The sequence below is a fragment of the Isoptericola sediminis genome (assembly GCF_013085345.1).
GTDB classification, from domain to species: Bacteria; Actinomycetota; Actinomycetes; order Actinomycetales; family Cellulomonadaceae; genus Isoptericola; species Isoptericola sediminis.
Genome location: NZ_JABFAJ010000003.1, coordinates 1 through 225524 on the forward strand (window position 1 = coordinate 1; position 225524 = coordinate 225524).

Here is a 225524-nt window from a genome sequence, read left to right on the forward strand (position 1 = left end):
CCTGACTCGCGGGTCAGCCGGCGGTGAGGGTGCCGTCGTCCTCCAGCGCCACCGTCACGCGCCGCTCCCAGGCGGGGTCGCGGTCGGGGAAGTCCGCGCGGAAGTGACCGCCCCGGCTCTCGGTCCGCACCGCGGCGGCCCGGACCAGGGCACGTGCCACCTGGTGAATGTTCGTCGTCTCCCACTCGGCCACCTGCGGAGCCGCCACCACCCCGACGTCCCCGTGGGCCGAGGTCGTCACCTCCGCCAGGGCGGTGTCCGCGCGCGCCAGGGACTCGGCCGTCCGGATCGGGCCGGCCCCCTCGGACGTCATACGCTGGATGCGGGACCGTGCGGCCGCGGCGACGAGCGCCGCCCCGCCGGGCCGTTCCACGGGTTCCGGGGCCGTGGCCAGCTCCCCGGTCTCGAACCGCGCCACCACGTCGGCCGCCGCCCGGTGGGCGAACACGAGCCCCTCGAGCAGCGAGTTCGACGCCAGTCGGTTGGCTCCGTGCACGCCGGTGCACGCGACCTCCCCCACCGCGTACAGCCCCGGGACGGACGACCTGCCGTGCAGATCGGTGACGACACCCCCGGAGTGGTAGTGCTGGGCCGGCGCCACCGGCACCGGCTCCTCCGTCCAGTCGATGCCGTGGTCGGCCAGCCGGGCGGTGATCCCCGGGAACCGGCGACGCAGGAAGTCGGCCCCCAGGGCGCGGGCGTCCAGCAGCACGTGGTCCGCGGAGGTCGCCGCCATCTGCCGCACGATGGCGTGCGCCACGACGTCCCGGGGCGCGAGCTCGGCCATCGGGTGCACGTCCGGCATGAACCGGTGCCCGTTCACGTCGAGCAGCAGCGCGCCCTCGCCGCGCACCGCCTCGCTGATCAGCGGGAGCTGGCCCCGGGCTCCGGCACCCAGCCACAGCACCGTGGGGTGGAACTGCACGAACTCCAGGTCGCCGAGCACGGCACCGGCACGCAACGCCGCCGCGATGCCGTCCGCGGTCGCCCCGGGCGGGTTGGTCGTGGAGCGGAACACCTGCCCCACGCCCCCGGTCGCCAGCACCACGACGGGGGCCAGCGCGGCCCCGACCCCGTCGCGCGACCCCTCGCCGCGCACGTGCAGCGTCACACCGGCCACCGGGCGCTCCCCCGCGGCGTCCGGCGCCCCGGTGAGCACGTCGAGGACCAGCGCGTTGGAGATCACCTCGATCCCCGGGTCGTGGCGCACGGCCTCGATCTGCGCCACCAGCGCGCGCGAGATCTCGGCCCCGGTGGCGTCACCGCCCGCATGCGCGATCCGGTCGGCCCGGTGGCCGCCCTCCCGGGTGAGCGCGATCCCGCCGTCGTCGGCACGGTCGAAGCTGGCCCCGCGAGCCACCAGCTCGTGCACCCGCTGCGGGCCCTCGGTGACCAGGACCTCGGCGGCCTCCGGGTCGCTCAGGCCACCGCCGGCCTCGAGCGTGTCGTGCAGGTGCGCCTCCGGGGTGTCGTCCGGGTGCAGGACGGCGGCGATCCCGCCCTGCGCCCACACGGTCGAGCCCGAGGACAGCGCACCCTTGGTGACCAGCAGGACGTGCGGCACCCGGGCGCGCAGCTCGAGCGCCGCCGTGAGTCCGGCGATCCCCGAGCCGACGACGACCGCGTCCGCGCGCGTCGTCCAGCCCGGGGCGGGCGCGACGAGGGAACGGGCGAGCCGGTCCGGGCTCACCGTGCGCCGAGGGGGATACCCGAGCTGACGAGCCCGTAGCCGTCCGGGACCTGCCCGGGGTCGTCGTCCACGTCCACGATCCGGTTCTCGCCGTCGACGAACACGACGTTCGGCAGGAACGAACGGGCGTCGGCGTCCGAGAGCATGCCGTAGGCGATGATGATGACCTTGTCGCCGGGGTGCACGAGGTGCGCCGCGGCGCCGTTGATGCTGATCTGGCCGGACCCCGGCTCACCGGGGATGACGTACGTCGTCAGGCGGGCGCCGTTGTCGACGTCCACGACGTCGACCTGCTGGCCGGGGATCAGGTCCGCGGCGTCCAGCAGGTCGGTGTCGACCGTGATGGATCCCACATAGTGCAGGTCGGCCTGGGTCACCGTCGCGCGGTGGATCTTGCCGATCATCATCGGGCGCTGCAGGGACGCCGGGCGGCGCGTACCGGTCCGGCGGTCCGCCGGGGTCGTGCCCACGGACGATGCAGTCTGGTCAGTCACGGGGTTGCCTCCTGGCCTGCGGTTTCGTCCTCCGCGGAGGACGCGACGACATCCACGGCCTGGTTGTCGATCAGTCGTGTGGTGCCCACGCGCGCGGCGACGAGCAGCAGGGCGGGGCCGGTGTGGTCACCGGCTACGTCCTCCACAGTATCCGGGTCGACGAGTGCCAGGTAGTCCACCACAACGTCGGGGACCGCGTTGAGGATTCCCGACGCCGTCGCGAGCACCGCCGCGGCGCCGTGCCCGGCCTCGGCCTCCACCGCACCGCCCCGCAGCGCGCGCGACAGCGCCAGGGCCGCGTCCCGCTCCCCCGCGGACAGGTACGTGTTGCGGGACGACAGCGCCAGGCCGTCCTCGTCACGCACCGTGGGCACGCCGACGATCTCGACCGGCAGGTCCAGGTCACGCACCATGCGGCGCACGGCGAGGAGCTGCTGGGCGTCCTTCTGGCCGAACAGCGCGACGTCCGGGCGGGTGAGCTGGATCAGCTTCAGCACCACGGTCAGCACGCCGTCGAGGTGCCCGGGGCGGAAGGCCCCCTCGAGCACCTCGCCGATCCGACCGGCGGACACCCGCACGATCGGGTCGCCGTCGGGGTAGACGACGTCCGGCGTCGGCGCGAAGACGACGTCCGCCCCCACCTCGGCGAGCCGTTCCAGGTCGCCGTCCAGGTCCCGGGGGTAGGCGTCCAGGTCCTCGCCCTCGCCGAACTGCAGCGGGTTGACGAAGATCGTCACCACCACCTGCCCGCCGGGGCCGACCTCGGCCCGGGCACGCCGGACCAGCTCCAGGTGCCCCGCGTGCAGCGCCCCCATCGTCATCACCACGGCGCGGCGGTCGGTCGGGTCGGCCCCGCCCAGCGTCCAGGCGGCGAGCGCGTCCCGCAGCTCGGTACGGGTCCGTGCGACGACCCCGTCGGTGTCGGCGGACGACGACGTCGCCCGGTCGGCAGGTGCGGTCATGAGTCCCCCTTGGGCGGTTCGCCGAGGACGTCCAGCAGCGCGCGTGCTGCCGCGTCGTCGATGCGGTGGCTCGCGAGCGCGCGCCGCGCGGCCCCGCGGGCGAGCTCCGTGTAGCTGTCGGGGACGTCCGTCGCCCCCGTGTCGGCCGCGAGGTCCTCGAGGACCTCCAGGTGGGTGGTCACCGTGCCGGCGTCCCCCCGGGCGACCGGGCCGGTCAGCGCCGCGATCGCCCCGGGACCCTCGCCGTCGCGCACGTCCGCCGCGCGGGTCGCCCCGTCGAGGGCGGCGCCCAGCAGCGGGGCCAGCACCCGGCCCGGGTGCTCGATCCCGGCGGCCTCCAGCGCCTGCGCCGCCTGGGCCACGAGGACCACCAGATGGTTCGCCCCGTGCGCCAGCGCGGCGTGGTAGAGCCCCCGGGACGCCTCGTCGACGACGACGGGCTCGCCCCCGATCTCGACCACGAGCGCCTGCCCGATGGGCAGCACCGCCCCGGGTCCGGTGACGGCGAAGGTGCAGCCCGACAGCCGGGCCAGGTCCAGCGAGGTCCCGGTGAACGTCATCGCGGGATGGATCGCCAGCGGGATCGCGCCCGCCTGCTGCGCGGGCCCCAGCACCCCCGTGCCGTAGCGGCCCGAGGTGTGCACGACGATCTGGCCCGGCTGCCAGGCGCCGACGTCGGCCAGACCGGACACGAGGCCGGCGAGCGCGTCGTCGGGCACCGCCAGCAGCACCAGCTCGGACCGCTCGACGATCTCCGGCACCTCCAGGTGCGGCACGCCGGGCAGCATCGTCTCGATCCGCTCGCGCGAGGCGTCCGAGACCCCGGAGGCGCCGACGACGGCGTGCCCGGCCGACCGCAGCGCGCTGCCCAGCACGGCCCCGACCCGGCCGGCGCCGACGACGCCGACCCCGAGCCGACCCGGGCGGGTCGTCTCCGGCGCCGTCACGGGGTCTCCTCCGCGTCGCCGTCGGTGGGCCGCGACCTCGCCAGGGGCGCCACCCGCTCCATCCACCGCTCCGGCACCTGGTGCGCCCGGGCCGTGCGTGCGCGGACCGCCTGCTCGCTCAGCAGGTGCACCGCGTCGGGGGCGTCGAGGTGGTGGGACCGGGTCGTCACCGGTCCCGGCGTGGAGTGCACCGCGAAGGTGGCCAGGCCACGGCCGCGCTGCCACGGCCCCTGCTCGAGCCCCAGGGACTGGGTCCGCTCGTGCGGCACCACGGAGAGGCGCCGCGTCAGGCGTCCGCCACGCAGCAGCAGCGCACGGTCGGCGACCGCGAACCCGTTGCGCCGCCAGCTGAGCGGGTCCAGCAACCGGGCCCTCCGCGGGCTCGTCGTGAAGAACCGGTCGGTACGGCTGTCGCCCGCCAGGCCCTCGTCCAGCAGCTCGGTCAGCTCGTCGGCCCCGAGGTCGGGCAGCACCAGCCACAGGGCCGCCAGCGCCTCGGAGCGAGGGCCCACCGGCAGCAGCACGTTCTGCGTACCGTTCTGGTCCTCGCTGCCGTAGCCGGCCACGTTGACCGTGATCCGCCACCAGTCCTTGCCCCGCCACCACAGCCCCTGGGTGAGCTCCAGCGCCTGGACCCGCCCGGGAGGGATCGTCTGCGCCCGCGTCTCCAGCAGCCCGTGCCGCAGCCTGATCCCGTCCGGGGAGATCGCCGCCCGGAACCCGAACTCGCCGGCGAAGCGGTTGAACAGGAACGTCCCGACGCCGAGGGCGACCGGCAGCATCGAGAACAGCACCCCGACGGCCTGCGTGGCGGCGACGAACACGACGAGGCCGACCAGCACGGCCAGCGCGATCCACACGGCGGGCAGGCGCAGCAGCGAGACGACCAGCCGGCCCGGGGGCACCTCGTAGACCAGGTTCTCGGGTGCCTCCTGCGCCGGTTCGGCGAGCTCGGCCGTCACCGGCGCCGCGTCGCCGTCCGCGGTGGCGTACGCCGCCGACGGTCCTGCGGTGCCGCCGTCGGCGACACCGACCGTCCGCCCGTCGGTGCGACGCGCCTTGACACCGGCCGCGCGCGCCAGCAGCTCGGCCCGCAGCTGCTTGGCGTCGTCGAGCCGCAGGAACCCGATCACCACCCCGGAGTCCGACCCCCCGGCGACCTCGAGGGTCAGCTCCGCCAGCCCGAACAGCCGCGCCAGCAGCGGCTGGCGGACGTCGACGGCCTGCAGGCGGTCGAGGCGCGCGTGGCGTTGCTGCCGGAAGAGGATGCCCCGCCGCAGGTGCGCGGCGTCGTCGTCCACCGCGTAGGAGGTCATGCGCCAGGCCAGCGCCGAGACACCGAAGATGACCGCCAGCAGGACCACGACGAGGACGACCACGATCCACCACACCTGGGCCACGCCGTCGACCACGGCGTCGGCGTACTCGACACCCTCGGCGAGCTGCTGCCCCACGACGAACAGGAGCACCGCGATGACGGCCCAGCCCCGCACGACCGGCGTGATGGGGTGCACCCGTCGCCACTCGCGCGCCGGTGCCGTCCGGGGGACGTCCGGCGTCGGTTCCGCAGCGCTCACAGGCCGGCCAGCCTCGCCTCGCCGCGCGCCGTCAGACGATCACGCAGACGTTCGGCCTCGTCCGGCGTCAGCCCCGGGATCTCGGCGTCCGTGCTGGCCGAGGCCGTGTGGAGCTGGACCTTGGCGATGTTCAGCCGACGGTCCAGGGGGCCGGCCGTGACGTCCACGAACTGCATCCGTCCGTAGGGCACCACGACCAGCTCGCGGAACAGGATCCCGCTGCGGATCAGCAGGTCGTCGTCACGCTCGGCGTACCCGATGGCACGGACCTGCCGGGGCACCAGCACGCCGACCCACGCGAGCAGCACGACGAGCGCGGCGGTCGCGATCCACAACCACGGGGTGACCAGCACGGCGAGGAGGACCGTGACGACGAGCGGCAGTCCGAGCCAGATGCCCACGACGACCAGACGCGCGGGGATCAGCCGGGGCGACACCCGGTCCCACGTCACGCCCGGCGGGTCGAACGGGTCGGCCGGACCCGGTGCGGGGTGTGTCATGTCCCCATCTTCGCAGAACAGCGGCACGGGACGGCCCGCGCCGTCTCAGGACGGGACCGCCTCGGTCCCGTCGTCCTCCTCGGGAGGCGGCGCCTCGCAGAACTTCTCGACGACGAGCCCCACGACCGCGAGCCCCACGGCGGCCAGCGCGGCCACCCCCGACGTGACGGCGACCTCCCGGCGCGGCTCGACGTCCAGCTGCGGCAGCACCAGCAGCACGGAGGCGACGTACCGACCGGCCAGCAGGGCCCCCGTGTACGCCGCGGCCTTGGCCATGGCGAACGTGCGCGCCGCGCGCAGCGGGTCGAGGTCGGGGCGGTCACCGCGCAGGTAGGACCGGACCGCCCAGCCGGCCCACAGCACGAGGCCGGCGAGCAGGACGAGAGCCGCCACCTCCACCCAGGCGGCGCCGGGGACGAAGATCCCCCGGGACTCGAGCAGTCTCAGCAGCAGCAGCCCGACGGCGGCGACCCCGACCGCGACGGCCGCGAGGGTCCGGACACGGGTACGCCGCACGTCAGGAGCGCTCCGGGTGCTCGGCGTCGGGGGCGGGCGGGATCGGGGCGTGGACCCCGGCGGCCGCCACGAAGCCGCGTGGCTCCTGGACCTGCGGCACCTGGCCGGAGGTCTCCATCCGCTGCGGGAGCTCGGTCGACGGCTCCCGCCGCGGCAGCTCGGCGGGGGTGTCCCGCTGCGGCAGCCGGGCCGACGGCTCCCGCCGGGGCAGCTCGCCCGACGGCTCGCGCCACGGTTCGGCGGAGGGGTCCGCGGACGGGGCCGGTGCCGGCGGCGCGGCCTGCGCCGGGAACGCGCTGGTGGTCGGGGCCGGGGGCGAGGACTGCTCCTCGGCCGGAGGCGGGTCCGCCTCCGGCCGGCGGCCCGCATCCGCCTCCGCCTCCGGCTCCGGCTCCGGCTCCGGCTGCGGCTGCGGCTGCGGCTGCGGCTGCGCGGGCACCGTCCCGGTCGCGGCCGGTCCGGTCAACCAGTCCAGCGCGAGCCACCGGATGCCCGCTCGGTCGGGGGCCGTCGCGGCCAGCTGGGCGACCGAACCACCGCCGAGCCCGCCCAGCACGGCCTGCGGGTCGACCTCCGCCCACGGCACCAGCACGAACGCCCGCTCGTGCGCGCGGGGGTGCGGCAGCTCCAGGTCCTCGGCGGTCGACGTCAGGTCGTCGTACTGGATGAGGTCGACGTCCAGGGTCCGCGGACCCCAGCGCTCCTCGCGGACCCGGCCGTGCAGCGTCTCGACGTCCTGGCAGACGCCCAGCAGGCCGCGGGCGGGCAGCGTGGTCCGCACCAGCAGCACGGCGTTGAGGTAGTCCGGCTGCTCGGGGCCGACAGCGACCGTGCGGGCGAGCGGCGAGACCTCCATCACCTGCACCCCCGAGACCCGGTCGATGTCGGTCACCGCCTCGCGCAGCGTGGCCTGGGCGTCACCCAGGTTCGCTCCGAGGGCGATCACCGCCTCGACGGGGGCCTCCGGCACCGCGTCCAGGGGGTCGACGGCCGGAGCGGGCACGTGCTCGGGTTCCACGATCGCGACCTCCGCCACGGGCGAGGACCCGGCGGCCGACGGCTCCGGCACGGCGGGCTCGGGGGCGCGCGGTGCGGGGACGGGTGCTTCCGCGACGGGACCCTCGGGCGCCGGTGGCACGGACACGGCGGGCGTCGGCACCGACGAGGCGGACGGCACCGAACCGGCGGACGGCGACGGGGCCGGGGCGGGCACGGCTGCCGACGGCACCGGCACCGGCGCGGACGCGGGTGTCCCCGCGACCGGCTGCGGCGGGACCGGAGGCGGTGGCACCGCGGGAGCCGCCGGCTCCGGGGCGGGGCCGGACGACGAGACCTGCACCGGCGACCCGGCAGGGAGCGCCGGCACCGACGGCCGGTGCTCCCGGTCGCGGCGCACCACGATCTCGACGTCGTCGAACGGGACGGCGATCGGCGCCTCCGGCTTGTGCACCCGCACGTCGACGGCCTGGACCGCCGGGTGCTCCAGCACGACGGCGGCGATCCGTTCGGCCAGCGTCTCGACGAGATCGACCGGCGGACCGCAGAGCACGTCGTGCACGTCCTCGGCGACCTCGGCGTAGCTGACCGTCGCCGCGAGGTCGTCGGCACCGGCAGCGGCCCGCACGTCCAGGTGCAGCACCACGTCGGCGCGGAACGTCTGCCCCTCGGCGCGTTCCTCCGGCAGCACGCCGTGGTGGCCGGTGGCGGTCACGCCCGTCAGTCTGATCTGGTCGAGGGGTCGGCCGTCCGACCCCGTCACGGCGTCGGCGAATGTCACGCGGTGCCCTCCATCGTCTCGGCCTGCCTCCAGGCGGCCGCCACTCGTACGGCGTCAACGCTCGCACGCGCGGCGTGGACGCGCACGCACCACGCCCCGGCGTGTGCAGCCAACGCCGAGATCGCGGCCGTGGCGTCGTCCCGGGCGCCGGGCGGTACCGGCTGGTCGTCCGCCGTGCCGTGCACACCCGCCAGCAGGTGCCCGAGGAACCGCTTGCGGGACGCACCCACGAGCAGCGGTCGCCCCAGCGACTCCAACGCGTCCAGGTGGGCGAGCAGCGGCCAGTTCAGCGCACCGGACTTGGCGAAACCCAGGCCCGGGTCGAGCACGACCTGCTCGGGGGCCACCCCGGCGTCGTGCAGCGCGGCGACGCGTGCGGCGAGCTCGTCACGGACGTCGGCCACGACGTCGTCGTAGTCCTGCAGCGAGTCCATGACGTCGCTGTGCCCCCGCCAGTGCATCGCCACGTACGGCACCCCGGTCTCGGCCACGACCGTGGCCATCTCCGGGTCGGCGAGGCCGCCGGAGACGTCGTTGACCAGGCGCGCGCCGGCGGCGACCGCACGCTCGGCGACGGCGGCCCGCGTCGTGTCCACCGACACCACGGCACCGGCGGCGGTGAGGCGCCCGATCACCGGGATGACGCGACGCAGCTCCTCCGCCTCGGTCACCCGGTCCGCCCCGGGACGGGTCGACTCCCCGCCGACGTCCAGGACGTCGGCGCCCTCGGCGAGCAGGTCGAGCCCGTGCTGCACGCCGGCCTCCGGCTCGAACCACTCCCCGCCGTCGGAGAAGGAGTCCGGCGTGATGTTGACCACACCCATCACCAGGCAGCGTCCCGTCCCTGACAGCTCCGGCAGCCCGGCGACGGCGACGTCGCGCGTCCTCATGCGTCAGCGCCCCAGGATCAGACTCATCGCCTCGGCACGCGTCGCGGTGGCCTGCAGCTGCCCCCGCACGGCGGACGTCACCGTCCGGGCGCCGGGCTTGCGGACGCCCCGCATCGACATGCACAGGTGCTCGCACTCGACGACGACGATGACGCCCCGCGGGTCGAGGATGCTCACCAGCGCGTCCGCGACCTGCGTGGTCAGGCGCTCCTGGACCTGGGGACGCTTGGCGTAGACGTCCACGAGCCGCGCCAGCTTCGACAACCCGGTGATCCGCCCGTCGGCGCTGGGGATGTAGCCGATGTGGGCGACGCCGTGGAACGGCACCAGGTGGTGCTCGCAGGTGGAGTACACCTCGATGTCCTTGACCAGCACCAGCTCCTCGTGACCGAGGTCGAAGGTGGTGGTCAGCACGTCCTCCGGCTCGCGGTGCAGCCCGGCGAAGATCTCCCGGTAGGAGCGCGCCACCCGTGCGGGCGTGTCGCGCAGACCCTCGCGGTCGGGGTCCTCCCCGACGGCGATCAGCAGCTCACGGATCGCCGCCTCCACCCGCTCGGGGTCGTAGGGCGGCACCTCCGACGCCGACCGCATCCCGAGGGAGACCGGCGACAGCGGGAGGTCCGGCTCGGCCACTCAGGCCTCCTCGCCGTCGGACCGCTCCGCGGTCGTGCCGTCGTCGCCCGAGGGCCGCGCGACACGCTCGTCGACGGTGCGCGACGCCGCGGCCTCGGCCTCGACGTTGCCGACGACGGCGGCCTCGTCCTGCGGCAGCCCGCCGGCGTGGCCGTTGGTGGCGTAGGCGGCCTTCTCGCCCTCGGTCATCACCGGACCGCGGGTGTGCACGGTGCGCTCGGTGCTGGACAGCCACACGTCGCGGGCCGGGCGCTTGCTCACCGGGGCGAAGACCTCGGCCAGCTCGGCCTGGTTCAGGGTCTCGCTCTCCAGCAGCTGCAGCACGAGGTCGTCCAGGACGTCGCGGTACTGGGTCAGCACCTCCCACGCCTCGTCGTGCGCCGCCTCGACCAGCTTGCGGACCTCGTGGTCCACGGTCCCCGCGACGGCCTCCGAGTAGTCGCGCTGGTGGCCCATGTCCTTGCCCAGGAAGGGCTCGGACGAGGCGGAGCCGAGCTTGAGCGCGCCGACCTTCTCGCTCATGCCGTACTCCATCACCATCTTGCGGGCGATGGCGGTGGCCTTCTCGATGTCGTTGCTCGCACCCGTGGTGGGGTCGTGGAACACGATCTCCTCGGCCACGCGCCCACCCATGGCGTAGGCGAGCTGGTCCAGGAGCTCGTTGCGGGTGGTCGAGTACTTGTCCTCGGTGGGCATGACCATCGTGTACCCGAGAGCACGTCCACGGGGCAGGATCGTCACCTTCGTCACCGGGTCGGTGTACCGCATCGCGGCCGCCACCAGGGCGTGGCCGCCCTCGTGGTACGCCGTGATCTTCTGCTCCTTGATCTTCATGACCCGGGTGCGCTTCTGGGGGCCGGCGAGCACACGGTCGATCGCCTCGTCGAGCGCCCGGTCGTCGATGAGCTGCGCCCCGGAGCGGGCGGTGAGCAGCGCGGCCTCGTTGAGCACGTTGGCCAGGTCGGCCCCGGTGAAGCCGGGCGTGCGGCGCGCCACGGCGGCCAGGTCGACGGACTCGACCATCGGCTTGCCCTTGGCGTGCACCTGCAGGATGTGCTCGCGCCCCTTGAGGTCCGGCGCCTCGACGGCGACCTGCCGGTCGAAGCGGCCCGGGCGCAGCAGCGCGGGGTCGAGGATGTCGGGACGGTTCGTCGCGGCGATGAGGATGACGTTCGTCTTGACGTCGAACCCGTCCATCTCGACGAGCATCTGGTTCAGCGTCTGCTCGCGCTCGTCGTGCCCGCCGCCCATGCCGGCGCCGCGGTGCCGGCCGACGGCGTCGATCTCGTCGACGAAGATGATCGCGGGCGAGTTGTTCTTCGCCTGCTCGAACAGGTCCCGCACGCGCGATGCGCCCACGCCGACGAACATCTCGACGAAGTCCGAGCCGGAGATCGAGTAGAACGGCACCCCGGCCTCTCCCGCGACGGCGCGGGCGATGAGCGTCTTGCCCGTGCCGGGCGGGCCGTACAGCAGCACACCCTTGGGGATCTTCGCCCCGACGGCCTGGAACTTCTCCGGCTCGGAGAGGAACTCCTTGATCTCGTGCAGCTCCTCGACGGCCTCGTCCACGCCCGCGACGTCGGCGAACGTCACCTGCGGGGTGTCCTTGGTGATCATCTTCGCCCGGGACTTGCCGAAGCCCATGACACCGTTGCGCCCGCCGCCCTGCATCCGCGACAGGACGAACCAGAAGACGACGAGGATGATGAGGAACGGCACGAGGAACGAGAGCATCGAGCCGAGGAACGACGGCTGCGGCACGTAGGTGTCGTAGCCCTCGGACAGGTCCGCGGACTCGACGGCGGAGACGACGTCCTCGCCCTGCGGCGCCACCCAGAAGAAGTCGACCTTCTCGCCCAGGTCCCGCTCGTCCTCGGTCCCCTCGTCGACGACGTAGGGCTCGCTGAGCTCGAGCTCGACGCGCTGGTCGCCGTCCACGATGAGCGCGTGGTCGACCGTGTCGCCGGACAGCAGCTCGAGGCCCTGCGACGTCTCGACACGCTCGATCCGCTCACCGGAGAAGGCCGAGAACGCGAGCGCGACCAGGATGAGGCCGAGCGCGATCCAGATGAGCGGTCCGCTGAAGATCTTCTTGAAGTTCATCCGTGACGGGGGCGTGCCCCGCTTCCCTTCGGTCGGGCGATGGTTCGACCTACGAAACTACACGGGACCGCGGAAAGTTCCCGCGCCTGTTCGCCCAGGGCGTCAGGCGTCACGAGTAGACGTGCGGAGCCAGGGTCCCGATGAACGGCAGGTTCCGGTACTTCTCGGCGTAGTCGAGGCCGTAGCCGACGACGAACTCGTTGGGGATGTCGAAGCCCACGTAGCGGACGTCGACGTCGACCTTGGCCGCGTCGGGCTTGCGCAGCAGCGTCGCGATCTCCACGGACGCCGGACCGCGGGACCGCAGGTTCTGCACGAGCCACGACAGGGTCAGACCGGAGTCGATGATGTCCTCGGCGATGAGGACGTCCCGGCCGGACAGGTCCGTGTCGAGGTCCTTGAGGATGCGGACCACGCCGGAGGACTTGGTGCCCGAGCCGTAGGACGACACCGCCATCCAGTCCATCTCCAGCGGGTGGTGGAGCCGACGGGACAGGTCGGCCATGACCATGACCGCGCCCTTGAGCACGCCGACGAGGAGCACGTCCTTGCCGGCGTAGTCGGCGTCGATCTGCGCCGCCATCTCGTCCAGGCGGGTGCCGATCTGCTCCTCGGTGATCAGGATGTCGGCGAGGTCGCCGGCGACGTCCGACTTGTCCACGGGGCTACTCCTCGGGGTGCGGGGCAGGGTGACGCGGTCCCGTCACCGACGGCCGCAGGAACAGCCTGCCACAGTCCCGCGTGGCCCGGACGTCCGCGGGCAGGTGCACCTCCCCCTGGCCGCGCCAGCGCACCACCAACGCGTCGAGCGCGTCCACGTGCCGTGCCGTCGTCGTCCCGGGCGGGCACCCGACCCGGAGCGCCGCCTCCCGCAGCGCCCGCCGCCGCAGGGCGGCCGGTGCGGCGGCCAGCGGTGCGACGTCGAGCACGAGGGCGGCCCCGTCACCGGCGGGCCCGTCCTCGGCCACGGTCGTGCCGGGGTCGGGCAGGGCACGGGTGAGGAGATCGGCGGCCTGGGCGTCGAGCACGGCCGCGTCGTCCCGGAGCTGGTCGGCGCTGCGGGCGAGCGCCTCCACCGCGCCGGGGCCGAGCACCTCGGTCAGGACCGGCAGCAGCCGTCCGCGCACCGCCGACCGCAGCGGCACGGGTCCGCCGTGGACGGCGTCCGGGTCGTTCGTCGGGTCGTGCCACGGCTCGAGACCGCTCGCGACGCACGCCGCGGCGGTCTGCGCGCGCCGCAGCCCGAGCAGCGGACGGCGGTACCGTCCCCGGCGCGCCGGCATGCCGCCGAGCGACCGGGCGCCGCTGCCGCGCGCGAGCCCGAGCAGGACCTGCTCCGCCTGGTCGTCGAGGGTGTGCCCGAGGAGCACCGTGGTCGCGCCCGTCTCCTGCGCGACGGCCTCCAGCGCGGCGTACCGCGCCGCGCGGGCCGCACCCTCGGCGCCGTCGCCCGTCCCGACGACGACGGCCTCCCGCACCACGACCGGGTCCAGCCCCAGGGCGCGGCACTGCTGCGCGGCGCGTTCGGCGACGGCGTCCGACCCGGGCTGCAGACCGTGGTCGACGACGACGGCGCCCGCTCGCACGGCGTACCCGCGCGAGCGCACCGACCGGCCCACGCGGCGCGCCTCGTGCGCGACGGCGGCGGCGAGCGCCAGGGAGTCGGGGCCGCCCGAGCAGGCGACGAGCACCAGGTCGTCCGGGCCCAGGTCGGCGAGGTCGGCGCGGACGGCGGTGCGGGCGGCGGCGAGCGCCGGGTCGATGCGGGCCACGGGACTCTCAGGAGTGGACGCGACGCACCCAGGCGCGGGGGTCGGAGATCTCGCGCGCGCTCGGGAGGTTCCCGGGCTCGGCCCAGACGGCGTTCAACCCGTCCCGGCCGACCTTCTCCTCGACGGCCCGCACGAACGCGGCCCCGTCGCGGTACTGGGCGATCTTGGCGTCCATGCCGAGCACCCGGCGCAGCACGACGTCGACCCGCGGCGCACCCTCGCCGTCACGACGCTTCTCGAACCGGGACCGGATGGTGCGCACGCTCGGCACCACACGCCGTCCGACGGCGTCCATCATGACGTCGGCGTGCCCCTCGAGCAGCGCCATGACGGCGGTGATCTCGGCGAGCTGCTCCTTCTGGTCCGGTCCCAGCACCTGGTCGACGGGCGTGGTGAGGTCGCCGCGGACCGCGTCGAGCAGCGTGCGCCCCACGAGGGCGACCTTGTCGCGCAGCGGCGCGTGGCTGAGCGCGACCGACGATGCGGTGACGTCCCGCAGCAGCGCACCCATGCGGTCGGCGAGGTGCCCGGCGAGCCAGGGCGCGGCGGCGAACTGCAGGGCGTGGGTCTGCTCGTGCAGGCAGACCCAGAGGCGGAAGTCCTGCGGGTCGAGCTGCATGGCCCGTTCGGCGGCCAGCACGTTGGGCGCCACGAGCAGCAGGGTCGGTCGCCCGGGACCGTACGGGTCGAACTGACCGAGCACCTTGGAGGACAGCAGGGCGAGCAGCCCGCCGACCTCGGCGGCGGCGGCCAGGCGGGCGTTGGAGGACTCGACGGGACGGGCGGCCGGGTCGAGCCCGGCGAGCACCGGGTCGGTGAGCGCGGCCATCGACGTCGTGTTCGCCCGGGCCCAGGTGGCGCGGTCGACGACGCGGACGTCACCGAGGTCGGCGTGCTCGACCCGGACGCGCCGGGTGAACCGCCCGGAGGAGTCCCGCTCGCGCTCCACGTCGGCGTCGGCGGGCCGCATGCGCGTCACCCGCAGCACGTGCGGCACGGCGTCCTGCGCGGCGGTGCGCAGTCCCTCGACGAGGTCGTCCAGCTCCGCGCGGGACGCCACGGGGCCGGGGCGCCCGACGCGCCGTGCGATCTGGGCCGCGGTCTGCCAGTCGACGAGGGTGCTGGTGGAGGTCACGGGACCACCGTAACGGCGGGTCGCCGGGCGTGCGCCGGACGTGGGCCCGTCAGCGCCCGGGTCGGCACCCGCAGGCGGCGAGCTCGCCGACGAAGCGGTCGATGATGAGGTTGGCGCCCCAGGACTGCCCGTCCGGGATCCGGTCGGCCATCACGGTGAACAGCAGCAGCCGGTCGTCGGAGGTGACCACGGTGCCGGACAGCGCCCGAGTGTCGGGCAGGCTGCCCGTCTTCGCCTGGGTGTACCCGCGCCCGGGGTTGCCCGTCCCGAACCGGTCCGCGAGCGTTCCCTGCATCCCCGCGATCGGCAGCCCGACGAGGGTCTCGCGCAGCGCGGGGTCCCGGGCCGCGAGGTCCAGGGTGTCGACGAGCTGGCGGGACGTCATCCGGGACCCGGTGCCGAGGCCGGACAGGTCCGCCAGCTCGGCACCCGACAGGTCGACCCCGAGACGCTCGACGACCGCCGTCACCTCGCTGACCGCGGCCGAGCCCGTGCCGGGCAGCCCGGCGTCGACGGCCACGATCCGGCCGACCACCTCGGTGAGGGTGTTGTCCGACTCGACGAGGAAGTAGTCGACGACCTCCCCCAGCGGCGCGGACTCGACCCGCCCGATCTCCCGGGCCGAGGAGGGCGCCTTCTGCCGGTCGACGCGGCCGTCCACCCTGAGTCCCCGCTCCGAGAGCGCGTCCGCGAACGTCTCGGCGGCGGCCATCGCCGGGTCGGACTGCCGCGGGGCGTACTTGTCGTCGTCCAGCCGTGCGACGTCGACGGCGAGCGCCGCGACGGGGGCCACGTACCCGGCGTCGGCGTCGCTCTCCCGGACCGAGGGGGCGACGGCCGGCCCGCGGAACAGCGTGTCGTCGACCGACACGGTGACGGTGTCCGGGCCGGTCAGCCCGAGCTCCGCCACGACCTGGTCGGCCAGGTCGCCGAGGCCCGCCCGCCCGTTGACGGCGTCGGGGTCCCCGGCGTCGGGGGCGAGCATCATGTCCCCGCCGCCGACGAGCACGACGTGGGAGGTCCCCTGCAGCACGGCGCGGGTAGGGAGGGTGACGTCACCGCTGGGCCCCTCGTAGGCGGCCACGGCGGTGAGGATCTTCTGCGTGGAGGCGGGCACCATGAAGCGGTCCGCCCGGTGGGCGCCGAGCGTCTCGCCGGAGTCGGCGTCGGTGACCAGCACGCCCACCCGTCTCCCGAGCCGCTCGTCGTCGGCGAGGTCGGTCACGAGCCGGCCGACCGCGTCGGCGTCCGGGACGGGCGCCTCGGACGACAGCGGCGGCACGGCGACCCGGGGGCTGGGTCCGGTGGAGGCACCCGGGGCGGAGGGGAACGGGGCGGGCGACTCGTGGGGCGGGTCGAACGTGACCATCCCGGGCACGACGTCGTAGGCGTCGGCCACGAGATACCCGCCGAACAGCGTGAGGACCGACGTCACGGCGGCACCGACCCTGAGGCGCCACCCCATGCGATCCTCCCCCGGTGTCGTGAACCTGGTCACACGCAGGCTCGGTCAGCCCGCATTGTCGCACGCCCGGGTCGCACCGCGAGCGCGCCGGGCCGCCGCTCACGCGCTCGTCGCGCGCCCCTGCATGGCACACTTGGGGAGGCGCACAGGCATTTCAGAGCGGAGGAACTGTGGAGTTCGACGTCACCATCGAGATCCCCAAGGGTCAGCGGAACAAGTACGAGGTGGATCACGAGACCGGTCGCATCCGTCTGGACCGCATGCTCTTCACCTCGACGCGATACCCGGACGACTACGGGTTCATCGAGGGCACCCTCGGCGAGGACGGTGACCCGCTGGACGCCATGGTCCTGCTCGAGGAGCCGACCTTCCCCGGCTGCCTCATCAAGTGCCGCGCGCTGGGGATGTTCCGCATGCGCGACGAGGCGGGCGGTGACGACAAGGTGCTGTGCGTCCCGACGGGCGACCAGCGCGCCGCCTGGCGCCAGGACATCGACGACGTCTCCGACTTCCACCGCCTGGAGATCCAGCACTTCTTCGAGGTCTACAAGGACCTCGAGCCGGGCAAGTCCGTCGAGGGCGCCCACTGGGTCGGCCGCGAGGACGCCGAGCACGAGATCAACCGCTCGATCCAGCGCGCGAAGGACTCCGGCTACCACCACTGACTCCGGCGTCCGCTGCCACGCGGCGCCCTGACGAAGGCCCCCACCCGCTGCGGCGGGTGGGGGCCTTCGTCGTCCCGGGCGGGTCGCGGCCCGGGTCAGAGGTGGTAGATCGTCACCCGCGGCGACCGGCGCTTCGCGACGTGCTCGCTGTCGGCGGGGATGTAGCGGATGCGGAGATAGACCCGCCCGGTCCGCCCGCCGACCTTGTCGAGGTAGCGCCCGGGGACCTTGATCCGCTGGACCCCGTCCTCGCTCCGGCTGAGCCACCACGACTTCCGTGAGCGCCAGCCGTCGTTCTTGGCGGCCGGATCACGGGTCTGCAGCACCAGCTTGCCCACCTCGGGCACCCCCGTCGTCCGGACGACGATCCGGCCCGGCTTGCCGCCCGTGAGGTCGGCGTACGCCAGGTAGGAGGTGCGCTTCATGCGCAGCCGCACGGTCGGCTGCGCCTTGCGGACCCGCTGCGTCCACGAGGTGCGCGACGCTGCATGGTCGGGCGTGGCCGGGACGAACTTCGCGACGATCGTGCGCCGGCCCGGCTCGACCTTCTTGCCGCGGACGGACACGGACGCGTGGCCCTGCACCAGGTCCGCCCCGGCGATCCTGGTCCCCGCCTGGTAGAGCACGACCCGCCCCTCGGGCGTCCCGGCCGGGGACGTGACGTCGACGGTGACGGTTCGACCCGTGCCGTACGTCCAGCGAGAGGCGGTGGAGACCACGGTGCGCGTCGCTGCGGGCAGGACGTCGACCGTGTACTGCTTCCGGGTGCTCTCGAACCCGTCTCCCGTCGCGACGCTCACCTCGATCTGCTGCTCCCCGCCCGGGAGGTCCGCGACGTCGACCGCGAGCTCCGCCCGCCCGTCGACGAGGCTCTCCCGCGTCAACGGGACTCCCGCGCCGTCGTCCATCAGGGTCACCGAGACGGCCCCGGTGGGCGTCCCGTGAGCGGACGTCACCTCGACCGGGATCCGCACGATCTCGCCCCGGCGCCAGGTCCCGGGGATCTCGGCCCCCACGGTGACCGGAGCCGGCAGGACGTCGACCGGCAGCCGCCAGCGCGTCTGGACCTCCCCGTGGGCCCGGCGCTGCACCAGCACGATCATCGAGCCGGTGGCCTCGTCGCCGGCGATCTCGAGATCGGCCACGCCGTCCACGAGCTGCGCCGCGACCGAGTCGTGCAGCTGCAGCTCGACGGACCCGAGGGTGGGCAGGTCCGTCCCCGTGACGTCGAACCGGAGCGTGGTCGGGGCGCCATGGATCCACGACGCGGGCGTGAGGAGCGGTGCCGACGGCTCGAGGATCTCCACCGACGTCGTCGCGGAGGAGGCGCAGCGGCACTCCGACGTCGCGTCCGGGTCGAGGTGCCGGACCTCGAGCTCGTGCACGCCGACGGTCTGGAGATCCGTGAACAGCGGCAGCGTGGCCCTGCCCCCGCTGAGCTCGATCAGCGGCACCTGGCGCGATCCGTCCACGAAGAGCTGGACGTGACCTTCCGCCGGCGCACCGCCCTCGGTCACGGTGACCGGCACGTCGGCGATCTGTCCGAACCACGCATGGTCGGCGTCCAGCTCGATCGTCGTCACGCCGTCCACCGCGACGGCTGCCGGGACCACGGCCGCGCCCGAGGTCAGCGCCAGGCCCATCGTCACCGCCCCCGCCGTCGCCACCCGCGCGATCCTGCCCCGCACACCCCGGTCGCCACGCCCCATCGCCGGCCACTCCCTCGGTTGTCGACCCACGTCCGACGAACCTAGCGAACCGCCAGAAGGCCGTAAAGCCCCCATCTCACCCAGGACGTCTCGCTGGGTGGACACCCCCTTCCGCTCAGCGAGACTCCCGGCCTACCGTCGGGTCATGACCACGCGTCGAATGTGCCGCTGACCCAGCGCACGTTCGCCTGCCCACGTCCGGCCGCCCGGCCCGGACCGTGTCGGCCCGGCCGTGGGAGCACGTGCGCGCCACCCGTCCTCCCGCCCGCCGGAACCCAGGAGCCACCCATGACCGACACGCCCCGCTGGTCGTTCGCGACCCGCCAGATCCACGCCGGCCAGACGCCCGACCCCGCCACGGGGGCACGCGCCCTGCCGATCTACCAGACCACGTCGTACGTCTTCGACGACGCCAAGACCGCCGCGAACCGCTTCGCGCTGGCCGAGCTCGGCCCGATCTACACGCGCATCACCAACCCGACCCAGGAGACGGTCGAGAACCGCATCGCCGACCTCGAGGGCGGCGTCGGCGCGCTGCTGCTCGCCTCCGGTCAGGCCGCCGAGACCTTCGCGATCCTCAACGTCGCCGAGGCCGGCGACCACGTCGTCGCCAGCGCCAGCCTGTACGGCGGCACCTACAACCTGCTGAAGCACACGCTGCCGCGGTTCGGCATCACCACGACGTTCGTCGAGGACGCCCACGACGCCGACGCCTGGCGCGCGGCGGTGCAGGACAACACGAAGGCGTTCTTCGCCGAGACCATCCCCAACCCCAAGAACGACGTCCTCGACATCGCCCTCGTCGCCGACGTCGCGCACGCGGCGCAGGTGCCGCTCATCGTCGACAACACCGTGGCGACGCCGTACCTGGTGCGCCCGATCGAGCACGGGGCCGACGTCGTCGTGCACTCGGCGACCAAGTACCTCGGCGGGCACGGCACGACGGTGGCCGGCGTCGTCGTGGACTCGGGGAACTTCGACTACGCCCGCCACCCCGAGCGGTTCCCCGGGTTCAACACGCCCGACCCCTCGTACAACGGGCTCGTCTACGCCCGCGACCTCGGCGTCGACGGGGCGCTGGGCGCCAACCTGGCCTACATCCTCAAGGCCCGGGTCCAGCTCCTGCGCGACCTCGGCGCGGCCGTCTCTCCCTTCAACGCCTTCCAGATCGCCCAGGGCGTCGAGACGCTGTCGCTGCGGATGGAGCGGCACGTGGACAACGCCCAGCGGGTGGCCGAGTGGCTCGAGGCCCGCGCCGACGTGCGGACGGTCCACTACGCCGGCCTCGAGTCCAGCCCGTGGCACGCCGTCCAGCAGCGCTACGCCCCGCGCGGGTCGGGCGCCGTGCTCGCCTTCGAGCTCGACGGCGGCGCGGACGCCGGGCAGGCGTTCGTCTCGGCCCTGCGCCTGCACTCGCACGTGGCCAACATCGGCGACGTGCGGTCGCTGGTGATCCACCCCGCCTCGACGACGCACAGCCAGCTCACCGAGGCCGAGCAGGCCCTGTCCGGCGTCACCCCCGGTCTGGTGCGCCTCGCGGTGGGCATCGAGGACGTCGAGGACATCCTCGCGGACCTCGAGCTCGGCTTCACGGCCGCCAAGGCGGCGCTCGCCGGCTGACCGACGGTGACCGGAGCCACCTCCGGCCGCGGCCGACGACGGCGGGTGCCACCGCCGTCGTCGGCCTACGGTGGGTCCATGCTCGCCACCATGATCCACGCCCCGCGCGACATCCGCGCCGAGAACCGCCCCGACCCCGTCCTGCACACCGACCACGACGCCGTGCTGCGCGTGGTGGCGGCGTGCGTGTGCGGTTCCGACCTGTGGCCCTACCGCGGCGTCACCCGGACCCGGGAGCCGCACCCCATCGGCCACGAGCTGGTCGGGGTCGTCGAGAAGGTGGGCGCCGCGGTGACGTCCGCGGCCCCCGGGGACTTCGTCATCGTGCCGTTCTCGCTGAGCTGCGGGGAGTGCCAGTCCTGCCGCGCCGGCTTCCCCTCCGCCTGCGACCACGTCACCGGCTTCGGGTCCACGGACCGCGACGGCCACCCGGTCGACGGCGCGCAGAGCGAGCGCGTGCGCATCCCGCTCGCGCAGCACTCCCTGTTCCCGGTCGGCCGCAGCGAGGAGGAGCTCGAGGCCGCCGGGCTCGTACCGGACCTGCTGGCGCTGGCCGACGTCATGTCGACGGGTCACCACGCCGCCGTCTCGGCGGGGGTCGGCCCCGGGGACACCGTGGCGGTCGTGGGCGACGGCGCCGTGGGACTGTGCGGCGTCATCGCGGCCAAGCGCCTCGGCGCCGCCCGCGTCGTGGCGTTCTCGCGCCACGAGGACCGGGCCGCGCTCGCGCGCGAGCTCGGTGCGGACGACGTCGTCGCCGAGCGGGGCGACGAGGGTGTCGCGGCGCTGCGTGACCTGCTGGGCGGCGAGCTCGCCGACGCGGCCCTGGAGTGCGTCGGCACCGAGCAGTCGATGGACCAGGCGCTCGGGTCGGTGCGCGGCGGCGGCCGGGTCGGGTTCGTCGGGGTGCCGCACGGCGGCTCCCAGGTGCCGATCGGGACCCTGTTCCGGCGCAACATCACCGTGGGCGGCGGCATGGCCCCGGCCCGCACGCACATGGCCGAGCTGCTCGACGACGTCCTGTCCGGGGCGATCCGACCCGGTCGGGTCTTCGACGCCGAGATGCCCCTGGCCGACGTCGCCGAGGCCTATGCCGCCATGGACGAGCGGCGGGCCACCAAGGTCCTGCTCCGGCCCTGACGACGGTCAGCGGGCCACCGCTTCCAGGGCCCGTGCGAGCGCCCCGGCGAAGGCGTCCACGTCACCCTGCAGGACCTCGAGGGCATCGGCGTCCAGCAGGGTGACGAGGTCGTCGTCCGGGGTGCGCCCGAGGACGACGGGACTGCCCGCGCGGGCGACGGACGACGCGACGTCGTCGGGCATCTCGTCGAGGTGCAGGAGCCGGACGGGCACGCCCAGGCCGGCGACGTACGCGTCCCAGGACCGCTTGCGCCGGAGGGCCCCGTGGGTGATGTCGCAGAGCGCGCAGTGCGCCGTGCCGCGCATCCTGCCCAGTGCGTACCGGACCTCGCCGAGCAGGCTGCCCTCGGCGTGGTAGATGCCGACGATCTCGACGACGCGACGGCGCGTCTCCCCCATCTGCCCAGCGTACGTCGCGTGAGGTGCGCCACGTCTCGCCACCCGTCCCCGACCGTCTCGACATGTGGTCCCGCATCGTGAGATCGGCTGGGCACGCGCAGATCCGTTGGTTACCGTCGACGGCATGACACGTCGAATGTGCCCGTAGACCCCGCGCACATTCGCCTGCCTGCGTCTCCACGCCGTGCAGCCCCACCCGCCGCGTGCGCTGCTCGTCCGCCCGCACCCCGCCGCCCGCACCGGCACCGCCGCCTGGAGAGACGATGACCCCCACGACCACCCACCTCACCGGTACCGAGACGGTCTGGAGGTCACCGCGCGGCGCCCGACGTGGACCCGCCGGTCCGGCCCCGGCGTCGGGTGCCTGGCGCGAGGGCCACCCGGCGGGTGACCGGCACTTCCGCGACGTCGGCACGTTCGACCTGGAGAGCGGGACCCGGCTCCCCGACGTCCGGGTCGCCTACGAGACCCACGGACGGCTCGCCCCCGACGGCGCCAACGCCGTCCTCGTGCTGCACGCCCTGACGGGGGACGCGCACGTGCGGGGCCCCGCGGGTCCGGGGCAGGCGACCGCCGGCTGGTGGGAGCCGATGATCGGGCCGGGGGCGCCGATCGACACCGACGAGTACTTCGTCGTGGTCCCGAACGTGCTCGGCGGCTGCCAGGGCACCACCGGGCCGGCCTCGCCCGCCCCGGACGGGCTCCCGTGGGGAGGCCGCTTCCCGCGCATCACGACCCGCGACCAGGTCGCCGTCGAGATCGAGCTCGCCCGGCTGCTCGGCATCCGGTCGTGGGCGACCGTCATCGGCGGATCGATGGGCGGGATGCGGGTGCTGGAGTGGGCTCTGCTCGGCCCCGAGGCGGGCATCGAGGTGCGCTCGATCGTCTCGATCGCCACCGGCGCCCAGTCGACCGGCGACCAGATCGCCTGGGCGCACCCGCAGCTGGGGGCCATCCGCTCCGACCCCCGGTGGAACGGCGGCGACTACTACGACGCCCCCGACGGCGAAGGTCCGCACGCCGGGCTCGGCATCGCGCGCCAGATCGCGCACACCACCTACCGCACCGCGCGGGAGCTCGACGAACGGTTCGGCCGCATCCCCCAGGGCGGGGAGGACCCCCAGACCGACGGCCGCTTCGCGGTGCAGTCCTACCTGGACCACCACGGCGACAAGCTCGCCCGTCGCTTCGACGCCAACTCCTACCTGCGCCTCACCGAGTCGATGATGACCCACGACGTCGGGCGGGACCGCGGCGGCGTCGACGCCGCGCTGGCCCAGGTCGAGGCCCGGGCGCTGGTCGTCGCGGTCGACTCCGACCGGTTGTTCCCGCCCGTGCTGTCCGACCGGATCGCCGCGGGGCTGCGGCACGCGACCGGCACCCACCTCATCAGGTCGGACTTCGGCCACGACGGCTTCCTGCTGGAGTTCGACCAGATGGGACCGCTGGTCCGCGGCTTCCTGGCCGACGTCGACCGGCACTCCCCCGCCTGACGCGGCTCCGCGAGTCAGGGCCGCACGCCGCGAGTCAGGGCCACCGACCGCGAGTCAGGACCACACCTCACGAGTCAGGGTGGGCCGAGCCCCGACCCCGGTAGGCCGCGCGAGCGCCCGGGCGCCGCCCTACCGTGGACCTGCCGCCGACGACGGCGGAGCACCCGACCGTGGAGGGCACGATGGCACGGCTCACCCCCTACCTCAGCTTTCGCACCGAGGCGCGCGACGCCCTGGAGTTCTACGGGGCGGTGCTCGGCGGCGAGGTCGAGATCAACACGTTCGACTCCATCCCCGGCATGATCGACGACCCGTCCGAGGGACACCTCGTCATGCACGGCTCGGTGACCACGCCCGGCGGGCTGGTGCTCATGGCGTCCGACACGCCCTCGTCGACCCCCTACGTCGCACCGAACCGCGGCATCACCGTCTCGCTGACCGGAGGCCCGGAGGACCTGGCGTACGTCCGGGGCGTCGTGTCGGGCCTCTCCGACGGCGCGACCGACGTCATGCCGTTCGAGATGGCGCCGTGGGGCGACTACTACGGTCAGCTCACGGACCGGTACGGCATCGCCTGGTTGTTCGACGTCGGTGCGGAGGAACCGCAGCCGGCCCCCTGACTCGTCGCGGCACGGCCTGACTCGCGAGGATCGGCCCTGACTCGCGGCGGACAGCCCTGACCCGCGAGGATCGGCCCTGACTCGCGGGGATCGGGCCCGACCCGGCCGCCGGCCGTGCCGGCGCTCCGCTGGACACCCGTGGGTAGGTTGGGGGGCATGCTTGCTGCCACCGTCGCCCGCTTCGCCCCGGACTCCCCGCTCGACGGTCTGGAGATCACCGACCGTCCGGACCCCGAACCCCGTGAGCACTGGACCACCGTCGAGGTACGCGCCGCGAGCCTGAACCACCACGACCTGTGGTCGCTGCGCGGGGTCGGGCTGCGCGAGGAGCAGCTGCCGATGATCCTCGGCACGGACGCGGCCGGTGTCGCACCCGACGGGACCGAGGTGGTCGTGCACGGGGTCGTCGGCGCCGACGGCCACGGGGTCGGGCCGCGGGAGCGGCGCACGCTGCTCAGCGAGAAGTACCCCGGGACCCTGGCCGAGAGGGTGTCCGTCCCCACGGCGAACCTCGTGCCGAAGCCGGCCGAGCTGTCCTTCGCCGAGGCGGCGTGCCTGCCGACCGCCTGGCTCACCGCCTACCGGATGCTGTTCCGCGCGGCGGACCTGCGTCCCGGCGACCGCGTGCTCGTCCAGGGGGTCGGCGGCGGGGTCGCCACCGCCGCCATCGTCCTCGGCGCCGCGGCCGGCCTCGAGGTCGTCGCCACCTCGCGGGACGCCGCGAAGCGCGACCGCGCCCTTGAGCTCGGGGCGACCGCCGCCCTCGAGCCGGGTGAGCGGCTGCCGGCCCGGGTCGACGCCGTCATGGAGTCGGTCGGCAAGGCCACCTGGGCGCACTCGGTGCGGTCCCTGCGCCCCGGCGGGACGATCGTCGTGTGCGGCGCGACCAGCGGGGACGCCCCGCCGGCCGAGCTGACCCGCGTCTTCTTCAACGAGCTCCGGGTGCAGGGCGTGACGATGGGTTCGCGCGAGGACCTCGCCGCGCTGCTGCGGTTCTGCGCACGGACCGGGGTGCGGCCGGTCGTCGACTCGGAGGTCGCCCTGTCCGACGTCGGGACCGGCCTGGCCCGGATGTCCGCCGGCGAGCAGACCGGCAAGATCGTCGTCCTGCCCTGACCCCCGTTGTTGTGGGTATGAGAATCGCGGTCGCGCAGCGCTGCGCGACCGCGATTTTCATACCCACAACGCTGGGCGGGGTCAGGCGAAGCGGCTCCGGTAGGCCTCGAGCAGGGTGACCCCGTCCGGCACGACGCGCCAGACGTTCCAGCCGTCGTCCGTCGGCGCCCCGCAGGCCGCCGACGCCGCGTGGTCCGGGTGCTGGTACCGCGACCCGTCGGGCAGCTCGATGACGCCGTCCGTGTGCAGCAACGCCTCGAAGTGCTGCTGGCGACGCGGCCGCGACCACTCGAGGTACGTGGGGCGCCCGAACATCTTCGCCAGCGCCACGAGGTCCTCGTCCACCTCGTCCTCGTCGGCGGCCGCCTCGTACATCCCCCGCTCGGGCGGCGGCGTGTACGACGGCGCCTCCAGCGGGGGGACCTGCAGACGCGGCAGGTCGTCCGAGGCGTCCGTCCAGCCACCCGGGGTGGACGGCTTCCAGTCCCGCTCGGACGTCTCCGACCACGGGGTCCACGAGTCGAGGGGGTCCGTGTCCCGGGAACCTGCGCCGGGGACGGGCAGGTCGAGCGCCGACGGCGTGTCCGGGCTCGCCGCGGACGTCGTGCGACGTGCCAGTCCGGCCAGGTCGAGGTCGTCGGCGGAGGCCGGGCGGCGGCGCGGTGCGGGGTCCGACGTGGTGCCACCCTCGCGGAAGCGGTCGCTGCGGGACCGGCGCCGCGGGACCTGCGGTCCGTCCCCGGACGGCGGGGGCGGGACCGGCGCGTGCCCGGTCGCGGGCGCGGGCGGGACCGGCGCGTGCCCCGTCGACGGCGGGGGCGGGACCGGCGCGTGCCCGGTCGCGGGCGCGGGCACCGGCGTCGGCGGCGACTGCTTCGACGTCGGCACCTTCGGCACCGACAGGCTGCTCGGGCCCGGGACACCGCCCGCGGCCTCGGCACGTCGCGCCGCACGGCTCCGGCGCAGGGGCGGCTGCTCGGCGGTGTCGCCGACGGCGTCATTTGGTGGCGGAGCGGGGACCGGCGCACCGGTCTCGCCGTCCCCACCGGCGGGGACGGCGACGGCGGGGCTCTTGCCCGTCAGGGCGAGGCCGACCTTGACCCCCTCGGCGAACGACTCCGGCTCCGCCTCGGTCCGGGACCCCGACGCAGCGGACGCCGCGTTCTCGCCACCCGGGCGGCCGGAACCCGACAGCTGGGGCGACGTCGAGTCGGACGCCGGGTGGATGACCAGCGGCGAGACGTCGACGAACCGGCGGCCGTCCTGCCCGTGCATGACGCCCATCTTGAGGACCTCGACGGGCATCGTGGGCTGCCGCAGGAAGTCGACGGCGTTGAGGATGTCCTCGCCGGCCTCCTGGCAGATGACGATGAGGCGCGCGCTGGAGCGGCCGGGCTGCGACCGGGTGATCGGGACCGAGTCGTAGAAGGTGGCGATGTCCCGCTGGAAGGCGCTGTGGCCGCCGTGGTAGCGCGAGGCCAGCTCGCCGCGGGTGAGCCGGCCCGCCCATCCCGCGTGGTCCAGCGCCCGCGTCAGGGCGGACTTGTCGAGGTTCGCGACGAGCTCGACGACGACCGGCGAGCCGGTGGCGTCCAGGGCCAGCAGGTGGGGCTCGTCCGGCCCGCTGCCCTGGGCCACGGGGAAGATCTGCTCACCCAGCAGCCCGTCGATATGGGAGTCCACGACCCGGTGGGCCGTCGTCCGGAGCCCGGGTTCGACCGACCCCGCGGTCTGCCCGGACTGGACGAGGAGCGGCCTGCTGGCGTCGACCTCGAACAGTGGCATCGCGCTGACTCCCCCGGCTCCGCACGCGGCCCGTGTGGCCGCGATCCGCCATAGCCTACGGCGGGCCCTCAGGGGTCGTACAACACCCCAGGTGAGTGACGACTCTCACCACACAGAACCGGCACATCCCCGGGATCCGGCACGGGGGACGCGCCGGACTTCTCGTGCCGTGTCAGGCGTGTCCGGTCGCGGACTCGTCCTCGGCGAGCGCCTCCTCGACGCGAGCCACCTTGCCCTCCAGCTGGCCGGTGCGGCCGGGGCGGATGTCGGCCTTGAGCACGAGGGACACGCGGTGGCCGCCGTTGCCGACGGCCTCGGTGGCGCGCTGGATGACCGGCATGACCTCGTCCCACTCCCCCTCGATCTCGGTGAACATCGAGGTGGTGCGGTTGGGCAGGCCGGACTCCCGCACGATGCGGACGGCCTCGGCGACGGAGTCGGTGACCGACTCGCCGGCACCGAGCGGGGCGACGGAGAACGCGAAGACAGCCATGGGGCCATCATGACGCCTTTAGGCTCGGGGCGTGAGTACTTCGGTGACCCTCCTGGCCGGCGGCGTCGGCGGCGCACGCCTCGCGCACGGTTTCGCCCGCGCCCTGCCCGACGGCGGAGCCCCCGGCGCGCACGGCGGTCTGACCTGCGTGGTCAACGTCGGCGACGACACGGAGCGGCACGGGCTGCACGTCTCGCCGGACCTCGACACGGTGATGTACACGCTGGCCGGGCTCAACGACGAGGAGCGCGGCTGGGGGCTGACGGACGAGTCCTACGCGGTGCTCGACCAGCTCGGCCGGCTCGGCGAGGACACCTGGTTCACGCTGGGCGACAAGGACCTCGCCACGCACGTGGTGCGCACCGCCCGGCTGCGCGCCGGGGAACCGCTCAGCGCGGTCACCGCGGCGCTCACGCGCTCGCTCGGCGTCGACGCCCGCCTGCTGCCCGTCACCGACGACGCCGTGCGCACGCGGATCACGACCCCGGACGGCGAGCTGGAGTTCCAGGAGTACTTCGTGCGGCGGCAGCACGCGGACGCCGTGCTCGACCTGGACTTCGCCGGGATCGACGCCGCCCGCCCGGGCCCCGGCGTCCTGGACGCGATCACCGGCGGCGACCTGCTCGTGGTGGCGCCGTCGAACCCGTTCCTGTCGGTGGAGCCGGTGCTGGGCGTGCCCGGGGTGCGCGAGGCGCTCCGGGCGGGCGGGCCGCGCCGGGTGGCCGTGAGCCCGATCGTCGGCGGCCGCGCGCTGAAGGGCCCCGCCGCCCAGGTGCTGGAGTCCCTCGGGCACGACGTCTCGGCGCTCGGCGTGGCCCGGCTCTACACGGGGCTGGTCGACGTCATGGCGATCGACGCCGCCGACGAGGCGCTGGCCGCCCCGATCGCCGACCTCGGGTTCGAGGTCCTGGTGACCGACACCGTCATGGGCGGTCCCGAGGGCCGCGAGCGCCTGGCCCGCGAGCTGCTGGAGCTCGCCGGCTCGTGATCGTGCCGGAGGCGACGGCACGGCCGCAGCCCACCGGGGTGACCGCCGTCGTGCCGCTGCGGGACGGGGTCAGCGGCAAGTCCCGGCTGTCCACGTCGCTGGACCCGGCGGCCCGGCGTCGGCTCGTCGTCGCGCTCGCACGGCACGTCCTGGGCGTGCTGGCGGCGAGAGACCACGTGGATCGGGTCGTGGTGGTCACCGCGGACGCCGGGTTCGCCCGCGAGGTCCTGTCCGGCGTCCCGGGGCCGGCAGTCGAGGTGCTCGCCGAGCCGGCCGGCCGGCCGGGGCTGAACGCCGCCCTGGAGCATGCGCGCGACGAGCTGTCCGCGACCGCGCCAGCGGGGCCGGACGCGGGCCGGATGCTGGTCGTCCACGCGGACCTTCCGCTGCTGGGCGACGCGGACGTCGACGCCGTCGTGTCGGCGCACGCCGACGTCGTCGTCGCGACCGACCGGCACGGCACCGGGACGAACCTGCTCGCCGTCCCGGTCGGTGCCGACCTCCGTTTCCGGTTCGGCGCCCGTTCGCGGGCCGCGCACGAGGCCGAGGCGACCCGTCACGGGCTGCACTGCGCCGTCGTGCTGCGCGCCGGGACCGCCGCGGACCTGGACACGATCGACGACGTCGTCGAGCTGCCGGCGCCGGTGCGCACCCGCCTCGGCGTCTGACGGGCGCTGCGGGCCGCCAGCAGGACCCCGCCGAGCACGAGCATCGTGCCGGCTGCCCGGCGCGGGCCGAAGGGCTCGTCGGCGAGCAGCGTCCCGAGCAGGACCCCGGTGACGGGGTTGAGCAGCCCGATGACGCCGACCGCACCGGCCGGCAGGTGCCGCAGACCGGTGAACCAGGCGACGAACGCCACGGCGGTGGCCACGAGGGAGACGTACGCGAACCCGGCGACGGCGCTCGCGTCCAGCACCGGCGGTGCCCCGTCCACGACGGCGGCGACGGGCAGGAGCAGCAGCCCGCCGGCCGTGAGCTGCCAGGCGGTGACGGCCGTCATCGGCTCGGCGGGCGCCCAGCGCTTGGTGAGCACGTACCCCGTCGAGGACATCAGCATCGCGGTCGCGGACGCGGCGAGGCCCCACGGGTCGACGGCGGCCCCGCCCTCCACGACCAGCACCACGACGCCGACGAGACCGGCGGACGCCCCGGCGAGGCCCCGCCAGGCCGGGCGTTCGCCGAGCAGCGGCCACGCGAGCAGCATGAGCGTGATCGCGGACGTCGCCATGACGGTGGAGGCCACGCTCGAGGGCAGCCGGGTCGAGGCGACGTAGACGAGGACGAAGAACGCGCCGACGTTGAGGACTCCCAGCACCGCCGAGCGCCACCACCACGCACCCCGCGGCAGCCGGCGCGCCAGGACGAGCAGCAGGAGACCCGCCGGCAGGGCCCGCAGCGCGGCGCCCCAGAGGGGGTCGTCGGCCGGCAGGAACTCGCGCGTCACGTAGTAGGTCGAGCCCCAGGCCACCGGCGCCACGGCCGTGAGGAGCATCCATCGCCAGGTAGTTTCCACGGAAGCAATAATGCCTTCCAGGGAAGATATTATTCCCGCATGGCTGTGACCCCGACCACGGACAGCACCTCCGGCACCCCCGACCGCGTCGCGCGGATCCAGGCCGAGTGGCGGCGCGAGCGGCCCGAACTCGACGTCTCGCCGCAGGGCGTCGTCGGGCGGCTGCACCGCCTGGCCGGCTACCTCACCGACGAGCTGCACACCGTCTACGCCCGGCACGGGCTCGGCGAGGGCGAGTTCGACGTGCTCGCCACCCTCCGCCGCGCCGGAGCCCCCTACGAACGCGCCCCGGGTGAGCTGGCGGAGCACACGATGGTCACCACCGGCGCGATGACCAAGCGGATCGACCGGCTGGTCGCCGCCGGCCTGGTGGAACGTCGTGCCGCGACGGGGGGCGACGGGCGCCGGCGCCTCGTCGCCCTGACCCCGGCGGGCGTCGAACGGATCGACGCGGCGTTCACCGACCACATGGCGAACGAGCGTCGCCTGGTCGACCAGCTCTCGGCGGAGGACCAGAGGGCGCTCGAAGGCGTCCTGACCCGGTGGCTCCGGGCGTACGAGACCTGAGCCGAGCGCTCACCACGCCCCGCGGTGCACCACCTCGTCCAGCGGCTTGCGCCGCCGCCGGGCCGGCGACCCCTTCGCACCCCCGGTCTCGGGGTGCCCGACGGCGACCACCCCGGTGGGCGCCCACTCCGCCGGGACGCCGAACGCCTCGCGGAACCGGTCGAGGCTCCCGGCGTCGATCCCGAAGAAGCAGGCGCCGAGCCCCTCGTCGACCGCGGTCTGCAGCATGAGCAGCGAGGCCATCCCGGCGTCCACGTGCCAGTACGGCACGGGCCAGCGCGCCTCGTCGCGGTCGGTCCAGCCCTTGTCCGGCTCGGCGTAGCGGCCCACGTAGGCGGCCTTCGAGGCCAGCGCCACGACCAGCACCGGGGCGGTGCGCATCCCGGCCAGCCATCTCGACATGTCCCGCGCCGAGTCCGCCGGGGTGGTGGCACGCCAGAACCGTTCGCGCTCGGCGTCGGTGGTCAGGACCAGGAACGACCAGCCCTGGGTGAACCCGGCGCTCGGGGCGCGCACGGCGTGGGCCAGCAGCCGGTCCACCACCGCCGGGTCCACCGGGTCCGGGCCGAACCGCCGGACCATGCGTCGCCGTCGGACCACGTCACGGAACTCCATGCGCCCAGCCTGCCAGGACGTGCCGGTCAGAGCACCAGCTCGGGCTGCAGCGCCGTCACCGTCCACACGCGTCGGCGCCGGGCCGCGAGCGCGGTGGCCCCGATCGCCCCGAGGAACACTCCCGCCAGGACGACGGCGCAGCGCCCGGCGGCGTCGAGGCTCCCCCCGTAGAGCAGCTGGCGCAGCCCCTCCACCGCGTAGGTCATGGGCATGAACCGGTGCAGGGACCGCAGCGGCTCGGGGATGGTCTGCCACGGGAACGTCCCGCCCGCCGTCACGAGCTGGACCAGCATGAGGACGAGGCCGAGGAACTGCCCCGCCGCGCCGAGCCAGGCGTTGAGGGCCTGCAGGATCGCGACGAACGTCCCGGAGACCAGCACCAGGAACAGCGCCGTCAGCAGCCCGTGGGCCGGGTCGATGTCGAGCGCGAACTTCGTGACGGTGAACATCAGCCCGACCTGCACGACGCCGATCGCCGCGGGGACGGCCCACCCGCCCAGCGCCGTGGCCAGGCCCGAGCGGCCGGCGACGAGGGCACGCGTCGACAGCGGACGCACCAGCAGGAACAGGACGTAGGCGCCGATCCAGGCGGCGAGCGACAGGAAGAACGGGGCGAGCCCGCCCCCGTAGGTCCCGGCCGAGGAGAGCGACTCGTCGCGCACCCGGACCGGGTTGCCGATCGTGTCGGCCGTGTCGGTCCGCGTCTCGTCGTCCAGGTCCGGGACCTGGCCCAGCCCCTGGGCGAGCCCGTCGCGGAGCTCGTCGGCACCGTCCGCGAGGTCGGCGGACCCGTCCGCGAGGCGGTCGGTGCCGTCGGCGAGGTCGGAGGCCCCCGAGGCGACCCGCGCGGTCCCGTCGGCCAGCCGCCCGACACCCTCGGCGAGCGCCGGGGTGGACGCGGCGAGCCGGGAGGTGCCGTCGGCGAGCCGGTCGGCGCCGTCCGCCGCCGAGGCGATGCCGTCGGCCAGGGCTGGTGTGGCGTCCGCCAGGGAGTCGGCGCCGTCGGCGACCTGCTGCGCGCCGTCGGCCAGGGTGTCGAGCTGCGCGGACGCGTCGTCCACCTGCGCGACGGAGTCGGTGACCTGGGCGCGCTGGGTGTCCAGGACCGGCGTGACCTGGTCCTGGACGTCCGCGGCGAGGGCGTCGGCCTGGGCCCGGGTGAGGGTGCCGTCGGCCACGAGACCGTCCAGGCGGTCGGCGAGGGCGGTGTCCACACCGTCCCGGACGGCGTCGAGGGCCGGCAGCACGTCGTGCGCGGCGGCCGAGGCCTGGCGCCCGTACCGCGCGACCTCGGCGTCGCCGTCGGCCACCTCCTGCGCGCCGTCCGCCAGCCGACGCGTGTCCGCGGGCAGCGACGCGGTGGCGTCGCGCAGGTCGTCGAGACCGCTCGACAGGTTCCCGGCACCGTCGTCGAGCCGGTCGACGGCGTCGACGAGCGGCCCGACCTTCTCGTCCAGGGTGGCGGCGCCCTCGGCCGTGCGGCGCGCCCCGGCGGCGAGGTCGTGCGCGCCGTCCGCCGCGTCGTCGGTCCCGTCGCGGAGCCGGCGCGACCCGTCGAGGAGCTGGCCGGCGCCGTCCACGGCGTCGGCGAGGTTGGTGTGGATGGAGGCGAACCCGCGCAGGAACTGGTCGGCGGCCTCGGTGCCGACCTGCTCGGCGATCGAGTCGCGCACCTGCCCGACGATCTGGTCGGCGATGGTGCCGGCGAGGTAGTTGTTGGCGTCGTTCGTCAGGAGCGTGAGGCTGGCCTGCTCGGGGTCGAACTCCCCGGCGGAGACGAGGTCCGCGGAGAAGGTCGGACCGATGATCAGCGCGGCGTCGAACCGACCGGACCGCACACCGACCTCGGCGTCCTGCTGGGTGGTCTCGACCCACCCGAACCCGCCGTCGTCCTCGAGCTCGTCGGCGACGTCCGCACCGAAGGTCCGCTCGGTCTCCTCCCCCGTGACGGAGTCCGTGGTGGTCGTCCCCTCGTCCTGGACGACGAGCGCGGCCGGTACCTCGTCGAGGTTCTCGTACGGGTCGTGGTTGGCGTAGAGGTACAGCCCCGCGTACAGCGTGGGGACCAGCGCCATCGCGAGGACGGCCAGCCGCGGCATGGTGCCGGTGGCCAGCCGACGCAGCTCGGACACGGCCAGGCGGACGGCGGTCATCGGGCGGCCTCCTCGGCCTCGGCGGGCTCGGTGTCCTGGCGGGTCCCGGGGTCACCCTCGGGCTCGACCTCGGGGTCCGGACCGGAGGGACGGAGCACCTCGCGCCGCACCACGCGCGGCGGGGCGTGGAGCGTGTCGCCCACGGCCGCCGGCAGGTCGACGCCGAGGTCGCGGGCGGACGAGCGAGTGCACTGCACGAGCACGCCCGTGCCGCCGACGGCCAGCGAGCGGGCCAGGTCCCACCAGTCGGCAGGATCGCCGCCGTGCCGGTCCGGCAGGGTGAGGACGACGAACCGCACCTCCGGGTCCGCCACGGCGAGGCCGGCGAGGACGGCGGTCCGCACCGCGCCCGGCAGCTGGTCCACGCGGCGCCCGCGGTCCGGCGTCAGCCCGTGGGCGTCGAGCCAGCGCGCGACGTCCCGGGGCCAGGACCGGCGACCGGCCAGGGCCAGGCCCTCGGCGACCACGTCGGCGAGCGTGAGGGCGTCGTCCGGGTCGTTGAGCCCCGGCACGTCGACGACGGCACTGATCCGGCGGAGCCTCGCCGACGTGGCCTCGGCGCCGTCGAGGCGCACCGTCCCGGCGGACGGCACGAACCGGCCGGTCGCGACCAGCGCCAGCGCCGTGTGGCCGTGACCGGGCTCGGCAGCGGCGAGCAGCGCCTCGCCGGTCGCCCACGAGAAGCCCACCGACGTCAGCATCGGCTCGCGCCGTCCGTCGGCACGCACGCCGTCCACGGTGATCCGCATCGCCGCCTCCTTGTTGACCATTGGTCAACAACGCTAGCGCCGCTGTTGACCAGCGGTCAACAAGACGGGTACAACAGTGCTATGACCTCCCGCACACGCCAGGATCCCGCCGACCGTCGGCGACAGCTCCTCGACGTCGCCTGCGAGACCGCCGAGGCCGGCGGGCTGGAGACCCTGACCCCGGCCGCCGTGGCCGCGCAGGCCGGGGCCTCGAAGGGCCTGGTGTTTCACTACTTCGGCACGACGGCACAGCTGCGGCGCGCCGTCGCCCTCGAGGCGATCGAGCGGCTCGCCGCCGACCTCGCGCCCGACGACGGGCCGCTGGTCGAGCGCCCGGCCCGGGCGCTGTCGGCGTTCCTGGGGTCCGTCACCGCCCGCCGCCGGGTGTGGGAGGACATCTGGCGCGGAGTGCTCGCCGGGGACCCGGTCACGGAGGACGCCCTGCGCGCCATCCGCGCCGACCTCGTGGGACGGCTGACGACGCTGGCGGACATCGGCGTCACCCCCGACGCGCGCCTCGACCTGCTCGCCCGGGGCTGGGTCGCGCTGGCGGAGACCATGACGGCGGCGTGGCTCGGCGAGGGGTCCACGAGCCGCGAGGACCTCAGCGACCTGCTGCTGTCCAGCCTGTCCGTGCTCGTCCCGGAGCTGCCGGAGCCGGCCCGCTCGGCCGTCGCCGAGGTCTCCGGCGCCCCGTAGCCCCGACCGCGGCGCTCAGAGGCGTGCGGCGAGCACCTCGACCAGCGCCTTGCCCTCGACGCCCTCGAGCTGGACGGCCTGGGTGCGGCAGGAGAACCCGTCGGCGATGAACTCCTCGCCCTCCCCCTGTGCCCGCAGGGCCGGCAGCAGGGCGTTCTCCGCCACGGCCACCGACACGTCGTAGTGGCCCTTCTGCATGCCGAAGTTGCCCGCCAGGCCGCAGCAGCCCGCCAGCTCGGTGACGGTGGCGCCGGCCTGCGCGAGCAGGGCGCGGTCGGCGGCGAACCCCATGACGGAGTGCTGGTGGCAGTGCGGCTGCACGACGGCGGTGACGTCGCTGAGGTCCGGCAGCTCCCACCCGGAGTCCTCGGCGGGGGCCGTGGCCGGGTCGGTGAGCAGCTCCGCCAGGGTCCGTGTCGCCCCCGCGACCGCGTGGGCCCGCGGGTCGTCGGGGAACAGGTCCAGCAGGTCCGAGCGCAGCACGGCCGTGCAGGACGGCTCGAGGCCGAGGATGGGGTAGCCGTTGACCGCGTACGGGCCGAGGGTCTTCAGCAGCCCGTCGAGCCGCCGTCGCGCACCGTCGAGCTGCCCGGTGGAGATCCAGGTCAACCCGCAGCACGCCGCCGAGGTCGGGACGACGACCTCGTACCCCGCGGCCTCCAGGACCCGCACGGCGGCCTGCGGCACCGACGGGGACATCGAGTCGCTGAACGAGTCCGTCCACAGCACGACCTTCGGGCGGTCGGACTCGACGGGCCTGCCGGGCTCCTGCCGGTGGGGCAGGCCGGGGACGCCCCGGGTCGCGTACCCGAGCCGCCACCAGCGGCGGAACGACATCTCGGCGAACTCGGGCACCTGACGCCGGGTGTCCATCCCACCGGCCCACAGGACCGGCCGGCGGATCCGGTCGACCGACAGCAACCGGTTGATCGTGCGCGGGGCGATGCCCGCCAGCCGCGCCCAGCGGGGCAGCCAGCCCAGCGCGTAGTGGTCCACGGGACGCGGCCGGCCCTTGTAGGTGCGGTGCAGCACCTCGGACTTGTACTGCGCCATGTCGACGCCGGCGGGGCAGTCGGAGGAGCAGGCCTTGCAGCTCAGGCACAGGTCGAGCGACTCGCGGACCTCCGGGGCGGTGAGCCCGCCCACCAGCGACCCGTTGACCGCCTCCTGGAGCACGCGGGCACGCCCCCGGGTGACGTCCTTCTCGTCCCGCGTCGCCTGGTAGCTGGGGCACATGAACCCGCCCGAGGCCTCGTTGTCCGCGCGGCACTTGCCCACCCCGACGCAGCGGTGCACCGCCGCGGTCAGGTCGTCGTGGTCGTGGGTGAAGCTGAAGCCGGCGTGGCCGGTCTTCCTCGAGATCCCGCGCAGCGTGCCCGAGCCGAGCAGCCCGTGCCGGCCGACCGGGCCCGTGGAGGGCACCGGCGACGCGGCCGGGCGACGCAGGTCGGCGTCCACGGCGGCGGGCCGGACCACCACGCCGGGGTTGAGCACGTCGCGCGGGTCGAACAACGCCTTGACCTGCTCCATCAGGGCGACGGCCTCGGGCGAGTAGATGAGGGGCAGGAGCTCGGACCGCGCCCGGCCGTCCCCGTGCTCGCCGGACAGCGACCCGCCGTACCGGGCGACGAGCTGCGCGGCCTCGGTCATGAACGTGCGCAGCACCGAGCCGGAGGCCTCCAGCGGGATGTCGATGCGCAGGTGCAGGCACCCGTCGCCGAAGTGGCCGTACGGCAGCCCGTCGACCCCGTAGCGCGCCATGAGCGCGTCGAGGTCGCGCAGGTAGGCGCCGAGGTTCTCCGGTGGCACGGCCGAGTCCTCCCAGCCGGGCCAGGCCTGTTCGCCGGCGGGCGTCCGCCCGGCCAGTCCCGCGCCGTCGGCCCGGATCTGCCACATGCGGGTCGCCTCGGGGCCGGCCGGGTAGACGGCCGCGCCGACGGCGGACGAGGCGCCCACGATCATCTCGGCGAGCTCGCGCACCTCGTTCTCGCTGCCCCCGCCGACCTCGATCATCAGCCAGCCCGCACCCTCGGGCAGCTCAGGCACCGCGCCGGCCCCCTTCGCGCGGCGCACGACGTCGACGAGCCGGGCGTCCAGCCCCTCGATCGCGAGCGGGTCGTGCTCGAGCAGCACGGGGACGTCGTCGGCCGCCGAGGGCATGTCGGGGTAGCCGAGCACCACCAGGGTCGGCGCGTTCGGCACGGGCACCAGGTCCAGGGTCGCGCCGAGGACCGTCACCAGCGTGCCCTCGGTCCCGACGAGGAACTTCGCCAGGTCCGAGCCGTTCTCGGGCAGCAGGTGCTCCAGGGAGTACCCCGAGACCTGCCGGCCGAACCGTCCGAACTCGGTACGGATCAGCGCCAGGTTCTCGCGGACGAGCTCGGCCAGCCCCGGCACGGCCGCGAAGCCGGCGTCGCCCCGGCCGGCGGTGAACCGGCGGCCGTGCCCGTCGACCACGTCGAGCGCGACGACGTTGTCGGCGGTGCGGCCGTAGGCCACGGCGTGCGGGCCGCACGCGTTGTTGCCGATCATGCCGCCGAGGGTGGCGCGGTTCTGCGTCGACGGGTCGGGACCGAACCGCAGCCCGTGCGGCCGCGCCGCGTGCTGCAGCGAGGACATGATGACGCCCGGTTCGACGTCGGCGGTCCGCGCCGTGGGGTCGACCGCGTGGATCGTGTCCAAGTGCTGGGACAGGTCGAGGACGACACCGGGCCCCACGGAGTTGCCGGCCACCGAGGTTCCGGCTCCCCGCGCCGTGACCGGCACCTCGAGCTCGCGCAGCACGTCCAGCGCCGCCACCACCTCGTCGGTGCTCCGGGGGAAGGCGACGAGATCGGGCACCACGCGGTAGTTGGAGGCGTCCGTGGAGTACTCGGCACGCCGACGGGTGGAGCTGTCCACCGTCCCGTCCATGACGGTGCGCAGGGCCGCGGCGACGGCCTCGCGGGCCTCGGCGGCGGCCGCCTGCGCCTCGCGTTCCGCCTCTCGCCGCGCCGCGCGGTCGGCCTCCCGTCGCGCCTCCGCCGCGGCGTCGCCGTGCGCGGCGGACCGCGCCGACGAGGTCGATCCGTGCGGGCCGGTCGCTGAGGTCGTCTGAGCGGACACGTGGCGATTGTGCCACCGCCGTCGGGCGTGATGGCGAATCGTCCACACCCGCGCGCGTTCCGGGGCCGTCCCCGCGCGCCCGGCCCCGCACGCGGATAGCGTCGGTGCATGCGCGTCGTCGTCATCGGAGCCAGCGGAAACGTCGGGACCGCGATCCTGCGGGCCCTCGTCGCCGAGCCGGTGGTGACCCAGATCGTCGGGGTCGCCCGCCGGATCCCCCGCACGGACGGGTCCAGCACCGTCGGTCCGCCGCACGACGCCGCGGAGTGGGTGAGCGTCGACCTGACCGACGACGCCACCGTCGCCGAACGGCTCGACGCGGCCGTCGTCGGGGCGGACGCGGTCGTCCACCTGGCCTGGGCGATCCAGCCGGCCCGCGAGCCGGACACCCTGCACCGCCTCAACGTCGACGGCACCCGTGCGGTCACCGCCGCGGTGGTCCGCAACCGGGTCCCGCACCTGCTGTTCATGTCGGCCTCCGGGGTCTACTCCCCCGGCCCGGCCGACGGGTCCGCGATCGACGAGGACTGGCCCCGCGACGGCGTGCCCGGGTCGTCCTACGCGCTGCAGAAGGCCGAGGTCGAGCACCACCTCGACGCCCTCGAGGAGTCCGAGCCGTGGCTGACCGTGACCCGGATGCGCGCGGCGATCATGCTGCAGCGGGAGGCCGGTGCCGAGATCGGGCGCTACTTCCTCGGGCCGCTCGGGCAGCTCGGCCTCAAGGTCGCGACCGGCCCGCTGGGCCAGGCGCTCGGCGGGGCGGTGCGGGGCTGGCAGGGTCTGCCCGAACCCGACGAGCCGCCGCTGCTGCCGCTCATGCCGTTCCCGGCGGGTCTGCGCCTGCAGGTGCTGCACCCGGACGACACGGCCGCCGCCGTGCGCGCCGCCGTCGTCGGCCGCCACGGCGGCGCCTTCAACCTGGCGCCCGACGGCGCGCTGACCGGTCAGGACATGGCCGACCTGCTGGCGGCGGGGCAGCTCGTCGAGCTGCCGGTCGGTCTGCTGCGCGGGGGCCTGGACCTCGCCTCCCGCGCCCGCCTCGTGCCGATCGACGCCGGATGGCTCGACATGGCGGCGGCGAACATCGTCATGGACGCCTCGCGCGCCCGCGAGGTGCTGCGCTGGCAGCCGGCCCGGCCGCAGGGCGAGGTGCTGCTGGAGGTCCTGCACGGGGTGCTGGACCGCGCGAGCGCCGACACCCCGCCCCTGCAGCGCTGAGCGCCCGCCCCGCGGCGGCGGGACGGGCGCTCAGGACGGGACGCGGGTCGGCTCAGTGCTCGTAGACGACCTCGAGCACGATCTCGTCGACGGTGCCCAGGGCCTTGGAGACCGGGCAACCGATCTTCGCGGCCTCGGCCGCCTGACGGAACGACGCCTCGTCGAGACCGGCGGCGAAACCCTTCACGGTCAGCACGCTGGAGGTGATCCGGTGGCCGCCGTTCGGGTCGTCGTCGAGGGTCACGTCCGCGGTGACCTCGACCTGGTCGGGCGTGCCGCCGAGCGCGGCGAGCTCGGCCGACAGGGCCATCGCGAAGCAGGACGAGTGGGCGGCGGCGATGAACTCCTCGGGGCTCGCCACGCCGTCGGCCGACTCCGCGGCACGCCGCGGGAACGAGACGTCGAAGGTCCCGGTACCGGAGCTGGCGAGCTCGACCTTGCCCGAGCCGTCGGTGAGGGTGCCGCTCCAGGCGGTGCGTGCGGTACGGGTGGGCATGGCGCCTCCTTCGCGCTGTACATCAGGACCCGACCGACAGTACCCCGGGAAGCGGCTCAGCGAGAGGTGGTGTCGAGCGCCTCCTCCGCGACGGCCACCACCGACCAGGTGCTGCCGTCGGCGTCGGTGAGCTCGTAGGCGGGCAGCAGCAGGACGCCCTGGTCGGCGGTGAACTCCTGGGCGAGCCCGAGCCGTGCCCCGGTGATCGTCACGTCGCGCACCGGCCAGGACAGGTCGCTGCCCGACGACGGCGGCGCCGGCGGGACGGTCGGTTCGCCCCCGTCGGGCTCCACCGCGTCGGGAGCGGGCAGCTGCCGGGTGCTCGGCTCCAGCCCGGAGACGGTGTCGTCGGCGTACGCGATCGGCCAGGTCTGCTGCCCGAACCGCGGGTCGCCGAGCCGCTCGACCGCCTCGGCCGGGCTGACGACGGGGTAGTCGCCCAGCGAGACCGTCTCGGCGAGGAACCCGTCGGCCCAGGCGACACCGTCCTCGGTGACCGTCACGCTCCACGTGGCACCCGTGCGCCGGTCCTCGACCACCTGGTACGCGACGGCACGACGACCCACGCCGGACGCCTCGGCCACCTCGACCTCGTACTCGGCCGGGTCGGCGCCGACCGCGGTCATCAGCTCCCGGAGCCCGTCGGCGGCGTCCTCGGCGGGGACCGTCTCCCCGTCGGGGACGGGGCACGGAGCCGGCTCGATCGCTCCCTGCGACTCCGTCGACTCCTCCGGCAGGATCTCGACCTCCTCGCACCGCCAGGGGTCAAGCGTGGGGTCGGTGTAGCTGAAGTAGGCGATGCCGTCCGCGGCGAGCCACAGGCTCGGACCGCTGCTGTCCCGGGGACCGACCGCCCAGGAGCCGAACTCCCACCGCGGCTCGCCGGTGACGTCGAGGGCCGCGGCCAGGTCGGCCGCACCGGACTCCGTCGCGACGTCGGAGGCGTCGTACGCGAGCGCCGCCGCCGTGCCCGGCTCCGTGGACAACCCCTCCTGGGAGAACGTGACGCGGCCGCCGAAGCCGGGCGCCGGCATCACGGACGTCCCGACCGCCGGGTCCGTCGCGGCCCGACCGCCGAGCGCGCGCTCCTCCGTCACCACGCCGCCCTCGCCGCCGCCCCCGCCGTCCAGGGAGATCGGGGGCAGCGCGCCGTCGGCGACGGTCGGGCCCGCTCCGCCGCCCTCGGCGACGCCGACGGCGTACCCGCCGCCGGTCAGTGCCACCGCACCCGCCACGCCGGCGGCGACGAGCCACCCGGACCGACGCCGGGCGCGTGCGACCGCGAGCTCGTCGGCGCTGCCGTGCGCCGGTGCGCCCTGCTCCTCGCGCAGCGCGTCCGTCTTGGCGCGCAGCACCCCGTGCCGCGTCTCGACCCCGGCGGCCGGGTCGGCCGCGGTGAGCCGGTCGAAGGCCTCGTCTCGCTGGTCCATCACGACCTCCTGACGCTTCGGTGACGGTGCCGGTGCGCGGTCCTGTCCGCACACCCGGTCTGTGTCGTCACGGTCGGTTCGCTTGCTCGACGTCGTCCGCGGACCCGGCCGAGCCCTCGGCCTCCAGCCAGGCCGCGCGCAGCCTGGACCGGGCGCGGGACAGCGCCGCGTCCGCCCCGCCGCGCGAGACGTCGAGCACCTCGGCGAGCTCGTCCCCGCTCAGCCCGTCCCAGGCCACCAGCAGCAGGATGCGCCGGTCGCGGGGGCTCAGCCGCCCGAGGACGTCGCGCACCGCGTCGTCGGTCACCGCGAGCGCCGCCGGGTCGACGTCGTCGGGCTGCTCAGGGACCGCCGCGACCGGCATCGCCCGGTGCTTGCGCCGATGGTTGGCCAGCACGTAGCCGGCCGTGCGGTAGAGCCACGGCAGCTCGGCGCCGCCGGGGACGTCCTCGCGACGTCGCCACGCGGTGGCGAGCACCTCCGCCGCGAGGTCCTCGGCCTCGTCGCGGCGGCCGTCGCCGGCGGGCAGACGCCGCACGAGGTAGCGGTGCACGGCACCCGCGTGCGCGGCGAAGAGCCTGTCGAACCATGCGGCGTCGTGCTCGGTCGCCTCGTCGGCGGTCACGGGGCCTCCTGCGGTCGTCGTCGGGTCCGCGCCGGCCGAGCGGGGTGCTCGGGCGCCGGTCTACCCGGTGTGTGTCCCGAGCAGGGCCAGCCTTGCACGACGGCGGCCCCCGACCTGGTCAGGTCGGGGGCCGCCGCGCTGCCGGAGGGCGGTCAGCAGGAGGCCGGGCCCTCCCACACCTGGGTCGCGCCGGGCTCCTCGCCGGTGGTCCACCACTTCGCGGTCCACTCCGCGCCGTCGTGGCTCACGACGTCACCCCCGACGTACACGGCGCCGGGCTCCCAGGCCGTGGCGGTGCAGTCCCCGGGGGCGGTCGTCGGTCCCGGCGACGGCTCCTCGCCGTCGCAGGTCCCGAGATCGGTCCAGACGTCGGCGGTGCCGGGCTCCTCGCCCTGCGTCCACCACTTCGCCTCCCACTCGCTGCCGTCGTGGGCGACGACGTCGCCGCCGGTGTACACGGCCGCGTCGTCCCAGGCCGTGGCCGCGCACTCCCCGGGCTCCGGCGTCGGGTCCGGGCTCGGCGAGGTGGTCGGGTCCGGCGTGGGTTCCTCGGTGGGCTCGGGGTCCGGCTGGTCGGGGACGTCGACCGGGCCGGCCGCCCCCGTGTACAGGCCCGCGGCCAGGGCGTCGACGAGCTCGCCCTCCTCGTCGCCGGACAGGTCCCACCACATGCCGCCGCCGAGACCCTGCTCGCGGACGTAGCCGACCTTCTGGGTCACGCTCTGCGGGGTGTCGAGGGACCACCACTGGTTCCCGTCGTACCGCCAGGCGGCGCCGATCTCGGCGTCGTAGTACTCCGTCCCGAGCGTCTTGAGGACGTCGTAGTCCTCGTTGCCGTCCTCCCAGGTGCCGGGGGCCGCGCCGGTGGCCGGGCCCCAGCCGTCCGCGGACGTGGCGCCCTGCCAGCCGCGTCCGTACATCGCCAGGCCGAGGCCGAGCTGGGCGGGGTCGATGCCGGCGCCGGTGTACTCCTGCACCGCCTGGTGCACGGAGAACTGCCGGCTCGGCTCGCGCGGGTCGGCGGGGTCGTCGTACAGGTTGCCCTGGTGGCCGGTCAGCGAGGCGTCCCAGGCGCCGTGCAGGTCGTAGCCCTGGACGTTGCCGTAGTCCAGGGAGTCGAAGATCCGCGGGTCGTTCCACCCGCCGGCGGCGATGTCGGCGGGGTTGGCGGGCAGGAAGGCCGACAGCAGGTAGTCCTCGCCGGTCTCGGCGCCGTAGGCGTCGAGCTGGGCGCGGAACTCGGCGAGCAGCAGCCGGAAGTTCTCGGCGTCGTTCTCGACGTCGACGTGGTTGCCCTCGAGACCGTTGGTGGAGCCGGGCCACTCCCAGTCGATGTCGATGCCGTCGAACACCCCGGCGGCGGCCCCCTGCCCGCCCCTGCCGTCGATGACGGGCAGGTCGCCCCGGATGTACAGGTCGAGGCAGGAGGACACGAAGTTCTGCCGGGACTCCGGTGTCGCGGCCGCCTTCGAAAAGTTCTTCGACCAGGTCCAGCCGCCCAGCGAGATCATCACCTTGAGCTGGGGGTGCTTCTCCTTGAGCTGCTTGAGCTGGTTGAACGACCCGGCCAGCGGCTGGTCCCAGGCGTCGGCCTCGCCGGAGACGCTCTCGGCCGCGGAGTAGCTCTTGCCGTAGTCGGCGTAGGCGTCCCCGGCGCCGTCGGAGCCGTTCGGACCGGTGCCCTGGGCCTTGTTCGCCTCGAAGCACTCGAGGGTCTCGTGGTGGATGTTGCCGAACGCGTAGTTGATGTGGGTGAGGTCGGCCGCGACGCCGGACGTGTCGAGGTCCTTGACGTGGAAGTCGCGTCCGTAGACGCCCCACTGCGTGAAGTACCCGACGTTGCGGTACCCGTTGATGGCGCTGTCGCCGGAGGAGGTCTCGGCGGCCGTCGCGCTCGTGGCGGCGACGGCGCCGACGGCTCCCGTCAGCGCGACGGCGAGGCCGGTCAGGGCGGCCGCGACGCGGCGCACCCCTGGTCGTGATCCGGTCATGGTGCTGTCCTTCCTGTGGGTGGTCGGTGCGTCGTGCACGGTCAGCAGGTGCCCTCGTCGGTCCAGGCGTCGGCGCTCGCCGTGGGTTCGGCCTGGGTCCACCACTTCGCGGTCCAGGCGTGGCCCGCGTGGGTGACGGCGTCCCCGCCGGTGTAGGTGCCGCCGGTCTGCCAGGCGGGGGCCTCGCAGGCGGTGCCGTCCGCCGCGCCGCCGCCCCCGGAGCCGCCCGAGCCGGCGGGCAGGTCGACGACGGTGACGCCCCGCGGCTGGTCGTAGGTGGTGGCGTAGTCGGTCCCGTCGACGGTCACGAGCACGTTGGAGAGCTGCGCGATCGGCAGCGTCCACGTCAGGTTGTTGGTGATCGACCCGCCCGCGGGGATGCCGCCGGCCGGCACCGTGAACTCCGCGTCGTGGAAGTCGCCGGTCAGCCCGCCGACGTTGTCGCCGGTGTGCCCCTGGCGCGTCGTGAAGTGCCCGGTGTACGGCAGCGCCGGGTCCATCTCCTGCCCGGGCCAGGTGGCGTCCGTGGCCGGGTTGCCCGGCACGTCCTCGTTGACCGACACCCTGTTGTCCGGGCCGACGTGGGCGAACGCGTAGTTGACGTGCGAGATCTTGTCCCAGGGGATGTCGCTCGCGAAGTAGCTGGGCTGGTCGCTCCCGCCGGTGCGCCAGCTCGTGAAGTAGCCGATGACGCGGCGGTCGAGCCCGTTGGGCAGGATCTCGCGGCCGTCGGTGTCGTAGACGTCGCAGTAGGGCGTGTCGACGCCCGCGGTGGGCTTCATGCCGTCGGGGCGGCAGACGTCGTCCGGGTTGGCCGAGATCGGCTCGCCCGGGTCCGTGGTCGGTTCCCCGGTCGGCTCGGGGCTCGGCTCCGCGGTCGGTGTCGGCTCCGGGGTCGGTGTCGGCTCCGGGGTCGGCTCGGGGCCGGGCCCGGTGGCGCCGCAGGCGCCGTCGCTCGTCCAGGGGCCCCACTCCGCGGACCCGGGCTCCTCGCCCTGGGTCCACCAGCCGGCCGTCCAGTTCTCCCCCGCGAACGAGGCGACGTCACCCGCGGTGTAGACGGACTCGGCCGTCCACGACGGCTCGCACGCGACGGCGGCGGTCGCCGCCCCGGTGCTCGTGGCCGCCGCGAGGGTCGTCGCCAGCAGGACGACGGCGGCACCGGCGGCGCCGAGCCGGCGCGGTGCCGGATGGGTTGCTCGCATGAGAGGTCTCCCTCGTGTCGTCGGGGACGCCACCGCCGGCACCGGCCGGAGGACCCGCCGGGCGGTTCGTCGATGAACGCGTTCCTAAAAAGTAAGGGAACCTACCTTTCGACGGATCAGGGATCCCCACAGACTTGCCCGCCGCCACCGCCGCCCGGGCTACGGGTGATCCCGTACGGGTCGTCAGGCGTCGGGGCGCAGCGCCCGGACCAACAGCTCGGACCGCGAGGAGACGTCGAGCTTGCGGAACACCCGTCCGAGGTGGACCTCGACCGTCCGCACCGAGACGGAGAGCTCGACGGCCACCTGCCGGTTGGTCAGGCCGCGCGCGACGGCCTCGACCACCTCGAGCTCCCGTGCGGTGAGCGTCGTCGACCACGCCGACGGAAGCCCGGTCCTCCGGGCTCCGTCCGGCGCCCCCGGGCCGGAGGCTCGTGCCGCGGCCGCCGCGAGCAGCGACCCCGACGGCGGCACGACGCCCGGCAGCAGCGCGGCGACCGTCCCCGCCGCCGCGGGCCGGACCGGTCCGATCCTGCGCCACACCTCGACGGGCGGCCCGGCACCCGGGACCCGCTCGCGGGCGAGACGACCGGCCAGCTCGGCGGCCAGCCCTCCCACCACGTGCGCGGACGGCAGACGAGCCGCGGCGTCCGCCAGCACGTCCGCGGCGGCGCGGTCGTCGCCGGTGCACACCAGCACGAGGGACTGGACGACGCGGAGGTGTGCCTCGACCCACGGCGTCAGCGCCCCGGAGGCCACGGGCCAGGGCCCCGGCCGCGGGACCGTCGGCACGGCTCCCACGACCGTCCGGGCGAGGGCGGCGTCGGCCCCGACCGGGTCGTCGTCCAGGAGCCGCAGGGCGTCGAGGACCGCGGCCATCGCCGTCCGGTCCGACGTCGTGGGCGCGAGGACGACGAGAGGGTCGACGAGCCGGGCCAGCGCGGCCGCGGGACGGTCGAGGCCGCCGTGGCGGGGCGCCGTCGGCCCGGCCCCCACCGGTGCACCCCGTCGCAGGGTCGCCACGGCGTGGACGAGCCGTACGGCCTGCCGGGCGACGCCGGCGGCCGGGCCCCCGGCCGCGTCGCGCAGCCACCGGTCGGCGTCGTCGAGGCACCCGCTCCACAGGGCGCACCGGCCGGACAGCAGGGCGGCGGCCGCCCGCCGGGGCCCCACGGCGTGCGAGACGGCCTCGCGGGCGACGCGGTGGGCGGCCGAGGCGTCGCCCCTCTGCAGCAGCAGGTCCGCCAGCTCCAGCAGTCCGTCGGCGAGCAGCTCGTCGCCCGACGGCGTGCTCACCGCGGTGTGCCACAGGGCGGCGGCCGTCTCACCGACCCGACGGGCGGCACCGGCGAGCGCGGCGTGCAGCGCGACCCGCTCGGACAGATCGGCGGCCGCGTGCAGCGCTGCGCGCACCCCGGGATCCACCAGGGCGGCCGACCCGTCGCGCACGGTCAGCCGGTCGGCGACCACCGGCCGGGCCAGCACGGCGGCGTCGGCACCGGCGGCGTCCAGCACGACCTCGGCGCGCCCGGACACCGCCAGGGCCGCGCAGAGCAGCACCCGGCGCTCCTCCGGGTCGAGCGCCGCCACCGGGACGCGGGCCCGTAGCGCGGGTACGACCGGCAGCGGGTCGGGAAGAGCCGATCCGCCGGCGAGCTGCGCCGGGCGCAGAGCGGCCACGAGCTGCTCGACGGCCTCAGGGTCACCAGCGGCCGCCCGCGCGAGCCACGCCCCCACCCAGGGCGCCACGACGACGGGCCCGGTGCCGGTGCGCCGGGCCGCCGGTGCTGCCGGGTCCAGGGACGTCATCGTCAACCTCCCGATGATCCGCACGATCCGTGCAGGTCACGAGTTTGTCAGGTTTCCGGATGATATCCCGGGTCACCGGTTGGCGCTGCGCTTGTCAAGTCTCCAGCAGCATCGTGACCGGCCCGTCGTTGACGAGGTCGACGGCCATGTCGGCACCGAACGCCCCGCTTGCGACCTCGAGACCGCGCCCGCGCAGGTCCGCCACGACGGCGTCGACGAGCGGCTCGGCGACGGGGCCGGGTGCCGCCGCCTGCCAGGTGGGCCGCCGTCCCTTGCGGGCGTCCCCGTAGAGCGTGAACTGGCTGACCACCAGCACCGGGGCACCCTCGTCCGCGGCGGAGCGCTCGCCCCGCAGGATCCGCAGGTCCGCGATCTTGCGGGCGATCGTCGCGACGTCGGCGGGCCCGTCGTCGTGGGTCACGCCCACGAGCGCCACCAGGCCCGGCCGGTCGATCGTGCCGACGACCTCGCCGTCCACGGTCACGCTGGCCCGGGTCACCCGCTGGACGACGGCCCTCACGAGGCCACCTCCGCCCGGACGGCCACGGTGGAGCGGACCTCGCCGACCGGTGCGCCGCCCCCGAGCACGGACGTGGCGCCGAGCGCGTCCAGCGCCGCCTCGTCGGCGCCGGGCACGTCGAGGGCCCCGGCGACGCGCAGGGCGGCCGCCAGCACCGCCGGCCGCGGCCGGGAGGCCCCGTCGAGCACCTTGAACGCCAGCGCCGCCCCACCCGGCAGAGCGGCGGCGTACACCCCGTCGGCACCGTCCTTGGCGAGGAGGCCGGGCACCGCACGCATCGCGCGCGTCGCGTCGCGACCGTCGCCGCCGACCAGCTCCGGGAAGGCGGTCATGGCCGCGACCACCCGCTGCGCGGGGCTCCCGGCCGGCGCCTGGACCAGGCGCGAGAAGGACCGCGCGAGACCGGCCAGCGTGGTGGAGAACAGGGGTGCCCCGCACCCGTCGACCGTGACGCGCCGGGCGGCGTCCGGGCCGGCGAGCTCGACGACCGCGGCCCGTACCGCCTGCTGGAGAGGGTGGTCCACGGCCAGGTACCCCTCGAGGGGCCACCCCGCGACCCGGCAGGTGGCCAGCATCGCGGCGTGCTTGCCGGAGCAGTTCTGCGTGAGGCGGTCGGGCCCGTGCCCGGCCCCCTGCCACGCCGCCGCGGCCTGCGGGTCGTACGGCAGGTCGGGGGTGTTCGCCAGCGACTCCTCGGCCAGCCCCGCCCCGGCCAGGATCTGCCGGGCCACCCCGACGTGCCGGGGGGTCCCGTCGTGGCTGGCGGCGGCGAGCGCGAGCTGGTCGGCCGGCAGCTCCAGCCCGGCGCGCAGCATGGCCACGGCCTGGACCGGCTTGAGGGAGGAGCGCGGCCAGATCTCGACGTCCGGGTCCCCGGCCGCGAGCACGACCGTGCCGTCCGGGTCCAGCACGACCAGGTGACCCAGGTGCACGGACTCCACCAGGCCGCCCCGGACGACCTCCGCCAGCGGGACGGCTCCCTGCGCGACGCTCACCATCCGCTCGACCCCTGCGACCGGCCCTTGCCCCGTCCGGTGCCGTACGGCTTGAGCCGCGGGCGGACGTCGACGAGGTAGATGATGGCGGCGACCACCGCGACGATGCTGAGGAACCCGAGGGAGCTGATCGCCCCGCCCGAGGTGGGCAGCGCGAGGAAGCCGAGCGCCGTGGCGACACCCAGGATGACCAGCCAGATCGGCTTGGACAGCTTGCCCTCGGCGGTGAACCCGTGGGCCGGACGTCGCACGGCGTCGACGAGGGCGAACACCTCGATGACGAAGATGACGATCGCCAGGATGACGAAGACGTAGAACTGCAGGCTCGCGATCACGGGCCCAGGCTACGGCAGCACCCGCAGTCCGTGGCTCCGCGCGGCGGTCGCCACCCGCTCGTCCCAGGCCGCGAGGATCCCGCCGTCGCGCATGACGGCGATCGCTCCGGCCACGTGCACCGCGTCGGCGCCCCGCAGCGGGTCCGTCCCCGCGGCCAGCGCGGCGGCCTGGTCGGCGAGCTCCGCGGTGACCTCCACCCGGTGCAGGGCCGGCCACAGCTCCTCCCACCGGGCGACGGCCCGGTCGTGCGCCGCGGCGTCCAGGACGCCGGCCCGCAGCCCCGCCGCCAGCGCCGCTCGCAGCTCGACGTCCGCGAGCCGCGAGGTCACCACGAGGTCGGCGCGGTTCCACAGCGCGCTGGCGAGCTCGGACCCCGGCTCCGGGACGCAGAGCTTCACCAGGGCGCTGGCGTCGAAGTAGACGAGAGCCATCGCTGTCCCGCCCCGGTCAACGCCGGATGCGGCGCACGAGACCGGACAGGGCGGAGCCGGACGTCGAGCGGTGCGCGCCGTGGCCGGGGCCGGTCGGCTCCGGGGCCGACGGCACCTCGTGCACGGGCCGCGACCCGTCCGCCGGGGAGACCAGGCCGTCGCGCACCAGCTGGGCGACGAGGTCGGCGCTCTGGACGCCGGTGAGGCGGGCGACGGGGACCCCGCGCTCGGTGATGACGACCTCCTCGCCCGCGCGGGCCCGCTCGATCCACGACTTGAGCTCGGCACGCAGCGTGCTCACCGGGACGTCCATGGTCGACGACGCTACCGCAGTCGGTCCGTCGCAGGTAGGCCCCGTGGCGGGTTCGCGGCCCGAGAGACCAGGTCAGAGCTCCGGCAGCGCCGCACGGGCGTCCCCGGCCCCCAGGCCGGCGGCCTCCAGGGTGTCCACCACGGGCGCGCGCAGCAGCACCACGAGCGAGGCGACGCCCAGGTCGTCACCCCCGACCTCGCGCGGGTCGGCCTCCGCGGCGACCTCGAGCAGCAGCGCCCGCGCCCCCTCGAGCGACGCGCCGTCCTCGAGCGCCGTCGACAGCAGCCGCACCCCGCCGGCGAAGCGGTCCACGAGGTCGGCGGCGGCGGCCACGTCCGGCCAGGTGCCGTCCGGGGCGACGACGGTGGGGGCGCGCCGGGCGAGCACCCGCACGCTGCGCATCGCGCGGTCCAGCAGCACCGCCTGCTCGGCCAGGCGGCTGAACTCCGCCCAGTGCCCCCGGTTGACGCTCACCTGCGCGATGTCGGCGGACTTGCGTGCCGCGTCGCGCCAGTCCGCGAGCACGGGTTCGCTGGCCCGGCCGCGCACCAGCGCGGCGGCCAGCTCGTCCGCGTCGTGGTTCCGCAGCCCCCGCGCGACCGACTCGAGGGTCTCGGCCAGCTCGGAGGTGCCTCCGGCCGCCTGGGCCCGCAGCCGGCGGCGCGGGTCCCCCGGGGTCAGCACGGTCACCACCAGCGCCACCAGACCGCCGATGGCGGCGTCGGTCCAGCGGCCGAACGCGCCGTCGACGACCATCGCGAAGGGCAGCCCGACGACCACGATGGCCTGCACACCCGCCTGCGTGACCAGCAGGGGGCCGCGGTCGAGGAACCGCGCCAGCAGCGCGGAGACCAGCAGCACGACCGTGAGCTGCCACCACCCGGAGCCGATGACCTCCACGACGAGCTCGCCCATGCCGACCCCGACGGCCACGCCGGCGGCGACCTCGGCCACCCGGCGCAGCTCCCGGTCGAAGGAGAACCCGAGGCACACCCAGGCGGCCACCGCCGCGAAGAAGGGCTGGGCGTGCCCCAGCAGGGTGTGCGCGATCCCGTAGGCGGCACCGGCGGCGAGGGAGGCCTGCACGATCGGCCAGAAGCTGCTGCGGACACGGGCCCAGCCCTGGCGCAGCCGGATCCGGCGGACCAGGGACCGCACGGCCGTGTTGGCGGCGTCACGCGCCCGGCGCGGGTCCGGCCCGGTCCTCACCGTTCGATCACAGCAGGCTCTGAGCCCCGTCGCCACCGCGTGAGGTCAGGCCCCGCATCGTCTCGCCGCGCGCGGCGGGCCGGTCGGCCGAGACGCCCTCGCCGGGCACGACGACCTCCTGCGAGGCCGCCACGGCGATCTGCTCGGCGTCGTCCCCGGCACCGACCGGGCCGACGACGGCGAGCTCGGCGTCGACGGGGACGTTCCGCTTCACCACGGCCAGGGCCACGGGGCCGAGCTCGTGGTGGCGGGCCACCGTCGTGACCCGTCCGACCACCTTGCCGTCCGGTCCGTCGCGACGGACCTCGGCGCCGGCCTCCGGCACGACGTGCTGGGAGCCGTCGAGGTGCAGCATGACCAGCCGCCGCGGCGGCCGGCCGAGGTTGTGCACGCGCGCGACCGTCTCCTGGCCGCGGTAGCAGCCCTTGTGCAGGTGGACGGCGGTGCGCAGCCAGTCGAGCTCGTGCGGGACGGTGCGGTCGTCGACCTCGCGGGCGAGCCGCGGCCGCCACGCCTCGACGCGCAGGGCCTCGGTGGCCCACGTCCCGGCGAGCCGCCACCCGGCCGCCTCCCGCGCGGCCACGGCGTCGACGAGGGTCTCCCGCGGGACGAGCACGAGACGCCAGTCGCGGTCGGCCCCGGGGTGCTCCGCGGCAGGCGGACCGTAGCGGGTGCCGCCGCCGACCACCTCGGGCCAGCTGTCGCGCCAGGTGACGGGTTCGTCCTCGGTGCCCTCGGCGTCGACGGCCTCACCGATCGCGGCGTAGGAGTCGGTCATGTCGTCGATCTCGACGCGCATCATGAACTTCATGCGCTCGAGCCACGCCACGAGCGGTGCGACGTGGTCGCGCTCGGTGACGAACCAGGTGGAGGTGCCGTCGTCGACGACCGCGAGCGCGTGCTCGGTCCGTCCTTGCGGGGAGAGCACGAACAGCTCGGTCGAGGTGCGCGGGGCGAGGTGCTCGACGTCCTGGGACGTGATCGAGTGCAACCAGCCCAGGCGGTCCGGGCCCGTCAGGCGCACCACGCCGAGGTGCGACTGGTCGACGACGGCCGCACCGCGCACGAGCGCGCGCTGCTCGGCCACCGGGTCGCCGTAGTGCCAGGCGACCCCGGCGTCCGGGCCGGTCGCCGCGACGGCGTCCGGGCGGTCCAGCAGGGGGCTGCGGTAGGTCATGAGTCGTCGGTGACCCGGTCGAGCTCTCCCGACGCGTACGTGCCCATCGGGTGGCCGAAGGCGGCGAGCTCCTCGACCCAGAGCAGCCGGCCGTCGACGTTGCCGTACAGCCGCTTGGCGGCCGTCACCTCGGCGGCGGTGGCGGTGCGGGCCACGAAGTCGGTGGCCAGGTCCACCCGGCCGTCGCCGACCACGCCCAGGAAGAGCGCGACCCGACCCGAGGCGTCCGTGAGCAGCACCTCGAGCGGGTGCTGGCTCTCGGAGAGGCCCTCCGGTCGCTCCGAGGCGACGCGCCAGTAGCCCGTCTCGGTGGACCAGACGGTGTCGAAGGCGGCGTCGTCGCCGACCTCACCGTCGGTGACCGCGCCGTCGGAGGCGCCGGACCGCACGGACAGTGTGGACTCGAACCGCAGGTAGGGGCCGCCGTCGTGGTCGAAGACGAGCTCCTGGCGGAACTCGGTCTCCTCGATGCCCTCGTACTTGATGACACCGCCCCCGGTCCACCGTCCGACCAGCCAGGCCAGCGGGTACACCTCGGGAGCGAGTCCCTCGGGGAAGGTGAACGGCATCAGCGCTGACCGTGGAAGAGCTTGTAGACGACGTAGGCGGCGAACCAGGTGATCACTCCCACGGTGACCACCAGGAGGCTGGTGAAGAAGATCTCGAGCGCGTGGATCGACATGCCTCGATGGTACCCATCGCCGTGGGGCTAGGGTCGACCTATGACCGAGACCACAGACCGGCGATCCCTCGTCGTCAAGACGACGTCGGGCACGGACCGTCCGGAGGCCGCGAACCAGGCGCTGACGGTGGCCGCGTCGGCGGTCGCCGCCGGGGTGGACGTCTCCCTCTGGCTGACCGGGGACGCGGCGTGGTTCGGGGTGCCCGGTCGGGCCGACGAGCTGGCGCTGGAGCACGCCGCGCCGGCCGCCGAGCTGCTCGAGGCGGTGCTGGCGGCCGGGACGGTCACGGTGTGCTCCCAGTGCGCGGCGCGCCGGGAGATCGGCCCCGAGGACGTGCTCGACGGGGTGCGGATCGCCGGCGCCCCGGTGTTCGTCGAGGAGTCGCTGCGCCCGGGGGCCCAGGCCCTGGTCTACTGACCGGCGCGCCCGCGCCCTACCGCGCGGACGGACGCAGCCGGCGTCCCAGCAGGTACAGCTCGCAGCCGAGGCACAGCCCCACGGTGGCGTTGAGCGCCGCCGCGACGAAGGCGAGCCCGGCGGCCCACGGCACGACCGCGAGCGCCCCGGCCCAGCCGGCGACGACGCCCGTACCGGTCACGACGAGCCCCACGGTCTGCGCGAAGCGCGGCGGACGCACGTCCTCCAGCTCCGGCGGCGGGGCGAGCCTCGGCCGGACCAGCGTGCGGAAGAGCCAGCCCTGCCAGGTGGCCTGCGGGCCGCGCACCGCACCCGGCACGAAGCTCAGCGCGACGACGGTGAGCAGCACCAGCGCGGGCGTGGTCGGCCCGATGAGGACGACGACGGCCAGCAGCAGGGCGGTGATGCCGGCCCCGACACGGGGGCCGCGGGGGTCGATGCGGGGCGGGTCGGTGGTCTCCACGGTCATGCGGTCCTCCCCGCCACGGGTGCCGACGGCACCGTCGCGAGCGCGTCCCGGGCGCGGGCCGGCGTCATCCCGCCGGACGCGCGCGCCACCTCGGTGCCGGCGGCGTCCAGCACCAGCACGGTGGGCGTGCGGTGCACCCGGGCGCGCTCCACGAGGTCGGGACGGTGGTCCACGTCGACCTCGACGTGCGTGACGCCGGGTTCCTCGGCGGCCAGCGCACCCAGGGTCCGGGCGGTGGACCGGCAGGCCGAGCAGACCTCCGCCGACAGCTGCAGGAACGTCGCGCGGGCGCCCGGGGTCATGCCCTGGGCGACGAGCTCGTCCGTCCAGCCGGTCGCGGCGGCGTCCACGGCGCCCGGTGCGGTCGTGCGCACCCGGCCCTGGGCCGAGCGCCACGTCAGCGCGAGCACCGCCGTCACCACGAGCAACGCGGCGAGCACGGTCCACTGTGCGGTCATGCGATGGCCTCCTTCAGATCACCACCCACCGGCAACAGATCGTTTCGCATGGATGTTCCCGGCCGTCGTCACCGGAGAGTACGCGCCCCGCCCGGTCCCCGCCGCACCGTCCACCTGCGGGTCCGACCCCCCGGGCTACAGGAGCATGCGGCCGACGACGAACACGAGCATCCCGGTGATCGTCACCGGGACGGCGGCCGCCGCCGCGGCGGCACGACGTCTCTCGAGGGCGGGCTGACGTTCGAAGAGCAGACGGAGCGCGGCCGAGACGAGACCGGCGACCAGCCCGACGACGAGGCCGTGCACGGGTTCGACCTCGGGCAGGGCCGACGCGGTGCCGGCACCCGCCGCTCCACCGAGCACGACGCCCAGCAGCGACCCGATCCACCCCCCGGCCACCGGGAGCGCCGCCACCGCCGACGCCACGGCCAGGCCGACGGCGCTGGTGACCACGAGCCCGGCACCGGCGTCCGTCGACGCGGTGGCCAGCCATCCGGCGGCGGAGACCGTGACCACGACGCCGGCCGTCATCCCGCTGACGGACTCGACCAGACGAGGGCGCCCGCCGCGGCGCAGCATCTGCGCCACGAAGGCCAGGACCAGCGACAGCGCGATGACGAGGGGCAGGTTGCGCAGGATCGGCTCGCCCTCGGTGAACCAGGTGACGGCGAGCCCGCCGGCACCCGCCAGCAGCACCACCACCGAGGTCGCCCCCTCGGCCGGCAGGCGGAGCAGCGGCGCCCAGCCGGCCGTCAGCAGCAGGATCAGGAGCCCGCACGCGCCGAGCGTCCACCAGGGCCCCAGGTAGGCGGCGGTCGCCACGAGCGTGGCGAGCACCGCCGTCGTCACGGCACGGGAGGTCACGGTCACGCGGACGAGTCTCCCATGCCAAGACGTTGTGACCTTCGGGGCGCGGCAGGGTACCTTGACGATCACCCGCAGCGGGAGGAGTGCACGTGGCGGAACTGTTGATCCTGACGCCCGCGACCGGCGGTTCGGTCGAGGTGCTGCCCGCGCTGGGACTGCTCTCGCACAAGGTGCGCGTGCTCCCCATGGAGCCCTCGGCGCTCGTGGACGCCCCCGACTCGGACGTCGTCCTGCTGGACGCCCGCCGGGACCTCGTCGCCGCCCGCACCACGTGCCGCCTGCTGCACGCCACCGGGCTCACGGTCCCCCTCGTGCTGATCCTCACCGAGGGCGGCCTGACCGTCGTCAACCACGAGTGGGGAGCGGACGACCTCCTGCTCGAGTCCGCCTCGCCCGCGGAGGTCGAGGCACGGCTGCGCCTCGTCGTCGAGCGGTCGGCGCACGGCACCCGCGAGGACTCGCCGCAGGAGATCTCCGCCGGCGAGCTCGCGATCGACGCGGGCGGGTACACCGCCCGCCTGCGCGGCCGCCCGATCGACCTCACCTACAAGGAGTTCGAGCTCCTCAAGTACCTGGTGCAGCACCCGGGCCGCGTCTTCACCCGCGCCCAGCTCCTGCAGGAGGTGTGGGGCTACGACTACTACGGCGGCACCCGCACCGTCGACGTGCACGTGCGCCGGCTGCGCGCCAAGCTCGGCCCGGAGCACGAGCAGCTCATCGGCACCGTGCGGAACGTCGGCTACCGGTTCGACCCGCCCAAGGAACCCCGCGACGACGTGACCGCCCCGGGGACGGGGTCGGGCCCCGACCGTGACGCCCCCGGCTCCGCCCACGTGTCCTCCGGCGGCTGACCGGGTAGGTTGCGGCCGTGACCGCCATGTCCGACGCCGCCGACTACTCCTGCGCACTGGTCGACGGACCGTGGCGGCACGAGTTCGTCGCCGCCAACGGTTCCCGCTTCCACGTCGCCGTCGCCGGCCCGCGCCCCACGAACGGCGACCGGGACCCGCTCGTGGTGCTGCTCCACGGCTTCCCGCAGTTCTGGTGGGCCTGGCGTCACCAGATCGCCGCCCTGGCGGACGCCGGGATGCAGGTCGCCGCGCTCGACGTCCGCGGGGTCGCCGCGTCCGACAAACCGCCGTCGGGCCGCGACGTGCCGACCCGCACCCGCGACGTGGCCGGGGTGATCCGCTCCGTCGGTCACGACCGTGCCGTCGTCGTCGGTGCGGGCACCGGCGGCGCCCTCGCCTGGGCCATGTCGGCGCTCCAGCCGGCCGTCACCGCGGCCGTCGCCGCGGTGAGCGCACCGCACCCGGGCCGTCTGCACGTCCCGGGGAGGGGCATCCTCACCCCCGCGGCCCGGCGCCTGTTCGCCGCCGCGCAGCTGCCCGGCGTCCTCGAACGTCGCCTGCAGGACGCCGACGGCGTGGCCGGCATCCTGGACGCCGGCTCCGACCGCCCCCTGGACCCGGAGGCGGTCGCGCGCTACCGGGAGGCGCTGCGCGTCCCGTTCGCCGCGCACAACACGGTGGACGCGCTGCGCTGGTTGTCCCGCACGTCGAGCCACCCGGCCGGACGCCGGTACCTCGCGGCCCTCAAGCGCCCGGTCGACGTGCCGGTCCTGCAGCTCCACGGCGCCGCCGACGGGTTCCTGCGGCGCGAGACCGCCGACCTGGACGGGGCGGCGCTGGCGCGTGACTTCCGGTTCGAGGTCGTCGAGGGGGCGGGCCACTTCCTGCCGGAGGAGGCCCCCGACGCCGTGACCGTGCTGCTGCTCGACTGGCTGCGGCGCCCGGGCGTGCTGCGTTGACCGACGGGCGCGACGGCGGTCAGCCCCGCGGCCCCGGCCGGAGCAGCTTCGCGGCAGCGACCGGGTCGGACTCCCCCAGACCGTTCGACGGGCACCACCGCGCGACCGGGCAGGCGCCGCACGCCGGACGCCGGGCATGGCAGACCCGGCGGCCGTGCCAGACGAGGTGGTGGCTCAGCATCACCCAGTCCTTGCGGGGGAAGAGCTCGCCGACGGCGTGCTCGACCTTGACCGGGTCCTCCTCCTCGGTGAACCCGAGGCGCCGGGCGAGCCGGCCGAAGTGGGTGTCCACGGTGATGCCGGGGATGCCGAACGCGTTGCCGAGCACGACGTTCGCCGTCTTGCGCCCGACGCCGGGCAACGCCACCAGGTCCGGCAGACGGCGCGGCACCTCGCCGCCGTGCCGTTCCACGAGAGCCTGGGCCAGGCCGATCGCCGACCGCGTCTTGGCCCGGTAGAAGCCGAGCGGGCGCAGGATCTCCTCGACGTCGGCCGGTTCGGCCGCGGCGAGCGAGGCGGCGTCGGGGTACCGGGCGAACAGCGTCGGCGTCGTCGCGTTGACCCGCACGTCGGTGGTCTGGGCCGAGAGCACCGTGGCGACCAGCAGCTCGAAGGGCGTGGTGAAGTCCAGCTCCGCACGCGCGTCCGGGTAGGTCTCGGCGAGCACGCGGTCGATGCGTCGGGCCCGCCGGACCAGGGCCAGACGGGACTCGCCGGTAGGGGTAGGCTGCTCCGACGTCTCGACCATGCGGGCAGCGTAACCCCGGACTCCGACCGCAGGACGGACGCCAGGTCGCGGAACTCGAGGACCCCGCCGGTCGTTCGCCCGGACGTCACCCCGCGGCGGTGCGTCCAGGCACGACGCCCTGGTGTGAGGCAGACTGAGACCTGGAACACATTTTGACAGACGCGCGCCTCGCCCCGCCCGGGCAGAGGCCCGAGAACGTGAGGATTGCTGTGGACGACACCGTCGTGCTCTCCGCCCCCTTGTTCGCCGACATGGACACCGAGGAGTCCAAGGCGCTCATCGAGTCCATGATCCCGGTCGAGCTGGGCCGCGGGGACGTCCTGTTCCGCGAGGGGGAGCCGGGCGACCGGCTCTACGTGATCGCGCAGGGCAAGATCAAGCTGGGACGCCGTTCCAGCGACGGTCGGGAGAACCTGCTGTCGATCCTCGGACCCGGCGAGATGTTCGGCGAGCTCTCGCTCTTCGACCCGGGCCCCCGGACCGCCACTGCGTCGTCGGTGTCCGACGCACTGTGCTACGAGCTGCGCCACCAGGCGCTCGTCCAGTGGGTCGCCGCCCACCCCAACGTCGCCACGACGCTGCTCGGCGCGCTCGCCCGACGGCTGCGCCGCACGAACGAGACCCTGGCCGACCTGGTGTTCTCCGACGTGCCCGGGCGGGTCGCGAAGGCGCTGCTCGACCTGTCGCAGCGCTTCGGCGAGCCGAACGACGAGGGCGTCCGGGTCGCGCACGACCTGACCCAGGAGGAGCTCGCTCAGCTCGTCGGCGCGTCCCGCGAGACCGTCAACAAGGCGCTGGCCGACTTCGCCACGCGCGGCTGGGTCCGCCGCGAGGGCCGTGCGGTCGTGCTGCTCGACATGGACCGGCTGGAGCGCCGCGCTCGCTGAGTCCTGCTCCTCCGCGGGTGTCGAAGACCCCCGGACACCGTCACGTTCACGGCCGCTGGGCGGCCTCCACTTCGGGGTGGGTGACGGTGTCCGGGGGTCTTCGACGTCCGCTGAGTGCGCCGTGCTGCGGCGTCCCGCGCGGTCGGCAGTTCCTGCGTCGATCGACAGCTTGAGGTGCCGATCGACGCAGGAACTGCCGAGCTCGTGCTGTGACGGGGGACCTGTCAGTCGGCGAGCTCGACGATCAGCTCGACCTCGACCGGGGCGTCCAGCGGCAGGACCGCGACGCCGACGGCGGACCGGGCGTGCGTGCCGGCGTCCCCGAAGATCGTGCCCAGCAGCTCGCTGGCACCGTTGAGGACGGCGGGCTGGCCGGTGAAGGACGGGTCGCTGGCCACGAAACCGGTGACCTTGACGATGCGCGCACCCTCCAGCGTGCCGGCGACGCTGTGCACGGCGGCCAGCGCGTTGAGGGCGCAGATGCCGGCCAGCTCGGTGGCGTCCGCCGGGTCCACGAGCCCGTCGCCGGCGCCGACCTTGCCGGTGGTCGGCAGGGCGCCGTCCACGAAGGGCAGCTGCCCCGCGGTGTAGACGTACCGTCCCGACCGGACGGCGGGCTGGTACGCCGCCACCGGTGCGGCGACGTCGGGCAGGGTCAGGCCCAGCTCTGCCAGGCGGGACTCGATGCTCACGCCGGCCTCACTCACCCGAGGGTCGCTTGAGGTAGGCGACGAGGTTCGCGCTGTCCGGACCCGGCACGACCTGCACCAGCTCCCAGCCGTCGGCGCCCCACTGGTCGAGGATCGCCTTCGTGTTGTGGATCAGGAGGGGGATGGTCGCGTACTCCCACGTGGTAGCCATGCGGCGATGGTAGCCCGACCATGTTTCGTCGGGGCATCGGCACGAGTCGGGGACCACGACTCCACAGGACCTGCACACCCGTGCCGGTCCTCCTGTGCGGCGGTGCGGACCGAACCTCTAGGCTGGGCACATGGCGCCTCCTGAGTCTCGTCGCATCACGCGCACGATCCCGGCCACGCAGATGGTCGCGCTGCTGCTTGCCTTCCTGCTGGCCGCCGGCGCCGGCGGCGTGCTGGCCGCGGGGTTCGTGATCCCGGCGGTCGCGGGTGTCAACGCGGTGGCGGACAGCACCGTGGAGATCTACGACGAGTTCCCGGCCGAGCTCGAGCCGCGGCCGCTGTCGCAGCAGTCCCGGATCTACGCCTCCAACGGCAGGCTCCTGGCGACGTTCTACTACCAGAACCGCATCGTGAAGCCGCTCGACGAGATCTCCGAGAACGTGCAGCACGCGGCGATCGCCATCGAGGACGAGCGCTTCTACGAGCACAACGGCGTGGACGCCCAGGGCATCACCCGTGCCGTCGTCAACAACCTCACCAACGAGGCCACGCAGGGCGCGTCGACGCTGACCCAGCAGTACGTCAAGAACATGCTCATCGAGTCGGCCCTGCAGGACGGCGACCAGTTCGCCGTGATCGCCGCCCACGAGTCGACGATCGACCGCAAGCTCCGCGAGGCCAAGATGGCCATCGCCCTCGAGGAGCGCATGTCCAAGGACGAGATCCTGCAGGGCTACCTCAACGTCGCACAGTTCGGGCACAAGCAGATCTACGGCGTGGAGGCGGCGGCCCGTTACTACTTCGACACGACGGCCGCCGACCTCACCGTCGTCCAGGCCGCCACGATCGCCGGGATCACGAAGGCACCCAGCAAGTTCGACCCGACGCGGAACCCCGAGCTGGCCCAGGAGCGGCGCGACCTGGTCATCAAGAACATGTACAGCCTCGGGTACATCTCGCTGGACGAGCGAGACGAGGCCCTCGACCAGCCGATCGAGGAGACGCTAAACGTCAACCCGACGCCGGCCGGCTGCCAGATGGCGAACAACTCGGCGTTCTTCTGCGACTACGTCATCAAGGAGCTGCTGCTGGACCCGGCGTTCGGGGAGACGCGCGCGGACCGCCAGAACCTCCTGTACCGGGGCGGTCTCGACATCCACACGACGCTGGACATGAAGAAGCAGAAGTCCGCGTTCAAGACCATCAAGAAGTCCGTGCCCGAGGACGGCAGCAGCGAGGGGCTCGAGGCCTCGATCGTCTCCGTCGAGCCCGGGACCGGCAAGATCCTCGCGATGGCCCAGAACGTCCCCTACACCGGCACGAAGGCCGCGGAGAACGCGAGCCGGGACACGACCGTCAGCTACAACGCCGACTACCTGCACGGCGCCTCGGGCGGGTTCTCCCCCGGGTCGAACTTCAAACCGGTGGTCCTCGCCGAGTGGCTGAAGAGCGGGCACACCCTCAACGACGTCGTGAATGCCAACGAACGGACCTGGGACACCGGCAAGTTCAACTCTCCGTGCAAGCCCCTGCCCTCGGAGGAGTGGCCGGTCGGAAACGCGGAGGGCGGCTCCGCGGGGCCGATGAGCGTGCTCAAGGCCACCTACCTGTCCGTGAACGCGGCCTACGCCGACATGGGCTCACGCCTCAACCTCTGCGATCTGCGCGGCACGGCCTACCAGATGGGCTTCCGCCCGACCAGCACCAGCCTGCCCACCGAGACGCGGGATGTCGGACCGCTCAAGACCACGCAGGTCAAGGAGAGCGACATCAACATCTTCGCGCCGATGCTGCTCGGCACGCAGGAGTCCTCCCCGCTGAACATGGCCGCGATGTACGCCACCATCGCCTCGGGCGGGACCTACTGCGCGCCGCGAGCGATCACGGGCGTCACCGGACCCCGGGGTGAGGAGTACGAGGTCCCCGAGGCCGACTGCGACAAGAACGCGCTGCCGAGCAACGTCGCCGCCACGATGGCCTACGCGATGGAGAACGTCTTCACCCGCGGGACGGCCTACTACGTCGGCGGTCTCGAGGACGGCCGCCCGGTCGCCGGCAAGACGGGCACGTCCCAGCTGTCGGCCCAGACGTGGTTCTCCGGGTTCGTCCCCCAGCTCGCCACGACCGTCTGGGTGGGCTCCGTCGACAACCCCCGCGAGGACCACACCGGTCCGGGCACCGTCGCGGGCAACTCCTACGACATCCTGTACGGCTCGACCGTCGCGGCCCCGACCTGGAAGACCTACATGGACCAGGCGGTCAAGGGCATGCCGGTCGAGGACTTCGGCGCCCCTGACCCGCGGCTGATCGGCTCGGCACCGGCCCCCACCTCTGCGCCCACCACGTCCGACGACAGCTCGTCGTTCAGCACGGGGTCCGACTCCTCGGGCGCGAGCGACGGCCCGGGGAACAGCGGTGGCAACGGAAACGGCAACGGGAACGGTCAGAACGACGGGAGCGACGGCTGAGACCCCTCACCGTGCTGGGCGGGGTCGCCGCCCTGGGCGTCGCCGGCCTGGCGTACGCACACCTCGAGACGAAGCTCTTCACGTTGCGCCGGGTGACCGTGCCCGTGCTGGCCCCGGGCGAGCGCGACCTGCGGGTCCTGCACGTCTCGGACCTGCACCTGACCCCGGACCAGCAGCGCAAGATCGACTGGGTCCGGTCGCTGGCCGCGCTGGAGCCTGACCTGGTGATCGACACCGGCGACAACATCGCGCACCACGACGCCGTCGACCCGCTGCTGCACGCGCTCGAGCCGTTGCTCGCCACCCCCGGGGCGTTCGTCATGGGCTCCAACGACTACTACTCCCCCACCTTCAAGAACCCGGCGCGCTACCTGCTCCCGGACGCCCGCGGACCGATGCGCCGCACGCCCGACCTGCCGTGGGACCGGATGGCTGCGGCGATGCGCGACGCCGGGTGGGCCGACCTGACCAACCGGCGCGACGCCGTCGACGTCGGGGGGCGGCGCATCGCCCTGGCCGGTGTGGACGACCCGCACCTGGACCGGGACGAGTTCCCGGAGACGACCGACGACGAGCCGGCGCTGCTGCGCCTCGGGGTCGCGCACGCGCCGTACCAGCGGGTCCTGAACCGGATGCATGCCGACGGAGCGGACGCGATCATCGCCGGGCACACGCACGGCGGCCAGCTCTGCCTGCCGTTCTACGGGTCGCTGGTCACCAACTGCGACATCGACCGCGGACGCGCCAAGGGTCTGCACGGCTGGCCCGGCCCGCGGCCCGACGAACCGGGCGGCGAGGACTCCACCTGGCTGCACGTCTCGGCCGGCGCCGGGACCTCGCCGTACGCCCCGGTGCGGTTCGCCTGCCGCCCGGAAGCGACCTTGATCACGTTCACGGCGCGGGACCGGATCTGAGTTTTCGTTCCGGGGCGATCGTCGGCTATTCTGAGCAGGCTTCCGCACGAGGAATCCGGTTCGCCGGTGTTCGAGGGTGCGGGCGCAGTCCCTCGGGGTGTGGCGCAGCTTGGTAGCGCGCTTCGTTCGGGACGAAGAGGTCGCAGGTTCAAATCCTGTCACCCCGACCAGTCGAGAGGCCCTCCGGCCAGCGGAAACGCTGGCCGGAGGGCCTCTTGTCCTTCCTTGACGGGTCTCTACGTCTGTTCCCGCCGTGGCTATTCTTCGGTCATGCGCAGCGACGACAGAGGCACGCGCTCGCCGCGCACGTACCGGGCCGTGGCCGAGGACTCTCCACTGGGTCTCGTCCTGCGACTGCTCTGCCGGCCGAGCAAGGGCCAGTTCGAGATGGCGTTCGGGGCCCGCCCTCGGTCGGACCAGCGCGTCGGCATGCTCAGGAAGGCACATTTCGCTGCTGGTGCCGGCCTCGTCGGAGGGACGATCATCGGCGTCCTGGTGGCGTTCCACCGCGGGCGCAGGTTCCCCGGACCTGCGTGGACGGAGGCCCACTCGCAGATCGCATCGCTCGCCGTGGGCGCCGCGGTCGCCATCTGCCTGATCACTGCGGTGCCGATCTGGACCCTCGTCCGGTAGAGGGCAGGTCCGGGGCCGCCCGGCGGAGGGTCAGCCCTGCCAGTCCTCGGCCAGCAGCGCGTAGTCCATGCCGTCCAGCCACTCGCCCGACCGGTGCAGACCGGTCTTGCGGCTGAGCTCCTCACGGCGCATCCCGAGGCGCTCCATCAGCCGCCACGAGGCCACGTTCGCCGCGAAGCATCCCGCGTGGACGCGACGCAACCCGAGCTGCTCGAAGGCCATCCCGATCGTTCCACGCACCGCCTCGGTCGCGTAGCCCTGGCCACCGAACGCCGGGTCGAGGGTCCAGCCGATCTCGGCCTGCACAGCGCGGCCCTGGTCGGCCACCTCGGCCTGTGCCCACCCGTCCTCGACCTTCACCATGAGATCGCCGATCGGCTCGCCGTCGAGCTCGACCACCAGCGTGAGCGCCAGACGGGCGGGGTCGACGAACCTCGCCCGGTAGGTCGCGTAGTCGGTCGGCGCGCTGGTGATCCACTCCCCCACCTCGGGCAGCCGCCGCCAGCGCCAGGTCGCCGCGACGTCGTCGGGCGTCGCGCGGCGGATCGCCAGACGTTCGGTCAGCACGGGCCACGAGACGGCGTCGAGGGGATCCACGGCCTCAGCGTATGCGGCCGGAGGGCGACCGCCGCGTAGAGTTCGACCCACACCGTCGTGGAGGATCCCTTGCCCGTCACCAGTGCCGACGTCGCGCGCGCCGCCGGCGTGTCCCGCACCACCGTCAGCTACGTCCTCAACGACACCCCGGGCACGAACATCTCGTCCGCGACCCGCGACCTCGTCCTGGCCACCGCCGCGCAGCTCGGGTACGCGCCGTCGGCCGCGGCACGCGCCCTGCGCCGCGGGCAGAGCGACCTGGTCGTGTGCGTCCTGCCCGACTGGCCCACCGGCCCCGTCGTGGACACGGTCCTGGACCTGCTCACCGACAACCTCGCCGAACGCGGCCTCTTCCTGCTGGTGCACCACCACCGCTCGACCCGGCCGCTGCGCGAGCTGTGGCGGGCCGTCACGCCCCGCGTCGTCGTCGGTCTCACGCACTTCCCGGCCGAGGACCTGCGGGCGCTGCGCCAGGCGGGCATCGAGGTGGTCGGTGCCGGGTCCGTGGACGACGGCGCCCACCCCGGCATCGACGCGGAGAACCAGCGAGGACTGGGCGAGCTCCAGGTCGAGCACCTGCTCGAGCGTGGGTATCGACACCTCGGCATCGCCACGACCCCGGACGAGCGGCTGCGCGAGTTCGCCGACCTGCGCACGGACGGTGTGCGGCGCGCCTGCGCCCGGGCGGACGTCCCCGTGCCGCCGGTCGCCGTCGTCACCCCGGTCGCCCCCGCGACCGAGGCGGTGCGCGGGTGGGTGGCCGACGGCGTCGACGCGGTCGCCTGCTACAACGACGAGATCGCCCTGGCGGTCCTGGCCGGCGCGCGGGAGGCCGGTGTCGAGGTGCCCGGCCGTCTCGCCGTCATCGGTCTCGACGACGTCCCGGCCGCCTCGCTCGCCGACCCGCCCCTGACGACCATCTCGCAGCCGAGCGCCGCGCAGGCCCGTCACCTGGCGGCGAGCGTCGAGGCGGTGCTGGACGGCCGGCCGCTGCCGCCCGGGCCGGACGAGCCGAGCCGCGTCGTCCCGCGCGCCTCGACCTGACCGACCCCCTCCGCGCACGGCGCCCCGCCCCGGACGCGGGAGAACCCCGCCCCGGGGACGGACCGGACGGGCCGTCCCCGGGGCGGGGTCTGCATCTCCTGCTCAGGAGGGAGGGGTCAGGGTGCGGGGTACTCCACGATGTACTCCGGCACACCGACCGTCGACGGCGGCACCGCGTCGCCCACGCCGTTGACGACGTGGTTGATGGTGCCGGCCGACAGGTTGACCGTCATGATGTGGTGCAGCGTCACACCCGGGGCGTCGGGCACCTCGAACCCGTTCTCGGTGACGATGTCCGGGTTGTTCTGGTTGAAGACGTACACCCCGCCACCGTGCAGCGTGTGCTCGGTGACGTCGTCGGCCACCTTGTACCCGGCGTACCCGAGGGTGCCGTCCGGACGGGTCCAGTCGGCCTGGGTCGGCGGGTCGTAGGGCAGCTCGTTCTGGTAGAGCACGGTGGTGCCGCGCTCGCCGTTCCAGACGGTGTTGAACTCCTGGAAGTGCTCGACGAACAGACCGGTCGCGGTCACGTCGTCACCGTTGATGCGCACACCGGTGCGGCCGATGTTGGTGTTCCACCGCACGGTGTCACCGTTCACGCCGTTCTCCCCACCCGTGGGGAAGCCCTCGACGCCGTGGTCCCCGCGCCACACCCAGGTGTGGTCGATGAGCACGTTGTCGGAGTTCACCTCGAGCGCGGTGTCCGTGGACCCGACGTGGGGGCCGCCGACGCGGAAGTACACGTCGGACAGCGTGGTCGGGTTCGCGGGGTCGGTCCGGTTCTCGTGGTCGCCGTTCTCCTTGCCGACCTGCAGCAGCAGCTCGGACTCCGTCTCGCCGGCGTCGATCGTCACACCCGCGACGACGGCGCCCGGGACGTCCGCGACGCGCATCGGCGTCGCGCCGTCGACGGCGGTCAGGGTGGCGTGCCCCATGCCGAGCACGACGGTGTCGGCACGCTTGACCTCGATGGTCTCCGCGACGTCGTAGACGCCCGGCGTCAGCAGCAGGTGCTTGCCACGGGCCAGGTTGGTGTTGATCTCGCGGACCGAGTCACCCGGCTGGGCGATGAAGAAGTCCTCGATGCCGATGGTGCGCCCCTCGGTCATGCCGTCGGCCCAGCTCACGCCGCGCGTGCCGGTCTGCGCTGCGGGCACGCGGACGTTCCAGCGCCCGTCGTCGTCGACGAAGAGGTACGGCTTCTCCCGGCTCACGGGCGTCTCGTCGAGCGTCGTGTACGGCGGGGAGGGGAAATCCGAGTCGTCGGGTGCACCGACGACGCCGGAGAACACCTGGTTCCACACGGCGTTCGACCAGGCGGGCATCTCGCTGTTGCGGGTCAGCCACTGCTGCTGCGAGCCGTTCAGCGGCGGCGTGTCGAACCGCGAGTCGGCGATGAAGCCCCCGGAGGCGTAGTGCGGCCCGTCGGTGCAGTAGTCCATCAGGGACAGGAAGCCGTCGACGTCGAGACGTCGCATCGAGACCGCCTGGGAGACCGCCCAGAAGTTGGCCGACGCCCGGCACCCGTCCTGACCGGAGCTGTCGATCGTCAGGTGGAGGTTCGACAGCGTGCGCCAGAAGTTGACGAGCGCGATGCAGTTCGAGCTGCCCGGAATGTTGTTCAGGCAGCGGTTGTAGACCTCGATCGCGCCGCGGACGTCGACGTCGCCCGGGGACGCCCCGAGGCCGGCGACCTCCGTGTAGTAGCCGACGCGCGCCTGCAGCGGGTCCTCGGCCGAGCCGTAGCTGCCCGGCTTGAACAGCACGCTGTAGCGGTCCGTCGACATCTCGGCGTCGGTCTGCTGCTCGGCGAGCTCGTCGAGCGCCGTCTCGATCTCCGCCTGCGGGGTCGAGGGGTCGAAGACCATGACGTTCGGGCCGAGATCCGGGTCGAACGGGTCGACCTGGTCGGGCGGCGACGCCTGCGCGGCGCCGACGCCGGTCAGCAGGACGGCCGCGGCTGCTCCCAGGGCCAGTGCGCGGCGGGGCCTGCCGCGCGAGGACGGGACTGACATGCGAGTTCCTCTCCGTCGAGACTCGAGGGGGCAGTAGTGACTCGTGTCACCACGCATGGCCGACCTTAGAGGTCCGCGACATCGGAGCGCAAGGGTGATCCTGCGACCTCTCGCCGGAACCGTGACCGTCCCCGCACGTCAGACGGCGAGGACCACGCCCTGCTCGTAGCATCACCAGCACGGGACGACGCCGGGAGGAGCCGGGCATGGCCGACGACGCGGTGACACCACTCTCGCGACGGACCGCGGGGACGGCGCGGAGGTTGTGGCGACTCGTCTACGTCCGTGCCGTCGCCTACCTCGTCGCCGGTGCCGTCCTCCTCGTCAACCCGGACGAAGGCCTGTCCTGGCTGCGCTGGGTGATCGGCCTGGCCATCCTCGCCCAGGGAGCGCTGCTCGCGATCGAGAACGTCCCCGGGCAGCGAGCCGACCAGGGCGACCTGAGCTGGCGGTTCGTCGCCGGGCTGCTCAGCGTCGCCGCCGGCCTGCTCGTCGTGCTCTGGCCCTCGATGACGGCCCCCCTGCTCTTCCTCGTCGTCGGCGTGTGGGCCTGCGCCGCGGGCGTGGCCGGGGTCGTCGCCGGGCTGCGGGGGCGCGCCGTACGCGCGAAGGCCTGGGACTGGCAGCTCGTCAACGCGGTGCTGTGGATCATGCTCGGCATCGTGATCCTCGCCCGACCCACGGACGACGCACCGACGATCGCCCTCCTGCTGTCGACGTACCTCCTGCTCGCCGGGGCGGTGCTGCTCGTCGCGGGTCTCTCCACCGGAACCCGGCAGAAGGACCGCGAGACCGCCTGACGACGACGGCTCCCAGGGCACGATCCGGGCAGACGTGACACTCTGTGAGGCGACCACCACAGGACGTCGTCAAGGAGGACCGATGGATCCGATCGTCGTCGTCGGGGGTGGGCTGGCCGCCGCCCGTGCCACGGAGACACTGCGCAGCGAGGGGTACGACGGGCCGCTCGTGGTCGTGGCCGGCGAGTCCACGGTGCCGTACGAGCGTCCGCCCCTGTCCAAGGAGTACCTGCGGGGCGAGGCCGAGCGCGCCGACCTGCGCCCCCTCGACGCCGACTGGTACGCCGACCAGCACGTCGACCTGCGCACCGGGACCAGCGCCACCGCGCTCGACGTCGGCGCACGGTCCGTGACGACCGCGCCCGGTGGCGCGCAGCGCTACTCCCGGCTCGTGCTCGCCACCGGGTCCCGGGTTCGGCGGATCGACGTGCCGGGGGCCGAGCTCGACGGCGTCCACTACCTGCGCACGGTGCGCGACGCGGACCGGCTCGCGTCCGCGCTCGCCGGGGACGGGCCGGTGGTCGTCGTCGGCGACGGGTGGATCGGCATGGAGGTGGCGGCCTCGGCGCGCCAGCTCGGGCGCGAGGTCACCGTGGTCGGGCGCGGCCCGCACCCGCTGGCCTCCCTCGGGCCGGAGGTGGCCCGCATCTTCACCGCAGTGCACGAGGACAACGGCGTCCGGCTGCTCCACGGGCGCACCGTGGTCGGTGTGGACGGCGACGCCGGTCGGGTGAGCGGCGTGCGGCTCGACGACGACACCTCCCTGCCGGCGGCCACGGTCGTCGTCGGGATCGGCGTCACCCCGGAGGTCGGGCTCGCCGCGGAGGCCGGGATCGACCTCGTCGCGGACCGCGACGGGGGCGGGATCGCCGTCGACGGCACCCTGCGCACCTCGGCACCCGACGTGTGGGCCGTCGGCGACATCGCCGCGATCCCCTCTCCGCGCTACGACCGGATGCTCCGGATCGAGCACTGGGCCGTCGCCGACGAGACGGGCAAGCACGCCGCCCGGTCGATGACGGGGTCGGGCGAGGCGTACGACGTCCTGCCCTACTTCTTCTCCGACCAGTTCGACCTCGGCATGGAGGCCAAGGGGCTGACGGAGGGCGAGATCGTCATCTCGGGCTCCGCCGAGGACCGCGAGTGCGTCGTCTTCTGGGTCGACGGTGGCCGGGTCAACGGGGCCATGGGCATCAACGTCTGGGAACGGATGGACGAGGCCGAGGAGCTGATCCGGCACGACGGGACCGTCGACCGGGCGACGCTGGAGGCGTTCGCCGGCTGACCCCTGGCCGCCCCGACGGAGCACGAGTCCAGGACGGAGGACGAGGTGGGACGACGGAGAACCTGGCAAGGCGTAGGAGCCCTCGGCGCGGGGATCGCCTCCCTGGCGACCTGGGACCTGCTGCAGCGCAAGCACACGATCCTGCGCCGGTACCCCGTGATCGGCCACCTGCGCTACCTCCTCGAGATCGTCCGGCCCGAGCTGCAGCAGTACTTCATCGAGCGCGACTGGGACGGCCGCCCGTACGACCGCGACACCCGCTCGCTCGTGTACGAGCGGGCGAAGGGCGTCAACGAGGAGAAGCCGTTCGGCACCGAGCTCGACGTCAACCGGGTCGGGCACGAGCACCTCGTGCACACGACGACCCCGCTGGAGACCCCCGACGAGCCGGCGCGGGTCCAGGTCGGCGGACCCGACTGCATCCGCCCGTACTCCATGGCCCTGCTCAACGTCTCGGCCATGAGCTTCGGCTCCCTGTCGGCCAACGCGATCCGCGCCCTGAACAAGGGCGCTGCCCTCGGCGGGTTCGCCCACGACACCGGCGAGGGCGGCCTCTCGCCGTACCACGAGGAGCACGGCGGCGACCTGGTCTGGGAGATCGGGACCGGCTACTTCGGCGCGCGGACCGCGGACGGCGACTTCGACTCCGCGACGTTCCGCGACACCGCCGCGAAGGACCAGGTCAAGATGGTGTCCCTCAAGCTGAGCCAGGGCGCGAAGCCGGGGGTCGGCGGGGTGCTGCCCGCCTCGAAGGTGACCGCCGAGATCGCCCGGACACGCCAGGTCCCCGCGGGCGAGAAGTGCGTCAGCCCTTCCGCCCACCGGGTGTTCTCGACCCCGACCGAGCTCGTCGAGTTCGTCGCACGGATGCGTGAGCTCGCCGGTGGGAAGCCCGCCGGCATCAAGCTCTGCGTGGGCTCACGGGTGGACGTGCTCGCCGTCTGCAAGGCCGTGCTGGAGGTCGGCACCGCCCCCGACTTCATCATCGTGGACGGCGCCGAGGGCGGCACCGGTGCCGCACCCCTCGAGTTCGAGGACCACGTCGGCATGCCGCTCACCCAGGGACTGATGACGGTCCACAACGCCCTCGTGGGCACGGGACTGCGCGACCGTGTCCGCGTCGGCGCGAGCGGGAAGATCGCCGGAGGCAGCGACATCGTCAAACGGCTCGCACAAGGGGCCGACTACACCAACGCCGCCCGGGCCATGATGATGGCCGCGGGCTGCATCCAGGCGCAGCGGTGCCACACCGACCGCTGCCCGAGCGGCGTCGCCACGCAGAACCCCTGGCGGGCCCGAGCCCTCGACGTCGCGGACAAGAGCGAACGCGTCCACCGCTACCAGCGCTCCACCGTCGACGAGGCGATGCGACTCATGGCCGCCATGGGCGTCTCCGGAGCCGAGGAGCTGACCCCCGCGCACCTCCGGCGCACCGTGTCCCCCACGGACAGCCGCTCGTACGCGGAGCTGTACGAGTGGCTCGCCCCGGGTGAGCTGCTCGACGACGCACCGCAGGGCTGGGCCGCCGACTGGCGGCTCGCGTCGGCCGACCGCTTCGGTCCGCTCGCCGCCGGGTCCTGACCCCCCGACGAGATCGCCGTGCCACCCGAGCCCACGGTCGCCCAGGGCTGGGGGTTCGCCGTCGCGGAGTCCACCGAGATCCCGAGGGCCGCTGACGGCTGCCCTGCCCGACGCGTCGACGCCGTCCGCGGCGGTCAGCCGAACGTGAAGGTGTACACGGTCACGCCGGCGGGCACTTCCAGCTCCACCGTCCCCTCGGTCGCGCCGTCACCGCGCAGCACGTCGTACAGCGTGGGGTTGCCCGCCACGTCGATCTCCCGCTCCGCGCGCACGGTGCCGTCGTCGGCCAGGACCCGCGCCGTCACGGTGCCCTCGCCCCCGAGCACCGAGTACACCTCGGTGGACCGGTAGGCCAGCCGCAGGATCGCGTCGTCGGACACCGCGGTCGCACCCTGGAAGTCGACGTCCCACCGACCGTCCAGGGAGAAGGTGTCCTCGGGCTGCTCGGTGGGTGCGGTGAACCGCCGCTCGCCGCTGCCGTAGTCGGTCGGCCCCGCGTAGTTGAAGACCTTGTTGAGCGCGAGGTACGTCTCCGGGGTCGTGTCGGCCTGCGGGGTGGTGTCCTCGGTGTCCGTGGGCGCGGGGAGCGTGACGTCCGGGTCGGCCTCCCGCAGCAGGTCGCGGATGTGCTGCTCCGTCGTGGCGTAGTCACCCTCGCCGAACTTCAGGTAGCGCACGGTCCCGTCGGCGTCGATCAGGTACTCGGCCGGCCAGTACCGGTTCCGGTAGCCGGTCCACGTCGAGTAGGCGTTGTCCTGCGCGATCGGGTGGTCGACACCGAGGTCCTCGGCCCCCGCGACGACGTTGCGCGTCTCGCGCTCGAAGGCGAACTCCGGGGTGTGCACGCCGATCACCTCCAGACCGGCGTCGCGGTAGGCGTCGTACCAGGCGTTGACGTGCGGCAGCGCCCGCTGGCAGTTGATGCAGGAGTAGGTCCAGAAGTCGACGAGCACCACCTGGCCGCGCAGGTCCGCGAGCTCGACGGGCGCGCCGTCGGGGGTGTTGAGCCAGGTCGTGATGCCGGTCAGGGGCGGCGCCGTCCCGCACTCGGCGAGCTCGGCGTCCCCGCTCGTGCAGTTCGACAGCTCGCGGTTGGCGTCCGTGACGATCCCGCCGAGCTCGAGGGCGTCCTGGACGGTCTCGCTGGAGTCGAGCTGCTGCTGGAGGGTGCCGGTGTAGTCCGGCAGGGCCCGCTGGAGCTGGGCCGGCAGGTTCAGCGCGAGGGCGCCCGCGAGCGCGATCATGACGAGTCCTCCGGCGGTGCGGATGCCGCGCTGGTGGCGCTGGAACCCCCGCACCCGCTCGGCCACGCGCCGTCCGGCCAGGGCGAAGACGAGCAGCGGGACCGCGGCACCGACGGCGAAGCTCACCGTCAGGGCGACCGTGCCCGGTCCGACGTCGCCGGTCGCGCCGGCGACGGTGATCGCGGCCAGCACCGGCCCTGCGCACGGCACGTACAGCACACCCAGGCCGAGGCCCAGCAGGAACGCCCCGCGGTCCGGGCGCGGGGACCGCCGCGACCCGAGGGCCGCGATCCGCTGGAAGGGCCGCTCGAGCACCTCCTCGAACCGGGGCACGATCATGCCGGCTCCGATCGCGGCCAGCAGGGCGATGCCGAGCCAGCGCAGCAGGTCCTGCGGCAGCCCGAGCGCGGTGAGCAGGAGCGACCCGAGCAGCGTGAAGAGGCTGAAGCTGACGACCAGGCCGGCGATGACCAGGTAGGGGCGCCAGGACCGGTGCGTCCGCTGCGGGCGGTGGCGCGCCTCGGTGGCGTCCCGGCCCCCACGCGACGGGCCGCTGGAGACCCGGCCGACGCGGTCGACCCGCACGGCCGTCGGCGCCCCGGTGAAGAGCGCCTGGTCGACGCGGGCATGTGCCGGGTCCTCACCGAGGTCCGCGGATGCGCCACCCGTCGCGGCCCGGGTCCGCGCTCCCTCGACACCGCCGGCGAAGAAGATGACGGGCAGCATCGGCAGGATGCACGGTGAGATGCCGGTGACCAGACCACCGAGCAGACCGACGAGGACGAGCGTCTCCATGCCCGGGGTTCGGAGCGCGGAGCGGCGCGGATGGGTCGGAGCCCGACGCTCAGCCCCGCACCGTCGTCGTCACCCTGGTCAGGCTGGGACGCCGCGGCGTGGAGCCGAACCCGAACCGGACCGGAGGGTCGACGTCCGCGAGCGCCCCGAGGTCCGTGCCCTCCCAGGTGGCACTGACGGCGTCGACCCGGTGCACGTCCGTGGCGCCGTAGGTCTCGTGCCGGCCGTTGCCGGCGCTGCCCCGCGTCCGGACGCCGTCGAGCACGAGCCGGGCGACAGGGTCGGTGAGCACGGTGAACCACGGCGCGGAGGCGAGCCGGCCCGGCACCAGCCGCAGCAGCCGGCCCAGTCCCGTGCGGCGCCCGACGACGGCGTGCAGGCGGAGCGGACCGGCCTCGGCCGTGAGCGACCCGGGAGCGCCGTCCTCGAGCCGCACACGGACCGGCGACTCGACGACGTCGTCGAACCCGTAGGTCGTCGCGACGAACTCGGCGACGTGGGCCGGCGCCACGAGCAGACGGCGGCCGGAGTCGTCCTCGACCATCGCGTCGGCGAAGGCACCGAACGGCGAGCGGTCCCAGACCCCCAGCACCACCCGCGTCCCGGACGTCGTCCCCACGCCGAGGATCCGGCCGTCGAATCGCCACATGTCGCTCATCCACCGATGATGCGGGCCCGTCCGCGACCCCGCGAGATCACAGATCGACAAAGTTTTCGCCCCGACCCATCCGGACGGCCCCGTCGTTCCGAACACCCTCGTGAAGCGCCCCGGGGACGTCGGGGCGACGAGGCAAGGAGAGAACGATGAAGGCTCGCACTCGCACCCGCACCGCCGCCGCCGGCTTCGCGACCCTGGCCCTGCTGGCCCTGGGCGCCTGTTCCACCGACGACGGGGACACCGCCGGCTCGGAGGAGACGATGACCGAGGAGTCCCCCATGGAGGAGGAGTCCATGGCCGAGGAGGACATGGAGTCCGAGGACGACATGGCCGAGGAGGACATGGAGATGGACCCGGCCGCGAACCTCGTCGGCCCCGGCTGCGAGGACTACGCCTCGCAGGTGCCCGACGGTGCCGGCTCGATCGAGGGCATGTCCACCGAGCCCGTGGCCGTCGCGGCGTCGAACAACCCGCTGCTGACCACGCTGACCGCCGCCGTCAGCGGCGAGCTCAACCCGGACGTGAACCTGGTCGACACCCTCAACGGGGGCGAGTTCACGGTGTTCGCCCCGGTGGACGAGGCCTTCGAGGCCGTCGACGCCGAGACCATCGACGCCCTGTCCACCGACGCCGACCTGCTGACCTCGGTGCTGACCTACCACGTGGTGGAGGGCCAGGCACTGCCCGAGGACGTCGTCGGCGAGCACACCACGGTCCAGGGCGAGACCGTCGAGGTCACCGGCGAGGGCGACGAGCTCACGGTCAACGACGCCGGCGTCATCTGCGGTGGCGTCATGACGCAGAACGCGACCGTCTACCTCATCGACGGGGTCCTCATGCCGACGATGTGACCGGCCCCCTGGTCCCGGCCGCGCAGGGGGCGGGCGGGACCAGGGCACCAGCTCCGCACCGGCCCGCGCCGTCCTCGGACGGGGCGGGCCGGTGTCGTGCTGCGGCGGATCGCTCCGGGTCAGCCCTGGGCGAGCACGACGACCGGGTCGGTGGTCGGCTGCTGCGAGCCGCCCTCCGGCTCGACCGACACGGCCAGGCCGACGCCGTCCACACCCTGCAGCAGCCGCTCGACGGCACCGTCCTCGGGGTCGAGCAGACCCGCGGACGTCACACCGCCCTCGGCGCCGACCAGCCAGAGCTGGTAGGTCGAGCCCGCGCCGACGTCCGGCAGGTCGCTCGCGCTGAACAGCAGGTCCTCGCCGGCGACCAGCACCGAGGCCTGGCCACCCCCGGCGACCTCGCTGCGCAGCAGGGTCGCCGACGGGTCGGCCATCATCTGCGCGACCGTGTCGACCTGCTGCTGGAGCTGGTCCTGCTCGACGGTCGCCCGGATTGCGACGGTGGTGGGCACGGCCACGGCGACGACGGCGGCGGCCGCTGCGGCGACGAGGCCCCACCGGCGACGGCGCCCGGCCAACGGCACGACGTTCTCGTCGCCCGCGGAACGGGCGCTCCGGGTCTCGCCGTCGGATCCGGACCACGCGCCGTCGTCGACCCCGGAGCGCTCGGCGGGTGTCGCCGTCGACCCCTGCGCGATGCGGGACATCACGGCATCGCGGAGCTCGGCCGGCGGCGTCGTGTCCACCGTGAACGCCGCGACCACCTCGCGGTACTCGTCGAGGGCGCGGCGGGCCGCCGGGTCGGCGGCGAGGAGGCGTTCGACCGTACAGCGTTCCAGGTCGTCGACCGCGTCGAGCGCGTAGGCGGGCAGGAGGTCCCAGGCGTCGTGCGTGCTGTCAGCCATGGTTCACCCCCAGGCAGTCGCGCAGCCGGATCAGTCCGTCGCGGATCCGGGACTTGACGGTCGGCAGGGCGGCGCCGAGCCGCTCGGCCACCTCACGGTAGGTCCGACCGCCGTAGTAGGCGTCCACCACCGCCTCGCGCTGCGTCCCCGTGAGCGAGTCCAGGCAGCGCCGCACGGCTGCGCCCTCGAGGCGCTGCTCGACGTCCTCGGCGACGACGTCGTGGCCCGAGGGAGTGACGTTCGTGTCCAGGTCGCGCTGGTCCCGGTCGCGCCGCGCCTGCTCGGCACGGACACGGTCGATCGCGCGCCGGCGGGCGAGGGTGATGACCCAGGTGCGCGCCGACGCGCGGGCCGGGTCGTACGTCGCGGCTGTCTGCCACACCTCGACCATCACCTCCTGGGCCACCTCGGCGGCGTGGTCCGGGTCGCGGAGCACCCTGAGCGCCGTGCCGTACGCGGCGGGAGCCAGGGCGTCGTACACCGGCCCGAACGCGTCCGGCGTCCCGCCGGCGCACGCCGCCAGAGCGTCGTCGACCGGCGTCGTCTCGGATGGTGGCACCCGCACAGTGTGCCCCACCGGGCACACCAGGTCGATCGACATGCCGCTCCCGTCGTGCGGTCCCGGACCTCCCGGGACACCAGGGGTTCGATGCCGAGCGGCTTCCGGATGGGTCCGGCCCGGGGTGGCGCGACCGTCCGAGGCGTACCCGGGCGCAGCAGCGGCCGGCACGCACGAGGCGTGCCGGCCGCTGTCAGCCGGGTGTTCGTGGAGCGATCAGAAGCCGGCCACGTTCAGCAGCTTCTCCTTCGTGCCGTCGGGGTCGTCGACGTCGTTCCAGTCGGTGGTGCCGGCCGACTGCAGGGCCGACTTCACCTGGGCCGGGGAGGCCGACGGGTGGGTGGCCTGGTACAGCGCCGCGCCGCCGGCGACGTGCGGGGAGGCCATCGACGTGCCGGAGATGGTGTCGTAGCCACCGCCCTTCCAGGTCGACGTGATGCACACGCCGGGGGCGATGAGGTCGACGTCGGCGCCGTAGTTGGAGAAGCCGGCGAAGGTGTCGTCGACGTCGGTGCGGCACGTCGGTGCGGCGCCGCCACCGGGGAGCCCGTTGAAGTCGGCCAGCGCGCTGACGGTGATGACCTCGTCGTACGCCGCGGGGAGGTGGTTCGCGGAGTCGTCGGACTCGTTGCCCGCCGCCACCACGAAGGTGACCCCGGCGTCGACCGCGTTGCAGATCGCCTCGTGCATGGCGTCGGTGTTGCTGCCGCATGTGTTGTCGGTCCCGGTGCCGCCGAGGCTCATGTTGGCGACCTCGATCTGGTCGGCGTTGGCCGCGACGAAGTCGATGCCGCAGATGACGTCGGACCACTGCCCGCTGCCCGCGTTGTTGAGCACGCGCACCGGCCAGATCCGGGCGCCGGGCGCCACACCGACGACCCCGGCGCTGTCGTCGAGCGCGCCGATGGTGCCGGCGACGTGGGTGCCGTGGCCGTTGCCGTCGTTGGCGGAGCGGCCCGTGGAGCAGTTCATGGCCCCGGGCTGGTAGACGTTGATGTCCGGGTGGTCGAGGTCGACGCCGGAGTCGATGACGGCCACGTCGACGTCGACACGGGTGTCGGTGCCGTCGATGGCGGCGGTCGAGCTCAGCTCGGCGTCGACGCGGTCGATGCCGGTGGGCGTGGTCTGCGCCGTGGTCGTCACGACGCCGTCGGGCTGGACCAGCAGCACGCGGGGGTCGTCGGCGAGGCGAGCGGCGGCGGTCGCGCTCATGTTGGCGGAGTAGCCCCGGATGGCGCTGGTGTACACGTGGTCGACGGCGACGTCCGCGGCGCGGGAGTGCTGGGCGGCCACCGAGGCGGTGTTGGCGGACGGGCTGAGCATCACGATGTAGCCGTTGGTCTCGGGCGGGGCGGCGCTGGCGGGGACGGCGACGCTCGCTGCGGCGAGCGCGGCCGTGCCCCACACGGCCAGGAGTTTCTTGTGCACAGCAGGTCCTTTCGTCGGGGTCTTCCGATCGAGCGGGCCGGTGGTCCACCGGGTGCCAGGACAGTGGCACGTCGGTATCCTCGAGCACCAGTACAGACCAGACGTTGTTATACAGAATTTACATAAAACGTAAATAAGGGCATACAGAACGGACGCGGCAGTCGGCACCGTGCAGAACAACCCGTTGCCGAAGATGTCGCTCCGGGGTGTGGATGTGTTACAGGTCACATCGCCAGGTCGGCGACGTCCTGTCGGAGCGTGGGGGGATGGTGCGGACCGTGGTCGAGACACCCTCGGATCTCGTGGCGCGCGCGGTAGCCGGTGACGAACAGGCGCTCGCCCAGGTCATCGACACGGTGCGACGCACGGTCGCGCCCTACTGCCGCGCGCGACTGGGGTCGGGAGCCGGGCGCCACACCAGTGCCGACGACGTGGCGCAGGACGTGTGCGAGGCGGTGCTGGTCGCGTTGCCGCGTGCCCGGGGCCCGTTGCTGCCGTTCGTCTACGGCATCGCCGCCCACAAGGTCGCGGACGCGCTGCGGGCGGCCGCGCGGTCACGTCACCTGGTCGAGCTCGACGGAGTGCCGGAACCGGTCGTCGACGGCACGCCGGAGGACAGCGCGATGGCGGCCGACACGTCGGCGCGCCTGCGGGGGATGCTCGACCGCCTGCCCGCGGTGCAGCGGCAGGTCGTGGTGCTGCGGGTCCTGGTCGGCCTGTCCGCGGCACAGGCCGGCAGGAGGCTGGGCATGTCGGCCGGCGCGGTCCGGGTGGCGCAGCACCGCGGGCTGCGTCGGCTGCGGGACCTGGCGGCCGAGCATCCCCCGGACAGGAGGCTTCAGCCCTCGCGACGCGTGCGGATCGCCTCCGCCAGGACCGAGAGCAGCTCCGCCGTCGTGCCCCAGTCCATGCACTTGTCGGTGACCGACCGGCCGTAGACGAGCTGGTCGAGCGGTGCGGGCTGCTGAGCACCCGCCTCCAGGAAGCTCTCCAGCATGAGCCCGCTGATCCCCTGCTCGCCGTCGGCCAGACGCGCCGCGATCTCCCGCACCACCTCGGCCTGGCGCACGTGGTCCTTGCCGGAGTTCCCGTGCGAGGCGTCCACGATCACGCCGTGCTCCACGGGGCCGCCCAGCCCGGAGGTCCGGGCGACGGCCAGCGCGTCGGCGATGTCGGACGCGCCGTAGTTCGGCCCGCCCCGGCCACCGCGGAGGATGACGTGGCAGTCCGGGTTCCCGGCGGTCTCGACGGCGGCCGCGCGGCCCTCCGCGTCCGCGCCGAAGAACGTGTGCTCGCTCGCGGCCGTGATGCAGCCGTCCACGGCGATCTGCACGTCCCCGTCCGTGGCGTTCTTGAACCCGACCGGCATCGACAGCCCGGAGGCGAGCTGGCGGTGGACCTGCGACTCCGCGTTGCGCGCGCCGATCGCGCCCCAGGTGACGGCGTCGGCGATGTACTGCGGGGAGGTCGGCTCCAGGAACTCGCAGGCGGCCGGGACACCGGCGTCGAGCACACCCAGGAGCACCTCGCGGGCGAGCCGCAACCCGTGGTGGACGTCGTGCGAACCGTCCAGGTGCGGGTCGTTGATGAGCCCCTTCCACCCGACCGTCGTGCGCGGCTTCTCGAAGTAGACCCGCATGACGACGACCAGCTCGTCGGACAGCTCGCGGGCCAGCGGTGCGAGCCGGCGGGCGTAGTCGAGCGCGGCCGCCGGGTCGTGCACCGAGCACGGGCCGACGATGACCACGAGGCGGTCGTCCTCGCCGCGCAGCACGTCCCGCACCTCGCGCCGGGACGTGGTCACGAGGTCGCTGCGCGCGGTGCCCAGCGGGAGGCGGGCACGCATCGACCGCGGTGCGGGCAGGGGGTCCAGCGCGCGGACGCGGAGGTCGGAGGTCTCGGCCATCAGCTCAGTATCTCGCTCGGCGTCGGCGGTGCGCGCGGCGGGGGTGTCGGAGGTCGTGGTGCTCATGATCGCGGGGCTCCTGGTGGTGCGGTCGGTGTCGGCGGGGCGGCGGTGTCGCCGCACGCGTTCCGATCCCGACCGGAGGCCCGTCCGACGACGAAGGGCCCGGACGCGGTGCGCGTCCCAGGCCCTGTGCTGGCTCCGGTGGAAGGTGTCGGTCAGGCGCGAGCCCGCCGAGCTCCCAGCGGAGCCGGCGTAAAGCGCCAATACCAACGGATGTCCATGGCCATGACAGTACGCCCGCCGTCCCGCCGCGTCCAGCGCCGTCCACGATCCGGGCTCAGGGGCGGACGAACAGCGCCGCGTCGTCCGGCGCCGCGAGGAACTCCCGCTCGTGCTCGAGCCGTTCGCGGGTGGAGTCCGCCAGGTCGGCGGGCAGCTCGTGGGCGGCGAACCACCCGACCTCCAGGGACTCGTCGTCCGCGACCCGGGCGGCCCGGGCGGCCTCGGGCGACACCGGCCGGGCGCGGAACAGGGTGTCCAGGTAGGCGGAGCGGTCACCGTTCGGGTACGTCACCACCGGCGTGCTGAACACCCCGACGATCCCGACGACCTCGATCGCCACGGCGGTCTCCTCGAGGACCTCGCGCACGATCCCGGCGGCGGGCTGCTCGCCCGGGTCGAGGATCCCGCTGGGGATCGCCCACCGCCCCGTGTCGGCGCGGCGGCCCAGCAGGAGCCGGTGGTCACCGTCGCGCACGACGGCGCTGACCCCGGGCAGCCACAGCAGGTCGGTACCGACGCGGGCCCGCAGGGCGGCGACATGATCGGGGATCGGCATGCGCCGACCCTATCCCCGCGGCGTCGCCGCCGGAGGGCCGTCAGTCGCGCGCGTACCGGGTCACGAAGTTGCGCAGGATGCGCATCGGCTCGGTGACCGGCCGGGCCGAGGCCCGCGCGATCACGGCGCCGGCCTCCTCCGGGTCGAAGTAGCCGTGGTGGCGGTAGACCCGCACCCGGTCGGTGAGGCCGGCCAGGTCCAGCTCGGGGTGGAACTGCGTGGCGTAGAGGTTCTCGCGCAGCCGGAACATCTGCACCGGCGCCCACGGGGAGAACGCCAGGCGCACCGCTCCGGGCGGCAGCTCGCGCATCGCCTCCTTGTGCCCGGCGAACGCGGCGAACGCCGGCGGCACCCCCTCCAGCAGGGGGTCCTCGGCGCCCTCGCGGGTGAGCTCGACGGTGACGATGCCGACGTCCTCGCCGTAGTGCCGGTCCACCACTCCCCCGGCGAACGTGCCCAGCGTGCCGACCCCGTAGCACGCCCCCAGGAACGGGAAGTCGCGGTCCACGACCTCCTCGAGCAGGTCGGCCATCTCGCGCTCGACGCGGTGCTGGACGTCGGACTTCTGGTCGTCCGGGTCGGAGGAGTTGAACGGTCCGCCCCCGACGATGATCCCCGAGTAGGCGTCCAGGTCGACGGACGGCATCGGCCCGGCCTCGAGCCGCACCCGGTGGAGCTGCGCCGGGTGGAGCCTGCCGTACCGGCACATCGCCACGTACTCGCCGTCGGCGGCGACGTCCTCGGCCCGCGTCGCCAGCAGCAGGAACGGCTTCATGACCCGAGGCTATGCCGCGTGCGGGCCGACCGCTCGCGGGCCCGGGGCCCGCCCGCGGGACCGCCGGGCGCAGTCAGGACCAGCGGAACAGGCGGACGGCGAGCGGCAGCAGCAGCGCCGTCCACACCACCATGACGACCACCTGCAACGTCGGGAAGCCGTCGTCGAACCACCCGGCGGACAACGCCTGCGAGGCCGCACCGAGCGGGCTGAACTGCCCGATCTCCTGGATCAGGTCGGGCATCGCCGGCCCCGGCGTCCACACCCCGGCGAGCAGCAGCATCGGGAAGTAGACGGACATCGCGATGCCGTTGGCCGCGGACGCCCGGGGGGCGAGCGCCGCGACCACCATGCCCAGGGACAGCATCACGGCCAGGCCCAGCACGAACGCGAGCACGAGGACCGCCGGCTGCGTGGGCGCCGGCACGTCGAAGGCCACGGCCGCGACGACGAGGGCGAGCACGACGCCGACGGAGGTCGTGACCGCGTTGATCACCAGGTGCGCCGCGACGATGCCCTGCGGGCGCATCGGTGTGGTCGAGAGCCGCCGCAGCACGCCCTTCTCCCGGTACGTGGCGAGGGTGACCGGCATGACGGTGAGCGCCGCGGTGCCGACCGCCATCGCCAGGATCGTCGGCACGTAGGTGGCGATGGGCGTGACCTGGTACCAGACGGACCCCGGCGGGGCGCCCTGGATCGGGTCCCGCATGCCCGGGATGAGGAACCCGACGCCGACCAGCACCACCGTCGGGAACACCACCCCGAAGAACGGGGACGCGAGGTCGCGGAACCACACGAGGAACTCGGTCTGCAGCAGACGCCCGAACCCGCGCCACCCGGACGTCCCGGTCGGCCGGCGTCGCGCGGTCGCGGTGGCGGTCATGACCGGTCCCCCTCCGTCGCGAGCGCGGGTTCGTCCTCGTCGTCCTGCTCGGCGTACGTCCGCCCGGTGACGGCGAGGAACACGTCCTCGAGGGTCCTGGTCACGGTGCGGATGTCGTCCGGCACGAGGTCCGCCTCGGCGAGCGCCGGCATGACGGCGAACAGCACCCGTCGCGAGCCGGTGACGGCGACCTCGCCGTCGCTCCCGGGCGCGACCCCGTGGACGTCGGGGTGGGTCTCGGTGAGCCGGTCGAGGACCGCCCGGGCGGGGGCGGCGGTGCCCTCGGCGAAGCGGACGACGACGGTGCGGTCGGCCTGGAGGCCGTCGATGAGCCCGCGCGGGGTCCCCTCGGCCACGACCCGCCCCGCGTCGATGACGACCAGGCGGTCGCAGAGCCGCTCGGCCTCGTCCATGAAGTGGGTGACGAGCAGGATCGTCACGCCCGTCGCCCGGACCCGGTCGACGAGGTCCCACGTGGACCGCCGGGCCTGCGGGTCGAGGCCCGTGGTCAGCTCGTCGAGGATGGCCACCTCCGGGTTGCCCACCAGCGCGAGGGCGATCGACAACCGCTGCTTCTGACCCCCGGACAGGTTGCGGAACTGCTTGTCCGCGTGCTCGGTCAGGTCGAGCAGCGCGAGCAGGTCGTCCGGGTCGGCGGGCCGAGGGTAGAACGCGGCGAAGAGCCGGACGGCCTCGCCGACGGTGATGCGGTCGTGGAGGGTCGCCTCCTGGAGCTGGATGCCGAGCCTGTCCCGCACCGCACCGGGGTCGCGCTGGGTGTCGTGGCCGAGCACCCGGGTGGTGCCGCCGTCGGCCCGCCGCATCCCGGCGATGGTCTCGACGGCGGTGGTCTTGCCGGCACCGTTGGGCCCGAGGATGCCGAAGATCTCCCCGGGGCGGACCGAGAACGACACGTCGTCCACCGCGACCTTGTCGCCGTAGGTCTTCCGGAGGTGGCTCACCTCCACGACGGGGCCGTCCATGGCCCCTCCCTTCGCCGGACGGGACGTCATTCCGATGGTGCCATGCGCGCTCTCGTGGCGCAGGTGTCCCCGACGGTTCTCACCCGGCCGCGGTGGAGGTCCGGCAGGCCTCCCCGTGAGCGGAGAGGTTCCCGGGGGGCGAGGCTGGTGGCATGGACGCGGCGAACACCTGGTCGAGCCTGGCCTTCGTCGCCGCGGGCCTGTGGATCGTGGCCCGACGGCGCCGGCCGGGCGACGGTGCGGAGGCGCCGTCCGCCGCGCGCACCCGGGTCGCCCTCGGAGTCCTCGCCGTCGGCATCGGGCTGGGTTCCGTGGTCCAGCACGGTCCGGCTCCGGCCTGGAACCCGGTCGTCCACGACCCCCCGCTGCTGGGCGCCTACGCCCTCGTGGCCGCGGACGCCGTCGCGGACCTGACCGGTCGACGGCTGCGCACGTGGTGGTGGCTCGCGCCCACGCTGGCCGACGCGGTCCTGGCCGCCGTGTCACCGGCGGCGTCCATCGTCGCGCAGGGGACGGCGTCGGTCGTCGCGGTCGTGGCGATCCTGCTGCGTGCCGTCGCCCGCCCGGCGCTGCGACCCCGGCTGCTCACCGCCCTCGTCGTGCTCGGCGTCGGAGCGCTGATCGGCCTCGTCGAACCGTGGGGCCACGTCGCCTGGCACGTGCTCGCTGCGGCGGCGATCGTAATCGCGGCACCCGCCGTCGGGCGGCGCGGGACGGGCTGACACGACGAGGGGCCCGGGGGGAGCGTCTCGCTCTCCCCGGGCCCCTTCGTGCACGACCTCGGCAGCCTGACTCGCAGCCAGACCTCCTGACTCGCGATCAGGTGCCCTGACCCGCGGTCAGGCGTCGGCGGCCACCGACTCCGCGGACTCCGCCGCGTCGTACGTCGCCAGCTCGGCGATGTCGGCCGCGACGAGCTCGCCGATCTGGATCGCGTTGAGCGCCGCACCCTTGCGCAGGTTGTCGTTCGCGACGAACAGCACCAGCCCGCGACCGTCCGGCACCGACTGGTCGGTGCGGATGCGGCCGACGAACGACGGGTCGGCACCCGCCGCGCCGAGCGGCGTCGGGACCTCGGTGAGCTCCACGCCCGGGGCGTCGGCCAGCAGCTCGCGCGCCCGGTCGGGGGTGATGGCCGAGCCGAACTCGGCGTGGATCGCCAGCGAGTGACCCGTGAAGACCGGCACACGCACGCAGGTGCCCGCGACGGCGAGGTCCGGCAGGCCGAGGATCTTGCGGGACTCGTTGCGGAGCTTCTGCTCCTCGTCCGTCTCCTCGGAGCCGTCGTCGACGATCGCACCGGCCAGCGCCACCACGTCGAAGGCGATCGGCGCGACGTACTTCTCCGGCGTCGGGAACTCCACGGCGCCGCCGTCGTGCGTCAGACCCTCGAGGTCACCGGCGGTCGCGGCGCGCGCCTGGTCGGCGAGCTCCTTCACGCCGCCCAGCCCGGACCCGGACACCGCCTGGTACGTGGCGACGCGCAGACGCTCCAGCCCGGCCTCGGCCGTCAGCGGCTTCAGCACCGGCATCGCGGCCATCGTGGTGCAGTTCGGGTTGGCGATGATGCCCTTCGAGGCCTCGCTGATCGCCTCGGGGTTGACCTCGGAGACCACCAGCGGGACCTCGGGGTCGAGCCGCCAGGCGGACGAGTTGTCGATGACCACGGCCCCCGCCTCGGCGAAGCGCGGGGCGTGCTCGCGGGAGGTGCCGCCGCCCGCGGAGAACAGGGCGATGTCGATGTCGGCGAGGTCGTCGGTGGCCGTGGCCGCCGTGTCCTCGACGGTGACGTCGACGCCCTCGTAGGTGATCGTCGACCCGGCCGACCGCGCCGAGGCGAACAGCCGCAGCTCCTTGATCGGGAAGGCCCGCTCGGCGAGCAGCTTGCGCATCACGGCGCCGACCTGACCGGTCGCGCCGACGACGGCGACGTTGACTCCGGTGGAGTTGATCTGTGCCACGTGGCTCACCGCCCCGTCCCGGCGTAGACGACGGCCTCGCCCTCGTCGGAGTCGAGCTCGAACGCGGTGTGGATGGCGCGCACGGCGTCGTCGAGGCTGTCCGCGCGGGTCACGACCGAGATGCGGATCTCGGAGGTGGAGATCATCTCGATGTTGATGCCGGCGTCGCGCAGCGCCCCGAACAGGCGCGCGGAGATGCCGGGGTGCGACTTCATGCCGGCGCCCACGAGCGAGACCTTGCCGATCTCGTCGTCGATCTGCAGGTCGAGGAACTTCAGCTCGGACTTCACGGCGTTCAGCGCCGCCGTCGTCGAGCGGACGTCGGCGTGCGGGAGCGTGAAGGAGATGTCGGTCCGGCCGGTGTCGGCGGCGGAGACGTTCTGCACGATCATGTCGATGTTCGTGCCGGCCGCGGCCACGACCTCGAAGATGCGGGCCGCCTGGCCCAGGGTGTCGGGCACGCCGACGATGGTGATCTTGGCCTCGCTGCGGTCGTGCGCGACGCCGGAGATGATCGGGTCTTCCATGGGGGCTTCCTCCTGCTCCTCGGAGCTGGCGTTCGGGTCGATGAGGTCTCCGTGGGTGCCCTTGACGAGGGTGCCGGGCTTGCCCGAGAACGAGCTGCGCACGTGCACCGGCACGCCGTAGCGGCGGGCGTACTCGACGGCGCGCAGCGCCAGCACCTTGGCACCGGAGGCGGCGAGCTCGAGCATCTCTTCGTAGGTGACCTTGTCGATCTTGCGAGCGCCCGGCGCGATGCGGGGGTCCGCGGTGAAGATGCCGTCGACGTCGGTGTAGATCTCGCAGACGTCGGCGTCGAGACCGGCGGCCAGTGCGACCGCCGTCGTGTCGGAACCGCCACGACCCAGGGTGGTGACGTCGTTGTTGCCGCGGTTGACGCCCTGGAACCCCGCGACGATCGCGACCTGGCCCTTCTCGAGGGTCTGGCGGATGCGGTGCGGGACGACGTCGACGATGCGGGCCTTGCCGTGGACCGCGTCGGTGAGGAGACCGGCCTGCTGGCCGGTGAAGGACTTCGCCTTGACCCCGAGCTTGTCGATCGCCATGGCGAGGAGCGACATCGAGATCCGCTCACCGGCGGTGAGCAGGATGTCCATCTCGCGCTGCGGCGGTCGGGGACTGATGTCGGCGGCGAGATCGAGGAGCTCGTCGGTGGTGTCGCCCATGGCGCTCACCACGACCACCACGTCGTTGCCGGCGCGCCTGGCCTCGGCGATGCGCTTGGCCACGCGCTTGATCGAGCGGGCGTCCGAGACGGACGACCCGCCGTACTTCTGCACGACCAGTGCCATGCATACAACCTTTCTGTCGCCGGCCTCCGTCTCTCTCAACGGTCCGCCGGTCCCTTGTGTGTGCGCGGTCCATCGTAGCGACCCCACGTGACGAGCGGTGTGCCAGGTGTCACATCCGGGCGGATCGAGGCCCGTCCCGGGCGTCCCTACGCCGCGGCGGTGACGACGTCGTACCCGAGCGTGCAGATGAGCGCGCCGACCACGACGACGAACACCACACGGACGAACCTGCTGCCCTTCGACACCGCCATCCGGGCCCCGACGTACCCGCCGACGAGGTTCGCGACGCCGATCGCCAGCCCCAGGCTCCACACGACGGCCCCGGCGGGCACGAAGAAGATCAGGGCACCCAGGTTGGTGGCGAAGTTCACGATCTTCGCGAGCGCCGAGGCCGGCAGGAACGCGTACCCGAGGATGCTCACCAGGGAGATGACCAGGAAGGTGCCGGTACCCGGACCGAGCAGCCCGTCGTACGCGCCGATGACGAGGCCGATGCCGGCGGCGGTCCAGCGGTGCCGGTTGCCCTCCCAGCGCAGGTTGTCGTACCGGCCGAGCTGTGGCCGGGCGAGGGTGAAGACCGCCACGCCGATCAGGACCACCAGGATGATCGGCGTGAACAGCTCGGCGGGTATCTGCGTCGCCAGCGCGGCTCCCCCGACGGCGCCGGCCAGCGCGGCCGCGGCCATCGGCCCGGCCGTGGTCAGGTCCGGCCCCACACGCCGGTAGTAGGTGATCGAGCTGACCGAGGTGCCCATGATCGAGCCGAGCTTGTTGGTCGCCAGCGCCTGCACCGGCGACATCCCCGGCACGAGCAGCAGCGCCGGGAGCTGGATGAGTCCCCCGCCGCCGACGACGGCGTCGACCCAGCCGGCGGTCAGTCCGGCCAGGACGAGCAGGGCGACGGTGGTGGGGTCGAGGTCGGGCACGTCCGGAATCCTCGCACGCGGCGACCGCTCGCGACGCGCGGTCCGGGCCGCGCGCGGTCAGGAGTGCAGGGCGTCGTACTCCGCCTCGGCGGCCACGTCGGCCTCCACGTCGAGACGCAGGTGCGCCAGCACCGACTGCAGCAGACGCAGCGCCGACGAGGCGCGCTCACCCCAGCTGGACAGGTAGGAGAACTGCCACCACCACAGGCCCTCGAGCTCATGCCCGTCGTCGAAGTGCTGCAGCCCCTTGGCGATCTCCTCGGCGACGCACGCCAGGTCGCCGGACAGCGACGCCGGGCCGAGCTCCCGGCCCAGCACCGGGTCGACGACCTCGACGTAATCGTCGAACCCGTCGAACATCTGGCCCAGCGCCGTGCGGAGGGGGTCGACGTCGGTCTCGCGGCCCGCGTCGGGCTCGAACCGCTGCGGCGGCACGACGTCGACGATGGCGGCCAGGCGGGCGCCCGCGGCCAGCAGGTCGGAGGTGGCCAGGATCAGCAGGGACAGCTCGGCCCCCGGGAACCCGCCGGAGGCGACCTGGGAGGCCGTGGACAGGAACGTCCGCGCCTGGGTCGACATCTGGTCGGCGACCTCGCGGAGCTCGGAGTCTGCGGCGATCTCTGACACGGTGCTCATCCGTCCTGTGGTCCCTGCCGCCGGTCGATCAGCTCCCGGCGGACCGTCGTGCTGCGTCCCAGTCTCCACCGACAGGGCGTCCCGGCGCCAGACGTGCGCGGGGGACCCCGCGACCTCGCCCGCGCGGCCCTGATTGTCCGCGCACCGGAGCCCGCCTAAGGTCGTCAGGGACCGTTTGCGCCCTCGCCGAGGAGGAAGGATGTCTGCGCGACCGCTCGGGGTCCCGTCCCTCGGCCTGGCGGGCCTGGTGTGCCTCACGCTGGCGAGCTGCGGTCCGCCCGGTCCGGGTGCGCCGACCGGCGGCCCGTCGGACCCTGCGGTCCCGGCCGACGCCCCGTACTCCGAGGCCGAACGATCCGACCTCACAGGTTCGGCCCGGTCGTCCGCCGAGCACAACGGCTACTCCGGGTCCGGGTTCGTCGACGGCCTCAACGCGGTCGGGGCCGGCGTCACGTTCACCGTCACCACCGACCGGGCGGGCGCGCAGCCGGTAAACCTGCGCTACGCCGACGGCAGCGCCCCGTCCGGGGGCTCCACCACCCTCTCGACGTCGGTCAACGGCACCGCCGTGGAGCCGTGGGCGCTGCCCGCCACCGGCGGCCCGGACCGCTGGGACGTCGCCACGCGCGAGCTCGTGCTGGTTGCCGGGACCAACACGATCACCGTCCGGCGTGGCGAGCGGGACTCCGGTCAGGTCACCCTCGACGCGCTCTCCCTCGGCGAGAACCCGGACCCGTGCTCCCCGGCCGCCCCGGACCCGGGCTACACCGCGCTGTTCGACGGCACGCTCGCGAGCTTCGACGACTGGCGCCTCGCCGGCGCCGGCTCCTTCGGGCGCGGGGACGACTGCACCCTCGAGTCCACCGGCGGCCTGGGCCTGCTCTGGCACACCGCCGAGCTGGAGGGCCCCTACAGCCTCCGGCTCGAGTGGAGGCTGGTGGCCGACGACAACGGCGGGGTGTTCGTCGGGTTCCCTGACCCGGGCGGCGATCCCTGGGTCGCTGTCGAGCAGGGCTACGAGGTCCAGATCGACGCCAGCGACGAGGCCGACCGCACCACCGGGGCGGTCTACACCTTCCAGGGAGCCGACCCGGAGGCCGTGGCCGACGCGCTGAACCCGGTGCCCGCCTGGAACTCGTACGACATCCACGTCGTGGACGGCACCGTCAGGGTCTTCCTCAACGGGGCGCTGGTCAACGACTTCACCGGCACCGACCCGGCACGCGACCTGTCCTCCGGGTTCGTGGGCGTGCAGAACCACGGTCCGGGCGACCGGGTCTCGTACCGGGACATCCAGGTCAGGCCGCTCGGTGACTCTCCGGCCTCCCCGTGACCCCCACGCGCCGGCGGCGACAGGCGCGGCCGAGCGCACCACGGGAGGGGTCAGCCGCCGACGACGCGCCGTCCCTCGAACGCACGGCCGAGGGTGACCTCGTCGGCGTACTCCAGGTCCCCGCCGACCGGCAGCCCGGACGCGAGCCGGGACACCGTGACCCCCATCGGCCCGATGAGGCGGGAGAGGTAGGTCGCGGTGGCCTCGCCCTCGACGTTCGGGTCGGTCGCGATGATGACCTCGGTGACGGTGCCGTCGGCCAGTCGCGCCATGAGCTCGCTGATCCGCAGGTCGTCCGGTCCGACGTTCTCCAGCGGATTGATGGCGCCGCCGAGCACGTGGTACTTGCCGCGGAACTCCCGCGTGCGCTCGATCGCCACGACGTCCTTCGGCTCCTCGACGACGCAGATCACCTCGTCGCTGCGACGCGGGTCCGCGCACACCCGGCAGGTCGCCGACTCCGCGACGTTCCCGCAGGTCTCGCAGAACTGCACCCGCGCCTTGACCTCCGTCAGGGCGTCCACCAGCCGCCGCACGTCCGCGGCGTCGGTGGCGAGCAGATGGAACGCGATGCGCTGCGCGCTCTTGGGCCCGACACCGGGAAGCCGGCCGAGCTCGTCGATCAGGTCCTGGACCGCACCTTCGTACACGCGCCCAGCCTACGGCGCGGCGGGGACTTCTCCGGCATGATGCGAGGGGTGAGCGAGGACACGAGGGACGAGCTCGTCGCCCTCTTCGACGACACCGGTGCACCGTGCGGCACCGCGTCGCGTCGTCGCGTCCGGGCCGAGAACCTGCGCCACGCGGCGACGGCCGTCGTCGTCCGCAACGCCGCCGGCGAGGTCTACGTGCACCGCCGCACGGACACCAAGGACGTCTACCCCGGCCGCTACGACTTCTGCGCCGGCGGGGTGCTGCGGGCCGGCGAGTCCCCGTTGCAGTCCGCACGCCGCGAGGTCGCCGAGGAGCTCGGCGTCCAGGGAGTCCCCCTGCTGCGGCTCGGCGAGCGGGACTACGCCGACGCGCACACCCGGTACCGCGCGTTCCTGTTCACCTGCACCTACGACGGCCCCGTGCGGTGGCAGCCGGAGGAGGTGGCCTGGGGCCGGTGGGTCTCCCCCCGGCGCCTGGTCGAGATGGTGGACGAGCTGGTGTTCGTGCCCGACTCGGTGGCCGTCCTGGACCGCTGGCTCGACGCCCTGCGGGCCTCCGGCCACGGGAGCGACTGAGGGGCGGGCCAGCCGCTCAGGCTGCCCGGTGGGCGCGGTTCCGCGCCGCGTCGAACCCGAGTCGCCCCCTGGTCACGAGGACGAGCACGACCGCGGCGGTCACGAGGGTGGCCCCGATGGCGACGTCCACCGCGAGGTTGTCCGCGCGGAGCACGAGGTGGTCGAGCGCCGGGGTGAAGCTCCCGTGCAGCAGGATGCACAGCAGGACGCTGCCGGTGCGGTTGTAGAGCCAGGTGTAGAAGAACGCGAACACCATCGGACCGACGAACCCGAGCCCGTACAGCGGGAGGTGCCAGACTCCCCAGACCACCGCGAGGAGGCAGGTGGCGGCCAGCGGGGCGAAGCGCTCCTGGAGCCGGGGCAGGGCGAACCCGCGCCAGCCGGGCTCCTCGAACCCACCGCCGACGGTGGCCACGAGCAGGAACGTCCCGAGGTAGGCGGGCAGCCGCTCGCCGAGCAGCGCGAGGTCGATCTCCTCACCGACCAGGGCGAGCTCGACGTTCACGATCGCGAGGAGCAGCGGCGGCAGGCCGAGCGCGTAGAGGTAGTACCGCAGCGGGACGCGCCACCGGACGATCTGCCGTGCCCACGGACGGACGGGCGCCCCGGTGCCGCGGAGCACGATCAGCGCGGAGGCCGCCGGCCCGAACCCTCCCACGAGCAGCAGGGCCTGGGCCGCGGGTCCGCCGAGGCCGGCGACCAGGGGCACCCACAGGGTCCACGAGATCCCGTAGGCGAGCACGACGAAGGCGGCCAGCGGATGCACCGTCACCCAGCGGCGCAGGGCCCGTGGACCGTGGTCGGCGGTGCCGGGGAGCCGCGGGGGTCGCGGGGGTCCGGCGTCCGGTGTCGTCATGGTGCGCCCCCGGGGCGGTCACGTGGTCACTGAGCCCTGCTGCGACCAGCCAACCCCGCCCGCCGTCGGGACGGTAGGGACCAACGGCCCGACCGCACGGGACTCCTTGCCCCGTCCGGTCGGACCCGCTCGCGCCGGACGCGCCGCCCGCCGTCACACCTGGCCCGGTGGCGGCTCCCGGCGTGCTCCGACCCCCGTCGCACGCAGCAGAGCGGTCCGGCCGAACGACACCGGCTGGTCGGCGGCCACCTCGACCCGGTGCCCTGCGGAGTCACCCCCGAACGAGAGCCGGACCTCGAGGGTGAAGGGCGTGCCGCACCGGATGATGCGGAGGGTCAGCTCGTGACCCCCCGTCCAGGCGGCGGCACCGGCGACGGCGACCCGCTCGCCGTGGTCGAGCTCGGCACGGCCGGTGACCCACCGCCCGAGACCGCACCGCACCGTGTGCTCGGCGCCGCCCGGCGCGCCGACCCACCGGAACGCCAGGTCACCGTCGACGCGGTCCACCGAGATCGCGTGCCAGGGCAACGGGGTGTCGGACGGCGCGGCCTCCGCGTCGTCCTCCAGGTCCAGCACGAACCAGCAGCCGCGCACCACGTCCTCGAGGACGCCGTGCTCCCAGCCCGACGGCGTGACGACCGCCAGGTCGTCCGGGGCGAACGACGTGGCCTCCGCGGGCTGCGGGCAGCCGAGCTCCGGCACCCGGTCGAAGGCGCGGCCGAGCGTGTCCCAGATCGCGTCCAGCTCGGCCGCGGTCTCGGTGGTCCCGCTGGTCAGCACCACCACGGCGTCGTGCTCCGGCCAGACGACGACGAACTGGCCGAAGGCGCCGTCGGCCCGGTACGCACCGTGCCGGCACCGCCAGAACTGGTAGCCGTAGCCCTGCTCCCAGTCGGGCTTCTCGTCCGGGCCGTTGTCCACCTGCGCGGCGGTCATCTCGTCGACCCAGGACGCCGGGACGAGCTGCCGGTCGCCCCAGCGGCCCCGCCGGAGCCAGAGCTGCCCGAGCGCCGCGAGGTCCTCCGTGGTGACGGCGAGCCCGTACCCGCCGACGTCGATCCCCTGCGGGCTCTGCTCCCAGGTCGCGCCGGCGATGCCCAGCGGCTCGAACAGGCGGGGGGTCAGCCAGTCGAGCAGCCGCTGCCCGGTGAGCCGGTGCAGGATCGCGGACAGCAGGTACGTGGCCCCCGTGTCGTACACGAACCGGGTCCCCGGCGCGTGGACCATCGGGGAGGCCAGGATGTCCCGGGCCCAGCCCGACCCGGGTCGGTGCAGGTTCCGCAGGGTGAAGTCCATGCTGTCGGTGCCGTGACCGCTGGTCATGGTCAGCAGGTCGCGCACGGTCATCGCCGCCAGATGCTCCGGCGGGTGCGCGGGGGCGTCCTCCGGCAGCAGGTCGACCACCCGGTCACCGGTGCCGAGCAGCCCCTCGTGCACGGCCATCCCGACCGCCGTGGCGGTGACCGACTTGGAGACCGAGAACGTCCGGTGCGGATCGCCCGGGGCGAAGGGATCCCACCACGCCTCGGCGACCACGTGACCGTGCCGCAGCACCATCAGGCTGTGGACGTCACGGACCTGGTGGAGAGCCGCGACGAGGCGCCGCAGGGACTCGGGGTCGACCCCCTGGGACACGGGGGTCGCGCGGGGCAGGAGGTGGTGCGTCGTCGTCACGGAACCACTGTGGCAGGTCGAGGCCGAGGCTCCGGCGGGCTACCCCGGCGTCGTCCGGGGCCGCCCGGCGCCGAACCGGGACATCAGCTCCTGCGACAGCGGGGCGACGGGGAACGGGGTGACGGGGTCGTGCGGGTCGACCCAGCGCAGCTCGGCGAGCTCTGCGAGCGCCCGGGGCTCGAAACCCGTCGGGAGCTCGAGCTCGAAGACGTGCGCGTCGACGACGTGGTCGGGCTCGTTCGCGGCCGTGGCATGGTGCTGCCCGAGGGCTCGCACGCGCGACGGGTCGGCGTCCAGGCCGATCTCCTCGGCGCACTCGCGCAGGAGCGCGTCGCGCGGGGACTCGCCGGCCTCGATCTTGCCGCCCACCTGGATGAACGTCCCGGTGCGCTGCTTGCGCACGAGGAGCCACCGGCCGTGGCGGACGATGACGGCCGCCACGATGTGCAGGGTGGTGGCCGCCGCGGTCACGCCTCGTCCGCCGTCTCGTCGATGACCTTGCCGTCCAGCATCTTGACGACGAGCGGCACGCCGACGAGACCGGAGGAAACCAGCTCGGCATCCGTGTCGGAGGTGTCGTCCTCGTCCGGCGCCGTGCTCGGCGTCGCCGGGGACCGCTCGGGTGCCGGCGCGGTCGACGCGGCAGCGGAGCGCATCCGGTGCGGCCACGGGTCCGCCGGCGGCCCGGCCGGTGCCGGCGTCCCGGTGGACGCGGAGGTGTCGCGCGACCACGACACCGTCGGGGCTGCGGCGACGGCCTCGTCCGGATCCGGCCGGGCCGGCGCACCACCGGACGGCGCGGCCGACGCGGCCGACGCCGCGCTCTGCGACGTCGCGGCGGACGCCCCGGCGAGCCAGGCGTCGTCCGCGGCCCGGGCGGCGTCCGCCGCCGCGTCGTCGGCGCGGTCGTGCGCGGGTCCGTCGGGGTGCGGCGCGCTGTCGACCGGATCGGCCACCCGTTCGGCGACGGCGACGCCGGTGCGGCCCGTCGTGGCCGCCGAGACGTGGGACGGGGCCGACGGCGCACCGCCGTCGGCCCCCGGGGCAGCGGCCCCCTCCGACACCGGGTCGTCCTGCGGCGGCGGTCCGGGCTCCTCGGTGGCCGATGCACTCGGCGCCGACGCGGGGCCGGGCGCCCCGACGGTGACGTCGATCTGCGCACGCAGCCCCAGGGTCTGGTAGACGGCTTCGGCGAACGCCTCCAGGTGCCGCGGCTGGGAGAAGTTCCGGGCCAGTCCCTCGGTCTGGAAGCTGAGCCGGAGCCGGTCACCCGCCAGCGAGCCGATCTGCGCGTTCTGCTCGACCAGCGCCCGGGTCACCGGGCTGGCGAGGTTGGCGACGATCTCCTCCCACCGGCGCCGCAGGTCCTCGGCCGTCGTCCCCGTCGGCTCCGCGGACGGTGCCGGTGCGGCGGGCTGTTCCTGCGGGCGGGCGGCGGGCGGTGCGGTGGTCCCGGGCTCCTCGGTGGCGGAGACCTCGGCGGACGGCTCCGTACCGACCGGCTCGGCCGGTGCCGGCGGCTCGGTCGCCACCGGCTCAGTGGTCTCGCGCGCCTCCGTAGGCGCTTCGTCGGCCTCGAACGTCTCCTCGACCGACGTTGGTGCGGGAGCCTGAGCAGGCGCCGCCTCCCGCGGCGACGGCTCGGTCGGTTCCGGGGCGGGCTCGGGGGCGCTGACCTCCGCCACGGTGCGGCGGCTCCGGGCCAGCGCGGCGCGGGCGGCGGCCGCACCGGACAGCCCCGCCGGTGCGGTCGGCTCCTCCGCCGGCTCGGCCGCCACGGCCGGTGGCGTCGTCGTGCCGGGCGCCGCACCGACCGGTCCGGCGGCCACCGCACCCCGCTCGAGACGGTCCAGACGAGCCCCGAGCCCCTCCGTACCGTCGTCGGCGCCCGGCAGCAGCAGACGGGCGCACAGCAGCTCGAGGTGCAGCCGAGGCGAGGTCGCCCCGGTCATCTCGGTCAGGGCGGTGTTGACGAGGTCGGCGGCGCGGGAGAGCTCCGAGAAGCCGAGGTTGGCGGCCTGGTGGCGCATCCGCTCGAGCTGGTCGGCGGGCAGGTCGCGCAGCACGGCGTCGGCGGCCTCGCCGGAGACCGCGATGACGATGAGGTCCCGCAGGCGTTCGAGGACGTCCTCCACGAAGCGGCGGGGCTCGTGACCGGTGGCGATGACGTGGTCGATGACGCGGAAGATCGACGCCCCGTCGCGGGCGGCGATGGCGTCGACGACGTCGTCGAGCAGCGTGCCGTGGGTGAACCCGAGCAGGCTGACCGCGAGGTCGTACTCCACGGTGCCGGACGAGCCGGCGATGAGCTGGTCCAGCACGGAGAGCGTGTCCCGCACCGATCCCCCGCCGGCGCGGGTGACCAGCGGGACCACACCGGCGCCGAGCTCGATCCCCTCGGCGGCGCAGAGCTGCTCGAGGTAGGGACCGAGCACGTCCGGCGGGACCAGCCGGAACGGGTAGTGGTGGGTGCGCGAGCGGATCGTGCCGATGACCTTGTCCGGCTCCGTCGTCGCGAAGACGAACTTGATGTGCTCCGGCGGCTCCTCGACGATCTTGAGCAGCGCGTTGAAGCCGTGCGAGGTCACCATGTGGGCCTCGTCCAGCACGAAGATCTTGTACCGGTCCCGCGCGGGGGCGAAGGTGGCGCGCTCGCGCAGGTCGCGGGCGTCGTCGACGCCGTTGTGGCTGGCGGCGTCGATCTCGACGACGTCCAGCGAGCCGGGACCGCCACGGGCCAGCTCGACGCACGAGGGGCACTCGCCGCACGGGGTGTCCAGCGGCTTCTCGGGGGTGTTGCGGTGGCAGTTGAGCGTCCGCGCGAGGATGCGGGCCGACGTCGTCTTGCCGCAGCCGCGCGGTCCCGAGAACAGGTAGGCGTGGTTGGCACGACCGGTCCGCAGCGCCTGCCGCAGGGGTGCGGTGACGTGGTCCTGGCCGATGACCTCGGCAAAGGTCTCGGGCCGGTAGCGGCGGTACAGAGCGGTCGTCACGCAGCCACTGTAGACGTCGTGGCCGACACGAACATCCCGCCCGGCACCCGTCCGTCCGGCGACGCCCCGGGGCGCACCTCGACCCGCCTCAGCGCCGCAGCGCGCGCCTGGCCAACCCGTTCCCCAGCCACTGCACGAGCTGGACGACGACGATGATGATCACCACGACCAGGGCCGTCAGCGCCCAGTCGTACTGCCGGTAGCCGTACACGATGGCGAAGTCGCCCAGCCCGCCCGCGCCCAGGTAGCCGGCGATGGCCGACATGTCGAGCACCCCGACGAACAGGAACGTGTAGCCGAGGATCAGCGGGGACAGCGCCTCGGGCACGACGACGGTGCGCACGATCCGCAGCGGCGAGGCGCCCATGGCCCGGGCCGCCTCGATGACGCCGGGGTCGATCGAGACGAGGTTCTGCTCCACGAGTCGGGCGAACACGAACGACGCCATGACGCACATCGCGAAGGTGAACGCCCCGGTCCCGATCGTCGTCCCGACCACGGCGCGGGTCACGGGACCGAGCGCCACGAGGAAGATGATGAACGGGATCGGTCGCACGACGTTGACGGCGACGTTGAGCACCGCGAACACGCCGCGGTGCTCCAGCAGGTTGCCGGGGCGGGTCAGGTACAGCCCCAGGCCGAGCGCCAGGCCGCAGACGCCGCCCACGGCCAGGGTGATCAGCACCATGAAGACCGTCTCGCCGAACGCCTGCCCCAGCAGAGGCACGAGGTCGGGGCTCATCGGTCGCTCCCCTCGGCCGCGGGTCGGGTGGCGGTGCCGTGGTCGACGACGGTCGTGGCGGCACGCAGCCCGTCCAGCGCGGCGTGCACCGCGGCGTCGTGGCCGACGAGCTCGACCGTCAGCGAGCCGTAGGGGCGCTCGGCGAGCTCGGTGATGCCGCCGAAGACGATCGTGCCGTCCACGCCGTGCTCGGCCAGGACGCGGGTGACCTGCGCGGACGATCCCGAGACCTCGTCGATCCGGGCCGTAACGATCCGTCCCGGGTGCCGTTCCCGCAGCCGGGCGAGCACGGCGGACGACGGGACGTCGCGCAGCGCCGAGGCGACGAACCGGCGGGTGACCGGGTGCTCGGGTGCGCTGAACACCCGGTAGGCGTCACCGAGCTCGACGACCCGGCCCGCCTCCATCACGGCGACCCGGTGGCAGATCGAGCGCACGACCTCCATCTCGTGGGTGATGACGACGACCGTGATGCCGAGCTCGCGGTTGACGCGCTGCAGCAGGGCGAGCACGTCCGCCGTCGTCTCCGGGTCGAGCGCGCTGGTGGCCTCGTCGGCGAGCAGGAGCCGGGGGCTGGTGGCCAGCGCCCGGGCGATGCCGACGCGCTGCTTCTGCCCGCCGGACAGCCGCGCCGGGTGGACGTCGGCCTTGTCGCCGATGCCCACGAAGTCGAGCAGCTCGCGCACCCGCGCGTCCCGGTCGGCGCGCGGCCACCCGGCGACCTCCAGGGGGTAGGCGACGTTCCCGGCGACGGTCCGGGAGGCCAGCAGGTTGAACTGCTGGAAGATCATGCCGATCCCGGCCCGGACCGGCCGCAGCTGCGCCTCCGACAGACCTGTCAGGTCGGTGCCGTCGACGACGACGGATCCCGCCGTCGTCGTCTCCAGGGCGTTGGCCAGCCGCACGAGGGTGGACTTGCCGGCTCCGGAGTAGCCGATGACGCCGAAGACCTCGCCGGCGTCGATGTCGAGGGTGACGCCGTCGACGGCGCGGACGGGTGCGCCGCGGCGGCGTCCCCGGCCGCGGGCGGGGAACTCCTTGACGGCGTCGCGGAAGCTGAGGAGGGGGTGGCTCATGTCAGCGGCCGGCGAGGTCGGTCTCGATGCCGTCGAGGATCGCCTGCAGGTCCGCCGCGTCGTTGTCCTTGATGACGCCCGTGCCGCCGGAGGCCTCGAGCACGCCGGCCTCGACCTCGGGCGAGTGGTAGATGTCCACGAGCTGCTGCAGCGTCTCGTCCTCGGCGTCGGCGGAGCGCGCCACCCAGACGTTGATGTACGGCGCGGCCGCGGCGGAGTCCGGGTCGTCGGTGAAGATCGCGTCGTCCTCGGTCAGACCCGCGTCGCCCACGAAGTCGTTGTTGATGATCGAGGCGTCGACGTCGGCCAGCGCGATCGCGGTCTGCGCGGCGTCGACCGGCGTGACGGTCACCCGGGACTCCTCCGCGATGACGTCCGCCGGGGTGGAGAACGAGCTCCCGCCGTCGCGCAGGGTGACCAGACCGGCGTCCTGCAGCACGAGCAGCGCCCGGGCCTGGTTGGTCTCGTCGTTGGGGATGGCGACCTGGCCGCCCGCGGGGATCTCCTCGAGGCTCGCGTGGGCGGTCGAGTACAGACCCAGCGGGTAGACGGCGGTGGCCCCGATCGGGGTGAGGTCGTCGCCGCGGGCCGCGTTGTACCCGGCGAGGAACTGCAGGTGCTGGAACTGGTTGAGGTCGAGGTCACCGTCGGACAGCCCCTGGTTGGGCAGCTGGTAGTCCGAGAAGTTCACGATCTCGACCTCGATCCCCTCGGCGGCGGCCGCCTCGGCGAACGTGTCCCAGTAGTCCTCGCCGGCCGAGACGACGCCGATGCGGACGGGGTCCTCGGACGTCCCGGCGGAGGTGGCGGCGGCCTCGCCGGAACAGGCGGCCAGCGCCAGGACGGAGGCGGCAGCGCCGGCGGCGAGCAGGGTGGGGCGCAGGGTCATGACAGGGGTCCTTCCGGGCAGGGGCGCACGACGACGAGCCTCGCCGTGGCGCGACGAAGAGGGGAGAAGCACAGGGAGAGAGCGGCAGGCCGCGGCCATCAGCGCGCGACGGGCCTGGGCGTCGTCAGCGACGGACGACGGCGGGGAGCTGGGCGGTCAGCGACCGCACATTCGCGAGGCCGGCATCGCCGCGGTGCACATCGGGGCGCGCAGGTTGGTCTGCGGGGCCTGGTGTGCGGAGCGAACGATGCGGTGCATACGAGGAGCAGACCATCCGCGGCACCGGCGCACCAACTCCGTGGGGGCAAAATCTCGCGATACGAATGTCCCGTGTATCGCATGTCGAGAAGCCGCTGGTCAGCCCGGGACGTCGCCGTTGACGCCTCGATCGCGCCTCCGGCCGGAGACGCAAAGGACCCCTCGCGCACCCGCCAGAGCTCACCTACCCTTGCTGCCTTCCGGCCCTGGGGGAGTTCAGCGAGATGACGCCGCACGAGGGGTCTGCCCACAGCCTAACCGAGAGTGGGCGCCACCTCGAAACCGTCCCGGTCGAGGGTCGCGCACCTCACACCGGGCCGATTCGGAGACTCGGGCCTCCGTCCGCTATTCTGCTGGGGTTGCCCGGCGCCCTGAGCGTCGGTCATGTCCGAGGAGGATTCGCCTAGCGGCCTATGGCGCACGCTTGGAAAGCGTGTTGGGTTCACGCCCTCGGGGGTTCGAATCCCCCATCCTCCGCCGGCACGAAGGGCCCGCACCTCGAGGTGCGGGCCCTTCGTCGTTCCCGGGCTCCTGCGGGGGCCGCACGACGCCCGAGCGGGCCCTGCACGTCACGGGTGTCCGTGCCCGACCGGCCGAGCACGACACCGCACGAGTCAACGACGAGTCACGGATCGGTGAGGCGAGGGGCACGATCGGCACCTCCCCTTCCCGCTGCCGACGGGCCGGGCCGACGAGATCGTGGTGCGATCGTGACCTCGAGGTGACGAATCCTGACAAGTCGTCCTCGTCGGGCGTCACCCCCGGGCTCTACGATGACGTCCATGATTTTCAAGGCCGTGGGCGACGGGCGCCCCTACCCCGACCACGGACGCGAGGGATCCATGGACTGGTCCGACGTCCCCCCGCGTCAGGTGCGTCTCGACGAGCTCGTGACCACCAAGCGCACGCTGGACCTCGACGCCCTGCTCGCGGAGGACTCGACGTTCTTCGGCGATCTCTTCGCCCACGTCGTCGAGTACCGAGGCGTCCTCTACCTCGAGGACGGTCTGCACCGCGCGGTGCGCGCGGCGCTCCAGCAGCGCCCGATCCTGCACGCCCGCGTCCTGACGGTGGGCTGACCCGCCGTCGCGAGGAATCTCGGGTATTTTCTTCGCGTGACTTCACCAGCCCAGGACCCGGCCCGCGTCGCTCGACGACGTCGCAAGCACGAGCGCCAGGCTGTGGTCTTCGGGCTCCTGATCGCCCTCATGGTGATCGTGGGTCTCGGCGCCCTCGCGATCTACACCGAGACCATCGACTCCCCGATCAGCGAGCCGATCGTCACGCCGGAACCCGCCTCGGCGAGCATCGAGCCCGCCTGCCTGCCCGTCGCGGAGAAGTGGCCGGACGGCACACCGCCGATGAAGTACTCCAAGGTGAAGGTGCGGATCTACAACGCCGCCGACTACACGTTCAACCTCGCCAGCGCGAACGCCGACGCGCTCACCGAGCGCGGTTTCGACGTCCGCGACACGGGCGACTTCACGTACCAGATCGAGGGCCCCTCGGAGATCCGCTACGGGATCAAGGGCGTGCGGCAGGCGTACACGCTGGCCGCGCAGTACGAGAACGTCCGCCTCGTCATGGACGACCGCTCCGGATCGTTCGTCGACCTGATCGTCGGGCAGGAGTGGCAGGAGCCGCTGCCGGTCGAGGAGGTCCCGCTGGAGACCGGCGAACCCATGACCAACGCGCCGGGGTGCGTGCCGCCCGAGGACCTCGACCCGGTGGAGCGCGAGTACGGGTACGAGCGGGGTCCGAACGCGGGCGAGAACGCCGACGAGGCCTGACGAGGTCCGACCCCGGGGGACGCGGTCCGCAGACCCGATCAGTCCGCCCGGTCGGTCTCCCGATCGCCCTTCGCCGAACCGCCGCTCGCCGGCGGGGCGACGGAGGCCGGTGACGCCAGGTCGGGCGTGGTCCCCCGCCACCGACCGATCCACCGCATGCCGTGGTACAGCACGAGCGCGGACGCCGTCCCGAGGGCGATGCCCTCGAAGGTCAGGTCACCGGCGGTCCACGTGTAGTTCGCGATGGCCACGACGAGCGGCACAGCGGCCGTCGTGAGGTTCACCGGGTCACCGAAGTCGACGCGGTTCTGCACCCAGATGCGGAACCCGAGCACGCCGATCATGCCGTACAGGATCGTGGTGACACCGCCGAGCACACCGGCCGGGACCGTGTTGACGACCTCGCCGAACTTGGGCGAGAACGACAGCACCAGCGCGCCGGCCCCGGCCACCCAGTAGGCGGCGGTCGAGTACACGCGCGTCGCGGCCATGACCCCGATGTTCTCGGCGTAGGTCGTCGTGCCGGAGCCGCCACCCGTCCCGGCCAGCGTCGTCGCGACGCCGTCGGCCAGCAGCGCGCGACCCATCCGGTCGTCGAGGTCCTGGCCGGTCATCGCGGCGACCGACTTCACGTGGCCGACGTTCTCGGCGACGAGGACGAAGACCACGGGCAGGAACAGCCCGAGCACGCCGGGTTCGAAGCTGGGTGCGGTGAACGTCGGGGCGCCGAACCAGGCCGCCTCCCCCACCGCGGCGAAGTCCACCTCGCCGCGCACGACCGCGAAGGCGTACCCGACGAGCACCCCGACGAGGATCGCCAGGCGGCCGAGGATCCCGCGGAACAGCACCGACACCAGCACCACGGCCACCAGGGTCACCACGGCCGTCACCGGCGCCACCTGGAAGTTGCCCCAGGCCGCGGGCGCGAGGTTGAGCCCGATGAGGGCGACGATCACGCCCGTCACGACCGGCGGCATGACGACGTCGATCCAGCGGGCGCCCGCGAGGTGCACGACCAGGCCGACGACCGCCAGGAGCACACCCGTGACGAAGATGCCGCCGATGGCGGCGGACTGCCCGTCCGAGGCCGTGGCCGCGCCGATCGGGGCGATGAACGCGAAGCTCGACCCCAGGTAGCTCGGCAGCCGGTTGCCCGTGATGAGCAGGAAACCGATGGTGCCGATCGCCGAGAAGAACAGCGTCGTCGACGGCGGGAAGCCGGTGATCAGCGGGACGAGGAACGTCGCACCGAACATCGCCACGACGTGCTGCAGGCCGATCCCGATCGTGCGGGGCCAGGTGAGACGTTCACCCGGGGCGACGACCTCTCCCGGCGCCACGTGCGCGCCGTCACCGTGCTTCGTCCAGCCCAGCTGCATGTCGCTCCGTCCGTCAGCCCTGTGAAGACCCGCACACCCTATCGGCGCACGGGAGCTGCGTCCGCCGACCTGCGGACGGCCCGGCCGGGTCGGCGGGTCGGGGGCGGGTCCTCGGGCTCAGTCCGCGCGGCCGTGCAGCCAGGCCAGCAACCAGGAGCGTGTCGACCCGTCGTCGATCCGGTCCTCGGGGAGCTCGCGCGCGACCTCGAGGGCCGCCGTCGCCTCCTCGGGCCCCATCAGGCCGGCGTACATCAGCAGCTGGTCGCCGAACATCACGTCCCACGTGGCGTCGTCCGCCCAGAGGTCCGTGGTCCCCAGCGCCTCGGCGAGGTTGTCGCGCACGCGCGCCGGGTCCTCGCCCAGGTACGTCGAGACGCCCGTCACCGGCAGCACGACGATGCCGAGCGCGGCGCTCGGCTCGGCGGAGAACCACGTCGCACGTTCACGCTTGCCGTCCCACACGAGCGAGGTCACGTCCGCCTGCAGCCCGTCGGCGACCGGGTCGGACCGGTCGAAGTCGGTCCAGTAGGCCCGGGCCGAGGCGGCCTCCAGCGAGAGCATCCACCGGGCCTGGGAGGTCAGGCCCTCGTCCGGAAGCCCGGCCGCCGCCCGCGCGTCGGCCCAGAGGGCCAGCCCGTGCCAGGCGGCGACGGCCTCGGAGGCCGACTCCTGGTTGTTGCCGTCACCGAACGGTGACGGCCCGGAGGCCCACGAGTGCCCCATGACGACGTCGAGCGTCCGCAGGGCCGGCATCGGCGCCCCGTCCCCGGCGGGCACGTCGGCGGCCGCGGCCACGTCCGCGGCCAGCAGGTCGACGACGGGCGCGACCTCCTCGGCCAGCTCGGCGTCCTCGGCGGCCAGCAGGCCGGCCGCGTACAGGAAGTAGCCGTAGTGGAAGTGGTGGTCGTTGCCCTCCTCGGAGCCGAACGCGGTGGCCTGGCCCACGACCGTCCCCAGGGTGGGCTCCCACGTGAAGCACCGTTCGGGGCGCTCCTCGCAGCCGTCCGGGTCGGTCCACAGCCGCAGGTCCGTCAGCAGGCTCGCGCGCAGGTCCGCGGCGACGTCGTCCATCCCGAGGTCGCGCGCCAGCGTCCACAGCTCGGCGTCCCGCGCGAGCGCTTTGCCGCCGAAGTACGTGTCGGCCGGCCGGGTCTCGGCGAGCACCCGGTCCGCGTCGGCGCGCACCTGCTCGACGAGCTCGTCGCGCGCCGGCTCCCCCAGGTCCGACACGTCGAGACCGACGACCGGCTCCCGTGCCGTCGAGCGCCACGACAGCTCGGTGGCCCGGCAGACGTCGACCGTGCCGAGCACCGTGGCGTAGGACCCGAGCCCGCACGTGGCGTCGTCGGCGGCGTCGCGCTGGTGCGGGAAGCGCACGGCGACGGCCGGCCCGCCGGAGGTCGTCTCGTACCCCACGGTGGTGGTGACGTCGTCGGTCCCGGTCGCGTACGAGACGGTGGACGCCTCGACCGCCTCTCCGGCCGCCCGGACCAGCTCGGGCAGCGCCGCGGAGCCCCCGGCGGGGTCGTCCGGGGCGGCCAGCCACGCCACCGACTCACCCTCTCCCAGCTCGAGGGTGCTGCCCGAGCCGTCGAGCGCGCCGGCGGCGTCGAGACCGTCCACCCCGACCAGGGCGTGGGTCCGTCCGTCCACCTCCGCGGTGGCGACGCCGTCCGGGAGCCCGGCGCCGGCGTCGTCGAAGGACCGGTCCAGCCCGAGGCCGTGCGCGGTCCGCGCGGTGTACCGCACGACCGGCGACCCGCGGGTCAGGTGCACGGTGCCGCGCACCTGGTCGTCCTCGGCGACCAGGTCGACGTCGACCGTCGCGGCGTCGTAGCGCGACACGACACCGGTGACGCTCTCGCCCAGGTCCACCTGGACCTGCGGGGCGTAGCCGCCGGCGATCAGCGTGCCGTCGGCCCGGACGTCGGGCAGCCCGTAGGCGAACCCGGTGGAGGTGAGCCCGACGGCGAGCGGCAGCGGGAACACCGGCTGCGGCTCGTCGCCGAAGACCAGCCCGGAGAACCAGCGGTTGGTCGGTGGTGGCAGGCCGTCCGCGAGCCGCATCGGGCCCTGTTCCCGCTCGACGGTGGGCAGCGCGGTGGGATCCACGGCGGGCGCCTGCGCGCCCACCAGGGAACGATCGGTGGGTGCCGGGCCCGCGGCCTCGTCGCCCCCCGGTTCCGTCGTCGTGCACCCGGCGGCGGCCAGGACGACGGCGAGCAGCACCGCGACCGGCCGCCGCGTCACAGGCCGATCCTCTGCAGGAACCGCTGGAACGCCAGGTCGACGTCGGCCATCGGGCCCTCGTCGTGCAGCTGGACGCTCGCGACCACGGGCGTGCCGGGCAGGACGAGACCCTCGCCGGCCTGCTCGGTGAGCGACTCGCTGTCGATCAGGAGCGTGGCCTCGGCACGGTTGCGGGCGTTGTCGACCGCGATGGAGTCGACCTGGCCGGTGACCTCGCGCTGGTCGGGCAGGGTGATGCTGACGGGGGCGCCGGGCTTGATCCGCGCGAAGTCCGCGGGATCGAGCAGCAGCTTCGCGTCCACGGCCGTGGAACCCTCGCGGTGCAGCGTCGCGACGACGTCGCCGGCCTGGACGAACCCCCCGCGCGTGGTGGTGATGTCCGCGATCGTGCCGTCCGAGGGCGCGACGACGGTCATCTCCCCGTCGTCCGTGACCTCGTAGGACGCCGTCTCGCGGGACACGGTCCCGGACGAGAGGTCGTGCGCGAGCACGAGGCTGCGCATCCGGTAGATCGGGTCGCCCTCGGCGACGGTGTCGCCGGGGTCGACGAACGACTCGACGACCGTGCCGGGGTAGTCGGTGCCGACGGCGACCTCCTCGGCCACGATCATGGCCTGGGCGGAGGTGGCCTGGCTCTCCCGCCGGTTGAGCACCAGCGTGAGGGTCGCGCAGAGCGCGAGGACGAGGACGAACCCGAGGAGCAGCTTGAATCGTGTGGCCCAGGTCATGCGGCACCTCCGGCGGTGACGGTCGGGGAGGACGAACGGTCGAGGCGGGTCCGGCGGGCGGCGCGCTTGCGGACGCGGCGGGCCGCGCGCTGGGACCTCACCGCCTGTCGGTGCTCCTTGACGGCCGTGATGAGGAAGCCGCCGAGGATGAGGGTGTTGGTGAGGTTCCAGGCGAGCGACAGGTTCGGGACCGGGTCGCCCCAGTGCTTCCAGAACCCGACCGCCGAGGTCACCGCCAGGAACACGAAGCACAGGGTCTGCGGGACGATCACGTCGAACGGTGACGCCGAACCGCCGGAGCGGCCCGTGACCGACCAGGCCTGCTGCTTGCCCGTCAGCGCGTTCCAGAACGCCTTGACGTAGATGGGCCACGAGACGGCCGCCAGCAGCAGCACCTCCCAGCGGAACGAGCCGAGGGTGAAGAAGGCCAGGGCGATCTGCAGCCCGTAGAAGCCCAGGTAGTACAGGGCCCAGGTGCCCACCGACACGTCGAGCTGCATGGGGGTCAGGTCGAGGTAGATCGTCAGCGGCGGCACCAGCAGGAGCAGCAGCGGCGCGATGCCCGACAGGTAGTGGGTCGAGGTCACGAAGTACTGCAGCCGCTGGTCGACGGTCAGCTGGCGTCGCGGGGACAGCGGGTTGTGCTGCAGCAGGATCTCGAACCCACCGGTGGCCCATCGCAGCTGCTGCTTGGCGTAGGCGACGATCGTCTCGGGGGTGTCGCCGACGGCGAGCGTCTGCGGGATGTAGACGGAGCGCCACCCACGCTCGTGCAGGTGGATGGACGTCCAGACGTCCTCGGACTTGGAATCGGTGTACATGCCGCCGATGTCGTCGATCGCATCGCGACGGAACACGACGTTGGTCCCGACGCAGAAGGCCGCGTTGAACCGGTTCCGGCCCGGCTGGACGAACCGGTAGAAGACCGCCTGCATGTAGCCGGCGCCCCGGGAGATCAGCGAGTTCATGTTGCCGTAGGTCTGCGGGGACTGGACGAATGCGACCTCGTCGCGCACGAAGAACGGCACCGTCTCGGTCAGCAGCTCGGGGCGGGGGACGAAGTCCGCGTCGAGGATGACGAAGTACTCGCCCTTGGCGATGCTCAGCGCGTGGTTGATGTTCCCGGCCTTCTGGCCCCCGCTGGAAAGGCGCCGGATGTACCGGGCCCCGAGCGTGGCCGCGAGGTCGCGCACCTCGTCGTCCCGTCCGTCGTCGAGCACCCAGGTGCGGTGCTCGCCGTGGACGGCCACGGCGGCGCGGACCGTGCGGGCGATGGTGTCGACGTCCTCACCGCAGGTGGTGATGAAGATGTCGACGGTCACGGGTCGGTCGTCGAGGTAGAGCCGCCACCGGGTGGGGTCGTCGGTGGCACGGTCCCGCAGGATCTCGGGTGTGTCGAAGAGGCGTTCGCGGGCCTGGTGGTAGGCGAAGTCGCGGGGGTCGTGGCCGGAGGAGAGCACCGTCCACATGGCCAGCAGGGCCAGCGCCAGCAGCACGCACTCGGCCACGAGGACCAGCCCGTAGGGCAGGAGGTCACCCCGGTTGTCCGGGTTCAGCAGGAAGACCGCGTAGGCGACCGCGCCCAGGGTCGCCAGCAGCATGATGAGCATGAGCGACGGCGACTGGGCGGCGGCGTTCGCGTCACGACGACGCGCGGCCGACGTCGGGTCGCCCGGGATGGTCGGCGGCGGGGCGGCGGTGGTCCCGGCAGGAGACAGGTGCTCCGGCGCGCGAGGGTCCAAGGTGGTCACAGGGGGGTGTCCCTTCACGGAGGCCGGACGATCAGAACGCCGCCCGGAACGACGAGAGGCGGGCCCCCTCGTTCGGGGGCCCACCTCGTCGTCTCGTTCCACCGTAGGTCGGTGCCCGGACCCTGTCGCGCGGGAGGAGCCGTGTGGTGAACATCTTCACTCCGCGGCAACTGGCCGGTAACACCGCGGGACCGTCAGAGGTGTGGGGCGACCTCCCGCGCCACGAGCTCCAGGTGGTCGAGGTCCTGCTGGTCGAGCACCTGCAGGTAGACCCGCTCCACGCCCTGCTCGCGCAGGGACGCCAGCCGGTCCACGGCCTCCGTCACCGTGCCCGCGATGCCGTGCTCCCGCAGCTCCGCGGGCTCCCGGCCGATGGCCTCGGCACGTCGCGTGAACTCGGCCTCGTCCTTGCCCACGGCCAGCACGAGGGCGACCGACTGGGTCAGCGACCCGGGCGCACGTCCGGCGTCGGCGAGCGCCTGCTCCATGACCGCGATCCGCGGCCCGACGGTGTCGAGCTCGGGGAACGCCTGGTTGTACTCGGTCGCGAACCGCGCCGCGATCCGCGGCGTCCGCTTCGGCCCGCCACCGCCGACGATGACCGGGATCCGGTCCTGGACGGGCTTGGGCAGCGCCGGGGAGCCCTCGAGCGTGTAGTGCTTCCCGGTGAAGTCGAAGGTCTCCCCGACCGGTGTTCCCCACAGCCCGGTGAGGATCTCGAGCTGCTCCTCGAGGATCCCGAACCGCTTGTCCGGGAAGGGGATGCCGTAGGCGGCGTGCTCGGCGGCGAACCAGCCGGTGCCGAGCCCGAGCTCGACGCGGCCGCCCGACATCTGGTCCACCTGGGCGACCTGGATGGCCAGCGGGCCGGGCAGGCGGAACGTCGCGGAGGACACGAGCGTGCCGAGGCGCACCGTGGACGTCTCACGGGCGATGCCGGCGAGCGTGGTCCACGAGTCGGTGGGGCCGGGCAGCCCGTCCCCGCCCATCGCCAGGTAGTGGTCGGACCGGAAGAAGGCGCTGAAGCCGAGCTGCTCCGTCGCCTGCGCGACGGCGAGCTGGGTGTCGTAGGAGGCGCCCTGCTGGGGCTCGGTGAAGATGCGCAGGTCGAGCGGCATGGTGCTCCTCAGCTGTGGACCGGGTGCTCGTCGCGGGACCGCTTGAGCTCGAAGAAGTGCGGGTTGCCGGCCATCGTGACCGCGGCGTCGAACAGCTGGGTCGCGTCCTCACCGCGCGGGACGCGGGTGAGGACCGGCCCGAAGAACGCCACGCCGTCGACGTGCAGCGTGGGGGTGCCGACCTCCTGGCCGACGGGGTCCATGCCGGCGTGGTGGGAGGCGGCCAGGGCCTCGTCGTACGCGTCGGACGTCGCCGCCTCGGCGAGCTCGGCGGGCAGGCCGGCCTCGGCGAGGGACTCACGGATGACGACGTCGACGTCCTTGACGTCCTGGTCGTGCCAGCGGGTGCCGAAGGCCGTGTAGTACGCCGACAGGGCGTCGTGGCCGTGGTCGGTCTGCACGGCGGCGGCGACGCGCCCCTGGGCGCGGCCGTCCTCGATCATCTGCCGGTACTCGGCCGGGATGTCCTTGTCCTTGTTCAGCAGGTACAGGCTCATCAGCTTGAACGTGAGGTCGACGTCACGGTGCTCCGCCACCTCCAGGGCCCAGCGCGAGGTCACCCAGGCGAAGGGGCAGGTGGGGTCGATGTAGACGTCGACGGTGGGCGTGGTGTCGGTGGAAGTCATCGTGGGCACGATACTCCGGCGTCCGGAGCGGCTCGCGGGGATCGTGCGGCATCTCACGGCCCGTCGTGCACCGCGGGCAGGTCGGTAGGCTCGGCGTCGTGCTCTCGATCGTGCGCAAGATCCCCTGGGCGAGCATCCTGACGATCGTCCTCGCCGGCGCCTTCTCCGCCGTGGCGCTCTTCGCCGCGCTGCGGGGCCGTGTGTGGGCATGGCTGCCGTTCACGCTGTGCGCGGCCGTGCTGGTGCGCGAGCTCCGGTACCTGCAGCGGTCCCGACGCGGGCACGTCGGCTTCGACGCCCCGGACCGGCGGGCCGAGCGCGACTGACACCGGCAGAGCCATTCTGGACGGCCCTGGGCCCGGTTGGACGGGCCTGACGCCCGGGAACCCGTCAAGGTGTACCCATGTCGTGGCTGTCGGCGTTCGGGCTGATCCTCGTGACCCTGCTCTCCGGGATGCTGCTCGCGGGAGCCGCGCGCCGCACCCTCGACGAACCGGTGGGGTGGGTCCGCTCCATCGCGACGACCCTGCTCGTGTTCGGCATCGGCACGGCCCTGCTGGAGCCCGGCACCGACGCGCTGTCGGTGGACGTCACCAACACCGGGGAGGCGCTCGGGTTCCTGCTGATCGTCCTCGTCGCGTGGGCCTGGATGTTCGCCGTCGCGCTCGGCGCCCTGCTCGTCCTCGAGGTCTTGGTCCCCACCGGGCGTCTGCCCACGCCGCTCCAGGCGTGGCGCGGGATGCGTGACGGGCGGCAGGAATCCCGGCGCTACGGCCAGGTCGTGGCGATCCTCGTCCGCCGTGGGCTCGGGGGCTTCCTGCGCCGTGGGGCCGGCGGTGAACCCGACCGGTCGGCCGGCGCGCTGGCCGCGCACGCCAGGTCGCTGCGCCTGGCTCTGTCCGACGCCGGTGTGACGTACGTGAAGTTCGGCCAGATGCTCTCCAGTCGCCGCGACCTGGTGCCGGACGTCGTGGCGGACGAGCTCAGCCGGCTCCAGGCGCGCGTCCCGCCCGAGAGCTGGGAGACGGTGCGTACCGCGGTGACCGACGCCCTCGGCCGCTCCCCGGGCGAGGTCTTCGCACGGTTCGACGAGTCCCCGCTCGCGAGCGCCTCCGTGGGACAGGTGCACGGCGCCCGCCTGCACGACGGCCGGGAGGTCGTGGTCAAGGTGCTGCGACCGGGCGCACGCTCCCAGGTCGAGGTGGACCTGCGCATCCTCGGGCGGCTCGCGCGCAAGCTCGAGCGGGACACCCAGTGGGCCCGTTCGCTCGGCGTCGTCGGGCTGGTCGCCGGCTTCGCCGCGTCGCTGCGCGAGGAGCTCGACTACACCGTCGAGCTCGCCAACACGCTCAACCTCGATCGCGCCCTGGCCGCGACGCCCGGCGGTGTCGACCCGCGGGTGCAGCTGCCCACCCTGCGCCCCGAGCTCTCGGGGCCGACGCTGCTGGTGATGGACCGCATGGAGGGCGTGCCACTGGGCGAGGCCGCCGACGTCCTCGCGGCGATCGACCCGGCCGAGCGCAGGCTGATGGCGCAGTCCCTGCTCGGCAGCGCGATGCGACAGCTCGTGGTCACCGGCGTCTTCCACGCCGACCTGCACCCGGGCAACATCCTCGTGCGGCCCGACGGCACCCTCGGCCTGCTCGATCTCGGTGCCGTGGGGCGCATGGACGAGTCCGAGCGCACGGCGTTGGGCGCCTTCCTGCTCGCCGTGCAGGGCGATGACTCGATCGCGGCCCTCGACGCACTGCGCGAGCTGCTCGTGCAGCCGGACCACCTCGACGCCCGGGACGTCGAGCGGCGGCTCGGCGCGATCATCGTCCGCTTCCGCCACGGTACGGGCCCGGGCGGCTCGGGCGAGCTCTTCGGCACCATGATCGGGCTGTTCGCCGACGCCGGGATGACGGTCCCGCCTGGTCCCGCCTCGGCGCTGCGCACGATGGCGTCGCTCGAGGGGGCGCTGGCCCTGCTCGCGCCGGGCTTCGACCTCGTCGCCGCGGCCCAGGAGGTCGGGGCCTCGCTGCTCACGTCGTCGATGGGTCCGCGCGCGGTCCGCGACCGGGTCACGCGCCAGCTCGCGGGCATGGCACCGACGCTGCAGCGTCTGCCGCGGCGGCTGACCCAGGTGGTCGAGGACCTCCAGGACGGGCGGCTGACGGTGACGGTGCGCTCGTTCGCCCATCCCGAGGACCGTCGGTTCGTGACGTCCTTGGTCCAGCAGCTCGTCACGGCCGTCATCGCCGCGGCCTCGCTCGTCGGGGCCGTGCTGATGATCGTCTCGCCCACCGGTCCGGTGCTCCTGCCCGGGATCGACCTGTACTGGGTGCTCGGTGCGGGGCTGGCCTTCATCGGCACCCTGCTCAGCGTGCGCGTCCTGGTGTTCGCACTGCGCTCGCGTCGCTGACCCGCGCGGGCACCTGCGTGCCTGTCCGGGTGCCGGCGCGGCGACCGGGCGGACGCATGGCCCCCGCACGGCGAGTAGCCTCCTGCCCATGACAGCCGCACGGACGAAAGCCCACGCGCAGGCCGTCGACGCCGCGATCGACCTCTTCTCCCGCCAGGGCTACGAGCGCACCACCGTCGAGGAGATCGCCGACGCCGCCCGGGTCAGCCGCGCCACCTTCTTCCGGCGCTTCCGCTCCAAGGAGGACGTGGTCTTCGCCGACCACGAGCTGCTGCTGGAGGAGGTCGTGGTGATGCTCGCCGCGACCCGCCCCGAGGCGCGGGCCAGCGAGGAGGCCAGCAACCACGACGCCGCCTGGGACCCGGCGGTCGACCCGTACCTGGAGGTCTGCCGCGCCGCCCGGTTGGTGTTCGACCACCACGTGGGCCAGCGCGAGACCTCCCTGGCCCGGCACCGGCTGCTCCAGCAGGTCCCGGCGCTGCGCGACCGCGAGCTGGTCACCACCCACCGCTACGAGCGGGCGTTCACCGCCTACCTGCGCGACACCCTGCCGACCGAGCGGTCGTCGTCGACGATGTCGATCGCGTTCGCGGCCTCGGTGGTCGCCGTGCACAACGCGGTGCTGCGCCGGTGGCTGCGCAACCCCTACCTGGACCTGCGCCCCGACCTGGAGGAGGCCTTCGCCGACCTGCGCAAGGTCGCGACCGCCCCGACCGACGGCCCCGCACCGGACAGCGCCCGGGCCGGGGCGGCTCCCGCCGAGCCCGACGGCCGCGGGCCGGGCAGCAAGCGGGTCGTGGTCGCCGTGCTCGAGGAGGGCGCGGGGCCCGACGACGTCGCCCGTGCCGTGCGCGACGTGCTGGCCTGAGGACCGCGATGATCGAGTGGCTCTTCGACGCGACCTTCGCGATCGGTGACGAGCAGATCCTGTGGCGAGAGGTGATCGGCAACGCCTTCGGCCTCGCCTCCGCCCTCGGCGGGATGCGCCGCCGGGTGTGGGCTTGGCCCGTGGGCATCGTCGGCAACGTGCTGCTGCTGACGGTGTTCCTCGGCTCGGTGTTCGGCGACGCGAGCCGGGCGGACATGCTCGGCCAGGCGGGCCGGCAGGTGATGTTCATCGCCGTGTCGGTCTACGGCTGGATGCGCTGGCGCGAGACCCGGCGTCAGGATCTCGAGCTGCGGGCGGACGGCAAGGTGCCGACGTCGGGCGCCGAGGGTGTGCACCCGCACTGGGCGACGTGGCCCCAGCGGGCGTTCCTCGTCGGTGCCCTGCTGGTCGGCACCGCCGTGCTGACCCCGCTGTTCCGGGCCCTGGGCTCGTACGAACCCGTCTGGGCCGACGCCTGGATCTTCATGGGCTCGCTGCTGGCCACGTACGGGATGGCCCGGGGGTGGGTCGAGTTCTGGCTGGTCTGGGTCGCCGTCGACCTCGTGGGGGTCCCCCTGCTGTGGTCCGCGGGCTACTTCGCCACGTCGCTGATGTACGTCTTCTACGGCGTCTTCACCCTGGTCGGGTTCTTCGTCTGGTGGCGGGTGCACCGGCGCGAGCAGCTGGCCGTCGGCGCCGGCTGAGCAAGCCGGTCTGACCCTGGTCCGCCACGCGGTCGCCCTCCCGTCCGCCACGCGGTCGGCAGTTCCTGCCTGGATCGGCAGCTCAAGGTGCCGATCCAGGCAGGAACTGCCGAACGGAGTCCTCGCGTGCGGCACCTCCCGGCCCCGGGGACGACGAAGCGCCGCCCCACGTGGTGGGGCGGCGCTCGTCCGTTGTGCACCGCCTCGCCGGCTGGTGATCGGACCAGCAGGTGCACGGGCCGGCGTCGATCCACGCCGGGGTCTGTGAGGGGCTCAGGCGAACGCGATCAGCCCCGCGTTCGCCCTCACCCTCGCTGCGGCTCAGGCGAACGCGGACACTCCCGTGATGTCGCGGCCGATGATCAGCGCGTTCATGGACTCGGTGCCCTCGTAGGTGTGCAGGGCCTCGATGTCGGCGAAGTGCCGGGCGACGCGGTTGGCCAGCAGGATGCCGTTGCCGCCGAGCATGTCGCGGGCGATCGAGGCCACCTCGCGGGCGCCACGGGTGCAGGTGTACTTGGCCAGCGACGCCTGCTCACCGGTGAGCTCGCCCTTCTCGGCGAGCTCGGTCAGGCGCGCCACCAGCAGCTGGAGCTGGGTGACGGTGGAGAGCATCCGGGTCAGGCGCTCCTGGACCATCTGGCGGGCGGCCAGCGGCTTGCCGAACTGGACGCGCTGCGTGGAGTAGGCCAGCGCGGACTCGTAGCAGGCGATGGCGTGCCCGACGGCGGCCCAGGCGACGCTCAGACGCGTGGCGAAGAGGACCTCGGACGTCGCCTTGAACGACGTGGCGCCGGGCAGCGCGGCGTCGGCCGGGACGAACACGTCGTCGAGGACGATGTGCGCCTGCCAGATGGCACGCAGCGACATCTTGCCCTCGATCGTGGTGCCGGTGTACCCGGGGGCGTCCTGCGGGACGATGAAGCCGTGCACCTGGTTGTCGCCGTCGTCACCGACGAGGCGGGCCCAGACCACGGTGATGTGGCCGCAGGAGCCGAACCCGATCCACTTCTTCTCACCGTTGATCACGTAGCCCTCGACGCCGTCGCGGACCGTGCGCTCCGCCGTCGTCTCCAGCGAGACCGAGTCCGAGCCGTGGGTGGGCTCGGTGAGCGCGAAGGCGCCGAGGATCTCGCCGCGGGCCATGGGCTCGGCGTACTGCTCGATCTGCTCGGGCGAGCCGTGCATCACGATGGAGCGCAGCGCCAGGCCGCCCTGGACGCCGCAGACCGTCGCGACCGAGCCGTCGCCGCGGGACATCTCCATGCTGGCCAGGCCCTCGGCCATCAGCGAGACCGTCGGACGGCCGGGCACGTCGACGCCGTCGCGCAGGAAGTCGCGCTCGGCCAGACCCTTGACCAGGTCGAACGGGACCTCGGCGCGCTCCCAGTACCCGTCGATGACCGGCAGCACCTCGTCCTGGACGAACTGGCGGACGGCGAGCTGGTGCTCGCGCACCTCGGGGGCGATTCCGGCGAAGGCGCCGGCGTAGTCGACGTCCGAGGCGGCGGTGAGGTCGTAGTCGGGTGCGGTGACGCCGATCTGGGTGGGGGCGTTGCGGCTCATGAGGTTCTCTCACTCTCTACGGGGGCGGCCGCGCCGCCGCAGAGGCTGGTGACGACGGCGTCGGCCTGCTCCTATCATGCTCTGCAACCGAGTCTCACGTCAAGCGATACGCAGTATCAGCCCTCGGCGGCGGGAGCGATCAGCCCGCGACGGTCAACCAGAGCAGCGCCACGTTGAGCCCCACGATGATCCCCGCCACCAGCCACGCCACCGCCTGGGTGCCGCGAGCGTTGCGGAACCGACCCAGCAGCCCGGCGTCCGCGGTGACGCGCACCAGCGGGATCATCGCGAACGGGATGCCGAAGCTCAGCACCACCTGGCTCAGCACCAGCAGATAGGTCGGCGAGACGTCCGTGGAGAGCAGCAGCAGCGCGGGCACCAGCGTGACGACCCGCCGCACGACCAGCGGGACCCGCAGGTGCAGCAGCCCGGCCATGATCTCCGAGCCCGCGTAGGCGCCCACCGCCGTGGACGCCAGCCCCGAGGCGAGCAGCCCGACACCGAACAGCACCGCGACCGCCGGGCCGAGCGCGTCGGCGATGGCCGCGTGCGCCCCCTCGATGGTGTCGGTGCCGGCCCGACCCGGCAGGTTGGCCGCCGCGAGCAGCAGCATCGCGATGTTGACCCCGCCGGCGATGACGAGCGCGGCGACGACGTCGATCCGCGTGACGCGCAACAGGCGCTCCACCAGGCCGGGGTCAGGCACCGGCGGGGCGTCCACCTCCGTGGGCGGTGCGTCCGCCCCGCGGAGCTCGGTGAGCACCTCGCGCACCGCGAGGTCGTGGCGCACCCGGTCGCGGGCCAGCGAGCTGTGCAGGTAGATCGCGTGCGGCATCACCGTGGCACCGAGCATCGAGGCCGCCAGCAGCACGGAGTCGGTCCCGGCGAACCGCGGGACGAGCCCCTCGACGACGGCGCCCGGGTCCGGCGGGGCGACGACCAGCCCCGTGCAGAACCCGACGACGATGACCCCGAGCATCGTGAGCACGACCGTCTCGAACACCCGCTGGCCGCGGCGCTGCTGGATCGACAGCACCAGCATCGAGACCACCCCGGTGATGAGCCCGCCGAGCAGCAGGGGGACGTCGAAGAGCAGGCGCAGGGCGAGGGCGCCGCCGATGACCTCGGCCAGGTCGGTGGCCATCGCGACGGCCTCGGCCTGCAGCCAGTAGGCGATCCGGCCGCGGCGGGACAGACGGTCGGCGAGCACCTCGGGCAGCGAGCGCCCGGTGACGACGCCGAGCTTGGCCGACAGGTACTGCACGAGCACCGCCATCGCGTTGGCCATGACCAGCACCCACACGAGCAGGTAGCCGAACTCGGCACCGGCGGTGAGGTTGGCGGCCACGTTGCCCGGGTCCACGTAGGCGATCGCGGCGACGAAGGCGGGGCCGAGCAGGGACAGGGCACGCAGCCGGCGCAGGGCACTCCGGGACGATGCGGCACGCGGCCTCACGGGGCCTCCTCGATCTCGAGGCCGGGGAACTTCGGGTCGTCGCGATCGTAGACAGCACCCTCGGGACGCGGCCACCTGCCGCCGTCGGAGCGCCGGGGGTGGTGTTCTGGCACGATGTGGCGGTGCCCGACGCCGCGCAGGACCGCTCACCGGAGAACCCGCCCACCGCGACACCCGCTCCGGCGGCCGGCAGCGGAGGGCGGCTGCTCGCGTCCCCCTGGCTGCTGGCCCTCGCCTTCGTCGTCGTGCACGCCCGGCTCGTCCACGAGGCGATCTCCTGGCAGAACACGATCTTCGGCGACGTCACCCTCTACGAGTGGTGGGCCCGCCACGGCCTGACGGGCGGCGAATGGCCCGTCCTGGACTACACGTGGGTCTACCCCGCCGGGGCGCTGGTGCCCGTCGGGCTGCCCGGGGTCCTCAGCGAGGACCTGCTCGGCTACGAGATCGTCTGGACGGCGATGATCGTCCTGCTCGACGCCGTGGCGACCGTCGTCCTGGTCCGCATGACGCCCCGCGGCGTGCTCGGCGCCTGGTGGTGGCTGCTGTTCCTGCTGGCGCTCGGCCCGATCTTCCTCGGCCGGCTCGACGGCGTCGTCGCCCCGATGATCCTCGTCGCCCTCGTCGTCGCCCGCCGCCATCCGCGGATCGCCGTCGCCGTGGCCACCGCCGGCGCCTGGGTGAAGATCTCCCCCGGTGCCGTCGTCGTCGCGATCGCCGCCACCCGCCGCAGCCTGCGCGACCTGCTGCGCACCGTCGTCGTGCCCGGGGCCGTGGTCAGCTCGATCGTCGTGGGGCTCGCGCTCGCCGGCGGGGCCGGTGTCCGGGCGCTGAGCGTGTTCGGCCAGCAGGGCAGCCGCACCCTGCAGGCCGAGTCCGTGGCCGCCACCTGGTTCTCCGTGGCCCGCTGGTGGGACCCGTCCGTACGGATCGAGTACAACGACGAGATCTACACCTTCGAGGTGCTCGGGGACGCCGCCCGGACCGTGGCCGACACCCTGGACTGGCTGCTGATCCTCGCCGTCGTGGCCGTCGCCGCCCTCACCTGGTGGGTGGCGCGGCGACACCCCGAGCGGACCTACGAGATCGTGCTGCTGTCGGCCGCGGCGCAGCTCGTCGCGCTCATCGTCTTCAACAAGGTCGGCTCGCCACAGTTCATCGCCTGGATCGGACCCGTCGTCGCCGTCGCGCTGGCGTCGCTGCCCGAGGGCCGTGCGTTGCGCGCCTGGTGGCCGCCCGCCCTGGGCATGGTCCTGGTCGCCTATGCCACCTACCTCGTCTACCCGGTCGGCTACGGCCCGTTCCTCGCCGGCGACGCCTGGATCGTGGTCATCGAGGCGCTGCGCAACCTCGCGCTCGTGGTGCTCATGGTCGGTGCCGTGTGGCAGCTCGTGCGGCTGGGCACCCGTGACGCGGAGCAGCGCCCGACACCGACGGCGGACGACGACGGCCGGTCCGCGTAGCCGGCACCGAACGTTTCCCACCCGTTCCGCGGGTCGACCCCGACCCGTCGCCGGCCGCTCCCCCGTTCGTCACCCGGGCCCGCCAGTGTGCGGAGCGTGAGGGTAGCGATCGTCGCCGAGTCCTTCCTCCCGCAGGTCAACGGGGTCACGAACTCCGTCCTGCGGGTCCTCGAGCACCTGCAGCGCACCGGGCACGACGCGCTGGTCCTGGCTCCCGACACCGACGACGGCGACCTGCCGCCGTTCGTGCACGGCGCTCCGGTCGTGGAGGTGCCGTCGGTCGGTCTGCCGGGTTACCCGGACGTGCGGGTCGTCGTCGGGCAGCGGGCCCGCATCGAACGGACGCTGGCGGCGTTCGCGCCCGACGTCGTGCACCTCGCCTCGCCGTTCATGCTCGGCTGGCGCGGGCTGCAGGCCGCCGAGGCGCTCGGCGTCCCGACCGTCGCCATCTACCAGACCGAGGTCCCCAGCTACGCGGCCCGGTACGGGGTGCGGCACCTCGAGCCGCTGCTGTGGTGGCGGGTCCGCACGCTGCACGACCGCGCCGCGGTGACGCTGGCGCCGTCGACCCCCACGATCGACCACCTGCGCGCCCGAGGGGTCCCGCGCGTGCACCGCTGGGGACGGGGTGTGGACACCGAGCTTTTCCGCCCCGGCGCCCGCGACGCCGCCTGGCGGCGCGAGATGGGAGGCGGGCGTCCGTTGCTCGTCGGGTACGTCGGGCGGCTGGCGGCGGAGAAGCAGGTCGAGGCGCTGCGGGTGCTGCACGACCGGCGCGACGTCCGGCTCGTCGTCGTCGGCGAGGGCCCCGAGCGGCCTCTGCTGGAGGAGCTGCTGCCGGACGCCCGCTTCACGGGACTGCTGCGCGGCGAGGAGCTGGCCCGCGCGATGGCGAGCCTGGACGTGTTCGTGCACCCCGGCGAGCTGGAGACGTTCGGCCAGACGCTGCAGGAGGCGCACGCCTCCGGGGTGCCCGTCGTGGCGCCGGCCGCGGGCGGCCCGATCGACGTGGTCGCGCACTCGCACACCGGCTGGCTGTACCCGCCGGGCGACCACCGGGCGCTGCGGGCGCACGTCGACGACCTGCTCGGCGACCACCGCAAGCGCCGGGCCTTCGGGGCGGCCGCGCGGGAGCGGGCCCTCGGGCGCACCTGGGCGAAGGTCTGCCACGAACTCGTGGAGCACTACGAGGCGGCCGTGGGAGTCCGGGCGGGGGCATGACGCGGCGTCCCCCGTCGGGCACACTCCACGGCATGACGTCGCACGGCTCGCCTCAGCCCCTCGATCACGTCCTCGACCTGGAGCGCGAGCTGCAGACGCCGGCCTGCCGGGCCGACGAGACCCGGCTCCGGGAGCTCCTCGCCGCCGACTTCGTGGAGATCGGGGCATCCGGTCGCCGGTGGGACCTCGACAGCATCCTGGCCATGCTGCGCGACGAGAGCACCGAGGACGACGGCGCCGTCATCACGCTCACCGGTCTGACCGGGCGGGTGCTCGCGCCCGGCGTCGTCCAGGTCTTCTGGGAGTCCGACCAAGCGGGGCGACGCGCGCGCCGGACCTCGATCTGGTGCGAGCGGGCGGGCGGGTGGCAGCAGGTCTCCCACCAGGGCACGCCGGTCCCCTGACGACCCTGGCGGGCCCGGCGATGAGTTCCGCGTCTGTCCACCGTCCTTGTGCGTAACCCCTCTGTCCCGCCGCGTCACGGGAGGCGCACATGAAGTTCCTGCTCACCTCGGGCGGCGTCACGAACCCGAGCATCCGCAGCGCCCTGGACGGCCTGCTCGACAAGCCCGTCGACCAGTGCACGGCGCTGTGCATCCCCACCGGCATGTACGGGCACCCCTGGGTGGGGCCCGGCGTCAAGGCGTGGGAGTTCGTCGCCGGGAAGGAGGAGGGCAACCCCATGGTCGGCCTCGGGTGGCGGTCGATGGGGCTGCTGGAGCTCACGGCGCTGCCCAGCCTCCCCGCCGAAGGCTGGCAGCCGGCGGTCCGGGACGCCGACGTCCTGCTGTTCAGCGGCGGCGACGCGGTGTACCTGAGCCACTGGGTGCGGGAGTCCGGGTTCGCGGATCTCCTGCCCGAGCTGACGGACACCGTCTGGCTCGGGATGAGCGCCGGCAGCATGGTGACGACGCCGCGCATCGGGCAGGAGTTCGTCGGGTGGCAGCCGCCGGGCGGAGGCGATGACAGCACGCTGGGACTCGTCGACTTCTCGATCTTCCCGCACCTGGACCACCCGGCCCTGCCGACGAACACCTTGGCCGCGGCCGAGACGTGGGCGACCGGGCTCGGCGGCCCCGCCTACGCGATCGACGACGACACCGCGATCGTCGTGACCGACGGCGGCGTCGAGGTGGTCTCCGAGGGGACGTGGAAGGCCCTGGCAATGTGACGGTGAGTGCTCATGCCGTCAGGAGGGCGAGCGTGATGTTCCCGCCGGCCGACGGACGCTGCGCCGAGACGGTCAGCCCGGCCTCCTCGGCCAGCGGCCGCAATCCGCCGTGGCGGAGGTAGGCGAGCGCGTTCCCTGCGTGGCGAGGTCCGGCGAGGATCTCGGCCACGGCGGTGAACGCACGCGTGGCCCACCCCCGGGGGAACCGGAGGCCGTCGGTGCCGAAGTCCGTGACGAGCACCCGACCGCCGGGGGCGAGCACGCGCGCCGCCTCACGCAGCAGCGCGACGGCGTCCGAGCGGCTGATCGAGTGCAGGACCAGGGAGACCAGGACCAGGTCTGCCGTGCTGTCGTCGACGGGCAGGTGAGCACCCTCGGCGAGCCGCAGATCAGCGTCGGACCCGAGGCGCTGCCGTGCCGCCTCGATCATGGCGGGCGAGGTGTCCACACCGATGACCTGGCAGCCTGCGTCCGCGTACTCGGCCAGGGCGGCGCCGGTGCCGCAGCCGATGTCGAGGACGGTCCATCCCGGCTCCGGAGGGCACATCCGCCGGGCGACCCGACGCAGCGGCGCATTCATCGGTTCGACGACCCGGTCGTAGACCTTCGCCCGCATCCCGTAGGCATCGCGTCCCATGAGTTCGTGCCTCCCTCTCTGCCAGTCTGGCGCGAGCGTCGACGACGCGCTCCTCTTCGTACCGAGTACAAATGGGCACACGCCCGGCCAATGAGGGCGACGTCCGCTCACCCGCCCGCGCGATCGAGCATGGCGGAGCCGTCCCCTGAGTCACCAGGCGGCACCTCACAAGGCTCTGGATCCTGGCGTACGCGACCAACATCGTGGATATAGTCAGTCCATGGCGATGGGGACGAACCGCGACGACATCCCCGCTGCGCAAGCCAGGGTCGTCTACCAGCGGAGTGGCGGGCGGTGCGCCTACCCAGGGTGCGGCGCCGAACTCGTGATGGACGCTATCTCTCCAGGCGACCAGCCCAAATCGACGGGCAAGGTCGCGCACATCGCGGCCGCCAGTCCCGGCGGACCTCGCTACGACGCCTCAATGACTAGGGACCAAAGGCGTTCCGCGAACAACCTCATCTATCTTTGCGGGCCGCACCATGATGCGATCGACTTCCAGCTCGACCATCATACGCGCGAATTTCTCACTGAAGCGAAGCTGAACCACGAGAGAGCAGTCGCACGGGCAACCCGTGCCGCACTTGGCAACGTAACCAACTATGAACTCGACACGATCTGTAGCACAATCGCAAGCGCCCCCAGCGATCAAGCTATCCCTTTGATCGATCCGCCCGTCGAGGTCCGGGAGAAAATTGAACTCAACGACCTCGGAGCTGCCTCTCGAGAGAAGATCCGTGACGGCCTGTCTCAGTCGGCGCGAGTCGCGGCGTTTATTGCCTTTCAAGGCACATACAGTCGCAACTTCGGACAGAGGCTTGTTGCGAGGTTTAAGGCCGACTACTATGCAGCACGCGCCGACGGCCTTGATTCGGATGAAGTATTCGACTACCTGATCGAGCAGGCGTACGAGAACGCAGGCCCTACGGACACACCTGAAATACGAGCCGCCGCGCTTGCGGTGATCACCCACCTATTCGAGATATGCGAGATATTCGAACGTGCTTGAAATATATCCAAGCAAGTTTGTGCCGCTAAGCCGGACTCTGGTAGGAGCGTCCGCCAAGATCCTCGAAATTCTGGGTGATCAGCAGCTTACAATTGGCCAGTTGTACCTGGCCGCAAGAGAGTCTGACAAAACTACAAGTTACGACGAACTGGTCGCATGCCTCGCCTTCTTGTATGGCGCTGGCATCATAGATTATACGAACGCAACCGTGAGGCGCACCGATGCTGGTTAGACTTAGCGCGAACAAGCCCGAATTCACGTCGATCGAATTCCGCTCGGGCTTTAACGTCATCGTCGCCGAAAAAGCCGACAAAGCCACCGACCAAGACACCCGAAACGCCCGCGGCAAGACCACGCTTCTCTTGTTTATCCACTACGTCTTGGGAGGCTCGCTCCACAAGAACCTGAAGCCGCTTGCGGATGACGGTTGGGAAATCACGCTCACTCTCGAGCTATTTGGCGGAGAAGTAGCTGCCACACGATCGCTGGCAAACGGTACACGCGTCGGCATCTCCGCGGCAGAACAGCCGCAGCGCGTTCTGGACACATACATGAGCGAGGGCTCAATATCTGTCGACGACTGGAAGGCCCTCCTCGGGTTGGCACTTTTCGCCTTGGAACCCGAGGTGGAGCTGTCCAAAGGGGGCCTGTCAGTCAGAACGCTCCTCTCGTATGCAATTAGAACCGATCCCCCCAAGGATCCGCTCAAGGTACTTGCACAGCAGTCCGCCGCAAGTACCCGCGCGCACGTCAGTTACCTTATGGGCCTAGACTGGACGCTTGTTGATCGCTTGCACCGAATCAACACAGCCACCGAGCAGATCCGCGCGATAACGGCAGCGACGAAAGAGGGGGTGGTCAGAACACTACGGCCCGAAGCCGACCTGGTGCTCGAAAGGGCCGTCTTGGCGAACGACCTGGAGGAGTGGCGCTCACGCGTTGACTCGTTTACCGTTCTCGAAGATCCCAACTCGCTTGTCGAACGTGCCGACGAAATCACGTCGACAATCACGAGTCTACGCGACGAGTCTCTAGTCGATCACAGAATGCTCAGCCTCTACGAGTCGTCCGCTGCTGACTCAGTCAGGTCGGCCAATGAAGAAATTCCTGTGGAAGCGGTTCTTGCCGCAGCTCAGGCCAGCCTTTCTGATGGCCTCAAGCGTCAGATCGATTCCGTACGGGCGTTCCGTGATGAATTGCTAGAAAACAGGGTTCACTTCCTGCAGATTGAGATCGACGCTATCCGAGAGCGGATCTCGAGTCGGGAATTGCAGTTGTCCCAGCTGTCCGCTCAGCGAGCACGTATACTTCAGACCCTCCACGCGGGCGGCGCGCTGGATGAGTTAATTTCGATGCGTTCCGAACTATCGGAATATGAGGCGCGGGTCGCCGCACTTGACGTGCAGATCGCCCAGGCGCGGGAAGTGGCTGCGAGGAAGGATCAACTTAAGCTGGAGCAGTCAACCGTACGCGCAGAGGCCGGTCAAGACTTGACTGCACGCCGCGAGAAGGTTGACCGAATCTCCGATGAGTTCAGCCGCAAGATGCATCGCCTCTACGGCAAGGACGCTGCTCTCACCGTCGCAGTAGACGACGGCGGGTTTAAGTTTGCAATCACGGCTTCTGGGTCCGGAAGCAGTGGTATCGATAAGATGAAGCTGTTCTGTTTCGATCTAACGCTTCTCGAAGAGGGCACGAGAAGTCAGCACCACCCCGACTTTCTAGTGCATGACTCCTCCGTCTTCGATGGTGTGGATCCTCGACAAGTGACCAAGGCGTTGAGATTCGCTCAGGAGATGGTGGCGTCAACTGGCGGTCAGTACATCTGCACAATGAACTCTAACGACGTGCCCGACGAGGTTCTTGCGGAGGAATGGTTCAAACAGGGCGTTATCCGAACCATCTTGGATACGGAGCTCGGCGGGCTCGTCGGTCGCGACTTCTAGACGAGTTACTTCATAACCCGCGCGTTTGCGCCGAAGATCATCCGCTTTCAAATCTAATATGTCGCGGGAGATTCGAATCCACGACGATACGGAGAGCAGTCGGTCGACGTAAGCCAGGATTCGCTTAATATCGTCGAGGAGCATGATTGGCACGCGATCAGCCTCCCCGATCGACGTAGGTTTGCTCTCTAGCGATTGGGCCTTTATGGATTCGAGCCAGATTCGGCGGCCTGTCGTGTGGGCGCGGCGCTTCTGATTTTGCCTGCTGACGGTCGTGGCCGGAGAAGAGGGAAGCCGCCGTTGCCCGGCAGTGCGCCTGTCGGCGTAAGGATCCCGCCCGTATTGGCGATTCGCGCTTGGGCCAGGGTCGCATCCGCAGGCACGCCAAGTTCCAGAGCTCAGATGGCGTTGTCCCGAGGCCGGCAGAGCTCCGAGTCAAGGGTGGCCGCAGGCGATCGCGCCTCAACGCTGCAGGCACGCCTCGGCGCGGGCCGGTGCTGGCTTAATGCAAGGCGGTCGATGCGGGGCTGGACGCTGGGATGACGCACGAGATCAGCCTCAACACTCCGCGCCGATGCACTCCCACAGATCCGGAAGTAGCGTTGCATTATGAAGAAAGAGGAGTGGTCGACAAGGAGGTACTGCCCGGTGTGCGGCGACGAGGTCGACGTCTACTGGACTCGGGTAGTCGAGAAGAACGCAGCAGGCCAGACGGTGGTTGACATGACTTTCGGTAAGGATGCCGCGGGCCACGAGTTCGCTCCGTAGGAGCACTCGCCGCGTGCATAGGCGGATCCAGTGCGATCCCGTCACTGCCTACGCTGCACCCCCGGGGAGCGTCGAACAGGGGCGGCAAGCAAGCTTGTGAGAGGAGCGCCATCCCGCCCGCACCTTCGGCGCACCGTCGCCACCCAAGTCACGAACGACATCACAATCGCCCATAGCGCCGCCCTGCTCCGGCATGCCGACGAGGACTCCACGGCGCTGCACTACGTGAAGCGGGCCCACCTCGCCTAGACGTGTGGGGGACAATCGATCAACGCGTGGAGCATGCGACCGCAGCCACCGGCGTCGACGCGGGAGCGCGGAGATGTCCAGCGACCGGGGAACGACGAAGGGCCCCACCCGCATCGGGTGGGGCCCTTCGGAGGGCGGTAGCGGTGGTGTCCGGTCTCAGGACATCGGAATGGGGTGTCTCACGTCATCGGCATAGCGTGTCTCGGGTCATCGGCATGGGGCGTCGGGGCGATGCTCGATCGTGTCGAAACGCAGACTCGTGATCACCGCGGTCCTGGCCGGCGCGTCGCAGAGCGAGGTAGCCCGCCGCTACGACGTCTCCCAGGGGTGGGTCTCGCGACTCATGGCCCGCTACCGCGCCGAGGGCGCAGCAGCGTTCGAGCCCCGTTCGCGGCGACCACGCTCCTCCCCCCGCTCCACCTTCGAGCCCGTCACGCAACAGATCCTGGCCCTGCGCAAGAACCTTGCCGACCAAGGCCACGACGCAGGCGCCGAGACCATCGCCTGGCACCTGAACCACCACCACGACGTGATCGTCTCGCGGTCCACGATCCACCGGATCCTGACCCGACACGGCGCCGTGGCCCCCGAGCCGGCCAAGCGCCCCCGCAGCTCCTACATCCGCTTCGCCGCCGACCAGCCCAACGAGACCTGGCAGTCCGACTTCACCCACTACCGCCTGACCCACCCGGGCGGCCGGCCCGGCAGCGACGTCGAGATCGTCACCTGGCTCGACGACCACTCCCGCTACGCCCTGCACATCACGGCTCACCGGCGCATCACCGCCAAGGTCGTGCTCGACACCTTCATCCAGGCTTGCGACCAGCACGAACACCCGGCATCAGTCCTGACTGACAACGGCATGGTCTACACCGTGCGATTCGCCGGCCGACCCGGAGGACGCAACCATCTCGAGCACGAGCTCTACCGCCAGGGCATCACGCAGAAGAACGGCCGCCCGAACCACCCCACCACCCAGGGCAAGGTCGAGCGCTTCCAGCAGACCATGAAGAAGTGGCTGCGAGCCCAGCGCCGCCAGCCGGCCACCCTCGCCCAGCTCCAGGCCCTGCTCACGCAGTTCGCCGAGTACTACAACAACGCCCGACCCCACCGGGCCCTGCCTCACCGCTGCACACCCGCGACCGCCTACGCCGCCACACCCAAGGCCGCGCCCCACCCCCACGCACGGACCGACAGCCACGACCGCCTCCGCCGCGACAAGATCGACACAACCGGCTGCGTCACCCTGCGCATCGCCGGCAAGCTGCGCCACATCGGCATCGGACGACCCCACGCCGGAACCCACGTCCTGCTCCTGGTCCACGACCACGACGTGAAGGTCATCAACGCCGCCACCGGCGAGATCCTGCGCGAGCTCACCATCGACCTCACCCGCGACTACCAGCCACGCCGCACCAAGATCCGAAAATGACAAAGGCCCGAACCCACAAACGTGGGTCCGGGCCTTGCCGATGTCCTGCGACATCACACGTGTGCCCCGGGTGGGATTCGAACCCACACTGGATCGGGTTTGAGCCGAACGCCTCTGCCGGTTGGGCTACCGGGGCGTGGAGGCTGCGCACCATCGAACCACACCGGCACGCACCGGCCCAATCCGCCCGGCGGCGACCGGGCCCGTGCGCACGGTCACACGTGGCGTCCGTCCCACGGGGTGCACGACCCGCGGCCCGGGGGATTACGATGTTCCCTGTGACCGACGAGAAGCTGCCGCTCGACCTGCCCCCGATGATCGACCAGGAGTCCGCCGCGTCGCCGGAGCAGGCGCCCGCCACGGGCAAGCCCGCGCGCCGTGCCGTCGTGGCCGAGGACGAGGCCCTCATCCGCATGGACGTCGTCGAGACGCTCCGTGAGGCCGGATTCGACGTGGTCGGGGAGGCCGGCGACGGCGAGACGGCCGTCAACCTGGCGACCGAGCTCAAGCCCGACGTCGTGGTGATGGACGTCAAGATGCCCGAGCTGGACGGCATCTCCGCCGCGGAGCGCATCGGCAAGGCCCACGCCGCACCTGTCGTGCTGCTCACCGCCTTCTCCCAGACCGAGCTCGTCGAGCGCGCGCGTGACGCCGGCGCGATGGCCTACGTCGTCAAGCCGTTCACCCCGGCCGACCTGCTGCCCGCGGTCGAGATCGCGATCTCCCGCTACCAGCAGATCGGGGCGTTGGAGGCCGAGGTCGCCGACCTCCAGGACCGCTTCGAGACCCGCAAGCGGGTGGACCGGGCGAAGGGCCTGCTGATGACCAAGATGGGCCTGAGCGAGCCGGAGTCGTTCCGCTGGATCCAGAAGACGTCGATGGACCGTCGCCTGACCATGCGTGAGGTCGCCGACGCGGTGATCGACCAGGTCGGCGCCTCCTGAGCGTCGTTTGTGCAACTCCCCGGTGACGACTATCGTCGCTGGGGAGTTGTTACGTTTCCGTGACCTCCCGGGCGTGGAGGTCGCCTCGAGTCGGGAGGGAGTTCCGATGCGTCGAGCGATCGAGGTCCGGTCCGCCGACGAGGACGACCTGTGGGTCGTGGCGGAGATGGCCGCCACGCACGGGCCGGAGACGCCGAACGGCGCCGGTGCTGACCCCCGACGCGCGCGCGAGCACCTGAGCGTGTTCGTCAGCGCCGGCGGTGAGGTGCTGGTCGCCCACAGCGAGCGCGGCGTCGTCGGGTTCCTGCTGGCGCGCCCGCTCGCCCCCCAGCTCTACGCGACGGCCCCCAGCCTGTACATCGACGCGATCCTCGTCGACCCGGCGGCCCGCCGGCAGGGCGTGGGACGCGCGCTGCTCTCCGCGGCCCTGCGCCAGGCGACCGACGACGGCGCGGAGTACGTCTACTGCGCACCGGCCCCGGGCGCCCGGGAGGTGCAGCGCTTCCTGGCGCGGGTCGGCTTCGCCCCCGCGGCCGGGCACCGGGTCGTCTCCGTGGCGGCGCTGGCCCGGTGGCTCGGGCAGGAGCCGGCCGCCGGACCGACCCCGGCCCTGCGCCGTGACGGGGCGCGCACCCGGCGCGATGCGACCCGTGCCGCCATCGAGGACCTCGTCGCCCGGCGGCGCCGTGCGCGCGAGGCCGGCCTGCCGACCGGGCCCCTGGACCTCAGCGCCGTCCAGGAGCAGCGCTCGACCGCGCCGAGCGGCTCCGGCGGTGCCGTCGGCCCCACCTCGCACGTCTCCTGACTCAGGCGTCCAGCACCAGGCACGTGAGGCGTGCGCTGGCGATCCGCCGACCGGCGTCGTCGGTGATCTCGATCTCGTAGGAGGCGGTCGAGCGCCCGAGGTGAACGGCGGTCGCGACCCCGTGCACCGTCCCCTCGCGGGCCCCACGGTGGTGGGTGATGTTCAGCTCGGTGCCGACCGCCGCCCGCCCGGTGCCGGCGTGGATCTGCGCGGCGACGGAACCGAGGGTCTCGGCCAGGGCGGCCGTCGCGCCACCGTGCAGGAGCCCTGCCGGCTGGGTGTTGCCCGCCACGGGCATGCTCGCGCGTGCGCCGTCGGCGCCCACCTCGAGCAGCTCGATGCCGGTGCGCTCGATCAACGTCCCCCGTGCGGCCTCGCGCCAGCCGGCCACGTCCTGCGGGAAGGAATCTCTGTCAGACATGGCAGATAGATTGGCACCCGTGACGACCTCAGCGCGAACCGCCGGCCGCCCCCGTCTGCTCCTGGTCGACGGGCACTCGATGGCCTACCGGGCCTTCTACGCCCTGCCGGACACCCTGGCCACGACGAGCGGACAGGTCACGAACGCCGTCTACGGCTTCACCTCGATGCTCACGAACCTCCTGCGCGACGAGGAGCCGACGCACGTGGCCGTCGCCTTCGACGCGGGCCGCGTGACCTTCCGCACCGAGCGGTTCACCGAGTACAAGGCGCAGCGCGAGGCGACTCCCGAGGTCTTCCGCGGTCAGGTGCCGCTGATCCGGGAGGTGCTGGAGTCGCTGCGCATCCCGGCGCTGCAGCGCGAGGGCATCGAGGCCGACGACATCCTCGCGACCCTGGCGCGCCGCGGCACCGAGCGAGGGATGGAGGTGCTCGTCTGCTCCGGGGACCGCGACACCCTGCAGCTCGTCACCGAGGACGTCACGGTGCTCTACCCGAAGAAGGGGGTCTCGGAGCTGGCGCGGATGACGCCGGAGGCGGTCGAGGCCAAGTACAAGGTGCCGCCGCAGCGCTACCCCGACCTGGCCGCGCTCGTCGGGGAGACCAGCGACAACCTCCCCGGCATCCCGGGCGTCGGGCCCGGCGTCGCGGCGAAGTGGATCACCGAGTTCGGCGACCTGGACTCCCTGCTCGAGCGGCGCGACGAGGTCGGCGGCAAGCGGGGCGACGCCCTGCGGGAGCACGTCGACCAGGTCCGGCTGAACCGCGAGCTCAACGCGCTGCTCACCGACGTCGACCTCCCGCTCGGCATCGACGACCTGGCGGTGGCGGGCTTCGACCGCGAGGCGGTGCACCGTGTGTCCGACACCCTCGAGTTCGGCGCGCTGCGCGACCGTCTCCTGGCCGTCGACCCCGCCGGGGAGGACGCGAGCGCGTCACCGGCAGCGGGGATCCAGGTCGACCGGCACGTCGGTGCGCTGGCGGACTGGTTGGCGGGGCGCTCGGAGCAGCTCCTCGGGATCGACGTCACCGGCGTCCGGCGCCCCGGCGCCGGCGACGCCTGGCAGGTCGCGCTCGGTACCGCCGGCACCGACGGGCACGCCGAGGCCGTGGTGCTCGACCTGGCGGAGATCGACGCGGCCGACGAGCGGGCGCTGCTCGCGTGGCTGGCCGACCCCGGGGCCCCGAAGGCCGTGCACGGGGCCAAGGCGGCCTGGCACATGCTCTCCTCGCGGGGCGCGGACCTCGTCGGTGTCCAGGTGGACACCGAGCTCGCGGCGTACCTGTGCTACCCCGACCAGCGCGGCTACGACCTGGGCGACCTCGTCGTCCGGCACCTGGGTCGCGAGCTCGCCGTCGACGAGGGCGGTGCCCAGGGGGCGCTGGACCTGGACCTGGAGGCGGGGCCGCCCGGGGCCGACGCCGCCGCGCGCGCGGTCGCCGTCGTGGACCTCGCGGCAGCACTGGGGGAGCGGCTCGTCGACCGCGGGGCGCGGGGCCTCCTCGACGACGTCGAGCTGCCGCTGTCCGCGGTGCTCGCGCGGATGGAGGCGACGGGGATCGCGGCGGACACGACCTTCCTCACCGAGCTCGAGCAGCTCTTCGCCGACCGGGTGGAGGCCTCGGCCGCCGAGGCGTACGACGTCATCGGCCGGGAGGTGAACCTCGGCAGCCCGAAGCAGCTCCAGGAGGTGCTCTTCGACCAGCTCGGCATGCCGAAGACGAAGAAGATCAAGACCGGGTACACCACGGACGCGGCGTCCCTGCAGGACCTCTTCGCCAAGACCGAGCACCCCTTCCTCGCGCACCTGCTCGCGCACCGTGACGCGGCGAGGCTGCGCACGACGGTCGAGGGCCTGCTCAAGGCGGTGCACCCCGACGGGCGCATCCGGACCACGTTCCAGCAGACCATCGCCGCGACCGGGCGCCTCAGCTCGACCGACCCGAACCTGCAGAACATCCCGATCCGCACCGAGGCCGGACGGCGCATCCGCCGCGCGTTCACCGTCGGCGAGGGGTACGCCGAGCTTGTCACCGCCGACTACAGCCAGATCGAGATGCGGATCATGGCGCACCTGTCCGGCGACGAGGGACTCATCGAGGCGTTCCGCACCGGTGAGGACCTGCACCGGTACGTCGGCTCGCGGGTCTTCGACGTCGCGCCGGCGGACGTGTCGTCCGAGATGCGCGCCAAGGTCAAGGCGATGAGCTACGGGCTCGCGTACGGGCTCAGCGCGTTCGGCCTGTCACAGCAGCTGACCGTCCCCACCGCCGAGGCGCAGGCGCTGATGGACGACTACTTCACCCGCTTCGGCGGGGTGCGCGACTACCTCACCGGGGTCGTCGACGAGGCCCGGGCCACCGGCTACACCGCCACGATCCTCGGGCGCCGCCGCTACCTGCCCGACCTGACCAGCGACAACCGCCAGCGGCGCCAGATGGCCGAGCGGATGGCGCTCAACGCCCCGATCCAGGGCAGCGCCGCCGACATCATCAAGCTCGCGATGCTCGGGGTCCAGCGCGAGCTCGACGAGAAGGAGCTGCGGTCCCGGCTGCTGCTGCAGGTCCACGACGAGCTCGTCGTCGAGGTCGCCGCGGGGGAGCGGGAGGTCGTCGAGGACGTGCTGCGCCGCCAGATGTGCGGTGCTGTCGAGCTCGACGTCCCGCTCGACGTCTCGGTCGGCTCCGGCCAGACGTGGCACGACGCGGCCCACTGAGCCGGCGCGCCGCCCGGGCGGGTCGGCTCAGTCCTTCGTCGTGACGAACACGGCGGTGCCGGGCAGGTAGTGACCGCGCTCGGGGCCCCACCCGCCCCAGGACGCCGTGTTCCACGTCGGCCACTCCGGCTCCACGACGTCCCGCAGGCGCAGCCCGGCCGCCGCGACGTCGCGGACGTGGTCCCCGAGGGTGCGGTGGTACTCGACGTAGACGACGTGGCCGCCGTCGGTCTCGACGTACGGTCGGCGGTCGAAGTAGGAGCGGTGCGCCGTCAGGCCCGCGAGCGTAGGGTCGTCCGGGAAGGCCCAGCGCAACGGGTGCGTGACGGAGAAGACCCACCGGCCGCCGGCGCGCAGCACCCGTGCCGCCTCGGCGTGCACGCGGTGGGCGTCCGGGACGAACGGGATCGCCCCGAACGACGTGAACACGACATCGAACGTCCCGTCGGCGAAGGGCAGGTCCCGCGCGTCGGCCTCGACCAGCGGCACCGGGGTGCCGCTGCGCCGCGAGATCCGGGCCGCCGCCTCCAGCATCGCCGGGGCGACGTCGGTGGCGACCACGTCCGCGCCGCGGGCGGCGAGCCATCGCGAGCAGTGCGCCGCCCCGGCGCCGACCTCGAGCACACGGGTCCCCGCGGGGGGCCCGAGCAGCGCGGCCTCACCCTCCGTCAGGCCCTCGGGACCCCACCGGAACCCGGCGTCGCCGAGGAAGTCGCCGTGGTCGCCCAGGTACTCCGCGGCGTGGGCGTCCCACCAGCGGCGGGCGGCCGTGCCGTCGTCGTCGGTGGGCCGGTATCCGAACCATGGGTCGCTCACGTCCCACATCCTGTCACCCGACACCTCGACGACACACGGGCCGGATAACCTCGGGGTGCCCGCCCCCGCGAGACCGAGGAGAAGACCGTGCGCGTAGGACTGCTGACCGGAGGCGGGGACGTCCCCGGCCTCAACGCCGTGATCAGGGCCGTGGTCAAGCGGGGCGAGGGCGAGCACGGTCACAGCATCGTGGGCTTCCGCCACGGGTGGCGCGGCCTCGCCGACGGCGACGTGATGCCTCTGACCCGCTCCCACATCCGCAACGTGCTGCCCACCGGCGGCACGCTGCTGGGCACCGCGCGCTACCACCCGCACGCCGACGACGGGGGGCTGGACGCCGTCCGTGCGACGCTGGAGGAGGAGCGGATCGAGGCGTTGATCTGCATCGGCGGCGACGGCACGCTGCACGCGGCGAGCAAGGTCGCCGAGTCCGGGGTCAAGATCGTGGCCGTGCCCAAGACGATCGACAACGACGTCTGGGGCACGGACCGGTCCATCGGCTTCGACACCGCGGTGAGCATCGCCACCGAGGCGGTCGACAGGATCCACACCACCGCCGAGAGCCACAACCGGGTGATGATCGTCGAGGTCATGGGTCGGCACGCCGGCTGGATCGCCGCGACCGCCGGCATCGCGGGCGGCGCCGAGCTGGTGCTCGCGCCGGAGGAGCCCTTCGACATCGACCGGGTCGTGCGGTTCCTGCAGCACCGGCACCGCGCCCACGCCAGCTTCTCGATCATCGTCGTGGCGGAGGGCGCCGTGCCGATGGAGGGCTCGTCCATGACCTACGAGACCCGGCTCGGTCCCTTCGGGGAGATCGTGGCCGGGGCGATCAGCGAACGGCTCGGTGCCGAGATCGCCGCGCGCACCGGCTTCGACACCCGGGTGACGATCCTGGGTCACGTCCAGCGGGGCGGGACCCCGACGCCGGCGGACCGGATCCTCGGCTCGCGGATGGGTGTCGCGGCGATCGACGCGGTCTCGGCGGGGGAGTCCGGCGTCATGACGGCGCTGCGCGGCGACGACGTCGTGCTGGTCCCGCTGTCGGAGATCGCCGGGAAGGTCAAGCAGGTCCCGGCCGAGATGCTCGAGGTCGCGCGCGCCCTGGCGTGAGCGGGGCGCCGTGGGGGCGGGTGACGGGACTCTCCGTGCCCGCCGCCTGCGCGGCGTTGACCCCCTCAGGTGGCCCGGATAAGATTGTCGGTGGTGCAGTGCGCCTGCGCGCGTGTGTCGACCCGCTGATCCGGTCCTCGTGACCCGGACGTCGTGACGGGGACGGCGCCGCCGGGAACAGCTGCACCACGACCATGTCCGTACTACGCCCTGTCCGCATCGGAGCTACCACTCAATGACCATCTCCACCACGAAGTCCGCCCCGCAGGTCGCCGTCAACGACATCGGCACCGAAGAGGACTTCCTTGCCGCCGTCGACTCCACCATCAAGTACTTCAACGATGGTGACATCGTCGAAGGCACGATCGTCAAGGTCGACCGCGACGAGGTCCTCCTCGACATCGGCTACAAGACGGAGGGCGTGATCCCGTCTCGTGAGCTGTCCATCAAGCACGACGTGGACCCGGGCGAGGTCGTCGCCGTCGGCGACGCCGTCGAGGCCCTCGTCCTCCAGAAGGAGGACAAGGAAGGCCGTCTGATCCTGTCCAAGAAGCGCGCCCAGTACGAGCGCGCCTGGGGCACGATCGAGCAGATCAAGGAGGACGACGGCGTCGTCACCGGCACCGTCATCGAGGTCGTCAAGGGCGGCCTCATCCTCGACATCGGCCTGCGGGGCTTCCTGCCGGCCTCGCTCGTCGAGATGCGTCGCGTCCGCGACCTCGCGCCGTACGTCGGCCGCGAGATCGAGGCCAAGATCATCGAGCTGGACAAGAACCGCAACAACGTGGTCCTGTCCCGCCGCGCCTGGCTCGAGCAGACGCAGTCCGAGGTCCGTTCCACCTTCCTGCAGACGCTGCAGAAGGGTCAGGTGCGCCCGGGTGTCGTCTCCTCGATCGTCAACTTCGGTGCGTTCGTCGACCTCGGTGGGGTCGACGGCCTGGTGCACGTCTCCGAGCTGTCCTGGAAGCACATCGACCACCCGTCCGAGGTCGTCGAGGTCGGCCAGGAGGTCACGGTCGAGGTGCTCGACGTCGACTTCGACCGCGAGCGCGTCTCCCTGTCGCTGAAGGCGACGCAGGAGGACCCGTGGCAGACCTTCGCCCGCACCCACGCCATCGGCCAGGTCGTGCCGGGCAAGGTCACCAAGCTGGTGCCGTTCGGTGCGTTCGTCCGTGTCGAGGACGGCATCGAGGGCCTGGTGCACATCTCCGAGCTGGCGGTCCGCCACGTCGAGCTGCCCGAGCAGGTCGTCCAGGTGGGTGCCGAGGTCTTCGTCAAGGTCATCGACATCGACCTCGAGCGTCGTCGCATCTCGCTGTCGCTCAAGCAGGCCAACGAGGGCATGGACCCGGAGTCCGAGGACTTCGACCCGGCGCTCTACGGCATGGCTGCCGAGTACGACGAGAACGGCGAGTACAAGTACCCCGAGGGCTTCGACCCCGAGACGAACGAGTGGCTCGAGGGCTTCGAGACCCAGCGTGAGGCCTGGGAGGCCGAGTACGCCAAGGCGCACTCCCGCTGGGAGGCGCACCGCGAGCAGGTGCGTGCGGCCCTCTCGGCCGACGCCGACGCCGCGGCCGGCGACGTCGTCTCCGGCGGTTCGTCCTCGTCGTCCTCGTCCTACTCCTCGGCCGCCCCGGCCCCGGAGGAGGACACCGGCGGCACGCTGGCGTCCGACGAGGCTCTCGCCGCGCTGCGCGAGAAGCTGACCGGCAACTGATCCGGCGTCCCGGGGGTCGCACGACCCCCGGGTGCCTGATCGACGGCCCGTCGTCCCCGCTGGGGGACGACGGGCCGTCGTCGTTCCCGGGCGGGTCCGCAGATCTCCCCGCGAGTCAGTCCGCCCGTCCGCGAGTCAGCACCTCCTGCACCGGGTCAGTCCCGTGCGGCGCGAGTCAGCACGGCACGGCGCGGGGCGGCGGGCCGTCCCCGAGATCAGCGATCGAGCTGCGGCCGCGACCGATCCGACGCGCCGTCAGGCGTGCCTGACTCGCGTGGGGTGGTCCTGACTCGCGCGGGGCGACCGGCGTCCGGGCTCAGGAGCTCTCGCGGTCCGCGAACTGCGCGCGGTAGACGTCGGCGTAGCGCCCGCCCGCCGCGAGCAGGTCCACGTGCGTGCCCTGCTCGACCACGCGCCCGTCGTCGAGCACGACGATCCGGTCGGCGTGCCGCACCGTCGAGAGCCGGTGGGCGATGACGAGCGCGGTGCGTCCTGCCAGCGCGACGTCGAGCGCGGCCTGGACGGCGGCCTCCGACTCGGTGTCGAGGTGCGCGGTGGCCTCGTCGAGCACGATGACGTCCGGCCCCTTGAGCAGGACCCTCGCGATCGCGAGCCGCTGGCGCTCCCCGCCGGAGAGGCGGTAGCCGCGGTCGCCGACCACGGTCTCCAGACCGTCGGGCATGTCCTCGACGAGGCGCCACAGGTGCGCCGCCCTCAGCGCCTGCTCGAGATCGGCGTCCGAGGCGTCGGGCCGGGCGTAGCGCAGGTTGGCGGCCACGGTGTCGTGGAAGAGGTGCGCCTCCTGCGACACGACGCCGACGGTGCGGCGCAACGAGGCGAACGAGGCCCGGCGCAGGTCCGTCCCCGCGATCCGGATGCTGCCCGAGGTCGGGTCGTACAGCCGGCTGACGAGCTGGGACAGCGTCGTCTTCCCCGCGCCCGACGGACCCACCAGCGCGACCATCGCGCCGGCCGGGACCTCGAACGACACGTCCCGCAGAGTGTCCTCCTCGGGGTCCTTGCGCGCCGCGGCCACGGACTCCAGGGAGGCCAGCGAGACCTCGTCGGCCCGGGGGTAGCGGAACGTCACGCCGTCCAGCTCGATGCGGGCGCCCTGCGCACGCACGGACTCGCGCAGGTCCACGGCGTCCGGCGCCTCGGTCAGCGCCGGCCGCAGGTCGAGGACCTCCAGGACCCGCTCGAAGCTCACCAGTGCCGTCATGACGTCGACCTGCACGTTCGACAGCGCCGACAGCGGGGCGTACAGCCGGCCGAGGTAGGCCGTCAGCGCCACGAGCGTGCCGACGGTGAGCTCCCCGGCGATCGCCTGCAGCCCGCCGACCCCGTACACCAGGGCGATGGCGACGGAGGCGAGCGTCGTCAGGCCGACCCGGAACCACGTCGCGTAGACCGCGCGGCGGACACCGACGTCACGCAGCAGCCGGACCTGGTCGGCGTAGGCCGCGGACTCGCGGTCGGGCTCGCCGAACACCTTGGCGAGCTGGGCCCCGGCGACGTTGAAGCGTTCGTTCATCGTCTGCCCGACGTCCGCGTTCAGCTCGTAGGTCGTGCGGGTCAGGGACGCCAGGCGCCGCCCGAACCAGCGCGCCGGCAGCACGAACGCCGGGACCAGGAGCAGCGCGAGCAGGGTCAGCTGCCAGGACATGACGAGCATCGCGGCCAGCGTGAACGCCACCGTGAGCCCGTTGGAGACGACCGACTGCAGCGTCGCGGTGAACGCCTGCTGGGCCCCGAGCACGTCGCCGTTGAGACGTTGCACGAGCGCGCCGGTGCGGGCGCGGGCGAAGAACGCGAGCGGCATGCGCTGGACGTGGTCGAACACGGCGGTGCGCAGGTCCACGATGAGGCCCTCGCCGACGACGGCGGCCACCCACCGCTCGGCGAGCGAGAGCCCGGCGCCGGCGAGCGCGAGCCCCACCGTGGCCGCCGCGAGCACGACGACCAGCTGCCGGTCGCCCTCGGCGATCCCGTCGTCGATGATGCGGCGGAACAGCAGCGGCGTGACGGCCCCCGCCGCGGAGCTCAGGGCCAGCAGGGCCACGAGCCCCGCCAGGTGGCGGCGATAGGGACGGGCGAACGCCAGGATGCGGCGCACCGTCGGCCGGGACAGCCGACGGTCGGTGACCGACCGGTCCTGCAGGAAGGAACGCATCGGGCCGGCGCCGGGGCCCCCGGTCGGTCGTGCCGTGCCCGGGCCGGGTCCGTTCGCACTCATGGCGGGAAGCCTACGGTCCGGGCAGGATGGTCCTCATGTTTCGGATGGGGCTCACAGGAGGGATCGCGGCCGGGAAGTCGGTGGCCGCGCAGCGGCTGGCCGACCTGGGGGCGGTCGTGATCGACCACGACCTGCTGGCGCGCGACGCCGTGGCGCCCGGGTCCGTGGGGCTGGCCGAGGTCGTCGACGCGTTCGGCCCGGGCGTCCTGGCGGCCGACGGATCGCTGGACCGGCCGGCCCTCGGGCGGCTGGTCTTCGCCGACGACGAGAAGCGCCGTCGGCTGGAGGGGATCATCCACCCCGAGGTCCGTCGCCTGGCCGCCGAGCACGAGGCCGCCGCCGGGGCGGCCGACCGGCGGGCCGTCGTCGTGCACGACATCCCGCTGCTGGTCGAGACGGGGCAGGCGGACCGGTTCCACCTGCTGGTGGTGGTGGACACCCCCGCGGAGCAGCGGGTGGCGCGCCTGGTGGAGACGCGCGGGTTGCCCGAGACCGAGGCCCGCGAGCGCGTGGCGGCGCAGGCCGGGGACGGGGAGCGCCGGGCGCAGGCGGACGTGCTCCTGGACGGGACCGGGTCCCCGGACGACCTCCGCCGGCAGGTCGACGAGCTGTGGGCGCGCGTGCGCCAGGAGGTGTCCGAGGAGCTGGAGGCCGAGGAGCTCGGGGGCTGACGTCCGTCGCCCGGTAGTCTGCTGCCGGATCGGAGGTGGACGTGTGCGCGTGCTGGTGACGGGTTTCGAGCCGTTCGGCGGTGACGCCGTCAACGAGTCGTGGCAGGCCGTGACGGCGCTGGCCGACGGCTGGCTCGCGGAGCGTGACGGCGCGGAGCTCGTGACGGCGCGGCTCCCGGTGACGTTCACCGACGGGCCCGGCGCCATGGTCCGGCTGGTGCACGAGGTCGAGCCGGCCGTGGTGGTGGCCACGGGGCTGGCGGCTGGGACACCTGCCGTGCGGCTGGAGCGTGTCGCGATCAACCTGATGGACGCGCGGATCCCGGACAACGCCGCCTCGCAGCCGATCGACGAGGCCGTGGTCCCCGGCGGCCCGGCCGCCTACTTCTCGACGCTGCCGATCAAGGCGTCGCTGCGCGCGGCGGAGCGCGTCGAGGTGCCGACGGTCGCCAGCCACACGGCGGGGACGTACGTGTGCAACGCGGTGTTCTACGCCCTGCAGCACGCGGTGGCCGACCGGCCGGGGGTGCGATCCGGGTTCGTGCACGTCCCGCGGGCGGCGCAGCTCGACCCGGCCGCGTCGGCGCGGGTGCTGCGAACCGTCGTCCTCACCGCGGCGGCCGCCGTGCGGGGCGAGCTGTCCGAGCCGCGTGTCGCGGCGGGCGCCGAGCACTGAGCCGCGCGGTCGGTCGATGTCGGCAGCGGGCCGTACCGTGGTGCCATGCGACCCGTGACCGACCTGCAGCGGACCGTGGCCCCGTTCGAGGTGGTCTCGGAGTACCGGCCCAGCGGCGACCAGCCCACCGCCATCGCCGAGCTCACCGAACGCATCCGTGCGGGGGAGAAGGACACCGTCCTGCTCGGCGCCACCGGTACCGGCAAGAGCGCCACGACCGCCTGGTTGATCGAGCAGCTCCAGCGACCGACGCTCATCATGGCGCCCAACAAGACGCTCGCCGCCCAGCTCGCCACCGAGTTCCGCGAGCTGCTGCCGAACAACGCCGTCGAGTACTTCGTCTCGTACTACGACTACTACCAGCCCGAGGCGTACATCGCGCAGACCGACACCTACATCGAGAAGGACTCCTCGATCAACGACGAGGTCGAGCGGCTGCGGCACTCGGCGACGTCGTCGCTGCTGACGCGACGGGACACCGTCGTCGTGGCGTCGGTCTCGTGCATCTACGGGCTGGGCACGCCGCAGGAGTACGTCGACCGCATGGTGCGTCTCGCCGTCGGCGACGTCGTCGACCGTGACGACCTGCTGCGCCAGTTCGTGCAGATGCAGTACACCCGCAACGACATGTCCTTCACCCGCGGCACGTTCCGGGTGCGCGGCGACACCGTGGAGATCATCCCGGTGTACGAGGAGCTCGCCGTACGCATCGAGATGTTCGGCGACGAGATCGAGTCGATCCAGACGCTGCACCCGATCTCCGGCGAGGTCGTCCGGGACGAGCAGAGCATCTACCTGTTCCCCGCGACGCACTACGTCGCCGGTCCGGAACGCATGGAGCGCGCGGTCACCTCCATCGAGGCCGAGCTCGCCGAACGGCTCGCCGACCTGGAGAAGCAGAACAAGCTGCTCGAGGCCCAGCGGCTGCGCATGCGCACCACCTACGACATCGAGATGATGCGTTCGATCGGGACGTGCAACGGCATCGAGAACTACTCGCGGCACATCGACGGCCGCGAGGCAGGCTCGCCGCCGAACACCCTGCTGGACTACTTCCCCGAGGACTTCCTGCTCGTCATCGACGAGTCGCACGTGACGGTGCCGCAGATCGGCGCCATGTTCGAGGGCGACATGTCGCGCAAGCGCTCCCTCGTCGACCACGGCTTCCGCCTGCCCAGCGCGACGGACAACCGGCCGCTGCGCTGGGAGGAGTTCGTCGAGCGGATCGGGCAGACGGTCTACCTCTCGGCCACCCCCGGCGACTACGAGCTGTCCATGTCCGACGGCGTCGTGGAGCAGATCATCCGTCCCACCGGGCTCGTCGACCCGGAGGTCCTCGTCAAGCCGACGACCGGCCAGATCGACGACCTGCTCGGCGAGATCCGCGACCGGGTGGACCGCGACGAGCGCGTCCTGGTCACGACCCTGACGAAGAAGATGGCCGAGGACCTCACGGACTACCTCCTCGGCAAGGACGTGCGGGTGCGCTACCTGCACTCCGAGGTGGACACGCTGCGGCGCGTGGAGCTGCTGCGCGAGCTGCGCCTCGGCGAGTACGACGTCCTGGTCGGCATCAACCTGCTGCGCGAGGGTCTCGACCTGCCGGAGGTGTCGCTCGTCGCGATCCTCGACGCCGACAAGGAGGGGTTCCTGCGCTCCGAGCGCTCCCTCATCCAGACCATCGGTCGTGCGGCGCGCAACGTCACCGGCCAGGTGCACATGTACGCGGACAAGGTCACGCCCGCGATGCAGTTCGCCCTGGACGAGACGAACCGCCGGCGGGACAAGCAGCTCGCCTTCAACGCCGAGCACGGCATCGACCCGCAGCCGCTGCGCAAGAAGATCGCCGACGTCACGGACATGCTCGCCCGTGAGGACATCGACACGGCCCAGCTGCTGGCGGGTGGCTACCGCAAGGCGCCGGACCGCGGAGACCGGGGCGCGGCACCCGTGCCGGGTGCGCCGAAGGAGGGTGCGACGTCCGGCAACCGGCTCGCCGGCTTGGCCGCGAACGAGCTCGCCGAGCTCATCCAGGAGCTCAGTGACCAGATGCACACCGCGGCGGGTGAGCTGCAGTTCGAGGTCGCCGCACGCCTGCGTGACGAGATCGGCGGCCTGAAGAAGGAGCTCCGCCAGATGCGCGAGGCCACCGCCTGACGACGGGCCCCGGTGGTCGTCGCGACCTCGTGACGTATGCTGGGGCGCACCGAGGAGGGGAGTATCTCCCAAGCGGTGAGGTCGTCATCACGGCCGGCTCTGACGCCGGTTCGGCCCGCCCGCCCGTGACGGCTGACGCCGGGTGAGAGAGACCTCCGGTGCCCTGTCCTACGTACCGGAGGTCAACCCGTGGACGTGCCCGTCTGGGCCTGGATCGTCACCGTCGCTGCGATCCTGGCCATGCTCGCCATCGACTACGTGGGTCACGTGCGCACCCCGCACGCTCCGACGCTGAAGGAGTCGGCCTGGTGGTCGCTGGCCTACGTGGCCGTCGCGCTGCTCTTCGGGGTGGTCGTCCTGGTCGCCTGGGGGCCGACGTACGGCGGGGAGTACTTCGCCGGCTACATCACCGAGAAGTCGCTCAGCGTGGACAACCTGTTCGTGTTCGTGCTGATCATGACCAGCTTCCGGGTGCCGCGTGAGCACCAGCAGCGGGTCCTGCTCATCGGCATCACCATCGCCCTGGTGCTGCGCACGATCTTCATCCTCGCCGGCGCCGCGCTCATCGCGAACTTCGCCTGGATCTTCTACGTCTTCGGTGCCTTCCTCATCTGGACGGCGATCGCGCAGGCCCGCGCGGGGACCGACCACGACGACGAGTACAGCGAGAACGCCGTGCTGCGGCTGACCCGCAAGGTCTTCCCGACGACGGACGACTACGTCGAGCACCGGCTGACGACGACGATCGACGGCAAGCGGTACATCACGCCGATGCTCATCGTGATGATCGCGATCGGCAGCGCCGACCTGCTCTTCGCCGTCGACTCCATCCCCGCCATCTTCGGGCTCACGCAGGAGACCTACCTCGTCTTCGCGGCGAACGCCTTCTCCCTGCTGGGTCTGCGCCAGCTCTACTTCCTCGTCGACGGCCTGCTGGACCGCCTGGTCTTCCTCAACTACGGGCTGGCCGCGATCCTCGGCTTCATCGGCGTCAAGCTCGTCATCCACGCGCTGCACACCAACGAGCTGCCGTTCGTCAACGGCGGCGAGCACGTCGCGGCCATCCCCGAGATCCCGACCGCCGTCTCGCTGTCGTTCATCGTGGTGGTCCTGGCGGTCACCACCGTCGCCTCGCTGTACAAGAGTCGCCGTGAGGAGCGGGTGGGCGCGTCGCCGGGCAGCGACGCATGATCCACGAGCTGCCGGTCTGGTTCGAGGCGGTCTCCCTCGCCCTGATGGGCACGGTGCTGATCGTCGACCTCGCCGTCGTCGCCCGGCGCCCGCACGTGCCCTCGATGCGGGAGTCCGCGGCGTGGGTGGCCCTCTACGTCGGCCTGGCCCTGGTCTACGGACTCCTCGTCTGGGTCGTGGGCGGGGCGCAGCCCGCCGGGGAGTTCTACGCCGGCTGGGTCACGGAGTACTCGCTGAGCGTCGACAACCTGTTCGTCTTCGTGCTCATCATGTCCCGGTTCGCGGTGCCCCGGCAGCACCAGCAGCACGTGCTGATGGTCGGCATCATCGTCGCGCTCGTGCTGCGCGGCGCGTTCATCCTTGCCGGAGCCGCGCTGCTGGAGCAGTTCACCTGGCTCTTCTACCTGTTCGGCGCGTTCCTGGTCTACACGGCGGTCAAGCTCGCCGTCGGGGGCGAGGAGGACGAGGAGTTCCGGGAGAACGTCGCCGTCCGCGCGCTGCGCCGGGTGCTGCCGCTCAGCCCGGGCTACGACGGCGCCAAGGTGCGGACCGTCGTCGAGGGCCGCCGGGTGTGGACCCCGATGCTCGTCGTGTTCGTGGCGATCGGGACGACCGACCTGCTCTTCGCCTTCGACTCGATCCCGGCGATCTTCGGCCTCACCCAGGACCCCTTCATCGTGTTCGCCACGAACCTCTTCGCGCTCATGGGGCTGCGCCAGCTCTACTTCCTGCTCGGCGGCCTGCTCGACCGGCTCGTCTACCTCCCGGTCGCCCTGGCCGTGGTCCTGGGGTTCATCGGCGTCAAGCTGGTGCTCGAGGCTCTGCACGCCAACACCGTGCCGTTCATCAACGGTGGCGCGCCGGTGCCGTGGGCGCCCGAGGTGCCCATCTGGCTCTCGCTGGTGGTCATCGTCGGCGCGCTGGCCGTCGCGACCGTGGCCAGCCTGTGGCGCACGCGTCGCCTGGCGACGCTCGCGGCCCGGGAGCGCCTGGAGGCGGAGCGCGACTAACGCCGTCGCTCAGCGGTTGAGCGACCCGATGACCGGGACCCACTCCCGCACGACGAGGTCGGTGACCAGTCCCTCGCGCCGGAACGGGTCGTCGTCGAGCAGGCCCACGGCCGCGTCGGCGTCGTCGGCCTCGAGGACGATGAGCGCACCGGCCGCGGCCTCGGCGGTGGGCGGCAGCGGACCGGACACGACCACGGAGCCGGCGTCGTGCAGCGCGCCGAGGAACGCCCGGTGCTCGGGTCGCACCGTGTCGAGGCGCTCGCTGTCGGGGGAGTAGGTGTAGGTCACCACGAAGGTCGGCATGCCCTCATCGAACCAGACCGCGCGCTGCGCGGGTCCCGCTCCGCCGTCCGTGGTCACCAGCCGCGCTCGCGCCAGGCGGCCAGGTGGGGGCGTTCGGCGCCCAGGGTCGTGGCCGGGCCGTGGCCGGGAAGCACGGTCGTCTCGTCGTCGAACCTCTCGAAGATCCGGGTCATGACGTCGTCGAGGAGCTGCGTGAAGCGGGCGGGATCGTGATCGGTGTTGCCGACGCCACCGGGGAAGAGGCTGTCCCCGGTGAACAACCGGGTCGGCCCGCGGGCCCCGTCCAGGGCGAGCGCGACCGACCCGGGGGTGTGGCCCCGCAGGTGCAGCACCCCCAGCTCGAGAGCCCCGACCCGCACCGTGTCGTCGTGGTGGAGCCGCTCGTCGATCGCGACGCCCGTCGCGGCCGTGATCGCGCCGGCGTCGTCGGCGCCGGCCGCGGTGCGCGCCCCCGTCGCGGCGACGACGTCGGCGAGCGCCCCGAGGTGGTCCGGGTGCCGGTGCGTCGTGACCACCGTGTCGAGGCCCCGGCCGTCGAGCAGCTCGAGCAGGGCGGGGGCGTCCGCGGCGGCGTCGACGAGCAGCCGGGAGCCGGTCGCCTGGCAGGTGACGAGGTAGGTGTTGTTGTCCATCGGGCCGACGCTCACGGCGGTGACGTCGGCGCGCTGGTCGCGGGCAGTCATGAGGTCCACTGTGCCAAACCGGCGCCGCAGGGTGACATGGAACATCTGTACGAGTGTCAGCGGCGCGCCGTAGGATGCTGCGGTGAGCAATCACCTCGTCGTCTCCGGTGCCCGTGAGCACAACCTGCGCAACGTCGACCTCGACCTGCCGCGCGACCGGCTCATCGTGTTCACGGGCCTGAGCGGGTCGGGCAAGTCCTCGCTCGCGTTCGACACGATCTTCGCCGAGGGGCAGCGCCGCTACGTCGAGTCCCTGTCGGCCTACGCGCGCCAGTTCCTCGGCCAGATGGACAAGCCCGACGTCGACTTCATCGAGGGCCTCAGCCCGGCGGTGTCCATCGACCAGAAGTCCACCAACCGCAACCCGCGGTCGACCGTCGGGACGATCACGGAGGTCTACGACTACCTCCGGCTGCTCTTCGCCCGGGCCGGCACGCAGCACTGCCCGGTGTGCGACGAGCCGGTCCAGGCCCAGACGCCGCAGCAGATCGTGGACAAGATCCTCGAGCTGCCCGAGGGGACGCGGTACCAGGTGCTGGCGCCGGTGGTGCGCGGCCGCAAGGGCGAGTACACCGAGCTCTTCGGCGAGCTGCAGGCCCAGGGTTTCGCGCGGGCCCGTGTCGACGGCGAGGTCGTGCAGCTCACCACGCCCCCGAGCCTGGAGAAGAACCTCAAGCACGACATCGAGGTGGTCGTCGACCGCCTCGTGGCGCGCGACGGCGTCCAGCGGCGCCTGACGGACTCCGTGGAGACCGCGCTCGGCCTGGCCGGCGGCCTCGTCATGATCGAGCTCGTCGACGCGGACGTGGACGACCTGGACCGCGTCCGCAAGTACTCCGAGAAGCGTGCGTGCCCGAACGACCACCCCCTGAGCCTCGACGAGATCGAGCCGCGGACCTTCTCCTTCAACGCCCCCTACGGCGCCTGCCCGGAGTGCACGGGCATCGGGTTCCGGCTCGAGGTGGACCCCGAGCTGGTCGTCCCGGACCCGGAGAAGACCCTGCGCGAGGGCGCCGTCGTGCCCTGGGCCCAGACGTCGTCGGAGTACTTCGAACGGGTCCTGGCGGCCCTCGCCGAGGAGATGGCCTTCTCCCTGGACGTGCCGTGGCGTGCCCTGCCGCAGCGTGCCCGCACGGCCGTCCTGCACGGGCGCAACCACAAGGTGCACGTGCGGTACCGCAACCGGTGGGGGCGCGAGCGGCAGTACTCGACCGGGTTCGAGGGAGCCGTCACGTTCATCGAACGCCGACACTCCGAGACGGAGTCGGACTGGTCGAAGGAACGCTACGAGGCCTTCATGCGCCAGGTGCCGTGCCCCACGTGCCAGGGGGCCCGCCTCAAGCCGGAGGTGCTGGCCGTCCGGGTGGGCTCCAAGTCGATCTGGGACGTGTCCCGCCTGCCGATCGCGGACGCGAAGGAGTACCTGGACGCCCTCGAGCTGGGCGAGCGCGAGCGGGCCATCGCCGGCGAGGTGCTCAAGGAGATCCACGCCCGGCTCGGGTTCCTGCTCGACGTCGGTCTGCACTACCTCACGCTCGAACGGGCGGCCGGCACGCTCTCCGGCGGCGAGGCGCAACGGATCCGCCTGGCGACCCAGATCGGCTCCGGCCTGGTCGGGGTGCTCTACGTGCTCGACGAGCCGAGCATCGGGCTGCACCAGCGCGACAACCGCCGGCTGATCGACACGCTCACCCGTCTGCGGGACCTGGGCAACACGCTGATCGTGGTGGAGCACGACGAGGACACCATCCGCTCGGCCGACTGGATCGTCGACGTCGGTCCGGGCGCGGGGGAGCACGGTGGTCAGGTCGTGCACTCCGGCGACTACGCCGGTCTGCTGGCGACCGAGGCGTCGATGACGGGCGCCTACCTGTCCGGCCGGCGTTCCATCGCGCTGCCGACGACGCGCCGCGGTGTCGACCCGGCGCGCCAGCTGACCGTCGTCGGTGCCCGCGAGAACAACCTGCGCGACATCGACGTGAGCTTCCCCCTGGGTGTCTTCACCGCGATCACCGGGGTCTCGGGTTCGGGCAAGTCGACGCTGGTGAACTCGATCCTGCACACGGTGCTGGCGAACGAGCTCAACGGGGCCCGGCAGGTCGCCGGCCGCCACACGCGGGTCACCGGCACCGACGACCTGGACAAGGTCGTGCACGTCGACCAGGGGCCGATCGGCCGCACCCCGCGGTCGAACCCGGCCACCTACACCGGGGTCTGGGACCGGATCCGCAAGATCTTCGCCGAGACCGAGGAGGCCAAGGTCCGCGGGTACGGGCCGGGCCGGTTCTCCTTCAACGTCAAGGGCGGGCGGTGCGAGGCGTGCTCCGGCGACGGGACGCTGAAGATCGAGATGAACTTCCTGCCGGACGTCTACGTCCCGTGCGAGGTCTGCCACGGCGCGCGGTACAACCGCGAGACGCTGGAGGTGCACTTCAAGGGGAAGACGGTCGCGGACGTCCTCGACATGCCGATCGAGGAGGCCGCCGAGTTCTTCGCCGCGTTCCCGGCGATCTCGCGCCACCTGACCACGCTGGTCGAGGTGGGTCTCGGCTACGTGCGGCTGGGCCAGCCGGCGCCCACGCTGTCGGGCGGGGAGGCCCAGCGGGTCAAGCTCGCCAGCGAGCTGCAGAAGCGGTCCACGGGGCGCACCGTGTACGTGCTCGACGAGCCGACCACCGGCCTGCACTTCGAGGACATCCGGCGCCTGCTGTCCGTGCTGCAGTCGCTCGTCGACAAGGGCAACACGGTGCTGGTCATCGAGCACAACCTCGACGTCGTCAAGAGCGCGGACTGGATCATCGACATGGGGCCCGAGGGCGGCTCCGGCGGTGGCCTCGTCGTGGCCGAGGGCACGCCGGAGCAGGTCGCCGCGGTCGAGGGGAGCCACACCGGACGCTTCCTCGCGGAGGTGCTCGACGCGCACCCCGACGTCCCGGTCGAACCCCCGGCGCAGGTCCCGGCGGCGACCCGGCCCGCCGGTCGGCGACGCAGGACGACCAAGGCGCGCGCGACCAAGCACGACGCCGCCTGAGGCTCTACCGTGTCGCCATGGGAGCCCACCACGAGTACTCCGTGACCGTCCGCTGGCCCGCGACGGGGGTCGAACCCGGCAGCGCTGCCGGGGCGACGACGTCCTACGCCGCCTACACGCGCGACCACGACGTCGCGCTGCCGGGGCGGCCCGTGCTGCCGGGCAGCGCCGATCCCTCGTTCCGGGGCGACCCCGCCCGCTACGGGCCGGAGGACCTGTTCGTGGCGAGCCTGTCGCAGTGCCACATGCTGTGGTTCCTGCACCTGGCGGCCGAACGAGGGGTCGTCGTGCACGAGTACAGCGACGCGGCGACCGGGACGATGCGCGTGGAGTCGCGCGGCGAGGGGCAGTTCACCGACGTGACCCTGCACCCGCGTGTCGTGGCCGCCCCGGGCGGGAGCGCCACCGAGGAGGTCGTCGCGGAGCTGCACCAGCGGGCGCACGCGCTGTGCTTCCTGTCCCGCAGCGTGAACTTCCCGGTGCTGGTCGAGCCGACGCCCCTGCACGTGGTCGACCCCGCGGCCTGAGGGCCGCGTCGGTGCCCTGACCTAGTCTGGGCCCATGGCCGACCCAGCGACCTACCGCCCGCGTGCGGGCGAGATCCCGACCTCCCCGGGGGTGTACCGCTTCCGCGACCCGCACGGCCGCGTGATCTACGTCGGCAAGGCGAAGAACCTGCGTCAGCGGCTGTCGAGCTACTTCCAGGACGTCGCCAACCTGCACCACCGCACCCAGCGGATGGTGACGACGGCGGCGTCCGTCGAGTGGACGGTCGTCGGCACCGAGGTCGAGGCGCTCGCCCTGGAGTACTCGTGGATCAAGGAGTACGACCCCCGGTTCAACGTCAAGTACCGCGACGACAAGTCCTACCCCTACCTGGCCGTCACGATGGGGGAGGAGATCCCCCGGGCCCAGGTCATGCGCGGCACCAAGCGGCGCGGCACGCGCTACTTCGGCCCCTACGGCCACGCCTGGGCGATCCGCGAGACCCTCGACCTGCTGCTTCGCGTCTTCCCGGTCCGCACCTGCTCGTCGGGGGTGTACCGCCGTGCCCAGCAATCGGGTCGCCCGTGCCTGCTCGGCTACATCGACAAGTGCTCGGCCCCGTGCGTCGGCCGGATCAGCCCGGAGGACCACCGCGACCTGGCCCGCGACCTGTGCGACTTCATGGCCGGTGACACCGGCCGGTTCGTCCGCCGCCTGGAGAAGGAGATGGCCCGGGCGGCCCAGGACCTCGAGTACGAGCAGGCCGCCCGGCTGCGGGACGACCTGGCGGCGCTGCGGCGCGTCACGGAGAAGAACGCCGTCGTGCTCTCCGACGCCACCGACGCTGACGTCTTCGCCCTGGTCGGCGACGAGCTCGAGGCCGCCGTGCAAGTGTTCCACGTCCGCGGGGGCCGCATCCGCGGGCAGCGTGGCTGGGTCGTGGAGAAGGTCGAGGACGTGACCGACGGCGAGCTCGTCGAGCACCTCCTGCAGCAGGTCTACGGCGTCGTGGACGACGTCCGCGACCGTGACCTGGAGCCGGAGCAGGCACGCGCCGCCACCCGGGACGCGGTCCCGCGCGAGGTCCTGGTCCCGGTCCTGCCGCCCGACCTGGACGAGGTGACGACCTGGTTGTCCGGGCTGCGTGGGGCCAAGGTGGACGTCCGGGTGCCCCAGCGCGGGGACAAGCGGGAGCTCGCCGCGACGGTGCGCACGAACGCCGAGCAGGCGCTGGCGCTGCACCGCACCCGACGGGCCGGGGACCTGACCACGCGCAGCCAGGCCCTCGCCGAGCTCCAGGACGCGCTCGGCCTGGACGAGGCGCCGCTGCGCATCGAGTGCTACGACGTGTCCCACACCCAGGGCAGCTACCAGTCCGCCTCGATGGTCGTCTTCGAGGACGGGCTGCCCCGCAAGAGCGAGTACCGCACCTTCTCCGTGCGCGGCCCGTCCGGGGACGGCGCCGCCGACGACACCGCGGCGATGCACGAGGTGATCAGCCGGCGCTTCAAGCGCTACCTCGCCGACCGGCACGCGTCCGGGGAGGCCGACGGCTCCGGCCCGGTCGGTGCCGAGACGGACCCCGAGGAGCGCCGACGGTTCGCCTACCCGCCCAACCTCGTGGTCGTCGACGGCGGCCCGCCCCAGGTGGCGGCCGCGGCCCGGGCCCTGGAGGAGCTGGGGGTGACCGACGTGGCGCTGTGCGGCCTGGCCAAGCGGCTCGAGGAGGTCTGGGTGCCCGGCGACGACTACCCGGTCATCCTCGAGCGCGCCTCCCAGGGGCTCTACCTGCTGCAACGCGTGCGCGACGAGGCCCACCGGTTCGCGATCGCGCAGCACCGCAAACGTCGCAGCAAGGGGATGGTGTCCTCGGTGCTGGACGAGGTGCCCGGGCTCGGTCCGGCGCGGCAGCAGGCGCTGCTGGACGCCTTCGGGTCGGTCAAGCGCCTGCGGGCCGCCACCGTCGAGCAGGTCGCCGAGGTCAAGGGGATGGGACCGGCGACCGCCCGGGCGGTCGTCGAGGCCCTGGCCGGCGGTGCCGCCGACGCCACGCCGCCGTCCGCGGCGGAGAGTCCGGACGCCGCACCGGTGTCATGACTGGCATGCTGTGTCCATGAGCGAACCGTCGCCCATCACCGTCCCGCAGGGCATCCCCGAGATCGAGGCCGCGACCCCGGCGCCGAAGCGCGCCGACCCGGAGGTGCTGATCATCACCGGCATGTCCGGCGCCGGGCGCACCCGGGCCGCCGGAGTCCTGGAGGACCTGGACTGGTTCGTCGTGGACAACCTGCCGCCGATGATGATCGTGCCGCTGGTGGACATGATGACCAAGGCCGGTTCGTCCGTGGAGCGCCTGGCGGTCGTCGTCGACGTCCGGGGCCGGGAGTACTTCGGCGAGCTCGCCCAGGCGCTGCAGCACCTCCACGACAGCGGCGTGACGCACCGGATCCTCTTCCTCGACGCCCGTGACGACGTGCTCGTGCGCCGCTACGAGAGCGTGCGGCGCCCGCACCCGCTCCAGGGCGACGGCCGCATCCTCGACGGTATCGAGGCCGAGCGCCGGATCCTGGCCTCGCTGGCCGAACGCGCCGACGTCGTCGTGGACACCTCCGAGCTGTCGGTGCACGACCTGGCCAAGGAGGTCCGCGACACGGTGGCGGCGGGCGCCGCCGACTCGCTCCGGGTGAACGTCGTGGCGTTCGGCTTCAAGTACGGCCTGCCGCTGGACGCCGACCACGTCGTGGACGTGCGCTTCCTGGCGAACCCGTACTGGATCACCGAGCTGCGCCACCTGACCGGTCAGGACGAGGCCGTGCGCCAGTACGTGCTCGGCCGCCCCGGCGCGAAGGAGTTCATCGACCGCTACGTCGCCGCCCTGGAACCGGTGCTGGCGGGCTACCTGGCCGAGGAGAAGCGCTACGTGACGATCGCCGTGGGCTGCACGGGCGGCAAGCACCGGTCGGTCGCGATCGCCGGGGAGATCGCCGACCGCCTGCGACGGGACGGTCAGCGGGTGACGGTCACGACCCGTGACCTCGGGAAGGAGTAGACCCTGTCCTCCACGACGCACGGTCGGCCGGTGACGCCCGACCGGGAGGAGTCGTCCGGCGGCCCCGCGGTGACGGCGCTCGGCGGCGGGCACGGACTCTCGGCCAGCCTGGGCGCGCTGCGGCTGCTGACCGAACGCCTGACGGCGGTGGTGACGGTGGCCGACGACGGCGGGTCCTCCGGCCGGTTGCGCCAGGAGCTCGGCGTCGTGCCACCGGGCGACCTCCGGATGGCGCTCGCGGCCCTGTGCGACGACTCCGAGTGGGGCCGCACCTGGAGCGGGCTGCTCCAGCACCGGTTCGCCTCCGACGGTGAGCTCGACGGGCACGCGATGGGCAACCTGCTCATCGCGGCGCTGTGGCAGCGCCTGGGCAACACCGTGGAGGGCCTGGACTGGGTGGGCCGGCTGCTCGGTGCGCGGGGCCGCGTGCTGCCCATGTCGTCGGTGCCGCTCGTGGTCGAGGCCGACGTCTCCGACGGCGACGTGTGCTCCACGGTCGTGGGCCAGAGCCGTGTCGCCGTCACGGACGCGCTGGTCGAACAGCTCCGGCTCGTCCCCTCCGACCCTCCGGCCTGCCCGGAGGCCGTCCGTGCGGTGCTGGACGCCGACTGGGTCGTCATGGGGCCGGGCTCCTGGTACTCCTCGGTGCTCGTGCACCTGCTGGTGCCCGAGCTCGCCGCGGCCCTGCACAGGACCACGGCCCGGCGCTGCGTGACGCTGAACCTCAGCGCCGAGCGCGGCGAGACCCACGGGCTGTCGGCCTCGCAGCATCTCGAGGCCCTGAGCAAGCACGCCCCGGGTCTGCGCGTGGACGCGGTGCTGGCCGACCCGTCCCAGGTGGACGACCGCGGCGACCTGGAGCGGACGGCCGCCGACCTGGGTGCCCGCCTCGTGATCAGGCAGGTCGGCCGGGGTGACGGCACCTCGCGGCACGACCCGTTGCGGCTGGCCGCGGCCTACCACGACGTCTTCGAGGGCGTGGCAGGATGACGCCATGGCGCTCACGGCAGAGGTGAAGGACGAGCTGGTACGGCACCGGGTGACGCGGACGTCGTGCCGCAAGGCCGAGGTGTCGGCGATGCTCCGGTTCTCCGGAGGTCTGCACATCATCTCCGGCCGGGTCGTCATCGAGGCGGAGCTCGACGGCGAGTTGGTGGCGGCGCGGCTGCGCCGGGCGATCGTGGACCTCTACGGGCACCAGAGCGAGCTCATCGTGGTCAAGGCGGGCGGCCTGCGCAAGAACGACCGGTTCGTGGTCCGGGTGGTGCGCGACGGCGAGTCCCTGGCGCGACAGACGGGTCTGCTCGACGCCCGGGGCCGTCCGGTCCGCGGTCTGGCGCCCGAGGTCGTCTCCAGCGGGACCGACGAGGCCGAGGCCGTCTGGCGGGGAGCGTTCCTCGCGCACGGCTCGCTGACCGAGCCGGGCCGGTCGATGGCGCTCGAGGTCACCTGTCCCGGCCCGGAGGCCGCGCTCGCCCTGGTGGGTGCCGCGCGACGCCTGGGCATCCAGGCGAAGTCCCGCGAGGTCCGCGGCATCGACCGGGTCGTGGTGCGCGACGGCGAGGCGATCGGGGAGATGCTGCGGCGCATGGGAGCGCCCGCGACCCGGGACGTGTGGGAGGACCGCCGCGCCCGACGGGAGGTCCGGGGGACGGCCAACCGGCTGGCGAACTTCGACGACGCGAACCTGCGCCGTTCCGCCCGGGCGGCGGTGGCGGCCGGGGCCCGGGTGGAGCGTGCCTTCGAGATCCTCGGCGACGAGGTGCCCGACCACCTGCGCCAGGCCGGCGAGCTGCGGCTGTCGCACAAGCAGGCCTCGCTGGAGGAGCTGGGCCGGCTCGCGGAGCCCCAGCTCTCCAAGGACGCGGTGGCGGGCCGTATCCGCCGGCTGCTGTCCACGGCGGACAAGCGCGCCATGGAGCTGGGTATCCCCGACACCGAGGCCGGGCTGAGCGCGGACCTGCTGGACCTGTGACCCCGGCCAGGTGGTCGGCCCACCTGTCTCACGCTGCACCGAGGTCGGCGTCCGGCAACGGATGGGTATAGGCTCGGAGCCGTCAGGTGACGACGGTGTGACCCTGGAACTGTGCTCCTGGGACGACGCGTCGCGGGGCCCCCGGGGTGGCACCGAACTCATCAGCGCGCCATGTGCGCGCCAGTGATTGGCATCTACCGTGTGCGCCGGTCCAGATCCGGCGCGCCCTGAGGAGGGCTAACGTGACCATCCGCGTCGGCATCAACGGCTTCGGCCGCATCGGACGTAACTACTACCGGGCTCTCGTGGAGTCGGGTGCAGACATCGAGGTCGTCGGCGTCAACGACCTCACCGACAACAAGACGCTCGCCCACCTGCTCAAGTACGACACCGTGCTGGGCCGGTTCGGCAAGACGGTCGAGTTCGACGACGACCACATCATCGTCGGCGGCACCAAGATCCGTGCTCTGGCGGAGCGCGACCCGGCGAACCTGCCGTGGGGCGAGCTGGGTGCGGACATCGTCATCGAGTCCACCGGCTTCTTCACCGACGCCACCAAGGCGAAGGCGCACATCGACGGCGGCGCGAAGAAGGTCATCATCTCCGCCCCGGCGAAGAACGAGGACGCGACCTTCGTCATGGGCGTCAACAGCGACCAGTACGACCCGGCCGCGCACCACGTGATCTCGAACGCCTCGTGCACGACGAACTGCCTCGCGCCGCTGGCCAAGGCCCTCAACGACTCGATCGGCATCGAGCGTGGCCTCATGACCACGATCCACGCCTACACCGGTGACCAGAACCTCCAGGACGGTCCGCACAAGGACCTGCGCCGTGCCCGTGCGGCCGCGCAGAACATCGTGCCGACCACGACGGGCGCCGCCAAGGCCGTCGCCCTGGTCCTGCCCGAGCTCAAGGGCAAGCTGGACGGCTACGCGCTGCGTGTGCCCACGATCACCGGTTCGGCGACCGACCTCACCTTCGAGACCCCCAAGGAGGTCTCGGTCGAGGAGGTCAACGCCGCGGTCAAGGCCGCTGCCGAGGGCCCGCTCAAGGGTGTGCTGTCCTACGTCGAGGACGACATCGTCTCCTCGGACATCGTCACGGACCCGCACCAGAGCATCTTCGACGCCAAGCTCACCAAGGTGATCGGCAACCAGGTCAAGGTCGTCTCCTGGTACGACAACGAGTGGGGCTACTCCAACTCCCTCGTCTCGCTGACCGAGCTGGTCGGCGGGAAGCTCTGACGAGCCGCACCACCCCGAGGTGACCACGACGTCCGCGGGTGCGCGGCCCGCCGTCCCAGGACGGCCGGGCCCGCGGACCCGCGGACGTCGTCGTGTCACCACCCTCCTCCCGACCCCGACCTGATCACGAGGTGAGCTCATGAAGACGATCGATTCGCTCGGCGACCTGCGCGGCCGGCGCGTCCTGGTCCGTTCCGACTTCAACGTGCCGCTGGACGGCACGACCATCACCGACGACGGCCGCATCCGTGCCGCGCTCCCGACGCTGAAGCGTCTGGCCGACGCCGGCGCCCGCGTCGTCGTCATGGCCCACCTGGGTCGGCCCAAGGGCACGCCGGACCCGGCGTTCTCCCTCGCCCCCGTGGCCGCCCGGCTCGGGGAGCTGCTCGGCCAGGACGTCGCCCTGGCGGGCGACCTGGTCGGGGAGTCCGCCCGGTCGACCGTGGAGGGCCTGGCCGACGGCCAGGTCGCGCTGCTCGAGAACGTCCGCTTCGACGCGCGCGAGACCTCCAAGGTCGACGCCGAGCGCCAGGAGCTGGCCGGCGAGCTGGCCGAGCTGGGTGACGCCTTCGTCTCCGACGGCTTCGGGGTCGTGCACCGCAAGCAGGCGTCCGTCTACGACATCGCCGAGCGCCTGCCGGCCGGCGCCGGCGAGCTCGTCCTGACCGAGGTGGAGTCCCTCTCCCGCGCCACGACCGACCCGGAGCGCCCGTACGCGGTCGTGCTCGGCGGGTCCAAGGTGTCGGACAAGCTGGGCGTCATCGCGAACCTGCTGACGAAGGCCGACCGGCTGCTCATCGGTGGCGGCATGGTGTTCACCTTCCTCGCGGCCCAGGGGCACTCGGTCGGTTCCTCGCTGCTGGAGAGCGACCAGATCGACACGGTCAAGGAGTACCTGGCCCAGGCGGAGGCCAACGGCGTCGAGATCGTGCTGCCGACCGACATCGTGGCGGCCGACTCGTTCGCGGCCGACGCGCCGCACGTCACGGTGGAGGCCGACGCGATCCCGGACGGCAAGATGGGCCTGGACATCGGCCCGGCGTCGGGCGAGCTGTTCGCCGCCAAGCTGGCGGACGCCCGGACCATCGCCTGGAACGGCCCGATGGGCGTCTTCGAGTTCGAGGCGTTCTCCGGCGGCACCCGCGCGGTGGCGCAGGGGATCGTGGACGCGACCGCACAGGGCGCGTTCTCGATCGTCGGGGGCGGTGACTCGGCGGCCGCCGTGCGCAAGCTCGGTTTCGACGAGGCCGGCTTCAGCCACATCTCCACCGGCGGCGGCGCGAGCCTCGAGCTCCTCGAGGGCAAGCAGCTGCCCGGTCTGACCGTCCTGGCCGACTGAACCGCGTCGACCTCCTGGCGGCGCGAGCCGCCCGACCCCATCCGCACGACAGAAGGACACGACTGTGGCCACGAACCGCACGCCGCTGATGGCGGGCAACTGGAAGATGAACCTGGACCACGCCGAGGCGATCGCCGCGGTCCAGAAGCTCGCCTGGACCCTCAAGGACGCCGGGCACGACTACTCCGCGGTGGAGGTGGCGGTGCTCGCGCCGTTCACCGACCTGCGGTCGGTGCAGACGCTCGTCGACGCCGACAAGCTGGACGTGCGCTACGGCGCCCAGGACCTCTCCCCGCACGCCTCGGGCGCCTACACGGGTGACGTGTCGGGTCCGATGCTGAAGCGTCTCGGCTGCACCTACGTCGCGATCGGTCATTCCGAGCGCCGCGAGCACCACGGCGAGGACGACGCGCTCGTCAACGCCAAGGTCAAGGCGGCCTTCGCGCAGCAGATCACCCCCGTGCTCTGCGTCGGCGAGGGGCTGGACGTGCGCGAGGCGGGCGACCAGGTCTCGTACACCCTGGCGCAGGTCGACGCGGCCCTGGAGGGTGTCCCGGCCGAGCAGGCCAAGGACGTCGTCGTCGCCTACGAGCCGGTGTGGGCGATCGGCACCGGCAAGGTCGCCACGCCGGAGGACGCCCAGGAGGTCTGCGGTGCCATCCGCGGCCGGCTCGCGGAGCTGTACGACGCCGAGCTCGCCGGCGGCGTGCGCGTGCTGTACGGCGGCTCGGTGAAGTCGGGCAACGTCGCGCAGATCATGGCCCAGCCGGACGTCGACGGCGCGCTCGTCGGCGGTGCCAGCCTGGACGCCGAGGAGTTCGCCAAGATCGTGCGGTACCAGTCGCACGTCGCCTGACCCGCCGGCACGGGACCGTGGGTCCTGTGCGGGCCGCGCCTCCCGTGGCGGTCGTGCCCCGGTCAAGACCGGGGTTCGCCACGGGAGGCGTTCGTCACTTAGTCTTGACCGCGCCGGGCAATCCCGGCGCCGACAGCCCGCCGAGAGGCGGCCGAGAGCCGAGGACACGATGTTCGCAGCGTTGACGATCTTCCTGAACGTGCTGCTGGTGCTCACCAGCGCCTTCCTGATCCTGCTCATCCTCATGCACAAGGGGAAGGGCGGGGGATTGTCCGACATGTTCGGGGGCGGGATCTCCAGCGGGGCGGGCAGCTCCGGCGTGGCCGAGCGCAACCTGAACCGCATCACGGTGGGTATCGCCGTCGTGTGGTCGGTGGTCGTGGTCCTGCTCGGGGTCGCCACACGCGTGAGCTGACGGTCGGACCGCCGGGGGAGCGGCGCCGGGCGGGTACGGGGGTGCCGCCGGGCACGAGGATCGTCCGCGGGGATCGGCCCCGCAGACTCGAAGGTGAGGACGACACGTGGCATCTGCCGGACATGCCATCCGCGGTTCGCGGGTCGGCGCAGGACCGATGGGAGAGCAGGAGCGCGGCGTCCCCGCGCCCCGGAACCAGGTCTCCTACTGGTGCCTCAACGGGCACGAGACGCGACCGAGTTTCGCGGCGCTGGAGGACATCGAGCCGCCGGAGCAGTGGGACTGCCCCCGCTGCGGGTTCCCGGCGGGTCAGGACCCCGCGAACCCGCCGGCGCCGTTGCGCAACGAGCCCTACAAGACGCACCTGGCCTACGTGAAGGAGCGCCGGTCGGACGAGGACGGGGCGGCGCTGCTCGAGGAGGCGCTGGAGACCCTTCGCGCCCGCCGGGAGACGAGCGCGTCACGGAACTGACGACCGCCCGCGGCGCGGTCGTCGCCGCTGACAAGCGGCGGGCGGGTCGGGCGACGTGACCGTGCGCCGATCCCGCCCGCCTGCCCGTCAGCCGCGCGCGGAGGCCGCCGCGGCGTCGAGCAGCCACAGCGTGCGGTGGTGTCCCACGGCACGCACGGCGGGGACCTCGGTCATCGGGCCGTCGGCCAGCGCCGCCGCGGCCTGCTCCGCCTTCTCGCTGCCGGCGGCGACGACCCAGACCTCCTCGGCCCGGCCGATCGCGGCGAAGGTCAGCGACACCCGCTCGGCGGGCGGCTTCGGCGAGCCGTGGACGCCGACCGTGTACCCGGGCGCCTCGAGGGCGTGGTGCTCCGGGAACAGCGAGGCGACGTGCCCGTCGGGTCCCATGCCGAGCAGCAGCACGTCGAAGTGTGGGGTCCCGTCCTCCTCGGCGTGAGCGGCGAGCTCGGCGGCGTAGGAGGTCGCGGCGTCCTCCGGCGTGGCGGCCTCGCCGGGTCCGTCGCCGCGGGCGGGGACGGCGTGGACGTTCTCCTCGCGCAGCCCGCTGCTCGCCACGAGGTCGTCGAGCAGCGCCTCGCGCGCCTGCGTCTCGTTGCGGTCGGCGTCGCCGGCCGGCAGGAACCTCTCGTCGCCCCACCACACGTGCACGCCGGACCAGTCCACGGCCGCCCGCAGCGGGCTGGCCGCCGCGGCGCGGAGCGTCTGTATGCCGACGGTGCCGCCGGTGAGGACGACGTGCGCCGGGCGGCGCACCGACTGGACGTCCAGCAGGCGGGTGAGCAGCCGCGCCGCGGCGGCCTCCGCCAGGACGTCGGGGTCGGGGTGGACGACGACGAGTCGGGTGCTCATGCTGCGGTCTCCTCCGTGGTCTCGACCTGGTCCAGAGCGTGCAGCACCTGGCCGTAGACCTCGTCCGGGTCGAGGCGCCGCAGCTCTTCGATGAGTGCCTCGGACAGCGACCGGATCGGCAGGGCGACCCGCCGCTCCGGTGTGCCCGGCTGGGTGATCGTCACGACACCGCCGTCCGGGCGGTCCAGGACGATCGGGCCGCTCTCCCGTTCCAGCACCACGCGGGTGATGGCGTGGTCGTCGCCGGTGCGCACCACGCTCGCGGGGCACTGCAGCTTGGCGCCGAGCCACGACGCCAGCAGGTCCAGGGACGTGTGCTGACGCTGGCCCTCGACGCGGACCGCCGTCACGGGCTCGTACGGCGGCTGGTCGACGGCGGCGGCGATGAGGCCGCGCCACAGGGTGACGCGGGCCCAGGCGAGGTCGGTGTCACCCTCGGTGAACGACGCGGCGAGGCGACCCAGCATGTCGCAGGGGTCGTCGGCCGTCGTGGTGTCGGTGATGCGACGCTGCGCCATGGCGCCCAGAGGGTCCTCGGCCGGGGCGTCGGGGCCGCCGGCCGGCCACCACACGACGATGGGGGCGTCGGGCAGCAGCAGCGGCATCACCAGGGTGTCGGGGTGCTCGCGCAGGGTGGTGGAGCACCGCAGCACGATCACCTCCGACGCCCCGGCGTCCCCGCCGACGCGGATCTCGGCGTCGACCCGGCCGTCGTGGCCGGGGGCCTCCAGCGGTGCGATGACCACCACGCGGCAGGGGTGCTCGTGGCTGGCCTCGTTGGCGGCCTCGACGGCGGACTCGATGTCCACCTCCTCGGCGACGACGACGAGGGTGAGCACACGGCCCAGCGCGACCGCGCCGCCCTCCTCGCGCAGGCTGTCGAGCCGCTTGCCGACCGCGTTCGTGCTGGTGTCCGGCATGTCGATGATCATCGGTTCGCTCCTTGGTCCGGCCGGCAGGTCAGGGTCGACGCCACGTGCGCCCGTCGCGGGCCATCATGGCGTCGGCCGACGGCGGCCCCCACGACCCGGCGGGGTAGGTGTCGGGCTTGCCCTGGCCCGCCCAGTGCTCGATCACCGGGTCGAGGATCTTCCAGGAGAGCTCGACCTCCTCGCGGGTGGGGAACAGCGGCGGGTCCCCGAGGAGGACGTCGAGGATGAGTCGCTCGTAGGCCTCGGGGGAGGACTCGGTGAAGGCGTGGCCGTAGCCGAAGTCCATCGTGACGTCGCGGACCTCCATGGCCGTGCCGGGCACCTTCGCGCCGAACCGGAGGGTCACGCCCTCGTCGGGCTGGACGCGGATCACGAGCGCGTTGGACCCCAGGTCCGAGGTCAGCGAGGACTCGAACGGCAGGTGCGGCGCCTTCTTGAACACCACCGCGACCTCGGTCACCCGGCGGCCGAGACGCTTGCCGGTGCGCAGGTAGAACGGCACGCCGGCCCACCGGCGGTTGTCGATGTCGAGACGGACCGCCGCGTAGGTCTCGGTCGTGGACTCGGGGTTGAACCCCTCCTCCTCGAGGAACCCGCGGACCTTCTCCCCGCCCTGCCAGGCGGAGGCGTACTGGCCCCGGGCGGTGTGCTGGGACAGGTCCTGCGGCAGCCGGACCGAGGACAGGGCCTTGATCTTCTCGGCCCGCAGCGCCCCCGCGTCGAAGTTCACCGGCTCCTCCATGGCCACCAGGGCGAGGAGCTGCAGCAGGTGGTTCTGGATGACGTCGCGGGCCGCGCCGACCCCGTCGTAGTAGCCGGCCCGGCCGCCGATGCCGATGTCCTCGGCCATCGTGATCTGCACGTGGTCGACGTAGTTGGAGCTCCACAGCGGCTCGAAGAGCTGGTTGGCGAACCGCAGCGCCAGGATGTTCTGGACCGTCTCCTTGCCGAGATAGTGGTCGATGCGGAACACCGACTCCTGCTCGAACACCTGGGAGACGACCGACTCGAGCTCCTGGGCGGAGGCCAGGTCGTGACCGAACGGCTTCTCGATCACCACCCGACGCCACGCGTCCTCGGCGGACTCGGACAGCCCGGACCGGGACAGCTGCTCGCACACGAGGGGGAACGCGCTGGGCGGGACCGACAGGTAGAACGCGTGGTTGCCGCCGGTACCCCGTTCGGCGTCGAGCGACTCGACCGTCCGGCGCAGCTCCTCGAACGCGGCGGGGTCGTCGAAGCTGCCCTGCACGAACCGGATGCCCTCGGAGAGCTGTCGCCAGGTGTCCTCGCGGAACGGCGTGCGGGCGTGCTCCTTGACGGCGTCGTGCACGATCTGGGCGAAGTCCTCGTCCTCCCAGTCGCGGCGGGCGAACCCGGTCAGCGCGAAGCCGGGCGGCAGCAGGCCCCGGTTGGCGAGGTCGTACACGGCCGGCATGAGCTTCTTGCGCGACAGGTCGCCCGTGACGCCGAAGATCACGAGGCCGCAGGGGCCGGCGATCCGGGGAAGTCTGAGGTCGAGCGGATCGCGCAGCGGGTTGTGCTCAGCGGTGATCTTGGCGGGTCTCACGGTGTCCCGTCCCTCTCGTGGGCCGATGGTGCGGTGCGGGCGCGACGGGTTCAGGAGCCCGCCGCGTCCAGTCCGGTCTTGGTGGTGGTGAGCAGCTCGTCCCAGCTCTTCTCGAACTTGGTCACGCCCTCGGCCTCCAGCTGCGCGGTCACCTCGTCCATGGAGACGCCCTGGGCCTCGATGGCGGCGATCGTCGCGGCGGCTGCGTCCGCGGTCCCGGTGACCGTGTCCTCCGGGATCTCGCCGTGGTCCGCCACGGCGTCGAGGGTCGCCTGCGGCATGGTGTTCACCACGCCGGGCGCCACGAGCTCGGTGACGTAGAGGGTGTCCGGGTAGTCGGGGTTCTTCACCCCGGTCGAGGCCCACAGCGGTCGCTGGGGGTGGGCGCCGGCCTGGCGCAGCGCCGTCCACCGGCCGGTGGAGTCCGCCTCGAAGACCTCCTGGTAGGCGGCGTAGGCGAGGCGGGCGTTGGCGATCGCGGCGGTGCCCTGCAGCGCCCGCGCCTCGTCGGTGCCGACCTTCTCCAGGGCGTCGTCGACCGCGGAGTCGACCCGGGAGACGAAGAACGAGGCGACCGAGCCGATGACCGACAGGTCGTGACCGTTCTCGCGGGCCTGCTCCAGCCCGGCGAGGAAGGCGTCCATGACGGCGCGGTAGCGCTCGATGGAGAAGATGAGGGTGACGTTGACGCTGATCCCGGCGGCGAGGGTCTCGGTGATGGCCGGCAGCCCCTCGACGGTGGCGGGGATCTTGATCATCACGTTGGGACGGTCGACCGTGCGCCACAGCCGCTTCGCCGTGTCGACCGTCGCGGCGGTGTCCCGCGCCAGGCGGGGGTCCACCTCGATCGAGACCCGGCCGTCGACCGTGCCGGTGCGGTCGTAGACGCCCCGCAGCACGTCGGCGGCGGCGCGCACGTCGTCGGTCGTGATCCGCTCGACGGCGGCCTCGACGTCGGTGCCCGCGAGGTCGGCGAGGGCAGCGTCGTAGGCGTCGCCCTCGGACAGCGCGCCGGCGAAGATCGTCGGGTTGGTCGTCACACCGACCACGTCGTGGGAGTCGACGAGCCCGGCGAGGTTGCCGGTGTCGAGCCGCTCGCGCGACAGGTCGTCGAGCCAGATCGAGACCCCGGCGGTGGAGAGTCGTTCGGTGGGTCGGTTCGTCTCGGGCACGTGCTTCTCCTCGGTCGTGTCGCTGTCGCAGCTCTCATCGTGACCGACGGCGGTGGTCGGCGCGCGCCGACCACCGCCGTCGGTGGGTTCACTCGCCGCGGACGGCGGCGAGCGACTCGCGCGCGGCCGTGGCCACGGCGTCGGCCGTGATGCCGAACTCGCGGTAGAGCGTCTGGTAGTCCGCGGACGCGCCGTAGTGCTCGAGCGAGACGGACCGGCCGGCGTCGCCGACGATCCCGCGCCAGCTCAGCGCGATGCCGGCCTCCACCGAGACCCGGGCCCGGACCGCGGAGGGCAGCACCGACTCGCGGTACTCGGCGTCCTGACGGTCGAACCACTCGAGGCTCGGCATCGACACCACGCGGGCGGCGATCCCGTCGGCGGCGAGCTGCTCGCGCGCCTCGACGGCGAGCTGGACCTCCGACCCGGTGCCCACGAGGATCACGTCCGGCGTGCCGTCGGTGTCCAGGAGCGTGTAGCCGCCGCGGAGCGTGCCCTCGGCCGCCGCGAAGCCGTCCTCGCCCCGCGGGAAGGTCGGCACGCCCTGCCGGGTGAGCACCAGTCCGGCCGGGTTCGAGGTGTTCTCGAGGATGCCTCGCCAGGCCCAGGAGGTCTCGTTCGCGTCCGCCGGGCGGACGACGTCCAGGCCCGGGATGGCGCGCAGGGCGGCGAGGTGCTCGACGGGCTGGTGGGTGGGGCCGTCCTCGCCCAGACCGATGGAGTCGTGGGTCCACACGAACGTCGAGGGGATCTCCATGAGCGCGGACAGGCGCACCGCGGCCCGCATGTAGTCCGAGAACTGCAGGAACGTCCCGCCGTAGGGGCGCGTCAGGCCGTGCAGCACGATCCCGTTGAGGATCGCGCCCATGGCGTGCTCGCGGATGCCGAAGTGCAGCGTGCGGCCCTGCGGGTTGCCCGGGAACTTCTTCGTCGCGTGCTCGAACGGGATGAAGGACGGCTCGCCGTCCATCGTGGTGTTGTTGGAGCCGGCGAGGTCGGCGGACCCGCCCCACAGCTCGGGCAGCACGTCGGCCAGCGCCGACAGCACCTTGCCGGAGGCGGCGCGGGTGGCGACGCCCTTCTCCGAGGCCTCGAACTCGGGCAGGGCGTCCGTCCAGCCGGCGGGCAGCTCGCGGGCGCTGAGCCGCTCCAGCAGCTCGGCCCCCGAGGGGTTGGCGGTCTTCCAGGCCTCGAACGCGGTGTCCCACGCGGCCCGGCCGGAGCTGTGGCGCTCGGCGACGGACCGGGTGTGCTTGAGCACGTCGTCGTCGATGGTGAAGGTCGCCTCGGGGTCGAGGCCCAGCGCCTTCTTCAGGCCTGCGACCTCCTCGGCGCCGAGCGCGGAGCCGTGGATCCCGCCGGTGTTCTGCTTCGTGGGGGAGGGCCAGCCGATGATCGTGCGCAGCGCGATGATCGACGGCTTGCCGGTCTCGTTCTTCGCGGCGTCCAGGGCGGCGGCCAGCGCGTCGGTGTCCTCGGCGTAGCCGGTGCCGCCGTCGGTCCAGTCCACGCGCTGCGTGTGCCAGCCGTAGGCCGCGTAGCGGGCCAGCACGTCCTCGGTGAACGCGATCTCGGTGTCGTCCTCGATCGAGATCTTGTTGTCGTCCCAGATCACCACGAGGTTGCCGAGCTGCTGGGTGCCGGCCAGCGACGAGGCCTCGGAGGTGACACCCTCCTGCAGGTCGCCGTCGGAGGCGATGACGTACACGTGGTGGTCGAAGGGCGAGGTGCCGGGGGCGGCCTCGGGGTCGAGCAGCGCCCGCTCGCGGCGCGAGGCGTAGGCCATGCCGACGGCGGAGGCGAGACCCTGGCCCAGCGGGCCGGTGGTGATCTCCACCCCCGGGGTGTGGCCGTACTCGGGGTGGCCCGGGGTCTGGGAGTTGAACGTGCGCAGCGCGGCGAGGTCGTCCATCTCCATGCCGTACCCGGCCAGGAACAGCTGCAGGTACAGCGTGAGCGACGAGTGCCCGGCCGAGAGCACGAACCGGTCGCGGCCCACCCAGGTCGGGTCGGTGGGGTCGTGCCGCATCGTCTTCTGGAACAGCAGGTACGCGGCCGGGGCCAGCGACATGGCTGTGCCGGGGTGACCGCTGCCGCACTTCTCCACGGCGTCGGCGGCGAGAGCCTTGATGGACTTGACGGCCCGCTCGTCCAGGTCGTTCCACTCGAGGGGGGCCGGTGCGGGATCGAACGCGTTCACGAATGCCTCTTTCCTGCCCGAGGCGCTGCCCCGGGTTGCTCTGCTGTACCGGTGCCGGGCGCGGCGGCTCCACCCATCAGGAGGCGGGGGCCTGGCGCCGTGCGCAGCGGTCGACCCGGTGCGCACGACGGCACCGATGCCCTGCGTTGTGCGTCTCCACACTAGCGGGGAGTGCCGGGGGCCGCGTTCGGCGCCGCCGACCGTCCCACCATGTGAGCGCCCCGGCGACACGTACCGCGCGGCCGGAGGAATCTCACAGGTCACCCGCGCCCCGCGGGGGCGACCGACCTTCGCGTGGCGCGTACGATGGGACCGCCCGGAACACCCTCGCGAACGGAACACTGCGCGCGTGAGCACCATCAGCCGCCCGACGGACTCCTCGTCGACCCCGACACGCGCTGCCGTGCACGGGTCGGCCACGCGGCGCTCGGCCGGCTGGCGTGACCGGGTGGGCGCCTACGTCGCCCTGACCAAGCCCCGCATCATCGAGCTGCTGCTCGTGACCACGGTGCCCACCATGATCCTCGCCGAGGGCGGCCTGCCCGACCTCTGGCTCGTCGTGGCGACGCTGGTCGGCGGGGCGCTCGCGGCCGGCTCGGCCAACGCGTTCAACTGCTACCTCGACCGCGACATCGACGAGATGATGAACCGCACCAAGCGGCGTCCGCTCGTCACGGGGGAGATCCGCCCGCGCAACGCGCTGATCTTCGCCACGGCGCTCGGCGTGGTGGCCCTGGTCTGGTTCGCCTGGCTCGTCAACGTCGCCGCCGCCTGGCTGACCTTCGCGGCGATCGCGATCTACGTCGTCGGCTACACGATGATCCTCAAGCGCCGCACCCCGCAGAACATCGTGTGGGGAGGCATCGCCGGATGCATGCCGGTGTTCATCGGCTGGGCGGCCGTCACCGGCGGGCTCAGCTGGGCGGCCGTGGCGCTGTTCGGCGTCATCTTCTTCTGGACGCCCCCGCACTACTGGCCGCTGTCGGTGAAGTTCAAGCAGGACTACGCCACCGCCGGGGTGCCGATGCTCCCCGTCGTGGCCACCGACCGCCGGGTCGCCGGCGAGATGCTCGGTCACACGATCGCGATGATCCTCTCCTCGCTGGCGCTCGTGCCACTGGCCGGGATGACCTGGGTGTACACCGTGGTCGCGGTCGGGCTGGGCGGATGGTTCCTCTGGTTGACGGTCGCCATGCTGCGCAAGGCCCAGGGCCGGACCCGCAACGGCCCCGGGGCGATGAAGGTGTTCCACGCCTCCATCACCTACCTGACCCTGCTCTTCGTGGCCGTCGCGGTCGACGTCTTCCTGCCGTTCTGACCGCCGGCGCCCGACGAGCGCCTCGACCGGGTGCTCGACGCGCTGCCCGGGCTGCCGCTCGACGACCGTTGCCCGGGGGCATGATGGCCGGGTGACCTCGACGCCCACGGACCTGCCCGCCGCCCTCGAGTCGGGGCTGCGCGACTACCTCGCCCACCTCCGGGTCGAACGCGGGCTGTCCACCAACACCGTGGAGGCCTACCGCCGGGACCTGACCCGGTACGCGGACTTCCTCGGCGTCCGCGGCCGGACCGCACCGGCCGAGGTCACCGAGGCGGACGTGGAGGCCTATCTCGACGCCGTGCGGGCGGGGGACGACGGCGGGCGTCCCCTGTCGGCGTCCTCCACGGCGCGGGCCCTGGCGGCGCTGCGGGGCTGGCACCGGTTCGCCCTCGCCGAGGGCGACGCCGACACGGACCCGAGCGCCGACGTCGCGGCGCCCACCAAGACGCGTCGCCTGCCGCACGCCCTGAGCGTCGACGCCGTGGCACGCCTCCTGGCCGCGGCCTCGGCGGGCGACGGGGCCACCGGTCTGCGGGACCGGGCGCTGCTGGAGCTGCTGTACTCCACCGGAGGGCGCATCAGCGAGGTGGTCGGGCTCGACGTCGACGACGTCGGGACCGAGGACGCCGTGCGTCTGTTCGGCAAGGGCGGCAAGGAGCGCGTCGTGCCCGTCGGGTCGTACGCCCGCGACGCGATCGACGCCTACCTGGTCCGTGCCCGGCCGGCACTGGTCGAGGCGGGGTCCGTGCGCGGCCGGAGCACCCCGGCGCTGTTCCTCAACGCCCGCGGCACCCGGCTCTCGAGGCAGAGCGCGTGGGCCGTGCTGCAGCGCGCCGCGGACCGGGCCGGGATCGCCGAGCACGTGTCGCCGCACACCCTGCGGCACTCCTTCGCCACCCACCTGCTGGCCGGGGGAGCGGACGTGCGGGTGGTGCAGGAGCTGCTCGGGCACGCCTCGGTCACCACGACGCAGATCTACACGATGGTCACCCCGGAGGCGCTGCGCGAGGTCTACGCCGCGGCCCACCCGCGGGCGCTCGGGTGACCGGCCGTGCCCCCGTGGTTCCGCGCGGCGCGCCGCGCGAGCGCCCGGTCCCGGCCCCTGGCGCGGTGTAGCGTGACAACGTGACCGAGGCACCCGGGGGAGTGAGACGATGACGCAGCCGGCGACCGCCGAGAACACCCTGCCCGGGATCCCGGGTACCGCGGCGAACGAGGACGGTCCGCCCACGGACGTCGTCGGCCGCCCGCTGCCCGAGTTCCCCGTCCCCGCACCACGGGACTCGCACGGTCCGGCCCGGATCGTCGCGATGTGCAACCAGAAGGGCGGCGTGGGCAAGACGACCACGACCATCAACCTCGGAGCCACGCTCGCCGAGTACGGCCGCAAGGTGCTCCTGGTGGACTTCGACCCGCAGGGCGCCGCGTCCGTCGGCGTGGGTGTCAGCCCGCACGAGCTGGAGCTCAGCGTCTACAACCTCGTCATGGAACGTGACGTCACGCTCGAGGACGTGGTGCGTCCGACGGCGATCGAGGGGCTCGACGTCGTGCCCGCGAACATCGACCTGTCCGCCGCCGAGGTCCAGCTCGTCGGCGAGGTCGCGCGCGAGTCCGTCCTCTCCCGCGCGCTGCGCCCGGCGCTGGACGTCTACGACGTCGTGCTCATCGACTGCCAGCCCTCCCTGGGCCTGCTCACCGTCAACGCGCTGACCGCCGCCGACGGCGTCCTCATCCCGCTGGAGTGCGAGTTCTTCGCGCTGCGGGGAGTCGCCCTGCTCGTGGAGACCATCGACAAGGTGCGCGACCGGCTCAACCCGGACCTCGCCGTGGACGGCATCCTCGCCACCATGTTCGACGCGCGCACCCTGCACTCGCGCGAGGTCGTCCAGCGGGTCCACGAGGCGTTCGGAGACACGCTGCTGCACACCGTCATCGGGCGGACCGTGAAGTTCCCCGACGCCTCGGTGGCCGCCGAGCCCATCACCTCGCACGCGCCGTCCCACGCCGGGGCGGCGGCCTACCGGCACCTGGCCCGTGAGCTCGTCGCTCGTGGCAGCGCCACCTGAGCGGACCCCGGCGGAGGCACCTGCGGGACAGGCCCGCGCCGGGGCGTTCGAGGTCCACCTCGACAACTTCGACGGGCCGTTCGACCTGCTGCTGTCCCTGATCAACGCCCGTGAGCTGGACCTGACCGAGGTGGCGCTGGCGGAGGTGACGGACGACTTCGTCGCCCACCTGCGCGCCGCCGAGTCCGCCGCCCGCGACGCCGCCGACCGCGGCGAGCAGCACCCCTCGTGGGACCTGGGGGCGGCGAGCGAGTTCCTCGTCGTGGCGGCCACGCTGCTGGACCTCAAGGCGGCCCGGCTGCTGCCCGGTGTCGTCGAGGAGGACGCCGAGGACCTCGAGCTGCTGGAGGCCCGCGACCTGCTGTTCGCCCGTCTCCTGCAGTACCGGGCGTACAAGGAGATCTCGGCCGTGTTCGCCGACCGCCTCGCCGACACCGGGCGCCGCGTGCCCCGGTCGGTCCCGATGGAGGAGCACCTGACCGCGATGCTCCCCGACCTCGTGTGGACCCTCGACGGCGACCGGCTGGCCGAGCTCGCCGCGCGGGCGCTCGAACCCAAGGTCCCGCCGGTGGTGGGCCTGAGCCATCTGCACGGCGCCGCCGTGAGCGTGCGCGAGGAGGCGCTCCTGGTCGCCGACCAGCTGCGGCGCGAGGGGACGGCGACGTTCCGCGCCCTGACCACGGGGGCGGAACGCCTCGTGGTCGTGGCGCGTTTCCTGGCGCTGCTGGAGCTGTTCCGCAGCGGCCAGGTGGGCTTCGAGCAGGTCACCGCCCTGGGAGAGCTGACCGTGCGGTGGACCGGCGGGGCCGACGACGACGTGGGCGACGTCGAGGAGTTCGACGGCGCCGTGGAAGGAGCAGCATGAGCGAGCACGTCCCCGCGACCGCAGGGACAGCGGTCGCCCCGGGCCCGGCGGCGTCGGGAGACAGTCCGGCACCGGTCGACGTCGACGACCTGCCCGGGGGTCTGCCCGCCGCCCTGGAGGCGATCCTCATGGTCGCCGAGTCGCCGGTCCCCGCCGAACGTCTCGCCGCGGCCGTCGCCCGTCCCACGGTCGAGGTGCACGCGGCGCTGGCGGCGCTCGCCGAGGAGTACCAGGGGGCCGACGGGGCCCGGCCGCGGGGTTTCGAGCTGCGCCGCGGGGCCGAGGGCTGGCGCATCTACTCCCATCGCGACCTGACCGACGTCGTCGCGCGGTTCGTGCTCGAGGGCCAGTCCTCCCGGCTGAGCCAGGCCGCCCTGGAGACCCTCGCCGTCGTGGCCTACCGGCAGCCCGTCACCCGGGGCCAGGTCTCGGCGGTGCGCGGGGTGAACGTCGACGGGGTGGTGCGCACCCTGCTGGCACGCAACCTGGTGGCGGAGGTCGGGCAGGACCCGACCACCGGCGCGGTGCTGTTCGGCACCACCGGGGAGTTCCTGGACCGGATGGGCTGGACCTCGCTCGACGAGCTGCCGCCGCTGGCGCCGCACCTGCCCGGCGTGGAGGCGCTCGGCGGTCTGGAGGGCCTCGGCCTCGACTGAGGTCGGCCCCGCTCCGGCGTCCTGCGACAATAGGGGCCATGCCCACCTCACGCCGCGGCGGGAGCCGCCGCTCCTCACGCCGACACGCCCCCGCGAACCCGCCCGTCGACGTCCACGTGCCCGACGGCGTCCGGCTGCAGAAGGTCCTCGCCCAGGCCGGCGTCGGCTCACGACGCGCCTGCGAGCAGCTCATCGCCCAGGGGCGGGTCGAGGTCGACGGCCAGGTCGTGGCCGAGCTCGGCGTGCGCGTCGACCCGGCCACCGCGGTCGTGCACGTCGACGGCCTGCGCGTCCAGCTCGACGAGTCCAAGATCACCGTGGCCGTCAACAAGCCGCTCGGCATGCTGTCCTCGATGAGCGACCCCGAGGGCCGGCCCACCGTGGCCGAGCTCGTGCAGGACCGCCCGGAGCGACTCTTCCACGTGGGCCGCCTGGACGCCGACTCCGAGGGCCTGCTTCTGCTGACCAACGACGGCGAGCTCGGCAACCGGCTGTCGCACCCGAGCTACGAGATCCCGAAGACCTACCTCGTCACGGTCGAGGGCGCCGAGTTCTACCCGCGCCACGCCAAGGAGCTGACGGCCGGCGTGGAGCTCGACGACGGCCCGGCCCGCATGGACAAGGTCCGGGTCGTGGACTCCGTGCCCGGCCGCACCATGATCGAGGTGGTCCTGCACGAGGGTCGCAACCGGATCGTGCGCCGGATGTTCGACGCGATCGGCTTCCCGGTCACCCGGCTCGTGCGCACCCGGATCGGCCCGATCACGCTCGGCGACCTCAAGGCCGGCCGCACGCGCGTGCTGGGCCGCACCGAGCTCGGCACCCTGATGCGTGCCGTGGACCTCTGAGTCCACCCCCGAACGATCTGCCCCGTCCCCCGACAAGAGAGCGAACACCTGTGGTCACCATCGCCGTCGACGGCCCGTCCGGTTCCGGCAAGTCCAGCGTCTCCAAGGCCGTCGCGAGCCGCCTCGGCCTGGCCTACCTCGACACCGGCGCCATGTACCGGGCCGCCACCCTGTGGTGCGTGCGCACCGACGTCGCCCTCACCGACGCCGACGCCGTGGCCCGGGCCGTGCGCGACATGCCGCTGGAGATGGGCGTCGACCCGGCCGCCCCCGGCGTCGTGCTGGACGGCGACGACGTCGCCGCCGCGATCCGCACCACCGAGGTGTCCTCGGCCGTGTCGCAGGTCGCGACCAACCTCGAGGTCCGCGCCGAGATGAAGCGCCGTCAGCGGGCCATCATCGACGTCGAGGCGACCGACGGGTTCTCCGGCGGCCGCGGCATCGTCGCCGAGGGGCGCGACATCACCACCGTCGTGGCCCCGGACGCCGACGCGCGCATCCTGCTGACGGCCAGCGAGGAGGCCCGGCTGCGTCGGCGTTCCCTGGAGGTGCACGGAGCCGCCGACGCCGCGGCCGTCGACGCCACGCGCGACCAGGTGCTGCGCCGCGACCGCGACGACTCGACCGTGAGCCAGTTCCTCACCGCCGCCGACGGCGTGGTGACGGTGGACTCCAGCGAGCTGGACCTGGACCAGACCGTCGCCGCGGTCCTCACGGCCGTCGAGCGCCTGGGACAATGGCAGGCATGAGCACTCCCGCCGACGGTCCCGAGCCCCTGCCCGCCGACTCCGTCGACACCACGGACGCGCCGGTCGACACCGCCGAGGTCCTGGTCGAGGACCACGGAGCCCTCGTCACCCCCTTCGACGACGACGAGGCCCGCGAGCGCGCGCTGCGCGCCGGTCTCGAGGACTTCGAGCTCGACGAGGCCGACCGCGAGCTGCTGGAGACCGGGTGGGAGGACCTCGAGGCCGCACCGGCCGAGGCGCCGCTGCCGGTGCTGGCCGTCGTCGGCCGGCCGAACGTCGGCAAGTCCACCCTCGTCAACCGGATCCTGGGTCGCCGCGAAGCGGTCGTCGAGGACACGCCCGGGGTCACCCGCGACCGCGTGACCTATGCCGCCGAGTGGGCGGGCAAGGACTTCACGCTGGTGGACACCGGCGGCTGGGAGGTCGACGTCGCGGGCATGGAGTCCAAGGTGGCCGAGCAGGCCGAGGTCGCCATCGACCTCGCCGACGCGGTCGTCTTCGTCGTGGACGCCCAGGTGGGTGCCACGGCCACCGACGAGCGCGTCGTGGAGCTGCTGCGCCGCTCGGGCAAGCCCGTGATCCTGTGCGCCAACAAGGTCGACGGGCCGTCCGGCGAGGCCGACGCCGCCTACCTCTGGTCGCTGGGTCTCGGCGAGCCGATGCCGGTCTCGGCCCTGCACGGTCGGGGTCTGGGCGAGATGCTCGACGCCGTCCTGGAGGTGCTGCCGGACGAGTCCGCCCGCGGCGAGCTGCGTCCCGAGGGCCCGCGCCGGGTCGCCCTGGTGGGGCGCCCGAACGTCGGCAAGTCCTCGCTGCTCAACAAGCTGGCCGGCGCCGAGCGCGTCGTCGTGGACGAGACCGCGGGGACGACCCGTGACCCGGTGGACGAGCTGGTCGAGATCAAGGGCATCCCGTACTGGTTCGTCGACACCGCGGGCATCCGTCGGCGGGTGCACCAGACCCGCGGGGCCGACTTCTACGCGTCGCTGCGCACCCAGGCCGCCATCGAGAAGGCCGAGATCGCCGTCGTCCTCATCGACTCCTCGACGCCGCTCACCGAGCAGGACCTGCGGGTCATCTCCCAGACGGTCGACGCCGGCCGTGCGCTGGTCATCGCCTACAACAAGTGGGACCTGATGGACGACGACCGCCGGCACTTCCTCGAGCGGGAGATCGACAAGGAGCTCGTGCAGGTCACGTGGGCGCCGCGGGTCAACGTCTCGGCACGCACCGGCTGGCACACCGACCGGCTGGTCCGGGCGCTGGAGACGTCGCTCGCGTCCTGGGACACCCGGATCCCGACCGGGCGCCTGAACGGGTTCCTCGGCGAGCTGGTCTCGGCGCACCCGCACCCGGTGCGCGGGGGCAAGCAGCCCCGCATCCTGTTCGCCACCCAGGCCTCCACCCGGCCGCCCCGGTTCGTCATCTTCGCCACCGGCTTCATCGAGGCCGGCTACCGCCGGTTCATCGAGCGCCGGCTGCGCGAGGAGTTCGGGTTCGAGGGCTCGCCGATCCGGATCAGCGTCCGGGTGCGGGAGAAGCGCCGTCGGCGCTGACCGGCGGGGCAGCTGTGACGTGCGTCGTACGTCCGCGGGGGCGCGGTGCGATAGTCTCGTGGTGAACGAGCAACAGCTCGCGTGCTCTGGGGTCGGTGAAACTCCGAACCGGCGGTAACAGTCCGCGACCCGGTCACAGCCAGTGACCGGTTGACCAGGTGGAACTCCTGGACCGACGGTCAAAGTCCGGATGGGAAGACGCACGCGACGGCACCGCTCGCTCGCCGACGGCGTGGCACGTCCACGCCCCGCGGACGCTCCGGCGCCCCGCGAGGACCGGCGGGCGACCATGCCGCCGAGCCCCCGGGGTCCGCGACCGGACGACGAGGGGCCAGGACATGACCACCGCCGCGGCGGCACCCACGGTAACCCCGGCCGAGCAGGCTGCGATGCAGCGAGCCCTGACGCTGGCCGCCACGCCGGGGCTCGACCTGGGACCCAACCCACGTGTCGGCTGCGTCCTGCTCGACGCCGGCGGCGCCACGCTCGCCGAGGGGTTCCACCGGGGAGCGGGAACGCCGCACGCCGAGGTGGTCGCCCTGACGAACGCCCGGCACGCCCACGGCGACGACGCCGCCCGGGGCGCCACCGCGGTGGTCACCCTCGAACCGTGTGCCCACACCGGTCGGACCGGCCCCTGCGCCGACGCCCTGCGCGACGCCGGTGTGACGCGCGTGGTCTACGCCCAGCCCGACCCCAACCCCGCGGCCGCCGGGGGAGCAGGCGTCCTGATCGGTGCCGGGGTCGACGTCGTCGGTGGCGTCGGCGCCGAGGACGCGCGCGAGCTCAACCGGGTGTGGTCGACCGCGGTGGAGCTCGGCCGCCCGGTCGTGACCTGGAAGGTCGCCACTACCCTGGACGGGCGGACCGCCGCCGTCGACGGCACCTCCCGGTGGATCACGTCGGCGGCCGCGCGGCGCGACGTGCACCGGCTGCGCGCCGAGGTCGACACCGTGCTGGTGGGGACCGGCACCGTGCTCGACGACGACCCGGCGCTGACCGTCCGCGACGCCGACGGCCCTCAGCCGCTGCGGGCCGTCATGGGACGGCGCGACCTGCCCGCGACCTCCCGCCTCGCCGCTCCGGGCCCGGACGGCGTGGAGACGTGCCACCTGCGCACCCACGACCCGCACGAAGCGCTCGCCGAGCTGTGGCGTCTCGACCGGCGGCACGTGCTGCTCGAGGGCGGCGCGACGCTGGCCGCGGCGTTCCTGCGCGCCGGCCTCGTCGACGAGATCGTCGCCTACGTCGCCCCGGCCCTGCTCGGTGCCGGGCCTCCCGCCGTCGGCGACCTGGGCGTCACGACGATCGCCGACGCCGCACGGTTCGACCTGGTCGACGCGACCGTCCTCGAGCCCACCACCGACGACCTCTCCACCCCCGACGGCCCCGCCTCCGGCCTGGCCGCCACGAACGTGCGGCTCACCCTGCGGCCGCGGAAGGAGTCCTGATGTTCACCGGCATCGTGTCCGAGCTCGGCACCGTGGAGGCCCTGGAGAAGAGTGCCGACGCCGCCCGCCTCACCGTCCGGTCGCCGGGCGTGCTCGACGGCGTGCGCACCGGCGACTCGATCGCCGTCGACGGGTGCTGCCTGACGGTCGCCGAGCACGACGCGGCGACCTGGACGGCCGACCTCATGGCCGAGACCCTCGACGCCACGTCCCTCGGCGCGCTGCGCGCCGGGGACCGGGTCAACGTCGAGCCGGCGCTGGCCGTGGGGGAGCGCCTCGGCGGCCACATCGTGCAGGGGCACGTCGACGGTGTCGGCACCGTCCTGTCCCGCACGCCCGGTGAGCGGTGGGAGGTTGTGGAGATCTCGCTGCCGGCCGACCTCGCCCGGTACGTGGTCGGCAAGGGGTCCGTGGCGGTCGACGGCGTCTCCCTGACCGTCGTGGAGGCGGGCACCGACCGGTTCACGGTCAGCCTCATCCCCGAGACCCTCGCGCGCACCACGCTCGGTGCCCGGGCGGTGGGGGAGCAGGTCAACCTCGAGACCGACGTGCTCGCCCGGCACGTCGAGCGGCTCCTGGACGGACGTTTCGCCGGGCCGGCGGTGCCGCCGGCCGAGATCGCGGAGGTGGCCCGATGAGCACCGTGGACCCCGGACTGCGCGAGCGCGTCGAACGAGCCGTCGCGGCGGTGGCCGCCGGCCACGCCGTCGTCGTGGTCGACGACGAGAGCCGGGAGAACGAGGGGGACCTCATCTTCGCCGCGGAGGCGGCCACGCCAGAGCTCATGGGATTCACCGTGCGGCACACCAGCGGGCTGATCTGCGTCGCCGCGGACGGCGACACGCTCGACCGGCTCCGGCTGCCGCTGATGGTCGCCGAGAACCGGGACGCGTTCCGCACGGCGTACACGATCACCGTGGACGCCGCCGAGGGCGTGACCACGGGCATCTCGGGCGCCGACCGTGCCCGCACCGCGAGGGTTCTCGCCGACCCGGACGCGACGGCGGCCGACCTGACCCGTCCGGGCCACGTGCTGCCGCTGCGTGCTCGCGCCGGTGGCGTGCTCGAGCGCACCGGGCACACCGAGGCCGCCGTCGACCTGGCCCGCCTCGCCGGCCGCGGTACCGCCGGGGTGCTCGCCGAGATCACGCACGACGACGGCACCATGATGCGTCGTCCCGCGCTGCGCGAGTTCGCCGCCGAGCACGGTCTGGAGCTCGTCAGCGTCGCCGACCTGGTCGCCTACCGCCGCGTCACCGAGTCGACGGTGGACCGGCTGGCGGTCACGCGGCTGCCCACCCGGCACGGCGAGTTCACCGCCGTCGGCTACCGCGACCGCGTCACCGGCGACGAGCACGTCGCCCTGGTCGCCGGTGCGCTCGCCGACCTGGACGCGGGCGGACCGGTGCTGACCCGTGTGCACTCGGAGTGCCTGACAGGCGACGCCTTCGGCTCCCTGCGCTGCGACTGCGGGCCGCAGCTGGACTCCGCGCTGCGCGCGGTGCAGGAGGCCGGCCGCGGCGTCGTCGTCTACATGCGCGGCCACGAGGGCCGCGGCATCGGCCTGGTCGCCAAGCTGACGGCGTACAGCCTGCAGGACGGTGGCCAGGACACGATCGACGCGAACCTGGCGCAGGGGCTGCCCGTGGACTCCCGTGAGTACACGGCCGCCGCGCACGTGCTGCGCGACCTCGGCGTGGGGTCCGTCCGCCTGCTGACCAACAACCCTGCCAAGGTCGACGGCCTGCAGGCCGGGGGAGTGACCGTGGCCGAACGGGTGCCGCTGGCGATCCACCCGGCGCCCGACAACGTGGCCTACCTGCGCACCAAGCGCGACCGCATGGGCCACGACCTGCCCAACCTTGAACCCGAGGTCGAACCCCGGTCGGGGACCGACCTTCACCCTCGACCCGAACTTGAAGGAGAGCCCATGACCGGCACGACGACGGCGCGCGAGGTCCTGCGATGAGCGGGGCGGGGGCGCCCACGACGCACGCCGTGGACAGCTCGGACCTGCGGGTCGCCGTGATCGCCGCCTCGTGGCACGAGACGGTCATGGACGGCCTGCTCGACGGTGCTCGGCGGGCCTGCGCCGACCACGCGGTCGAGCCCGACGTGCTGCGGGTGCCGGGGTCCTTCGAGCTGCCGGTGGCGGCCCAGGCCTGCGCCGCGGCGGGGTACGACGCCGTCGTGGCGCTCGGTGTCGTCATCCGGGGCGGCACGCCGCACTTCGACTACGTGTGCGCCGCGGCCACCGACGGGCTCAACCGGGTTGCGCTGGACCACACGGTGCCGGTCGGCTTCGGTCTGCTCACGTGCGACGACGAGGCGCAGGCCCTCGACCGTGCCGGGCTCGAGGGCTCGCACGAGGACAAGGGGTACGAGGCGACGGCCGCCGCGCTGGCCACCGCGCACGTCCTGCGGGCGGTGCGGCCGGCGACCGCGGCGGAGGCCCGCTGACCGCTCCGGTGACCCCGGACACACCCCCGGTGCGGAGTGGACGAGCGACGCCCGGTCTGGGGTAGTATTTCGGTCGGCCCTGCGGGGCCGAACCGGTCCGTTCCCGGTGCTTCGGCACAGGTCGGGCCGGACGGGCTGTGGCGCAGCTTGGTAGCGCACCTGACTGGGGGTCAGGGGGTCGCAGGTTCAAATCCTGTCAGCCCGACCGCGAGAGGCCGTTCACCAGGGGAGATTCTGGTGGACGGCCTCTTCGTCGTTGCCACGGGGTCCCCACGAGATCCCCTATGCTGCTTCGGTGCTTGCTCCGCCATCCCGGGTCACGCCGGCCCGCAGGCTCGCGCTGTCCAACGGGTTCGATGCGGCCTCCCGCACCCTGATCGACGTCGTGGTGGATGTCACGGCCGTGCTTGCCGTGGGCGCGTCCGCCGTCGAGATCGGAGTGCTCAACGCGGCGGGAACGCTGGCCTTCTTCCTTCTGGGCGCACCGATCGGCGTCATCGTGGACCGTGCGGAGGCACGGGTCGTGATGATGTGGGCGGCGACGGTCCGGGCAGGGGTCTGCGTCGGCACCGCAGCTCTGCTCGCGACCGGTCATCTCTCGTTCTGGCTCCTGGCCGCGGCCAGCTTCCTGATCGGGGTGACCGGCACGGCCAGCGAGACCGGTCAGATGGTGCGAGCGACCCAGGTGGTCGACCGCGACGGCGTCGGGAGGCTCGTCGCACGTCTGCAGTCCGCGGACACGGCGCTCGCCCTGGTCGTCCCGGCTGCGGCGGGACTTGCTCTCGCGGCGATGGACGCCGCTCCGCTGATGGTGGTCGCCGCCGTCGCAGCGGTGGCGGCCGCGGTGCTGCTCGCCGGCCGGGACGTCAGCAGCGCCCGGACGGAGACGCCGCCCTCCGACGACAGCCTTCCCCGTGGCCTCCGGGCGGGTGTCCGCCAGTTCGCCGACGACGTCGTCGACGGTCTCGCCGCCTTCCGCGCCGACACGGTCGTCCGCCGGCTCACCTGGTCGAGCACGTGCACCAACCTCGGCCTCGCGGCGTTCTCGAGCGTCGAGGCCATCTTCATGCTGCGCACGCTCGACATCGGGACGGGCGCGTACGGCGCGCTCGTCACCGCAGGTGCGGCAGGCGGGCTCGTCGGCAGCCTGGCCGCCGAGAGAGTTGTCAACCGCTTCTCCCGGTCCCAGGTCGTCTGGGCCACGAGCGCCTGTCTCACCGTCGTCGCTGCTCTTCCTCTGGCCGCCCTGGCGGTCGCGGCGTGGGCAATTCCCCTGCTCACGGCGCACGCGGTGACCTGGGGTCTCTGCATCGTCGTGGTGAACGTGCAGACGTCGGCGATCGTCGCGGCGCGGACCGAGCCGGGCGTGCTCGGACGCGTCTCCGCGCTGCGACGCGCCATCACCTACGGCGTGGTTCCGGTGGGCAGCATCGCCGGAGGACTCTCGGCGGACCATCTCGGCATCGCCACCGTCCTCGGTGGCGCCGTCGCCGTGGCGGCACTGTCTACCGTGTTCGCCTGGCGAGCGGCCCACGCCGACGAGGACGACCGCAACCCACCTGAACCATGCTGCGCGGGAACCGCACACGTCGCCGAACGGCGCGAAGACCCCACCTGAGTGACAGGGCGCGGATGTCCAGGCGGAGGGCTAGGTGGCTCGCCGGGGCTTGTTCACCAGGACGCTGTCGCACGCGTCGAGCTGGCGGCGCAGGTAAGTCTTCTCCTTCTGATTGACCTTGAGCGACCAGCGCCACTTGATGGCGATCCACTGCTTGACGTAGGTGCAGTGGTACGCCCGGTTGGGCGGCATCCACTGGTGGGGTTCACGCGCGCCCTTCGACCGGTTCGACGACGCGGACACCGCGATGAGCGTCGCGCGGTAGCCGAGGTCGTTGGCGAACTGCTTGCGCGTGCTCTTCGTCCACCTCTTGGCCCCGGAGGCCCAGGCCTCCTTGAGGGGTACGACGTGGTCGATGTCGAACGTCGACTTGTTGGTCGTCGTCACGCGGTCGTACTTCGAGCGCCACTTCCCGCCCGAGATCGCGCACGTCGACGCCGTCACTCGCGGGGCGCGGATCGCCTCCTGGATGAGGACCTCCTCGCGGGTGTCGCAGACGTCCTTGTCGGCGGTGTCGATCCAGTGCGGGAATGCGGAGCGGTCGTAGCCCTTGTTGGTCTCGGAGGCCACCGGGAGCTGGCGGAGGAGCTTGCGGGCCGAGATCTTGGTGACGGCCTCTGCCGGTGGAGCCGTCACGACGGGGGCCACGAGCCCGAGGCCAAGAGTCAGCACGCAGGCGACGATGCCGGCGATGGCGATGCGGAGCTTCACCGTTGCCCCCCTGAGCTCGGGCGGTTGTGCTCCAACAGTCTACTGAGGCAACACTCGGAAGGACCCCCTGCCCCGGTAACTCCTCAGGTTTTCACCCGCGTGCGCGGAGAGCGTCCCCGGCACCGTCAGCCGGCTGCGAGAGGCCGTCCGCCGGGGGAGACCCGGGTGGGGCGGCCTCGTTCTCATTCCGGCGGCAACCAGGCGCCCGTGGGCTGGCACGTCGTGAAGAAGCCGCACGGGATGTCCCAGCCGTAGATTCCCTGGAAGACGAAGTCCGGCGGCACGTGGAGGTTGCACGACGGGTCGAAGTTCGCGAGGCATCCGGCCGAGGTCTTGCCGAAGAGCTGGCTCTCGATGTCGGAGGCGTCACCGACCTTCAGGCCGTAGTGGAAACCGTCGTAGCTCCACGCGGCGTTCGCCTTGTCCTTGTGCTCGACGTGGGCCTGGTCGTTGAGGACCACCTGCCACACCCACACGTTGAACGCCTGGGCGGTGCGCGCCGCGGTGGAGTCGTTCGTCGGGGGGACCCACGTGTCGTTGCCGGTCAGTGCGCCCACCTCCCACAACATGCCGTAGTCGGTGGCGACCGCCTCCCGAGCGGCAGGGATCGCGTCGGCCGCTGCGGTGATCATCCCGGCCGAGTCGTCCAGGATCTTCCGCAGCTCCTTGTGCAGCGTCGAGTTGCCGGAACCCTCGCTCACCCGCGTCCCCGTGGCCCATCCCGCGGAGAACAGGCCGCCGACCACGCTGCCCACCGGCACGCCGGTCTCGGTGGTGGCCAGGTTGGCCAGCGCCTCCGCCACGCCGGCGGCGAGGCCGAAGAGGTCGGCCTCGAGCGCGTGCGACGACTTGATGTTGTAGTCGAGCTGCTCGGCGATCTGCGGCCCGTCCTGCGCCAGGTCGGTGATCTCGTCCTGCTGCAGCGCCCCCTGCACACCGGCGAAGTACGCCTCGACGCTCGCCGCCGCCGACAGCTCGTTCGTGAGCTGGGTGGTGACCGCCTCCCACACAGCGTCGGGGACGTTGGACGGCTGGGTCGCGGCGGCCACCAGTTCGGGGTATTTCGTCCCGAGGTTGTAGTTCGTCTCGGAACCATAGGTGGAGCGCAGGTCGAAGTCCGGGTTCGTGTATCCGAGCTGGGTCGCGATCGTCGCATTGACGGCCTGATAGGCAGCCTTCGCCGTCCCGGTCGAGTAGTCCGGGAAGGTGGCCGAGGGCGAGACCCAGGTGTTCTTGACGTCGTCCCACGCATAGGTCTGGATGCCGGTCGGACCGCGACCGATGATCTCGGCGCGGTCGCTTCCGTTGGTCGTCGGTGCGTTGAGCGGCACCGTCCCGTCGATGTCGCCGAGCTGGATGGTGGAGAACCGGCTCCAGTCCTGGGACCAGCCGTCGGCGTCGGTGAACGGTCCGCCGGTGGAGACCTCGTGCCACTGGTCGGAGGCCAGCAGCTCCCACGCGTGGATCCCGTCCACGCTGCGACCGACGACCTCGTCGCGGGCGTCGCCGTCGATGTCGGCCGCCTGGATCGTGCTGTAGTAGCCCGGGGCGTTGCCCCAGTCGACGCTGCTCGAGTTGCCGAAGTCCTTGGTCAGCGCCTTGAGCGCCTGCCAGGTGCCGCTCTCCAGCCGGTAGCCGACGATCCCGTCGGCGTTGCGTCCGAAGACCTCCACGCCTCCTTCGCCGTCGAGGTCGCCGGTCTGGATCGTGCCGTACTGGCTGGTGGCCGTGAACCCCTGGACGTCGGTGAACTCTTTCAGCACAGGCAGGTCGGCCCAGGTGCCGGAGGCCAGGCTGTAGGAGTAGATCCCGTTCGACGCCCGGCCGAAGACGTCGTCCGTCCCGTCGCCGTCGAGGTCGGCCGCCTGGATCGTAGCGTAGCGGTCGGCGACGCCCGGGCCGGCGGTGGTGTCGTCGAAGTGCGGGAGGGTCGGCAGCTTCGTCCACGACGACCCCGCGGTCGAGCAGTCGTCCCCGGCGGTGAAGCGCCACGCCTCGATCCCGTCCGTGCCCCGTCCGAAGAACTCGTTCTCGCGGCCGTCACCGTCGAGGTCGGCGGCCTGGATCGTCGAGTAGTAGGCGGCGTCCTGCGCCCACGGCCCCCAGTCGGTGAAGGGGCCCTGGGCCGAGAGCGTGCACCACGTCGACTCCCCGGCGGTCGCCGCCGGTTCGAAGGAGTGGATCTGCAGGCCGACCGGGCCGCGACCGACGACCTCCTCGCTCCCGTCGCCGTCGACGTCGGCCGCCTGGATGGTGGCGTAGTAGTAGGGCGGCAGCCAGCCCACCGGGGCCCGCGGCGCGTCGGCGAACGGCACCGTGCCCGTGACGTAGGTGGGGGCCCACTGGCCGGAGTCGACACGGAAGTCGTAGACCTCCAGGCCGGCCGGCAACCGTCCGTAGATCTCGTCCCGCCCGTCGCCGTCCAGGTCGGCGAGCTCGATGGTCTGGAAGGTGTCGGGGTGCTTCCACTGCGCGTCGCCCCAGGCCGGGATCGCCAGGCCCGGGGTCGCGTAGGGCGAGGAAGCCGTCGCCGTGACGGAGGCGGGGCCGCGGGCCTGGAGGGAGCTCGACGGCGGTGACAACGGCGTCGTCCGCGGGCCACCGCTCGAGCTCTGGCCCGACGACGTCTTGGGGGCGGGACGGTCGCGGTCCTCGGGGCCCGCCGACGCCGTCACGGCGGGGGAGACCAGCCCGAGGGCGAGAGACAGGACGAAGGCGACGATGCCTGCGACAGCCATGCGAAGCTTCACGGTGGGCCCCCCGTGCTCGGGCGTTGATGCTCCAAGGATCCGCTGAGGCAGCCCGGCATGCGACCCCGGCGGCAGGACCCGTGATGTTTCACCCCCTCGCCTGCTGCGGTGCCCCCGCCGTGGCGCACCGATCCCGGACCGGATGCATCTCTCGACGGGAGCCGGAACGGCCCGGGTCCACGGCCGTGGACCCGGGCCGTTTCCCGTTCGCGGCCGGGGCCTCGTTCAGACGGTGTTGCCCTGGCCGGACACGGTGCTGACCACGATGTCCCACGTTCCCCAGATGGGGTGCTCACCGGTGTAGCGGGGGTCCTCGGAGCTGACGTAGGTGCTGTTGTAGGTCGTGCCGTCGTCGCAGCGGATGTTGTTCTTGATCCAGCCGTCGTCGAGGCTGGGGTCGTCGCCGAAGTCGCCGCGGTAGATCACCTGGTAGTCGCAGGTGACGACGGTGTCCGGGTCGAGCTCGTCGGTGCCGTCGACGGTGCCCATGACGCGCCCGTCCCCGAGGTCCCAGTACCAGTCACCCGCGTCGTCCTCGGCGTAGAGCGAGGTGTAGTGCCCGACGACGGTGCCGTCGCGACCCTGGTGGCCGGGGACGGTGGTGCTGTCGTCGGCGGCGTGGGCGGTGCCCGCGACGCCGAGGGTGGCGAGGGCGACGGCGGCGGTGCCGGCGGCGATGCGCTGGATCTTCATGGGACATCCTTCTCTCGGTGACGTCTTTTGCCGGTTCGGGACCGTTCGCGAACCATGACGTGACGGAACTGCTCCATCGTGGCCGACATGCCCCGGAGAACGCAGTGCGGAGGCGGGTGAACTGAGGTTGCCGGGGGCAAGTTCACCCGCACCGACCACCTGTTCATCGGGAGACCGAGAGGGCCCGGCGGGCGCCCGGCGACCCGAGCGTGCGAGTGGTGCCCGCCGTAGCCTGGAGCTGTGGAGATCCCACCTCGCGAGGTGCGAGAGGGGGTGAGAAAGATGACTGACGTGAGGACCAGGGTCCAGCAGTCCATCCACATCGACGCGACGCCCGGCCGCGTGTACGCCTACTGCCTCGATCCCGAGCAGCTGTTCGCCGGCGACCCCAAGCACGTCGTGGAGTCCTCGACGTCCCCGGACGGCGTGGGCACGACGGCACGCCTCTCGCGCAGCGCAGGAGTGATGGAGGAGGACGATCGTCTGGAGTACGTCGAGGTCGTGCCCGACGAGCGGATCGACATCGCCATGCAGCCCACGATGTCGTTCAGCCGGTGGGAGCACCCGCGGCACGAGACCGCGCTGTACACCCTGTCGCACGTCTTCGAGCCGGAGCACGGCGGCACGCGGATGACCCTGACGGTCATGGTGCACGACCCGCCGCTGTACGAACGCCTGATCGACCGGTTCGAGGGCAGGGGGCCCGACAGGCTGGTGCACGAGCGCCTGCAGCGGATCAAGGAAGCGGTCGAGAGCGGCACGGCGACCGCGTAGGGGCGCGGTGCGGGAGCACGCACGGTCGGACCGACGGACGGCGGTCCGACCGTCTCGCACGTTCCCCCGTCGCCGGGGTGTGCACGCGGCATCCCCATTCTGCCCGCCGTGCCCGGTGCACCGTGCGGCGGTAGCGTCCCCACGAGGTGCCACCGACAGAAGGAGTCAGGATGCCCACGCTGGCGATCATCGGAGCCGGACCGAACCTGGGAGCCGCGGTCGCACGCCGGTTCGGCCGCGAGGGGTACGCGGTCGCGCTGATCTCGCGGGACCTGGCCAAGCTGGACGCGCTGGCCGAGGAGCTGGGCGAGCACGGCGTGACGGCCCGCGGTTACGCGGCGGACGTGCGGGACGGCGCCTCGCTCGAGGTGGCCCTCGGGCGAGCGGCCGCGGACCTCGGCCCGATCACGGCGCTGCAGTACAGCCCGCTGCCCGCCCGCGAGTACCTGAAGCCGGTCCTGGACCTCACGCCGGACCTCGCCCTGGACGCGCTGAAGTTCTCGGCGCTGGGACTCGTCACCGCCGTGCGCACGGTCCTGCCGGGCATGCGCGAGCAGGGGGAGGGGAGCATCGTGCTGATCAACGGCGGCACCTCGGTGAAGGCCCGTGCGGGTTTCGCCGGCACCTCGGTGGCGTTCCCCGCCGAGAGCGCCTACGGCGAGATGCTGCACGACGCGCTGGCGGACGAGGGCATCCGTGTCACCCAGCTCGTCATCCCCGGCGCGATCCCGAAGCTGCAGCTCGAGAACGGCATCGAGGACGTCGCCGAGCGGATCTGGGAGCTGGCGAGCACCCCGGGCGACTTCCGGACCATGCTCATCCCGCTCGAGGAGGGTCGCGAGTAGCGGCACCGACCGATGAGTATTGCCGGGCCGTGGCGTCACCCCCTGGACAGTTGTCCGACGACAGGAGGAGACCCATGACCACGCCGCACACCGACCTCGACCACACCGTCACCGCGCCCGTCGGCGTCGACGTCAAGGGAGACGTCTGGCCCTGCGTCGAACTCCCCGGCGCCACCGAGCTGCTCGGCACGGGCCGCTCGGTCCGTGTCGACGCCACGGTCGACGGCGTCGCCCTGGAGAACGTCGGCCTCATGCCGACGGGCCGGGGCGAGCTCATGCTGTCTCTCAACGCGAAGCTGCGGAAGCGGCTGGGCAAGGACGTCGGTGACACGGTCACGGTGCACCTCTCGCGGCGGCGCAGCTAGGACTCGTCAGCGATCGTCGCCCGGTCCTGGCCTTGTCAGCGCGGGAGGCGGGCCAGGAGATCGAGGACCCGCTGCGTCGCCAGGGCCGCGGTGCGCGCATCGTGGTCGGGATGTCCCGGCTCGGCGAACAGGTGCCCGCCGTCCGGGTAGGCGAAGAGCTCTCCGCCGGCCACGGCCGCCAGGTATGCCTCCTCGGCCTCCCGCTCGCGCCACGGGTCGTCCTCGGTGACGTGGGCCTGGGACGGGACGCCGGCCGGCCACGTCGCGTCCCACCAGGCGGGGTCGACGGCGCCGTAGAGGAAGAACGCCCCCCGGGCGCCGGGCCGCTCCAGGACGCACTCCGTGGCGCGCGCGATCCCCATCGACAGGCCGCCGTAGACCACGTCCGTCGGCAGGTCCGCGACGACGGCGGCCGCCCGGCGTGCGAACGTGCCCTCGCCCGCGGCCTGGGCGAACGCGACCCCGTCGGTGACGTCGGCGAAGGTCCGTCCCTCGAAGAGGTCGGGCGTGTGCACGGTGTGCCCGGCGTCGCGGAGCTCCTGGGCGAAGGAGCGGACGCCCTCGGTGAGGCCGCCCGCATGGTGGAAGAGCACGATCTCTGCCATGCCAGCCACCGTACGACGGGCCACCGACACGGGCTGCAGGTCAGGCGCCGAGCTCGTCGAACGCCGCGAGCACCCGGACCGTGATCGCCGCCGGGCCGTCGTTGTCCAGGTCGAGCGCGTGCACCGGCCGACCTGCCGGGACGAGCGCGCTGACGACGTCGGCGTTGGCCAGGAGCAGGGCACCGTGCACCGCCAGCGGCGCGCCGTCCCCGTCACCCCGGGGGGTCACCCGGACCGCGGCGGGGCGCCCCGACTCGTCGGCGGCCGACACGGCCAGCAGCGTCACCGAGACGCCGTCGGGCACGAGCGCGACCTCCACGCGGTGACCCGCCTCGCCATGCCGCGCGAGGGTCGCCTCGGAGACCACGTAGGCGTCCGGCTCCAGATCCACGTCGAGCGTCAGCGACGGCCCGCCGTCGACGCTGACCCGCTCGACCACCGCGATGCGCACCATCTCGACACCCCCTCGGCCCGACGACCGGTCGGACCGGTGCCGGGACGGACACCACCTTCCGCCGGTGCCGTCACCGGGCGGTCACGCCGTCGTCATGGCGGCACGGCGAGAATCCGCAAGCCGCCGCGGAGGCGCGGGTGAAAAGAATGCGGGCACCGGTGAGCAGGACGGGCCTTCGTATCATCGAGGAGGGGGCACGACTCCTTCCTCATGTCGTGGACGTTCGCCGGCGGCCCAGGCCGCACACCCGGACCCCGGGGGTGACGCGTGTCGGAGCAGAAGAGGACCCTTTCGCCGCACCCGTGCGCGCCCGCCGTCTCGATCAGTCTGCTCGGCCCCTTCGGCATCGACGTCGACGGCGCACCCGTGTCCCTGCCGGTGGGCGCGCAACGGCTGGTCGCGATGCTGGCCCTGCGCGGCCGCCTGGGACGCAGCCGGCTGGCGGGGATGCTCTGGCCCGACACCCTGGAGCAGCGAGCCCTGGCGAGCCTGCGCACGGGGATCTGGCGCGTCAACCAGGCGGCACCGGGTCTCGTCGCCGCCGCGCACGGCGTGGTCGAGCTGGGGCTCGGTCCCGACGTCGACGTCGACCGGCTCATCGCGGCGTCGCGCACGGTCCTGGGCGGTGCCGACTCCCAGGACCGCAGCGGCGAGGACGCGCCGGATCTCGGGGACGACGAGCTCCTGCCCGACTGGGACGACCCGTGGCTCGAGACGGAGCGGGAGCGGCTGCACCAGCTGCGGCTGCACGTCCTGGAGGCCACGGCGGCACGGCTGGCCGCCGCCGGCAGGTTCGGCCTCGCGCTGGAGGCGGCGCTCGCCGCCCTGCGTGCCGACGAGCTGCGCGAGAGCGCGCACCGCACGGTGATCTCGATCCACCTGGCCGAGGGCAACGTGGGTGAGGCGTGCCGGGCCTACGACGCCTGCTGCACGACGCTGCGCACCGAGCTGGGGATCGAGCCGTCACCCACGGTCTCCAGGCTGCTCGGTGCCGCCGTGGTGCCGCCCGGCCGCGTGCCGCGTCCGGCCGCCGCGGTGGGAGGGACGGCGAGCCCCCGGCTACCGGTGGCCGGACGCTGAGCCGGGCAGGTCCTCGGGGTTCAGGTCGTCCTGCTCCTCAGGGGTCGGCTCGTCGTCCACCGGCCCGGCGGCCATGACGAGCGCCTCGTTCTCGGCCTCGTAGTCCGGGGTGGGTTCCACGACGTCCCGCGCCGGTCGCAGCACGCCGACGTCGCCGAGGGCGAGGCCGAAGGCCGGGTGGACGCGTTCGGCCAGCACCGTTACCAGGACGGCGTAGGCGCCCGCGGCGACCGCGGTGGCGACGACGTCGGGTCCCGCGTCGTCGGCGTCCCGGCGGACGAGCCGGGAGATCGCGCCTCCGGCCAGCGCGGCGGTCGTGGTGCGCAGGGCGAGGTGGGACAGGTCCGGGATCATGGGTCAACCCTTCGCGATGAGCGCGGCGACGGTCTTCGGCCCGATGACGGCGTCGGCCTCGACCCCCAGCCACCGCTGGATCTGCTTCCACCGGCTCGCGAACACCGACCCCGCGACGCCGTCGACGGCGGACCCGCGCAACCCGCCGATGCGCTGGGCGATCTGGACGGCGCTGCCCCGGCTCCCGGTCCGGACGCCGCTGGTGGCGGTGTACCAGGTCTTCGGCCCGACGATGCCGTCCGGCTCGAGGTCGTGGCGCTTCTGCCACTGCGTGGTCGCGTCGTGGAGCGTCCCGTCGAACGCCGTGCCGGTGCCGGGGTCGGAGCCCTTCTCCGCCGTGAGGAACTCCCGCCACAGCGCGACCCAGGCACGCTGCCTGCTGCGACGCTTGATCGTCGGCGGTCGCGTCGGCTTGCGTCGGGGAGCCTTGGTGACGCGGGGCTTGCCGCCGCCCTTCGCGCGGTCGGCGGCCGGGTCGTAGACGAGGTGCCAGGGCTCGCTGACCCGGCGCCCCTCGGTCTCGGTCCACCCGTAGGTCTTGAGGATCGGGTAGGCCTTGACCCGCCGGGCGTTGCCGAACTCGCCGACGCCACCGAAGTCGTTGACGTCGACCGCCAGCCCCCAGCCGTGGTTGGAGAAGCCCGGGACGGCGGCGGCCGCACCCGAGACGCGCCCGTACTTCACGCCCCGGTAGAACCGGTAGTCGCGGAACGGGCTGCTGGCACCGCGGCGGTAGCGCTGGAAGAAGAAGAGCTCCTGCTCCGCCCGCGAGCGGTTCCATCCGCGGACCGTCAGGTCGAGGCCGGTCTCGGACCGGACCTGCCGGATCGCGCGGTTCCACGAGCGCGCCGCATCCTTGCGCAGGTACGCGCGGGAGCGCCCCGAGGTGCCGTGCACACCCCGCGGGGAGAGCTCGCTCAGTACCGCGGACGGCAGGTCGCCGTTGCTGAAGGTCCTGCCTCCGAATCGCATGGTCGTCACGATGTCGCCCCTCGACTCGCTCCACGACGCGACCTGTCGGTCCGCCCTCCCGCCGATGCTCGTCGGGGCTCGTCACCGCCGTGTCACGCGCATGTCACGCCCGCCGTGCGACGATGACGTCGACCGGCCGGACGGCGACCAGGAGGCGGACGATGGCGGGACACCGCATCTTCAGCACGAGCTTCGCGAGCATCTACCCGCACTACGTGGCGAAGGTCGAGCGCAAGGGTCACAGGGTCGACGAGCTGCACCGGGTCATCACCTGGCTGACGGGTTACGACGAGGCCGGGCTGCAACGGGTGCTGGACGACGAGGTCGACATGGCCACGTTCTTCGAGCGCGCGCCGCGGATGAACCCGCACGCCTCGCTCATCACGGGCGTGATCTGCGGGCACCGCGTCGAGGAGATCGAGGACCCCCTGATGCAGCGGATCCGGTACCTCGACAAGCTCGTCGACGAGGTGGCTCGCGGCAAGAAGATGTCGTCCATCCTGCGTCAGCCCACGGCGACGGCACCCTGAGCGGCCCTGCGGCGTTCGACCCATGCGGCCCGAGGCGGAGATGGGTCGTTCGTCCGATGCCGGGTCCCCCCACCGCGACCTAGCGTCGAGGACATGAACCCGCACCGTCAGCACGTGCAGACCCTCGTCATCGGCGCGGGGCAGGCCGGCCTGGCCACCGCCCACGAGCTGCAGGAACGAGGTGTCCAGGTCCTCGTCGTGGATGGCAACGCCCGGCTCGGCGACAACTGGCGCTGCCACTGGGACTCGTTGCGCCTGTTCACGCCCGCCCGCTACGACGGGCTGCCGGGCCTGCCGTTCCCGGGCGACCCGTGGTCCTACCCCGGCAAGGACGACGTCGCCGACTACCTCGAGCAGTACGCCCTCGAGACGGGCCTGCCCGTGCGGCTGCGCACCCGGGTCGACCGGCTGACCGCGGCACCCGGGGGCGGGTTCCTCGCCCACGTGGGCGACGAGGCGATCGCCTGTGACGACGTCGTGGTCGCCACCGGCACCCGCGGGCGCACGCCGGCCGTCCCCGACGTCGCCCGGCGGATGGACCCCTCCGTCCGCCAGCTCCACTCGAGCGAGTACCGGGCGCCGGCGTCCGTGAGCGGCCCCACCCTCGTGGTCGGCACGTCGCACAGCGGCTGCGAGATCGCCTACGAGCTCGCCCCGCACGTCCCGGTCACCCTGTGCGGGCGGTTCATCGGCCGGGAACCGGTGCGGCCGGGGTCGCGCTGGGACCGGATCGGCACGCCCCTGCTCGCCGTCGTGGCCCGGCACGTCCTCACCCGCCGCACCGCTCCCGGGCGGGCCCTCATGCGGCGTCTGCGCGGACCGCACCACGGCCTGCCGACGGCCCGCATCACGCGGCGCGATCTCGCCGAGCGCGGCGTCACCTGGATCGAGGAACGCGTCGAGGACGTCACCGCCGACGGCCGGCCGGTGCTCGCCGACGGCACCGCGGTGGACGTCGAGACGGTCGTGTGGTGCACCGGCTACGAGCTCGACTACTCCTGGATCGAGCTGCCGGTCCTCGGCGACGACGGATGGCCCCGGGAGTACCGCGGCGTCGCGGACGACGTGCCGGGCCTGTACTTCTGCGGGCTGGTCTTCCAGTGGTCGATGGCCTCGATGGTGCTCCCGGGCGTCGCCGCCGACGCCGCCTACGTCGCCGACCACATCGCCCACCGTGCCGCCCGGCCGGCGTCGCGGTCCCTGGCGTCGGCGTGAGCCGTCGCCCTGTCGAGGTGTCGGGGGCGGAGCTATCGTCGGGAGCAGGGATGATCTGCGATGGGCGCACCGGAGGACCTCGACCTCGCTCGCGCGGCCTACGAGCGGCGTGACTGGATCGCAGCCTACCGCCTGCTGAGCGCCCTCGACGACGACGCGTTGGTCGGCCCCGACTTCGTCGCTCTCGCCACCGCGGCCTACCTGGTGGGACGGCACGACGACGTCGTGCAGGCCCTGCACCGCGCCTACCGCTCCGCCGAGAAGGCCCGTGACCTGCGCGGGGCCGCACGGGCCGCGCTGTGGCTGACCACCGTCCTGGAGGACGCGGGAGAGCGAGCGGTCGCCCACGGCTGGCTGTCCCGGGCCGAGGGCCTGCTCGGGCGGCTGGACGAGGACGTCGTCGAGCACGGGTACCTGCGCGAGCGCCAGACCTTCGCCCACCTGGCGCGCGGGGAGATCGCCGACGCCCTCGCGCTCGCGCCGACCGTCACGGCCTACGGTCGACGGTTCGCCGACCCGGACCTCGCCGCGGCGGGGCTGGTCGTCGAGGGGCGGCTGCGGATCTACACCGGCGACGTGCCCGGTGGTCTCGCGCTCGTCGACGAGGCGATGGCGTCGGTCGTGGCCGGTGAGACCTCGCCGATCTACTCCGGCCTCGCCTTCTGCGCCGCGATCGAGGCGTGCCAGGAGCTGTCCGACCTCGGACGCGCCGACGAGTGGACCCGGGCGATGTCGACGTGGTGCGACCGCCAGGCCGGCCTGGTGGCCTTCACCGGTCAGTGCGCCGTGCACCGCGGCCAGCTGCTGCGCATGCACGGCGCGTTCCCGGACGCGGTGCGCGAGCTGGAGGACGCCGCCGCGCGGCACGGCACCGCCGGCGGGGGAGCGGCCGCCGGTCTCGCTCACTACGAGCGCGGCGAGGCGCTGCGTGTCCTCGGCCGGGAGGACGACGCCGCATCCGCCTACGACCGGGCGACCGGCCTCGGCCACCCGGGTCAGCCCGGCCGGGCGCTGCTGTGGCTCGCACGCGGCGAGACCGACGCCGCCGAGCGCGCGATCCGTGTGTCGCTCGCCGAGGCCGTCGACCCGGTGCGGCGCTCGGCCCTGCTCCCGGCCGCGGTCGAGATCCTGACCGCGGCGGGAGAGGTCGACGAGGCAGCGGGGCTCGCCGACGAGATCCGTGCCACCGCCGACGAGTTCGGCAGCGTCGCCCTGGCCGCCGCCGGGGCGTACGCGACGGCATCCGTCGCTCTCGCCCGCGGCGACGCCGAACGCGCGCTGGCCGCCGCCCGTCGGGCCGGGACGTCGTGGGGTGGTCTCGAGGCCCCCTACGAGTGCGCCCGGTGCCGCGTGCTGGTCGCGCGCGCCCTGCGAGCCCTGGGTGACGAGCGGTCGGCGCTCGCCGAGCTCGAGCCGGCCGCCCGGACCTTCGCCGAGCTGGGCGCGATGCCCGCCTCGGCCGAGGTGGCGGCGCTGCTGCCCGGGGAGGAGCGGCCCGGCGGTCTGAGCGCCCGGGAGGTCGAGGTGCTGTGCCTGGTCGCCGAGGGGTACACCAACGCCGAGATCGCGGCCGAGCTGGTGCTGTCGGTCAAGACCGTGGCGCGGCACCTGTCGAACATCTTCGCCAAGCTCGGCGTCGGGTCGCGCGCGGCGGCCGTCGCCTACGCCTACGAGCACCGCCTGGTGTGATCACGCCGGGATCAGCGCTCGGTGCCGTCCCGCAGTCGCCGACGACGCTCCTGGTACTCCTCGTCGCTGAGTTCGCCGCGGGCGTACCGCTCGTCGAGGATCTCCTGCGCACGCCGGGGCGGGCGCCCGGGGGTCGGAGGAGGCACCTGCTCGTCGTGACGGGTCGAGCCGGCGCCACGCGCGAGCAGCACGATCAGCAGCACGACACCGATCACGACGATCGGCCAGGCGATCCACATCCATCCCATGCCCCATCCGTCGCCCATCATGGCTGTCTCCCTCCTGTCGGCGTCACCGCGCGGTGACGACGCCCATCATTCCCAGGTCCTCGTGATCGAGGATGTGGCAGTGGTACACGGTGCGTCCGCCGAAGTCCTCGAACGGCACCCGCACGGTCACGCTCTGCCCGGCGGGGACGTCGACCACGTCGAGCCAGAGCGGGGCCGGGGGTTCGACGCCGCCGGTGCTGAGCACCTGCATCGGCCAGACGTGCAGGTGGAAGGGGTGGTTCATCGGGCTGTCGTTGACGATCGTCCACTCCTCGACCGTGCCCAGCCTCACCTGCCGGTCGACGCGCTCGGGGTCGAAGGTCCGCCCGTCGATGGTGAACCGGCCGCCGTCGCCGCCCATCATGCCGCCCATGCTCATCGCGAACCGGAGCGTGCGGCGCCCGTCGACCGGTGCGCCGCGCAGGTCGCGCGGCGCCGCGGCGGGCGGCACCGGGCCGAGGTCCGCCCCCGGCCCGGCGGCGACCGCGAGGTCGGCCACCACGACGGGGTCGTCGCCCCCGGCGCCCGTGCCCCCGCCCATCATCCGACCCATCGGTCCGCCGCGGTCGACCGGGGCGGCGACCAGCTCACCGGCGCCCTCGCGCATGTCCACGACGAGGTCGAGGCGGTTGCCGGGGGCGAGCACGGCGTCGTCCAGCGACGGCATGCCCGTGGACCGCGGGCCGTCACGGCCGATCACCCGGACGCTCTGACCGGCCAGGCTCAGGTCCAGGTACCGCGAGGCACAGGCGTTGACGATCCGCCAGCGCTCGCGTTCCCCGGCCGCCGCCCGCAGGCGAGGGCGCCGCTGCCCGTTGACGAGGAGCAGCTCACCCTCACGCCCCATCATGCGCTCCGGCGCCGAGGGCGCCGCGACGGCTCCGGCGCCGTCCAGGGTGATGTCGGCGATCACCAGGGTGCGCTCGCGGGTGACGGGGAGCGCGTCGTCCTCCTCGACGACGATGGCGCCGTAGAGGCCCCCGAACAGCTGGTCCGCGACGGTGCCGTGGTGGTGCGGGTGGTACCAGTACGTCCCGGCCGGGTGATCGGCGGGCAGCGTGTACTCGTACTGCTGGGACCCGCCGGGCTCGACGGCGAGGAAGACGTTGTCCGCGGTGCCCTCGGGCGAGACGTGCAGGCCGTGCACGTGGAGGTTGGTCGTCTCGTCCGTGCTGTTGACGAGCTCGACGCGCACCGTGTCCCCGGCGCGCACCCGCAGGGTCGGACCGGGGACACCGCCGTTGTACCCCAGCGTGGTGGCCCGTCGTCCGGCGATCTCATGAGTCCCGCGGGCCGCCTCCAGCCGGACGTCGAGCACGCCGTCGGTGCTGCGCAGGACCTCGGGGGTGCGGAGGGTCTCGCCGGTGCTCCCCGGGAGGGTGCCGTCGGCGCTCAGCTCGCGCCACAGGCCGACGCCACCCGCGGCGGCGCTGACGAGCCCGAGCCCGCCGAGGGTCAACGCGATCCGTCGACTGATGGGTTCCATCAGCCCTCCAGGACCCGGCGCCGGTGGTCGTACTCCTCGGTGCTCAGCTCGCCGGCGGCGTACCGCTCGTCGAGGAGGCGCCGCGCGGCGGTGCGGGACGACCGCTCCGTCCGACGGGGCGGGCGACCGTCGTCACCGGCGGAACCGGGGTTCGGACGGATGCCGCCGACGAGCACGCGTACGCCGACGACGGCGAGGAGAGCGACACCGAGCACGAGCAGTGCCAGGTAGAGCCATGTCATGGGCGCGTCGGCTCCGTGGTCGGGGGCAGGTTTCCGTATACCCCCCACCGTAACAATCGGGGCGTCGCGCCACACCCGTCACCGACGGGCGAGAGGGCTCACCCGCAGCTGTCGCAGACCCCCGTCGCGGGCAGGGCCATGAAGCACGACGGGCACACGGGGGTGGGCTTCTCCGGCTCGGGAGCCTTGCGAGGCGTGGCGGGCCGGGAGGCCGTCGTGCGGCGTGCGGTCGTCCGGGAGGACGGGGCACCCGTGACGTCGAACCCGCGCTTGCCCAGCAGGGTGCCCACGGCGACCTTGCCGCCGGTCATCTCCTCGGGCAGGGCGGCCCGGCCGGTGGCGTACCGGTGCGCGACGGCGAGCAGCGCCGTCGCGTCGTAGGCCTGGCCCTCGTGCGTCAGGGTGACGCCCGGGGTCGGGGTGAACCCGTAGACGCCGAGGAACGCCGCGGCGCCCCGGTCGTCGTGCTCGGCGATCGCCGAGAGCACGTGCGTGCGCGTGACGGAGGAGAAGGTGGCCATGGCTCGAGCGTAGGTCACGACACCGTGCCGACCGGCCTCCGACCGGTGTGACGATGTTCCCACGGCGCCCGGGGGTCGACCGTCCCCGGGCGCCACCGCAGGTCACATGCAGGCGTCGATGGACAGCCCGAGCTCATCGGCGACGAACACCCCGAGGTCGGCCATGGTGGCGTCCTCGCCGAGCGCGGAGCGGGCCAGGTTGCGCAGCCCCACACGTGGGGTGGCGAACGACGACGAGTGCTCACCCATCATCTGCATCTGGGCGAACACCGCCGAGGCCTGGCCCCAGCAGGACGGGTGCGGTCCGTGCCCCGCGGCGGCAGCCGGAGCGGCGGCCAGGGGAGCGGCGAGCAGCGCGAGCGTGGCAGCGCCGACAGCGAGCTTCTTCATCTCGGAACCTCCTGGGGGTCGGGCGACCGGGCGGACTCGCCGTCGAGCCCGCTCCTGCGTCACCGGGTCGAACGTAGGCACGTCGGCGGGCGCACGCTCGCGGGGCGGCCCACGCCCGCGCGGACTTCACCCGGCGTCACGACGTCGCGCCCGACCGGCGCGACGATGAGATCGTGAGGTCGTGAGTCGATCCTCGGCGGTGACGGTGCTGGTCCTGCTCGGTGCCGCCCTGCTGTGCCTGGCCCTGGCCCCGCTGGCCGTCCCCGACTCCTACGACGTCGTGCGGCACTCGGTGAGCGAGTCCGCGGGACAAGGGGTGCCGGGTGCCTGGGTGGCGCGCACGGGGTTCGTGCTGCTCGGGCTCGCGGTGCTGGTCGAGGCGGCGCGTGCGGGGGAGGCGTGGGGTCCGTGGGGGCGCGGCGCGCACGCGGTCTACGGCGCCGGGATGTTCGGTGTCGCGGTGTTCTCCCACAGCCCCTGGTACAGCGCCGCCTGGGACCGGGCCGAGGACACCCTGCACACGGTGGCGTCGACGACCGTCGGGTTCGCCTTCATGGTCGGGGTGCTGGCCGTGACGATCCGCCGGGGACGTCGACCCGGCTGGATCCGCGTCCTGGACATCGTCGCGCTCGTGGCCGCCGTGGTCCTGCCGTTGACGATGCTGACCATGCCGTTCGTGGCGGGGGCGGCCCAGCGACTGCTCTTCGCCATCGGCCTCACCTGGTACGGCGTCGAGGCCGTGCGGCTCGCCCGCCCCGACGCGCCCGGCAGGTACCGGGAGCTGTGACGCCCCGGGGTCTCAGTACCCGGTCCGGGGATCGACGACACCCACCAACGGCTCGTCCCGCACGAAGCGGTGCAGGTTCTCCTCGACCCGTCGGCGCAGCAGCGGTTCGACCATCTCCGGGGTGTCGGCCGTGTGGGGTGTCACCAGGGCGTTCGGCAGCTCCCACAGCGGGTGCCCCGGCGGCAGCGGCTCGGGATCGGTGACGTCCAGCCCCGCGGCCCCGACCTGACCCGACCGCAGGGCGGCCACGAGCGCGTCGGTGTCGATCAGCGCGCCACGGGCCACGTTGACCAGCACGGCGCCGGGCCGCAGCGCCGCGAGCTCGGCGGCCCCGATCATCGCCCGGGTGCGGTCCGTGAGGGCGGCGGCGAGCACGACGACGTCCGCCCGCCCGAGCTCGTCCCGCAACCCCTCGGTGGTCACGACCCGGGCGCCGTCGACCGGCTCCGGGCGGCGGCGCACCACGACCGCATGGGTGCGGAACGGCCCCAGCAGCTCCAGGAAGGACCGGGCGATCCCGCCGGCCCCGACCACGAGCACCTCGGCCTCGTAGAGCGTCCGGCCGAACTCCGGCCCCCACGAGCGGGTGCGGGCCCGCTCGGGCAGGCGGCGCAGCGCGGCGAGCGTCAGGGCGAGGGCGTGCTCGGCCACGGGCTCCGCGAAGGACCCCTTGGCCGAGGTCCACGTGCGGGTCGAGTCGATGAGACCGGCCTCCAGGCCGGCGTCGACACCGGCGGAGGGGAGCTGGACCCACCGGGCCTCGGGCGCCGCCGACAGCGCCGGGCCGAGCCCGTCCACACCCAGGGGCCCGAACCACAGCAGCCCCTCGGTCTCGGCGCCGAGCGGCACGAGCCGGGCCCCGGCCGCGGCGACGGCGTCGGGCACCCAGTCCGGAGCCTGGGGGGCAGCACTGATCGCGGGACGTGACGTCATGGGGGCCTTTCGGTGCGGGGAAGGTGGTGCAGGAGGGCGGCGGCCGGACCCGCGCCTGTCGTCAGTCGACGCGCAGCAGGCCCGGGATGTCCGTGGGTGGGCGGCCCGTCCGGGCGAACTGGGCCCAGGCGCCGCGCAGCAGCCGACCGCTGGCGACGAGCTCTGCGTCGTCGCGGCCGGCCACGACCGGCACGCCGCGCCAGCTCTCCGGGTCCCCGAGCAGCAGGGGCAGCTCGGTGGCGTGCGCCGCGCGCAGCGGGTGCTCGGTCGGGCCGCCGAGGAAGGTGTAGCGCGCCGCACGGCCGCCGGCACGCCGGTGCCGTTCGACGAACTGGTCGACCGCGCGGCCGTAGACGGCGCGGGTCAACCCGTGCCCGACGCCCTCGCGCAGCGCCGGTCCCACGGCGGGCACCATGGTGCGGGGCAGGACCCCCTCGACGAACAGTGCCGTCTCGCGCGCGTTCGTCCCGATCAGCAGGTCGACGTCCGGCGCGACGCGGCTCCACGCCGCCTCGAGGTGCTCCTCGGGAGGCACGGGAGGGTAGCCGTGCTGGGGACCGAAGGGCATCGCCGCCCGGAGCCCGTACCGGGGCAGCACACGGCGCACGGCCCGTCGCTGGGCGGCGAGGAGCTCGTCCAGATCGGCGTCGTCGGGCACGCCGCGGACCTCGGCCGCCATCGTGGCGGCCATCTGCGCGCGGCGCCGGGAGATCCCCAGCGGCGGGCTCTGCACCACGGCGCGCCGGAACAGTCCCGCGGCGCCGTCGGCGACCATGAGCCGGGTGATCGCGTCGGCGCCCGCGGACTCGCCCATGACGGTCACCGACGCCGGGTCGCCGCCGAACGCCTCGGCGTTGCGGGCCACCCAGCGCAGCGCGGACAGCATGTCCCGCAGGCCGAGGTTGGCGGGGCGGCCGTCGTCGCCGAGGAACCCCAGGACCCCCAGCCGGTAGGTCACCGCGACCACGACGACCCGGTGCTCGCGCACGAGCGCCGACGGGTCGTAGCTGATGGCGTCCCCGGCGCCCGAGACGTAGGACCCCCCGTGGATCCAGACGATCACCGGCAAGCCCTCTCCCGGGCGCACGTCCGCCGGGGCGGTCACCGTCAGGCGCAGGCAGTCCTCCGACGGGGGCAGCGGGCGCGCCGAGTCCGGCCCGAAGACGTCCAGACCGATCGGGTCGGGGTTCTGCGGCGACGACGGCGAGAACCCGGTGGCATCCACCGTCCCGGCGGCCGGCGGCTCGTCCACGGGCGGCGAGAACCTCGCGGCACGGGCGTAGCGGATCCCACCGGCGCGCAGCACGTCGCCGCCGACGCTCGCCCGGAACCTGCCTGCCGGGGCGTCCACGACGCGGTCGTCCCGGTCGTGCCGTGCCGTGGCCGTCGTGTCCGTCGTCCGGTGTCTCATGTGCTCCACCTCCGCCGCCGCCCCGGGTCCCGTCGGGCCGACGCCGGAATGCGCGCGGCCCCTCCTCGATTGTCTCCCGTATGACTCCGTCGACGATCACAGCACATCTCGGTTCCCTCGACCTCGCGAACGCTCCGCTGGCCCTCGGCGGCAACGTGTTCGGCTGGACGGCCGACGACGACGCGTCCTTCGGCGTGCTGGACGCCTTCGTCCGGGCCGGTGGGCGGATGGTCGACACCGCCGACGCCTACTCCGCCTGGGCACCGGGGCACACCGGCGGCGAGAGCGAGGCCACGATCGGCCGCTGGCTGGAGCGCGGGGGACGCCGCGACGACGTCGTGATCGCCACCAAGGTCTCCCGGCACCCGGGGTTCCCGGGGCTGTCCGCCGGCAACGTCCGCGCCGCCGCGGAGGCGTCCCTGCAGCGCCTCGGCACCGACCACGTCGACCTGTACTACGCGCACGCCGACGACCCCGACACCCCGGTCGCCGAGGCCGCCACGGCGTTCTCCCGGCTCGTCGAGGACGGCCTGGTCCGCGAGATCGGGCTGTCGAACTACACCCCCGAGCGCATCGCCGAGTGGTTCGCCGTCGCCGAGGCCGAGGGGCTGCACCGGCCCGTCGCGCTGCAGCCGCTCTACAACCTCGTCGAGCGAGGGTTCGAGGGCGCGTCGCGGGACGCCGCGCAGCGTCACGGTCTGGGTGTGCTGCCGTACTCGGCGCTGGCCTCGGGGTTCCTCACGGGCGCCTACCGTGACGGCGTCGCACCGGACAGCCCGCGGGCCGGGCGCGCGTCGCGCTACCTCGACGAGCGCGGACGGCGTGTGCTGGCCGTGCTGGACGACCTCGCCGCCACGCACGACGTGCCGGTGGCCTCGGTGGCCCTCGCCTGGCTGCGCTCGCGGCCGACCGTCGTCGCGCCGATCGCCTCCGCCCGCCACACCGAGCAGCTCGAGGCCCTGCTGACGTCCATGACGCTCGAGCTCGCACCGGACGAGCTCGAGCACCTCACCGCCGCCTCCGCCTGAGCCCGTTCACCGCCGCGCGTCGAGGTCGCCGAGGAACGCCGCGACGTCAGCCGCGACCCGCTCCGGCCGCTCCCAGAGCACCAGGTGGCCGGTGGCCGCGTAGACGATCCCGCGGGCGCGCGGGACGGTCGCCAGGATCCGGTCGTGGCTGGGGCCCACGACCTCGTCCAGCTCCCCGCTCAGGACCAGCGTCGGGAGATCGATCGTGCCCGTGAGCAGGGGCGGCGTCGACTCGGTCAACCCCTGGAGCGACCCCTGCCAGACGTCGGCGCCCAGGTCGGCGGCCTCGGCGGCACGTGCCGTGAGGAAGGCCGGGTCGATCGCCGTGCCCGTGCCGTACCAGGCCAGGGAGTCCCGGACCCACTCGGGGTCGATCGGGTCGGTGAGCCGGTCGACGTCCTCGGCGAACGGCGGCTTGCCACGCAGGTCCGCGGGCGCGCCGACCAGGACCAGCCCGTTCAGCAGGTCCGGGCGGTCGACGGCGAGCTGCTGGGCCACGTAGCCGCCGCTGGAGGTCCCGAGCGCCACGGTGGGTCCGTCCACCGACGCACGGGTCAGGGCGTCGGCGGCGCGGGTGGCCAGGGCAGGGACCGACCAGTCGGTGACGGTCGGGGTGGACAGCTCGACGACGAGAGGGGTGACCGCCGGCGGGAGCTGGCGGATCAGGCGCTCGAAGACGCCGCCCGTCTCGCACCAACCCGGCAGCAGGGCGAGCGTCGTCCGGCGGTGGGCCATGTCCCGAGCCTATGTCCGCTGCTCGCGTCCCGGTTCTCGGGATGCCGAGCCGGTCCACGGCCACCATCATGGGCGCTGCCGACACGACGACCACGACGGGACGGTGAGTGCACGGATGGCTCTGGGGGGACTCGTGGCAGGGATCGCCCTGCTGCTGCTCGGCCTGCGGGGCGCGGCCACCGCGCTCGCGGTGGCCCGGACACCCGCGATGAGTCTTCCCTTCGAGTCCGGGGTCCTGCCGACCCAGCACGCCGTGTCCCGGTTCCACGTGCGGTGGTACGCGGTGAGCGTGCTCTTCCTCGCCTTCGACATGGAGATGGTCTTCATGTATCCCTGGGCGGTCGTCGTCGCGCAGATGGGGGCGACGTCCGTCGTGGAGATGTTCGGGTTCCTGGCGGTGCTGCTGGTCGGTGTGGTCTACGCCTGGCGCGAAGGAGCGCTGCGTTGGGCCTGAGCGCACGGCTGTGGGGCTTCGCGCTGGGGCGGCCCCGCGTGCTCGTCGTTGCCCCGGGAGCGACCGCGGCCGGTCAGGAGGTCGAGTCCGCCCTGCTGCGACGGGGGTGGCCGCCGGCACTCTCACCGGCGGGTGCGGACCTCCTCGTCGTCGTCGGCGATCCCGGTCCCGAGCTCGGCGGCGCCGTCGAGGTGCTCTGGTCGCAGATGCCCGCACCGCGAGCGCGGACCCGGGTGGATCGGCCCGCGGAGGTCGGTGCTCGCCTCGACGCCGCCGCGGCGTCGCTGGTGGACCGCGGCGCGCAGCGTCGCTCGGCCGACGCCGACGGCGACCCGTGGATCGGCCGGGGGACGCAGCCGGACGACCCCGACCACGAGGACCACGACGACCACGAGGACCACGACGACCACGACGACCACGACGAGCATGGCCACGGGGGCCACGGGGACATGGAGGTGGCCGGCCTGCCGATGGCGTCCTCGGCCCCAGACCGCGACGGCCTGGAGCTCGAGGCCCTGGACGTCACGCTGGGTCCCTGGCTGCCCGGGTCCCCGGACGGCCTCGTCGTGCGGGCCACCATGCAGGGTGACGTGCTGAGCGGTGCCGGTGTGCGCTGGGCGGACGGCGTCACGGCCGCGCCGCGCCCGGCACGGCTGCGTGCCCTGGACGCCGTGTGCCGCGTCCTGGTCCTCGCCGGACCCGAGCGCGACCTGCACCGCGCCCGCCGCGCCCGGGACGCCGTCGGGCAGCAGCGTCCGTCGGCGTCGGAGCAGGTGAGCCGGCTCGCCCGAGACCTGCGCGGCTCCCGCCGGCTGCGGTGGTCCCTGCGTGGCCTGCCCGCACCCCAGGGCACGGACGTCCTCGACCGGCTGCACACCTGGTGCGACGTCCTCGACGGCGCCGCCCCGCCCGAGCCGGTGCCGCCCCAGGCCGTGGCCGCGGCGCTGGAGGGCGCCGAGCTCGCCGCGGCCCGGCTCGCGGTGGCGAGCGTCGATGTGGGGCCGGGGGAGCACGAACCGGCCGCCGACGAGGGGGACCGACATGCCTGAGACCGTCTGGACCTCGCCGTGGGCGGGACCGGTCGTGGTGGCCGTGGCGCTGCTGCTCGGGCTCGTGCTCGCGGTGATGGACGCCCTGGCACGCCGCGCCCCGGCGGGCGGGCGCCGCGCGGACGTGCTCGTCGCTCCGGTGCGCGACGGTGCCCGGATGCTGCTCGAACGGCGCGGGACGACGATCGCCCCGGACCGGTTGCTCAGCACGGTGGCGGTGCTGGCCGTGCCCGTCCTGGCCCTGATGTCGGCCGCGGTGCTGCCGTTCGGAGGACGCAGCGTGGTCTCGACGTCGGCGGACCTGGTGTGGTTCAACGCGGCCGAGGCGCTGCTGTGGGCCGCGGTCTGGCTGCTGGGCTGGGGACCCAACGCGGTGCACCCCCTGGTGGGCGCCTACCGTTTCCTGGCCCAGGGCCTGGCCTACGAGCTGCCGTTGATGTTCGCGATCATCACGGTCGGGGTGGGCGCGGGCTCGCTGCGCGCCACCGACGTGGTCGCCGCCCAGGCGGGCGGCGCCTGGTTCCTGTGGACCATGCCGGCGGCGTTCGTCGTCTTCCTGATCGGCGCGGCGGCCTTCGCCTTCTGGGGGCCGTTCGGCGCCCCCGCCGGGACCGACGTCGCCGGGGGAGTGCTGGCCGAGACCTCCGGCGTCGACCGGCTCCTGGTCCAGGTCGGCCGAGCGACCTTCCTCGGCGTCGCCGCCGCCACCGCCGCGGCATGGTTCCTCGGGGGCGAGGACGGGCCAGGACTGCCCGGCCCGGTCTGGTACGCCCTGAAGACGCTCGCCGTCATGGCTCTGCTGGTCGGGATGGGCCGGCGCTGGCCGGTCGTGCGCCCCGAACGGTTCGCCGACGTCGCCTGGGTGGTGCTGCTGCCGGCCACCGTCGTGCAGTCCGCCGTGGTGGCGGTGCTCGTGCTGGGAGGTTTCTACCGATGACCGAGCTGCTGGTCCTCGCCGTCCTCGGCGCCGCGGCGGTGTGCACCGGGGTGCTGGTGTTCGTCGTCGACTCCATGGCGCGCGCGACGTTCTCGCTGCTCGCGTCCTTCCTCGCCACCGGCGTCGCGCTGCTCCTGATGGACCTGGCGTACCTCGGGCTGCTGACCATCCTGATGATGACCATCGAGATGGCGATCATGGCGGTGTTCATGATCATGCTGATGATGAACCCCGCCGGGCTCATGCCCATGACGATGGTGCACAACACCCGGGGCTCGGTCGTCGTGGGGGTCGTGGCGTTCGTGGTGCTGACGGTCGGGGTGTGGACCGTCGACTGGCCCGACCGGCCCGGACCCCGGCCTGCCGACGCCACCGCCCAGGTCGGCGAGGCGATCATGGGGGACTACATGCTCGTGATGATCGTGGTGGGGGTGGTCCTGCTCGCCACCATGGTCGCGGGCATCGCACTGGCCACGCACCGCGGACGCTACGACCGGTTCGGCCCCGACCTGGACCGCGACCCCGACGACCCCGTGCGCGGAGGGCTGCCCCGATGACCGAGCTCACCCTGCAGGTCGTGCTGACCGTCGCTGCCGCCCTCGTGGGCACCGGCCTGTTCGGCGCGCTGTCCCAGCAGTCGATCGTCATGGTCATGATGGGCCTCGAGCTCGTGGTCAACGGCGTCATCCTGGCCGCCGGTGCCGCCTGGGCCTACCTCACCCCGCAGCTGCCCGGGGCGCAGGTGCTCGTGCTCGTGGCCACCGTCGTCATGGCCGTGGAGATGGCGATGGGTTTCTCCGTCGCCCTGGCGATCTACCGCGCCCGACAGGTCGACACCGTCGACGCCGCCGAGGACCTCGCCGGATGAGCGCCGCCCTGCTGCTGGTCGTGCTGCTGCCCGCCGTCGGCGGGGCGGCGCTGCTGCTCGGGCGGCACCGGCTGGACCGGGTCGCGGCGCCCGCGGCGCTCGGCCTCGGCCTGGTCGGCGCGGCTCTCGCGATCGCGGCCGCGACGGGGCGACCCACCGTCTCGGTCCCGTTCCTGGGCAGCGGCGCCGCGGCCGTCGCCGACGGAGCGGATCTCGCGCTGGCCGTGGACGGGCTCTCCGCGGTGCTCACGGTGACCGTCGCCGTCGTCGCGCTGATCGTCACCGTGCACGCCGCCGTCGACCACGAGGCACGCACCTCCCGGGCCCGGTTCTTCGGCTACTGGCTGCTGTTCGTCGCCGCGATGCAGCTGACCGTCACGGCGACGACCTTCCCGGCGCTGATGCTGGGCTGGGAGGTCATGGGGGCGACCTCCTACGCCCTCATCGGCTTCCGGTGGCGGCTGGCGGGACGGACGTCCGCAGGCACGACGGCGCTGCTGACCACCCGGGCCGCCGACCTCGGCCTGTACGTCGCCGCCGGTGCCGTGCTCGCCGGCAGCGGCAGCCTGGGCCTGTCCGGCCTCGAGGGGCTGCCGGCGCCCTGGGCGGCGGTGGCGACGACCGGCGTCGTCGTCGCCGCGCTCGGCAAGTCGGCCCAGCTGCCGCTGTCCGGCTGGCTGTCCGCCGCGATGCAGGGTCCCAGCCCGGTCTCGGCGCTGCTGCACTCGGCCACCATGGTCGCGGCCGGCGGCTACCTGCTCCTGCGAGTCGGTCCCGCGCTGGCCGACGGCGCCGCCCCGGTGGTGGCCTGGGTCGGGGCCGCGACGGCGCTGGCGCTCGGGCTCGTCGCCGTCGCGCAGACCGACCTCAAGCAGCTGCTGGCCGCGAGCACCGCGGCGCAGATGGGGTTCGTCGTCCTGGCCGCCGGGGCGTGGGCCGCCGGGGCGGGTACCGGGCTGCTCGGTGGCGTCGAGCACCTGGTGGCGCACGCGGCGGTGAAGGCCGGGCTGTTCGTGGCGGCCGGCATCTGGCTGGGTGCGCTCGGCACGCGGGCGCTGGCCGAGCTGCGCGGCGCCGGCCGCCGGTACCCGCTCGTCGGGGCCGCGTCGGTCGCCGCGGCGGCGGCCCTGGCCGGTGTCCCGCCGCTGTCGCTGTGGGTGACCAAGGACGAGATCCTGGCCGGGGCGGAGGAGGCACACCTGGCCGGCGGCGCCGTGCTGCACGTCGTGGCCCTGGTGGCCGGCGCGCTGTCCGCCGCCTACGCCGCGAAGATCGTCGCGGTGGTGCTCGCCCCGGGGCACCCTGGCGACGGCTCCCGCGCACCGCGTCCGGCGGTCGCCGCCGCGCTGGCGCTCGCCGCGGCCGCGGTGGGCCTGGGGGCGTTCGCCCTTCCCGCCGTTCGCGACGGCGTCGCCCGGGTCCTCGGCGCGGAGCCCGGACCCGCCCCCACGCCCGGCGCTCTGGTGCTCTCCGGCGGGCTCGCCGTCGTCGTGGCGGCCGGGGTGCTGTGGCGCCCCGTCCTGGCACGGGTGGCCGAGCGCGCCCCGCTGACGTCGTGGTGGGCCATGCCCGCGCTGCTCGTGACGGTCGGCCGCGGTGTCCGCGCCCTGGCGCGCCGGGTCGACCGGGTCGACGACGGTCTGGACCGCCTCGTCCACGCCGTGGCGAGGGCGGTCCTGCGGCTGGCCGGGCGGGTCGCCGTCCTCGACGACTCCGGGATCCATCGCGCGGTGCGGCGCACCGCCGGGCTCGCGGTGGCCGGTGCCCGCCGTGCGGCGGTCCTGGACGACCGCCGCGTCGACGGCGCCGTGCGCGACGTCGCCTCCGGCGTGGCACGCGCCGGGCACGCCGCACGGCGCCTGCAGACCGGACTGCTGCACCAGTACTACGCCCAGGCGGCGGCCGGTCTCGGCCTGCTGCTGCTCCTGCTGCTCCTCGTGAGGTGACCGCGTGCTCCTGACCGTTCTCGTCCTGCTCCCCGCACTGGCCGGGCTCGTCCTCGTGGCGGCGCGGGTGCCGGACCGAGCCGCGTCCTGGGCGTGGGTGGCCACGTCCTCGGTCGTGGTCGGGCTGGTCGCCTGGCTCTGGTGGGGGTTCGACCCCGGTGGCGGGTTCCAGTACGACGTCAAGCTGCGCTGGATCCCGACGGTCGACGCCTCCTACCACGTGGGCGTCGACGGGCTGTCGTTGCCGCTGCTGGCCCTGACCGCCGTGCTGTTCTGGTGCTGCGCGGTGTGGTCGCTGCGCGGCACCCCGCGGCCGCGCAGCCACGCGGCCCTGTTCCTGCTGCTCCAGACGACCTGCCTGGGCACGTTCGCGGCGCTCGACCTGATCCTGTTCTTCCTGTTCTTCGACCTGTCGATCGTGGCGATGTACTTCGTCATCGCCGGGTGGGGCCACGGCGACCGCCGCCGCAGCGCCCTGACCTTCTTCCTGTACACGTTCCTGGGATCGCTGGCGCTGCTCCTGGGTTTCATCGGGCTGTTCCTCGGCAGCGAGCCGCGCACCTTCGACATCGTGCGCCTCGTCGAGGACCCGCCGTGGGCCGGTCAGAGCGGGACCGCGACCTGGGTGCTGCTCGCCCTCGTCGTGGGGCTCGCGGTCAAGACGCCGCTGGTCCCGTTCCACACGTGGCTGCCGCCCGCGCACACCGACGCCCCGGCGGAGGGGTCCGCGGTCCTGGCCGGCGTGCTGCTGAAGCTCGGCACCTTCGGGTTCGTGCGGATCGCCATGCCCACGCTGCCGGACGCCTGGCAGCGCTGGGGCACGTGGATCGTGGTGATCGGTGTGGTCAGCGTGCTGTGGGGCGCGCTGGTGGCCCTGGCCCAGGACGACCTGAAGCGGATGATCGCCTATACCTCCGTCAACCACATGGGCTACGTCCTGCTCGGGCTGGGCGCCGTCGGGGTGCTCGCGCGGGACGGCGCGGACGGGTCCGGCCCCGCCGCCGCGGCCGGTGTCGCGGCGACCGGCGCCGTCGTGCAGATGGTCAGCCACGGCCTGCTCACCGGCGCCCTGTTCCTCGTCGCGGGGATGCTGTGGACGCGCGGCGGGACGTACGCCTTCGCCCGGTGGGGCGGTCTCGCGCGCGCCCTGCCCGGGTTCGCCGTCCTGTTCGCCGTGGCCGCCTTCGGCTCGCTCGGGCTGCCCGGCCTGTCCGGCTTCGTGGCCGAGTTCCAGATCTTCGCCGGGTCGCTCGCGGCCGTCCCCGTGGCCGTGGTGGTCGCGGTGGTGGGCATCCTGCTCACCGCCGGCCTGTTCCTGCGGGCGCTGCAGCGGTTGCTGACCGGAGACCTGCGGGTGCCCGACGGGGTCGACACCGGCGGGCTCGGGGCCGTGACCACCGTCGAACGGGTGGCCGTGGTGCCCCTGCTCGCGCTCAGCGTCGCCGTCGGGCTGCTGCCCTGGGTGCTCGTCGACGTCGTCGGCCCGGCGGCCGACGGCCTCGTCGCGCTGGTGGCCCGGTGAGGCGCGGATGACGGCCCAGGACGCCCTCGCGCTGCTGCCCGAGGCCGCGCTGCTCGCCGCCGCCGTCGGCGGGCTGCTGGTCGGGTTGTGGACGCCGCAGCGTGCCCAGCGACGCGTGGCCTGGATCGCCGTCGCCGGCTGCCTGGTGAGTGCCGCCGCGGCGGCCGCCGTGCTCGGCGACCCCGTCCGGACGGTCTTCAGCGGCACCTGGACGGTGGACGCGACCACGGGTGTGGTGCGCCTCGCGGTGGCGGCGGCCACGGCGGCCGTGGTCGTGCTGCTGCGCACCGAGCTGGCGGGCCACCCGCGCGAGACCGAGGCCTACGTGCTCACCCTGCTCGTCGCCCTCGGCGCCGACGCCCTCGCCGCGACCACCGACGCCCTGCTGCTCGTGGCCGCCTACCTGCTGGCGAGCGTCCCCGCCTACACGCTGACCGCCTTCCGCAAGGACGCCCGCGGCACCGAGGCGGCGCTGAAGTACTACCTCCTCAGCGCCCTGGTGGGGGTGGTGCTGCTGGTCGGCGCGGCCGCCCTGGTCCTCGGCACCGGCCGCACCGGCTACGCCGCCGTCTCCGCGTCGCTGCCGGCCGCGGCTCCCGCCGTCGCGGCGCTCGCCGCCCTCGGCCTGCTGGCGGCCGTGCTGTTCAAGGCCGGCGCCGTCCCCGTGCACTTCTGGGTGCCCGACGCCGTCGACGGTGCGAGCCCCGCGGTGGCCGCGCTGATCTCCACGGTCCCGAAGATCGGCGCCGTCGCCGCCGCGTTCCGGCTCGTCGCCGGCCCGTTCGCCGAGACGCCGGCAGGCCTGGCGCTCGGCGTGGCCCTCGTCGCGGCGGCGAGCATGACGCTGGGCAACCTCGCGGCGTTCTGGCAGACCTCGCTGCAGCGGCTGCTCGCGTACTCGACGATCAGCCAGGTCGGCTACCTGCTGATGATCGTCACGGTGGCCGGCACGGTCGAGCTCGCCGCCCCGGCCCTGCGGCTGTACATCGCCGCCTACGCCGTGACCAACATCGGCGCCTTCGCCGCGGTGGCCGCCGTGCCGCGCCGCACCACGCTGGTCGGGTGGGCCGCCGGGGTCACGGGTCGCCCGTGGTTGCTGGTCAGTCTCGTGGTGTGCCTGCTCGGTCTGGTCGGCACCCCGCCCACGGCCGTGTTCCTGGGCAAGCTCGGCGCGTTCACCACCGCGGCCGACGGCGGGTACGCCTGGCTCGTCGTGCTCGCGGCGGTCAACTCCGTGGCGAGCCTGTTCTACTACCTGCGCTGGGTCGCCCCCGCCTTCCGGGTGGTGACGTCCACCCGCCCCCGGCGGGGGACCGTCCCGCGCCCCGCGGTGGTCGTCCTGCACACGGCCGCCGCGACGAGCCTGCTGCTGGGGATCACCGCCGGGCTGCTCGGCGCGTCCGCGTAGGATCGGGGCATGACGAGAACGGCACCGGTCGCGTCGCGCCGCAGCGTCCCGCTGCGCGCCCTCGCGTCCTGGGCCGCCGTTCCCCTCCTCGTCGTGGCGCTCGCGCTCCTGCTCGTCTCGCACCAGCCGTCCGGGTCGTCCGGCCACGTCCACGGCCCGGGTGACGGCGTCCATCAGACCGCCGGCGCGATCGCGGAGCCCGGGGGACACGACCACGCCGCGGACGCCCCGCGCACGGCGGCCTCGCCGGCCGGCCACGGAAGCCCGACGAACGACCACGACCACGAGACGCTCGTCGCCTGCACGCTCCTGGCCGCCCTGACCCTGCTGGCCCTGCGGCGGTTGCGACCCCGGCCCGCCGGCCGGGCGGTCTGGGCGCCCGCCCCGGCGAGCGTGCTCCTGCCGGCGCTCCCGCGCACCGCGCGCGTGCCGGGCACGCCCGAACCCGTCGTCCTGGGTATCTCGCGGACGTGAGGGCGTGGTCGTCGCCGACGACCACGCCCCTTCCCACCGCCGGTGAACCCGGCCTCGCGACCGACCCCGCAGAAGGACCCCATGACCGCCCGGAGCACCGCGGCGGCGCTCGGCGCCGCCCTCACCCTGACCGTCTCGGCCTGTGCGGCCGACGACCCCGCCGCCGTCGACGACCACAACCAGGTGGACGTGATGTTCGCGCAGATGATGATCCCGCACCACGCCGACGCGATCGCGATGTCGCAGGCGTTGCTGGACGCCGACGGCGTCGACGCCGAGGTGCGCGACCTCGCGCGCTCCGTCGCCGACTCCCAGAGCCAGGAGAACACCCGGATGAACGACTGGCTCGGCGCCCGCGAGCTCGAGCGCGTCGACGACACCGTGCCCGAGATCACTGCGCAGGACCTCGCGGCCGTGCCCGCCGACGAGCTGCAGGAGGTGTTCCTGCGGCAGATGACGGTGCACCACGAGCACGGCGTGCAGATGGCCGACCGGGTCGTGACCGACGGCTCGTCGACCGAGATGGTCGAGCTGGCGGCCGGGATGGTCGCCGCCCAGACCGCCGAGATCGAGCAGATGGACGTGCTGCTCGCGGCGTCCGGCACGGGGGAGTCGTCATGAGGTTCACGAGGTACGCCCGCACCCTCGTCGGAGGGTTCCTGCTCGCCCTGCTGCTCCTGCTCGCCGGAGCGGCCCCCGCCTCGGCGCACACCAAGCTCGACACCGCCGAACCCGCCGACGGCTCGACCGCGCAGGGCCTGGTCGAGGAGATCGTGCTCACCTACACGCTGCCGGTCACCCCGCTGGGCGAGGCCGTCGAGGTGACCGGCCCGGACGGGGCCGTGCCCGTCGAGGTCACGCAGTCCGACGACGGCACCGTGCTGACCGCAACCCCCGCCGAGCCGCTCGCGGACGGGGAGTACACGGTCGACTGGAACGTGGCCGCCGAGGACGGCCACCCGCTGGACGGGACCGTGGTGTTCGCCGTCACCGGGGCCGCGCCCGCGCAGGAGCCGGCCGAGCCGGACGCCTCCGAGGAACCGTCGCCCGAACCCGCGCCGGACGCGGACGCGGGCGCGACCGCTGCCGAGGAGGACGACGAGACGGCGGCGGGGTTCGCCGCCGTGGTGTCCCGCCTCGCCGGTGCCGCCGTCCTGTGGGGTGCGCTCGTGGCCGGAGGCGGGATGCTGTTCGCGGCGCTCGTCCTGCGCGGGCGCGATCGCGAGGACGTGCCCACGGTGCTCACCGCCGTGCGCTGGGTCGGTCTGCTCGCGCTCGTGGCCGTCCTGCTGCGCCTCGCGGCCCGGGCCGTCGTGGTGGCCCAGGGCGAGATCAGCGCCGCCTGGACACCGTCGGCCCTGCGCGACGCCCTGACCGGCGACACGGCGCTCGTGCTCGGTCTGCAGGCCGCGGGCGCCCTGGCCGTGCTGGTCGGCGCACGGCGCACGCTCGCCGGGTCGTGGCTGGCCGTGGTGGGTGCCCTGCTGCTCGGCACCGGCATCGTGTTGGACGGGCACAGCCGCAGCGTCGGGCCGCACTGGCTGGTCGTGGCCACCGACGTCGCGCACCTGCTCGCCGCCGCCGCGTGGGTCGGGGGCGTCGTCATGGTCGGCGTCGTCCTGCGCCGCCGCCGCCGGGACGCCCGCCCCCTGGACGCCGGCCTGCTGGGCAGCCGCTTCGCGGTGCTGGCCACGGGGTCGATCACGCTGGTCGGCCTCGCCGGGGTGGCGCTGACGGTGGAGATCCTCGACCGGCCCTCCCAGCTGTGGGAGACGAGCTGGGGGCTGTTCCTGCTGGCCAAGGTCGCCGTGGTGGCGGTGGTCGCCGCGATCGGTGCCTACCAGCACTTCCGGGTGGTGCCGATGCTGCAGGCGCCGGGCCACGGGGCCCGGCGGGCCCACAAGGCCGCCAGCCTGCTGCAGCGCGGCGCGGGGCACGAGACGGGCTTCATGGTCGTGGTCGTGCTGCTGACCGCCTGGCTCGTCGCCGCCTCGGTGCACGACTGAGCACGCCCGTGGGTGCGGCGCTCTCGCGACTGGCCTCGACCGGGGTCAGCCGGCGGACCGGAGCCGGGGGAGCGCGTCGACCACGGCGTCCAGGTGCCGACGCACGTCCCCGTCGGACGGCAGCACGATGACGAACTCGCTGACCCCGACGGCCTCGTAGGCCGCCACGAGCGCCGGCAGGTCCGCCAGGTCGTGCTGACGCAGGCGCAGCTGGACGGTGCGACGGATCTCGGCCGGGTCGCGCCCCACGTCGTCGCAGTGCCGCGCCAGCACCTCGCTGAGCTCGCCGATCCGCTCCGGGCTGCTCTCGGTGTCGTTCCACACGTCGGCGTACCGCGCCACCAGCCGCAGCGTGCGGCGGGGGCCGGACCCGCCGACCCAGATCGGCGGGTGCGGCCGCTGCAGGGGTTTCGGCTCGGCGACGGCGTCGGTGAGGCGGTAGTGCTCGCCGTGGAACGTCGTGGTCGGCCGCCCCCACAGCGAGCGGATCACGACGAGCGCCTCCTCGAGGCGGTCCATCCGGGTGCCCACGTCCCCGAGGTCCAGCCCGTACATGGCGTGCTCGCGCTCGTTCCACCCGGCGCCGATCCCGAACTCCAGGCGCCCGCCCGAGAGGTGGTCGACCGTCGTGGCGAGCTTGGCGAGCATCCCGGGGTGCCGGTACGAGTTGCCCGTGACCATGCAGCCGATGCGCACGCGTGAGGTCAGGGTCGCCATCGCGGCCTGCATCGCCCAGGCGTCGAAGACGGGGCGTCCCGGGTCGGGGCCGAGGGAGGCGATGTGGTCCATCACCCACACGTGGTCGAACCCGGCGTCGTCGGCCGTGCGCCACACGTCCGCGAACGCGGTGACCGGCGCGTCCTGGGTGAGCTTGAGGCCGAGTCGACGGTGCATCCCGTCATCCTGGCAGCGCGCACCCGGGCGCGCGACGGGTCGCGGCCCGGCTCCCCGCACCGGGGCGGGCTCGGCGCGTAGCCGCGTGCACCGGGCCGACGCCTCCGTACGATGGCCGCATGCCAGCGCCGAACCGGCCGAGCACGGCCTACCTCGACCATCTCGCCGCCGAGACCGACGACCGCCGGGACGCGGCGCTGGCTGCCGGGCCCCCGGCGGCCGCCGCCGGGGGAGCCCCGGAGGCCCTGGTCGCCGCGGCGGAGGCCGCGGCCTCCGCCCTGGAGCCGGAGCTCGCCGAGATCGTCCGGACCCTGCACGCGCACCCCGAGACCGCGTTCGCCGAGCACGCCAGCGCACGGCTGCTGGTCGAGGTCCTGGCCCGGCACGGCGTCGAGGCCGCCACCGGCGTGCACGGCGTCGAGACGGCGTTCCGCGCCGAGACCGGGCGGCCCGCCGACGGCCCGGCGATCGCGATCCTGGCGGAGTACGACGCCCTGCCCGGCATCGGCCACGCCTGCGGGCACAACGTCATCGCCGCCGCCGCGGTCGGAGCGTTCCTGGCCCTGCACGAGGCCCTGGCCGCGCCCGACGCGCCGGCCGGGCGGGTCGTCCTGCTGGGCACCCCCGCCGAGGAGGGGCACAGCGGCAAGGAGGTGCTGGCGCGGGCAGGCGCGTTCGAGGACCTGGACGCCGCGGTCATGCTGCACCCCTACGGCGTGGACGTGGCCGACCAGGTCTGGCTCGGCCGCCGCCTGCTCACCTGGACGTTCACCGGACGCAGCGCGCACGCCTCGGCGCAGCCCTTCATGGGGCGCAACGCCCTGGACGCGGCCAACCTCGCCTACACCGGCATCGGGCTGCTGCGGCAGCAGCTCCCGCCGGTCGACCGCGTGCACGCCACGATCGTCGAGGGCGGGACCCGGCCGAGCATCGTCCCGGACCGGGCGGTGATGCACCTGTACGCCCGCTCGAAGTACCCGGACACCCTGCGCGACCTCTCCCGACGGCTCGACGACGTCGCACGCGGCGCCGCGCTCATGACCGGCACCGAGGTCGACATCGCCTGGGACGACGGCGCCCACCCCTCGCTCCCGGTGCGCACGAACCAGGCCCTGACCCGGCGGTGGGTCGCGGCGCAGCGTCGGCGCGGCCGGGACGTGCTGCCCGGCGGCGTGGTGTCCGAGACGCTGGCGGCGTCCACCGACTTCGGCAACGTCAGCTTCCGCATCCCCGGCATCCACCCGCTGGTCCAGGTCGCGGACCCCGACGTGGCGCTGCACACGGTGGAGTTCGCGGAGGCCGCCGGCGGCCCCGCCGCGGTCCGGGCCGCGGTCGACGGCGCGGCGGGACTGGCCGCCACCGCGCTCGACTACCTGGGGGACGCCTCGTTGCGCGAGACGGTGCACGCCGAGTTCGCCGCGCAGGGCGGGCCCATCGACGTCCCGCACTACTTCGACTGAGCCCTCGCGGCCGCGCGTCACCGGATCCGGAAGACGGTGTCCCCACGGGGCTCCAGGTCCGTGACCCGCACGCTCGAGACGGCGGCGGCGGGCGGGCCGTGGTGCAGGTACTCCACCACGGACCCGACCGCGCCCTCGTCGCCCTCCAGCTCGACCTCGACGGTGCCGTCGGGCAGGTTGGCGACCTGACCGGCCACCCCGGCGCGCTCGGCCACCCGGGCCGTGGCGTCGCGGAACCCGACGCCCTGGACCCTGCCGTGGACGACGGCGCGCAGCCGGGTGGTCATCTCTCCACGGTAGCCCTGACCGGGGCCGTCGGCCCTGACGAGAGCTCGTCGGGGACGTCTCGCTGGTACTCAGTTGTGCGCAATAGAATTGCGTGCAACCATGAACGCATGCCAGACGTCGGCGCCTCGAAGGCCCTCGACCCGTTGCTGTGCTTCGCCGTGTACTCGCTCGAGCGACGCATCGGGCGGCTCTACGCCGACCTCCTCGCCCCGTGGCGACTGAGCTACACCCAGTACCTCGTCGTCGAGATGCTCGGCGCGAACCACGGCGAGCCCCTCACCGTCGGCGAGCTCGGCCGGCTGCTGGACCTGGACTCGGGGACGTTGTCCCCGCTGGTCAAGCGGCTCGAGGCGCGGGGGGTCGTGCGCCGGGAGCGGAGCCGGGACGACGAACGCGTGGTCACGGTCGCGCTGACCGCGGCCGGGGACGACCTGCACGGGGAGCTGGGCGAGGTCCAGCGCTGCCTGGCCGAGCGCCTGCCGCCCGACCGCGCCGCCGCCGGCGACCTGCTCGCGCGGCTGCGCGAGGCCAACGACTACCTGGCCCTGCACGCCGACGCCTGACCGGGCGCGGTGAGTCCGAACGAAGGGAACGCTCCGTGCTGCAGAACATCGGCTACACCGCCGAAGCCCTCTCCACCGGCGCCGGCCGCGACGGCCGCGTCCGCACCGACGACGGCCGCGTCGACCTCGACATGGCCGTCCCGAAGGACCTCGGCGGCTCGGGCGACGGGTCGAACCCCGAGCAGCTCTTCGCCGCCGGGTACGCCGCCTGCTTCCACTCGGCGCTGCAGAGCGTCGCGAGGCAGCGGAAGATCCGGCTGACCGACACCTCGGTCGGCGCCCGTGTGCACATCGGGGCGGACGGCGACGGCGGCTTCGGCCTGGCCGTCGAGCTCGAGGTCGTCGTGCCCGACCTGCCCGCGCAGGACGCCCGGGCGCTCGCTGACGCCGCGGAGAGGGCGTGCCCCTACTCCAACGCCACCCGGGGAAACATCGACGTGACGGTCTCCGTCGTCGACGGCTGACACGCGCCGAGGGTGGGTCCCGGAGCGGTCCGGGACCCGCCCCCGGCGGCCGGGACGGACGTCCGGTGCGCCGGACGGCCCGGACGTCCGCGCTCGCACGCGGCGCGTACAGTGTTCGGGTGAATCAACGAGGCGCAGGTATCGGCCAGATCGACAGCACGGACCAGCTCGCCCAGGGGCGGGTACAGCTGCAGTCCACGGACACGTGGATCCCGGAGGGCATGGGGGAGACGTGCCGGCGCGCGGCGGCCGAGGGCATCGTGCTGCTGACGAACCGGAACGAGACGCTCCCGCTGGCTGAGAGCGCTACCATCGCGGTCCTTGGCCGCGTGCAGCGCGACTACTTCATGGTCGGCTACGGGTCCGGCGGCGACGTGCGTCCGCCGTACACGTGGAACCTGATCGACGCCCTGCAGGCCACCGACCTGCACGTGGACGAGGCGCTGGCTGAGCGGTACGCGGCCTGGTGCGCGGACCACCCGGTCGACCCGGAGCCGGCCTGGGGCACCTGGCCGCGGTCGCACCCGGAGATGCCGCTGACCGCCGACGAGGTCGCCGCCGTCGCCGAGCGCGCCTCCACCGCCGTCGTCGTCATCGGGCGCGCGGCGGGCGAGGCACGCGAGCAGGCGCTCGAGGAGGGCGGCTACTACCTGACCGCCGACGAGCGGGCACTGCTCTCCCACGCCACCGCGGCGTTCGAGCGGACCGTGGTCGTCGTCGACACGGGCAACGTGGTCGACCTGGCCTGGACCCAGCACTACGACCTCGACGCCGTGCTGCTGGCCTGGCAGGGCGGCATGGAGTCCGGGCGGGCCGTGGCCGACGTGCTCACCGGTGCGGTGCCCGCCGGGGGCAAGCTCACCGCGACGATCGCGACCGCGTACGACCGCTACCCGAGCGCCGGACACTTCGGCGGTCACGACCACAACGAGTACGTCGAGGACGTCTACGTCGGCTACCGATGGTTCGAGACCTTCGCCCCCGAGCATGTGCTGTTCCCGTTCGGCTACGGCCTGACCTACGCGAGCTTCGACGTCCGCGCCGAGGAGGTCGACACCCGCGACGGCGAGGTCGTGGTGCGGGCACGTGTCACGAACACCCACGGGGTGCACCGCGGCACCGAGGTCGTCCAGGCCTACGTCCGTGCCCCGCAGGGCGCCCTCGGCCGCCCGGCCCGGCACCTGGCCGCCTTCGGCAAGACCCGCGAGCTGGCGCCCGGCGAGTCCGAGACGCTCGAGCTGCGTTTCCGCCTCGACGACCTGGCGGCCTACGACGACACCGGCGCGACGGGCCACCGGTCGGCCTACGTCCTGGAGGCCGGCCGCTACGAGGTCCTCGTGGGCACCGACGTGCGCACCGCCGTGCCGTGCGGCGGTGCGGACGTCGCGGAGCTGCGGGTGGTGCGGCAGGTCACCGAGGCCGGCGCCGTCGCACCCGGGCACGCCTTCGAACGCGTCGTCGCCCGCACGGAGGGCGGCGAGGTCCGGGCGGCCCGCGAGACCGTTCCGGAGGCGACGGTCTCGCGTCAGGACCGCGTGCTCGGTGCGCTGCCCGCGCCCGTCGAGCGCACCGGGGACCGCGGTGTCACGCTGGCCGACGTCGCCGCGGGGGACGCGTCGCTCGACGAGTTCGTCGCCCAGCTCGACGACGACGAGCTCGAGGCGCTGTCGCGGGGCGACTTCACCATGGACTCCGGTCTCGGCCCGGCCGGCAACGCCGGCGCGCTCGCCGGCACCGTCGAGTCCCTGCGGGCCAAGGGCGTCCCGGCGCTGACCACGACGGACGGACCGGCCGGGATCCGCCTGGCCACGCACACCGCGCTGCTGCCCAGCGGCACCGCCCTGGCCTCGACCTGGAACCCCGAGCTGGTCACGACGCTGAACGCGCTGCTGGCCGTCGAGATGGCGGCGAAGGGGTCGGACATCCTGCTCTCGCCGGGGATGAACATCCAGCGCGACCCGCTCTGCGGCCGCAACTTCGAGTACTTCTCCGAGGATCCGCTGCTCACGGGCCGGATGGCGGCCGCCACGGTGCGCGGCATCCAGTCCGAGGGGCTGGCGGCCTGCCCCAAGCACTTCGCCGCCAACAACCAGGAGGACAACCGGGAGTACAACGACTCCCGGGTCTCGGAGCGGGCGCTGCGGGAGATCTACCTGCGGGGGTTCGAGATCTGCGTCGCCGAGTCGGCGCCGCGCACCCTCATGACCTCGTACAACAAGATCAACGGCGTCTGGGGTCACTACCACCACGACCTGGTCACCACGGTCCTGCGCGGCGAGTGGGGCTTCGACGGCGCGGTGATGACCGACTGGTGGATGCGGGAGGCCGTCGACCCCGACTTCCCGGCCGTGACCAACGACGCCTACCGCGTGCGCGCCCAGGTGGACGTCCACATGCCCGGTGCGTGGGGGCGTGACGACCGGCACGGGGACGGGTCGCTGCTGGCCTCCCTGGCGGCCGCCGACGGCGTCACGCTCGGCGAGCTGCAGCGCACCGCGGGCAACGTGCTGCGCCTGGCGCTGTCGAACCCGCGGCTGTCCCCGGGCCGCTGACCTGCAGCGGCGCAGCGGCCGTCGTCGGCGTGGCCGACCCTGTCGTCCCGGGATACGATCCCGGGACGACAGCCGCTGGGAGGCGTGAGAGAACTCGTGAACAACCCTGCTGGTCCAGCAGACGGGCACCATCGTCATCGTCCGTCGTGCCGACCCTCCGGGGGTGACCGGTGCTGATCACCGTCGCCACCCTGCTCCTCGGGATCGTGGTCATCGCCGTCGTCATCGCGTTCAACGGGTACTTCGTCGCCCAGGAGTTCGCCTACATGTCGGTCGACCGCTCCCGGCTCGGCGCCCAGGCGGAGGCCGGGGACCGCAGCGCCGCGGACGCGCTGGCGGTCACGCGGCGCACGTCCTTCATGCTCTCGGGTGCCCAGCTGGGCATCACCGTGACCGGTCTGCTCATCGGGTACGTGGCCGAACCGCTCGTCGGGGAGTCCCTGGGCGAGATCTTCGGCGTCGTCGGCGTCCCGGCGGGCGTGAGCGTGGCGGTCGGCACCGTCGGAGCGCTCGCGCTGTCGACCGTGGCCCAGATGATCTTCGGCGAGCTGTTCCCCAAGAACCTCGCGATCGCCGCGCCCGACCCGTTGGCGCGGCGCCTCGCCCGCTCCACCCGGATCTACCTGGCCGCCTTCGGCTGGCTGATCACGGTGTTCGACCGCGCAGCGAACGGGCTGCTGCGCCTGGTGGGCATCGAGCCGGTGGACGACGTCGACTCCAGCGCGACCGCCCGCGACCTGGAGCACATCGTCGCCGACTCGCGCCACAGCGGTGACCTGCCCGAGGACCTGTCGATGATGCTGGACCGGATCCTCGACTTCCCGCAGCGCGACGTCGAGCACGCCATGGTGCCGCGCGCCCGGGTCGACACGCTGCACCCGGACGACACCGTCGGCGAGGCCCGGGCCGCCATGGCGCAGGCCCACACGCGGTACCCGGTGATCTCCGACGAGGACGAGCCGGTCGGTGTCGTGCACCTGCTCGACGTGCTGGCCGCCGGCGAGGCGCACGACACCCCGGTCGGCGACATCATGCAGCCGGCGACCGTCCTGCCGACCCTCATGCTGCTGCCGGACGCGCTCGCCGAGCTCACGGCGCGCCGCGACGAGCTGGCCTGCGTCATCGACGAGTACGGCGGGTTCGCCGGCATCCTCACCGTGGAGGACCTCGCCGAGGAGGTGGCCGGGGAGATCACCGACGAGCACGACGTCGAGCAGGCCGAGGTCGTCGAGCCGGAGGGCGAGGCGACCTGGCGCATGGGCGGGGACGTCCACCTGGACGAGGCCGAGCGGGTCCTCGACCACGAGCTGCCCCGCGGCGACTACGAGACGATGTCCGGACTGGTGATCGCCGAGCACGGCAACCTGCCGGAGGTCGGGGAGACCGTGACCATCGAGCTCGCGACCGAAGCGGTCGAGCTCGCCCTGCACGAGCAGGTGCGGCGTCGGCTGAACATCGAGGTGCTCTCCGTGGACCGCTACGTCCCGTCCCAGCTCCGGGTGACCTTGCACGAGGTCGAGGCACCGGCCGAGGACGAGGGGCACGAGAACGGGGACGTCGCCAGCGGCGACCTCGAGAGCGAGGGGGACCGGCGATGACGAACCCGTGGATCGTGCTGGCCGTGACGACGGCGCTCCTCGTGGCGAGCGGCTTCTTCGTGATCATCGAGTTCGCGCTGATCGGCGCGCGCCGGCACCGGCTGGAGGAGATGGCGCCGTCCAGCGGCGCGGCCCGCTCCGCGCTGCGGGCGACCAACGAGCTGACCGTCATGCTCGCAGGGGCCCAGCTGGGGATCACCGCCTGCACCTTCGCGCTGGGCGCCGTGACCAAGCCGGCCCTGGACGCCTGGCTCGGCCCCGGGCTCGAGGCGGTCGGCGCCCCGTACTGGCTCGCCGACACGGCCGCGTTCCTGCTCTCCCTGCTCGTGGTGACCTTCCTGCACCTGGTCCTGGGGGAGATGGCGCCGAAGTCCTGGGCGATCACCCACCCGGAGCGCTCGGCGATGCTCATCGCACCCCCGGCCCGCGCGTTCATCTGGGTGTTCCGGCCGCTGCTGGGCTGGATCAACCGGATGGCGAACAGGCTGGTGGCCGCGACCGGCGTCGAACCGGTGGACCGGGCGGCCGTCGGGGGGCAGGACGCCGACACGATCCGTCACCTGGTCGACCACTCCGCGAAGGAGGGGGCGCTCGACGACGCGCTGAGCGGCCCGCTGGCCGGTGCCCTCGACCTGAGCACGCGCGAGGTCTCCTCGTTCGTCAGCGCCGAGGCGGCACCCACGGCGGTGCCCGCCGACGCCGACGTGGCCGCCGTGCAGGAGGCCGCCCGACGCAGCGGCCACCTGCGCATCCTCGTCGACACCGGCGACGGCCCGCCCGGCATCGTGCACGTGCGCGACACGCTGCTGGAGCCCTCCGACCGCCTCGCCCGCGACCTCGCCCGGCCGGCGTACGTGGTGCGCCCCCGGATGCCGGTCCACGAGGCGTTGTCGGGCATGCGCCGCGAGAGCGTGCAGCTCGCCGTGGTGATGGACGGCGACCTGCTGGTCGGTGTCGTCTCCCTCGAGGACGCGCTGGACCAGGTCATCCCGCGGTCCTGAGCCGGCACCACCGTTCGTCGGCGCGCCGGCGCGCCCCTGACCCCCGTAGCCCCCGTCGCCCCACGGCGCCGGGGGCTACTACGGTGAGGGACCGACACGGGGTGCGCCCGTCGGGGCGCTGAGATCACACCCGTCGAACCTGAAGCAGCTCGTACTGACGAAGGGATGTCGCCGATGACGACGAACGCGCCGCACCAGCCGCTCACCCCACCCGCCCCCCGCGGTCCCGTGCCGCGGGTGCTCGCGGTGGCCGGGTCCGACCCGTCCGGCGGGGCCGGCGTGCAGGCCGACCTGAAGTCGATCGCTGCCGCCGGCGGCTACGGCATGGCGGCCCTGACGGCGCTGACCGCCCAGAACACGTGCGGGGTCCGTGCCGTGCACGTGCCGCCGCCGGAGTTCCTGGCGGCGCAGCTCGAGGCGGTGTCGGACGACGTGGCCGTCGACGCCGTCAAGATCGGCATGCTGGCGACCGCCGAGGTCGCCGCGGTCCTGGCCGACTGGCTGCGCCGTACCCCCGCGTCGGTGCCGGTGGTGCTCGACCCGGTGATGGTGGCCACCTCGGGCGACCGGCTCCTGGACCCGGCGGGGGAGGAGGCCATCCGCGGCCTGCTGGCGCGCTGCGACGTGGTCACCCCGAACCTGCCCGAGCTGGGCGTGCTGCTCGGCGAACCGTGCGCCGCGGACTGGTCGGCGGCCCTCGCCCAGGGCGCGCGGCTGGCGGCGCGGTGGCAGGTCCGTGTCCTGGTCAAGGGCGGTCACCTGGCCAATGACCACGCCGCGGACGCCCTCGTCGGGCCGGGCGGTGACGTGCAGCAGGTCGACGGCGTCCGCGTGGGCACCCGGCACACGCACGGGACCGGCTGCTCGCTGTCCTCCGGCCTGGCGACGCGGTACGCGCGCGAGGGGGACTGGCGCCGTGCGCTGGTGGGGACCAAGGCGTGGCTGACGTCGGCCCTGACCGGCGCCGACGGTCTCGGTGTCGGCCGGGGGCGGGGGCCGGTGGACCACTTCGCGGCGCTGCGCGACGTCGTCGTGGCCGCCGGGACCGAACCCGTCGGCGGGGGGTGGGGTCCGGTGGCTCAGCGGGTGTCCGCCGGGTCCTGACCCGAGGCCGGTCGACGGGCCACGACCTCGATCGTGTGCCAGCGCTTCGGGCCGCCGAAGGAAGGGCCGTCGGCCTCGTGCTCCGTGACGTCGACGTCCTCCCAGCCGGCGAACAGCTCCTCGACCGTGGCGCGGTCGTGGAACGTCAGCCGGTCGGCGAGGTCCGGCTCGGCCGCCCACTGGTCCCGCCGGCCGAAGAACGTGACCGCGCACCAGCCGCCCGGGCACAGCGCGGACCGCAGGCCGTGCCAGACGGCCGGGAACTCCTCCGGGGGCACGAACGGCAGGGCGAAGGAGGCGTGCACCAGGTCGAGGTCGGGCAGCGGCAGCGCGGCACCGACGCCGACCCGTCGGACCCGGATCGCGTGCCGGTGCCCGCGCGGCACCGCCGCCGTGACCCGGGCGACCGTCGACGGCGCCGGGTCGATCGCCAGCACCCGCCACCCGTGGTTCACCAGCGCCGCTGTCTCGACCCCGGCGCCGGCCCCCACGTCCAGCGCGAGCCGGCCCGCGCCGGGACCGGCGTGGCCGAGGAGCCGTCGGCACAGGTCACGGACCGGCCGCGTGCCCTGCCGGGCGTTGTAGGCGTCCCAGTGCTCGTCGTCGAAGCGGACCACGGGCCCAGGCTAGGCCCGCACCGGAGTGCCCGGAGCAACCGTGTCGGTGGGTGGTGCGAGAATCGATTCGATGCCCCCCACCGCGCGCGCCGACCGCCCCGACAGCCCGTCCGTCCCGGCGGGGTCCGACCTGAGCACCCTCGCCTCCCTGCGCCGGTTGCTGCCCACCGTCCGTCCCGCGCTGCCGCGGCTCGTCGCCGGGCTGGTCGCGGCACTCGGTGCCAGCCTGGCGGCCCTCGCGATCCCGCGCGTGCTGCAGGTGCTCGTCGAGGGGCCGTTGGCCGCCGGCGCGGCGGCGGGCGACCCGGCGGCGCTGCTGTGGCCCACGCTGGCCGTGCTCGCCCTCGGGCTGCTGGAGGCCGGACTGATCCTCCTGCGCCGCACGCTCGTGATGTACCCCGGCACGCGGGTCGAGGCGGCGCTGCGCACCACGCTGTTCCGTCACCTGCTCCAGCTGCCCGCCTCCTTCCACGACCGGTGGGCCGGTGGCCAGCTGCTCAGCCGCTCCATGACCGACCTGGGGCTGCTGCGCCGCTGGCTGGTCTTCGGGCTCCTGCAGCTGGTGGTCAGCACGATCACCGTCGTCGTCGGCATCGCCGTGCTGGTCGCCACGGCGGGATGGCTGGGGCTCGTCTACCTCGTCGGCGCGGTCCCCGTCGTCGTCATCGCCTACCGCTTCTCGCGCCGGTACCGCGTCATCGCCCGGACGTCCCAGGACCAGTCCGGCGACCTCGCCAACACCGTCGAGGAGTCCGTGCACGGCATCCGGGTGCTCAAGGCCTTCGGGCGCGGGGGCGACGCCCTGGAGTCCTTCACGGGACAGGCCGAGCAGCTGCGTCGCACCGAGATCCGCAAGGCCGGCAACCAGGCGACGGTCACCACCGCCCTGCACCTCATCCCCGAGGCCACCCTGGCGGTCTGTCTCGTCCTCGGCGTCTGGTCGGCCGCCGAGGGGCAGCTCACCGTCGGGGCCCTGGCCGCCTTCTTCCTCACCGCCGCCGTCATCAACGGTCCCGTCGTCGACCTCGGCATGACCCTGTCCATGACGCTCAACGCGCGGACCGCCGTCGACCGCTTCTTCGAGGTCGTCGAGACCGCGAACCCGCTGACGGACCCCGCCGAGCCGCGTGAGCTCGGCACCGTGCGCGGTGAGGTCACGCTGCGTGACGTGACCTTCCGCCACGAGGCCGACGAGCCCCCTGTCCTGGACGGCGTCGACCTCGACCTGCCGGCCGGCACCACGACCGCCCTCGTCGGGCTCACGGGCTCCGGCAAGTCGACGCTGGCGATGCTCCTGCCCCGTCTCCACGACGTGACCACCGGGTCCGTCCGCCTCGACGGCGTCGACGTGCGCGACCTGCGTCGCCACGACCTGCGTCGCGCGGTCGCCGTCGCCTTCGAGGAGCCCACGCTGTTCTCCACCACCGTGCGCGAGAACGTCCTGCTCGGTGTCGACGACTCCCTGCCCGCGCCCGAGAGGGAGCGGCTGCTGCACAGCTCCCTCGACGTCGCCCGGGCCGGGTTCGTCCACGACCTGCCCCAGGGTGTCGACACCCGGATCGGCGAGGAGGGCCTGTCGCTGTCCGGTGGTCAGCGGCAACGCCTGGCCCTGGCCCGCGCCATCGCGGCCCGGCCCCGCGTCCTCGTCCTGGACGACCCGCTGTCCGCCCTCGACGTCACCACCGAGGAGGCCGTCACCCGTGGGCTGCGCGAGGTGCTGGCGGGCACCACGAGCCTCGTCATCGCCCACCGTCCCTCGACGGTCGCGCTCGCCGACCGGGTCGCCGTCCTGTCCGACGGCCGGATCAGCGCGGTGGGCACCCACCGCGAGCTGCTCGCCCGCGACCCCCACTACCGCTACGTCGTCGCCTCGCTCGAGGAGGACTGGGTGGCCCACGAGCACGAGACCGACCTGACCCAGGAGGCGCGATGACCGCGGCCACCGGACGTCTGCGCCCCACCGACGCGCGGGCCGACGACGCCACCGACCTCGACCGCGGCACCTCCCGGGCCGTGCGGCGCCGCTCGCTGCACCTGCTCGGCCAGCTCCTGCGCCCCCGTGCCGGGGCGCTCGCCGGGGCCGGCGCGCTCGTGGTGATCAGCACGCTGGCCCAGGTCTCCGGGCCGTTGCTGGTCCAGGCCGCGATCGACACGGCGCTGCCGGCCCTGCGCGAGGGCGACCCGACCCGCCTGGTCGTCGTCGGCGGCATCTACGTGCTGGCGGCCGTGCTCGGCGGGCTGTGCGCGGGCGCCTACGTGCGCGCCGCGGCCCGGGTCGCCCAGAGCGTCCTGCTCGAGCTGCGCCGCCGCGTCTTCCGGCACACCCAGCGTCTCTCCCTGGAGTTCCACGAGTCGTACACGTCGGGCCGGGTGATCAGCCGCCAGACCTCCGACCTGGAGGCGCTGCGCGAGCTGTTCGACGGCGGGCTGACCGGCGTGGTCTCGTCGCTGATGCTCATGGTCTTCACCGCCGGTGCGCTGTTCTACGTCGACTGGCGCTCGGGGCTGGTGCTCCTGGTGGCCCTCGTGCCGGCCTGGCTCCTGACGCGCTGGTTCCAGCGCCGCTCGCAGCAGTCCTACCGCGAGCAGCGCACCGCCTCGGCGCGGCTCATCGTGAAGTTCGTCGAGACCATGACCGGCATGCGCGCGGTCCAGGCCTTCCGCCGGGAGGCCACCGACGACGCCGAGTACGGCCGTCTGGGCGAGCAGTACCGCGACGCGAACCTGCGGATCTTCGGGGTCAACGGCCGGTACCAGCCGGGACTGGTGCTCATCGGGAACCTGACGGTCGCCGCCGCGCTCGCCTACGGCGGGTGGCGGGTGGTCGAGGGCACCCTGGACGTCGGCGCGCTCGTCGCCGTCCTGCTGTACGTGAAGCGGTTCTTCCAGCCGATCCAGCAGCTCGGCATGTTCTACAACGCGCTGCAGTCGGCCGTCGCCGCGCTGGAGAAGGTGTCCGGCCTGCTCGCCGAGGAACCCACCGTCGTCGAGCCGTCCGACCCCACACCCCTGCCGTCACCGCGCGGCGAGATCCGCCTGCAGGACGTCACCTTCGGCTACGGGGACGGCCCGGTGGTGCTGCCCCGGCTGGACCTGACGATCCCGGCCGGTCAGACCGTCGCGCTCGTCGGGTCCACCGGTGCCGGCAAGTCCACCCTCGCCAAGCTCGTCACGCGGTTCTACGACGCCAGCGCGGGACGGGTGCTGCTGGACGGCGTGGACGTCCGCGACGTCTCCGGCACCGACCTGCGCCGTGCCGTCGTCATGGTCACCCAGGAGGCCTACCTGTTCAGCGGGTCGGTGCGGGAGAACATCGCCCTGGGGAGGCCGGACGCCACCGACGCGGAGGTCGAGGCCGCGGCACGCGCCGTCGGTGTGCACGAGTTCGTGACGAGCCTGCCCGAGGGCTACGACACCGACGTCAACAAGCGCGGCGGCCGCGTGTCGTCCGGGCAGCGCCAGCTGCTCAGCTTCGCGCGGGCCTTCCTCGCGGACCCCGCGGTGCTGGTCCTCGACGAGGCGACCAGCTCGCTCGACATCCCGGGCGAGCGGCTGGTGCAGCGCGGCCTGCAGACCCTTCTGGCCGACCGGACCGCGATCATCATCGCCCACCGGCTCTCCACGGTGGACATCGCCGACCGGGTGCTCGTGCTCGAGCACGGTCGCGTCCTGGAGGACGGCGCACCGGCGGACCTGGTGGCCGCCGGCGGACGCTACGCGGCGATGCAGGCCGCGTGGCGGGACTCCGTGGCCTGAGACGGCAGGTCAGGCCGGGGCGGGTGCGGACGCCCCGATCGCGACGAGCTGGTCCACCAGCGCCCGTACCGGCGGCGACGGCTCGCCGACGGTCAGGGCGCGGACGGCGCGGCGCGCTCCCGGCAGCACCGCCGTGTCGACGTCCGGATGGCGGTGGGCGCGCAGTGCCAGACCCGGCAGCAGGCTGACCCCCGCCCCGGCGGCGACCAGCGCCTGCACCGCGACGTAGTCGTCGGTCTCGAACGCGATCCGGGGCGCGTAGCCGGCGACGGCGCACCGTGCGACCAGGTCGGCGCGGCAGCGCTCGCAGCCGGCGATCCACGCGGCGTCCGCGAACGGGCGCAGCGGCGTCCACCCGTCGGCGGGGCCCTCGGGGGCGGGGGCTCCGCCGTCCGTCGTCCGCGTGACGAGGTGGACCTGGTCGTCGAGCACCGGTGTCGCGGTGAACGGTGACGGGTCCTGGACCGAGCGCTCGCCGGTGATGTCCTGGTGCTCGAACACGAGCGCCACGTCCACCTCACCGGCGCGCAGCGCGGCGACGGCCTCCGGGGGCTCCGCCTCGACGAGACTGACGCCGAGGCCGGGGTGGGCCTCGCGGAGCCTGCTGACCGCCTCGGGCACGAGCGTGGCGAGGGCGGACGGGAAGGCAGCCAGGCGCGCGCGTCCGGCCCGCAGCCCGGCCAGGGCGTCCAGCTCGCGCTGGGCGCCCTCGACGCGGGCGATGATCTCCTCCGCACGATCCGCCAGGAGCTGGCCCGCCTCGGTGAGGCGGACGCCGCGGCCGACGCGTTCCAGCAGGGGCAGGCCCGCCTCCGCCTCCAGCCGGGACAGGTGATGGCTCACCGAGGGCTGGGCGTAGTGCAGGTCCCGGGCGGCCGCGGTCACCGAACCCGTGCGGGCGACGGCGGCCAGCACCCGCAGCCGGGTCAGGTCGAGATGTGCCGGGGGAGGAGGGACGTCCGTCATACCACCAGCCTACGAGTGATTCATCGATGGTTGCGATCCAAAGCCGCGAAGACGGGCATTGGACCGATGAGACGCTGCGGCGGACGATGGTGCACATGGCACCAGCACCGCCGACCATCGACGACGTGCGGGCCGCGCAGCAGCGGCTCGAGGGGCTCGTGGTGACGACACCGACCACCGCCTACCCCGAGCTCGACCGGCGTGTCCGGGCCCGTGGGTCGGCGGGGACGTCCGTCGTCGTCAAGCACGAGAACCTGCAGCACACCGGTGCCTTCAAGGTGCGCGGCGCCCTCAACCTCGTGCGTCGAGGTCGCGGGATCGAGCACGGCGTCGTGGCCTACTCCACCGGCAACCACGCCCAGGCGCTGGCCTACGCCTCCGCCGCGGCGGGCGTGCCCTGCACGATCGTCATGCCGCGGGACCCCAACCCGGTCAAGGAACGCGCCGTGCGCGACCGAGGTGCCGAGGTCGTCCTGCACGGTGCGGACCTCGGCGAGGCCGCCGTGCACGCCCGGAGCATCGCGGACCGGCGCGGGGCACGGCTCGTCAGCGCGGGGGACGAGCCGGAGCTCGTGGCCGGGGTCGCCACGGCGACCGTCGAGCTGCTGGAGCAGGCACCCGAGCTGGACACGCTCGTCGTGCCGGTCGGCGGCGGCTCCGGTGCCGCGGCCGCCTGCCTGGTCACGGCGGCGCTCGCGCCGCACGTCGAGGTCGTCGGCGTGCAGTCGTCCGCCGCCCCGGCCGCGCACGACTCCTGGCGGTCCGGTGCGTTGCGGACCCGGCCCGTGAGGACCCGCGCCGAGGGGCTGGCGGTCGGGTGCGGCTTCGCCCTGACCCAGACGGTGCTGCTCCAGCACCTGGCCGACTTCCTGCTCGTGGACGACGAGGCGATCACCGAGGCCCAGCACGCCTACCTCACCGCGGCGCGCACGGTCGCCGAGGGCGCGGGCGCCGCGGCGCTGGCCGCGGTGCTGTCCTTTCCCGACCGGTTCGCCGGACGGCGCGTGGGGGTGGTCTGCAGCGGGGGCAACGCGCGCGAGGAGGAGCTGCTGCGCGCGTTGACGTGCGACGCGGCCGGTGCCGCGGCGTAACCTGGCCCGATGGCGCGCATCGTCGACATCCATCCGGTGGACCCGCAGCCGCGACTGGTCCGGCAGGTCGTGGACGCCCTGCGGGACGGGGCGCTCATCGCCTACCCGACCGACTCCGGCTACGCGCTCGGCTGCCGCATCGGGCAGCACGACGGCGCGGAGCGGATCCGGCGCATCCGGCGTCTGGACGCCAAGCACCACTTCACGCTCGTGTGCTCCGACTTCGCCCAGATGGGCCAGCTCGTGCGTCTCGACACCGCCGAGTTCCGGGCGATCAAGGCCGCCACGCCCGGTCCCTACACCTTCGTGCTCCCGGCGACGTCGGAGGTGCCCCGGCGGCTCGCGCACCCCAAGAAGAAGACCGTGGGGGTGCGCATCCCCGACTCGCGGCTGGTGCAGGAGATCCTGCGCGAGCTCGGCGAGCCGCTGCTCAGCTCGACGCTCATCCTGCCGGGCGAGGAGGAGGCCATGACCGAGGGATGGCAGGTCGCCGAGGAGCTGGACCGTGACGTCGATCTCGTCGTCGAGTCCGGTGAGGTGACCGCCGCTCCCACGACGGTGGTGGACTTGTCCGGCCCGACGCCGGAGGTCGTCCGCGAGGGCGCGGGGGATCCCGACCCCTTCCTGTGAGCACCCCACCACGACCCGCCCACGCGCTCGGCGCCCCTGGCGGCTAGGGTTCCTGGCATGAGCGATCGTGGACTCCAGCTGGCACAGGACAAGATGCGCGCGGCGGGTGTGGCCACCGCCGCGATCGACACCTTCACCCGGTTCTACCGGCTGCTGGAGGAGGGCGCCACGGGTCTCGTCCGCGAGGACGACGTCGAGCCGTTGACCGACCTGACCCGCCACGCCGACCTCGACGTGACGCCGCAGGAGGCCGCCGAGGCGCTGGGTCGCACCGCGATCATCAAGCTGAACGGAGGTCTCGGCACCTCGATGGGCATGGACCGCGCCAAGTCCCTGCTGGAGGTCCGCCGCGACGCGGAGGGACGCTCGATGAGCTTCCTCGACGTCATCGTCGGCCAGGTGCGAGCCGCCCGGCGGGCCACGGGCGCACGGCTGCCGCTGGTGCTCATGAACTCCTTCCGGACGCAGGACGACACGCTCGCGGCGCTGGCTCCCTACGGCGACCTCGCCGTCGACGGCCTGCCGCTCGACTTCCTGCAGAACCGCGAGCCGAAGCTGCGGGCCGACACGCTCGAGCCGGTGGAGTGGCCCGCCGACCCGGCGATGGAGTGGTGCCCGCCGGGGCACGGCGACCTGTACCCGGCGCTGCACGCCGGCGGTGTGGTCCACGCCCTGCTCGAGGCGGGCTTCCGGTACGCGTCGGTGTCCAACTCCGACAACCTCGGGGCGACGCCCGACGGGGAGATCGCTGCGTGGTTCGCCCGGTCGGGCGCCCCGTACGCGGCCGAGATGTGCCTGAAGACACCGGCCGACGTCAAGGGGGGTCAGCTGGTGGTGCGCCGCTCCGACGGCCGGATCATCCAGCGCGAGACCGCGCAGACGCACCCGGACGACATGGACGCCTTCCTCGACGCGTCGCGCCACCGGTACTTCCACACCAACAACCTGTGGTTCGACCTGGAGGCGCTGGCCGCCGAGCTGGACCGGACCGGGGGAGTGCTCGAGCTGCCGCTGATCCGCAACGCCAAGACGGTCGACCCCACCGACGGCGACTCTCCCGAGGTGGTCCAGATCGAGTCGGCGATGGGCGCGGCGGTCGCGGTCTTCGACGGCGCCACCGCCATCGAGGTCGGCCGGGAGCGGTTCCTGCCGGTGAAGACCACCAACGACCTGCTGCTGCTGCGCTCGGACGTGTACGACCTCACCGACGACTTCCGCCTGGAGGCCACGGTCCCCGCGCCCCTGGTCCAGCTCTCGAAGACCTACAAGACGATCGGCGCGTTCGACGAGCGCTTCGCCGCCGGCCCGCCCTCGCTGCGCGGCGCCGACGGCCTCGCCGTGGCCGGCGACTGGACGTTCGGTGCGGACGTCACCGTGGTGGGCGACGCGATGCTGCCGGAACCGGACGGCGACGCGGGCACCGTCCCCGACGGGGCGACGATCACCGCGGACGGCGTGCAGGCCTGACCCGGGGCGGCCCGGCGCCGGGCGCGCGTCAGTCGTGCGCCGGGACGTCGACGATCCGCTCGGCACCCACGGTGGCCCGCAGCCGTCCGGCGGACGCGGCGGCGAGCTCGGCGTCGAGCGTCTCCAGCTCGGTCGGCGGGACGAGCAGCCGCAGTCGTGCGACCTCCGCGTACTCGGGGTCGTCCACGACGGCGCCGTGCGCGGCGCTCCAGTCGCGCAGCAGGTGGTCGATGCGGCCGGCATCGGCGTGCGGGGCGTCCACGGAGACCTCGCGCACCGTGCGGCGCTCCAGGATGCCGCCCCCGGCGTCAGCGGCGTCGACCGCTCCCGCCACGGCCGCGGAGTAGGCGCGCACCAGCCCGCCGGCACCCAGCAGGACCCCGCCGAAGTAGCGGGTGACCACGGCCACCACGTCGGTCAGGCGGCGGTGACGCAGCACCTCCAGCATCGGGACGCCCGCCGTGCCGGACGGTTCGCCGTCGTCGGAGGAG

At 73.5% G+C, this 225524-nt stretch carries 215 protein-coding genes, 4 tRNA genes, 1 other RNA gene and 2 riboswitches (1 of these 222 running past the window's edge); of the genes, 111 read left to right on the forward strand and 109 right to left on the reverse strand.

Annotated features, from left to right (window positions below):
* Positions 1-13: 13 nt before the first annotated feature.
* The 15 genes from HLI28_RS00640 to HLI28_RS00710 form a co-directional block, all read right to left on the reverse strand.
* Complete coding sequence (locus tag HLI28_RS00640) at positions 14-1690, reverse strand: L-aspartate oxidase (RefSeq protein WP_171245575.1); 1677 nt, start codon at positions 1688-1690, stop codon at positions 14-16.
* Complete coding sequence (panD, locus tag HLI28_RS00645) at positions 1687-2097, reverse strand: aspartate 1-decarboxylase (protein WP_246246266.1); 411 nt, start codon at positions 2095-2097, stop codon at positions 1687-1689. Before panD ends, HLI28_RS00640 begins: the two co-directional genes overlap by 4 nt.
* 83 nt (positions 2098-2180) lie before the next feature.
* Positions 2181-3146 (reverse strand): pantoate--beta-alanine ligase, encoded by a 966-nt coding sequence (gene panC, locus HLI28_RS00650; RefSeq protein ID WP_171245576.1) that lies wholly within the window; start codon positions 3144-3146, stop codon positions 2181-2183.
* On the reverse strand, positions 3143-4093 hold the full coding sequence (locus HLI28_RS00655; RefSeq protein WP_171245577.1) for a DUF2520 domain-containing protein: 951 nt from the start codon (positions 4091-4093) through the stop codon (positions 3143-3145). Before HLI28_RS00655 ends, panC begins: the two co-directional genes overlap by 4 nt.
* Positions 4090-5670: a PH domain-containing protein gene (locus HLI28_RS00660; protein WP_171245578.1), complete on the reverse strand. Its 1581-nt coding sequence runs from the start codon at positions 5668-5670 to the stop codon at positions 4090-4092. Before HLI28_RS00660 ends, HLI28_RS00655 begins: the two co-directional genes overlap by 4 nt.
* The gene (locus HLI28_RS00665) at positions 5667-6170 is read right to left on the reverse strand and encodes a PH domain-containing protein (RefSeq protein ID WP_171245579.1); all 504 of its coding nucleotides are present in this window, start codon (positions 6168-6170) and stop codon (positions 5667-5669) included. The genes HLI28_RS00660 and HLI28_RS00665 overlap by 4 nt, the downstream gene beginning before the upstream one ends.
* A gap of 45 nt (positions 6171-6215) precedes the next feature.
* On the reverse strand, positions 6216-6686 hold the full coding sequence (locus tag HLI28_RS00670) for a DUF3180 domain-containing protein (protein ID WP_171245580.1): 471 nt from the start codon (positions 6684-6686) through the stop codon (positions 6216-6218).
* A 1-nt stretch (position 6687) separates the two neighbouring features.
* A complete protein-coding gene (folK, locus tag HLI28_RS00675) occupies positions 6688-8463 on the reverse strand; it encodes a 2-amino-4-hydroxy-6-hydroxymethyldihydropteridine diphosphokinase (RefSeq protein WP_171245581.1) in 1776 nt (591 codons plus the stop codon).
* Positions 8460-9353 (reverse strand): dihydropteroate synthase, encoded by an 894-nt coding sequence (folP, locus tag HLI28_RS00680; protein ID WP_171245582.1) that lies wholly within the window; start codon positions 9351-9353, stop codon positions 8460-8462. The genes folK and folP overlap by 4 nt, the downstream gene beginning before the upstream one ends.
* Before the next feature lie 3 nt (positions 9354-9356).
* Positions 9357-9944: a GTP cyclohydrolase I FolE gene (folE, locus tag HLI28_RS00685; protein ID WP_171245932.1), complete on the reverse strand. Its 588-nt coding sequence runs from the start codon at positions 9942-9944 to the stop codon at positions 9357-9359.
* Positions 9945-9986: 42 nt separating this feature from the next.
* Positions 9987-12092 carry an ATP-dependent zinc metalloprotease FtsH gene (gene ftsH / locus HLI28_RS00690; protein WP_171245583.1) on the reverse strand — a complete coding sequence of 702 codons (2106 nt, stop codon included), beginning with the start codon at positions 12090-12092 and terminating at the stop codon, positions 9987-9989.
* Between the two features lie 109 nt (positions 12093-12201).
* The gene (gene hpt, locus HLI28_RS00695) at positions 12202-12753 is read right to left on the reverse strand and encodes a hypoxanthine phosphoribosyltransferase (RefSeq protein ID WP_171245584.1); all 552 of its coding nucleotides are present in this window, start codon (positions 12751-12753) and stop codon (positions 12202-12204) included.
* Between the two features lie 4 nt (positions 12754-12757).
* The gene (gene tilS / locus HLI28_RS00700; RefSeq protein WP_171245585.1) at positions 12758-13864 is read right to left on the reverse strand and encodes a tRNA lysidine(34) synthetase TilS; all 1107 of its coding nucleotides are present in this window, start codon (positions 13862-13864) and stop codon (positions 12758-12760) included.
* A gap of 7 nt (positions 13865-13871) precedes the next feature.
* Positions 13872-14999: a zinc-dependent metalloprotease gene (locus HLI28_RS00705; protein ID WP_171245586.1), complete on the reverse strand. Its 1128-nt coding sequence runs from the start codon at positions 14997-14999 to the stop codon at positions 13872-13874.
* A 49-nt stretch (positions 15000-15048) separates the two neighbouring features.
* A complete protein-coding gene (locus tag HLI28_RS00710; RefSeq protein ID WP_171245587.1) occupies positions 15049-16464 on the reverse strand; it encodes a D-alanyl-D-alanine carboxypeptidase/D-alanyl-D-alanine-endopeptidase in 1416 nt (471 codons plus the stop codon).
* Positions 16465-16634: 170 nt separating this feature from the next.
* Here HLI28_RS00710 and HLI28_RS00715 point away from each other — a divergent pair, with 170 nt between their 5' ends.
* Positions 16635-17129 carry an inorganic diphosphatase gene (locus HLI28_RS00715; protein ID WP_171245588.1) on the forward strand — a complete coding sequence of 165 codons (495 nt, stop codon included), beginning with the start codon at positions 16635-16637 and terminating at the stop codon, positions 17127-17129.
* A gap of 95 nt (positions 17130-17224) precedes the next feature.
* Here HLI28_RS00715 and HLI28_RS00720 read toward each other — a convergent pair whose 3' ends face one another.
* Positions 17225-18796 carry an Ig-like domain repeat protein gene (locus HLI28_RS00720; RefSeq protein WP_171245589.1) on the reverse strand — a complete coding sequence of 524 codons (1572 nt, stop codon included), beginning with the start codon at positions 18794-18796 and terminating at the stop codon, positions 17225-17227.
* 330 nt (positions 18797-19126) lie between these two features.
* Here HLI28_RS00720 and HLI28_RS00725 point away from each other — a divergent pair, with 330 nt between their 5' ends.
* Complete coding sequence (locus HLI28_RS00725) at positions 19127-20458, forward strand: bifunctional o-acetylhomoserine/o-acetylserine sulfhydrylase (RefSeq protein ID WP_171245590.1); 1332 nt, start codon at positions 19127-19129, stop codon at positions 20456-20458.
* 78 nt (positions 20459-20536) lie between these two features.
* The gene (locus HLI28_RS00730; protein ID WP_171245591.1) at positions 20537-21598 is read left to right on the forward strand and encodes a zinc-dependent alcohol dehydrogenase family protein; all 1062 of its coding nucleotides are present in this window, start codon (positions 20537-20539) and stop codon (positions 21596-21598) included.
* A gap of 6 nt (positions 21599-21604) precedes the next feature.
* Here HLI28_RS00730 and HLI28_RS00735 read toward each other — a convergent pair whose 3' ends face one another.
* The gene (locus HLI28_RS00735; protein WP_171245592.1) at positions 21605-21997 is read right to left on the reverse strand and encodes a hypothetical protein; all 393 of its coding nucleotides are present in this window, start codon (positions 21995-21997) and stop codon (positions 21605-21607) included.
* A gap of 263 nt (positions 21998-22260) precedes the next feature.
* Here HLI28_RS00735 and metX point away from each other — a divergent pair, with 263 nt between their 5' ends.
* The 3 genes from metX to HLI28_RS00750 all read left to right on the forward strand — a co-directional run bounded on the left by metX (position 22261) and on the right by HLI28_RS00750 (position 25226).
* A complete protein-coding gene (metX, locus tag HLI28_RS00740) occupies positions 22261-23490 on the forward strand; it encodes a homoserine O-acetyltransferase MetX (protein WP_171245593.1) in 1230 nt (409 codons plus the stop codon).
* 182 nt (positions 23491-23672) lie between these two features.
* The gene (locus HLI28_RS00745; protein ID WP_171245594.1) at positions 23673-24110 is read left to right on the forward strand and encodes a VOC family protein; all 438 of its coding nucleotides are present in this window, start codon (positions 23673-23675) and stop codon (positions 24108-24110) included.
* Positions 24111-24266: 156 nt separating this feature from the next.
* Positions 24267-25226 (forward strand): zinc-binding dehydrogenase, encoded by a 960-nt coding sequence (locus tag HLI28_RS00750; protein ID WP_171245595.1) that lies wholly within the window; start codon positions 24267-24269, stop codon positions 25224-25226.
* A gap of 81 nt (positions 25227-25307) precedes the next feature.
* On the opposite strand, the gene HLI28_RS00755 is transcribed toward HLI28_RS00750, so the two are convergent.
* Both HLI28_RS00755 and HLI28_RS00760 read right to left on the reverse strand, forming a co-directional pair.
* On the reverse strand, positions 25308-27011 hold the full coding sequence (locus HLI28_RS00755) for a restriction system modified-DNA reader domain-containing protein (protein ID WP_171245596.1): 1704 nt from the start codon (positions 27009-27011) through the stop codon (positions 25308-25310).
* Positions 27012-27183: 172 nt separating this feature from the next.
* Positions 27184-27504 (reverse strand): MTH1187 family thiamine-binding protein, encoded by a 321-nt coding sequence (locus HLI28_RS00760; protein WP_171245597.1) that lies wholly within the window; start codon positions 27502-27504, stop codon positions 27184-27186.
* 31 nt (positions 27505-27535) lie between these two features.
* Between HLI28_RS00760 and cofD the strand changes: the two genes are divergently transcribed.
* Both cofD and cofC read left to right on the forward strand, forming a co-directional pair.
* Positions 27536-28492 (forward strand): 2-phospho-L-lactate transferase, encoded by a 957-nt coding sequence (gene cofD / locus HLI28_RS00765; RefSeq protein ID WP_171245598.1) that lies wholly within the window; start codon positions 27536-27538, stop codon positions 28490-28492.
* The gene (gene cofC / locus HLI28_RS00770) at positions 28489-29160 is read left to right on the forward strand and encodes a 2-phospho-L-lactate guanylyltransferase (RefSeq protein WP_343035519.1); all 672 of its coding nucleotides are present in this window, start codon (positions 28489-28491) and stop codon (positions 29158-29160) included. Before cofD ends, cofC begins: the two co-directional genes overlap by 4 nt.
* Here cofC and HLI28_RS00775 read toward each other — a convergent pair.
* A complete protein-coding gene (locus HLI28_RS00775) occupies positions 29049-30005 on the reverse strand; it encodes a DMT family transporter (protein ID WP_343035520.1) in 957 nt (318 codons plus the stop codon). The two genes, cofC and HLI28_RS00775, sit on opposite strands and share 112 nt — an antisense overlap.
* A 39-nt stretch (positions 30006-30044) precedes the next feature.
* On the opposite strand from HLI28_RS00775, the gene HLI28_RS00780 reads away from it, so the two are divergent.
* Entirely contained in the window at positions 30045-30572 is a 528-nt protein-coding gene (locus HLI28_RS00780) for a MarR family winged helix-turn-helix transcriptional regulator (RefSeq protein ID WP_171245599.1), read from the forward strand.
* A 9-nt stretch (positions 30573-30581) separates the two neighbouring features.
* On the opposite strand, the gene HLI28_RS00785 is transcribed toward HLI28_RS00780, so the two are convergent.
* The 3 genes from HLI28_RS00785 to HLI28_RS00795 are packed head-to-tail and all read right to left on the reverse strand — an operon-like array spanning position 30582 to position 34089.
* Positions 30582-31187, reverse strand: a complete 606-nt coding sequence (locus HLI28_RS00785; protein ID WP_171245600.1) for a nitroreductase family protein — start codon at positions 31185-31187, stop codon at positions 30582-30584.
* A 26-nt stretch (positions 31188-31213) separates the two neighbouring features.
* Positions 31214-33340 (reverse strand): YhgE/Pip family protein, encoded by a 2127-nt coding sequence (locus HLI28_RS15695; protein WP_171245601.1) that lies wholly within the window; start codon positions 33338-33340, stop codon positions 31214-31216.
* A complete protein-coding gene (locus tag HLI28_RS00795; RefSeq protein WP_171245602.1) occupies positions 33337-34089 on the reverse strand; it encodes an ABC transporter ATP-binding protein in 753 nt (250 codons plus the stop codon). The genes HLI28_RS15695 and HLI28_RS00795 overlap by 4 nt, the downstream gene beginning before the upstream one ends.
* 81 nt (positions 34090-34170) lie before the next feature.
* On the opposite strand from HLI28_RS00795, the gene HLI28_RS00800 reads away from it, so the two are divergent.
* Positions 34171-34788: a TetR/AcrR family transcriptional regulator gene (locus HLI28_RS00800; RefSeq protein ID WP_171245603.1), complete on the forward strand. Its 618-nt coding sequence runs from the start codon at positions 34171-34173 to the stop codon at positions 34786-34788.
* A 15-nt stretch (positions 34789-34803) separates the two neighbouring features.
* Here HLI28_RS00800 and HLI28_RS00805 read toward each other — a convergent pair whose 3' ends face one another.
* Positions 34804-37701: an FAD-binding and (Fe-S)-binding domain-containing protein gene (locus HLI28_RS00805; protein WP_171245935.1), complete on the reverse strand. Its 2898-nt coding sequence runs from the start codon at positions 37699-37701 to the stop codon at positions 34804-34806.
* A 300-nt stretch (positions 37702-38001) separates the two neighbouring features.
* Here HLI28_RS00805 and HLI28_RS00810 point away from each other — a divergent pair, with 300 nt between their 5' ends.
* Positions 38002-39111, forward strand: a complete 1110-nt coding sequence (locus tag HLI28_RS00810; RefSeq protein WP_171245604.1) for an NAD-dependent epimerase/dehydratase family protein — start codon at positions 38002-38004, stop codon at positions 39109-39111.
* A gap of 52 nt (positions 39112-39163) precedes the next feature.
* Here HLI28_RS00810 and HLI28_RS00815 read toward each other — a convergent pair whose 3' ends face one another.
* The 14 genes from HLI28_RS00815 to HLI28_RS00880 form a co-directional block, all read right to left on the reverse strand.
* Positions 39164-39607, reverse strand: coding sequence for an OsmC family peroxiredoxin (locus HLI28_RS00815; protein WP_171245605.1), 444 nt, complete (start codon positions 39605-39607; stop codon positions 39164-39166).
* Between the two features lie 56 nt (positions 39608-39663).
* On the reverse strand, positions 39664-41037 hold the full coding sequence (locus tag HLI28_RS00820) for a hypothetical protein (RefSeq protein ID WP_171245606.1): 1374 nt from the start codon (positions 41035-41037) through the stop codon (positions 39664-39666).
* Positions 41038-41104: 67 nt separating this feature from the next.
* On the reverse strand, positions 41105-41662 hold the full coding sequence (locus HLI28_RS00825; protein ID WP_171245607.1) for an RNA polymerase sigma factor: 558 nt from the start codon (positions 41660-41662) through the stop codon (positions 41105-41107).
* Between the two features lie 152 nt (positions 41663-41814).
* Positions 41815-43653 carry a glycosyl hydrolase family 18 protein gene (locus HLI28_RS00830; RefSeq protein WP_171245608.1) on the reverse strand — a complete coding sequence of 613 codons (1839 nt, stop codon included), beginning with the start codon at positions 43651-43653 and terminating at the stop codon, positions 41815-41817.
* A 41-nt stretch (positions 43654-43694) separates the two neighbouring features.
* Complete coding sequence (locus tag HLI28_RS00835; RefSeq protein ID WP_171245609.1) at positions 43695-44858, reverse strand: chitinase C-terminal domain-containing protein; 1164 nt, start codon at positions 44856-44858, stop codon at positions 43695-43697.
* 183 nt (positions 44859-45041) lie between these two features.
* A complete protein-coding gene (locus HLI28_RS00840; RefSeq protein WP_246246271.1) occupies positions 45042-46667 on the reverse strand; it encodes a helix-turn-helix domain-containing protein in 1626 nt (541 codons plus the stop codon).
* A gap of 94 nt (positions 46668-46761) precedes the next feature.
* Positions 46762-47187 (reverse strand): D-aminoacyl-tRNA deacylase, encoded by a 426-nt coding sequence (dtd, locus tag HLI28_RS00845; protein WP_171245611.1) that lies wholly within the window; start codon positions 47185-47187, stop codon positions 46762-46764.
* Entirely contained in the window at positions 47184-48185 is a 1002-nt protein-coding gene (locus HLI28_RS00850) for an asparaginase (RefSeq protein ID WP_171245612.1), read from the reverse strand. Before HLI28_RS00850 ends, dtd begins: the two co-directional genes overlap by 4 nt.
* Positions 48179-48517 carry a DUF2516 family protein gene (locus tag HLI28_RS00855; RefSeq protein ID WP_171245613.1) on the reverse strand — a complete coding sequence of 113 codons (339 nt, stop codon included), beginning with the start codon at positions 48515-48517 and terminating at the stop codon, positions 48179-48181. Before HLI28_RS00855 ends, HLI28_RS00850 begins: the two co-directional genes overlap by 7 nt.
* Before the next feature lie 9 nt (positions 48518-48526).
* The gene (locus HLI28_RS00860; RefSeq protein ID WP_171245614.1) at positions 48527-48949 is read right to left on the reverse strand and encodes a type II toxin-antitoxin system VapC family toxin; all 423 of its coding nucleotides are present in this window, start codon (positions 48947-48949) and stop codon (positions 48527-48529) included.
* 16 nt (positions 48950-48965) lie between these two features.
* Entirely contained in the window at positions 48966-49262 is a 297-nt protein-coding gene (locus HLI28_RS00865; RefSeq protein WP_171245615.1) for a type II toxin-antitoxin system Phd/YefM family antitoxin, read from the reverse strand.
* Between the two features lie 72 nt (positions 49263-49334).
* Positions 49335-50471, reverse strand: coding sequence for an FUSC family protein (locus HLI28_RS00870; protein WP_171245616.1), 1137 nt, complete (start codon positions 50469-50471; stop codon positions 49335-49337).
* Between the two features lie 7 nt (positions 50472-50478).
* Positions 50479-51648: a CAF17-like 4Fe-4S cluster assembly/insertion protein YgfZ gene (ygfZ, locus tag HLI28_RS00875; RefSeq protein ID WP_171245617.1), complete on the reverse strand. Its 1170-nt coding sequence runs from the start codon at positions 51646-51648 to the stop codon at positions 50479-50481.
* A complete protein-coding gene (locus HLI28_RS00880; RefSeq protein ID WP_171245618.1) occupies positions 51645-52217 on the reverse strand; it encodes a heme-binding beta-barrel domain-containing protein in 573 nt (190 codons plus the stop codon). Before HLI28_RS00880 ends, ygfZ begins: the two co-directional genes overlap by 4 nt.
* 153 nt (positions 52218-52370) lie before the next feature.
* Here HLI28_RS00880 and HLI28_RS00885 point away from each other — a divergent pair, with 153 nt between their 5' ends.
* On the forward strand, positions 52371-52748 hold the full coding sequence (locus HLI28_RS00885; RefSeq protein ID WP_171245619.1) for a DsrE family protein: 378 nt from the start codon (positions 52371-52373) through the stop codon (positions 52746-52748).
* Between the two features lie 16 nt (positions 52749-52764).
* Here the strand turns inward: HLI28_RS00885 and HLI28_RS00890 are convergent, their stop codons facing one another.
* From HLI28_RS00890 to HLI28_RS00900, 3 genes are all read right to left on the reverse strand, one after another.
* Positions 52765-53217: a DUF4395 domain-containing protein gene (locus HLI28_RS00890; protein WP_171245620.1), complete on the reverse strand. Its 453-nt coding sequence runs from the start codon at positions 53215-53217 to the stop codon at positions 52765-52767.
* A complete protein-coding gene (locus tag HLI28_RS00895) occupies positions 53214-53675 on the reverse strand; it encodes a thioredoxin family protein (protein WP_171245621.1) in 462 nt (153 codons plus the stop codon). The genes HLI28_RS00890 and HLI28_RS00895 overlap by 4 nt, the downstream gene beginning before the upstream one ends.
* 135 nt (positions 53676-53810) lie before the next feature.
* Positions 53811-54545, reverse strand: a complete 735-nt coding sequence (locus HLI28_RS00900; RefSeq protein WP_171245622.1) for a hypothetical protein — start codon at positions 54543-54545, stop codon at positions 53811-53813.
* An 86-nt stretch (positions 54546-54631) separates the two neighbouring features.
* Here HLI28_RS00900 and HLI28_RS00905 point away from each other — a divergent pair, with 86 nt between their 5' ends.
* Together HLI28_RS00905 and HLI28_RS00910 are read left to right on the forward strand one after the other, a co-directional pair.
* Entirely contained in the window at positions 54632-55393 is a 762-nt protein-coding gene (locus tag HLI28_RS00905) for a winged helix-turn-helix transcriptional regulator (RefSeq protein WP_343035524.1), read from the forward strand.
* A gap of 26 nt (positions 55394-55419) precedes the next feature.
* Positions 55420-56352 carry an alpha/beta fold hydrolase gene (locus HLI28_RS00910; RefSeq protein ID WP_171245936.1) on the forward strand — a complete coding sequence of 311 codons (933 nt, stop codon included), beginning with the start codon at positions 55420-55422 and terminating at the stop codon, positions 56350-56352.
* Positions 56353-56371: 19 nt separating this feature from the next.
* On the opposite strand, the gene nth is transcribed toward HLI28_RS00910, so the two are convergent.
* Positions 56372-57100, reverse strand: coding sequence for an endonuclease III (nth, locus tag HLI28_RS00915; protein WP_171245623.1), 729 nt, complete (start codon positions 57098-57100; stop codon positions 56372-56374).
* Positions 57101-57309: 209 nt separating this feature from the next.
* Between nth and HLI28_RS00920 the strand changes: the two genes are divergently transcribed.
* Positions 57310-57987 (forward strand): Crp/Fnr family transcriptional regulator, encoded by a 678-nt coding sequence (locus tag HLI28_RS00920; protein WP_304604505.1) that lies wholly within the window; start codon positions 57310-57312, stop codon positions 57985-57987.
* A gap of 224 nt (positions 57988-58211) precedes the next feature.
* On the opposite strand, the gene HLI28_RS00925 is transcribed toward HLI28_RS00920, so the two are convergent.
* Both HLI28_RS00925 and sp36 read right to left on the reverse strand, forming a co-directional pair.
* Positions 58212-58679: an Atu1372/SO_1960 family protein gene (locus tag HLI28_RS00925; RefSeq protein WP_171245624.1), complete on the reverse strand. Its 468-nt coding sequence runs from the start codon at positions 58677-58679 to the stop codon at positions 58212-58214.
* Between the two features lie 7 nt (positions 58680-58686).
* Entirely contained in the window at positions 58687-58848 is a 162-nt protein-coding gene (gene sp36 / locus HLI28_RS00930; protein ID WP_171245625.1) for a Sp36 family protein, read from the reverse strand.
* Positions 58849-58978: 130 nt separating this feature from the next.
* On the opposite strand from sp36, the gene HLI28_RS00935 reads away from it, so the two are divergent.
* The 4 genes from HLI28_RS00935 to HLI28_RS00950 all read left to right on the forward strand — a co-directional run bounded on the left by HLI28_RS00935 (position 58979) and on the right by HLI28_RS00950 (position 62862).
* Positions 58979-61315, forward strand: a complete 2337-nt coding sequence (locus tag HLI28_RS00935; RefSeq protein WP_171245626.1) for a transglycosylase domain-containing protein — start codon at positions 58979-58981, stop codon at positions 61313-61315.
* Between the two features lie 11 nt (positions 61316-61326).
* The gene (locus HLI28_RS00940; protein ID WP_343035526.1) at positions 61327-62229 is read left to right on the forward strand and encodes a metallophosphoesterase; all 903 of its coding nucleotides are present in this window, start codon (positions 61327-61329) and stop codon (positions 62227-62229) included.
* Between the two features lie 93 nt (positions 62230-62322).
* A tRNA-Pro gene (locus HLI28_RS00945) sits at positions 62323-62399 on the forward strand.
* Positions 62400-62499: 100 nt separating this feature from the next.
* Positions 62500-62862 carry a hypothetical protein gene (locus HLI28_RS00950; protein ID WP_171245627.1) on the forward strand — a complete coding sequence of 121 codons (363 nt, stop codon included), beginning with the start codon at positions 62500-62502 and terminating at the stop codon, positions 62860-62862.
* A 30-nt stretch (positions 62863-62892) separates the two neighbouring features.
* Here the strand turns inward: HLI28_RS00950 and HLI28_RS00955 are convergent, their stop codons facing one another.
* Positions 62893-63459 carry a GNAT family N-acetyltransferase gene (locus HLI28_RS00955; protein WP_343035527.1) on the reverse strand — a complete coding sequence of 189 codons (567 nt, stop codon included), beginning with the start codon at positions 63457-63459 and terminating at the stop codon, positions 62893-62895.
* Between the two features lie 69 nt (positions 63460-63528).
* Here HLI28_RS00955 and HLI28_RS00960 point away from each other — a divergent pair, with 69 nt between their 5' ends.
* The gene (locus HLI28_RS00960; protein ID WP_171245628.1) at positions 63529-64503 is read left to right on the forward strand and encodes a LacI family DNA-binding transcriptional regulator; all 975 of its coding nucleotides are present in this window, start codon (positions 63529-63531) and stop codon (positions 64501-64503) included.
* 116 nt (positions 64504-64619) lie between these two features.
* Here HLI28_RS00960 and HLI28_RS00965 read toward each other — a convergent pair whose 3' ends face one another.
* Positions 64620-66518, reverse strand: coding sequence for a pectate lyase family protein (locus HLI28_RS00965; protein WP_171245629.1), 1899 nt, complete (start codon positions 66516-66518; stop codon positions 64620-64622).
* Between the two features lie 206 nt (positions 66519-66724).
* Between HLI28_RS00965 and HLI28_RS00970 the strand changes: the two genes are divergently transcribed.
* The 3 genes from HLI28_RS00970 (at position 66725) to HLI28_RS00980 (ending at position 70184) form a co-directional block, all read left to right on the forward strand.
* A complete protein-coding gene (locus HLI28_RS00970) occupies positions 66725-67318 on the forward strand; it encodes an HdeD family acid-resistance protein (protein WP_171245630.1) in 594 nt (197 codons plus the stop codon).
* Positions 67319-67400: 82 nt separating this feature from the next.
* The gene (locus tag HLI28_RS00975) at positions 67401-68603 is read left to right on the forward strand and encodes an NAD(P)/FAD-dependent oxidoreductase (protein WP_171245631.1); all 1203 of its coding nucleotides are present in this window, start codon (positions 67401-67403) and stop codon (positions 68601-68603) included.
* Between the two features lie 45 nt (positions 68604-68648).
* On the forward strand, positions 68649-70184 hold the full coding sequence (locus HLI28_RS00980; protein ID WP_343035528.1) for an FMN-binding glutamate synthase family protein: 1536 nt from the start codon (positions 68649-68651) through the stop codon (positions 70182-70184).
* A gap of 134 nt (positions 70185-70318) precedes the next feature.
* On the opposite strand, the gene HLI28_RS00985 is transcribed toward HLI28_RS00980, so the two are convergent.
* Both HLI28_RS00985 and HLI28_RS00990 read right to left on the reverse strand, forming a co-directional pair.
* Complete coding sequence (locus HLI28_RS00985) at positions 70319-72223, reverse strand: cytochrome c biogenesis protein DipZ (RefSeq protein WP_171245632.1); 1905 nt, start codon at positions 72221-72223, stop codon at positions 70319-70321.
* Between the two features lie 49 nt (positions 72224-72272).
* The gene (locus tag HLI28_RS00990; protein ID WP_171245633.1) at positions 72273-72881 is read right to left on the reverse strand and encodes a hypothetical protein; all 609 of its coding nucleotides are present in this window, start codon (positions 72879-72881) and stop codon (positions 72273-72275) included.
* A gap of 146 nt (positions 72882-73027) precedes the next feature.
* Here HLI28_RS00990 and HLI28_RS00995 point away from each other — a divergent pair, with 146 nt between their 5' ends.
* The gene (locus HLI28_RS00995; protein ID WP_171245634.1) at positions 73028-73732 is read left to right on the forward strand and encodes a fasciclin domain-containing protein; all 705 of its coding nucleotides are present in this window, start codon (positions 73028-73030) and stop codon (positions 73730-73732) included.
* 119 nt (positions 73733-73851) lie between these two features.
* On the opposite strand, the gene HLI28_RS01000 is transcribed toward HLI28_RS00995, so the two are convergent.
* From HLI28_RS01000 to HLI28_RS01010, 3 genes are all read right to left on the reverse strand, one after another.
* On the reverse strand, positions 73852-74637 hold the full coding sequence (locus HLI28_RS01000; protein ID WP_171245635.1) for an anti-sigma factor: 786 nt from the start codon (positions 74635-74637) through the stop codon (positions 73852-73854).
* Complete coding sequence (sigK, locus tag HLI28_RS01005; RefSeq protein WP_343035529.1) at positions 74630-75196, reverse strand: ECF RNA polymerase sigma factor SigK; 567 nt, start codon at positions 75194-75196, stop codon at positions 74630-74632. Before sigK ends, HLI28_RS01000 begins: the two co-directional genes overlap by 8 nt.
* 216 nt (positions 75197-75412) lie before the next feature.
* Entirely contained in the window at positions 75413-76624 is a 1212-nt protein-coding gene (locus tag HLI28_RS01010) for a S8 family peptidase (protein WP_343035530.1), read from the reverse strand.
* A gap of 278 nt (positions 76625-76902) precedes the next feature.
* Between HLI28_RS01010 and HLI28_RS01015 the strand changes: the two genes are divergently transcribed.
* Positions 76903-77562: a sigma-70 family RNA polymerase sigma factor gene (locus tag HLI28_RS01015; RefSeq protein ID WP_343035531.1), complete on the forward strand. Its 660-nt coding sequence runs from the start codon at positions 76903-76905 to the stop codon at positions 77560-77562.
* Here HLI28_RS01015 and HLI28_RS01020 read toward each other — a convergent pair.
* The 5 genes from HLI28_RS01020 to HLI28_RS01040 all read right to left on the reverse strand — a co-directional run bounded on the left by HLI28_RS01020 (position 77463) and on the right by HLI28_RS01040 (position 82012).
* Positions 77463-78596, reverse strand: a complete 1134-nt coding sequence (locus HLI28_RS01020; RefSeq protein ID WP_246246252.1) for a 3-deoxy-7-phosphoheptulonate synthase — start codon at positions 78594-78596, stop codon at positions 77463-77465. The genes HLI28_RS01015 and HLI28_RS01020 overlap by 100 nt on opposite strands.
* Positions 78597-78870: 274 nt before the next feature.
* Positions 78871-79371: an NUDIX hydrolase gene (locus HLI28_RS01025; protein ID WP_171245638.1), complete on the reverse strand. Its 501-nt coding sequence runs from the start codon at positions 79369-79371 to the stop codon at positions 78871-78873.
* Positions 79372-79411: 40 nt separating this feature from the next.
* Positions 79412-80146 (reverse strand): glutamine amidotransferase, encoded by a 735-nt coding sequence (locus HLI28_RS01030; protein ID WP_171245639.1) that lies wholly within the window; start codon positions 80144-80146, stop codon positions 79412-79414.
* A gap of 73 nt (positions 80147-80219) precedes the next feature.
* Positions 80220-81029 carry an ABC transporter permease gene (locus HLI28_RS01035; protein WP_171245640.1) on the reverse strand — a complete coding sequence of 270 codons (810 nt, stop codon included), beginning with the start codon at positions 81027-81029 and terminating at the stop codon, positions 80220-80222.
* Entirely contained in the window at positions 81026-82012 is a 987-nt protein-coding gene (locus HLI28_RS01040; protein ID WP_171245641.1) for an ABC transporter ATP-binding protein, read from the reverse strand. Before HLI28_RS01040 ends, HLI28_RS01035 begins: the two co-directional genes overlap by 4 nt.
* Before the next feature lie 152 nt (positions 82013-82164).
* Between HLI28_RS01040 and HLI28_RS01045 the strand changes: the two genes are divergently transcribed.
* The gene (locus HLI28_RS01045) at positions 82165-82734 is read left to right on the forward strand and encodes a hypothetical protein (protein WP_171245642.1); all 570 of its coding nucleotides are present in this window, start codon (positions 82165-82167) and stop codon (positions 82732-82734) included.
* Between the two features lie 117 nt (positions 82735-82851).
* On the opposite strand, the gene HLI28_RS01050 is transcribed toward HLI28_RS01045, so the two are convergent.
* From HLI28_RS01050 to HLI28_RS01065, 4 genes are all read right to left on the reverse strand, one after another.
* The gene (locus HLI28_RS01050; RefSeq protein WP_171245643.1) at positions 82852-83973 is read right to left on the reverse strand and encodes an aspartate-semialdehyde dehydrogenase; all 1122 of its coding nucleotides are present in this window, start codon (positions 83971-83973) and stop codon (positions 82852-82854) included.
* 5 nt (positions 83974-83978) lie between these two features.
* Positions 83979-85286 carry an aspartate kinase gene (locus HLI28_RS01055; protein ID WP_171245644.1) on the reverse strand — a complete coding sequence of 436 codons (1308 nt, stop codon included), beginning with the start codon at positions 85284-85286 and terminating at the stop codon, positions 83979-83981.
* Between the two features lie 146 nt (positions 85287-85432).
* Positions 85433-86212 carry a TSUP family transporter gene (locus tag HLI28_RS01060; protein WP_171245645.1) on the reverse strand — a complete coding sequence of 260 codons (780 nt, stop codon included), beginning with the start codon at positions 86210-86212 and terminating at the stop codon, positions 85433-85435.
* 57 nt (positions 86213-86269) lie between these two features.
* The gene (locus HLI28_RS01065) at positions 86270-86848 is read right to left on the reverse strand and encodes a DUF5063 domain-containing protein (RefSeq protein WP_171245646.1); all 579 of its coding nucleotides are present in this window, start codon (positions 86846-86848) and stop codon (positions 86270-86272) included.
* A gap of 199 nt (positions 86849-87047) precedes the next feature.
* Here HLI28_RS01065 and HLI28_RS01070 point away from each other — a divergent pair, with 199 nt between their 5' ends.
* Positions 87048-88181, forward strand: coding sequence for a 3-keto-alpha-glucoside-1,2-lyase-like domain-containing protein (locus HLI28_RS01070; protein ID WP_171245647.1), 1134 nt, complete (start codon positions 87048-87050; stop codon positions 88179-88181).
* Positions 88182-88231: 50 nt separating this feature from the next.
* Here the strand turns inward: HLI28_RS01070 and recR are convergent, their stop codons facing one another.
* A complete protein-coding gene (recR, locus tag HLI28_RS01075) occupies positions 88232-88831 on the reverse strand; it encodes a recombination mediator RecR (protein WP_171245648.1) in 600 nt (199 codons plus the stop codon).
* A 48-nt stretch (positions 88832-88879) separates the two neighbouring features.
* Between recR and HLI28_RS01080 the strand changes: the two genes are divergently transcribed.
* Positions 88880-89410, forward strand: coding sequence for an NUDIX hydrolase (locus HLI28_RS01080; protein WP_343035534.1), 531 nt, complete (start codon positions 88880-88882; stop codon positions 89408-89410).
* A 16-nt stretch (positions 89411-89426) separates the two neighbouring features.
* Here HLI28_RS01080 and HLI28_RS01085 read toward each other — a convergent pair whose 3' ends face one another.
* The 8 genes from HLI28_RS01085 to ffs all read right to left on the reverse strand — a co-directional run bounded on the left by HLI28_RS01085 (position 89427) and on the right by ffs (position 98145).
* Positions 89427-90266, reverse strand: coding sequence for a CPBP family intramembrane glutamic endopeptidase (locus tag HLI28_RS01085; protein ID WP_171245649.1), 840 nt, complete (start codon positions 90264-90266; stop codon positions 89427-89429).
* Positions 90267-90419: 153 nt separating this feature from the next.
* Positions 90420-91940, reverse strand: coding sequence for a serine hydrolase (locus HLI28_RS01090; protein ID WP_171245650.1), 1521 nt, complete (start codon positions 91938-91940; stop codon positions 90420-90422).
* Between the two features lie 39 nt (positions 91941-91979).
* Positions 91980-92411 (reverse strand): NUDIX domain-containing protein, encoded by a 432-nt coding sequence (locus HLI28_RS01095; protein ID WP_171245651.1) that lies wholly within the window; start codon positions 92409-92411, stop codon positions 91980-91982.
* Positions 92408-94933 carry a DNA polymerase III subunit gamma and tau gene (locus HLI28_RS01100; protein ID WP_171245652.1) on the reverse strand — a complete coding sequence of 842 codons (2526 nt, stop codon included), beginning with the start codon at positions 94931-94933 and terminating at the stop codon, positions 92408-92410. Before HLI28_RS01100 ends, HLI28_RS01095 begins: the two co-directional genes overlap by 4 nt.
* An 88-nt stretch (positions 94934-95021) precedes the next feature.
* Positions 95022-95675: a methionine ABC transporter permease gene (locus HLI28_RS01105; RefSeq protein ID WP_171245653.1), complete on the reverse strand. Its 654-nt coding sequence runs from the start codon at positions 95673-95675 to the stop codon at positions 95022-95024.
* Complete coding sequence (locus HLI28_RS01110) at positions 95672-96751, reverse strand: methionine ABC transporter ATP-binding protein (RefSeq protein WP_171245654.1); 1080 nt, start codon at positions 96749-96751, stop codon at positions 95672-95674. Before HLI28_RS01110 ends, HLI28_RS01105 begins: the two co-directional genes overlap by 4 nt.
* A 1-nt stretch (position 96752) precedes the next feature.
* Complete coding sequence (locus HLI28_RS01115; RefSeq protein ID WP_171245655.1) at positions 96753-97640, reverse strand: MetQ/NlpA family ABC transporter substrate-binding protein; 888 nt, start codon at positions 97638-97640, stop codon at positions 96753-96755.
* 408 nt (positions 97641-98048) lie between these two features.
* An RNA gene (gene ffs, locus HLI28_RS01120) (signal recognition particle sRNA small type) lies at positions 98049-98145 on the reverse strand.
* A gap of 145 nt (positions 98146-98290) precedes the next feature.
* Here ffs and HLI28_RS01125 point away from each other — a divergent pair.
* From HLI28_RS01125 to HLI28_RS15855, 3 genes are all read left to right on the forward strand, one after another.
* Positions 98291-98375: transfer RNA gene (locus HLI28_RS01125), tRNA-Ser, on the forward strand.
* A gap of 305 nt (positions 98376-98680) precedes the next feature.
* The gene (locus HLI28_RS01130; protein ID WP_171245656.1) at positions 98681-98977 is read left to right on the forward strand and encodes a type II toxin-antitoxin system VapB family antitoxin; all 297 of its coding nucleotides are present in this window, start codon (positions 98681-98683) and stop codon (positions 98975-98977) included.
* Between the two features lie 36 nt (positions 98978-99013).
* Entirely contained in the window at positions 99014-99688 is a 675-nt protein-coding gene (locus HLI28_RS15855) for a LytR C-terminal domain-containing protein (protein ID WP_171245657.1), read from the forward strand.
* Positions 99689-99726: 38 nt separating this feature from the next.
* Here HLI28_RS15855 and HLI28_RS01140 read toward each other — a convergent pair whose 3' ends face one another.
* The 6 genes from HLI28_RS01140 to HLI28_RS01165 all read right to left on the reverse strand — a co-directional run bounded on the left by HLI28_RS01140 (position 99727) and on the right by HLI28_RS01165 (position 107540).
* The gene (locus tag HLI28_RS01140) at positions 99727-101067 is read right to left on the reverse strand and encodes a uracil-xanthine permease family protein (RefSeq protein WP_171245658.1); all 1341 of its coding nucleotides are present in this window, start codon (positions 101065-101067) and stop codon (positions 99727-99729) included.
* A 117-nt stretch (positions 101068-101184) separates the two neighbouring features.
* Positions 101185-103317, reverse strand: coding sequence for a glycosyl hydrolase (locus HLI28_RS01145; RefSeq protein WP_171245659.1), 2133 nt, complete (start codon positions 103315-103317; stop codon positions 101185-101187).
* Complete coding sequence (locus tag HLI28_RS01150; RefSeq protein ID WP_171245660.1) at positions 103314-104045, reverse strand: HlyD family secretion protein; 732 nt, start codon at positions 104043-104045, stop codon at positions 103314-103316. Before HLI28_RS01150 ends, HLI28_RS01145 begins: the two co-directional genes overlap by 4 nt.
* The gene (locus HLI28_RS01155; protein WP_343035538.1) at positions 104042-105796 is read right to left on the reverse strand and encodes a glycosyltransferase family 2 protein; all 1755 of its coding nucleotides are present in this window, start codon (positions 105794-105796) and stop codon (positions 104042-104044) included. The genes HLI28_RS01150 and HLI28_RS01155 overlap by 4 nt, the downstream gene beginning before the upstream one ends.
* A 194-nt stretch (positions 105797-105990) precedes the next feature.
* Positions 105991-106914: an LLM class F420-dependent oxidoreductase gene (locus tag HLI28_RS01160; RefSeq protein ID WP_171245661.1), complete on the reverse strand. Its 924-nt coding sequence runs from the start codon at positions 106912-106914 to the stop codon at positions 105991-105993.
* Positions 106915-106922: 8 nt separating this feature from the next.
* On the reverse strand, positions 106923-107540 hold the full coding sequence (locus HLI28_RS01165) for a mycothiol-dependent nitroreductase Rv2466c family protein (RefSeq protein ID WP_171245662.1): 618 nt from the start codon (positions 107538-107540) through the stop codon (positions 106923-106925).
* 98 nt (positions 107541-107638) lie between these two features.
* On the opposite strand from HLI28_RS01165, the gene HLI28_RS01170 reads away from it, so the two are divergent.
* The 4 genes from HLI28_RS01170 (at position 107639) to pnuC (ending at position 111516) form a co-directional block, all read left to right on the forward strand.
* On the forward strand, positions 107639-107866 hold the full coding sequence (locus HLI28_RS01170) for a hypothetical protein (RefSeq protein WP_246246253.1): 228 nt from the start codon (positions 107639-107641) through the stop codon (positions 107864-107866).
* 77 nt (positions 107867-107943) lie between these two features.
* Positions 107944-109944, forward strand: coding sequence for an ABC1 kinase family protein (locus HLI28_RS01175; protein WP_171245663.1), 2001 nt, complete (start codon positions 107944-107946; stop codon positions 109942-109944).
* A gap of 88 nt (positions 109945-110032) precedes the next feature.
* On the forward strand, positions 110033-110812 hold the full coding sequence (locus tag HLI28_RS01180) for a TetR/AcrR family transcriptional regulator (protein WP_171245664.1): 780 nt from the start codon (positions 110033-110035) through the stop codon (positions 110810-110812).
* Positions 110813-110820: 8 nt separating this feature from the next.
* Positions 110821-111516 carry a nicotinamide riboside transporter PnuC gene (gene pnuC, locus HLI28_RS01185; RefSeq protein WP_171245665.1) on the forward strand — a complete coding sequence of 232 codons (696 nt, stop codon included), beginning with the start codon at positions 110821-110823 and terminating at the stop codon, positions 111514-111516.
* A gap of 321 nt (positions 111517-111837) precedes the next feature.
* On the opposite strand, the gene HLI28_RS01190 is transcribed toward pnuC, so the two are convergent.
* Positions 111838-113082 (reverse strand): acyl-CoA dehydrogenase family protein, encoded by a 1245-nt coding sequence (locus HLI28_RS01190; RefSeq protein ID WP_171245666.1) that lies wholly within the window; start codon positions 113080-113082, stop codon positions 111838-111840.
* 139 nt (positions 113083-113221) lie between these two features.
* Positions 113222-114538 (reverse strand): Nramp family divalent metal transporter, encoded by a 1317-nt coding sequence (locus HLI28_RS01195; RefSeq protein ID WP_171245667.1) that lies wholly within the window; start codon positions 114536-114538, stop codon positions 113222-113224.
* A gap of 122 nt (positions 114539-114660) precedes the next feature.
* Here HLI28_RS01195 and HLI28_RS01200 point away from each other — a divergent pair, with 122 nt between their 5' ends.
* The 4 genes from HLI28_RS01200 (at position 114661) to HLI28_RS01215 (ending at position 118393) form a co-directional block, all read left to right on the forward strand.
* Positions 114661-116001: a glycosyltransferase 87 family protein gene (locus HLI28_RS01200; protein WP_343035539.1), complete on the forward strand. Its 1341-nt coding sequence runs from the start codon at positions 114661-114663 to the stop codon at positions 115999-116001.
* Positions 116002-116097: 96 nt separating this feature from the next.
* A complete protein-coding gene (locus tag HLI28_RS01205) occupies positions 116098-117222 on the forward strand; it encodes a glycosyltransferase family 4 protein (RefSeq protein WP_343035541.1) in 1125 nt (374 codons plus the stop codon).
* A 32-nt stretch (positions 117223-117254) separates the two neighbouring features.
* Positions 117255-117626, forward strand: coding sequence for a nuclear transport factor 2 family protein (locus HLI28_RS01210; RefSeq protein ID WP_171245670.1), 372 nt, complete (start codon positions 117255-117257; stop codon positions 117624-117626).
* A gap of 89 nt (positions 117627-117715) precedes the next feature.
* Positions 117716-118393, forward strand: coding sequence for a Type 1 glutamine amidotransferase-like domain-containing protein (locus HLI28_RS01215; protein WP_171245671.1), 678 nt, complete (start codon positions 117716-117718; stop codon positions 118391-118393).
* 10 nt (positions 118394-118403) lie between these two features.
* Here the strand turns inward: HLI28_RS01215 and HLI28_RS01220 are convergent, their stop codons facing one another.
* Positions 118404-119030, reverse strand: coding sequence for a class I SAM-dependent methyltransferase (locus HLI28_RS01220; protein WP_171245672.1), 627 nt, complete (start codon positions 119028-119030; stop codon positions 118404-118406).
* 220 nt (positions 119031-119250) lie between these two features.
* Here HLI28_RS01220 and HLI28_RS01225 point away from each other — a divergent pair, with 220 nt between their 5' ends.
* The 5 genes from HLI28_RS01225 to HLI28_RS01240 all read left to right on the forward strand — a co-directional run bounded on the left by HLI28_RS01225 (position 119251) and on the right by HLI28_RS01240 (position 124434).
* On the forward strand, positions 119251-120039 hold the full coding sequence (locus HLI28_RS01225; protein ID WP_171245673.1) for an ABC-three component system protein: 789 nt from the start codon (positions 119251-119253) through the stop codon (positions 120037-120039).
* Between the two features lie 19 nt (positions 120040-120058).
* The gene (locus HLI28_RS16015; protein ID WP_425483379.1) at positions 120059-120271 is read left to right on the forward strand and encodes an ABC-three component system middle component 6; all 213 of its coding nucleotides are present in this window, start codon (positions 120059-120061) and stop codon (positions 120269-120271) included.
* On the forward strand, positions 120261-121985 hold the full coding sequence (locus HLI28_RS01230) for a DUF2326 domain-containing protein (protein ID WP_171245674.1): 1725 nt from the start codon (positions 120261-120263) through the stop codon (positions 121983-121985). The genes HLI28_RS16015 and HLI28_RS01230 overlap by 11 nt, the downstream gene beginning before the upstream one ends.
* Positions 121986-122594: 609 nt before the next feature.
* Positions 122595-122753 (forward strand): hypothetical protein, encoded by a 159-nt coding sequence (locus HLI28_RS01235; protein ID WP_171245675.1) that lies wholly within the window; start codon positions 122595-122597, stop codon positions 122751-122753.
* Positions 122754-123243: 490 nt separating this feature from the next.
* The gene (locus HLI28_RS01240; RefSeq protein ID WP_171245676.1) at positions 123244-124434 is read left to right on the forward strand and encodes an IS481 family transposase; all 1191 of its coding nucleotides are present in this window, start codon (positions 123244-123246) and stop codon (positions 124432-124434) included.
* A gap of 62 nt (positions 124435-124496) precedes the next feature.
* Here HLI28_RS01240 and HLI28_RS01245 read toward each other — a convergent pair.
* Positions 124497-124570 (reverse strand) — tRNA-Leu (locus HLI28_RS01245).
* Positions 124571-124748: 178 nt separating this feature from the next.
* Here HLI28_RS01245 and HLI28_RS01250 point away from each other — a divergent pair.
* Together HLI28_RS01250 and HLI28_RS01255 are read left to right on the forward strand one after the other, a co-directional pair.
* Positions 124749-125378, forward strand: coding sequence for an ANTAR domain-containing response regulator (locus HLI28_RS01250; protein WP_246246285.1), 630 nt, complete (start codon positions 124749-124751; stop codon positions 125376-125378).
* A 106-nt stretch (positions 125379-125484) separates the two neighbouring features.
* Positions 125485-126183, forward strand: a complete 699-nt coding sequence (locus HLI28_RS01255; RefSeq protein WP_171245678.1) for a GNAT family N-acetyltransferase — start codon at positions 125485-125487, stop codon at positions 126181-126183.
* A gap of 1 nt (position 126184) precedes the next feature.
* On the opposite strand, the gene HLI28_RS01260 is transcribed toward HLI28_RS01255, so the two are convergent.
* A complete protein-coding gene (locus tag HLI28_RS01260; protein ID WP_171245679.1) occupies positions 126185-126604 on the reverse strand; it encodes a PaaI family thioesterase in 420 nt (139 codons plus the stop codon).
* Here HLI28_RS01260 and polA point away from each other — a divergent pair.
* Positions 126603-129320, forward strand: a complete 2718-nt coding sequence (polA, locus tag HLI28_RS01265) for a DNA polymerase I (RefSeq protein ID WP_171245680.1) — start codon at positions 126603-126605, stop codon at positions 129318-129320. The two genes, HLI28_RS01260 and polA, sit on opposite strands and share 2 nt — an antisense overlap.
* A gap of 27 nt (positions 129321-129347) precedes the next feature.
* On the opposite strand, the gene HLI28_RS01270 is transcribed toward polA, so the two are convergent.
* Complete coding sequence (locus HLI28_RS01270) at positions 129348-130136, reverse strand: class I SAM-dependent methyltransferase (protein ID WP_425483377.1); 789 nt, start codon at positions 130134-130136, stop codon at positions 129348-129350.
* A gap of 87 nt (positions 130137-130223) precedes the next feature.
* On the opposite strand from HLI28_RS01270, the gene HLI28_RS01275 reads away from it, so the two are divergent.
* On the forward strand, positions 130224-131249 hold the full coding sequence (locus HLI28_RS01275; RefSeq protein WP_171245682.1) for a 6-phosphofructokinase: 1026 nt from the start codon (positions 130224-130226) through the stop codon (positions 131247-131249).
* A 235-nt stretch (positions 131250-131484) separates the two neighbouring features.
* A complete protein-coding gene (gene rpsA, locus HLI28_RS01280; protein ID WP_171245683.1) occupies positions 131485-132969 on the forward strand; it encodes a 30S ribosomal protein S1 in 1485 nt (494 codons plus the stop codon).
* Positions 132970-133285: 316 nt separating this feature from the next.
* On the opposite strand, the gene HLI28_RS01285 is transcribed toward rpsA, so the two are convergent.
* On the reverse strand, positions 133286-135205 hold the full coding sequence (locus HLI28_RS01285) for an ABC transporter ATP-binding protein (RefSeq protein WP_171245684.1): 1920 nt from the start codon (positions 135203-135205) through the stop codon (positions 133286-133288).
* Positions 135206-135240: 35 nt separating this feature from the next.
* On the opposite strand from HLI28_RS01285, the gene coaE reads away from it, so the two are divergent.
* The 5 genes from coaE to HLI28_RS01310 all read left to right on the forward strand — a co-directional run bounded on the left by coaE (position 135241) and on the right by HLI28_RS01310 (position 140910).
* Positions 135241-135876 (forward strand): dephospho-CoA kinase, encoded by a 636-nt coding sequence (gene coaE / locus HLI28_RS01290; RefSeq protein WP_171245946.1) that lies wholly within the window; start codon positions 135241-135243, stop codon positions 135874-135876.
* 43 nt (positions 135877-135919) lie between these two features.
* Complete coding sequence (locus tag HLI28_RS01295; RefSeq protein ID WP_171245685.1) at positions 135920-136552, forward strand: pyroglutamyl-peptidase I family protein; 633 nt, start codon at positions 135920-135922, stop codon at positions 136550-136552.
* A gap of 45 nt (positions 136553-136597) precedes the next feature.
* Positions 136598-138709: an excinuclease ABC subunit UvrB gene (uvrB, locus tag HLI28_RS01300; RefSeq protein WP_171245686.1), complete on the forward strand. Its 2112-nt coding sequence runs from the start codon at positions 136598-136600 to the stop codon at positions 138707-138709.
* Positions 138710-138898: 189 nt separating this feature from the next.
* The gene (locus tag HLI28_RS01305; protein ID WP_171245687.1) at positions 138899-139900 is read left to right on the forward strand and encodes a TerC/Alx family metal homeostasis membrane protein; all 1002 of its coding nucleotides are present in this window, start codon (positions 138899-138901) and stop codon (positions 139898-139900) included.
* A complete protein-coding gene (locus HLI28_RS01310) occupies positions 139897-140910 on the forward strand; it encodes a TerC family protein (protein ID WP_171245688.1) in 1014 nt (337 codons plus the stop codon). The genes HLI28_RS01305 and HLI28_RS01310 overlap by 4 nt, the downstream gene beginning before the upstream one ends.
* A 9-nt stretch (positions 140911-140919) precedes the next feature.
* On the opposite strand, the gene HLI28_RS01315 is transcribed toward HLI28_RS01310, so the two are convergent.
* Together HLI28_RS01315 and HLI28_RS01320 are read right to left on the reverse strand one after the other, a co-directional pair.
* Positions 140920-141213, reverse strand: coding sequence for a YciI family protein (locus HLI28_RS01315; RefSeq protein ID WP_171245689.1), 294 nt, complete (start codon positions 141211-141213; stop codon positions 140920-140922).
* Between the two features lie 53 nt (positions 141214-141266).
* Positions 141267-141896 (reverse strand): MBL fold metallo-hydrolase, encoded by a 630-nt coding sequence (locus HLI28_RS01320; protein WP_171245690.1) that lies wholly within the window; start codon positions 141894-141896, stop codon positions 141267-141269.
* Between the two features lie 82 nt (positions 141897-141978).
* Between HLI28_RS01320 and uvrA the strand changes: the two genes are divergently transcribed.
* From uvrA to HLI28_RS01375, 11 genes are all read left to right on the forward strand, one after another.
* Positions 141979-144927, forward strand: a complete 2949-nt coding sequence (gene uvrA / locus HLI28_RS01325; RefSeq protein WP_171245691.1) for an excinuclease ABC subunit UvrA — start codon at positions 141979-141981, stop codon at positions 144925-144927.
* Positions 144928-144944: 17 nt separating this feature from the next.
* Entirely contained in the window at positions 144945-145454 is a 510-nt protein-coding gene (locus HLI28_RS01330) for an OsmC family protein (protein ID WP_171245692.1), read from the forward strand.
* Between the two features lie 34 nt (positions 145455-145488).
* Positions 145489-147510, forward strand: a complete 2022-nt coding sequence (gene uvrC / locus HLI28_RS01335) for an excinuclease ABC subunit UvrC (protein ID WP_171245693.1) — start codon at positions 145489-145491, stop codon at positions 147508-147510.
* 16 nt (positions 147511-147526) lie between these two features.
* The gene (rapZ, locus tag HLI28_RS01340) at positions 147527-148462 is read left to right on the forward strand and encodes an RNase adapter RapZ (RefSeq protein WP_171245694.1); all 936 of its coding nucleotides are present in this window, start codon (positions 147527-147529) and stop codon (positions 148460-148462) included.
* 30 nt (positions 148463-148492) lie between these two features.
* A complete protein-coding gene (locus HLI28_RS01345; RefSeq protein WP_171245695.1) occupies positions 148493-149452 on the forward strand; it encodes a gluconeogenesis factor YvcK family protein in 960 nt (319 codons plus the stop codon).
* A 4-nt stretch (positions 149453-149456) separates the two neighbouring features.
* Complete coding sequence (gene whiA / locus HLI28_RS01350) at positions 149457-150437, forward strand: DNA-binding protein WhiA (protein ID WP_171245696.1); 981 nt, start codon at positions 149457-149459, stop codon at positions 150435-150437.
* Between the two features lie 242 nt (positions 150438-150679).
* Positions 150680-151684: a type I glyceraldehyde-3-phosphate dehydrogenase gene (gene gap / locus HLI28_RS01355; protein WP_171245697.1), complete on the forward strand. Its 1005-nt coding sequence runs from the start codon at positions 150680-150682 to the stop codon at positions 151682-151684.
* Between the two features lie 139 nt (positions 151685-151823).
* Positions 151824-153023, forward strand: coding sequence for a phosphoglycerate kinase (locus HLI28_RS01360; RefSeq protein WP_171245698.1), 1200 nt, complete (start codon positions 151824-151826; stop codon positions 153021-153023).
* An 88-nt stretch (positions 153024-153111) separates the two neighbouring features.
* The gene (gene tpiA / locus HLI28_RS01365) at positions 153112-153879 is read left to right on the forward strand and encodes a triose-phosphate isomerase (protein ID WP_216077267.1); all 768 of its coding nucleotides are present in this window, start codon (positions 153112-153114) and stop codon (positions 153877-153879) included.
* Positions 153880-154048: 169 nt separating this feature from the next.
* A complete protein-coding gene (secG, locus tag HLI28_RS01370; protein WP_171245700.1) occupies positions 154049-154294 on the forward strand; it encodes a preprotein translocase subunit SecG in 246 nt (81 codons plus the stop codon).
* A 106-nt stretch (positions 154295-154400) separates the two neighbouring features.
* A complete protein-coding gene (locus tag HLI28_RS01375; protein ID WP_171245701.1) occupies positions 154401-154766 on the forward strand; it encodes an RNA polymerase-binding protein RbpA in 366 nt (121 codons plus the stop codon).
* Between the two features lie 87 nt (positions 154767-154853).
* Here the strand turns inward: HLI28_RS01375 and pgl are convergent, their stop codons facing one another.
* The 5 genes from pgl to tkt form a co-directional block, all read right to left on the reverse strand.
* Positions 154854-155615, reverse strand: a complete 762-nt coding sequence (pgl, locus tag HLI28_RS01380) for a 6-phosphogluconolactonase (protein ID WP_171245702.1) — start codon at positions 155613-155615, stop codon at positions 154854-154856.
* Entirely contained in the window at positions 155612-156547 is a 936-nt protein-coding gene (opcA, locus tag HLI28_RS01385; RefSeq protein ID WP_171245703.1) for a glucose-6-phosphate dehydrogenase assembly protein OpcA, read from the reverse strand. Before opcA ends, pgl begins: the two co-directional genes overlap by 4 nt.
* A gap of 28 nt (positions 156548-156575) precedes the next feature.
* Positions 156576-158117, reverse strand: coding sequence for a glucose-6-phosphate dehydrogenase (zwf, locus tag HLI28_RS01390; RefSeq protein ID WP_171245704.1), 1542 nt, complete (start codon positions 158115-158117; stop codon positions 156576-156578).
* Positions 158118-158167: 50 nt separating this feature from the next.
* The gene (gene tal / locus HLI28_RS01395) at positions 158168-159289 is read right to left on the reverse strand and encodes a transaldolase (protein WP_171245705.1); all 1122 of its coding nucleotides are present in this window, start codon (positions 159287-159289) and stop codon (positions 158168-158170) included.
* 88 nt (positions 159290-159377) lie between these two features.
* On the reverse strand, positions 159378-161489 hold the full coding sequence (tkt, locus tag HLI28_RS01400; RefSeq protein ID WP_171245706.1) for a transketolase: 2112 nt from the start codon (positions 161487-161489) through the stop codon (positions 159378-159380).
* Positions 161490-161892: 403 nt separating this feature from the next.
* Here tkt and HLI28_RS01405 point away from each other — a divergent pair, with 403 nt between their 5' ends.
* The 14 genes from HLI28_RS01405 (at position 161893) to HLI28_RS01470 (ending at position 175079) form a co-directional block, all read left to right on the forward strand.
* Positions 161893-162807, forward strand: a complete 915-nt coding sequence (locus HLI28_RS01405) for a heme o synthase (protein ID WP_304604451.1) — start codon at positions 161893-161895, stop codon at positions 162805-162807.
* Between the two features lie 91 nt (positions 162808-162898).
* Positions 162899-163855 (forward strand): site-specific tyrosine recombinase XerD, encoded by a 957-nt coding sequence (gene xerD, locus HLI28_RS01410; protein WP_171245707.1) that lies wholly within the window; start codon positions 162899-162901, stop codon positions 163853-163855.
* A 109-nt stretch (positions 163856-163964) separates the two neighbouring features.
* Complete coding sequence (locus tag HLI28_RS01415; RefSeq protein ID WP_171245708.1) at positions 163965-164876, forward strand: ParA family protein; 912 nt, start codon at positions 163965-163967, stop codon at positions 164874-164876.
* Positions 164860-165741: a segregation and condensation protein A gene (locus HLI28_RS01420; protein WP_305066607.1), complete on the forward strand. Its 882-nt coding sequence runs from the start codon at positions 164860-164862 to the stop codon at positions 165739-165741. The genes HLI28_RS01415 and HLI28_RS01420 overlap by 17 nt, the downstream gene beginning before the upstream one ends.
* Positions 165738-166397 carry an SMC-Scp complex subunit ScpB gene (gene scpB, locus HLI28_RS01425; RefSeq protein WP_171245710.1) on the forward strand — a complete coding sequence of 220 codons (660 nt, stop codon included), beginning with the start codon at positions 165738-165740 and terminating at the stop codon, positions 166395-166397. Before HLI28_RS01420 ends, scpB begins: the two co-directional genes overlap by 4 nt.
* Before the next feature lie 38 nt (positions 166398-166435).
* The gene (locus HLI28_RS01430) at positions 166436-167245 is read left to right on the forward strand and encodes a pseudouridine synthase (RefSeq protein WP_171245711.1); all 810 of its coding nucleotides are present in this window, start codon (positions 166436-166438) and stop codon (positions 167243-167245) included.
* A 50-nt stretch (positions 167246-167295) separates the two neighbouring features.
* Positions 167296-167994, forward strand: coding sequence for a (d)CMP kinase (gene cmk, locus HLI28_RS01435; protein ID WP_171245712.1), 699 nt, complete (start codon positions 167296-167298; stop codon positions 167992-167994).
* Positions 167991-169550 (forward strand): ribosome biogenesis GTPase Der, encoded by a 1560-nt coding sequence (gene der, locus HLI28_RS01440; RefSeq protein WP_171245713.1) that lies wholly within the window; start codon positions 167991-167993, stop codon positions 169548-169550. Before cmk ends, der begins: the two co-directional genes overlap by 4 nt.
* A 77-nt stretch (positions 169551-169627) precedes the next feature.
* Positions 169628-169758, forward strand: a riboswitch (FMN riboswitch).
* A gap of 130 nt (positions 169759-169888) precedes the next feature.
* The gene (gene ribD / locus HLI28_RS01445) at positions 169889-171001 is read left to right on the forward strand and encodes a bifunctional diaminohydroxyphosphoribosylaminopyrimidine deaminase/5-amino-6-(5-phosphoribosylamino)uracil reductase RibD (protein ID WP_246246254.1); all 1113 of its coding nucleotides are present in this window, start codon (positions 169889-169891) and stop codon (positions 170999-171001) included.
* Positions 171001-171639: a riboflavin synthase gene (locus HLI28_RS01450; protein ID WP_171245714.1), complete on the forward strand. Its 639-nt coding sequence runs from the start codon at positions 171001-171003 to the stop codon at positions 171637-171639. Before ribD ends, HLI28_RS01450 begins: the two co-directional genes overlap by 1 nt.
* Positions 171636-172970 carry a bifunctional 3,4-dihydroxy-2-butanone-4-phosphate synthase/GTP cyclohydrolase II gene (locus tag HLI28_RS01455; RefSeq protein ID WP_246246255.1) on the forward strand — a complete coding sequence of 445 codons (1335 nt, stop codon included), beginning with the start codon at positions 171636-171638 and terminating at the stop codon, positions 172968-172970. Before HLI28_RS01450 ends, HLI28_RS01455 begins: the two co-directional genes overlap by 4 nt.
* On the forward strand, positions 172967-173461 hold the full coding sequence (ribH, locus tag HLI28_RS01460) for a 6,7-dimethyl-8-ribityllumazine synthase (protein WP_171245715.1): 495 nt from the start codon (positions 172967-172969) through the stop codon (positions 173459-173461). Before HLI28_RS01455 ends, ribH begins: the two co-directional genes overlap by 4 nt.
* 131 nt (positions 173462-173592) lie before the next feature.
* Positions 173593-173666: transfer RNA gene (locus HLI28_RS01465), tRNA-Pro, on the forward strand.
* A 90-nt stretch (positions 173667-173756) separates the two neighbouring features.
* Positions 173757-175079, forward strand: coding sequence for an MFS transporter (locus HLI28_RS01470; RefSeq protein ID WP_171245716.1), 1323 nt, complete (start codon positions 173757-173759; stop codon positions 175077-175079).
* A 30-nt stretch (positions 175080-175109) separates the two neighbouring features.
* Here the strand turns inward: HLI28_RS01470 and HLI28_RS01475 are convergent, their stop codons facing one another.
* From HLI28_RS01475 to HLI28_RS01485, 3 genes are all read right to left on the reverse strand, one after another.
* Positions 175110-175790, reverse strand: coding sequence for a GmrSD restriction endonuclease domain-containing protein (locus HLI28_RS01475; protein ID WP_171245717.1), 681 nt, complete (start codon positions 175788-175790; stop codon positions 175110-175112).
* A 182-nt stretch (positions 175791-175972) separates the two neighbouring features.
* On the reverse strand, positions 175973-178528 hold the full coding sequence (locus HLI28_RS01480) for a VCBS repeat-containing protein (protein WP_171245718.1): 2556 nt from the start codon (positions 178526-178528) through the stop codon (positions 175973-175975).
* 237 nt (positions 178529-178765) lie between these two features.
* Positions 178766-179233 carry a hypothetical protein gene (locus HLI28_RS01485; protein ID WP_171245719.1) on the reverse strand — a complete coding sequence of 156 codons (468 nt, stop codon included), beginning with the start codon at positions 179231-179233 and terminating at the stop codon, positions 178766-178768.
* 291 nt (positions 179234-179524) lie between these two features.
* Here HLI28_RS01485 and HLI28_RS01490 point away from each other — a divergent pair, with 291 nt between their 5' ends.
* The 3 genes from HLI28_RS01490 (at position 179525) to HLI28_RS01500 (ending at position 181217) form a co-directional block, all read left to right on the forward strand.
* Complete coding sequence (locus HLI28_RS01490; RefSeq protein WP_171245720.1) at positions 179525-180007, forward strand: SRPBCC family protein; 483 nt, start codon at positions 179525-179527, stop codon at positions 180005-180007.
* A 170-nt stretch (positions 180008-180177) separates the two neighbouring features.
* The gene (locus HLI28_RS01495) at positions 180178-180852 is read left to right on the forward strand and encodes an SDR family NAD(P)-dependent oxidoreductase (RefSeq protein ID WP_171245721.1); all 675 of its coding nucleotides are present in this window, start codon (positions 180178-180180) and stop codon (positions 180850-180852) included.
* Between the two features lie 74 nt (positions 180853-180926).
* Complete coding sequence (locus HLI28_RS01500; RefSeq protein ID WP_171245722.1) at positions 180927-181217, forward strand: DUF1905 domain-containing protein; 291 nt, start codon at positions 180927-180929, stop codon at positions 181215-181217.
* 35 nt (positions 181218-181252) lie between these two features.
* On the opposite strand, the gene HLI28_RS01505 is transcribed toward HLI28_RS01500, so the two are convergent.
* On the reverse strand, positions 181253-181822 hold the full coding sequence (locus HLI28_RS01505; RefSeq protein ID WP_171245723.1) for a dienelactone hydrolase family protein: 570 nt from the start codon (positions 181820-181822) through the stop codon (positions 181253-181255).
* Between the two features lie 40 nt (positions 181823-181862).
* Positions 181863-182276, reverse strand: coding sequence for a hypothetical protein (locus HLI28_RS01510; protein WP_171245724.1), 414 nt, complete (start codon positions 182274-182276; stop codon positions 181863-181865).
* A 267-nt stretch (positions 182277-182543) separates the two neighbouring features.
* Between HLI28_RS01510 and HLI28_RS01515 the strand changes: the two genes are divergently transcribed.
* Positions 182544-183356, forward strand: coding sequence for a BTAD domain-containing putative transcriptional regulator (locus HLI28_RS01515; RefSeq protein ID WP_171245725.1), 813 nt, complete (start codon positions 182544-182546; stop codon positions 183354-183356).
* Here HLI28_RS01515 and HLI28_RS01520 read toward each other — a convergent pair.
* Together HLI28_RS01520 and HLI28_RS01525 are read right to left on the reverse strand one after the other, a co-directional pair.
* Positions 183336-183710, reverse strand: a complete 375-nt coding sequence (locus tag HLI28_RS01520) for a hypothetical protein (protein ID WP_171245726.1) — start codon at positions 183708-183710, stop codon at positions 183336-183338. The genes HLI28_RS01515 and HLI28_RS01520 overlap by 21 nt on opposite strands.
* Positions 183711-183713: 3 nt before the next feature.
* Complete coding sequence (locus tag HLI28_RS01525; RefSeq protein WP_246246294.1) at positions 183714-184682, reverse strand: peptidoglycan-binding protein; 969 nt, start codon at positions 184680-184682, stop codon at positions 183714-183716.
* A 161-nt stretch (positions 184683-184843) separates the two neighbouring features.
* Here HLI28_RS01525 and HLI28_RS01530 point away from each other — a divergent pair, with 161 nt between their 5' ends.
* The 3 genes from HLI28_RS01530 to HLI28_RS15700 all read left to right on the forward strand — a co-directional run bounded on the left by HLI28_RS01530 (position 184844) and on the right by HLI28_RS15700 (position 188116).
* Positions 184844-185212 carry a DUF2200 domain-containing protein gene (locus HLI28_RS01530; RefSeq protein ID WP_171245728.1) on the forward strand — a complete coding sequence of 123 codons (369 nt, stop codon included), beginning with the start codon at positions 184844-184846 and terminating at the stop codon, positions 185210-185212.
* Positions 185213-185305: 93 nt separating this feature from the next.
* On the forward strand, positions 185306-186427 hold the full coding sequence (locus HLI28_RS01535) for a flavin-containing monooxygenase (RefSeq protein ID WP_171245729.1): 1122 nt from the start codon (positions 185306-185308) through the stop codon (positions 186425-186427).
* A gap of 60 nt (positions 186428-186487) precedes the next feature.
* Positions 186488-188116 carry a helix-turn-helix transcriptional regulator gene (locus tag HLI28_RS15700; RefSeq protein ID WP_171245730.1) on the forward strand — a complete coding sequence of 543 codons (1629 nt, stop codon included), beginning with the start codon at positions 186488-186490 and terminating at the stop codon, positions 188114-188116.
* Positions 188117-188127: 11 nt separating this feature from the next.
* Here the strand turns inward: HLI28_RS15700 and HLI28_RS01545 are convergent, their stop codons facing one another.
* From HLI28_RS01545 to HLI28_RS01565, 5 genes are all read right to left on the reverse strand, one after another.
* Complete coding sequence (locus tag HLI28_RS01545) at positions 188128-188385, reverse strand: SHOCT domain-containing protein (RefSeq protein ID WP_171245731.1); 258 nt, start codon at positions 188383-188385, stop codon at positions 188128-188130.
* A gap of 22 nt (positions 188386-188407) precedes the next feature.
* Positions 188408-189871 (reverse strand): multicopper oxidase family protein, encoded by a 1464-nt coding sequence (locus HLI28_RS01550; protein WP_171245732.1) that lies wholly within the window; start codon positions 189869-189871, stop codon positions 188408-188410.
* Complete coding sequence (locus tag HLI28_RS01555) at positions 189871-190113, reverse strand: SHOCT domain-containing protein (RefSeq protein ID WP_171245733.1); 243 nt, start codon at positions 190111-190113, stop codon at positions 189871-189873. Before HLI28_RS01555 ends, HLI28_RS01550 begins: the two co-directional genes overlap by 1 nt.
* A 98-nt stretch (positions 190114-190211) precedes the next feature.
* The gene (locus HLI28_RS01560; protein WP_171245734.1) at positions 190212-190634 is read right to left on the reverse strand and encodes a ScoMcrA-related endonuclease; all 423 of its coding nucleotides are present in this window, start codon (positions 190632-190634) and stop codon (positions 190212-190214) included.
* A gap of 102 nt (positions 190635-190736) precedes the next feature.
* The gene (locus tag HLI28_RS01565) at positions 190737-191024 is read right to left on the reverse strand and encodes a hypothetical protein (RefSeq protein WP_171245735.1); all 288 of its coding nucleotides are present in this window, start codon (positions 191022-191024) and stop codon (positions 190737-190739) included.
* A gap of 181 nt (positions 191025-191205) precedes the next feature.
* On the opposite strand from HLI28_RS01565, the gene HLI28_RS01570 reads away from it, so the two are divergent.
* Positions 191206-191811 (forward strand): DUF998 domain-containing protein, encoded by a 606-nt coding sequence (locus tag HLI28_RS01570; protein ID WP_171245736.1) that lies wholly within the window; start codon positions 191206-191208, stop codon positions 191809-191811.
* Positions 191812-191823: 12 nt separating this feature from the next.
* Here HLI28_RS01570 and HLI28_RS01575 read toward each other — a convergent pair whose 3' ends face one another.
* Together HLI28_RS01575 and HLI28_RS01580 are read right to left on the reverse strand one after the other, a co-directional pair.
* A complete protein-coding gene (locus HLI28_RS01575) occupies positions 191824-192744 on the reverse strand; it encodes an NAD(P)-dependent oxidoreductase (RefSeq protein ID WP_171245737.1) in 921 nt (306 codons plus the stop codon).
* A gap of 61 nt (positions 192745-192805) precedes the next feature.
* On the reverse strand, positions 192806-194155 hold the full coding sequence (locus HLI28_RS01580) for a carboxylesterase family protein (RefSeq protein ID WP_171245738.1): 1350 nt from the start codon (positions 194153-194155) through the stop codon (positions 192806-192808).
* A gap of 80 nt (positions 194156-194235) precedes the next feature.
* Between HLI28_RS01580 and HLI28_RS01585 the strand changes: the two genes are divergently transcribed.
* Complete coding sequence (locus tag HLI28_RS01585) at positions 194236-195183, forward strand: aldo/keto reductase (protein ID WP_171245739.1); 948 nt, start codon at positions 194236-194238, stop codon at positions 195181-195183.
* A 6-nt stretch (positions 195184-195189) separates the two neighbouring features.
* On the opposite strand, the gene HLI28_RS01590 is transcribed toward HLI28_RS01585, so the two are convergent.
* Positions 195190-195918 carry an alpha/beta fold hydrolase gene (locus HLI28_RS01590; protein ID WP_171245740.1) on the reverse strand — a complete coding sequence of 243 codons (729 nt, stop codon included), beginning with the start codon at positions 195916-195918 and terminating at the stop codon, positions 195190-195192.
* A gap of 115 nt (positions 195919-196033) precedes the next feature.
* On the opposite strand from HLI28_RS01590, the gene HLI28_RS01595 reads away from it, so the two are divergent.
* The 11 genes from HLI28_RS01595 to HLI28_RS01645 all read left to right on the forward strand — a co-directional run bounded on the left by HLI28_RS01595 (position 196034) and on the right by HLI28_RS01645 (position 206582).
* Positions 196034-196372, forward strand: a complete 339-nt coding sequence (locus tag HLI28_RS01595; protein WP_171245741.1) for an NADH-quinone oxidoreductase subunit A — start codon at positions 196034-196036, stop codon at positions 196370-196372.
* Entirely contained in the window at positions 196363-197421 is a 1059-nt protein-coding gene (locus tag HLI28_RS01600) for a hypothetical protein (RefSeq protein ID WP_171245742.1), read from the forward strand. The genes HLI28_RS01595 and HLI28_RS01600 overlap by 10 nt, the downstream gene beginning before the upstream one ends.
* Positions 197414-198358, forward strand: a complete 945-nt coding sequence (locus tag HLI28_RS01605; protein ID WP_171245743.1) for an NADH-quinone oxidoreductase subunit H — start codon at positions 197414-197416, stop codon at positions 198356-198358. Before HLI28_RS01600 ends, HLI28_RS01605 begins: the two co-directional genes overlap by 8 nt.
* The gene (locus HLI28_RS01610) at positions 198355-198915 is read left to right on the forward strand and encodes an NADH-quinone oxidoreductase subunit J family protein (protein ID WP_171245744.1); all 561 of its coding nucleotides are present in this window, start codon (positions 198355-198357) and stop codon (positions 198913-198915) included. The genes HLI28_RS01605 and HLI28_RS01610 overlap by 4 nt, the downstream gene beginning before the upstream one ends.
* Positions 198912-199226, forward strand: a complete 315-nt coding sequence (locus tag HLI28_RS01615; protein WP_171245745.1) for an NADH-quinone oxidoreductase subunit NuoK — start codon at positions 198912-198914, stop codon at positions 199224-199226. The genes HLI28_RS01610 and HLI28_RS01615 overlap by 4 nt, the downstream gene beginning before the upstream one ends.
* Positions 199223-201172: a proton-conducting transporter transmembrane domain-containing protein gene (locus HLI28_RS01620; protein ID WP_171245746.1), complete on the forward strand. Its 1950-nt coding sequence runs from the start codon at positions 199223-199225 to the stop codon at positions 201170-201172. Before HLI28_RS01615 ends, HLI28_RS01620 begins: the two co-directional genes overlap by 4 nt.
* 4 nt (positions 201173-201176) lie before the next feature.
* Positions 201177-202694, forward strand: coding sequence for an NADH-quinone oxidoreductase subunit M (locus HLI28_RS01625; RefSeq protein ID WP_171245747.1), 1518 nt, complete (start codon positions 201177-201179; stop codon positions 202692-202694).
* A gap of 7 nt (positions 202695-202701) precedes the next feature.
* Positions 202702-204102, forward strand: coding sequence for an NADH-quinone oxidoreductase subunit N (locus tag HLI28_RS01630; protein WP_171245748.1), 1401 nt, complete (start codon positions 202702-202704; stop codon positions 204100-204102).
* Between the two features lie 9 nt (positions 204103-204111).
* On the forward strand, positions 204112-204576 hold the full coding sequence (locus tag HLI28_RS01635) for a hypothetical protein (RefSeq protein WP_171245749.1): 465 nt from the start codon (positions 204112-204114) through the stop codon (positions 204574-204576).
* An 81-nt stretch (positions 204577-204657) separates the two neighbouring features.
* Positions 204658-205197 carry a DUF305 domain-containing protein gene (locus HLI28_RS01640; RefSeq protein WP_171245750.1) on the forward strand — a complete coding sequence of 180 codons (540 nt, stop codon included), beginning with the start codon at positions 204658-204660 and terminating at the stop codon, positions 205195-205197.
* Positions 205194-206582, forward strand: coding sequence for a copper resistance CopC/CopD family protein (locus HLI28_RS01645; protein WP_171245751.1), 1389 nt, complete (start codon positions 205194-205196; stop codon positions 206580-206582). The genes HLI28_RS01640 and HLI28_RS01645 overlap by 4 nt, the downstream gene beginning before the upstream one ends.
* 45 nt (positions 206583-206627) lie before the next feature.
* On the opposite strand, the gene HLI28_RS01650 is transcribed toward HLI28_RS01645, so the two are convergent.
* Positions 206628-207476, reverse strand: a complete 849-nt coding sequence (locus tag HLI28_RS01650; RefSeq protein WP_171245752.1) for an LLM class F420-dependent oxidoreductase — start codon at positions 207474-207476, stop codon at positions 206628-206630.
* A 119-nt stretch (positions 207477-207595) separates the two neighbouring features.
* Between HLI28_RS01650 and HLI28_RS01655 the strand changes: the two genes are divergently transcribed.
* A complete protein-coding gene (locus HLI28_RS01655) occupies positions 207596-208936 on the forward strand; it encodes an amidohydrolase (RefSeq protein ID WP_171245753.1) in 1341 nt (446 codons plus the stop codon).
* Between the two features lie 17 nt (positions 208937-208953).
* Here the strand turns inward: HLI28_RS01655 and HLI28_RS01660 are convergent, their stop codons facing one another.
* Positions 208954-209223: an acylphosphatase gene (locus tag HLI28_RS01660; protein ID WP_171245754.1), complete on the reverse strand. Its 270-nt coding sequence runs from the start codon at positions 209221-209223 to the stop codon at positions 208954-208956.
* Between the two features lie 108 nt (positions 209224-209331).
* Between HLI28_RS01660 and HLI28_RS01665 the strand changes: the two genes are divergently transcribed.
* From HLI28_RS01665 to thiD, 6 genes are all read left to right on the forward strand, one after another.
* Positions 209332-209787 (forward strand): MarR family winged helix-turn-helix transcriptional regulator, encoded by a 456-nt coding sequence (locus HLI28_RS01665; RefSeq protein ID WP_171245755.1) that lies wholly within the window; start codon positions 209332-209334, stop codon positions 209785-209787.
* Positions 209788-209822: 35 nt separating this feature from the next.
* Complete coding sequence (locus tag HLI28_RS01670; protein ID WP_425483378.1) at positions 209823-210251, forward strand: organic hydroperoxide resistance protein; 429 nt, start codon at positions 209823-209825, stop codon at positions 210249-210251.
* Between the two features lie 119 nt (positions 210252-210370).
* Positions 210371-212803 (forward strand): beta-glucosidase, encoded by a 2433-nt coding sequence (locus HLI28_RS01675; protein ID WP_343035555.1) that lies wholly within the window; start codon positions 210371-210373, stop codon positions 212801-212803.
* 170 nt (positions 212804-212973) lie between these two features.
* Positions 212974-214401, forward strand: a complete 1428-nt coding sequence (locus HLI28_RS01680; RefSeq protein WP_171245756.1) for a CNNM domain-containing protein — start codon at positions 212974-212976, stop codon at positions 214399-214401.
* A complete protein-coding gene (locus HLI28_RS01685) occupies positions 214398-215402 on the forward strand; it encodes a hemolysin family protein (RefSeq protein ID WP_171245757.1) in 1005 nt (334 codons plus the stop codon). Before HLI28_RS01680 ends, HLI28_RS01685 begins: the two co-directional genes overlap by 4 nt.
* Positions 215403-215489: 87 nt before the next feature.
* Positions 215490-215585: riboswitch (TPP riboswitch) on the forward strand.
* Positions 215577-216506 carry a bifunctional hydroxymethylpyrimidine kinase/phosphomethylpyrimidine kinase gene (gene thiD, locus HLI28_RS01690; RefSeq protein ID WP_171245758.1) on the forward strand — a complete coding sequence of 310 codons (930 nt, stop codon included), beginning with the start codon at positions 215577-215579 and terminating at the stop codon, positions 216504-216506. It overlaps the preceding riboswitch by 9 nt.
* On the opposite strand, the gene HLI28_RS01695 is transcribed toward thiD, so the two are convergent.
* Complete coding sequence (locus HLI28_RS01695; RefSeq protein WP_171245759.1) at positions 216482-217123, reverse strand: methyltransferase domain-containing protein; 642 nt, start codon at positions 217121-217123, stop codon at positions 216482-216484. The genes thiD and HLI28_RS01695 overlap by 25 nt on opposite strands.
* Before the next feature lie 70 nt (positions 217124-217193).
* Here HLI28_RS01695 and HLI28_RS01700 point away from each other — a divergent pair, with 70 nt between their 5' ends.
* Positions 217194-219056, forward strand: coding sequence for an ABC transporter ATP-binding protein (locus tag HLI28_RS01700; protein ID WP_171245760.1), 1863 nt, complete (start codon positions 217194-217196; stop codon positions 219054-219056).
* Positions 219053-220879 carry an ABC transporter ATP-binding protein gene (locus tag HLI28_RS01705; RefSeq protein WP_171245761.1) on the forward strand — a complete coding sequence of 609 codons (1827 nt, stop codon included), beginning with the start codon at positions 219053-219055 and terminating at the stop codon, positions 220877-220879. Before HLI28_RS01700 ends, HLI28_RS01705 begins: the two co-directional genes overlap by 4 nt.
* Positions 220880-220888: 9 nt before the next feature.
* On the opposite strand, the gene HLI28_RS01710 is transcribed toward HLI28_RS01705, so the two are convergent.
* Positions 220889-221845, reverse strand: coding sequence for a LysR family transcriptional regulator (locus HLI28_RS01710; protein ID WP_171245762.1), 957 nt, complete (start codon positions 221843-221845; stop codon positions 220889-220891).
* 95 nt (positions 221846-221940) lie between these two features.
* Here HLI28_RS01710 and HLI28_RS01715 point away from each other — a divergent pair, with 95 nt between their 5' ends.
* The 3 genes from HLI28_RS01715 to HLI28_RS01725 are packed head-to-tail and all read left to right on the forward strand — an operon-like array spanning position 221941 to position 225033.
* On the forward strand, positions 221941-222936 hold the full coding sequence (locus HLI28_RS01715) for a threonine ammonia-lyase (protein WP_171245763.1): 996 nt from the start codon (positions 221941-221943) through the stop codon (positions 222934-222936).
* Between the two features lie 9 nt (positions 222937-222945).
* Positions 222946-223566, forward strand: coding sequence for an L-threonylcarbamoyladenylate synthase (locus HLI28_RS01720; protein WP_171245764.1), 621 nt, complete (start codon positions 222946-222948; stop codon positions 223564-223566).
* A 57-nt stretch (positions 223567-223623) separates the two neighbouring features.
* The gene (locus HLI28_RS01725) at positions 223624-225033 is read left to right on the forward strand and encodes a UTP--glucose-1-phosphate uridylyltransferase (protein WP_171245765.1); all 1410 of its coding nucleotides are present in this window, start codon (positions 223624-223626) and stop codon (positions 225031-225033) included.
* Positions 225034-225061: 28 nt separating this feature from the next.
* Here HLI28_RS01725 and HLI28_RS01730 read toward each other — a convergent pair whose 3' ends face one another.
* Positions 225062-225524, reverse strand: the 3' portion of a protein-coding gene (locus HLI28_RS01730) for an IMPACT family protein (protein WP_171245766.1). The gene runs 203 nt beyond the window's last position; 463 of the gene's 666 nt are visible here — the last part of the coding sequence; the start codon falls outside the window, past its right edge — the gene reads right to left on this strand; its stop codon occupies positions 225062-225064.

Excerpts from the sequence above, each read along its gene's own strand:
- HLI28_RS01160 (WP_171245661.1), bottom strand. The coding sequence starts at position 106,914 with ATGCCGCTCGACCTGCGCATCTTCACCGAGCCCCAGCAGGGCGCCTCC.
- HLI28_RS01310 (WP_171245688.1), top strand. The coding sequence starts at position 139,897 with ATGATCCACGAGCTGCCGGTCTGGTTCGAGGCGGTCTCCCTCGCCCTG.
- HLI28_RS01655 (WP_171245753.1), top strand. The coding sequence starts at position 207,596 with ATGCCAGCGCCGAACCGGCCGAGCACGGCCTACCTCGACCATCTCGCC.
- HLI28_RS00895 (WP_171245621.1), bottom strand. The coding sequence starts at position 53,675 with ATGACCGCACAGTGGACCGTGCTCGCCGCGTTGCTCGTGGTGACGGCG.
- HLI28_RS01190 (WP_171245666.1), bottom strand. The coding sequence starts at position 113,082 with ATGAGCCGCAACGCCCCCACCCAGATCGGCGTCACCGCACCCGACTAC.
- HLI28_RS00885 (WP_171245619.1), top strand. The coding sequence starts at position 52,371 with ATGACCGAGACCACAGACCGGCGATCCCTCGTCGTCAAGACGACGTCG.
- HLI28_RS01255 (WP_171245678.1), top strand. The coding sequence starts at position 125,485 with ATGCGTCGAGCGATCGAGGTCCGGTCCGCCGACGAGGACGACCTGTGG.
- HLI28_RS01070 (WP_171245647.1), top strand. The coding sequence starts at position 87,048 with ATGTCTGCGCGACCGCTCGGGGTCCCGTCCCTCGGCCTGGCGGGCCTG.
- HLI28_RS00990 (WP_171245633.1), bottom strand. The coding sequence starts at position 72,881 with ATGAGCGACATGTGGCGATTCGACGGCCGGATCCTCGGCGTGGGGACG.
- HLI28_RS01450 (WP_171245714.1), top strand. The coding sequence starts at position 171,001 with ATGTTCACCGGCATCGTGTCCGAGCTCGGCACCGTGGAGGCCCTGGAG.
- rpsA (WP_171245683.1), top strand. The coding sequence starts at position 131,485 with ATGACCATCTCCACCACGAAGTCCGCCCCGCAGGTCGCCGTCAACGAC.
- HLI28_RS00810 (WP_171245604.1), top strand. The coding sequence starts at position 38,002 with ATGCGCGTCGTCGTCATCGGAGCCAGCGGAAACGTCGGGACCGCGATC.
- HLI28_RS00755 (WP_171245596.1), bottom strand. The coding sequence starts at position 27,011 with ATGCCACTGTTCGAGGTCGACGCCAGCAGGCCGCTCCTCGTCCAGTCC.
- HLI28_RS01505 (WP_171245723.1), bottom strand. The coding sequence starts at position 181,822 with ATGGCAGAGATCGTGCTCTTCCACCATGCGGGCGGCCTCACCGAGGGC.
- HLI28_RS00880 (WP_171245618.1), bottom strand. The coding sequence starts at position 52,217 with ATGCCGTTCACCTTCCCCGAGGGACTCGCTCCCGAGGTGTACCCGCTG.
- HLI28_RS01615 (WP_171245745.1), top strand. The coding sequence starts at position 198,912 with ATGACCGAGCTCACCCTGCAGGTCGTGCTGACCGTCGCTGCCGCCCTC.
- HLI28_RS01045 (WP_171245642.1), top strand. The coding sequence starts at position 82,165 with ATGGACGCGGCGAACACCTGGTCGAGCCTGGCCTTCGTCGCCGCGGGC.
- polA (WP_171245680.1), top strand. The coding sequence starts at position 126,603 with ATGGCAGATAGATTGGCACCCGTGACGACCTCAGCGCGAACCGCCGGC.
- HLI28_RS00795 (WP_171245602.1), bottom strand. The coding sequence starts at position 34,089 with ATGCGGATCACCGTGGACGGCGTGCGTGCCGACGGACGGCGCGAGCCG.
- HLI28_RS01065 (WP_171245646.1), bottom strand. The coding sequence starts at position 86,848 with ATGAGCACCGTGTCAGAGATCGCCGCAGACTCCGAGCTCCGCGAGGTC.
- HLI28_RS00725 (WP_171245590.1), top strand. The coding sequence starts at position 19,127 with ATGACCGACACGCCCCGCTGGTCGTTCGCGACCCGCCAGATCCACGCC.
- HLI28_RS01710 (WP_171245762.1), bottom strand. The coding sequence starts at position 221,845 with ATGACGGACGTCCCTCCTCCCCCGGCACATCTCGACCTGACCCGGCTG.
- HLI28_RS01220 (WP_171245672.1), bottom strand. The coding sequence starts at position 119,030 with ATGGGACGCGATGCCTACGGGATGCGGGCGAAGGTCTACGACCGGGTC.
- HLI28_RS01035 (WP_171245640.1), bottom strand. The coding sequence starts at position 81,029 with ATGACCGCCACCGCGACCGCGCGACGCCGGCCGACCGGGACGTCCGGG.
- HLI28_RS00860 (WP_171245614.1), bottom strand. The coding sequence starts at position 48,949 with ATGGCTCTCGTCTACTTCGACGCCAGCGCCCTGGTGAAGCTCTGCGTC.
- HLI28_RS01605 (WP_171245743.1), top strand. The coding sequence starts at position 197,414 with ATGCCTGAGACCGTCTGGACCTCGCCGTGGGCGGGACCGGTCGTGGTG.
- HLI28_RS01525 (WP_246246294.1), bottom strand. The coding sequence starts at position 184,682 with ATGCGATTCGGAGGCAGGACCTTCAGCAACGGCGACCTGCCGTCCGCG.
- coaE (WP_171245946.1), top strand. The coding sequence starts at position 135,241 with ATGTTTCGGATGGGGCTCACAGGAGGGATCGCGGCCGGGAAGTCGGTG.
- HLI28_RS01235 (WP_171245675.1), top strand. The coding sequence starts at position 122,595 with ATGAAGAAAGAGGAGTGGTCGACAAGGAGGTACTGCCCGGTGTGCGGC.
- HLI28_RS01660 (WP_171245754.1), bottom strand. The coding sequence starts at position 209,223 with ATGACCACCCGGCTGCGCGCCGTCGTCCACGGCAGGGTCCAGGGCGTC.
- HLI28_RS01000 (WP_171245635.1), bottom strand. The coding sequence starts at position 74,637 with ATGGCTGACAGCACGCACGACGCCTGGGACCTCCTGCCCGCCTACGCG.
- HLI28_RS01215 (WP_171245671.1), top strand. The coding sequence starts at position 117,716 with ATGAAGTTCCTGCTCACCTCGGGCGGCGTCACGAACCCGAGCATCCGC.
- HLI28_RS00835 (WP_171245609.1), bottom strand. The coding sequence starts at position 44,858 with ATGCGAGCAACCCATCCGGCACCGCGCCGGCTCGGCGCCGCCGGTGCC.
- HLI28_RS00820 (WP_171245606.1), bottom strand. The coding sequence starts at position 41,037 with ATGGACCAGCGAGACGAGGCCTTCGACCGGCTCACCGCGGCCGACCCG.
- HLI28_RS00890 (WP_171245620.1), bottom strand. The coding sequence starts at position 53,217 with ATGACCGTGGAGACCACCGACCCGCCCCGCATCGACCCCCGCGGCCCC.
- HLI28_RS01285 (WP_171245684.1), bottom strand. The coding sequence starts at position 135,205 with ATGAGTGCGAACGGACCCGGCCCGGGCACGGCACGACCGACCGGGGGC.
- HLI28_RS00800 (WP_171245603.1), top strand. The coding sequence starts at position 34,171 with ATGACCTCCCGCACACGCCAGGATCCCGCCGACCGTCGGCGACAGCTC.
- HLI28_RS00785 (WP_171245600.1), bottom strand. The coding sequence starts at position 31,187 with ATGGAGTTCCGTGACGTGGTCCGACGGCGACGCATGGTCCGGCGGTTC.
- pgl (WP_171245702.1), bottom strand. The coding sequence starts at position 155,615 with ATGAGCACCCGACTCGTCGTCGTCCACCCCGACCCCGACGTCCTGGCG.
- pnuC (WP_171245665.1), top strand. The coding sequence starts at position 110,821 with ATGATCGAGTGGCTCTTCGACGCGACCTTCGCGATCGGTGACGAGCAG.
- HLI28_RS01315 (WP_171245689.1), bottom strand. The coding sequence starts at position 141,213 with ATGCCGACCTTCGTGGTGACCTACACCTACTCCCCCGACAGCGAGCGC.
- HLI28_RS01610 (WP_171245744.1), top strand. The coding sequence starts at position 198,355 with ATGACCGAGCTGCTGGTCCTCGCCGTCCTCGGCGCCGCGGCGGTGTGC.
- tpiA (WP_216077267.1), top strand. The coding sequence starts at position 153,112 with ATGGCGGGCAACTGGAAGATGAACCTGGACCACGCCGAGGCGATCGCC.
- sp36 (WP_171245625.1), bottom strand. The coding sequence starts at position 58,848 with ATGGCTACCACGTGGGAGTACGCGACCATCCCCCTCCTGATCCACAAC.
- HLI28_RS01330 (WP_171245692.1), top strand. The coding sequence starts at position 144,945 with ATGGGAGCCCACCACGAGTACTCCGTGACCGTCCGCTGGCCCGCGACG.
- HLI28_RS01520 (WP_171245726.1), bottom strand. The coding sequence starts at position 183,710 with ATGATCCCGGACCTGTCCCACCTCGCCCTGCGCACCACGACCGCCGCG.
- HLI28_RS01495 (WP_171245721.1), top strand. The coding sequence starts at position 180,178 with ATGCCCACGCTGGCGATCATCGGAGCCGGACCGAACCTGGGAGCCGCG.
- metX (WP_171245593.1), top strand. The coding sequence starts at position 22,261 with ATGACCCCCACGACCACCCACCTCACCGGTACCGAGACGGTCTGGAGG.
- HLI28_RS01620 (WP_171245746.1), top strand. The coding sequence starts at position 199,223 with ATGAGCGCCGCCCTGCTGCTGGTCGTGCTGCTGCCCGCCGTCGGCGGG.
- HLI28_RS01590 (WP_171245740.1), bottom strand. The coding sequence starts at position 195,918 with ATGGCCCACCGCCGGACGACGCTCGCCCTGCTGCCGGGTTGGTGCGAG.
- secG (WP_171245700.1), top strand. The coding sequence starts at position 154,049 with ATGTTCGCAGCGTTGACGATCTTCCTGAACGTGCTGCTGGTGCTCACC.
- HLI28_RS01725 (WP_171245765.1), top strand. The coding sequence starts at position 223,624 with ATGAGCGATCGTGGACTCCAGCTGGCACAGGACAAGATGCGCGCGGCG.
- HLI28_RS01025 (WP_171245638.1), bottom strand. The coding sequence starts at position 79,371 with ATGCCGATCCCCGATCATGTCGCCGCCCTGCGGGCCCGCGTCGGTACC.
- folP (WP_171245582.1), bottom strand. The coding sequence starts at position 9,353 with ATGAGGACGCGCGACGTCGCCGTCGCCGGGCTGCCGGAGCTGTCAGGG.
- HLI28_RS01700 (WP_171245760.1), top strand. The coding sequence starts at position 217,194 with ATGCCCCCCACCGCGCGCGCCGACCGCCCCGACAGCCCGTCCGTCCCG.
- HLI28_RS01585 (WP_171245739.1), top strand. The coding sequence starts at position 194,236 with ATGACTCCGTCGACGATCACAGCACATCTCGGTTCCCTCGACCTCGCG.
- HLI28_RS01055 (WP_171245644.1), bottom strand. The coding sequence starts at position 85,286 with ATGGCACTGGTCGTGCAGAAGTACGGCGGGTCGTCCGTCTCGGACGCC.
- HLI28_RS01225 (WP_171245673.1), top strand. The coding sequence starts at position 119,251 with ATGGCGATGGGGACGAACCGCGACGACATCCCCGCTGCGCAAGCCAGG.
- HLI28_RS00830 (WP_171245608.1), bottom strand. The coding sequence starts at position 43,653 with ATGACCGGATCACGACCAGGGGTGCGCCGCGTCGCGGCCGCCCTGACC.
- HLI28_RS01175 (WP_171245663.1), top strand. The coding sequence starts at position 107,944 with ATGTCGTGGCTGTCGGCGTTCGGGCTGATCCTCGTGACCCTGCTCTCC.
- HLI28_RS01130 (WP_171245656.1), top strand. The coding sequence starts at position 98,681 with ATGATTTTCAAGGCCGTGGGCGACGGGCGCCCCTACCCCGACCACGGA.
- HLI28_RS01575 (WP_171245737.1), bottom strand. The coding sequence starts at position 192,744 with ATGACGTCACGTCCCGCGATCAGTGCTGCCCCCCAGGCTCCGGACTGG.
- HLI28_RS00850 (WP_171245612.1), bottom strand. The coding sequence starts at position 48,185 with ATGGTGAGCGTCGCGCAGGGAGCCGTCCCGCTGGCGGAGGTCGTCCGG.
- HLI28_RS01455 (WP_246246255.1), top strand. The coding sequence starts at position 171,636 with ATGAGCACCGTGGACCCCGGACTGCGCGAGCGCGTCGAACGAGCCGTC.
- HLI28_RS00815 (WP_171245605.1), bottom strand. The coding sequence starts at position 39,607 with ATGCCCACCCGTACCGCACGCACCGCCTGGAGCGGCACCCTCACCGAC.
- HLI28_RS01260 (WP_171245679.1), bottom strand. The coding sequence starts at position 126,604 with ATGTCTGACAGAGATTCCTTCCCGCAGGACGTGGCCGGCTGGCGCGAG.
- folE (WP_171245932.1), bottom strand. The coding sequence starts at position 9,944 with ATGCGGTCGGCGTCGGAGGTGCCGCCCTACGACCCCGAGCGGGTGGAG.
- HLI28_RS01165 (WP_171245662.1), bottom strand. The coding sequence starts at position 107,540 with ATGACTTCCACCGACACCACGCCCACCGTCGACGTCTACATCGACCCC.
- HLI28_RS00760 (WP_171245597.1), bottom strand. The coding sequence starts at position 27,504 with ATGGCTGTCTTCGCGTTCTCCGTCGCCCCGCTCGGTGCCGGCGAGTCG.
- HLI28_RS00840 (WP_246246271.1), bottom strand. The coding sequence starts at position 46,667 with ATGACGTCCCTGGACCCGGCAGCACCGGCGGCCCGGCGCACCGGCACC.
- ribH (WP_171245715.1), top strand. The coding sequence starts at position 172,967 with ATGAGCGGGGCGGGGGCGCCCACGACGCACGCCGTGGACAGCTCGGAC.
- HLI28_RS01545 (WP_171245731.1), bottom strand. The coding sequence starts at position 188,385 with ATGATGGGCGACGGATGGGGCATGGGATGGATGTGGATCGCCTGGCCG.
- HLI28_RS01510 (WP_171245724.1), bottom strand. The coding sequence starts at position 182,276 with ATGGTGCGCATCGCGGTGGTCGAGCGGGTCAGCGTCGACGGCGGGCCG.
- HLI28_RS01555 (WP_171245733.1), bottom strand. The coding sequence starts at position 190,113 with ATGACATGGCTCTACCTGGCACTGCTCGTGCTCGGTGTCGCTCTCCTC.
- HLI28_RS01595 (WP_171245741.1), top strand. The coding sequence starts at position 196,034 with ATGGCTCTGGGGGGACTCGTGGCAGGGATCGCCCTGCTGCTGCTCGGC.
- HLI28_RS01665 (WP_171245755.1), top strand. The coding sequence starts at position 209,332 with ATGCCAGACGTCGGCGCCTCGAAGGCCCTCGACCCGTTGCTGTGCTTC.
- der (WP_171245713.1), top strand. The coding sequence starts at position 167,991 with ATGAGCACTCCCGCCGACGGTCCCGAGCCCCTGCCCGCCGACTCCGTC.
- HLI28_RS01110 (WP_171245654.1), bottom strand. The coding sequence starts at position 96,751 with ATGAGCCACCCCCTCCTCAGCTTCCGCGACGCCGTCAAGGAGTTCCCC.
- HLI28_RS01720 (WP_171245764.1), top strand. The coding sequence starts at position 222,946 with ATGGCGCGCATCGTCGACATCCATCCGGTGGACCCGCAGCCGCGACTG.
- HLI28_RS00970 (WP_171245630.1), top strand. The coding sequence starts at position 66,725 with ATGGCCGACGACGCGGTGACACCACTCTCGCGACGGACCGCGGGGACG.
- HLI28_RS01250 (WP_246246285.1), top strand. The coding sequence starts at position 124,749 with ATGATCGACCAGGAGTCCGCCGCGTCGCCGGAGCAGGCGCCCGCCACG.
- HLI28_RS00665 (WP_171245579.1), bottom strand. The coding sequence starts at position 6,170 with ATGACACACCCCGCACCGGGTCCGGCCGACCCGTTCGACCCGCCGGGC.
- HLI28_RS00985 (WP_171245632.1), bottom strand. The coding sequence starts at position 72,223 with ATGGAGACGCTCGTCCTCGTCGGTCTGCTCGGTGGTCTGGTCACCGGC.
- HLI28_RS01085 (WP_171245649.1), bottom strand. The coding sequence starts at position 90,266 with ATGACGACACCGGACGCCGGACCCCCGCGACCCCCGCGGCTCCCCGGC.
- HLI28_RS01550 (WP_171245732.1), bottom strand. The coding sequence starts at position 189,871 with ATGGAACCCATCAGTCGACGGATCGCGTTGACCCTCGGCGGGCTCGGG.
- HLI28_RS15700 (WP_171245730.1), top strand. The coding sequence starts at position 186,488 with ATGGGCGCACCGGAGGACCTCGACCTCGCTCGCGCGGCCTACGAGCGG.
- HLI28_RS01415 (WP_171245708.1), top strand. The coding sequence starts at position 163,965 with ATGACGCAGCCGGCGACCGCCGAGAACACCCTGCCCGGGATCCCGGGT.
- HLI28_RS01650 (WP_171245752.1), bottom strand. The coding sequence starts at position 207,476 with ATGCACCGTCGACTCGGCCTCAAGCTCACCCAGGACGCGCCGGTCACC.
- uvrC (WP_171245693.1), top strand. The coding sequence starts at position 145,489 with ATGGCCGACCCAGCGACCTACCGCCCGCGTGCGGGCGAGATCCCGACC.
- HLI28_RS01105 (WP_171245653.1), bottom strand. The coding sequence starts at position 95,675 with ATGAGCCCCGACCTCGTGCCTCTGCTGGGGCAGGCGTTCGGCGAGACG.
- ribD (WP_246246254.1), top strand. The coding sequence starts at position 169,889 with ATGACCACCGCCGCGGCGGCACCCACGGTAACCCCGGCCGAGCAGGCT.
- HLI28_RS01140 (WP_171245658.1), bottom strand. The coding sequence starts at position 101,067 with ATGCAGCTGGGCTGGACGAAGCACGGTGACGGCGCGCACGTGGCGCCG.
- HLI28_RS00750 (WP_171245595.1), top strand. The coding sequence starts at position 24,267 with ATGCTTGCTGCCACCGTCGCCCGCTTCGCCCCGGACTCCCCGCTCGAC.
- whiA (WP_171245696.1), top strand. The coding sequence starts at position 149,457 with ATGGCGCTCACGGCAGAGGTGAAGGACGAGCTGGTACGGCACCGGGTG.
- HLI28_RS01705 (WP_171245761.1), top strand. The coding sequence starts at position 219,053 with ATGACCGCGGCCACCGGACGTCTGCGCCCCACCGACGCGCGGGCCGAC.
- HLI28_RS01360 (WP_171245698.1), top strand. The coding sequence starts at position 151,824 with ATGAAGACGATCGATTCGCTCGGCGACCTGCGCGGCCGGCGCGTCCTG.
- HLI28_RS01320 (WP_171245690.1), bottom strand. The coding sequence starts at position 141,896 with ATGACTGCCCGCGACCAGCGCGCCGACGTCACCGCCGTGAGCGTCGGC.
- HLI28_RS00995 (WP_171245634.1), top strand. The coding sequence starts at position 73,028 with ATGAAGGCTCGCACTCGCACCCGCACCGCCGCCGCCGGCTTCGCGACC.
- HLI28_RS01630 (WP_171245748.1), top strand. The coding sequence starts at position 202,702 with ATGACGGCCCAGGACGCCCTCGCGCTGCTGCCCGAGGCCGCGCTGCTC.
- HLI28_RS00780 (WP_171245599.1), top strand. The coding sequence starts at position 30,045 with ATGGCTGTGACCCCGACCACGGACAGCACCTCCGGCACCCCCGACCGC.
- uvrB (WP_171245686.1), top strand. The coding sequence starts at position 136,598 with ATGCGACCCGTGACCGACCTGCAGCGGACCGTGGCCCCGTTCGAGGTG.
- HLI28_RS01180 (WP_171245664.1), top strand. The coding sequence starts at position 110,033 with ATGACAGCCGCACGGACGAAAGCCCACGCGCAGGCCGTCGACGCCGCG.
- HLI28_RS01530 (WP_171245728.1), top strand. The coding sequence starts at position 184,844 with ATGGCGGGACACCGCATCTTCAGCACGAGCTTCGCGAGCATCTACCCG.
- ftsH (WP_171245583.1), bottom strand. The coding sequence starts at position 12,092 with ATGAACTTCAAGAAGATCTTCAGCGGACCGCTCATCTGGATCGCGCTC.
- HLI28_RS01535 (WP_171245729.1), top strand. The coding sequence starts at position 185,306 with ATGAACCCGCACCGTCAGCACGTGCAGACCCTCGTCATCGGCGCGGGG.
- HLI28_RS00935 (WP_171245626.1), top strand. The coding sequence starts at position 58,979 with ATGGCGCCTCCTGAGTCTCGTCGCATCACGCGCACGATCCCGGCCACG.
- opcA (WP_171245703.1), bottom strand. The coding sequence starts at position 156,547 with ATGATCATCGACATGCCGGACACCAGCACGAACGCGGTCGGCAAGCGG.
- HLI28_RS01040 (WP_171245641.1), bottom strand. The coding sequence starts at position 82,012 with ATGGACGGCCCCGTCGTGGAGGTGAGCCACCTCCGGAAGACCTACGGC.
- HLI28_RS01685 (WP_171245757.1), top strand. The coding sequence starts at position 214,398 with ATGACGAACCCGTGGATCGTGCTGGCCGTGACGACGGCGCTCCTCGTG.
- HLI28_RS01030 (WP_171245639.1), bottom strand. The coding sequence starts at position 80,146 with ATGAAGCCGTTCCTGCTGCTGGCGACGCGGGCCGAGGACGTCGCCGCC.
- HLI28_RS00730 (WP_171245591.1), top strand. The coding sequence starts at position 20,537 with ATGCTCGCCACCATGATCCACGCCCCGCGCGACATCCGCGCCGAGAAC.
- HLI28_RS01210 (WP_171245670.1), top strand. The coding sequence starts at position 117,255 with ATGACGTCGCACGGCTCGCCTCAGCCCCTCGATCACGTCCTCGACCTG.
- HLI28_RS00865 (WP_171245615.1), bottom strand. The coding sequence starts at position 49,262 with ATGGACGTCCCGGTGAGCACGCTGCGTGCCGAGCTCAAGTCGTGGATC.
- ygfZ (WP_171245617.1), bottom strand. The coding sequence starts at position 51,648 with ATGACCTACCGCAGCCCCCTGCTGGACCGCCCGGACGCCGTCGCGGCG.
- HLI28_RS00710 (WP_171245587.1), bottom strand. The coding sequence starts at position 16,464 with ATGGGGTGGCGCCTCAGGGTCGGTGCCGCCGTGACGTCGGTCCTCACG.
- HLI28_RS01230 (WP_171245674.1), top strand. The coding sequence starts at position 120,261 with ATGCTGGTTAGACTTAGCGCGAACAAGCCCGAATTCACGTCGATCGAA.
- HLI28_RS00745 (WP_171245594.1), top strand. The coding sequence starts at position 23,673 with ATGGCACGGCTCACCCCCTACCTCAGCTTTCGCACCGAGGCGCGCGAC.
- HLI28_RS00805 (WP_171245935.1), bottom strand. The coding sequence starts at position 37,701 with ATGGACGGGACGGTGGACAGCTCCACCCGTCGGCGTGCCGAGTACTCC.
- HLI28_RS00975 (WP_171245631.1), top strand. The coding sequence starts at position 67,401 with ATGGATCCGATCGTCGTCGTCGGGGGTGGGCTGGCCGCCGCCCGTGCC.
- thiD (WP_171245758.1), top strand. The coding sequence starts at position 215,577 with ATGACGACGAACGCGCCGCACCAGCCGCTCACCCCACCCGCCCCCCGC.
- HLI28_RS00950 (WP_171245627.1), top strand. The coding sequence starts at position 62,500 with ATGCGCAGCGACGACAGAGGCACGCGCTCGCCGCGCACGTACCGGGCC.
- nth (WP_171245623.1), bottom strand. The coding sequence starts at position 57,100 with ATGGTCGAGACGTCGGAGCAGCCTACCCCTACCGGCGAGTCCCGTCTG.
- HLI28_RS00910 (WP_171245936.1), top strand. The coding sequence starts at position 55,420 with ATGTCCGACGCCGCCGACTACTCCTGCGCACTGGTCGACGGACCGTGG.
- HLI28_RS01635 (WP_171245749.1), top strand. The coding sequence starts at position 204,112 with ATGACGAGAACGGCACCGGTCGCGTCGCGCCGCAGCGTCCCGCTGCGC.
- panD (WP_246246266.1), bottom strand. The coding sequence starts at position 2,097 with ATGATGATCGGCAAGATCCACCGCGCGACGGTGACCCAGGCCGACCTG.
- HLI28_RS01430 (WP_171245711.1), top strand. The coding sequence starts at position 166,436 with ATGCCCACCTCACGCCGCGGCGGGAGCCGCCGCTCCTCACGCCGACAC.
- HLI28_RS00735 (WP_171245592.1), bottom strand. The coding sequence starts at position 21,997 with ATGGGGGAGACGCGCCGTCGCGTCGTCGAGATCGTCGGCATCTACCAC.
- HLI28_RS01485 (WP_171245719.1), bottom strand. The coding sequence starts at position 179,233 with ATGAAGATCCAGCGCATCGCCGCCGGCACCGCCGCCGTCGCCCTCGCC.
- HLI28_RS01645 (WP_171245751.1), top strand. The coding sequence starts at position 205,194 with ATGAGGTTCACGAGGTACGCCCGCACCCTCGTCGGAGGGTTCCTGCTC.
- HLI28_RS01580 (WP_171245738.1), bottom strand. The coding sequence starts at position 194,155 with ATGAGACACCGGACGACGGACACGACGGCCACGGCACGGCACGACCGG.
- HLI28_RS01565 (WP_171245735.1), bottom strand. The coding sequence starts at position 191,024 with ATGAAGAAGCTCGCTGTCGGCGCTGCCACGCTCGCGCTGCTCGCCGCT.
- HLI28_RS01150 (WP_171245660.1), bottom strand. The coding sequence starts at position 104,045 with ATGACCTGGGCCACACGATTCAAGCTGCTCCTCGGGTTCGTCCTCGTC.
- rapZ (WP_171245694.1), top strand. The coding sequence starts at position 147,527 with ATGAGCGAACCGTCGCCCATCACCGTCCCGCAGGGCATCCCCGAGATC.
- HLI28_RS01115 (WP_171245655.1), bottom strand. The coding sequence starts at position 97,640 with ATGACCCTGCGCCCCACCCTGCTCGCCGCCGGCGCTGCCGCCTCCGTC.
- scpB (WP_171245710.1), top strand. The coding sequence starts at position 165,738 with ATGAGCGAGCACGTCCCCGCGACCGCAGGGACAGCGGTCGCCCCGGGC.
- panC (WP_171245576.1), bottom strand. The coding sequence starts at position 3,146 with ATGACCGCACCTGCCGACCGGGCGACGTCGTCGTCCGCCGACACCGAC.
- HLI28_RS00965 (WP_171245629.1), bottom strand. The coding sequence starts at position 66,518 with ATGTCAGTCCCGTCCTCGCGCGGCAGGCCCCGCCGCGCACTGGCCCTG.
- HLI28_RS01500 (WP_171245722.1), top strand. The coding sequence starts at position 180,927 with ATGACCACGCCGCACACCGACCTCGACCACACCGTCACCGCGCCCGTC.
- HLI28_RS01640 (WP_171245750.1), top strand. The coding sequence starts at position 204,658 with ATGACCGCCCGGAGCACCGCGGCGGCGCTCGGCGCCGCCCTCACCCTG.
- HLI28_RS01480 (WP_171245718.1), bottom strand. The coding sequence starts at position 178,528 with ATGGCTGTCGCAGGCATCGTCGCCTTCGTCCTGTCTCTCGCCCTCGGG.
- HLI28_RS01715 (WP_171245763.1), top strand. The coding sequence starts at position 221,941 with ATGGCACCAGCACCGCCGACCATCGACGACGTGCGGGCCGCGCAGCAG.
- HLI28_RS01560 (WP_171245734.1), bottom strand. The coding sequence starts at position 190,634 with ATGGCCACCTTCTCCTCCGTCACGCGCACGCACGTGCTCTCGGCGATC.
- HLI28_RS15695 (WP_171245601.1), bottom strand. The coding sequence starts at position 33,340 with ATGACCGCCGTCCGCCTGGCCGTGTCCGAGCTGCGTCGGCTGGCCACC.
- HLI28_RS01020 (WP_246246252.1), bottom strand. The coding sequence starts at position 78,596 with ATGAGCACCACGACCTCCGACACCCCCGCCGCGCGCACCGCCGACGCC.